This window comes from Adlercreutzia caecimuris B7, assembly GCF_000403355.2.
In the GTDB taxonomy this organism is placed as follows: Bacteria; Actinomycetota; Coriobacteriia; order Coriobacteriales; family Eggerthellaceae; genus Adlercreutzia; species Adlercreutzia caecimuris.
In genome coordinates, this window is sequence record NZ_KE159646.1 from 552326 (window position 1) to 783011 (window position 230686).

200 protein-coding genes and 6 tRNA genes (2 of these 206 cut by a window edge) are annotated in these 230686 nt (G+C 64.5%); 92 read left to right on the forward strand and 114 right to left on the reverse strand.

What is annotated here, in order from left to right:
• The 5 genes from tpiA to C811_RS06480 all read left to right on the forward strand — a co-directional run.
• Window positions 1-669: the 3' portion of a triose-phosphate isomerase gene (gene tpiA, locus C811_RS06460; RefSeq protein ID WP_016308710.1), read on the forward strand. 102 nt of this gene lie to the left of the window's left edge; only the last 669 of its 771 coding nucleotides appear in the window; its start codon lies off the left edge, out of view; it ends in the stop codon at window positions 667-669.
• 1 nt (window position 670) lies between these two features.
• Window positions 671-2248: a 2,3-bisphosphoglycerate-independent phosphoglycerate mutase gene (gpmI, locus tag C811_RS06465; RefSeq protein ID WP_016308711.1), complete on the forward strand. Its 1578-nt coding sequence runs from the start codon at window positions 671-673 to the stop codon at window positions 2246-2248.
• 63 nt (window positions 2249-2311) lie between these two features.
• Complete coding sequence (gene secG / locus C811_RS06470) at window positions 2312-2566, forward strand: preprotein translocase subunit SecG (protein ID WP_016308712.1); 255 nt, start codon at window positions 2312-2314, stop codon at window positions 2564-2566.
• Window positions 2567-2632: 66 nt separating this feature from the next.
• A tRNA-Leu gene (locus C811_RS06475) sits at window positions 2633-2721 on the forward strand.
• A gap of 61 nt (window positions 2722-2782) precedes the next feature.
• The gene (locus C811_RS06480) at window positions 2783-3682 is read left to right on the forward strand and encodes a cation diffusion facilitator family transporter (RefSeq protein ID WP_016308713.1); all 900 of its coding nucleotides are present in this window, start codon (window positions 2783-2785) and stop codon (window positions 3680-3682) included.
• 37 nt (window positions 3683-3719) lie between these two features.
• Here the strand turns inward: C811_RS06480 and C811_RS06485 are convergent, their stop codons facing one another.
• Window positions 3720-4652 carry a hypothetical protein gene (locus C811_RS06485; RefSeq protein ID WP_016308714.1) on the reverse strand — a complete coding sequence of 311 codons (933 nt, stop codon included), beginning with the start codon at window positions 4650-4652 and terminating at the stop codon, window positions 3720-3722.
• Window positions 4653-4942: 290 nt separating this feature from the next.
• Here C811_RS06485 and C811_RS06490 point away from each other — a divergent pair, with 290 nt between their 5' ends.
• The 4 genes from C811_RS06490 (at window position 4943) to C811_RS06505 (ending at window position 6273) form a co-directional block, all read left to right on the forward strand.
• On the forward strand, window positions 4943-5851 hold the full coding sequence (locus C811_RS06490) for a TerC family protein (protein ID WP_016308715.1): 909 nt from the start codon (window positions 4943-4945) through the stop codon (window positions 5849-5851).
• Between the two features lie 116 nt (window positions 5852-5967).
• Window positions 5968-6043: transfer RNA gene (locus tag C811_RS06495), tRNA-Gly, on the forward strand.
• Window positions 6044-6109: 66 nt separating this feature from the next.
• A tRNA-Cys gene (locus C811_RS06500) sits at window positions 6110-6183 on the forward strand.
• A 14-nt stretch (window positions 6184-6197) separates the two neighbouring features.
• Window positions 6198-6273, forward strand: a tRNA-Gly gene (locus C811_RS06505).
• A gap of 143 nt (window positions 6274-6416) precedes the next feature.
• Here the strand turns inward: C811_RS06505 and C811_RS06510 are convergent.
• Entirely contained in the window at window positions 6417-7541 is a 1125-nt protein-coding gene (locus C811_RS06510) for an IS1249 family transposase (protein ID WP_016308716.1), read from the reverse strand.
• A gap of 318 nt (window positions 7542-7859) precedes the next feature.
• On the opposite strand from C811_RS06510, the gene C811_RS06515 reads away from it, so the two are divergent.
• The 3 genes from C811_RS06515 to C811_RS06525 all read left to right on the forward strand — a co-directional run bounded on the left by C811_RS06515 (window position 7860) and on the right by C811_RS06525 (window position 10186).
• On the forward strand, window positions 7860-8276 hold the full coding sequence (locus C811_RS06515; RefSeq protein ID WP_016308717.1) for a hypothetical protein: 417 nt from the start codon (window positions 7860-7862) through the stop codon (window positions 8274-8276).
• A gap of 150 nt (window positions 8277-8426) precedes the next feature.
• Window positions 8427-8501 (forward strand) — tRNA-Val (locus tag C811_RS06520).
• Between the two features lie 188 nt (window positions 8502-8689).
• Window positions 8690-10186 (forward strand): basic amino acid/polyamine antiporter, encoded by a 1497-nt coding sequence (locus tag C811_RS06525; RefSeq protein WP_016308718.1) that lies wholly within the window; start codon window positions 8690-8692, stop codon window positions 10184-10186.
• A 160-nt stretch (window positions 10187-10346) separates the two neighbouring features.
• On the opposite strand, the gene C811_RS06530 is transcribed toward C811_RS06525, so the two are convergent.
• On the reverse strand, window positions 10347-11288 hold the full coding sequence (locus C811_RS06530) for a diacylglycerol/lipid kinase family protein (protein WP_016308719.1): 942 nt from the start codon (window positions 11286-11288) through the stop codon (window positions 10347-10349).
• Window positions 11289-11355: 67 nt separating this feature from the next.
• On the opposite strand from C811_RS06530, the gene rnd reads away from it, so the two are divergent.
• The 5 genes from rnd (at window position 11356) to C811_RS06555 (ending at window position 16425) form a co-directional block, all read left to right on the forward strand.
• Window positions 11356-12507 (forward strand): ribonuclease D, encoded by a 1152-nt coding sequence (gene rnd / locus C811_RS06535; protein WP_016308720.1) that lies wholly within the window; start codon window positions 11356-11358, stop codon window positions 12505-12507.
• 135 nt (window positions 12508-12642) lie between these two features.
• The gene (locus tag C811_RS06540) at window positions 12643-13308 is read left to right on the forward strand and encodes a zinc metallopeptidase (protein WP_016308721.1); all 666 of its coding nucleotides are present in this window, start codon (window positions 12643-12645) and stop codon (window positions 13306-13308) included.
• A gap of 19 nt (window positions 13309-13327) precedes the next feature.
• Window positions 13328-14788 carry an exodeoxyribonuclease VII large subunit gene (gene xseA, locus C811_RS06545; protein WP_016308722.1) on the forward strand — a complete coding sequence of 487 codons (1461 nt, stop codon included), beginning with the start codon at window positions 13328-13330 and terminating at the stop codon, window positions 14786-14788.
• Window positions 14785-15060: an exodeoxyribonuclease VII small subunit gene (xseB, locus tag C811_RS06550; protein WP_016308723.1), complete on the forward strand. Its 276-nt coding sequence runs from the start codon at window positions 14785-14787 to the stop codon at window positions 15058-15060. The genes xseA and xseB overlap by 4 nt, the downstream gene beginning before the upstream one ends.
• Before the next feature lie 144 nt (window positions 15061-15204).
• Window positions 15205-16425: an acetate/propionate family kinase gene (locus C811_RS06555; protein ID WP_016308724.1), complete on the forward strand. Its 1221-nt coding sequence runs from the start codon at window positions 15205-15207 to the stop codon at window positions 16423-16425.
• Window positions 16426-16639: 214 nt separating this feature from the next.
• Here the strand turns inward: C811_RS06555 and pta are convergent, their stop codons facing one another.
• Window positions 16640-17632 (reverse strand): phosphate acetyltransferase, encoded by a 993-nt coding sequence (pta, locus tag C811_RS06560; RefSeq protein WP_016308725.1) that lies wholly within the window; start codon window positions 17630-17632, stop codon window positions 16640-16642.
• A 228-nt stretch (window positions 17633-17860) separates the two neighbouring features.
• On the opposite strand from pta, the gene glf reads away from it, so the two are divergent.
• From glf to C811_RS06575, 3 genes are all read left to right on the forward strand, one after another.
• Window positions 17861-19138 carry a UDP-galactopyranose mutase gene (gene glf, locus C811_RS06565; protein WP_016308726.1) on the forward strand — a complete coding sequence of 426 codons (1278 nt, stop codon included), beginning with the start codon at window positions 17861-17863 and terminating at the stop codon, window positions 19136-19138.
• An 11-nt stretch (window positions 19139-19149) separates the two neighbouring features.
• Window positions 19150-20169, forward strand: coding sequence for a glycosyltransferase family 2 protein (locus C811_RS06570; protein ID WP_016308727.1), 1020 nt, complete (start codon window positions 19150-19152; stop codon window positions 20167-20169).
• Window positions 20170-20371: 202 nt separating this feature from the next.
• On the forward strand, window positions 20372-21199 hold the full coding sequence (locus C811_RS06575; protein WP_016308728.1) for a type III pantothenate kinase: 828 nt from the start codon (window positions 20372-20374) through the stop codon (window positions 21197-21199).
• A gap of 64 nt (window positions 21200-21263) precedes the next feature.
• On the opposite strand, the gene dinB is transcribed toward C811_RS06575, so the two are convergent.
• The gene (dinB, locus tag C811_RS06580; RefSeq protein ID WP_022926409.1) at window positions 21264-22568 is read right to left on the reverse strand and encodes a DNA polymerase IV; all 1305 of its coding nucleotides are present in this window, start codon (window positions 22566-22568) and stop codon (window positions 21264-21266) included.
• Between the two features lie 92 nt (window positions 22569-22660).
• Entirely contained in the window at window positions 22661-23533 is an 873-nt protein-coding gene (locus tag C811_RS06585) for a DegV family protein (protein ID WP_016308730.1), read from the reverse strand.
• A gap of 279 nt (window positions 23534-23812) precedes the next feature.
• Here C811_RS06585 and ileS point away from each other — a divergent pair, with 279 nt between their 5' ends.
• The 4 genes from ileS to hemH are packed head-to-tail and all read left to right on the forward strand — an operon-like array spanning window position 23813 to window position 29490.
• Entirely contained in the window at window positions 23813-26653 is a 2841-nt protein-coding gene (gene ileS, locus C811_RS06590; RefSeq protein ID WP_016308731.1) for an isoleucine--tRNA ligase, read from the forward strand.
• Window positions 26654-27241 (forward strand): signal peptidase II, encoded by a 588-nt coding sequence (lspA, locus tag C811_RS0102900; RefSeq protein WP_016308732.1) that lies wholly within the window; start codon window positions 26654-26656, stop codon window positions 27239-27241.
• Between the two features lie 10 nt (window positions 27242-27251).
• On the forward strand, window positions 27252-28310 hold the full coding sequence (locus C811_RS06595; protein WP_016308733.1) for an RluA family pseudouridine synthase: 1059 nt from the start codon (window positions 27252-27254) through the stop codon (window positions 28308-28310).
• Window positions 28303-29490, forward strand: coding sequence for a ferrochelatase (gene hemH, locus C811_RS06600; RefSeq protein WP_035009011.1), 1188 nt, complete (start codon window positions 28303-28305; stop codon window positions 29488-29490). The genes C811_RS06595 and hemH overlap by 8 nt, the downstream gene beginning before the upstream one ends.
• Before the next feature lie 127 nt (window positions 29491-29617).
• Here hemH and C811_RS06605 read toward each other — a convergent pair whose 3' ends face one another.
• Window positions 29618-31285 carry an FAD-dependent oxidoreductase gene (locus C811_RS06605; RefSeq protein ID WP_016308735.1) on the reverse strand — a complete coding sequence of 556 codons (1668 nt, stop codon included), beginning with the start codon at window positions 31283-31285 and terminating at the stop codon, window positions 29618-29620.
• Between the two features lie 268 nt (window positions 31286-31553).
• On the opposite strand from C811_RS06605, the gene C811_RS06610 reads away from it, so the two are divergent.
• Window positions 31554-33008, forward strand: coding sequence for a helix-turn-helix transcriptional regulator (locus C811_RS06610; RefSeq protein ID WP_016308736.1), 1455 nt, complete (start codon window positions 31554-31556; stop codon window positions 33006-33008).
• Here C811_RS06610 and C811_RS06615 read toward each other — a convergent pair.
• Both C811_RS06615 and C811_RS06620 read right to left on the reverse strand, forming a co-directional pair.
• Window positions 33005-33976, reverse strand: coding sequence for a LysR family transcriptional regulator (locus C811_RS06615; protein ID WP_016308737.1), 972 nt, complete (start codon window positions 33974-33976; stop codon window positions 33005-33007). The genes C811_RS06610 and C811_RS06615 overlap by 4 nt on opposite strands.
• 421 nt (window positions 33977-34397) lie before the next feature.
• Window positions 34398-35321 (reverse strand): LysR family transcriptional regulator, encoded by a 924-nt coding sequence (locus C811_RS06620; protein WP_016308738.1) that lies wholly within the window; start codon window positions 35319-35321, stop codon window positions 34398-34400.
• 293 nt (window positions 35322-35614) lie between these two features.
• On the opposite strand from C811_RS06620, the gene C811_RS06625 reads away from it, so the two are divergent.
• Window positions 35615-37186 (forward strand): FAD-dependent oxidoreductase, encoded by a 1572-nt coding sequence (locus tag C811_RS06625; protein ID WP_016308739.1) that lies wholly within the window; start codon window positions 35615-35617, stop codon window positions 37184-37186.
• Between the two features lie 258 nt (window positions 37187-37444).
• Window positions 37445-38770 (forward strand): coproporphyrinogen III oxidase family protein, encoded by a 1326-nt coding sequence (locus C811_RS06630; RefSeq protein WP_016308740.1) that lies wholly within the window; start codon window positions 37445-37447, stop codon window positions 38768-38770.
• A gap of 288 nt (window positions 38771-39058) precedes the next feature.
• Here the strand turns inward: C811_RS06630 and C811_RS06635 are convergent, their stop codons facing one another.
• Entirely contained in the window at window positions 39059-40840 is a 1782-nt protein-coding gene (locus C811_RS06635) for an FAD-dependent oxidoreductase (RefSeq protein ID WP_016308741.1), read from the reverse strand.
• A 316-nt stretch (window positions 40841-41156) separates the two neighbouring features.
• Here C811_RS06635 and C811_RS06640 point away from each other — a divergent pair, with 316 nt between their 5' ends.
• Window positions 41157-42683, forward strand: a complete 1527-nt coding sequence (locus C811_RS06640) for a helix-turn-helix transcriptional regulator (protein ID WP_016308742.1) — start codon at window positions 41157-41159, stop codon at window positions 42681-42683.
• A 19-nt stretch (window positions 42684-42702) separates the two neighbouring features.
• Here the strand turns inward: C811_RS06640 and C811_RS06645 are convergent, their stop codons facing one another.
• From C811_RS06645 to C811_RS06655, 3 genes are all read right to left on the reverse strand, one after another.
• A complete protein-coding gene (locus tag C811_RS06645; protein WP_016308743.1) occupies window positions 42703-43158 on the reverse strand; it encodes a PIN domain-containing protein in 456 nt (151 codons plus the stop codon).
• Window positions 43155-43484: a type II toxin-antitoxin system RelB/DinJ family antitoxin gene (locus tag C811_RS06650; RefSeq protein WP_016308744.1), complete on the reverse strand. Its 330-nt coding sequence runs from the start codon at window positions 43482-43484 to the stop codon at window positions 43155-43157. Before C811_RS06650 ends, C811_RS06645 begins: the two co-directional genes overlap by 4 nt.
• 143 nt (window positions 43485-43627) lie before the next feature.
• Window positions 43628-44479 (reverse strand): hypothetical protein, encoded by an 852-nt coding sequence (locus C811_RS06655; protein WP_016308745.1) that lies wholly within the window; start codon window positions 44477-44479, stop codon window positions 43628-43630.
• Between the two features lie 182 nt (window positions 44480-44661).
• Between C811_RS06655 and C811_RS15710 the strand changes: the two genes are divergently transcribed.
• The 3 genes from C811_RS15710 to C811_RS06665 all read left to right on the forward strand — a co-directional run bounded on the left by C811_RS15710 (window position 44662) and on the right by C811_RS06665 (window position 46953).
• Window positions 44662-45303 (forward strand): helix-turn-helix transcriptional regulator, encoded by a 642-nt coding sequence (locus tag C811_RS15710; protein ID WP_016308746.1) that lies wholly within the window; start codon window positions 44662-44664, stop codon window positions 45301-45303.
• Window positions 45304-45427: 124 nt separating this feature from the next.
• Window positions 45428-45504 (forward strand) — tRNA-Pro (locus C811_RS06660).
• Between the two features lie 231 nt (window positions 45505-45735).
• Window positions 45736-46953 (forward strand): LL-diaminopimelate aminotransferase, encoded by a 1218-nt coding sequence (locus tag C811_RS06665; protein WP_016308747.1) that lies wholly within the window; start codon window positions 45736-45738, stop codon window positions 46951-46953.
• 158 nt (window positions 46954-47111) lie between these two features.
• Here C811_RS06665 and dapF read toward each other — a convergent pair whose 3' ends face one another.
• The 5 genes from dapF to C811_RS06690 form a co-directional block, all read right to left on the reverse strand.
• Window positions 47112-48107 (reverse strand): diaminopimelate epimerase, encoded by a 996-nt coding sequence (dapF, locus tag C811_RS06670; RefSeq protein WP_016308748.1) that lies wholly within the window; start codon window positions 48105-48107, stop codon window positions 47112-47114.
• Between the two features lie 31 nt (window positions 48108-48138).
• Window positions 48139-50232, reverse strand: coding sequence for a glutamine synthetase III family protein (locus C811_RS06675; protein ID WP_016308749.1), 2094 nt, complete (start codon window positions 50230-50232; stop codon window positions 48139-48141).
• Window positions 50233-50327: 95 nt separating this feature from the next.
• Window positions 50328-51131: a GltB/FmdC/FwdC-like GXGXG domain-containing protein gene (locus C811_RS06680; RefSeq protein WP_016308750.1), complete on the reverse strand. Its 804-nt coding sequence runs from the start codon at window positions 51129-51131 to the stop codon at window positions 50328-50330.
• Between the two features lie 14 nt (window positions 51132-51145).
• On the reverse strand, window positions 51146-52660 hold the full coding sequence (locus C811_RS06685; RefSeq protein WP_016308751.1) for a glutamate synthase-related protein: 1515 nt from the start codon (window positions 52658-52660) through the stop codon (window positions 51146-51148).
• Between the two features lie 5 nt (window positions 52661-52665).
• Complete coding sequence (locus C811_RS06690; RefSeq protein WP_016308752.1) at window positions 52666-53865, reverse strand: class II glutamine amidotransferase; 1200 nt, start codon at window positions 53863-53865, stop codon at window positions 52666-52668.
• A gap of 213 nt (window positions 53866-54078) precedes the next feature.
• Between C811_RS06690 and purF the strand changes: the two genes are divergently transcribed.
• From purF to gluQRS, 20 genes are all read left to right on the forward strand, one after another.
• Complete coding sequence (purF, locus tag C811_RS06695; protein ID WP_016308753.1) at window positions 54079-55473, forward strand: amidophosphoribosyltransferase; 1395 nt, start codon at window positions 54079-54081, stop codon at window positions 55471-55473.
• Between the two features lie 99 nt (window positions 55474-55572).
• Window positions 55573-56028, forward strand: a complete 456-nt coding sequence (locus C811_RS06700) for a hypothetical protein (protein WP_016308754.1) — start codon at window positions 55573-55575, stop codon at window positions 56026-56028.
• A 342-nt stretch (window positions 56029-56370) separates the two neighbouring features.
• Window positions 56371-57693, forward strand: coding sequence for a branched-chain amino acid transport system II carrier protein (gene brnQ, locus C811_RS06705; RefSeq protein WP_198010017.1), 1323 nt, complete (start codon window positions 56371-56373; stop codon window positions 57691-57693).
• 205 nt (window positions 57694-57898) lie between these two features.
• Entirely contained in the window at window positions 57899-59833 is a 1935-nt protein-coding gene (locus C811_RS06710) for an NADH-quinone oxidoreductase subunit 5 family protein (RefSeq protein ID WP_016308756.1), read from the forward strand.
• A 13-nt stretch (window positions 59834-59846) separates the two neighbouring features.
• A complete protein-coding gene (locus tag C811_RS06715) occupies window positions 59847-60716 on the forward strand; it encodes an NADH-quinone oxidoreductase subunit H (RefSeq protein ID WP_016308757.1) in 870 nt (289 codons plus the stop codon).
• A gap of 12 nt (window positions 60717-60728) precedes the next feature.
• A complete protein-coding gene (locus C811_RS06720; RefSeq protein ID WP_016308758.1) occupies window positions 60729-61172 on the forward strand; it encodes an NADH-quinone oxidoreductase subunit B family protein in 444 nt (147 codons plus the stop codon).
• Window positions 61173-61178: 6 nt separating this feature from the next.
• A complete protein-coding gene (locus C811_RS06725; RefSeq protein ID WP_016308759.1) occupies window positions 61179-61769 on the forward strand; it encodes an NADH-quinone oxidoreductase subunit C in 591 nt (196 codons plus the stop codon).
• Between the two features lies 1 nt (window position 61770).
• A complete protein-coding gene (locus tag C811_RS06730) occupies window positions 61771-62859 on the forward strand; it encodes a hydrogenase large subunit (protein ID WP_016308760.1) in 1089 nt (362 codons plus the stop codon).
• 6 nt (window positions 62860-62865) lie between these two features.
• Window positions 62866-63216, forward strand: a complete 351-nt coding sequence (locus C811_RS06735; RefSeq protein WP_016308761.1) for a 4Fe-4S binding protein — start codon at window positions 62866-62868, stop codon at window positions 63214-63216.
• Window positions 63217-63427: 211 nt separating this feature from the next.
• Window positions 63428-64096 (forward strand): CDP-alcohol phosphatidyltransferase family protein, encoded by a 669-nt coding sequence (locus tag C811_RS06740; protein WP_016308762.1) that lies wholly within the window; start codon window positions 63428-63430, stop codon window positions 64094-64096.
• A gap of 394 nt (window positions 64097-64490) precedes the next feature.
• A complete protein-coding gene (locus C811_RS0102920) occupies window positions 64491-66413 on the forward strand; it encodes a VanW family protein (RefSeq protein ID WP_051127428.1) in 1923 nt (640 codons plus the stop codon).
• Complete coding sequence (locus tag C811_RS06745; protein WP_031324835.1) at window positions 66388-67698, forward strand: phenylacetate--CoA ligase family protein; 1311 nt, start codon at window positions 66388-66390, stop codon at window positions 67696-67698. The genes C811_RS0102920 and C811_RS06745 overlap by 26 nt, the downstream gene beginning before the upstream one ends.
• Window positions 67698-68129 carry a hypothetical protein gene (locus tag C811_RS06750; protein ID WP_016308765.1) on the forward strand — a complete coding sequence of 144 codons (432 nt, stop codon included), beginning with the start codon at window positions 67698-67700 and terminating at the stop codon, window positions 68127-68129. Before C811_RS06745 ends, C811_RS06750 begins: the two co-directional genes overlap by 1 nt.
• A gap of 58 nt (window positions 68130-68187) precedes the next feature.
• On the forward strand, window positions 68188-69660 hold the full coding sequence (locus tag C811_RS06755; protein ID WP_244874313.1) for a D-alanyl-D-alanine carboxypeptidase family protein: 1473 nt from the start codon (window positions 68188-68190) through the stop codon (window positions 69658-69660).
• 11 nt (window positions 69661-69671) lie between these two features.
• Window positions 69672-70112 (forward strand): FHA domain-containing protein, encoded by a 441-nt coding sequence (locus tag C811_RS06760; RefSeq protein WP_016308767.1) that lies wholly within the window; start codon window positions 69672-69674, stop codon window positions 70110-70112.
• A gap of 57 nt (window positions 70113-70169) precedes the next feature.
• Window positions 70170-71894 carry a thiamine pyrophosphate-dependent enzyme gene (locus C811_RS06765; RefSeq protein WP_016308768.1) on the forward strand — a complete coding sequence of 575 codons (1725 nt, stop codon included), beginning with the start codon at window positions 70170-70172 and terminating at the stop codon, window positions 71892-71894.
• Between the two features lie 12 nt (window positions 71895-71906).
• Entirely contained in the window at window positions 71907-72509 is a 603-nt protein-coding gene (locus C811_RS06770) for an indolepyruvate oxidoreductase subunit beta (RefSeq protein WP_016308769.1), read from the forward strand.
• On the forward strand, window positions 72506-72949 hold the full coding sequence (locus tag C811_RS06775) for a hypothetical protein (RefSeq protein WP_016308770.1): 444 nt from the start codon (window positions 72506-72508) through the stop codon (window positions 72947-72949). The genes C811_RS06770 and C811_RS06775 overlap by 4 nt, the downstream gene beginning before the upstream one ends.
• A 2-nt stretch (window positions 72950-72951) precedes the next feature.
• Complete coding sequence (locus tag C811_RS06780) at window positions 72952-74334, forward strand: phenylacetate--CoA ligase family protein (RefSeq protein ID WP_016308771.1); 1383 nt, start codon at window positions 72952-72954, stop codon at window positions 74332-74334.
• 27 nt (window positions 74335-74361) lie between these two features.
• Window positions 74362-75324 carry a tRNA glutamyl-Q(34) synthetase GluQRS gene (gluQRS, locus tag C811_RS06785; protein ID WP_016308772.1) on the forward strand — a complete coding sequence of 321 codons (963 nt, stop codon included), beginning with the start codon at window positions 74362-74364 and terminating at the stop codon, window positions 75322-75324.
• Between the two features lie 23 nt (window positions 75325-75347).
• Here gluQRS and C811_RS06790 read toward each other — a convergent pair whose 3' ends face one another.
• Window positions 75348-76277, reverse strand: a complete 930-nt coding sequence (locus tag C811_RS06790) for a prenyltransferase (protein ID WP_016308773.1) — start codon at window positions 76275-76277, stop codon at window positions 75348-75350.
• 96 nt (window positions 76278-76373) lie between these two features.
• Window positions 76374-76970 carry a hypothetical protein gene (locus C811_RS06795; protein WP_016308774.1) on the reverse strand — a complete coding sequence of 199 codons (597 nt, stop codon included), beginning with the start codon at window positions 76968-76970 and terminating at the stop codon, window positions 76374-76376.
• A gap of 386 nt (window positions 76971-77356) precedes the next feature.
• Between C811_RS06795 and C811_RS06800 the strand changes: the two genes are divergently transcribed.
• From C811_RS06800 to C811_RS06875, 17 genes are all read left to right on the forward strand, one after another.
• A complete protein-coding gene (locus tag C811_RS06800) occupies window positions 77357-77806 on the forward strand; it encodes a hypothetical protein (protein WP_016308775.1) in 450 nt (149 codons plus the stop codon).
• Window positions 77796-79166: a helix-turn-helix domain-containing protein gene (locus tag C811_RS15715; protein ID WP_016308776.1), complete on the forward strand. Its 1371-nt coding sequence runs from the start codon at window positions 77796-77798 to the stop codon at window positions 79164-79166. The genes C811_RS06800 and C811_RS15715 overlap by 11 nt, the downstream gene beginning before the upstream one ends.
• Complete coding sequence (locus C811_RS06810) at window positions 79163-80449, forward strand: hypothetical protein (protein ID WP_016308777.1); 1287 nt, start codon at window positions 79163-79165, stop codon at window positions 80447-80449. The genes C811_RS15715 and C811_RS06810 overlap by 4 nt, the downstream gene beginning before the upstream one ends.
• 169 nt (window positions 80450-80618) lie before the next feature.
• Window positions 80619-83486, forward strand: a complete 2868-nt coding sequence (locus C811_RS06815) for a type IV secretory system conjugative DNA transfer family protein (RefSeq protein ID WP_016308778.1) — start codon at window positions 80619-80621, stop codon at window positions 83484-83486.
• A 274-nt stretch (window positions 83487-83760) separates the two neighbouring features.
• On the forward strand, window positions 83761-83979 hold the full coding sequence (locus tag C811_RS06820; RefSeq protein ID WP_016308779.1) for a hypothetical protein: 219 nt from the start codon (window positions 83761-83763) through the stop codon (window positions 83977-83979).
• Between the two features lie 3 nt (window positions 83980-83982).
• Window positions 83983-84363, forward strand: a complete 381-nt coding sequence (locus C811_RS06825; protein ID WP_016308780.1) for a PrgI family protein — start codon at window positions 83983-83985, stop codon at window positions 84361-84363.
• Window positions 84344-86971 (forward strand): VirB4-like conjugal transfer ATPase, CD1110 family, encoded by a 2628-nt coding sequence (locus tag C811_RS06830; protein ID WP_084811438.1) that lies wholly within the window; start codon window positions 84344-84346, stop codon window positions 86969-86971. Before C811_RS06825 ends, C811_RS06830 begins: the two co-directional genes overlap by 20 nt.
• A 3-nt stretch (window positions 86972-86974) precedes the next feature.
• Entirely contained in the window at window positions 86975-88702 is a 1728-nt protein-coding gene (locus C811_RS06835; RefSeq protein ID WP_022926416.1) for a C40 family peptidase, read from the forward strand.
• A 14-nt stretch (window positions 88703-88716) separates the two neighbouring features.
• A complete protein-coding gene (locus C811_RS06840) occupies window positions 88717-89565 on the forward strand; it encodes a hypothetical protein (protein ID WP_016308783.1) in 849 nt (282 codons plus the stop codon).
• Window positions 89562-89741, forward strand: coding sequence for a hypothetical protein (locus tag C811_RS06845; protein WP_016308784.1), 180 nt, complete (start codon window positions 89562-89564; stop codon window positions 89739-89741). Before C811_RS06840 ends, C811_RS06845 begins: the two co-directional genes overlap by 4 nt.
• A 16-nt stretch (window positions 89742-89757) precedes the next feature.
• On the forward strand, window positions 89758-90939 hold the full coding sequence (locus tag C811_RS06850; RefSeq protein WP_016308785.1) for a VirB6/TrbL-like conjugal transfer protein, CD1112 family: 1182 nt from the start codon (window positions 89758-89760) through the stop codon (window positions 90937-90939).
• A 13-nt stretch (window positions 90940-90952) separates the two neighbouring features.
• Entirely contained in the window at window positions 90953-92536 is a 1584-nt protein-coding gene (locus C811_RS06855; protein WP_016308786.1) for a hypothetical protein, read from the forward strand.
• Between the two features lie 13 nt (window positions 92537-92549).
• Window positions 92550-98993, forward strand: a complete 6444-nt coding sequence (locus C811_RS16835; RefSeq protein ID WP_016308787.1) for an LPD11 domain-containing protein — start codon at window positions 92550-92552, stop codon at window positions 98991-98993.
• 223 nt (window positions 98994-99216) lie between these two features.
• A complete protein-coding gene (locus C811_RS06860; RefSeq protein ID WP_016308788.1) occupies window positions 99217-99846 on the forward strand; it encodes a hypothetical protein in 630 nt (209 codons plus the stop codon).
• Window positions 99847-99892: 46 nt separating this feature from the next.
• The gene (locus C811_RS06865) at window positions 99893-103705 is read left to right on the forward strand and encodes a Cna B-type domain-containing protein (RefSeq protein ID WP_016308789.1); all 3813 of its coding nucleotides are present in this window, start codon (window positions 99893-99895) and stop codon (window positions 103703-103705) included.
• A gap of 23 nt (window positions 103706-103728) precedes the next feature.
• The gene (locus tag C811_RS15720; protein WP_022926418.1) at window positions 103729-104472 is read left to right on the forward strand and encodes a class B sortase; all 744 of its coding nucleotides are present in this window, start codon (window positions 103729-103731) and stop codon (window positions 104470-104472) included.
• Window positions 104473-105048: 576 nt separating this feature from the next.
• Window positions 105049-105231 carry a hypothetical protein gene (locus C811_RS06875; RefSeq protein WP_016308792.1) on the forward strand — a complete coding sequence of 61 codons (183 nt, stop codon included), beginning with the start codon at window positions 105049-105051 and terminating at the stop codon, window positions 105229-105231.
• Window positions 105232-105705: 474 nt separating this feature from the next.
• Here C811_RS06875 and C811_RS06885 read toward each other — a convergent pair whose 3' ends face one another.
• Complete coding sequence (locus tag C811_RS06885; RefSeq protein ID WP_016308794.1) at window positions 105706-106239, reverse strand: hypothetical protein; 534 nt, start codon at window positions 106237-106239, stop codon at window positions 105706-105708.
• Window positions 106240-106633: 394 nt separating this feature from the next.
• Here C811_RS06885 and C811_RS15725 point away from each other — a divergent pair, with 394 nt between their 5' ends.
• From C811_RS15725 to C811_RS0102965, 10 genes are all read left to right on the forward strand, one after another.
• On the forward strand, window positions 106634-107497 hold the full coding sequence (locus C811_RS15725) for an Ig-like domain-containing protein (RefSeq protein WP_016308795.1): 864 nt from the start codon (window positions 106634-106636) through the stop codon (window positions 107495-107497).
• 268 nt (window positions 107498-107765) lie between these two features.
• Window positions 107766-112925 (forward strand): VaFE repeat-containing surface-anchored protein, encoded by a 5160-nt coding sequence (locus tag C811_RS06890; RefSeq protein ID WP_016308796.1) that lies wholly within the window; start codon window positions 107766-107768, stop codon window positions 112923-112925.
• Window positions 112926-113002: 77 nt separating this feature from the next.
• Window positions 113003-113605: a hypothetical protein gene (locus tag C811_RS06895; protein WP_016308797.1), complete on the forward strand. Its 603-nt coding sequence runs from the start codon at window positions 113003-113005 to the stop codon at window positions 113603-113605.
• A 75-nt stretch (window positions 113606-113680) separates the two neighbouring features.
• Complete coding sequence (locus C811_RS06900) at window positions 113681-114487, forward strand: P-loop NTPase family protein (protein ID WP_016308798.1); 807 nt, start codon at window positions 113681-113683, stop codon at window positions 114485-114487.
• Window positions 114488-114646: 159 nt separating this feature from the next.
• Window positions 114647-114859, forward strand: coding sequence for a type II toxin-antitoxin system Phd/YefM family antitoxin (locus tag C811_RS06905; RefSeq protein ID WP_016308799.1), 213 nt, complete (start codon window positions 114647-114649; stop codon window positions 114857-114859).
• On the forward strand, window positions 114856-115263 hold the full coding sequence (locus C811_RS06910) for a type II toxin-antitoxin system death-on-curing family toxin (protein WP_016308800.1): 408 nt from the start codon (window positions 114856-114858) through the stop codon (window positions 115261-115263). Before C811_RS06905 ends, C811_RS06910 begins: the two co-directional genes overlap by 4 nt.
• Before the next feature lie 234 nt (window positions 115264-115497).
• A complete protein-coding gene (locus C811_RS06915) occupies window positions 115498-117678 on the forward strand; it encodes a type IA DNA topoisomerase (RefSeq protein ID WP_016308801.1) in 2181 nt (726 codons plus the stop codon).
• 194 nt (window positions 117679-117872) lie between these two features.
• Entirely contained in the window at window positions 117873-118589 is a 717-nt protein-coding gene (locus tag C811_RS17030) for a DNA polymerase Y family protein (protein WP_016308802.1), read from the forward strand.
• Window positions 118586-119152: a DinB/UmuC family translesion DNA polymerase gene (locus C811_RS17035; RefSeq protein ID WP_016308803.1), complete on the forward strand. Its 567-nt coding sequence runs from the start codon at window positions 118586-118588 to the stop codon at window positions 119150-119152. The genes C811_RS17030 and C811_RS17035 overlap by 4 nt, the downstream gene beginning before the upstream one ends.
• A gap of 11 nt (window positions 119153-119163) precedes the next feature.
• Window positions 119164-119499, forward strand: coding sequence for a hypothetical protein (locus C811_RS0102965; protein WP_016308804.1), 336 nt, complete (start codon window positions 119164-119166; stop codon window positions 119497-119499).
• A gap of 56 nt (window positions 119500-119555) precedes the next feature.
• Here C811_RS0102965 and C811_RS16840 read toward each other — a convergent pair whose 3' ends face one another.
• From C811_RS16840 to C811_RS06995, 15 genes are all read right to left on the reverse strand, one after another.
• Window positions 119556-120146, reverse strand: coding sequence for a DUF6440 family protein (locus tag C811_RS16840; protein ID WP_016308805.1), 591 nt, complete (start codon window positions 120144-120146; stop codon window positions 119556-119558).
• 430 nt (window positions 120147-120576) lie between these two features.
• On the reverse strand, window positions 120577-120936 hold the full coding sequence (locus C811_RS06930) for a hypothetical protein (RefSeq protein WP_022926422.1): 360 nt from the start codon (window positions 120934-120936) through the stop codon (window positions 120577-120579).
• A gap of 45 nt (window positions 120937-120981) precedes the next feature.
• On the reverse strand, window positions 120982-121182 hold the full coding sequence (locus C811_RS06935; protein ID WP_156997057.1) for a hypothetical protein: 201 nt from the start codon (window positions 121180-121182) through the stop codon (window positions 120982-120984).
• A gap of 310 nt (window positions 121183-121492) precedes the next feature.
• A complete protein-coding gene (locus C811_RS06940; RefSeq protein WP_016308808.1) occupies window positions 121493-122077 on the reverse strand; it encodes a hypothetical protein in 585 nt (194 codons plus the stop codon).
• Between the two features lie 12 nt (window positions 122078-122089).
• On the reverse strand, window positions 122090-123511 hold the full coding sequence (locus C811_RS06945; protein ID WP_016308809.1) for a relaxase/mobilization nuclease domain-containing protein: 1422 nt from the start codon (window positions 123509-123511) through the stop codon (window positions 122090-122092).
• A complete protein-coding gene (locus tag C811_RS06950; RefSeq protein ID WP_016308810.1) occupies window positions 123511-123963 on the reverse strand; it encodes a hypothetical protein in 453 nt (150 codons plus the stop codon). The genes C811_RS06945 and C811_RS06950 overlap by 1 nt, the downstream gene beginning before the upstream one ends.
• Window positions 123964-124906: 943 nt before the next feature.
• Window positions 124907-125272 carry a hypothetical protein gene (locus C811_RS06955; RefSeq protein ID WP_016308811.1) on the reverse strand — a complete coding sequence of 122 codons (366 nt, stop codon included), beginning with the start codon at window positions 125270-125272 and terminating at the stop codon, window positions 124907-124909.
• A gap of 66 nt (window positions 125273-125338) precedes the next feature.
• Window positions 125339-125773 carry a DUF3846 domain-containing protein gene (locus C811_RS06960; RefSeq protein ID WP_016308812.1) on the reverse strand — a complete coding sequence of 145 codons (435 nt, stop codon included), beginning with the start codon at window positions 125771-125773 and terminating at the stop codon, window positions 125339-125341.
• Between the two features lie 531 nt (window positions 125774-126304).
• Window positions 126305-127009, reverse strand: a complete 705-nt coding sequence (locus C811_RS06965) for a DUF2786 domain-containing protein (RefSeq protein WP_016308813.1) — start codon at window positions 127007-127009, stop codon at window positions 126305-126307.
• Between the two features lie 228 nt (window positions 127010-127237).
• Complete coding sequence (locus C811_RS06970; RefSeq protein WP_016308814.1) at window positions 127238-127741, reverse strand: hypothetical protein; 504 nt, start codon at window positions 127739-127741, stop codon at window positions 127238-127240.
• Window positions 127738-128229 (reverse strand): helix-turn-helix domain-containing protein, encoded by a 492-nt coding sequence (locus C811_RS06975; protein ID WP_016308815.1) that lies wholly within the window; start codon window positions 128227-128229, stop codon window positions 127738-127740. The genes C811_RS06970 and C811_RS06975 overlap by 4 nt, the downstream gene beginning before the upstream one ends.
• A 762-nt stretch (window positions 128230-128991) precedes the next feature.
• A complete protein-coding gene (locus C811_RS06980) occupies window positions 128992-129480 on the reverse strand; it encodes a single-stranded DNA-binding protein (RefSeq protein WP_016308816.1) in 489 nt (162 codons plus the stop codon).
• Window positions 129481-129593: 113 nt separating this feature from the next.
• Window positions 129594-129953 carry a hypothetical protein gene (locus C811_RS06985; RefSeq protein WP_016308817.1) on the reverse strand — a complete coding sequence of 120 codons (360 nt, stop codon included), beginning with the start codon at window positions 129951-129953 and terminating at the stop codon, window positions 129594-129596.
• Window positions 129953-130735 (reverse strand): ParA family protein, encoded by a 783-nt coding sequence (locus C811_RS06990; RefSeq protein ID WP_016308818.1) that lies wholly within the window; start codon window positions 130733-130735, stop codon window positions 129953-129955. Before C811_RS06990 ends, C811_RS06985 begins: the two co-directional genes overlap by 1 nt.
• A 440-nt stretch (window positions 130736-131175) precedes the next feature.
• Entirely contained in the window at window positions 131176-132252 is a 1077-nt protein-coding gene (locus C811_RS06995; RefSeq protein ID WP_016308819.1) for a tyrosine-type recombinase/integrase, read from the reverse strand.
• Between the two features lie 599 nt (window positions 132253-132851).
• Between C811_RS06995 and C811_RS07000 the strand changes: the two genes are divergently transcribed.
• The 10 genes from C811_RS07000 to C811_RS07035 all read left to right on the forward strand — a co-directional run bounded on the left by C811_RS07000 (window position 132852) and on the right by C811_RS07035 (window position 138162).
• On the forward strand, window positions 132852-133094 hold the full coding sequence (locus tag C811_RS07000) for a hypothetical protein (protein WP_016308820.1): 243 nt from the start codon (window positions 132852-132854) through the stop codon (window positions 133092-133094).
• A gap of 52 nt (window positions 133095-133146) precedes the next feature.
• Window positions 133147-133455, forward strand: a complete 309-nt coding sequence (locus tag C811_RS07005) for a hypothetical protein (protein WP_016308821.1) — start codon at window positions 133147-133149, stop codon at window positions 133453-133455.
• On the forward strand, window positions 133456-133815 hold the full coding sequence (locus C811_RS07010; RefSeq protein ID WP_016308822.1) for a hypothetical protein: 360 nt from the start codon (window positions 133456-133458) through the stop codon (window positions 133813-133815).
• The gene (locus tag C811_RS07015) at window positions 133815-134024 is read left to right on the forward strand and encodes a hypothetical protein (RefSeq protein WP_016308823.1); all 210 of its coding nucleotides are present in this window, start codon (window positions 133815-133817) and stop codon (window positions 134022-134024) included. Before C811_RS07010 ends, C811_RS07015 begins: the two co-directional genes overlap by 1 nt.
• Complete coding sequence (locus tag C811_RS16480) at window positions 134024-134188, forward strand: hypothetical protein (RefSeq protein WP_016308824.1); 165 nt, start codon at window positions 134024-134026, stop codon at window positions 134186-134188. Before C811_RS07015 ends, C811_RS16480 begins: the two co-directional genes overlap by 1 nt.
• Before the next feature lie 29 nt (window positions 134189-134217).
• Window positions 134218-134385, forward strand: a complete 168-nt coding sequence (locus C811_RS16485; protein ID WP_022926424.1) for a hypothetical protein — start codon at window positions 134218-134220, stop codon at window positions 134383-134385.
• Between the two features lie 87 nt (window positions 134386-134472).
• Entirely contained in the window at window positions 134473-136464 is a 1992-nt protein-coding gene (locus C811_RS16490) for a hypothetical protein (protein ID WP_156997059.1), read from the forward strand.
• A complete protein-coding gene (locus tag C811_RS07025; protein ID WP_016308829.1) occupies window positions 136461-136718 on the forward strand; it encodes a hypothetical protein in 258 nt (85 codons plus the stop codon). Before C811_RS16490 ends, C811_RS07025 begins: the two co-directional genes overlap by 4 nt.
• 9 nt (window positions 136719-136727) lie before the next feature.
• The gene (locus C811_RS07030) at window positions 136728-137354 is read left to right on the forward strand and encodes a zonular occludens toxin domain-containing protein (protein ID WP_016308830.1); all 627 of its coding nucleotides are present in this window, start codon (window positions 136728-136730) and stop codon (window positions 137352-137354) included.
• A 250-nt stretch (window positions 137355-137604) separates the two neighbouring features.
• Window positions 137605-138162 (forward strand): Rep family protein, encoded by a 558-nt coding sequence (locus C811_RS07035; RefSeq protein WP_016308831.1) that lies wholly within the window; start codon window positions 137605-137607, stop codon window positions 138160-138162.
• A gap of 162 nt (window positions 138163-138324) precedes the next feature.
• Here C811_RS07035 and C811_RS0102980 read toward each other — a convergent pair whose 3' ends face one another.
• The 3 genes from C811_RS0102980 to nrdR are packed head-to-tail and all read right to left on the reverse strand — an operon-like array spanning window position 138325 to window position 139689.
• A complete protein-coding gene (locus tag C811_RS0102980) occupies window positions 138325-138789 on the reverse strand; it encodes a hypothetical protein (RefSeq protein ID WP_016308832.1) in 465 nt (154 codons plus the stop codon).
• Between the two features lie 9 nt (window positions 138790-138798).
• Window positions 138799-139233 carry a dUTP diphosphatase gene (gene dut / locus C811_RS07040; protein ID WP_016308833.1) on the reverse strand — a complete coding sequence of 145 codons (435 nt, stop codon included), beginning with the start codon at window positions 139231-139233 and terminating at the stop codon, window positions 138799-138801.
• A gap of 9 nt (window positions 139234-139242) precedes the next feature.
• The gene (gene nrdR / locus C811_RS07045) at window positions 139243-139689 is read right to left on the reverse strand and encodes a transcriptional regulator NrdR (protein ID WP_016308834.1); all 447 of its coding nucleotides are present in this window, start codon (window positions 139687-139689) and stop codon (window positions 139243-139245) included.
• Window positions 139690-139983: 294 nt separating this feature from the next.
• On the opposite strand from nrdR, the gene lexA reads away from it, so the two are divergent.
• Window positions 139984-140619, forward strand: coding sequence for a transcriptional repressor LexA (gene lexA, locus C811_RS07050; RefSeq protein ID WP_016308835.1), 636 nt, complete (start codon window positions 139984-139986; stop codon window positions 140617-140619).
• A gap of 108 nt (window positions 140620-140727) precedes the next feature.
• Here the strand turns inward: lexA and hflX are convergent, their stop codons facing one another.
• The 25 genes from hflX to C811_RS07160 form a co-directional block, all read right to left on the reverse strand.
• Complete coding sequence (hflX, locus tag C811_RS07055; protein ID WP_016308836.1) at window positions 140728-142038, reverse strand: GTPase HflX; 1311 nt, start codon at window positions 142036-142038, stop codon at window positions 140728-140730.
• A 172-nt stretch (window positions 142039-142210) separates the two neighbouring features.
• Window positions 142211-143140, reverse strand: a complete 930-nt coding sequence (miaA, locus tag C811_RS07060) for a tRNA (adenosine(37)-N6)-dimethylallyltransferase MiaA (protein ID WP_016308837.1) — start codon at window positions 143138-143140, stop codon at window positions 142211-142213.
• Window positions 143133-144491 (reverse strand): tRNA (N6-isopentenyl adenosine(37)-C2)-methylthiotransferase MiaB, encoded by a 1359-nt coding sequence (gene miaB / locus C811_RS07065; protein WP_016308838.1) that lies wholly within the window; start codon window positions 144489-144491, stop codon window positions 143133-143135. Before miaB ends, miaA begins: the two co-directional genes overlap by 8 nt.
• Before the next feature lie 21 nt (window positions 144492-144512).
• Window positions 144513-144851 (reverse strand): stage V sporulation protein S, encoded by a 339-nt coding sequence (locus tag C811_RS07070; protein WP_016308839.1) that lies wholly within the window; start codon window positions 144849-144851, stop codon window positions 144513-144515.
• A gap of 139 nt (window positions 144852-144990) precedes the next feature.
• Window positions 144991-146070 carry an ATP-binding protein gene (locus C811_RS07075; protein WP_016308840.1) on the reverse strand — a complete coding sequence of 360 codons (1080 nt, stop codon included), beginning with the start codon at window positions 146068-146070 and terminating at the stop codon, window positions 144991-144993.
• Between the two features lie 3 nt (window positions 146071-146073).
• A complete protein-coding gene (rny, locus tag C811_RS07080; protein ID WP_016308841.1) occupies window positions 146074-147666 on the reverse strand; it encodes a ribonuclease Y in 1593 nt (530 codons plus the stop codon).
• Between the two features lie 259 nt (window positions 147667-147925).
• Entirely contained in the window at window positions 147926-148585 is a 660-nt protein-coding gene (locus C811_RS0102985) for a regulatory protein RecX (RefSeq protein WP_016308842.1), read from the reverse strand.
• 1 nt (window position 148586) lies between these two features.
• A complete protein-coding gene (recA, locus tag C811_RS07085) occupies window positions 148587-149645 on the reverse strand; it encodes a recombinase RecA (RefSeq protein WP_016308843.1) in 1059 nt (352 codons plus the stop codon).
• A gap of 254 nt (window positions 149646-149899) precedes the next feature.
• On the reverse strand, window positions 149900-151060 hold the full coding sequence (gene pgsA, locus C811_RS07090) for a CDP-diacylglycerol--glycerol-3-phosphate 3-phosphatidyltransferase (protein WP_016308844.1): 1161 nt from the start codon (window positions 151058-151060) through the stop codon (window positions 149900-149902).
• 5 nt (window positions 151061-151065) lie between these two features.
• Window positions 151066-152406, reverse strand: coding sequence for a 30S ribosomal protein S12 methylthiotransferase RimO (gene rimO, locus C811_RS07095; RefSeq protein WP_016308845.1), 1341 nt, complete (start codon window positions 152404-152406; stop codon window positions 151066-151068).
• 15 nt (window positions 152407-152421) lie between these two features.
• Entirely contained in the window at window positions 152422-152919 is a 498-nt protein-coding gene (locus C811_RS07100; RefSeq protein ID WP_016308846.1) for a YajQ family cyclic di-GMP-binding protein, read from the reverse strand.
• A gap of 42 nt (window positions 152920-152961) precedes the next feature.
• The gene (locus tag C811_RS07105) at window positions 152962-154101 is read right to left on the reverse strand and encodes a helix-turn-helix domain-containing protein (RefSeq protein WP_016308847.1); all 1140 of its coding nucleotides are present in this window, start codon (window positions 154099-154101) and stop codon (window positions 152962-152964) included.
• 42 nt (window positions 154102-154143) lie between these two features.
• Window positions 154144-156822 (reverse strand): FtsK/SpoIIIE family DNA translocase, encoded by a 2679-nt coding sequence (locus C811_RS07110; RefSeq protein ID WP_016308848.1) that lies wholly within the window; start codon window positions 156820-156822, stop codon window positions 154144-154146.
• 7 nt (window positions 156823-156829) lie between these two features.
• Window positions 156830-158722 carry a ribonuclease J gene (locus C811_RS07115; RefSeq protein WP_016308849.1) on the reverse strand — a complete coding sequence of 631 codons (1893 nt, stop codon included), beginning with the start codon at window positions 158720-158722 and terminating at the stop codon, window positions 156830-156832.
• Between the two features lie 88 nt (window positions 158723-158810).
• Window positions 158811-159713: a 4-hydroxy-tetrahydrodipicolinate synthase gene (gene dapA, locus C811_RS07120; RefSeq protein WP_016308850.1), complete on the reverse strand. Its 903-nt coding sequence runs from the start codon at window positions 159711-159713 to the stop codon at window positions 158811-158813.
• Window positions 159714-159891: 178 nt separating this feature from the next.
• A complete protein-coding gene (gene dapB / locus C811_RS07125; RefSeq protein WP_016308851.1) occupies window positions 159892-160665 on the reverse strand; it encodes a 4-hydroxy-tetrahydrodipicolinate reductase in 774 nt (257 codons plus the stop codon).
• A gap of 220 nt (window positions 160666-160885) precedes the next feature.
• Window positions 160886-163099 carry a polyribonucleotide nucleotidyltransferase gene (locus C811_RS07130; protein ID WP_016308852.1) on the reverse strand — a complete coding sequence of 738 codons (2214 nt, stop codon included), beginning with the start codon at window positions 163097-163099 and terminating at the stop codon, window positions 160886-160888.
• A gap of 162 nt (window positions 163100-163261) precedes the next feature.
• Window positions 163262-163549 (reverse strand): 30S ribosomal protein S15, encoded by a 288-nt coding sequence (gene rpsO / locus C811_RS07135; RefSeq protein WP_016308853.1) that lies wholly within the window; start codon window positions 163547-163549, stop codon window positions 163262-163264.
• A gap of 260 nt (window positions 163550-163809) precedes the next feature.
• Window positions 163810-164577, reverse strand: a complete 768-nt coding sequence (recO, locus tag C811_RS07140) for a DNA repair protein RecO (protein ID WP_016308854.1) — start codon at window positions 164575-164577, stop codon at window positions 163810-163812.
• Window positions 164578-164586: 9 nt separating this feature from the next.
• Entirely contained in the window at window positions 164587-166866 is a 2280-nt protein-coding gene (locus C811_RS15730) for a PASTA domain-containing protein (RefSeq protein ID WP_016308855.1), read from the reverse strand.
• 56 nt (window positions 166867-166922) lie between these two features.
• Window positions 166923-167843: a GTPase Era gene (gene era, locus C811_RS07145; RefSeq protein WP_031324863.1), complete on the reverse strand. Its 921-nt coding sequence runs from the start codon at window positions 167841-167843 to the stop codon at window positions 166923-166925.
• 43 nt (window positions 167844-167886) lie between these two features.
• Window positions 167887-168384 carry a diacylglycerol kinase family protein gene (locus C811_RS0102995; RefSeq protein WP_016308857.1) on the reverse strand — a complete coding sequence of 166 codons (498 nt, stop codon included), beginning with the start codon at window positions 168382-168384 and terminating at the stop codon, window positions 167887-167889.
• 2 nt (window positions 168385-168386) lie between these two features.
• Entirely contained in the window at window positions 168387-168875 is a 489-nt protein-coding gene (gene ybeY / locus C811_RS07150; protein ID WP_016308858.1) for an rRNA maturation RNase YbeY, read from the reverse strand.
• A gap of 3 nt (window positions 168876-168878) precedes the next feature.
• On the reverse strand, window positions 168879-169838 hold the full coding sequence (locus C811_RS07155) for a PhoH family protein (protein WP_016308859.1): 960 nt from the start codon (window positions 169836-169838) through the stop codon (window positions 168879-168881).
• A 163-nt stretch (window positions 169839-170001) separates the two neighbouring features.
• On the reverse strand, window positions 170002-171456 hold the full coding sequence (locus tag C811_RS07160) for a helix-turn-helix transcriptional regulator (RefSeq protein ID WP_016308860.1): 1455 nt from the start codon (window positions 171454-171456) through the stop codon (window positions 170002-170004).
• A gap of 271 nt (window positions 171457-171727) precedes the next feature.
• Between C811_RS07160 and C811_RS07165 the strand changes: the two genes are divergently transcribed.
• Complete coding sequence (locus C811_RS07165) at window positions 171728-173533, forward strand: FAD-dependent oxidoreductase (protein WP_016308861.1); 1806 nt, start codon at window positions 171728-171730, stop codon at window positions 173531-173533.
• Between the two features lie 179 nt (window positions 173534-173712).
• On the opposite strand, the gene C811_RS07170 is transcribed toward C811_RS07165, so the two are convergent.
• The 8 genes from C811_RS07170 to C811_RS07205 form a co-directional block, all read right to left on the reverse strand.
• Entirely contained in the window at window positions 173713-174939 is a 1227-nt protein-coding gene (locus C811_RS07170) for a MiaB/RimO family radical SAM methylthiotransferase (RefSeq protein WP_016308862.1), read from the reverse strand.
• Window positions 174932-175840, reverse strand: a complete 909-nt coding sequence (locus C811_RS07175) for an RsmE family RNA methyltransferase (protein ID WP_016308863.1) — start codon at window positions 175838-175840, stop codon at window positions 174932-174934. Before C811_RS07175 ends, C811_RS07170 begins: the two co-directional genes overlap by 8 nt.
• Before the next feature lie 12 nt (window positions 175841-175852).
• The gene (gene dnaJ, locus C811_RS07180; RefSeq protein ID WP_016308864.1) at window positions 175853-177004 is read right to left on the reverse strand and encodes a molecular chaperone DnaJ; all 1152 of its coding nucleotides are present in this window, start codon (window positions 177002-177004) and stop codon (window positions 175853-175855) included.
• 65 nt (window positions 177005-177069) lie between these two features.
• Window positions 177070-178080, reverse strand: coding sequence for a heat-inducible transcriptional repressor HrcA (gene hrcA, locus C811_RS07185; protein ID WP_016308865.1), 1011 nt, complete (start codon window positions 178078-178080; stop codon window positions 177070-177072).
• Between the two features lie 243 nt (window positions 178081-178323).
• The gene (hemW, locus tag C811_RS07190; protein ID WP_016308866.1) at window positions 178324-179487 is read right to left on the reverse strand and encodes a radical SAM family heme chaperone HemW; all 1164 of its coding nucleotides are present in this window, start codon (window positions 179485-179487) and stop codon (window positions 178324-178326) included.
• A gap of 79 nt (window positions 179488-179566) precedes the next feature.
• Window positions 179567-180028, reverse strand: coding sequence for a PBECR3 domain-containing polyvalent protein (locus C811_RS07195; protein WP_016308867.1), 462 nt, complete (start codon window positions 180026-180028; stop codon window positions 179567-179569).
• 6 nt (window positions 180029-180034) lie between these two features.
• Entirely contained in the window at window positions 180035-181027 is a 993-nt protein-coding gene (gene dusB / locus C811_RS07200) for a tRNA dihydrouridine synthase DusB (protein WP_016308868.1), read from the reverse strand.
• Between the two features lie 15 nt (window positions 181028-181042).
• Entirely contained in the window at window positions 181043-181228 is a 186-nt protein-coding gene (locus C811_RS07205; protein WP_016308869.1) for a hypothetical protein, read from the reverse strand.
• 102 nt (window positions 181229-181330) lie between these two features.
• Between C811_RS07205 and C811_RS07210 the strand changes: the two genes are divergently transcribed.
• A complete protein-coding gene (locus C811_RS07210; protein ID WP_016308870.1) occupies window positions 181331-181978 on the forward strand; it encodes a flavodoxin family protein in 648 nt (215 codons plus the stop codon).
• A 599-nt stretch (window positions 181979-182577) separates the two neighbouring features.
• On the opposite strand, the gene C811_RS16185 is transcribed toward C811_RS07210, so the two are convergent.
• The 9 genes from C811_RS16185 to lepA all read right to left on the reverse strand — a co-directional run bounded on the left by C811_RS16185 (window position 182578) and on the right by lepA (window position 196563).
• Window positions 182578-184365, reverse strand: coding sequence for a BspA family leucine-rich repeat surface protein (locus tag C811_RS16185; RefSeq protein WP_016308871.1), 1788 nt, complete (start codon window positions 184363-184365; stop codon window positions 182578-182580).
• A 50-nt stretch (window positions 184366-184415) separates the two neighbouring features.
• The gene (locus C811_RS16495) at window positions 184416-186113 is read right to left on the reverse strand and encodes an O-antigen ligase family protein (RefSeq protein WP_198010018.1); all 1698 of its coding nucleotides are present in this window, start codon (window positions 186111-186113) and stop codon (window positions 184416-184418) included.
• Window positions 186114-186300: 187 nt separating this feature from the next.
• Window positions 186301-188223 (reverse strand): fibronectin type III domain-containing protein, encoded by a 1923-nt coding sequence (locus C811_RS16190; RefSeq protein WP_198010019.1) that lies wholly within the window; start codon window positions 188221-188223, stop codon window positions 186301-186303.
• A gap of 38 nt (window positions 188224-188261) precedes the next feature.
• Window positions 188262-189575, reverse strand: a complete 1314-nt coding sequence (locus tag C811_RS07220; protein ID WP_016308874.1) for a penicillin-binding transpeptidase domain-containing protein — start codon at window positions 189573-189575, stop codon at window positions 188262-188264.
• A 456-nt stretch (window positions 189576-190031) separates the two neighbouring features.
• Window positions 190032-190958: a hypothetical protein gene (locus C811_RS07225; protein ID WP_016308876.1), complete on the reverse strand. Its 927-nt coding sequence runs from the start codon at window positions 190956-190958 to the stop codon at window positions 190032-190034.
• A complete protein-coding gene (locus tag C811_RS07230; RefSeq protein WP_016308877.1) occupies window positions 190955-191860 on the reverse strand; it encodes an ATP-binding protein in 906 nt (301 codons plus the stop codon). The genes C811_RS07225 and C811_RS07230 overlap by 4 nt, the downstream gene beginning before the upstream one ends.
• Before the next feature lie 14 nt (window positions 191861-191874).
• A complete protein-coding gene (locus C811_RS07235) occupies window positions 191875-192582 on the reverse strand; it encodes a LytR/AlgR family response regulator transcription factor (RefSeq protein WP_016308878.1) in 708 nt (235 codons plus the stop codon).
• A 278-nt stretch (window positions 192583-192860) separates the two neighbouring features.
• Window positions 192861-193376, reverse strand: coding sequence for a fibronectin type III domain-containing protein (locus C811_RS16845; RefSeq protein ID WP_016308880.1), 516 nt, complete (start codon window positions 193374-193376; stop codon window positions 192861-192863).
• Window positions 193377-194757: 1381 nt separating this feature from the next.
• Window positions 194758-196563 carry a translation elongation factor 4 gene (gene lepA / locus C811_RS07245; protein ID WP_016308881.1) on the reverse strand — a complete coding sequence of 602 codons (1806 nt, stop codon included), beginning with the start codon at window positions 196561-196563 and terminating at the stop codon, window positions 194758-194760.
• Window positions 196564-196917: 354 nt separating this feature from the next.
• Between lepA and rpsT the strand changes: the two genes are divergently transcribed.
• Window positions 196918-197445, forward strand: a complete 528-nt coding sequence (gene rpsT / locus C811_RS07250) for a 30S ribosomal protein S20 (protein WP_016308882.1) — start codon at window positions 196918-196920, stop codon at window positions 197443-197445.
• A 75-nt stretch (window positions 197446-197520) separates the two neighbouring features.
• Here the strand turns inward: rpsT and C811_RS07255 are convergent, their stop codons facing one another.
• The 33 genes from C811_RS07255 to dnaG form a co-directional block, all read right to left on the reverse strand.
• Window positions 197521-198597: an MBL fold metallo-hydrolase gene (locus C811_RS07255; protein ID WP_016308883.1), complete on the reverse strand. Its 1077-nt coding sequence runs from the start codon at window positions 198595-198597 to the stop codon at window positions 197521-197523.
• A 2-nt stretch (window positions 198598-198599) separates the two neighbouring features.
• The gene (gene holA, locus C811_RS07260; protein ID WP_016308884.1) at window positions 198600-199571 is read right to left on the reverse strand and encodes a DNA polymerase III subunit delta; all 972 of its coding nucleotides are present in this window, start codon (window positions 199569-199571) and stop codon (window positions 198600-198602) included.
• A gap of 17 nt (window positions 199572-199588) precedes the next feature.
• The gene (locus C811_RS07265; RefSeq protein ID WP_016308885.1) at window positions 199589-201937 is read right to left on the reverse strand and encodes a ComEC/Rec2 family competence protein; all 2349 of its coding nucleotides are present in this window, start codon (window positions 201935-201937) and stop codon (window positions 199589-199591) included.
• Window positions 201934-202686 carry a ComEA family DNA-binding protein gene (locus C811_RS07270; protein WP_016308886.1) on the reverse strand — a complete coding sequence of 251 codons (753 nt, stop codon included), beginning with the start codon at window positions 202684-202686 and terminating at the stop codon, window positions 201934-201936. The genes C811_RS07265 and C811_RS07270 overlap by 4 nt, the downstream gene beginning before the upstream one ends.
• A 135-nt stretch (window positions 202687-202821) precedes the next feature.
• Window positions 202822-204033, reverse strand: coding sequence for a tRNA uracil 4-sulfurtransferase ThiI (gene thiI, locus C811_RS07275; RefSeq protein ID WP_022926434.1), 1212 nt, complete (start codon window positions 204031-204033; stop codon window positions 202822-202824).
• A 186-nt stretch (window positions 204034-204219) separates the two neighbouring features.
• Entirely contained in the window at window positions 204220-204480 is a 261-nt protein-coding gene (locus tag C811_RS07280) for a DNA-directed RNA polymerase subunit omega (RefSeq protein WP_016308888.1), read from the reverse strand.
• Between the two features lie 15 nt (window positions 204481-204495).
• The gene (gmk, locus tag C811_RS07285) at window positions 204496-205062 is read right to left on the reverse strand and encodes a guanylate kinase (protein ID WP_016308889.1); all 567 of its coding nucleotides are present in this window, start codon (window positions 205060-205062) and stop codon (window positions 204496-204498) included.
• Window positions 205063-205084: 22 nt separating this feature from the next.
• Window positions 205085-205396: an integration host factor, actinobacterial type gene (gene mihF, locus C811_RS07290; RefSeq protein WP_016308890.1), complete on the reverse strand. Its 312-nt coding sequence runs from the start codon at window positions 205394-205396 to the stop codon at window positions 205085-205087.
• Between the two features lie 273 nt (window positions 205397-205669).
• Window positions 205670-206398: an orotidine-5'-phosphate decarboxylase gene (gene pyrF / locus C811_RS07295; RefSeq protein ID WP_016308891.1), complete on the reverse strand. Its 729-nt coding sequence runs from the start codon at window positions 206396-206398 to the stop codon at window positions 205670-205672.
• The gene (locus C811_RS07300) at window positions 206392-207324 is read right to left on the reverse strand and encodes a dihydroorotate dehydrogenase (RefSeq protein WP_016308892.1); all 933 of its coding nucleotides are present in this window, start codon (window positions 207322-207324) and stop codon (window positions 206392-206394) included. Before C811_RS07300 ends, pyrF begins: the two co-directional genes overlap by 7 nt.
• The gene (locus C811_RS07305; protein WP_016308893.1) at window positions 207324-208118 is read right to left on the reverse strand and encodes a dihydroorotate dehydrogenase electron transfer subunit; all 795 of its coding nucleotides are present in this window, start codon (window positions 208116-208118) and stop codon (window positions 207324-207326) included. The genes C811_RS07300 and C811_RS07305 overlap by 1 nt, the downstream gene beginning before the upstream one ends.
• A gap of 478 nt (window positions 208119-208596) precedes the next feature.
• On the reverse strand, window positions 208597-209478 hold the full coding sequence (locus tag C811_RS07310) for an ABC transporter ATP-binding protein (RefSeq protein WP_016308894.1): 882 nt from the start codon (window positions 209476-209478) through the stop codon (window positions 208597-208599).
• 13 nt (window positions 209479-209491) lie between these two features.
• Window positions 209492-210496 carry a FecCD family ABC transporter permease gene (locus tag C811_RS07315; protein WP_016308895.1) on the reverse strand — a complete coding sequence of 335 codons (1005 nt, stop codon included), beginning with the start codon at window positions 210494-210496 and terminating at the stop codon, window positions 209492-209494.
• Window positions 210489-211487: a FecCD family ABC transporter permease gene (locus C811_RS07320; RefSeq protein WP_035009028.1), complete on the reverse strand. Its 999-nt coding sequence runs from the start codon at window positions 211485-211487 to the stop codon at window positions 210489-210491. Before C811_RS07320 ends, C811_RS07315 begins: the two co-directional genes overlap by 8 nt.
• A gap of 12 nt (window positions 211488-211499) precedes the next feature.
• On the reverse strand, window positions 211500-212495 hold the full coding sequence (locus tag C811_RS07325) for an ABC transporter substrate-binding protein (RefSeq protein ID WP_016308897.1): 996 nt from the start codon (window positions 212493-212495) through the stop codon (window positions 211500-211502).
• A gap of 304 nt (window positions 212496-212799) precedes the next feature.
• Window positions 212800-214092: a dihydroorotase gene (locus C811_RS07330; protein ID WP_016308898.1), complete on the reverse strand. Its 1293-nt coding sequence runs from the start codon at window positions 214090-214092 to the stop codon at window positions 212800-212802.
• Window positions 214076-215020 (reverse strand): aspartate carbamoyltransferase catalytic subunit, encoded by a 945-nt coding sequence (locus tag C811_RS07335; protein ID WP_016308899.1) that lies wholly within the window; start codon window positions 215018-215020, stop codon window positions 214076-214078. Before C811_RS07335 ends, C811_RS07330 begins: the two co-directional genes overlap by 17 nt.
• Before the next feature lie 4 nt (window positions 215021-215024).
• Window positions 215025-215621, reverse strand: coding sequence for a bifunctional pyr operon transcriptional regulator/uracil phosphoribosyltransferase PyrR (gene pyrR, locus C811_RS07340; RefSeq protein ID WP_016308900.1), 597 nt, complete (start codon window positions 215619-215621; stop codon window positions 215025-215027).
• Window positions 215622-216094: 473 nt separating this feature from the next.
• On the reverse strand, window positions 216095-216631 hold the full coding sequence (locus C811_RS07345; protein ID WP_016308901.1) for a rubrerythrin family protein: 537 nt from the start codon (window positions 216629-216631) through the stop codon (window positions 216095-216097).
• Between the two features lie 194 nt (window positions 216632-216825).
• Window positions 216826-217557, reverse strand: a complete 732-nt coding sequence (gene cgr1 / locus C811_RS07350; protein ID WP_016308902.1) for a cytochrome c-type protein Cgr1 — start codon at window positions 217555-217557, stop codon at window positions 216826-216828.
• A 302-nt stretch (window positions 217558-217859) separates the two neighbouring features.
• Window positions 217860-219533 carry an AMP-binding protein gene (locus tag C811_RS07355; RefSeq protein ID WP_016308903.1) on the reverse strand — a complete coding sequence of 558 codons (1674 nt, stop codon included), beginning with the start codon at window positions 219531-219533 and terminating at the stop codon, window positions 217860-217862.
• Between the two features lie 58 nt (window positions 219534-219591).
• Window positions 219592-220143 carry a helix-turn-helix domain-containing protein gene (locus C811_RS07360; protein ID WP_016308904.1) on the reverse strand — a complete coding sequence of 184 codons (552 nt, stop codon included), beginning with the start codon at window positions 220141-220143 and terminating at the stop codon, window positions 219592-219594.
• A 15-nt stretch (window positions 220144-220158) separates the two neighbouring features.
• Window positions 220159-220695: a 2-oxoacid:ferredoxin oxidoreductase subunit gamma family protein gene (locus tag C811_RS07365; RefSeq protein ID WP_016308905.1), complete on the reverse strand. Its 537-nt coding sequence runs from the start codon at window positions 220693-220695 to the stop codon at window positions 220159-220161.
• Window positions 220695-221546 carry a thiamine pyrophosphate-dependent enzyme gene (locus tag C811_RS07370; RefSeq protein ID WP_016308906.1) on the reverse strand — a complete coding sequence of 284 codons (852 nt, stop codon included), beginning with the start codon at window positions 221544-221546 and terminating at the stop codon, window positions 220695-220697. Before C811_RS07370 ends, C811_RS07365 begins: the two co-directional genes overlap by 1 nt.
• A 1-nt stretch (window position 221547) precedes the next feature.
• Window positions 221548-222618, reverse strand: coding sequence for a 3-methyl-2-oxobutanoate dehydrogenase subunit VorB (locus C811_RS07375; RefSeq protein ID WP_016308907.1), 1071 nt, complete (start codon window positions 222616-222618; stop codon window positions 221548-221550).
• Window positions 222619-222622: 4 nt separating this feature from the next.
• Window positions 222623-222829 (reverse strand): 4Fe-4S binding protein, encoded by a 207-nt coding sequence (locus C811_RS07380; protein ID WP_016308908.1) that lies wholly within the window; start codon window positions 222827-222829, stop codon window positions 222623-222625.
• 74 nt (window positions 222830-222903) lie between these two features.
• Window positions 222904-223701 carry a nucleotide-binding protein gene (locus C811_RS07385; RefSeq protein WP_016308909.1) on the reverse strand — a complete coding sequence of 266 codons (798 nt, stop codon included), beginning with the start codon at window positions 223699-223701 and terminating at the stop codon, window positions 222904-222906.
• Window position 223702: 1 nt separating this feature from the next.
• The gene (locus tag C811_RS07390; RefSeq protein WP_016308910.1) at window positions 223703-225493 is read right to left on the reverse strand and encodes an AMP-binding protein; all 1791 of its coding nucleotides are present in this window, start codon (window positions 225491-225493) and stop codon (window positions 223703-223705) included.
• A gap of 110 nt (window positions 225494-225603) precedes the next feature.
• Window positions 225604-226188, reverse strand: coding sequence for a helix-turn-helix domain-containing protein (locus tag C811_RS07395; RefSeq protein WP_016308911.1), 585 nt, complete (start codon window positions 226186-226188; stop codon window positions 225604-225606).
• Window positions 226189-226768: 580 nt separating this feature from the next.
• The gene (locus C811_RS0103020; protein ID WP_016308912.1) at window positions 226769-228745 is read right to left on the reverse strand and encodes a transcription antitermination factor NusB; all 1977 of its coding nucleotides are present in this window, start codon (window positions 228743-228745) and stop codon (window positions 226769-226771) included.
• The gene (gene fmt / locus C811_RS07405) at window positions 228738-229667 is read right to left on the reverse strand and encodes a methionyl-tRNA formyltransferase (protein ID WP_016308913.1); all 930 of its coding nucleotides are present in this window, start codon (window positions 229665-229667) and stop codon (window positions 228738-228740) included. Before fmt ends, C811_RS0103020 begins: the two co-directional genes overlap by 8 nt.
• A gap of 1 nt (window position 229668) precedes the next feature.
• Window positions 229669-230262 (reverse strand): peptide deformylase, encoded by a 594-nt coding sequence (gene def / locus C811_RS07410; RefSeq protein WP_051127429.1) that lies wholly within the window; start codon window positions 230260-230262, stop codon window positions 229669-229671.
• A gap of 234 nt (window positions 230263-230496) precedes the next feature.
• Window positions 230497-230686, reverse strand: the 3' end of a protein-coding gene (gene dnaG, locus C811_RS07415) for a DNA primase (RefSeq protein ID WP_016308915.1). The gene runs 1658 nt beyond the window's last position; the window shows 190 of its 1848 coding nt (coding positions 1659-1848); its start codon lies off the right edge, out of view; its stop codon occupies window positions 230497-230499.

Below are 230686 nucleotides of genomic sequence, written 5' to 3' on the forward strand. Positions count from 1 at the left end.
TGGCTCGAGATGGTGGATGTGGCCGTCTGCCCGCCGTTCGTGGACTTGAAGCCGGTGAAGACCGTGCTGGAGTTCGATCGGGTGGACATCGCCCTCGGCGCCCAGAACGTGTACTGGGAGCCGGCCGGCGCCTTCACCGGGGAGATCTCCATCCCCATGATCAAGGAGATCGGCTGCACCTTCTGCATCGTGGGCCATTCCGAACGCCGCAATCTGTTCGGCGAGACGAACGAGGACGTGAACCGGAAGGCCCGCGCCCTCATCGAGGCCGGCATCGCGCCCATCGTCTGCGTGGGCGAGTCGCTGTCGGTGCGCGACGAGGGGGCCTACCTCGACTACGTCACCGCCCAGGTGCGCGCCGCCTTCGCGGGCATCGACGGCGACGATGCGCGCACCACCGTGGTGGCCTACGAGCCGGTGTGGGCCATCGGCACGGGCCGCACCGCCACGCCCGAGCAGGCCGAGGAGGTGTGCGCGGCCATCCGCGCGTGTTTGGCCGACCTGTACGACGAGGCCACGGCGGCGGCTATGCGCATCCTCTACGGCGGCTCTATGAACGAGGGCAACGCCGCGCTGCTTTTGGCCGAGGCCGACATCGACGGCGGCCTTATCGGGGGCGCGGCGCTCAAGGCCGGCTCCTTCATCGAGATCGTGAAGGCGGCCCTGTAACATGGCGGGGGAGAACGCCGCGACGGTCCGCGGCGACCTGCGCCTGCCCGCCTGCCTCATCATCATGGACGGCTTCGGGCTCGATGCTCCCGGTCCGGGCAACGCCATCTCGCTGGCCGCCACGCCGAACCTGGACGCGCTGTTCGAGGGCGAGCCCTGGACGCGCCTGGCCGCTTCCGGCGAGGCGGTGGGCCTGCCCGAGGGGCAGATGGGCAACTCCGAGGTGGGGCACCTGAACATCGGCGCGGGGCGCGTGGTGTTCCAGGAGCTCACCCGTATCAACCGTGCCTGCCGCGATGGCGAGCTGGCCAAAAACCCGGTGCTCGGCGAGGCCTTCGCCGCGGCGCGCGAGGAGGGGGCGGCCCTGCACCTTCTGGGGCTGCTCTCCGACGGCGGCGTGCACTCCTCCAACGAGCACCTCTACGCGCTCATCGACGCGGCCCTTGCGGCCGGGGTGCGCCACATCATGATCCATTGCTTCATGGACGGCCGCGACGTACCGCCCGCAAGCGGTGCCGAGTATATGCGCGAGTTGGTGGACTACATCGAGCGGGCGGTCTCCCGTGCCGACGGCGAGCCGGCCGTGATCGAGATCGCCTCGGTGGAGGGCCGCTACTTCGCCATGGACCGCGACAACCGCTGGGAGCGCGTCGAGCGCGCCTGGGACGCGGTGGTGCGCGCCGAGCCCTTCCGCGATCTGTCGGCCGTGGCGGCCATGGAGGCCTCCTACGCCGCCGGAACGACCGACGAGTTCGTGGAGCCGGTGGCCTTAAGCGAGCGCGGCGTGCGCGCGGGCGACGCCATGGTGTTCTTCAACTTCCGCCCCGACCGCGCCCGCGAGCTCACCCGGGCGCTCGTGGATCCGGACTTCGCCGGTTTCGATCGTGCGGTCTTTCCGCAGGTCTCCTTCGTGTGCCTCACCGAGTACGACCCGTCCATTCCCGTGCCGGTGGCCTTCGCCAAGGAGTTTCCCGAAAACGTACTGGCCGACGTGCTTGCCGAGGCGGGGCTTTCCCAGTACCACATCGCCGAGACGGAGAAGTACGCGCACGTAACGTTCTTCTTCAACGGAGGCGTGGAAGAGGAGAAAGCGGGGGAGTGCCGCAAGCTCATCGCGAGCCCGAAGGTGGCCACCTACGACCTTATGCCCGAGATGAGCGAGCCGGCCGTGGCCGATACGCTCGTGGCGGCCATCGCGGCCGATGAGGCCGATGTGTACATCGTGAACTTCGCGAACTGCGACATGGTGGGGCACACCGGCGTGGTGGAGGCGGCGCGAGCCGCCGTGGAGGCTGTGGATGCGGGCGTGGCGGCTGTGCTCGACGCCATCCGCGCCAAGGGCGGCGTGGCGCTCGTCACGGCCGACCACGGCAACGCCGACAAGATGATCGCCGAGGACGGCGGAGCCTTCACGGCCCATACCACGGCTCCGGTGCCGCTCGTGCTGGTGGACGCCACGGGGGAAGAGCGCGGTCTCTCGGGCGAGGAGGGACGTCTGGCCGACATCGCGCCGACCCTGCTCGCTCTGATCGGTCTTGAGCCTCCCGCGGAAATGACGGGAAAGAGCTTGCTGGCCTAGATGACTTCCGTTATACTGAACAACTTGCGTACACAGACACACCGATGAAGGAAGCGTGAAACGTTGAATCCTCTGGTAATCGTATTCTTGGTTTTGCTGGTGCTCTCGGGCATCGGTCTGATCATCTTCATTCTCATGCACTCGGGCAAGGGCACGGGTATTTCCGATGCCATTGCCAGCTCCATGTACTCTACGCAGACGGGCACGAGCATTATCGAGAAGAACCTCGATCGCATTACCATTGCCTGTGCGGTTGTGTTCCTGCTCTCGCTCGTGGTGCTCATGGTGATTTACCCTCATGGCACCATTTCCCAATAAAGGGAAAATTACCCCTTGCATCGTCGATGCATTCTGTTAGAATAATCGTCGCTGCAAAAACAGCATGTCGGAGTGGTGGAACGGCAGACACGCTAGCTTGAGGTGCTAGTGCCCATTTACCGGGTGTGCGGGTTCAAATCCCGCCTCCGACACCAGTAACATCAAAAGAGCCCGCAAGGGCTCTTTTCATTTCCCGAGCGTGAGAGGACGGTTGTCATGGTGGCGACGGGTGCAGCGACCCATGGGCGGCAGGTGGAGCGGGTTCTCTGGATCGTTCTCGCCTTGAACTTGATGGTGGCGGCGGCGAAGTTCTTCTACGGTCTCGCCTCGGGGTCCGCCTCGATGCAGGCCGACGGCATCCACTCGGTGTTCGACTCGCTCGGCAACGTCATCGGGCTCATCGGTATCAGCCTGGCGGCCCGTCCCGCCGATGCGGGGCACCCCTACGGACACTCCAAGTTCGAGACCTACGGCTCGCTTGCCATCGGCGTGCTGCTGCTCGTAGCCGCCTTCGAGGTGGGCACGAGCGCCGTGGCGAAGCTGGCGAGCCAGAGCTACACGGCGAGCGTGACGCCGGTCTCCTTCGCCGTGATGGTGGGCACGCTTGCGGTGAATGTGGGTGTGACGATGTACGAGCGTCGTGCCGGGCGTCGCCTGCACAGCGAGATTCTCGCAGCCGATGCGGCCCACACCCTCTCGGATGCCTTCGTGTCCATCGGGGTCATCGTGGGACTTGCCTTCGTGGCGGCGGGCTTTCCCGTGGCCGATCCGGTCATGGCGCTCGTGGTTACCGTGGCTATCCTCTTCTCGGCTATCGGCGTGTTTCGCGCGGGTCTGCGCACCTTGTCCGACCATGCTCGCATTCCCGCTGACGAGGTGATCCGGTCCGCTTCGGCAGTGGAGGGGGTAAGGTCGGTGCACGCCGTGCGCACCCGCGGTACCGAGGCCGAGGTGTACTGCGATCTGCATGTTCTGGTAGATCCGCAGATGACGGTTATGATCGCCCACGGTTTAGGCGATGAGGTGGAAGCGGCGGTGCAGGCGCGGTTTCCCCAGGTAAAGGAAGTGCTTGTCCATATAGAGCCCGATACGGCTGCCGAGCGGGCCGAAGAGTAGCGCCGCAGACGGCAATGCGACGGCGGCCGTAGCCGCTCTAGGCGCTGAAGCGGATGCCGACGAAGAAGGCGGTGTTGGGCAGCCCCGAGATGTCGTACACTTCCGACAGATCGATGACCGACACGCGCCAGGTATACTTTTCGCCATCGGACTTCACGGTGCCCGCCTGGTACGTGTTGCCCGAGTCGTCGACGCCCGAGTCGGTCACCTTGGCATTCTCGAGCCCCTCGGCCTGCATGGCGTTTTGCACGGCTGCTTCGATGGAGCCGGAGTCGAAATCGGCATAGCGAACGCGCATGCTCGTGCCGGCCTTACGGGATACATCCAGCGTCCAGGCACCTTTGAGCAGACGCACGGCATCGGCGGCCGCGAGCCGGTCGATGCCCTTCACGTACATAAGGCCCGCTTCCTCGACGGTCATGTCCGGTGGCAGCTTGATGACCTCGAAGCCCCCGTCGGGGTTCGTGCCCACCGGCGTGCGCTCGTAGAGGGTGAGTCCCGCCTCTGACAGCGACGTCATGATATCCTCGTCGTTTTCAGGCATGAGCTGAGCTATCTGGGGAAGATCCAGCGATACCTCGCGGGTGAGGTTTTCCTGGAGCGCCTGCTGCTGGCGAATGGGCTCGTTTAAGATCTGGTCGAAGTACTTGGTCAAAAACAGGCCGCCGATGAGCGCGGCTACGGCCATGGCGGCGAACATGATGGCGCGCACGCGGGCGGGCATCTCCTGGGGCCGGGTGAGCTCGGCGCCGTCCAGGTAGGACACATCCCCGATGCGCACCGTGCTTTTCTGGCGGTGGAACAGCTGATCCCACAGAGGACGCCGTTCAGTGGGGGCGGCCGCCCTTGCATGGGAATGGCGGGGGCGGGCAGTCTGGCCGGCGCTTGCGGTCTCGTCGATATCGGGGGCCTGGCCGGCAGCGGCGGAATCGGCCGCCGACGGGAGCAGGTTCGTTGCTTCTTGAGTCATGGATGTTGGCTCCTGAGGTGATTCTCGTTCAGTCACGATGTTGTTGCCGATTATACCATTGCGATGGGGCGGGGCCTTTGTTAGGATGGGGAAACCCCACGGGGGAGTAGCTGGCGCGGTGCGCGGTTCGTTCAACATCGTGGTCACGGTTTTCCGCGCAAGCGGTAACGGCGGCCTGGCGAACCTTAAATAGCGAGACTCGTGGTGCAAGCTTGCACGGTAGATGCGGCAAGGTTGCACCACGAGTCTTTTTTTGTGGCCGGCATTACCGTTGAGACGAGGAGGAACAAGTGGATCTGTCGATTTTCACCACCCCGGAGGCCTGGATCAGTCTGCTGACGCTGATCTTTCTGGAGGTCGTTCTGGGCGTGGACAACCTGGTGTTCATTTCCATCACCACCAACCGCCTGCCTGCGGAAAAGCAGCACATCGGCCGCAAGTTGGGCTTGGCTGGCGCCCTGGTCATGCGCATCCTGTTCCTGTGCTTTGCCTCGTATCTGGTGCACATGACCACGCCGCTGTTCACGCTCGATGTGGGCGTGTGGAGCCACGGGTTCTCGGTGCGCGACATCGTCATGCTCGCTGGCGGCGCCTACCTCATATATAAGGGCATTCGCGAGCTTATCGACGTGCTCGCCCTCACCGAGATCAAGGCCGAGACGTCCGAGGCGCACAAAGCCGCCCATCTGATCGGGCTGCCCCAAGCCGTGGGCACCATCATGGTGATGGATCTCGTCTTCTCCATCGATTCGGTCATTACCGCCGTGGGCTTGGCCGAGCATCTTATCATCATGATCTTGGCCGTCATGATCGCCGTGATCATCATGATGGTCTTCATCGACCCCATCTCGAATTTCATCAACAGCCATCCCGAGATGAAGATCTTGGCGCTCGTGTTCATTTGCGCTATCGGCGTGCTGCTCGTGCTCGATTCCGCTGGCATTCACACCTCCATCGAGGTGCTCGATATGCACATGGAGAAGCTCATGGTGTACTTTGCCATGATCTTCGCCGTGGCCCTCGAACTCATTCAGATGCGGTTCAATTCCAATCTGACCCGCTGGAAGAAGGAGCTTGCGGACGCGGCCATCGATACGGCCGTGGCCCGAGCCGAGGCCGGGGAAGCTCCTGCCGAGGTGGGCGAGCGCGCCAAGCGGTGCGTGGATGCCGCCATCGAGACGGGGGAGCGCGTGGAATAGGCGCCGTCATTGAGACGGCGCGCGTCGAATTGATGCCGCTCGGATCCGTTCGAGAAATTTTTTCGAAAAAGGGCTTGCATCCATCCGACGGTTCCCGTATAGTATCACCTCGCGATGCGGACATGGCTCAGCTGGTAGAGCATCACCTTGCCAAGGTGAGGGTCGCGGGTTCGAATCCCGTTGTCCGCTCCATTGTCATCAGAAGGCCGGTCAGGCACTTGTTTGACCGGCCTTTTCAATGACAGCCGCCAAGGAAATGGCGACGTGGCCAAGTGGTAAGGCAGAGGCCTGCAAAGCCTTCACCCCCGGTTCGAATCCGGGCGTCGCCTCCAACCTTGCACCAAATGCGGACATGGCTCAGCTGGTAGAGCATCACCTTGCCAAGGTGAGGGTCGCGGGTTCGAATCCCGTTGTCCGCTCCAGAATCTCCAAGCTCCCCGCGGGGAGCTTTTCTTTTCTCCGCATCCCCCGGGCGAGGAGGACGGGGTTAGGTCTCAAAAAGTGTGTCTAGGCGTATTAGGGTTAGGTCTCAAAAAGTGTGTCTAGGCGTATTATTCACTACTGTCTAGAACCAACCCGTCTCCTTTGATCCACTCATTCTCATCTCACTCCATTCCGGCAGAGATGTTCCATGTTCATCAGGCGCCCCATCTTCGTGCTCTGATCTATTGGTGGCGAGCATGAACAGCCCTGCGACCTCTTCGTCCGTCTTCATCGTCTTGAGCATTTCCGCTTCACCGACTTTGTACTCGGAGTGCAGATAGCACCACCAAAACGCAGCCTTGGCACGGCGTATGGTTGTAAGTCCCCGATGATGTTGAAGCATGAGTCGAATCTGGGCGTTGACGCCACCTTCGATCACGTTGTTGGTCGAGTCCCATACTCCTCCCAGACTCTCCTGCATCTCGGCGAACGTGAACAGCGTCCTGTCCCGGACGAGACCGTTGAGGGAATGCCGCGCGCTCCTGAGACGCTCGTGGACGTATTGTTTGCGGCCGTCCTTCAAGGTGAATTCACGCAGGAACCTCTCCCATTTGGAGCACCATTCCGCATAATCCGCCAGCCACTTCGCTGCGCCATCCGCTCCTTTGATCTTCGGAAGGGCGCGGGCAAGATCGAGCAGTTCCCGGCCGCAGTCGAGCTTCGGGCGCATGGTCGTCCTGCGTATTACCTGCCTCCTCACATGGACGAGACAGCGCTGTACCGAGGTGTCGGGCCATATCGCCTTCGCCGCTTTCTTGAAGCCCGATCCGCCATCGGTGACCACCATGGTCGGAGGCGCCACCTTGGCCATGAGGGCCGCCCAGGATGCCGAGCACTCGCTCTCGGCCAGATGCCATGCCACAACATGCCTTTTGGTGCAGGCGATAAGCACCACGAGCCGTTTGGAGATATAGATCCCGTCAACGAACAGGACATCATGGACCTCACCGGCAAAGTCCGGCAGCGGCCAAAGGGACCAAAATCTCTGCGCCCGACGCTCGAAGGTCGCCTTCGAACACCTCTGTTCCTTGAGCGAGCCCTTACCCATGAGCCACCCGAGGAATGCCTTAAGCTGCTTGGCGGAATTGTCTATCCGATGGGTTTTGGATGCCCCGCAGGACTTGCAGCGCCACCTCTGAGCACCCGCTTCGGTCTTGCCGTTTCTCTTCATCGATGCCCCGCATGCGCCGCACTTTGGATTGTCCACACCAAGCTCCCGTCCAGATTCAACTTTTCTTTGGGAAAAGAATGTCTGAACAGGGACGTCAAGAGCAAGCCGGACACACTTTTTGAGACTCCCAAAAGTTGGGCCGTACCAACTTTTTGACCTAAAAAGAGCTATATGATCTGGGAGAATGTATGATTCTTAGACACACCTTTTGAGAATTAACCCGGAGGACGCGAGCGGAGTCGATTTCAGGTCGAAACGAGATGCCGCCTTCCTTGCTCATGCGCACAAAAACAGGGGGAGCGCTGTGGTACTATGGCGGCAGACGTACCGATTGGCCGAGAGAGGCGGTGCCCTATGGAGACGAGCAAGGTGAAGTGCCGCGAGTGCAAGACGCGAGCGACCCAGTACGAGGGGATGCTGCCCACGGCGGGCATCGCCAAGGTGCTCGTTGCCGGTATCGCCATCTATGTGGTGGGTTTGTGGGTGCTCGTGGCCCTCGCGGGGTTCACGACCGGCAATGAGGCCGAGGCGGGCTTCATGGACATGCTGATACTGCTCGCCGTGGCCGTGACCGCCGCCACAGCGGGCGTGGTCTGGTGGATGGTGCGTCCCAAGTGGGGGAAAGTGGTCATTTGCGACAAGTGCGGCGCCCGCTATGCGGTCACCTTGCCTCCCAAGTACGCCAACGACTGGGACTTTGACAAGATAGCCCCGCGCAAGGCCCCCGAATTGTCCGAGGGGGCCGATAAGGACGCGGGGGCAGACTGCTAGGCGGCCGGCTCCGGCGAGCGGCCCGATCGGATCGCCGCTCCGCAGCGCCATCGGCACGTTTTGAAGATGACGAAATTTTCCTTTGACAGCCAATGACTTTCTGTTAAACTACTATCTCGCTGCAGCAGAGACGTTGCATTTGCCCTGAATGCGCGATTAGCTCAGGGGGAGAGCACTACCTTGACACGGTAGGGGTCACAAGTTCAAATCTTGTATCGCGCACCATGAATCTTCGAGCGGAGGCTACGGCCTCCGTTTTCTTTTGCCTCCATTGAGCGTGCCGCTCCGTCTGCCCGCCCATTGCTCAATTTGTTACGCAGTCGTTACGGTGGAAAATTCCCAATCGTTTGCCCGATGGGTCGGGTATCATGGTGTGCAATGCTTAGTACCCCTATCAAGGAGCTGGTCTCATCATGAGCAAGGAAGCATTGGCATCCACCGGGGCCGATGGGTCCCAATCGTCCGACGGCGTGACGAATCCGAACGGCATCGGGCTGTTCCGTCTCGTTACCACGGTCATCACCCTCATCGTCGGCGCCGGCGTGTTCACCCTGGCCGGCGACCAGGCTGCCGGAGGGGCGAGCGGCGCTGCCATCATTACCGCCTGGTCCATTTCGGCCGTCGGCGTGTTCTGCCTCGTCATGACGTTCTTCGCGCTCTCCCGCGTGAAGCCCGATCTGAAGGGCGGCATCTACACCTACGCGAGCACCGGCTTCGGCGACTTCCTCGGCTTCAACTCCGCCTGGGGCTACTGGATCAGCGCGCTTCTGTGCACGGTCAGCTTCTCGGCGCTGCTGTTCGGGGCCCTGTCCTACTTCTTCCCGATCTTCGGCTCCGGCACCGATCTGGCCGCCGTCATCGGCGCCTCGGTTATCATCTGGTTCTACGCCTTCCTCGTGAGCCGCGGCATCAGCGAGGTGACGCTCATCAACGCGGTCATCACCATCTCGAAGTTCGTGCCGCTGCTCATCGCCATCATCGCCATCATCTTCCTGGGGGCCTTCAACCCCGAGATCTTCATGGCCAACCTGCAGACCGGCGCCGATCCCGAGCTCGCCTTCGTCGATCAGGTGCAGTCGGCTATGATGGTGACCATCTGGGTGTTCATCGGCATCGAGGGCGCCGTGGCCATCTCCGGGCGCGCCCGCAAATCGAAGGACGTGGGCAAGGCCACCATCACCGCGTTCGTCTGCGTGCTCACGCTGTACATGATGGTGTCGCTTCTGTCCATGGGCGTTATGCCGCTCTCCGACCTGGCGACGCTGGAGAACCCGGCGCTTGCCTACGTGATGCAGGCCGCCGTGGGCGATTGGGGCGCTATCCTCATCAACTTCGCCGTGTCGCTCTCGCTCATCGGCGCCATGCTCGGCTATACGGTACTGGCCAGCGAATCGCCCTTCGAGGCCGCCGAGGAGGGCGTGTTCATTAGGGCCTTCACCAAGACGAACAAGAAGGGCGCGCCGGTGGTCACGCTCGTGGTGACGAACTGCATCATCGAGCTCTTCCTCATCACGTGGCTGTTCACCGACTCCACCTACCAGTTCTTCTACACCCTGTCGGCCGGCATGATCCTTCTGCCCTATCTGCTGTCGGCAGCTTACTTTGCGAAGGTGGCCTTCAAAGAGCCCGAGGCCTTCCGCGGCAAGCTCGCCGCCCCTTTGTGGTTCTGGCGTATTCTCGGCGTTCTCGGTGTTGTCTACAGCCTGTTCCTATCGTGGGCTGCCGGGGCGCTCGGCCTCATCCTCATGTGTCTGCTGTATCTGCCGGGTATCGTCATGTACATCTGGGGCAAGCACGAGCGTGGCGAGAAGTGCTTCCAGAACACGCGCGACAAGGTGGTGCTCGCCATCATCGTTCTGGCGGCCTGCGTGTCGGTGTACCTGCTTGTGACCACGCCGGGCCTCGTGTAGCCCGCCGGCGCTTTCTTCGCTCGCAACAAACAGCGGCCCCAGCGTTTGCCGGGGCCGCTGTCGTGTTTAGGGTCGAATGCGAGGGCGAATCGTGGTCAGGCTCGGGTGTCATCAACCGTTCGGGCGGTGCATGGCGTGGCTTGTTCCGGCTGTGCGGTTCCTAGTCGTCCAGCCGCAGCGGTTCGGCGCTCTCCTCGTCGTAGAGCTTCAGGCATTCCTCGCTTACCACGAAGCGGGCCGCCTCGGGCAGCATGCGAGCAGTGAACGGGGTGGTTGAGCCGGTCACTTCGCCGTCGTACTGCACAGCCAGGGGCGGCGTGGCCTCGACCGTCACCTCGCGACCCCGGTAGACCTGCAGGCTGCCGGGCCGGGTGGGGAACTCCCCGCCGCGGTCGAGCATGCAGCTGAGCAAGGCCGGGATGAGCCCTACGGCATCGTGGGTGTTCATGACCACGATGTCGAACATGCCGTCGCGGGGCATGTTCTCGTGAACCACCGATATGTCGAATTGCAACTTCGAGAAGTTCACCACGAGCACTCCCACTCCCTGGGTCTCGACGGACTCGCCGTCGATAGTCAACGCGATCTTCGAGAATTGCGGCGAGGGATTGGCGAAGGCCGAGGTGAAGTAGGCCATAGGGCCGAGCAGCTTCTTCGACGCCTCGGCGCCCTGCATGATGGTGGCGTCGTAGCCGGCCCCGGCGATCATGGTGAAACCGCGGCGGCTGCCGTCGGATAGCTCGATCTCGCCGATATCGAAGTCCATGAGCCGGCTCTCGCGCATGAGCTTGGCCAGGGCATGGGGCTCGGCCGGCGAGGCCAGGTTCAGCGCCAGCAGATTCGCGGTTCCGGCGGGGAAGGGCAAGAGGGGAATGCCGGTCTCGGCCAGAAGGTAGGCCGCTGTGGCCACGGTGCCGTCGCCGCCTGCCGCCACCACGGCGTCGAAGTCCTCGGCATCGCAGAGGAAGTCGGCCAAATCGGTGCAACCGCTCGTGCAGCGCACGCAGATCTCGTCGCCGTCCCGGCTGAAGGCGCGCATGAAATCGTAGATCGCACCGTCGCGCAGGCCCGATGACAGATTGTTCACGATGAGCAGTTTCACAGAAGTCCTTTCCCTTTGCTATCATGGGATGGTACTACAACGGACACCCCAACGAACAAGGACCAACGTGGAATACATTGCGAACCAAGAAAACCTCGAGGCTTTCGTCCGCCGCGCGGCCTCGTCTTCGGTTCTGGCCATCGATACCGAGTTTTTGCGCGAGAAGACCTATTACGCGAATCTGTGCCTGCTGCAGCTGGCCACCGACACGGAGGTGGCCGTGGTCGACCCCTTCGCCATCGAGGATCTTGCCGTTGTCGTTCCCTTGTTGGAAGACCCCTCCATCGTGAAGCTGTTCCATGCGGGTAGCCAGGATCTGGAGATACTCTACCGAGAGCTCGGCGTGCTACCGAGCCCCTTGTTCGACACCCAGGTGGCGGCGACGCTTCTGGGGCACACCCAGCAGATCGGCTACGGACCGCTCGTGCACAGCTTGTGCGGGGTGAACCTGAAGAAGAGCGACTCGTTCACCGATTGGTCGCGACGCCCCTTGTCCGACTCCCAGCTGGAATACGCGGCCGACGATGTGGTGTACCTGCCGAAGATGTACCGTATCATGCGGGAGCGTCTGGAAGCGAAGGGGCGCCTCTCCTGGCTCGACAACGACTTCGCGGCGATGGCCGATCCGGCCAACTACGTGAGCGACGCGAGCGAGCGGTTTCGCCGCCTGAAGCGCGTGGGCCAGCTCAATCGTCGCCAGCTCTCGGCGGCCCGCGAGGTCGCTTGCTGGCGGGAGCTTACGGCCCAGGATCGCAACGTGCCCCGCAAGTGGGTGCTCACCGACGAGCAGGTGGTGGAGGCCTGCCGCCGGGAATCGCGCACCATCGACGAGCTGTTCATGGTGCGAGGCGTGCGCGAGAAGCTGTGCACACGCGATGCGCGCGCCGTGGCGGCAGCCCTCGTGCGCGGTCTGGACGCGCCGGTGGAGAAGTGGCCGGAGCTGGACAAGTGCCTGAAGAGCGAGCCGAACGTGGACGCCGAGCTCGATCTTATGGAGGCCATTGTGCGCCTGCGGGCCAAGGAGAACGACATAGCCATGCAGACCTTGGCGAGCCACGGTGATTTGGCGAAGGTGGCCCGCGGCTACCGTGAGGGGGTCGACGTGCTGCGCGGATGGCGACGGGCTATCGTGGGAGAGGAACTGCTGGATCTTCTCGCCGGCCGGATCACCCTGTCGCTGGGCCCTGCAGGACTCGTCGTCACGAAAATGGGCTCCTAGTCTTCAACGCATCCGCCGCGCCTGCTCTTTACGTATCTTTCACGCATTCGCCGTCGAGTGCCCTGCCATCTGGGACGCTTGTCTATAATATCGTGCAAACATTTTCGGAAGCGCGTTCCCAAGGAGTGAGAGACGATGATTTCCAACAGCTACCTTATGCTCGTCGTGGTGACCTTGATTATCGGCATGGGCGCCCAGTGGTATGTGAACCACAAATTGAAGACCTACAGCCACGTGGCCAATTCCACGGGGCTCACCGGATCCGAGGCCGCTCGCCAGATGCTCGCTTACTACGGCATCACGAACGTGCAGGTATTCCGGGGCGGCCCAGGTCAAGATTTCTTCGACCCGCGCAGCAACTCGGTGACGTTGTCGCCGGAGGCCTACGACGGCCGCACCATCACGGCCACTGCCACGGCTTGCCATGAGGTGGGCCATGCCTGCCAGTTCGCCCAGGACTACGCCCCCATGAAGATTCGCGGCGCCATCGTGCCGGCGGTGAACTTGGCCTCCAATGCCTGGATCTTCCTGCTTATGGCGGGTATCTTCCTGCATATTTCGGGGCTGACCACGGCCGCCATCATCATGTACGCCGTGGTGGTGCTCTTCCAGCTGGTCACCTTGCCGGTGGAGTTCAACGCATCCCAGCGGGCCATGGTCTACATGGGTCAAATCGGCCTTCCCGCCCAGGAGCGCAAGGGCGCCTTCGATGTGCTGCGCGCCTGCGCCTTCACCTACCTGGCGGCGGCCCTCACCTCGGTGCTGCAGCTGCTCTGGCTGTTGAACCAGCGCGAGGACTAGGCGCGATCGGGGCGGATCGGTGACAGACGACGCGGAATTGGCGGCAAGCGAGGAGAAGGCCGAGCCGGCCCTGTCGGTATCGGCCGCCATGGGGCTTGCCAAAGGAGCCCTGGAATCGATCGTCGTTCGCCTGGTGGGCGAGGTGTCCGAGCTGAACGACAAGCCGGGCTACAAGGCCGTCTACTTCACGGTGAAGGACGAGAAGGCGTCGCTTCCCTGCATGATGTGGATGAGCCGCTACCAGGCTGCCGGCGTGCAGCTTGCCGTAGGCGCGCTCGTGGAGATGACGGGACGCTTCTCGCTGTACGCGGCGAAGGGCCGTATGAACTTCGATGTGTTCTCGGTGACGCTTGCCGGCGAGGGACAGCTGCGCCTGCAGGTGGCCAACCTCGCCCGGGAGTTGGAGGCCATGGGCCTTATGGCGCCCGAGCGCAAACGGCCCCTGCCAGCCTACCCGCAGGTCATCGGCATCGTCACCTCACCGCGCGGCTCGGTCATCCACGACATGCTTCGCACGCTGCGTCGGCGCTACCCTCTGGCGAAGGTGCTCTTCGCCGGGGTGCCCGTGGACGGGCCCGGTGCGGCAGATGCCATGGTGGACGGTTTGGCGAAGGTGGTGTTCGCCGGCGCCGAGATGGTGCTTCTGGGCCGTGGCGGCGGCTCCTTCGAGGATCTCATGCCCTTCAACGACCGGCGTCTTGCGCGCACGATCGCCGCCTGTCCCGTACCCGTGGTGACCGGCATCGGGCATGAGACCGACACCACCATCGCCGATATGGTGTCCGATGTGCGGGCGAGCACGCCCACCGCCGCCGCCGAGGCCGTGGCCCCGGCCCGCGAGGAGACCGACGGTCGCCTGGTCGCGCTCGGCCGCTCGCTGCACCGGGCCGAGGAGCGGCGTCTCGACGGCGCGGCCCGCGCGCTCGAGCGCATCGAGGCGCTCTCCCTCTTTCGCGAGCCGATGCGCCTGTTCGATGCCGAGGCGCTCACCTTGGACGATCTGTCCGATCGGCTGTCCCGCTCTCTGCCTGCTATGCTGCGGGAGGATCGCCACGCCCTGTCGCTGCTCGGCGCGGGGCTTGCGCGTATGCTGCCGGGGCTGCTCACTGCCCCCCGCGGGGCGGTGGACGCCGATGCCGGCCGTCTGGCGTTGCGCGGGAGCTCGCTCGTCGAGCGCTTCGATGCCGCTGTTGCCGATGGGCATCGACGGCTCCGAGGCGCCGGGGAGCGCCTGCCCGAGCGCTTCGCCGCGGCTCTCTCGGTGAATGCCGCGCGCCTGCACGACCTCTCGCCGTTGACCGTGCTCGCCCGCGGCTACGCCATCGCCCGGGGCGAGGGGAATGCCGTCGTGCGTTCCGTGGCCCAGACGCCGCCTGGCTCGGCGCTCACCGTGACCGTGGCCGATGGCGAGATCGACTGCACCGTAAACGACACGCGCCGCATTGAGGTGGCGGTGGAAGATTGGAAGGAAGACCGATGACCGACAGTGAAGCTGCCCTGACGGAGGGCGCACCGCGCCCCGTGGACGATCTGACGTTTCGCGAGGCCCTGGCCGAGCTCGAGTCCATTGTGGCGGTGCTGGAGAGCAATACGCTGGAGCTGGAGGAGAGCCTGGCCTCCTACGAGCGCGGCGTGGTGCTGCTCGGCTCGCTTCAGAAGCGTCTGGCAAGCGCCGAGCAGCAGGTGGAGGTGCTCATGGGGGAGCTGGCCGCCGCTCCCGACGACGCGGCCCGCGATACGACGCTCTCCTAGGTGCGGTTCGCGCCGCCCGCAGGAGCCGTGCGCGCCCAATCGGCGAGCGGCCGCCCGCTCGCCGATGTTGGCATATCCCGTCGCGAGACGCTTTCGCGGTGCTCCTACAATAAGCGGATACCCATTGATTAGGAGGTAGGTCCTGTGAACGTCCTCGTTATCAACGCTGGTTCCTCGTCGCTGAAGTACCAGCTCGTCAATGTCGAGACCCAGGAGGTGCTTGCCAAGGGCATCTGCGAGCGGGTCGGCTCCGCCGAGGCCTTCCACAAGCACGGCATCGATGACAACGAGCTCGTCATCGACGAGCCCATGGAAGACCACAACGCCGCCATGGCTGTCGTGCTCGAGGCGCTCACCTCCGGTCCGAACAAGGCCATCGACTCCCTCGACGACATCGACGCCATCGGGCACCGCGTGGTGCAGGGCGGCAAGTACTTCGATCGCTCCGTCGTCATCGACGACGACGTCATCGCCAAGATCGACGAGCTGGCCGAGCTCGCGCCCCTGCACAACAAGGCGGCGCTCATGGGCATCGAGGCCTGCCGCACCCAAATGCCCGGTAAGCCCATGGTGGCCGTGTTCGACACCTCGTTTTTCCAGTCCATCCCGCCGAAGGCCTACATGTACCCGTTGCCCTACGAGCTGTACGAGAAGTACGCCATCCGCAAGTACGGGGCCCATGGCACCTCCCACCGCTACATCTCCGAGCGGGCCGCCGCCTTCATGGACGAGCCCATCGAGGACTTGAAGCTCATCACCTGCCACCTCGGCAACGGCTGCTCTATCTCCGCCATCGACCACGGCGTGGCCGTGGACACCTCCATGGGCCTGACGCCCCTGGACGGCCTCATGATGGGCACCCGCTGCGGCGCCATCGACCCGGCCATCGTGCCCTTCATCATGGAGAAAGAGGGCCTGTCCACCCAAGAGGTGAACGACCTCATGAACAGGAAGAGCGGGCTTTTGGGCATCTCGGGCATCTCCAACGACCTGCGCAGCGTGAAGGAGGCCTCCGAGGCGGGCGACGAGCGTGCGCAGCTGGCCTACGAGATGTACTCGAATTCCGCGAAGAAGTATATCGGCCAGTACATCGCCGTCATGGGTGGTGTGGATGCCATCGTGCTCACTGCCGGCGTGGGCGAGAACTGCGAGAAGATGCGCCGCATGATCTTCGCAGGCCTGCAGCCGCTCGGCATAAAGATCGACCCGGAGAAGAACAAGCTGCGCGGCCATGAGCGCGAGATCTCCACCGACGACTCGGCCGTGCGCATCGTGGTCATCCCCACCAACGAGGAGTACATGATCGCCCGCGACACCTACCAGCTCGTGAAGGAAGGCTCCTTGGAAGTGTCCGAGCTGGCGTAACGGATCGCCTTGGTAGTTGCAGCTTCTCGCAAATCGCATCGGGCGGGGCTGCAAAGATGCGGTATTTGGCGCGATTTGTTTAGGTTTTTGGGCCATGAAGCGGGAAAAGCGGTCAAATGACCGCTTTTCCCGCAGATGATCTATGCATTTCGGCTCCTAATGCGCATCGATGCCGAAAAGGGGCCGATATGTGCTGATGCCGGCCGGAATCGATCTACCTGCCTTGGGCCTGCACTGCCGTAATGGCTACCACGCCCACGATGTCGTCGGCGGAGCATCCGCGGGACAGGTCGTTCACCGGGGCGGCGATGCCCTGGAGGATGGGGCCGTAGGCTTCGGCCTTGGCCAGGCGCTGCACGAGCTTGTAGCCGATGTTGCCGGCGTCGATGTCGGGGAACACGAGCACGTTGGCACGGCCGGCCACGGGCGAGGCGGGGGCCTTCGCCGCGCCGATCTCGGGCACGATGGCGGCATCCAGCTGCAGCTCGCCGTCTACCGCGAGCTCGGGCGCCAGCTCCTTCACGAGCGCCGTGGCCCGCACCACCTTGTCGGCATCGTCGTTTTTGGCCGACCCGTAGGAAGAGTGCGACAGCATGGCCACCACCGGCTCGGCGCCGTCGATGAGGCTTCTCCAAGCGGCCTCGGCATTGATGGCGATCTGGGCCAGCCGCTCGGCGTCGGGCTGCACCTCAAGGCCGCAGTCGGAGAACAGGAAGGTGCCCTCATGGCCCAAATCGCAGTCGGGCACGTTCATGACGAAGAACGAGCTGACCATCTGCGCGCCAGGGGCGGTCTTCAGAATCTGAAGGGCCGGGCGCAGCACATCGCCGGTGGAGTGGCAGGCGCCGGAGACGAGGCCCGCGGCCTCGCCCTCCTTCACCATCATCATGCCGAAGTACAGCTCGTTGTCCATGAGCTCGAGAGCCTGCTCGGGCGTCATGCCCTTTTTGGCGCGCAGCTCGGCCAGGCGCGCGGCGTAGGGCTTGCGTAGCTCGGAAGTGAGCGGATCCACGATACGGGCGCCCGCAAGATCGCAGCCGGCGGTGGCGATGTCGTCGGGGTTGCCGAGGATGACGAGGTCGGCGATGTCCTCGGCGAGGATCTTCTCGGCGGCCTGCAAGGTGCGGATGTCGTTGCCCTCGGGCAGCACAATGGTCTTCTTGTCGGCCTTCGCCTGGGCAATCATGGTATCGAGGAATGCGCTCACGGGCATCTCCTTTCTCCGGTGGGAATGAGTCCGCCTCCCATGATAGGGCACCGCCGCTCTCTCACGCCCGCGCGGCGCGATGCGCGGCCGGCGTGAGGTTCATATATTCGGTTTGTATGTGAACCTTTTCGCCGACGGGCGGGGGAGTAGGTACAATATCCGCTGAGAACATCTGCCCGGCGCGCCTGGCGCTGCGGAACCCACCGAGACAGACCGAGGAGCCGACCCATGCCCGTGAACTACGCCGATTTTCGCGCCATCGACATCGCCGACTTCGACGCGGTGGTCGTCGGCTCCGGATTCGCCGGTGCCGTGACCGCCCGCCAGCTGGCCGAGCAAGGGGGGCTGCGCGTGCTCGTCATCGAGAAGCGCGCGCACATCGCCGGTAACGCCTACGACGCCTACGACGAGGCGGGCATTCTCGTGCACCGCTACGGGCCGCATATCTTCCATACGAACAGCCGCGAGGCCTACGAGTTCCTCGGCCGCTTCACGAAGTGGTCGAGCTACCAGCACCGGGTGCTCGCCGACTGGTACGGCACCTATATGCCCGTGCCCTTCAACAAGAATTCCATGGAGATCGCTTTCGGCGACGAGAAGGCGGCCCGCCTCATCCAGAAGCTCATCGACACGTTCGGCGACGAGCGCAAGGTGACCATCAACGAGCTGCGTGCCCAGGACGACCCCGAGCTGGCCGAGGTGGCCGACTTCGTGTACCAGAACGTGTTCCTCTACTACACCCAGAAGCAGTGGGGACTCACCCCCGAGGAAGTGGATCCGTCGGTGACGGCGCGCGTGCCGGTGTTCATCTCGCGCGACGACCGCTACTTCCAGGACGAGTTCCAGGGCATGCCCGAGGACGGCTACACGCGCCTGTTCGAGGAGATGCTTGCCCACGAGCGCATCTGCGTGTGCCTGGACACCGAGGCCGAGAGCGTCTTCGAGCTTATGTTCGAAAGCGGTGCGGAGGATGCGCCCCTCTCGGCCATCCGCATCAAGGGGGAGGTCTTCGAGGGGCCTATCGTGTACACCGGACCTTTAGACGAACTCTTTCTCGCGCGCTTCGGGCGGCTGCCCTACCGCTCCCTCGAGTTTGTCTACGAGACCTTCGAGGAGAACTACCACCTGCCCTGCGGCACGGTGAACTACACGGTGACCGAGGACTTCACGCGCATCACCGAGTTCAAGTGGCTCACCGAGCAGAAGGGGCCGCGCACCACCATCATGCGCGAGTACCCCCGGGCCTACGAGGATCCGTCCACCCAGATTCCCTATTACGCCATCATCAACGACGAGAACACCGCCCGCTACGAGCGCTACCGTCGCCTGACCGACGCGCTGCCGAACTTCTACCCGCTGGGGCGTCTGGCCGAGTACCGCTACTTCAACATGGACAAGGTGGTCGTCGACGCCTTGGCCGCCTCCGAGCGCATTCTGTTCGCGCTCGACCACCCTGACGCGCCGGATGCGCCCGACGCCACTTCCTCCGCCACCCCCGCCCTCTAGGAGCCGCTGCCATGAAGACCATCACCTTCGCCGTGCCCTGCTACAACTCCGCTGCCTATATGGATCATTGCGTGGAAACGCTTCTGGCCTGCGGCGACGATATCGAGATTTTGTTGGTGGACGACGGATCTGTGAAGGACGACACCGCCGAGATCGCCGACCGGTGGGAGCGCGAGCATCCCGGCGTCGTGCGGGCCATCCACCAGCCCAACAAGGGCCACGGCGGCGCGGTGAACACGGGGCTTGAGAACGCGACCGGCTTCTACTTCAAGGTGGTTGACTCCGACGACTGGCTGGATGCCGCGGCCATGTTCCCGCTCATGGAGTACATGCGCACCCAGGTGGAGGCCCCGGTGCCCTGCGACATGGTGGTGGCCAACTACGTCTACGAGAAGGTGGACGAGGGCGTGCAGAAGGTCATGGGGTATTCCAACGTGCTGCCCGAGGGCTACGAGTTCGGCTGGGACGAGGTGGGTACCTTCCTGCCGAGCCAGTACCTGCTCATGCACTCGGTGTACTACCGCACCGAGATGCTGAAAAAGATGCACCTCACGCTGCCCGAGCACACGTTCTACGTGGACAACATCTTCGTCTACGAGCCCTTGGTGCACGTGCGCACTATGCGCTACTTCAACGTGGACGCTTACCGTTACTTCATCGGGCGGGAGGACCAGTCGGTCAACGAGAAGGTGATGATGGGCCGCATGGACCAGCAGCTGCGCGTCACCCGCCAGATGATCGACAACGTGGACCCGCAGGCGGTGCGCAACCGCCATCTGCGCCACTACCTGCGCAACTACCTGTCCATGATGATGTGCATCTGCTCGGTGTTCCTACGCATGCGCGGCGGGGAGGAGGACGAGGAGGATCTGAAGGGCATCTGGGCCTACCTCAAGGAGCAGAACCCGTCGCTCTACCGCCGGGTGCGCACCAACGCGCTGAACCTGGCGACGAACCTGCCCACCGAGGCGGGCGAGAAAATCGGCCTCAAGGGCTATCAGATCGCCCAGAAGATCTTCAAGTTCAACTAAGTGTTCCGTTCGCCCTACGGGACGAACGGACAAGCCGACGCTGCGAGGTCCTGCCGCGTTTCAGCTTCGCCCTTGTTTTGGCCACGGCGCGTACCGAAGTACGCTTGGGCCAAAGGCGGCCGAATCAGAAACGCGGCAGGGCCTCTCGCTGACTTCCTGGGGCGATGCGGCGACCGTGGAACACCGATGAATCGGAGAAAAAATGAGTTTGATACTGGCCATCGATATTCGCAACACGCACACGCGCCTCGGCCTGGCGGCCGATGGGGTGCTCGCGGCCCAGTGGTCGGTGGGAACGGACGCGGGCTGCACAGCCGATGAGGCGGTGTCCTGCGTGGCCACGTTCTTCGACGCCGTTGACTGCGGCCTGGCGCCGCTTGCGCCTGATGCGGCCCTCGCGCCGGCCGACCTGCCCTCGCGGGCGCCCCTGGCCGACGGGGCCATCATCGCCTCGGTGTTCCCGTCGCTGACCGAGGTGTGGGTGGAGGCGGCCCGGCGCCTGACCGGCACGCGCCCCCTCACCGTGGGGCCCGGGCTTAAAAGCGGCCTCAAGATGGCGTTTTCGGACCCCTCCTCGGTCGGCGCCGACCGGGTGGCCGAGATGGTGGCCGCGAAATCGGCCTGGGGCGCCCCGGTGCTCGTGGTGGATCTGGGCACCTCCACCACCTTCGAGCTGCTCGATCGCGAGGGGTCCTTCAAGGGCGGCATCATCGCGCCGGGCATGCGCCTGGGGGCGGCGGCCCTGGCGCAGGGCGCGGCCCAGCTGCCCGCCGTGGAGCTGCGGGCGCCGCGTGCGCTTTTGGGCCGCAGCACTGAGGCGGCCATGCAGTCGGGCATCGTCATGGGGGAGGTGGCCCGCATCGACGGGCTCATCGATATGATCTGGGAGGACGCCGGCTACAGGACACCGGTGGTGCTCACGGGGCGCGGGGCGGAGTCCATCGCGGCCCTCATGGGCCACGAGGCGTCGGTGGATCAGGCCCTCGGCCTGCGCGGCCTCGTGGAGCTCTTCTACATGAACCGTCGCTAGGGAGACGGCCGGGGTTGCTCCGCTGTCAACTGGCGCCCGGCGCCGTTCGGCGCCGCCGCATCCGCTACTTGTAGTCCTCCACGTTCTTCGACGAGCTGCCCGTGGTGTTGCCCTCGTTGCGAAGCTCGAAGCCGAAGCGCACCGTGGCGTCGCCGAAGCGGTCGCGCAGGGCATCGGTGGCCGCCAGAAGCTGGCGGCGCTTCGCGTCGTCGGCGATGAGGGGCGCGCTCTCATTTCGCTCTGACCCCTTCTCGCCCCCATCCAGCCCGTCGGCATCGAAGAGGCTCTCCTGCACCGGCCCCGTCTCCTCCTCGAAGTGGCTCACGGCCACCCCGAGCAGGCGCACCTTCGCCCCGGGGAACCACACGTCGTCCACCATGGCGTGCACCACAGGGGCGAAGGCCAGGTCGTCGTCGGTGGGGGAGGGAAGTTGCCGCTGCACCGAGCGGGTGGTGCGGTCGGAAAAGCGCACCTTCAGGGCCACGGTGCGCCCGGCGAGCCCCTTGCGACGCAGGCGGCGGCCCACCTTGGCCGCGATGGTGGAGAGCGCCGCCTCGATGTCGGCCCGCTCGGTGAGGTCGCGGGCGAAGGTGACCTCGTTGGAGACCGACTTCACCGTATCGTCCTCCTCCACGGGCGAGCGGTCGCGGCCCAAGGCCCGCTCGCGCATCATCTCGCCGTTCTTCCCGAACACCCGCCGCAGAAGCGAGGCATCGGCGCGGCCCATATCGCCCAAAGTGCGGATGCCGTGGGCCGTGAGCACCCGCTCGGCCGCAGCGCCCACGCCGCTTACGGTGCGCACGGGCAAATCGGCCAGGAAGGCCTCCTCGGTACCGGGCCATACCACGGTAAGCCCCCGGGGCTTGTCGATATCTGAGGCGATTTTGGCCACCGACTTGGTGGCGCCCACTCCTATGGAGCAGGTGACGCCGAGGGCGGCTACGCGGCGCTGGATGCGCTCGGCTATGCGCACGGGGTGCTCGGTGTTCACGGATGTGGGGGAGACGTCCATGAAGGCCTCGTCGATGGAGACCTGCTGCACGTGGGGCGTCTCGTCGCGCAGGATGGCCATGATGGCCGCCGAAATCTCGCGGTAGCGGTGGAAGTTGCCGTGGGTCCAGATGGCGTCGGGACACAGCTCGCGGGCGAGCGAGGCGGCCATGGCGCTGCGCACGCCGAAGGCGCGGGCCTCGTAGGAACAGGTGGACACCACCCCGTGGGCGTCCGCATCGCCGCCCACGATGACGGGCTTGCCGCGCCAGCCGGGGTGATCGAGCTGCTCCACCGAGGCGAAGAAGGCGTCCAAATCCACGAGCAGGATGGCCGGCCCCTCCCAGGGCGCAAGCGTTATGTCGAGGGCATCGTCCATGGGCTCATTGTAGCGCATGGGAGCTGGAAAGGGTACATCTGTTCTGAGCATGCCGAAAAAGAGAGCCGGCCGCGCGGCCGGCTCGTCGGAGCTTAGCGCTCGCTCGCCAGGAAGAACAGGGCCATGGTGCCTGGGCCCGAGTGGGCGCCGATGACCGGATCCACCCAGTTGATGAGGACGTCGCTCACGCCGAAGCGCTCGCGGACGAGATCGGCCACGTACTCGGCATCTTCCAGGCAGTCGCCGTGGGTGATGAACACCGTCTGGTCGGCCACGGGGGACATGGCCGTCTGCTCCATGTGGTCCACGAGGGCCTTGAGCGATTTCTTGCGCCCGCGCACCTTCTCGAGCGGAATGAGGTGCCCCTCGTCGTCCACGTGCATGACCGGCTTGATGTTCAGAAGCGTGCCCGCCCAGGCGCTCGTGCGCGAGACGCGGCCGCCGCGGAACAGGAACATGAGGTCGTCCACGGTGAACCAGTGGGCCAGGTGCAGCTTGTGCTCTTCCACCCAGTCGCGCACCTTTTCGATGGACGCCCCCTCCTCGCGCATCTTCGCCGCGTAGTAGACGAGCAGGCCCTCGCCGAGCGAGGCGGCGAGCGTGTCCACGGAGGCTACCGTGCGGTCGGGGTACAGTCCTGCCAGCTCGGTGAGCAGGAGCTCGATAGCCTGGTAGGTACCGGAAAGGCCGCTGGAAAATCCCAAGTAAAGCACATCGCGGCCCTCCCTCAGCAGCGCCTCGATGCTCTCGCGGGACTCCTTCAGGTTCGGAAGCGAGGTGGTGATGACCTTCCCCTCGCGCATCATGGTGTAGAACTGGGACAGATCGGTCTTCTCGCCCTTCAGGTAGCTGCGGTACTCCTCGCCGTCCACCATGAAGGTAAGCGGCAGCACCGTCAGATCGTGCTGGTCGATGATATCCTCGGGCAGGTTGCTCGACGAATCGGTGACGATGGCAAAGCTCATGGGCGCTCCTATCGGGTTCTCGGGCCCGCGTCTCCTCGGCGCGCCCGCGTTTCGCTGGCGCTATTCTAGCGCAAGGAGCGCAGGGGAGGGCGGTGGGAGGGAAAGCTGTAACCTAGGCCGCGGCACCCTTCGGCGGTTTTTACGCGCAGAGGTCGCCGCGACCTGTTCACGGTCGCCTTTCCTTGCCGTATACTAGACCAGTTGCACATCCGGGCACGCTTGTGCGGCGCGCCCTCGAACCATAGCCGGATGCGAGACGGGAAGAAGAGGTAGTTTACGGTGGCAAGCAATTACAAGGACACGATGAACCTGCCCAGCACCGATTTTCCCATGCGCGGGAACCTGCCGGCGCAGGAGCCCAAGCGCTTGGAGACATGGCAGAAAGAGGACATCTACCGCCGTGTGCTGGAGAAGAACGCCGACGGCAAGCCCTTCATTCTGCACGATGGGCCGCCCTACGCCAACGGCCCGATCCACATCGGCCATTCCTTTAACAAGATCCTCAAGGACTTCGTGGTGAAAAGCCATGCCCAGCGCGGGTATTTCAGTCCCTATATTCCCGGCTGGGACTGCCACGGCCAGCCTATCGAGCACATGGTGGAGGTGACCATCGGCCCTGAGCGCATGGCCGAGATCAGCCAACCGGAGCTGCGCCAGCTGTGCCGCGAGTGGGCCGAGAAGTACGTCGATATCCAGCGCGAGGGCTTCAAGCGCCTCGGCGTGAACGCCGACTGGGAGCATCCCTACCTCACGTTCATCCCGAACTACGAGGCGGGCAATGTGGAGATCTTTAAGGATCTGTACCTGAAGGGCTCGGTCTACCGCGGTCGCAAGCCCATCCACTGGTGCACGAACTGCCACACCGCCCTGGCCGAGGCCGAGATCGAGTACGGCGACGAGGTGTCGCCGTCCATCTACGTGAAGTTCAAGCTGGACGCCATGCCTGGCATCTTCGAGGCCGCCGGGGCCGCAGGCGACGCCTATCTGCTCATCTGGACCACCACTCCCTGGACGCTGCCCGCGAACACCGCCGTGTCGCTGGCGCCTGAGGCCGATTACGTGATGGTGCAGGTGGAAGGCTCCAACCTCATCATGGCCAAGGAGCTGGTGGAGACCGTGGCCGAGGTGGCCGGCTGGGAGGACTACGCGCTCGTGGCCGGATCGTCTGGCGAGCCGGTGGCGCTGAAGGGCAAGCAGCTGTTCGGCCTCACCTACACCGCGCCCGTGCGTCACGATATCACCGGCACGGTCATCTACGGCGATCATGTCACCCTGGACACCGGTACCGGTGCTGTGCATACGGCTCCCGGGCACGGTCAGGACGACTACCTCGTGGCGCTCGAGTTCGACATTCCGCTGCTCATGCCCGTGGATGACAACGGCGTGTTCACCGACGAGGCCGGCCGCTTCGCGGGGCTTTCCACCGACGAGGCCAACCCGGTTATCATCGACTGGCTGCGCGAGCAGGGGACGCTTGTGGCCGAGAAGAAGATCAACCACTCCTACCCGCACTGCTGGCGCTGCCATCAGCCGGTCATCTTCCGCGCCACCGACCAGTGGTTCGTCTCCATGGACAAGAACGCCCTGCGGGAGCGAGCGCTCACGGCCATCAACTCTGAGGTGAGCTGGGTGCCGGCCTGGGCGAAGAACCGCATCGGGTCCATGGTGGCCGACCGTCCCGACTGGTGCATCTCGCGTCAGCGCAGCTGGGGCGTGCCCATCCCCGTGTTCAAGTGCGCCAAGTGCGGCTCCACCGTGGCCACCGAGGAGACCTTCGACGCGGTGATCGAGCTGTTCAACACCAAGGGCGCCGACGCGTGGTTCACCATGGAGCCTTCCGAGTACCTGCCGCGCGGCACGAAGTGCGAGGTCTGCGGCTGCACCGAGCTTCTGCCCGAGAAGGACATCTTGGACGTGTGGTGGGAGTCCGGCGTGTCCCACACCAGCGTGTGCCGCCACCGCGCGAGCGAGGGCCTGCGCTTCCCGGCCGATCTGTACCTGGAAGGTTCCGACCAGCACCGCGGCTGGTTCCAGTCGTCGCTGCTCACTTCCATCGGCGCCTTCGGCGTGCCGCCCTACCGCTCGGTCATGCACTGCGGCTTCACCGTGGACGAGGAGGGGCGCAAGATGTCGAAGTCTCTCGGCAACGGCATCGACCCGGTGGAGATGTGCGAGAAGTTCGGCGCCGACGTGCTGCGCCTGTGGGTGTCCTCCTGCGACTATTCCCAGGATGTGTCCATCTCCGACGGCATCTTGAAGCAGGTGTCGGACGCCTACCGGCGCTTCCGCAACACCTTCCGCTTCCTTTTGGGCAACCTGGACGACTTCGGCCCGGCCGACTTTGTGGACTGGGACGATCTGGAGCCCATCGACCAGTGGCAGATGGTGCGCACCCTGCAGCTGCTCTCCGAGGTCGAGGCGGCTTACGAGGCGCTGAAGTTCAACGCCGTGTACCGTGCGCTCTACGAGTACGTGAACGACCTGTCGGCCGTGTACATGGACGTGACCAAGGACCGTCTCTACGCCGAGGCGCCCGCATCCCCGCGTCGCCGCGCCGTGCAGACGGTGCTCATGAACATCCTCGAGGTGCTCGTCCGCGTGATGAGCCCCATCCTGTCGTTCACCACCGACGAGGTGTGGGACTGCTACCCGCCCGCGTGGCGCGAGGAGGAGGGCCGTCCCGTGTCGGTGCAGCTGGCCGGCTGGCCCGCTGCCGCCGACTTCACGCCGGCGGTGCCCGCCGACGGCGCGGAGCAGGTGGCGGCCTTCGAGGAGATGATGGCCGTGCGCGAGGTGGTCACCAAGGCCCTCGAGGACGCCCGCGCGGCGAAGATCATCGGCAAGAGCCAGGAGGCCGCCGTTGTGATCACCGCTCCGGCTGCCGTGGTGGCCACGGCGAGCACCTTCGATCCCGCCGTGTTCGAGGAGCTGTTCATCGTGGCGTCGGTGGCCTTCGGGGAGGGCGCCGACGATGAGGTGAGCGCCGTGGTGACGGTGGCCGCAGGCGAGAAGTGCCCGCGCTGCTGGAACATCCGCGAGCTCGGCGGCGACCCGTCGCATCCCGACGTGTGCGAGCGCTGCGGCGCGGCCCTGGACGCCATCGGGTACAAGGGCGAGTAGATGCGCCGCCGCAACCTGTGCGTGTTCGCTGCCGTGGTGCTTCTGTGGCTGGCGGCCGACATCGCCACGAAGGCGGTCTGCAACGGCTACGGGCTCGGCGAGGTCATCGCCGGGCCCTTCCTCGGCCTTATCCAGTTCCGCCTGGCCCACAACACGGGAGCCGCCTGGGGCATGTTCGATGACTCCACTTTCGCCCTCGGCGTCATGTCGCTTCTGGTCTGCGCGGCGCTTACGGCCTACCTTGTCGCCACGGCGAAGCGGGCGAACCTTGCGGAGGTCATCGGCGTCGCGCTCGTGGTGGCCGGCGGCCTCGGCAACGCGCTCGACCGCTTCACCTTGGGCTACGTGGTGGACTTCATCGACACCACCTTCATCGAGTTCCCCACCTTCAACGTGGCTGACATCGGCGTCACCTGCGGGTTCGTGCTGTTCTTCGCGGGCATGCTCTGGGGGATGCGACGCGACGGGCTTACGACGGCTTGTGTGGACGCGGGGCAGCCTGGGGCCGACGATGCCGCCGACGAGGCGGCCGGGCCGTCCGGCGATGTACCCCGAACGGGCGATGCTTGTGGTCCCCAAGGTCGGTAAGGTGGGTTCCATGACAAGATCGCTCTGCCATATCGTTTCCGCCGAGGATGCCGGCAGCCGCCTGGACGCGCTTGCCGCGGCCCGGGGCTTGTACGTGTCGCGTTCGGCGGCGGCCCGGGCCATCGAGGAGGGCCGGGTGTTCGTGAACGGTGCCACGGTTTCCAAGAAGCACGCCGTGGTCGCGGGCGATACCATTGTCTACGAGGTGGACGACGAGCCGGAGTCTGTCGTGGTCTACGGCGAGCCCATCGATCTGGACATTCGCTACGAGGACGAGGATGTGCTCGTACTCTCCAAGCAGGTGGGCCTTGTCTGCCATCCCTCGGTCGATCATACCCACGGGACGCTGGTGAACGCGCTTATCTGGCATTGCGGCGAGGAGAACCTCTGCAACGTGCAGGGGGAAGAGGCCGATCGCCTCGGCATCGTGCACCGGCTCGATCGCGACACCTCCGGGCTCATGCTGGCGGCCAAGACCGACGAGGCCGGTCGCGAGCTCATGGCCCAGATCCAGGATCGCGCGGTGGACCGCCACTACCTTGCCCTCGTCCACGGTATCGTGGCTCACGACACCGGCATGATCGACGCTCCCATCGCGCGCTCGGCCGACGAGCGCTGCCGCATGGCCGTACGCGACGTGCCGAGCGCCCGCGAAGCCATCACCACCTTCCGCGTGCTGGAGCGCTTCGAGGCCGGCCCCAAGGACGACGGCTACAGCCTTATCGAGTGCAAGCTGTTCACCGGGCGTACCCACCAGATCCGCGTGCACATGCAGTACACGCGCCATCCCATTGTGGGGGATCCGGTCTACAACGCCCACGGGCCGCGGGATGAGCGGGCCCAGTTGGGCCTGCGCCGCCAGTTCCTCCATTCCTACAGCATCGCCTTCGAGCATCCTGCAACCGGCGAGCCCATGGCCTTCGCCGATCAGCTGCCCCGCGATCTCGCCGAGGCCCTGGACGAGCTCGCGTCGCGCTCGGTCGGGGTGACGGATGCCGGTCGCGAGGTGTACGCCCTCATGGAGTCGTCGCCTGCGCCCTCGGTGGAAGGGGTGGTGCCCAGTGAGTAGGAAGATCGTACCTGTGCCGGGCAAGGTGGGCGTCGTCATCGCGAATACGGGCACCCCCGCGGCACCGACCAAGAAGGCCGTGCGCAAGTACCTGTCCCAGTTCCTCATGGACCCGCGCATCTGCCCCATGCCTCGTCCTATCTGGTGGATGCTGCTGCATACGGTCATCTTGGGGAAACGCTCGAAGGCTTCGGCTGAGAAGTACCGCACCATCTGGACGGCGGCGGGCTCTCCTATGACCGTGGCCTACGAGGCGCTCGAGCGCGGCCTTGCCGACTACTATGCCGAACGCGGGCTCGCTGTGGAAGTGCGCGCTGCCATGAGCTACGGCAAGCCCTCGCTCAAGCAGGCGGTCAAGGAGCTCAAGGATGCCGGCTGCACGCGTTTGGTCGTGCTGCCCATGTATCCGCAGTCAGCGTTCTCCACCACCTCCTCGGTGGCCGACGGCGTGGCCCGGGCCGTGCGCCGAGCCCGCTGGAAGCATCCGGTCGATTTCATCGACGAGTACAGCGAGAATCCCGTCTACATCCGCGCCATCGCCGCATCGGTTCGCAACGCCGGTTTCTCGGAAGAGCGTGGCGATCGCCTTCTGTTCTCCTACCACTCCATTCCTCTGAAGGACATCGAGGCAGGGGACGTCTACGAGCTGCAGACCGGGGCCACGAGTCTGGCCGTAGCCGGCGAGCTGGGGCTCGATCGCCGGAGCTGGACCATCAGCTACCAGAGCCGTTTCGACAAGGGTCGCACGTGGCTTTCGCCCTTCACCCGGCCTACCCTGGTACGTCTGGCCCGGGCCGCTGAACCGAACAGCCGTCTGTTCCTCGTGTGCCCGAACTTTGCCGTGGACTGCCTGGAGACCCTCTACGATGTGCCTCACGAGTTGGAGCCGATCTACCGCGCGGCCCTGGCCGGCGAGATCGTGGATGCCGATGAGGAGCCCGGCGCTCTGGAAAACACCGGCAAGCGCGCCGCCCGGTGCGACGCGCATCTGGAGGCGCACCGCGATGTGGCGCGTACCGTGCGCATGAAGCGCGCCGCCGACGATTTCCGCCGCGGCGCTCATCGTCAGATTGCCGATGACGAGCCCTTCGTCTACGTGCCGTGCCTCAACAAGTCGCGGGCCCACCTGAAGGTGCTCGCCGCCGTGCTCGCCCCCTATGTGGGCGATGCCGAGGCCTAGCGCTTTGGAAGACGCATCGACGCCCGCTACGAGGAAAGCCCCCGATTCGGGGGCTTTCTCATGGGATGTGCCGTGGCAGGAGGGAGGGTGCGCTGCCGTGGCGGGGATGGGCTGATCTGGCTGCGGCTTAGGCCTCGGCCAGATCATGGCCGAGCATGTAGCCGAAGGTGATGCAGCGGCCGTGGGAGTTGCCGGCCACGTTGATGGGGTAGTCCACCGCGGTGATGTCGCCCATGATGTTGCCGAGCACGTAGAGGCCCTCGATGACCTCGCCGTTCTCGTCGAGGCACTGGAAGTCGTTGTTGCACTTCAGGCCGCCGCAGACGGCGAGCAGTGCCGGACCGACCTTCAGCGCGTAGAAGGGGCCTTCCTTCACGGGGGTGAGGAACACGGGCTTCTTGTAGTAGTCGGTGTCCTCCCCGGCCTCGCACATGCCGTTGTAGCGCTCCACCGTGGCGGAAAGCACGGAGGCATCGCAGCCGATCTGGACCGCCAGGTCCTCGATGGTGTCGGCCTCGTAGGCGATGCCCTGCTTCACGTACTCGGGAATCTGGGTCTTGAAGTACTCGGGGGCCAGCTCAAGGTCGCTGCCGTAGGGACGGAAGCTGTCCCAGAACATGCCGCCGCCGTAGGGCAGGCCGTTCACGAGGTCGGTCGGCCAGTTGGCGTCGAAGATGGACCACGCTTCGCCGCCCGGCTGCTTGTTGATGGCCAGCGACTTGCCCTGCACCCAGGTGTCCTCGCACATGAAGCGCTCGCCGTTGTCGTTCACGAACAAAAACGGCCCGTGGAACCAGCAGAAGGCCTGGGGGTGCATCATAGTGGGGAAGGGCAGGTCCTGCAGCTGGGCGCCGATCCACATGCCCATCTTATGGCCGTCGCCGGTGTTCGCGCCGGCCGGGGTGTACTGGCTGCGGGGCTGGCCGTACTCGGCGCAGATGGGGGCGTAGGCCTCGCACATCTCGAGGCTGCCGCCGATGTCGCCGGTGGCCAGCACGACGCCCTTGGCGGCGTTGTACTGCACGTAGCCCTCGCCGGTCTCGCAGATGCAGCCGGTCACCTTGCCGGCATCGTCCTTCAGAAGCTGCACGGCGGGGGAGTCGAAGACGAACTCGGCGCCGTCGCGCACGGCGTCCAGGTAGCACAGCTCGGCGCCGGCGAATCCGGTGGAAGTGAGGCCGGCCTCCTCGGGGATCATGAGCATGTGGTAGCCCGGCTGCTCGGCGTACACGTCGTCGTGGCTGTAGAAGGCGCCCACCATGGCGGAGCCGCCCAGGGCCTCGCACTTGTCGAGCAGCCAGTTGGAGGCCTCCTCGGAGTTGTTGAAGAACTTCACGATGAGGTCCTCGTTCGCGCGGCTGGCGCACTGGGCGATCCAGTGCTGCTTGGCGTTCACCTTATCGACCTTGACGCCCAGCTCCTCCATGTAGCGGGAGTTGATGGCACCGAAGCCGCCGCCGCGGCCGTTGAAGCTCGAGGTCTTCTCCACTACGGTCACCTTGCCGCCCTTCTCGGCGGCCGCGGCCGCGCAGGCGCAGCCGGCAAGACCCGCGCCGATGACGAGGATGTCGGTATCGACGGTGGAGGCAATATCGGTGATGGGCTCGGGAGCGATCTCCCACTCGTAGGCGGTCTGGCCGGTGGCGGCCATGGGCGCGTCGCCGGAAGCGCCGCTTTCGGCGGGGGCCGCCGGGGAGCAGCCGGCCAGGCCCATGGCGGCCGCACCTGCGGCCGTTGCGGCGCCGAGGCCGAGGAACGCGCGACGGGACAGGCCCTTGGAATTCGTGTTGGTCATAGGTTTCCCTTTCTTCTCAGTGCGGAGCCCTCCGCTCCGCCTCTGGTCCTAGGGAGTGCCGTCGTGCGCGGTTCGCATAAGGAGACGGCACCGCCCTCCCGCAGAGCATCATGGCAAAAGTGGCGGGCAGGTAACATCTGACGATTTGACCTATTTTGCCCGATCAGGTAAAAATGGGCCGAAGTGGCCCATAGCATTGACCGCGCGTTTTGCTACGGTTGAGCAGAGGCGAACGCGCTTGTGGCATCGCGCTTTTTAGGGAGGGACAATGCGGGAATCGATTGAGGGCCCCTTTGCCGATTGGCGGCTGTTGGGGCTTGGTTTCTGGCAGGCATGGCAGATCGTCACGATGTGCACGAACACGGTGGCCCCCACCGAGGGGCTGCTCTTCTCGGAGGGCAACGCCCTGCTCGTGCTGCTCGTGCTCATGACGGTCGCCTATGGCGCCGTCGTGGTCATGTCGCGGTGGTTCGCGCCCTTCGTATCGCGCGGGGCCTTCTATGTCGCGGCCGCCGCCCTCATGGCGGCCGGCACCGTCGCGATGCCCCTTGTCGGCCTCTTCTGCGAAGGCGCCCTCGGCTGGGGGTTGTTCATCGCCGCCGCGGGTGCTGCGGCGCTCGGCAACGCGCTTCTGCTCATCATGTGGGGCGAGCTGTGGAGTGCTCTGGCCACAGGGCGTGTGGGAAGGCACCTGTACGCCTCCTACACCTTCGCCTTCGTGCTCTTCTTCGTCACCTACGCGGTCCCGGAGCCGGCGGCCGTGGGGCTTACGGCGGCCTTCCCCGTGGCTTCGGCCGCGGTGCTCTACGCCTGCCGCCGCGAGCCGCGCCGCGAGCCCTCCGTCGTGCCGCTCGATGTGCGCACCATTCCCGTGGCCCGTCTGCTCGTCTGCCTCTTCGTCATCAGCGTGATCTGGGGACTGACCCAGGGCATGGTGGTCACCTTCGCCGAGGGCGATCCGCTGGTGGTGCCCAAGGCACTTCTGCTGGCAGGCGGCGGCATCGGGGCCATCACCCTTTCCATGATGGTCACCTCCTCGCCCTCCGAGGCGCTCACGCTGTACCGGCCCGTTATTCCCGCTGTGCTCGCGGGTATCGTCCTGCTGCTCCTCAAGCCCGATGTGTACCCCTTCTTGGGCACGGGGCTCATCATCATGGGCATCTACTGCCTGGATATGCTCATGATGCTCGTCTCCACCGATGTGGCCTTCCGCGGGCGCATTCCCGTGGCGCTCTCCTTCGGCCTGGCCGTTCTGGCCACCCGCGCCGGCACCCTCGCGGGATCGGTGGGCGCCGACTGGCTCATCTTCTCCCCCTGGTGGTCGGCCCAGCTGCGCACCGACGTATGCCTTATCGCCATTCTCCTGCTCGCCGTCATCGGCATGCTCTTCTTCACCGTGGCCGATGTGCAGAAGCTCTATGTCACCCCGCGCATGCAGCGTGCCGACGAATCGTTGGAGCAGAAGTGCGCGGCGGTGGCGGCCATGTGCCATCTGACCAACCGCGAGTCGGAGGTGATCGTGCTTCTGGCCCGCGGGCGTACCGTTCCCTATATCAGCGACGAGCTCTCTATCGCCCAGGGCACCGCGAAGCACCATGTGAGCAACATCTACCGGAAAGTGGGCGTGTTCGACCGCCAGGGCCTTTTGGACGCCATCGAGCAAGGAGGCGTGGGGAGGTCGGCGCTCGCGGCGGACCGTCCCGATCGGCCGGCGAGGGCCTAGAAGGCGAGGCGCCTTAAGGCTTCGACGGCCTCGTCGCGCCTCGACGGCGGGGCGGTGGCGGCCAGGTAGGCATCGAGCTCGCCTGTCTTCCCGAAGTCCCCGACGATGGTGCGGGCGACCCGCAGCGCGCAGGGGGTCAAATCGGGGCGGAAGACGAACACCGAGGCCATATCGAGCGGCGCGTTCACGAGCGGGCGGCGGCACACCTCGTCGGTGACGAGGCCTAAGGCGTACTCGGTTTGGATGATGAAGCATTGCTTGCGGGTTGAGACATGGGCGAGCATGAGGTTGCGGTCGTGCAGGATGGCATCGGTGAGGATGCCGTGGTTGCGAAACACCGTCTCGTAGAGCCGTTCCTTGTAGGGGCTCGTCTGAACCACGGTGCGGCCGCGCAGGTCGCGCACGAAATCCACCGAGGACTTCCGGGCGAGCGGGTCATCGCAGCTGAGCAGGACCGAGAGCGTGTCGTCGGCCAGTTTGATGGACGGCAGTCCCATATGCTCGGGCGGGGCGATGGTGATGGCGCATTCCATTGTGCCGGCGAGCATGGCCTGCCAGAAGACGTCGTGGTCTCCATCGACGATCTCGACTCTCAGATCGTCGTCTTCCTGGAAGCGGCTTAAGAGCTGGCGCTTCTGATCGTAGCCGACGAACATGCTGAGCAGCCCCACGCGCACCGGCTCTGGTTCCGAGCCGCCGAAGGAGCGCAGACGGTCGAGGCAGCCCTCCCAGGCGCGGTCCTCCTCGTGCAGATGGTGAAGCAGGGCGCGGCCCGCGCGGGTGAGCTTCACCCCCTGCTTTCCTCGGGCGAACAGGGGAACGCCGACCGACTCCTCCAGTCCCCGCATACTGCGGGACAGCCCCTGGCGGGACAGATAGAGGCTCTGGGCAGCCTTGGTGATGTTGCCGGCGGCGACCAGCTCGTAGAAGTAGCGGCGCTGCTCGGCGGTTAGGCGAAACGTGGTCATGGTCTTCCTCCCTCGAGGCCATGGCGGACGTGCGCGTGCGGTATGTCGACGCGTTTCGAAGGGGCCACTATAGGGCCTGTGTTTGCGCGCGGCAAGTGCCTATGTGGACCAACGGGGGCTGCGATGTATCGTGCCTTCCTCTGGCAGCCTTCTGATCTGGGATGATGTAAAACCGCAACGGCGTGGGCGACGCATGGACAAGTCAACTGTTTCTTTTCGACGCGGCAGGCGGTTTACGCCCTGACGCTATGAGAGCGGTTGGGCGAGTCCTATCGACGGCTATCTATGTGAGGCTATGTGCATGTGGAATTGTCATTGCGCGATAAATGGGGGCTTGGAGGCGACGATATCGACTGCAAGGTCTGGAATGGGCGGGCGCTTCTCGCAAGGCTTGTTGTCCTTTGTCGGGAAATGCTGTTCTTCAGGAGGGATGTCGACCGAAATAGGCGTCGAGCTCAGAGGCTTTGCCAAAATCGCCGACCATTGTGCGGGCGACCTGTTGCGCGCGGGGAGAGAGATCGGGGCGAAATACGAATACGGTTTCCATGTCGATGGGCGCATTCACGAGCGGCCGTCGGCACACCTCGTCGGTCACCAGGTCGCAGGCATACTCGGTCTGTATGATAAAGCAGTCGTGCCGTGTCGAGACCTGAGCGAGCATCAAATTCTTGTCGTGCAGAATCGCCTCGCTTCGAATGTCATAGTTTCGGAACACTGTTTCGTAGAGACGTCCCTTGTAAGGGCTTGTCTGCACGATGGTTTTGCCGCGCAGGTCGCGCGTGAAATCTATCGAGGTTTTGCTAGAGAGAGGGTCGTCGCAGCTGAGCAGCACCGAGAGCGTATCGTCGGAAAGCTTGATTGAGGGGAGACCTAAGTGCTCAGGCGGCCGCATTGTCAGCGCAAACTCCATATCGCCTGCAATGATAGACTGCCAGAATGCATCATGGTCGCCATCGACGATTTCGATGCGTAGCCCCTCATCGTCCTTGAAACGCTCCAGGAGCTGGCGTTTTTTGTCGTATCCTACGAACATACTGAGGAGGCCGATGCGTATCGGCTCGGGTTGCCGATTGTCGAGCGAGCGCAGGCGGGCGAGGCACACCTCCCATGCACGATCCTCTTCGCGCAGATGATCGAGGAGCATCTGTCCGGCCCGCGTTAGCCCGACTCCGCGCTTTCCGCGTGTGAACAAGATCGCGCCGACGGCCTCTTCCAATCCGCGCATACTACGCGATAGCCCCTGTCGTGATAGGTAGAGCCGACGGGCCGCTTGCGTGATATTGCCGGTCGAGCACAGCGCATAAAAATAACGCCGCTGCTCTGCGCTTAGACGAAATGGCTCCATGATCTCCTCCCTTCGACCATGTAGTGAGGAAAGCCCCTCATTCCGGATGCGCATCCTGCGGCTCAATATAGGAGATGCTTGGCCATTCGACAAGGGTAGACGTACATCGCTCTCACACCGCAAAGCGAAATTTTCCTGTGCGACAAAGCGATGACCAGGCAGTATTGTCATGTGTCGCCAAGGATGTTGCGTATAGATCGAGCAAAGTGTTTCTTCTCGTGGTAAGAGGCGGCACCTATAGTGAGCCCCGTAAACGGACCTTGTCCGTGCTATCCAAGGAGAGAGGGAGCACTATGAGAAACTTTACACGTCGCGACATTCTGAAGGGCTTTGCGTTTGGCACGCTGGCCGCTGCTTCAGGCGGGGCCCTCGCAGGCTGCGCACCCTCAAGTGATGCCGACACGGCAGTTGCGGAGACCGGTGCCTCTGCCTACCGCTTCGCCAAGCGCGTGAGCGAGGTGGCCGACCGTGCCGAGCTCGAGGCCGACGTACTGGTGATCGGCGGCGGCGGGGCGGGGCTGTGCGCCGCACTTTCCGCAGCTGAGCAGGGCGCCACGGTGATCTTGTGCGAGAAGACCTCGGCCTTCGGAGGCGCTACGACGCTCTCGAGCGGCAAGATTCCCGCCGTGGGCACCGCCCAGCAGCTCGAGAAGGAGGACGGCGACAGCATCGGCGCCTGCGTCATGGACATCATGCGCCCGAGCAACTACAGTGTGCGCCCCGATTTGGTCTACACCGTTGTCGAGCAGTCGCGCGATATCGTGGAGTGGACCGAGGGCCACGGCGCGGTGTGGACGGTGGACGACGCGCTCTACTACGGTCAGACCGCCTACCGCATGCACACCACTGACGGCGCGGGCACGGGCCTGACCGATGCGCTCATCGCCAGCGTGAACGGCACCGAGGCTATCGAGACGCTGCTCTCGTGCGAGATGCAGGGCCTGGTGCTGGACGACGAGGCCGATGTGGTCGTGGGCGCCTACGGAAAGAACGGATCCGAGCCCATAGTCGTGTTCGCGGAGAACACCGTTCTCGCCACGAGCGGCTTCGCCAACAATCCCGACATGCTCGAGCAGTACTGCCCCGAGGCGGTGCCGGCGGTGAAGGTGGTGGCGCCGGGAGCCACGGGCGAGGGCATCCTGTGGGCCGAGGAGCTCGGCGCTTCGCTGCAGAACATGGGCGCCTACCAGGGCCATGCCTTTCACGGCGTGGACAACGACAAGACCTTGGAGCAGGGGGTGGCCAACAACGGCGGCATCATCGTGAACCAGGACGGCAACCGTTTCATGAACGAGTACGGCGGGTACTCCGAGATGTCGCCCCATGTGCTCGCCCAGCCCGACGGCATCGGGTATCTGTGCTTTACCGACCTGCAGCGCGAACAGAGCAAGAAGTTCGCGGAGTGGGAGGAGGAGGGCGTTGTCCTGCGCGGGAACGACGCATCGCAGCTGGCAGCCGCCATCGGCGCCGATCCCGCGAAGTTCGAGCGCACCGTTTCCGACTACCAGAAGGCCATCGGCACAGGTATGGACAAGTTCAATCGCTCCCATCTGCCCGCTAGCTTCGAGCCCCCCTTCTACGCGGTGAAGCTCACCGGCGAGATTCGCCACACCCAGGGCGGCATGGCCACCGATGTGGCCGGGCACGTGCTGCGTGGCGACGGCAGCCTCATCGAGGGGCTCTACGCCGCCGGCGGCTGCACCGAGGGGTTCTCGTGCCGTGGCGGCGCGGCCTACATGAGCGGCAACGGGCTCATCCAGGCGCTCGTGTTCGGCAAGATCGCCGGCGCGGCCGCAGCGACCGAAGCTCGCGGCAGCGCGGAAGTCGCCCAATGGGAGAAGACCGATATCGACGCCTATCTGTAGGCACCGCCTGAAACATATCCTCCCCGCTACGCCCGCACGGCCGTCCCTTCCCCGAGGATGCGGCCGCGCGGGCCTCTTCGCGTTCCCGGTCCGCCGCATGCGCGCGTCCGGTGCCGGGCCGGCGGATGCGACGTCGCCGATGCGTCGGGCTCCGGGGCGGTTTGTGCATTCCCCATACCTAAGGCGGCGGGGTCGGCCTTCTCCCATTCGGTAGTGCTACAATGCGCCTTACGCTTGTACCGACCAGGAGGTTTCCGCATGCTCTCAGAGCGCTTGCTCACCACCGTCGTCCGCTCCATGACCGACAAAACCTTGGCGCTGCACCCCGTGCCCACGGGCACCCTGCCCGACCCGGTGCCGGGACGTGCCTACACGCTCTATGTGCACGTGCCTTTCTGCGAGCGCTTGTGCCCCTACTGCTCGTTCAACCGCTTTCCCTACCGGGAAGAGCGGGCGCGTACCCATTTTGCGGCCCTACGCGAGGAGATGCGCCTTCTGAAGGAGAAGGGCTACGACTTCGAAAGCGCCTATATCGGCGGGGGCACCCCCACGGTGGACATCGACGAGCTGTGCGAGACCATCGACTACGCCCGCGATCTGTTCTCCATCAAGGAGATCAACTCCGAGACGAACCCGAACCACCTGATTCCCTCGTATCTGGAGAAACTCAAGGGCCGCATCCAGCGTTTGTCGGTGGGCGTGCAGTCCTTCGACAACGAGCTTCTGCGCCAGATGGACCGCTACGAGAAGTACGGCAGCGCCGAGGAGATCTTCGAGCGCATCGGCGAGGCGGCCCCGTACTTCGAGTCGCTCAACGTGGACATGATCTTCAACTTCCCTTCCCAGACCGAGGACATCCTCATCAACGACTGCGAGAAGATCGCCACCTGCGGCTGCCATCAGACCACCTTCTCGCCGCTGTACCAGTCCCACGCCACCACGCGCAAGATGGAGAGCGTGCTCGGACGCATGGACTACGACAAGGAGCGTCGCTTCTACCATATCCTCGACGAGATCTTGAATGAAGGCGACCGCCCGCTGTTCGAGCGGCGCACTCTGTGGACCTTCAACCGCCTCGACGAGAATTTGCGCCGTCGCCAGAACCTGGAGGTGGACGAGTACGCCGTGGCCTACGAGGAGTGCGTGGGCGTCGGGTCGGGCTCCATCACGCATTTGGGCGACAACCTGTTCGTGAACACCTTCAACCTGGAGGAGTACGCGCAGATCGTGGGGGAGGGACGCCTGCCGCTCATGGGCTGCACCGACCTGCCGCGCCGCGATCTTATGCGCTACAAGTTCCTGCTGCAGCTGTACAGCCTGCGCTTCGACAAGCGCGAGTTCATGCGCGACTTCGGCGTATCGGTGGAGCGGGGGCTGCCCGTGGAGATGGCCTTCATGCGGGCCAACGGCGCCTTTGCCACCGACAACGACGAGGAGCTGACGCTTACACGCGCCGGCCGCTACCTCGTGGTAGTGCTCTACCGCCAGTACCTGGCCGGGCTGAACAACCTGCGCGAGCAGGCGCGCAGCGAGCTTACGGGCCTGGAGCACGACCTTTTGTTCGGCGACGGCACGGAGCGTTAGCGCCCGCTGCCCGCAGGCGGCAACTAGGCACGCAACTAGGCACGCAACGAGGGCTCCCCGCGGGGAGCCCTCGTCGTTGGGAGAGGGTAGGAATAGCGCCGAGACGCGCTGAAATGTGGCGAGGCGCGCTGAAATGCGATGAAATCGACGGTTCTCGTAGTTTTTGGGCGAATAGCGCCTTCCCTTGGGACAGCACGCGAGCGTTTCCCCAGTTCACGGAAGTTTTGGAGCGCCATCTGCGCCGGCGAGGGTGCGAGAACCGTGATTTTCTCCGCGAAACGGCCGGGTCTAGGCTCGGCTCATCGCCTCGATGTCGGCCCCGGCGGCGTTCATGCCGGCCAAGCGCCCGAAGGACAGTGCGGTGCCCAGCGAGATGCCGGCCACGGTGACCGGGTACTCCACGAGATAGCGGCCGCCCTGCACGTTGCCGGTAGCGTACAGGCCCTCGATGGGCGCGCCCTCGGCGTTCAGCGGCTGGAGCTTCTTGTTCACTTCCAGGCCGCCCATGAGCACGAGCATGCCGGCGCTGCCGAAGGGGTAGGCGTAGAAGGGCGGCTCGCTCACGGGGAACAGGCGACGGGGATCCTTGCCGAAGTCGGCATCGTGGCCGGCGGCGCACAGCTCGTTGTAGCGGTTGACGGAGGCCACGACAGCCTCGACGGGCAGGTTGCACTGCGCGGCCAAGTCCTCGATGGTGTCGGCCACGATAAGGCCCTCGGTTCCCTCCACCATGGCCTTGGTGGTGTAGCCCAGGCCGAAGCCGGAAAGCACGGTGGCGTAGGCGTCCACCTCATCGTCGGCGACGAAGTGGTTCACGTAGCCGTGGCCGTCGGGCATCTTGGCGATCTCGGTGGGCCACTTGGCATCGAAGATCTGCCAGGAGCGCAGGTCGTCGGCGCCGCTCATGGGGTTCGGGCCCACGGGCACGCGGGAGAGCTGATCGGCGATGTTCTGGCCCGGAATATCCTCGTTCATGAAGCGCTCGCCGTTGATGTTGAGCTGCAGGTAGCCGTCAACGCCCAGGGGGCCGCCCATATGGTGGGTCATCGGCGCGTGGGGTCCGAGTTCCATGTGCGCTCCGGCCCACAGGCCCATGAGGTGCCCGTCGCCGGTGTTGCCCACGTTGCCCGCGGCGTCCATGGTGGTGTAGAAGCTCATGAACTCGTTGGCCCAGGGTATGTAGTAGTCGCGCATGTCCTGGTTGTTGCCCCAGTCGCCGGTGGCGAGCACGACGGACTTCGCGTTGATCTGGGTGTAGGCACCATCGGCATCGTGCACGTAGGCGCCCACGACGCGACCGGAATCGTCGGTGATGAGCTGCTCGCCCCAGGTACCGTAGATCATCTCGGCGCCTTTGGCCTCGGCGGCGGCCACAGCGGCCTCGAGGGTCCACTGCATGTTGGGGTTGGTGGTGATGGTGCCGTGGAAGTAGGGGTAGTACTCGGTTGTGTAGTCGTAGCCCTCCAGGGCGGGGAAGCACTTGGGGCGGATATAGCAGGGCTTGTCGGTCTCCTGGTTGGCGGCCGTGCTCTTCAGCACCTCGAAGTCGGCGCCCTCGACGAACCAATCGAAGTCCTCGCCGGAGTGGTCGTACCAGTAGCCGAGGAAGTCGGGGGTGGGGCGGTAGCACATGTCCTTCATGAGCTGGTTGACGATAACGTCCTTGCCGGCCCACTTAATGCCGAGATCCTTCTGGATCTGCGAGCCTACGACGCCGAAGTCGCCGGCCATGGATACGGCGGCCAGTTCCGGGGACTTCTCCACGGCGATGACCTTCGCGCCTTCCTCGGCTGCGGCCTTGGCGGCCGCGCAGCCCGACAGGCCCAGGCCGATGACGAGCACATCGCAGTCCTTCGTCTCGGCCACGCTCTCGGGTACGGCCGGCGCGGTCATGAAGTTGGGCACGAAGTCGGCCGGCGCGCCGCCTGCCGCGGGCGCGGCATCGGTGCCGGTCTGCGGGGCGGGGGTGGCGCTCTGCGGCTGGCTGCACCCGGCAAGCCCCATGGCGCCGGCCGCGGCAGCCGAAGCACCCAGGCTGAGGAATGCGCGGCGGCTAAGATTCTGTTCCATGATGATCCCTCCCTTAAGGGTTTCGCGGGGGCGCGGCCTCTCCGCGCCCTTTGACGAGGGGCACTCTACGGGAAAGCGAGCCGCGTATCTTCACCAGACGACGGGTGAATTTTTCCGCAACGATGTCGCCCTCACTTCACCTGATTCGTGTGAAGCGCCGCCGAGCGACTCTTCTGAACAGGGAAAACACTAGTCCTGTATATCTTTCTCCCTGAAAGCGGGCACCGGAGCGACACCAAGTGCGATCATGGGAACTTGTCTTGTTCCCTGGGGGCGCGCCGCGGAAAACCTCTATACTAAAGGAGGGAGGAAACTTGTGAATCGATTCAAAGACACCATAGCGGATCTCTCGGGCCGGGACGGTCTGCTGGCGGCCGGCTACGCGCTGTACCTGGCATTCAGCTTCGTCGCCTTCCACTCCGCCACGCTGCTCTCGCCGGCTGCGGCCGTCGGGCACGGCGGCGGCGTGCTGTTCTCGGGCTGCGCTATGGCCGGCCGCATCGCGGCGGCGCTGCTTTCCGTGACGACGGTGCTCCTTGCCGTAACGAGGGGCAAGCGCCTTCGGCCGAGGGTCGTCACCTGGGTGCTGGCGGGCCTGTGCATCGCCGCGGCCCTCGCGGCCTTTCTCGTGCTGGCCATGGTCTTCCATCTCTCCGATGCCGTGCCCCCGTCGCTCATGCTGCCGTGGCTCGCCTTGGCAGGTGCGCTTCTCGGAGCGGCCGATCTTCTGGCGACGTTGTTGTGGGCCCGCTTCTCCGCCACGCTCAGCTTGCGGACCGTCTATATATATGTGACGGTGGCAAACGGCGCGAGCCTTGTGCTCTACGCCGTGTTCACCCTCGTGTCCGCTGCTGCCGTGCTGCCCTTGGCGGCGCTGCTCTTCCTCGTGGCGGTGCTCTGTGCCAAGCGGGTGCTCGATGCCCGCGCACCCGAGGAGGACTTCGGGTTTCAGGTGTCGGCGTTTCACGGGCTCGTGTGCGATTTGTGGCATCCGGTGCTCGGCACGGCCATCCTCTGCTTCATGGGCGGCCTTATGCTCCAGATATCGGGGCAGCAGGACATTCCCCTCGGCGAGTTCCAGCAAACGTCGCTGTGGGCGAGCGCGGCGGCCATTGCCTGCCTGTTCGTGCCGGCCCTTGTGGTGCGCAAGCCCCTGAACCTGAGCCGCGTGTACTCGGTGGCCCTGCCCCTCTCGGCAGCGGGCTTTCTGCTGCTGCCGCTCATCTGGAATGCCGCTGGCGGCATCGTGAACGCTTTCGCCCAGGTGGGAGCTATGGTCGCGGCGCTTATCCTCTGGTGCATGCTCGCCGACGGGGCACGGCGCACGCGCACCTCGCCAACGCTGCTGTTCTCGCTCGCGCTCATTGTCACGAATGTGGCCACGCTCGCGGGAACGCTGCTCGGAGCGGCCCAAGCGCAGAATATCCGTCCGGGAGATGTGGTCCTCACCGCCGTGGCGCTTGTGTCGGTGTACCTGCTGCTCATAGCCGCCATCGTGCTCTTCCGCAATCGGGAGGGCGGCGGCGCGGTTCAGGCGCCGGCCCGCTCCGGCGGGGAATCGGCGCCTTCAATTGAGGTTGCGCCGACGCCCGAGGAGGTGCTGGCGACCCGTTGCGCTGCCTTGGCCGAGCGATACGGCCTGACTCCGCGGGAGCGCGACATCTTCCCGCTGCTTGCCCAGGGGCATACCATGCCCGCCATCTCCGAGCGCTTGTTCGTGTCCGAGAACACCGTGAAGTCCCACGCGAAGCGCATCTACCAGAAGCTCGGCATTCACGCGCGCGCCGAGCTCATCGACCTGGTGAACCGCACCGGGGACGAGGATGCAGCGCGGGAGCAGTGAGCCCGTCGGGCGGCGAACGCTAGAGATCGATGAAGTCGTACACGAGGCTGTGCTCCTGTTCAAGCCAGGCGAACAACTCGTCGCAGTCCATAACGGGAATACGCGATTGCCCGAAGTCTCCCTTGTTCCGTGTGATGATGGCATCGGCTTTCATCTTTCGTGCGCATTCGTAGAGACAGGCGTCCTCGAAATCGTCCCACGACGAATCGAGGGCGGTTTCAACTTCGAGTCGCGTGAAGTTACACACATTCAAAGACTTCAGAAGGGTCTTAATAACGCTCTTTGCCGTTGTAGTCGATACTTTTTGCGGACCAGAGGCGAGGATATAAAAGGCGTCGGTGAATTGCGAGGCGCTCGTCCATAGCTCGCACTCCTTGCAGAAACCGAGGCTGAAGAGCAGATCGGCCTTTTTCTCGAAAGGCTGCCGTCGGGCCAAAGAGTCCAAGATAATATTGGTATCGACAAACAGTTTCACTGTGCCTCCCATCCATCGAAGTGGCCTCGGGAAGCCAGGCGCTCGCGACGAATCTCGTCATCGGTCATCGTCGCGAAGTGATTATCGAGAGGTAGCACCTTCAGGCTCTGCACCCATGCTTTCGCCTCAGCGATCTCCTGGGGCGAGAACGTACGCGGCTGAGGTTTGGCTTCGGGAAAGGGGAGCGCCCGCTTCTCGATAACGAGGTCGTAGAGCTGGTTGATGACCTGGGAGGCGTTCGTGCCCAAATCCTCCAGTATGCGGTTGCCCATTTCCTTCTTCTCCGGTGACATACGGGCCGTCACCATCGCATCGGCGGTAGCCATGGAATCCTCCTATGTGGTTGTACGTTGTACATATTGTAGCCTACCGAGAGAGGTGATGCAAGGAATAAGCATGGCCGCCGCTACCTCCGCTGGTTTCAGCCCATGATGGGGCGCGTGAAACGAGCTGCCGCGTACGGGCTTTTCTAGCGCAGCGGCATTGTGTACACCGTCAGCGGATCGCAGCGGTAGGTGAGCAGCTCGAAGTCGGCAGCGGAGAGCCGGTCGATGGCGTCGCGGCCGACCAGCTCGTTGCGGTAGACGATGAAGGGGAGCGTCAGCGTTCGGCTCTCACCGGGTTCGATGGCATCCCATCCTTCTGGCAGCGTCTTGAAGGGCGCCTTGTCGTCGGGCACCCCGTATATTGCCTGAAGCGCCGCATCGGCGGGATAGGCGATGGCGGGGCCGCCTTGTGCCGGGGCTTTGAATTTCGCCGACGTGAGGTAGAGGTAGCGTGCGTCGGCGGCCGTATCGCCGTGATTGGCAATCGAGACGTCCACGAGCACGATACGCACATCTTCCACCGCATAACTGGGATCGTAGGCAGTGGCATCATCGTAGCCGGGATACCATTCCTCGAAGGCCTCCTCGCTCACGATATGCACGGCTCCGGGAAGGATGTCGATGTCGTCGAGCTCGAAGCGCCAGTCCGGCGCCTCGGTAATCTCGCGCACCCGTTCCTTCGAGAGCTGGCAAGCCACCTCGGCCCACTCATCGTCGCTGTAGGTGAATGCGTGGCCGTGCGCGAAGCCCTTCACATTGAGCGGTTCGCCGGCGGCTACCGGCACCACCTCGTAGCTCGTATCGAAGTGGACAGCATCGTGGAGGCTGTTCACAGCCGAGGGCGTCTCGAGGGGTGCGGCCTTCCGCGGGGCTGCGGGTTCGAGCTGAAGGAGAAACCACCCGAGCACGAGGGCGAGAGCGACGATGCCCGCGATGCCGAGGGCGATGCGGGTCGGCCTCTGGCCGGTAGGAGCGGAGAGGGAAAGCTGCTGCATGGGTGGCCTCCTTCTGGTGCGATTCCATGATAGCGGCTGCATGCGATGGCAGCGCCGGCTTCTCAAACCTAACAGGAGGAGGGCCCCTTCGGCAATGGTGAAGTTTTTCACCCTTGCGCCCACCAGGGAAATCATGTTTCATGGAAGAAGAGTCAGCGCGGAGAAGCAAAAGGAGGTTCTCGATGTTCATCGGCGTGATGGAAGGGGCGGCGCTGTTTATCCTTATAGGGTTCGCCCTTGCGTGCGCCGCCATTGCGCGAGCTTGCTTTTCCCAGCGCCCCGACGGCACGGCGACGCGCACGGCTCTACTTTGGAGCGCCGCCTTCGTGGTTCAGGTGCTTGGAGCCGTCATGGCCCGCGACGCCATCGGCGGGGCGGCGCCCCTCGCATGGAGTGCGGCGGCGCTCGTTGCCGCAGGCGTGGCCTCGCTCGTGTTGGGAAGGCTCTGGCGCGAGCGGGCCATGGAGCGCGAGGCAATGCGGATGAGATCGCTTGCCCCGCAGCCGGATCAGGATTGGCCGTGCGACGAAGTGTCGAGCTGCATTTCGGCATCCGGGGCCGAGCGATCCGGCGGCGTGGAGGCAAACGGGCCTGCCAGCGATGAGTGCGAGCTAGCCGCGCGGTGCGCATGGGCGGCGCGGGCGTTCGATCTCACCCGCCGCGAGGAGGACGTGCTCATGCTGCTCGCTTCGGGACGGACGGCCTCCGAGGTGGCCGGCGAGCTCGTCGTCTCGTCCAATACCGTGAAGACCCACATCCGCAACTTGTACCGCAAGCTCGGTATCAACCGCCGAGGCGACCTAGCCGAACGGCTGGGGCTGTAGGGGATGGGGTGCCGCCGCCCGCGGGCGGGCGCCGTTAAGACCAAAATGAAAAAATTTCTCTTGCAATGCTTCAGGGGTAAGGTTATTATAATCAAGCTGTTTGAGCAGAGGCTTAAACGCACAACGGGTTGTGGCGCAGTTTGGTAGCGCACTTGACTGGGGGTCAAGGGGCCGCAGGTTCAAATCCTGTCAACCCGACCAGCTTGCCATCAGGCTCCGACATCGCAAGATGTCGGAGCCTGTTTGCATTCAGCGGCTCCGCTCCATCTCGGCCGTGCGCGGGCCGGTCCCCTTGGCGCACCGGCGCCCGAGTCATCCCTCATTGCCCGGCGGACTGCTTGCGGGGGCGGTCTCCGACCTGTTCCAGATGATCGAAACCTGCGGGTAACATGGCGCGCCTACAATAGGGGAAACCGCGAGAAAGGCAAGGTCATGGCACACGTCAACGAGAACTACGGAAAACTGCCGGGAAGCTATCTCTTCTCGGAGATCGCACGGCGCACGGCGGCGTTTGCCGCTAAGCATCCCGATGCCGATCTGATCCGCATGGGAATCGGCGATGTGACGCGGCCGCTTGCGCCGGCGGTCATCGAGGCCATGCACCGTGCCGTGGACGACCTGGCGGCGGCCGAAACGTTTCGCGGCTATGGCCCCGAGCAGGGCTACGCCTTCCTGCGCGAGGCCATCGCCCAGGACGATTTCGCGGCGCGGGGCGTGAGCGTCGATGCCGATGAGATCTTCATCTCCGACGGCGCCAAGTCGGATTGCGGCAACATCGGCGATATCTTCTCTGTCGACAACGTCATCGCCGTGTGCGATCCGGTGTATCCGGTGTACGTGGATGCCAACGCCATGGCCGGGCGCGCCGGCGACTACGACGAGGCGTCCCAGCGGTGGGAGAACATCGTCTACATGCCCACCACGGCCGAGAACGGCTTTTGCCCAGCGCTGCCCGAGGTGCCCGTGGACATCATCTATCTGTGCAGCCCGAACAACCCCACGGGCACCGTGCTCACGCGCGATCAGCTCCAAGCCTGGGTGGATTACGCCAACGAGTGCGGGGCGGTCATCATGTTCGATGCGGCCTACGAGCGATTCATCGTGGATGCCGACGTGCCCCACTCCATCTACGAGGTGCCCGGTGCCGAAACCTGCGCCATCGAGTTCCGCTCGTTCTCGAAGACCGCCGGCTTCACGGGGGCCCGCTGCGGCTACACTGTGGTGCCCCGGGCGCTCGTGCGCGGGGGAGCGAGCCTTCGCGATATGTGGAACCGCCGCCAGTGCACCAAGTTCAACGGCGCCTCCTATGTGATCCAGCGCGGCGCCGAGGCCATCTACACGCCCGAGGGAGCCCACCAGGTGGACGAGGCCATCGCCTACTATCGGGCTAATGCGCGGCTTATTAAGGAGGGCCTGGAGGCGGCCGGCTACACCGTGTACGGAGCGGTGAACAGCCCCTATATCTGGTGCAAGACGCCTGAGGGCATGGGCTCGTGGGAGTTCTTCGACCGGCTTTTGAACGAGGCGGCCATCATTACCACGCCCGGGGCCGGCTTCGGCCCGGCCGGCGAGGGCTACGTGCGCCTGACCGCCTTCGGCGAGCGGGCCGACGCCGAGCGCGCCATGGAGCGAATCCGCGCCCTCGGTTAGCGGTACCACTCGAGCGCGCTCCCCGCCGCGCGTCCGCGCCCTCAAAGCTGGCCCTGCACGTGAAACGCCCCCGCAATCGCGGCTTTCGCCATGATTGCGGGGGCGTTGTCGTGCCGGGGGATAGGGGCTTCGCGCGAGCACCCGACTGCCGCGGAGGGTTACAGCTCCACCTCGCCGATGAAAGCCTCTTCGGCCGGGCCGGTCATGATGACGTGGTCGGTCTCGTCCCAGAGAATATGCAGGGTGCCCCCGCGCAGGTGCACGTCGTTCTCGCGCTCGGAGCGCTCGGTGAGGGCCGCGGCCACCAGCGTCGCGCAGGCGCCGGTTCCGCAGGCCATGGTCTCGCCGCAGCCGCGCTCGAAGACGCGCATGGCGATGCCGCTATCATCCACGCAGGCGAATTCCACGTTGGTCTTCTCGGGGAAGGCGGGATGGCTCTCGAAGTAGGCGCCGACGGCATCCACATCAAAGGTCTCCAGCGACTTCTCGCCGCCCTTGAACAGATGGGCGGGCAGCGCCTCCCAGTCGTCGATGAGGCACACGGCGTGGGGGTTGCCCATGGACACGCCGACGAAGGCGAACGAGGGGCCGCCAGGGTAGGCCAGCGTCAGCGTGGTGGCGCAAGAGCGCGTCTGCCCGTCGCAGGGGCGCGCGGCGCGGTCTTCTGCCACCACCGTCGCGGCCTCGTCGGCCGCAGCGGCGTTCAGGGGAACCTCGGCGGCCTCCAGAACGGGGGCGCCCATGTCCACCTGGGCCGTGGCGAGCCGGCCCGCCTCGTCCATCGTGAAGCGGATGGCCCGCGGCCCGGCCAGGGTCTCCACGGTCAGGCTGCCGCGCGCGGCATCCACGATGCCGCGGTCCACCACGTACTTCGCGAAACAGCGCACGCCGTTGCCGCACATCTGGGCCAAGGTGCCGTCGGCGTTGATGTAGTACATGAGCCCGTCGCAGCCCTCAAGGCGGGCGGGGCGCACGAGGATGACCCCGTCGGCCCCGATGCCGAACCGCCGGTCGCACAGGCGCTTCACCTGGTCAACCGACACATCCATCGTCTCGTCGCGGTCGTCGAAGAAGACGAAGTCGTTGCCGAGCCCGTGCAGCTTCGCGAAGGGGTAGCGACCCGCAACGCCTGCTCCCGTTATCTCCATGGTCATCACCTTTCCTTGAATATCTCGTCGCGCACGCCTAAGCATAGAAGAGGATCTCATTGTACGACGGCACGGGCCAGTCGCTGTCGGGCACGAGAATCTCCAGGTTGTCCACGGTCTCGCGCAGGCTCTCCATGAGCGGCAGCAGCTCGTGGGCGTTGGCGTTCGCCGCGGCCTGGGCGTCGTCGATCTTCACGATCTCCCTGTGCTTGGCGGCCAGGGCGTCGAACTTCTCCTGCGCCTCGTTCAGCCCGTCCATAATACGCGCGAGCTGGGCTTCCTGGGCGGTCGTGTTGGCAGCGGGCATGGCCGCCTTCACCGCGGTGATGTGGCCGGCCACCTTAGCGGCATAGGCGCTGATGGCCGGCAGGTACAGTCGCCGCATCATGCGCCGCATCACGCGGGCCTCGATGTTGATAAGCTTGTTGTACTTCTCCAGCTTCACCTCGTAGCGGCTGCGCACCTCGCTTTCGGAGAGCACGCCGAACTCCTCGAACAGCTCGATGGACTTCGGCGCCACGAAGCAGGGCAGCGCGTCGGCCGTGGTCTTGTGGTTGGCCAGGCCGCGACGGGCGGCCTCCTCTTCCCACTCGGCGGAGTACCCGTTGCCGTTGAAGATGATGCGCTCGTGATCGCGCAGGGTCTGCTTCACGTAATCCCAGGCCGTCTGTACGAACTCGTCGCCGGTCTTGCCCTCCAGAGCGTCGGCGAAGTCCTTCAGCGATTTTGCCATGGCCGTGTTCAGCACCATGTTCGCGTCCGACAGGTTCACCGACGATCCGGGCATGCGGAACTCGAACTTGTTGCCCGTGAAGGCGAAGGGGCTCGTGCGGTTGCGGTCGGTGTTGTCCTTCTGGAAGTTGGGCAGCACGCTTACGCCGAGGTCCATGGACACGCGGTCCGCCTCGCTGTAGTCGCGGCCCTCGATGAGCGCGTTCACGACCGCTCCCAGCTCGTCGCCGAGGAACATCGAGATGATGGCCGGGGGCGCCTCGTTGGCCCCCAGACGATGATCGTTGCCCGCGCTGGCCACGGTCATGCGCAGCAGTTCCTGGTAATCGTCGACGGCCTGCACCACGCCGGCGAGGAACACCAAAAAGCGCAGGTTGTCCATGGGGTGCTCGCCCGGGTCGAGCAGGTTCTTGCTGCCAGCCGAGATGGACCAGTTGTTGTGCTTGCCCGAGCCGTTCACGCCCTCGAAGGGTTTCTCGTGCTGCAGGCACACCAGACCGTAGCGGCTGGCCAGAAGGCGCATCTTCTCCATGGTGAGCAGGTTCTCGTCGATGCCGCGGTTGGCCTCGGAATAGATGGGCGCCAGCTCGTGCTGGGCCGGAGCCACCTCGTTGTGCTTGGTCTTGGCGGGCACGCCGAGCATCCACAGCTCGTCGTCGAGCTCCTTCATGTAGGCGCTCACGGTGGGCCGGATGGCACCGAAGTAGTGCTCCTCCAGCTCCTGGCCCTTGCAGGGGGAATAGCCGAACAGCGTGCGGCCTGTAAGCATGAGGTCCATGCGGCGCTCGTAATCCTTCTCGGAGATGAGGAAGTACTCCTGCTCGGCGCCGACGTTGGCGACCACGCGCCCGGCGTCCTCCTCGCCGAACAGCTCCAGCACGCGGCGGGCCTGGGTCTCGATGGCCTTCATCGAGCGCAAAAGCGGCGTCTTCTTGTCCAAAGCCTCGCCGGTATAGCTGCAGAAGGCGGTGGGAATGCAGAGTACGTCGTCTTTAATGAAGGCGAACGAGGTGGGATCCCATGCGGTGTAGCCGCGGGCCTCGAAGGTGGCGCGCAGGCCGCCGGAGGGGAAGCTGGAGGCATCGGGCTCGCCCTGAATGAGCTCTTTGCCCGAGAAGGTCATGATGGCGTGGCCGTCGGAGGTGGGGTCCACGAAGGCATCGTGCTTCTCGGAGGTGATGCCGGAAAGCGGCTGGAACCAGTGGGTGTAGTGGGTGGCGCCCTCCTCGATGGCCCATTCCTTCATGGCGTGGGCCACCACGTTGGCCACCTCGGGCGCAAGCGGCGCGCCTTCCTTGATGGTGTCCATGAGCTGCTTGTAAGTGGCCTTGGGCAGGCGCTCGCGCATGGTGGACTCGTTGAACACAAGGGAGCCGTAGATCTCGGGAACGTTGGTCATGGGAATCTCCTTTTCAGCAGGGGCCGCCGGGGGGGGGTGCTGGGCGGTCCGGGGCAAGACGACAGGTGAAACGACAGGTGCAGCGGCGGATCGGCCTAGTGGGCGTATAGGCCGCCGTAGGGGCGGGCGCTGGCCGGGCGCAGGCGGTGCCAGCTGCTCAGGTCGCCGCCGAGGGGCGGGCTTTCCCCGGCGAAGGCCTCGTCGTAGGCATCAAGCAGCGCCGTCAGGGTGGGAACATCCTCCTCTCCGACAGGTTCCTGGATAAGGCCGTCCATGATGCACTCGGTGCTTAAGGGATGGCGCAGGTAGATCAGGCCGCCGTGCATGCCGGTGCCCACATAGTCGCCGGGCGTGCCCCCGACGACTATGATGCCGCCGGCCATGTACTCGCCGAGGAAGGCGCCGGCATCTCCGCCGATGACGATGGCCGGGCGCTTGCCCGCGTACTCCTTCATGTGGATGCCCGCGCGCCAGCCGCAGTCGCCGCGCACGAGGATGGTGCCCCCGCGCATGGCGTAGCCGGCGGCGTCCCCGATGCGCCCGTGCACGACGATGGCGCCGTCGTTCATGGTGTTGCCCGCCTGGTCCTGGCCGTTGCCGTGCACCACGATGGTGCCGCCGTCCAGATAGCAGCCCAAATCGTTGCCGGGAGTGCCGAGGATGTCGAGGGACTTGCCCGCCGGCAGCGCGCAGCCCAGATAGCGCTGGGCGTTCGCATCGCGAATGGTGACCGCATCCGCGCGTGCGAGCGCTGCCCGCACGCGCTCGTTGGCTTCCTTGAAGTGGGCAAGCCCGAGAGTCACCTCGTCTGCGGCCGCCCCGCCGGCCGGCGCCGGAGTCGCTTTGCCTGCGGCCGCCGCGGCTTTCCCGGCATTCAAGGTATGGGTCGCGTCAGTCATGGCTTCCTCCCGTCCTACTCGCCGGCGTATTTCACGCCAAGGATGTCCAGTTCCTTCTCGTTTAGGCCCACGCCGCGCAGCATGAGGCGGTTGCCCCGCAGGCTGTCCACGGCGTTGATGCCCATGCCGCCCATCATCTCCTGAATCTCGGCGGTCCATCCCCGCACGAGGTTCGCCACGCGCTCGGCCGCCTCCTCGGGGCACAGCCGCTCGGTCAGTGCCGGGCGCTGGGTGGCGATGCCCCAATTGCACCGGCCGCTCGAGCAGTCGCGGCACTGGTGGCAGCCCATGGCGATGAGGGCCGCCGAGCCGATGGAGCAGGCGTCGGCCCCCAGGGCGATGGCCCGCACCACATCGGCGGAGTTGCGGATGGAGCCGCTGGCCACAAGGCTGACTGTTGAGCGGATGCCCTCGTCGCGCAGGCGCTGGTCGATGGCGGCCAGGGCCAGTTCCGCCGGGATGCCCACCGCGTCGCGTATGCGCTTGGGGGCGGCGCCCGTGCCCCCGCGCAAGCCGTCCACCACGATGATGTCGGCGCCGGTGCGGGCCATGCCGCTCGCGATGGCGGCGGCGTTGTGCACGGCGGCTATCTTCACCGCCACGGGCTTGCGGTAGCCGGTGGCCTCCTTGATGGAGAAGATGAGCTGGCGCAAATCCTCGATGGAGTAGATGTCGTGGTGCGGCGCGGGAGAGATGGCGTCGCTGCCCTCGGGGATCATGCGGGTGCGCGACACCTCGGCGCTGATCTTCTCCCCGGGCAAGTGGCCGCCGATGCCGGGCTTGGCGCCCTGGCCGATCTTGATCTCGATGGCCGCCGCCGTGTTCAGGTAGTGCGCGTCCACGCCGAAGCGCCCCGATGCCACCTGGGCGAAGGCGTGGTCGGCAAAGGGCTCAAGGTCGCGGTGCATGCCGCCCTCGCCCACGTTGAAGAACGTGCCCAGCTCGGTGGCGGCAAGGGCCAGGGCCCTCTGGGCGTTCAGCGAGATGGAGCCGAAGGACATGGCCGAGAACATGATCGGCACATCCAGCTTCAGCTGCGGCGGCAAAGGCTCGACCACCCGCCGCTCGCGCTCGTTTATCTTGAGGATCTCGGGCCGGCTGCCCAAAAACACTCGGGTCTCCATGGGCTCGCGCAGAGGGTCGATGGAGGGATTGGTCACCTGGCTCGCGTTCAGCAGCAGGTGGTCCCAGTAGATGGGGTAGGGGGCGGGCGTTCCCATGGACGACAGTAGCACGCCGCCGGTTTGGGCCTGCTTGGCGATGTCGTCCATGGCCTCGGCCGTCCAGGTGGCCGAGCCGGTGCCGACCTGGGGCCAGGGCCTGATGGTCAGGGCCAGCTCGGGACAGAACACCACGCAGCGCTGGCAATTCACGCACGCGCGGGGGTTGATGGCGATGCGCTCGGGGCCCTTGCGCAGCCGGTGCACCCCGTTGGCGCAGGAGCGCACGCACTGGGCGCAGCCGGTGCAGGCCGCCTCGTCGCGCACCACCTGGTAGCGGGGGAGCACGCAGTTGGTCGTAGCGTCCATGGCGCTTACGCCTCCCTTCTCTTGCGGGGCAGCACGCCCACCTCGTGTTCCAGCGGCCAATCGCGCACCGCCCGGTTCTCCGCCGCCTCGCCGGCCTTGGCGGCGGCCACGTCGTAGCGCTGCACGACGAAGGGCACGCCGCCCTCGATGGAGCGCACGTTCTCGGCGTCGGGGCACACCACCTGGATAGCCGCCTGCTCGCTGGCCAGGTACACCACAGGCCCCTTCTCGGCTACCATGAGCGCGCGCAGCTTCAAGCGGTCGTTCAGGGCCAAAAGCCCCTCTTCCGACCCCAAGATGACCGAGAACGGCCCGTTCACGAGCGCGCTGGCGTATACCGTGCGCAGCGCCGTCTCGAAGGCGGCCCGATCGGGTTCCATGGCGTCTATCTCGCGCCAGGAGGGCGCCGCCATGATGTGGGCGGCCATTTCCTGGGACAGGCCGTGGCGGCGGGCCAGGAGGTCGAACAGGTAGGTGATGACCTCGGTATCGGTCTGCAGCTCGCAGTCGTAGCCGAACTGCTCCACGTAGCGGCGGTTGGCGTCGTAGCTCGAAATCTCGCCGTTGTGGACGATGGACCAGTTCAGCAGCGTGAAGGGGTGCGCGCCGCCCCACCAGCCGGGGGTGTTGGTGGGAAAGCGCCCGTGGGCCGTCCAGGCCCAGGCCTCGTAGTCGCCGATGCGGTAGAACTCTCCGATGTCCTCCGGATAGCCCACGCCCTTGAACACGCCCATGTCCTTGCCCGACGAGGCCACGAAGGCGCCCTCGATCTTCCCGTTGATGTGGAAGACGTGCTGCATGGTGTACTCGGCCTCGTCCAGCCCGCTCGCGGCCAGGCGCATGGGGTGGGGCGCCATGAAGTAGCGCCAGATGTCCGGCGGGTTCTTGATGGCCGGGTGCTCCTCGGTGGGAATGCGCTCCTGCTTCTCGCACAGGTAGAAGTGCTCCAAATAGGCCTCGGTGGCCGCCCGCGCCTCGCGGCTCTCGTACATAATATGGAAGGCGTACAGGTCGGCGTAGTCGGGGTAGATGCCGTAGGCGGCGAATCCTCCGCCCAGCCCGTTGCTCCGATCGTGCATGAGCGCGATGGAGCGCAGGATGTCGCCTCCGTCGTGGCGCGCGCCGCTGCGATCCATGATGCCCGCGATGGCGCAGCCCGAGGGGATGCGGACCTCGCCCTCGCGGGGAATGTTCCTGCGTGTCATAGCTGCGACTCCTCGTTCGTGGTTTCCAGCGTCTCCATGCTACGGACGAAACGTTACGTGGAAAGGTCGGGTTTGTTTCCGCTTCGTGCAAGTCTTGTTTCCGATGTATTTCCTCTTCGCCCCGTGCGCCCCTGTGCGCACATCCCTTGGCTACCATGGGAAACCGCCGATAAGACGAGCAGCCCTACCGTCGTTGAAGGAGCGATGCGAGCCATGGAAACTGTTGCACGTGAGATGCCCGATGCCCTTGAGGAGGCCTGCGGTGTGTTCGGGGTGTACGCCCCGGGCGAGGATGTGGCCCGCCTGACAGGCTACGGCCTGCAGGCGCTGCAGCATCGCGGCCAGGAAAGCGCCGGCATCGCCGTGGGCGACGGAGAGCACCTGAGCTGCTATAAGAACGTGGGGCTGGTGACCCAGGTGTTCGACGATGCGGTGATGGACGCGCTCGTCGGCAATCTGGCCGTAGGCCACGTGCGCTATTCCACGAGCGGCGCCGCCGCATCGCGCGAGGCGGCCCAGCCCCATCTGTCATCCATCGACGAGGTGGAAATCGCCCTCGTCCACAACGGCACGCTGCTGAACACCGAGGCGCTGCGCACCTCGCTCGAGCAGGAAGGCGCCGTCTTCGCTTCCGGCACCGATACCGAGGCGGCGACGTACATCATCGCCGAGGCAACGCGGCGCACCGGCTCGGTTCGCGAGGGCATCCGCCATGCCATGGGGGTGCTCGAAGGCGCGTACGCGATGATTCTCGCCACGCCCGAGGCCCTCTACGCCTTCCGCGACCCCCACGGCATCCGCCCTCTGTGCATCGGGCGCTTGCCCCAGGGCGGCTGGGTGGTGTCGTCGGAAACCTGCGGACTCGACATAGCCGGAGCCGCCTATGTGCGCGATGTGGAGCCGGCCGAGGTGGTGCGCCTCGGGCGCGAGGGGCTCGATGCCGAAAGCGGTCCTGCCGCGCCGCATCGCGCCTCCTGCATTTTCGAGTACGTGTACTTCGCCCGTCCCGACAGCGTCATCGACGGGCAGAGCGTGTACCAGGCCCGCCGCGTCATGGGGGCCATCCTGTCGCAGGAGGCGCCCGTCGATGCCGACCTGGTGCTCGGCGTGCCCGATTCGGGAACGCCGGCGGCGGTGGGTTACGCCGAGGCCAGCGGCATCCCCTACGCCTTCGGCATTGTGAAGAACCACTACGTGGGGCGCACGTTCATCCAGCCCACTCAGGCCATGCGCGAGCGGGGCATCACCTTGAAGCTGAACCCGCTGCCGAGCGTCATCGCGGGCAAGCGCCTCGTGGTCATCGACGACAGCATCGTGCGCGGCACGACGAGCCGCCAGCTGGTGGCCATGCTCTACGAGGCGGGGGCGGCCGAGGTACACCTGCGCATCGTGAGCCCCGAGGTGCGCTGGCCCTGCTTTTACGGCATCGACACGGCCACCCGCGACCAGCTTCTGGCCGCTGGGTGCACGACCGAGGAGATGCGGCAGTGGATCGGCTGCGATTCGCTGGCCTTCATCTCCCCGGAAGGGCTGCACCGGGCCGTCGGCGGAGCGCGTCACCAGGGGTGGTGCGAGGCATGCTTCACGGGAAGCTACCCGATATCCTGATTCCCCCAGGGCTTTCCTATAGGGCAGCGGCGTCGCCTATGAATGAGTTCGCGCAGCTTGTGGTACGCTGGCGCAAAACCCGAATCAAGGAGGCGCGCTATGCATACTTTTCTGGCTGTGGAACCCTGCGACTACGAGATTCGCGGCCTGTACCGCTTCGCTACGCTGAAGGACACCGGCCTGGCCGAGGCTTTGGCCGACGTGTGGCCCGACCAGCCGCGTCTGCTCATGGTGGCGGCCGATCCCGCCGATGCCACCACCACCGAGAATCTGGCCCTCGATCTGGCCTCGGCCCTGACCAAGGCCGGACGGGGCGTGGGGGAGGTGCGCGTGCTGGAGCAGGACACCGCCGAACATGCCGCCCCGCTTCTCGCCGGCGCCCAGGTGGTGGTGCTCGCCGACGGCGACGACGAGAAGCGCGCCGCTTTCTACGCTGACATTAACCTGGCCGACTGTCTGGCAACCGCCGATGGGAACGTCGTGCTCATCGGCCTGGATGGGGCGGCCCTGGAAGCTGCCGGAGTTGCGGTTTCCGCTGATCGCACGTTCAACTAGGCGCGGCGGTCCGTAGCAAGCGGAGCAAAGACCCCGCATGGTCGCATCCGGTCAAATCGGCCTTCATCTCGCAGAAATGCAAGAAAAGGGCCGATTTGTTCAGGTTGAGCGCGGTGAAACAGTGCAAATCGAACCTCATCTTGCATTTTGAATCCCTTTTGCGGTCCCGAACAGTGCAGATCGGCCCCGAACTTGCATTTCTGCAGTTTTGGGGCCGATCTGCACTGGTAACGGCGTCAGGCGCCGTGCTCAACGGACGCTTGACGGTTTTGTGGCGCTTTGTCCCTTAGCCGACGGGCAGTGCGATGATGTCTCATCATAGTTTTTCTTATAGGGAAGCGCTTGCTCAAGACAGGCATCGTGACGAGGGGAGGGCTCGTGAACAAAGACGCGCTCGTAGTGGGCTTGGCGCTGTTCGCCATGTTCTTCGGGGCCGGCAACCTCATTTTCCCGCCGTTTCTCGGCATGGAGTCGGGCTGGGAGTGGCCGCTCGGCTTGGCGTGCTTCGTTTTCGTGGACGTGGTGATCTCCTGCATCGGCATTGTGGCCATCAATCAGGCCGGAGGATCCATCCTCTCCATCGAGGGGGTTCTCGGAAAGCGGCCGGCGCTCGTGCTGAACACGGCGGCCATCCTATGCACGGGCGTGCTCATCGCGAGCCCGCGCACGGCGGCCACCACCTACGAGATGTCCGTCGCGCCCTTGCTGGGGGACTGGATCGGGCTTCTACCGTTCTCGCTGCTGTTCTTCGCCGTGGTGCTGCTGCTCGCGCTCCGCCCCACGCGCATCGTGGACATCGTGGGCAAGGTGCTCACGCCGGTGCTCGTGGCGGGTATCGCCATCATGGTGATTGCGGGCATTGTCTCGCCTTTGGGGCCGGTGACGGCACCGGAGTCGGCCACGGTGGTGGCCGACGGCATCTCGGCGGGCTATCAGACCATGGACATCCTCGCCGTGGTGGGCTTTGCCATCATCGTGCAGGAGTCGGTGCGCGCCGCCGGTTACGCCGACGGGAAAAGCCAGCTGGCGGTGACGGCCCGGGCGAGTCTGGTGGCCTGCGTGCTGCTCGCGCTCGTCTACGGCGGACTTACCTACCTGGGCGCCACGGCGGCTACCGTGGTGCCCCACGATGTGAACCAAGCCACCCTCATCACCCTTATCACCGAGCAGCTCATGGGCCGTGTCGGGCTCGTAGTGCTCGGCATCGTGGTGGGGTTTGCCTGCCTGACCACGGCCGTGGGCCTGTGCGGCGCGACGGCGGCCTACCTCGAGCGTATCAGCGGGCGGCGCCTGAGCTACCGCGCGGCCCTCATCTCCGTGGTGGTCATCGCGCTTGCCATCTGCAACCTGGGCCTCACCGCCATCATCGACCTCGCGGCACCGATCCTCTCGGTCATCTGCCCGCCGTTCATGATCACGGTCGTGCTCATGCTGTTCCGGCGTCGCATCCGCAGCACCTGGACGTTCAAGGGGGCTGCCCTGGCGGCTGTAGCGGCAAGCCTGGTGCTGACGGTGCACGACGTGACGGGCCTGTTCTCCTTCGTAGAGGCGGCGCCCTTGTTCGCCTACGGGTTCAGCTGGCTTCCGCCTGCCCTCGCGGGCGCCCTCGCCGGCGCGCTTCTGGGGCGCAAATTCGATCCGAGGAGGATTACGGCAGCGGCCTGACGGCGGTTCCTCCTGTGCGTATTTTTAGTGCACGTGCACAATGAGCCTCACCCTTTTACCGAGCCATAGCCCCCTCATCAGGGAAGGCGGCGGCATCCCTGCGCGTTCTTTGCTATGGTAAAGCGAAGATCTTCAGGATCTCGCCCGGGCGGGGCGGATAGATTCCGTCGCGTCGGGCCGAAGAGAAGGGTAAGGAGGATCCTGTATGGAACTCAGTCTCGGACTGCTCGGCTTCCTCATCGTGTTCCCCCTCGTCGTTGCCGCCGTGCTCCTTGTGGTGCGGCAGGAGGCTCCGCGGCGCGTCGTCGTCATCGCGGCGGCCGTCGTCATCGCGCTCGCCTCGGTGGCGCTGGTGATTATGAACCTGGGGGCGTCCACGACTCTGTTCGAATTCCAGAGCGAGGCGCTCGACTTCGTCTGCACGGGCGTGTCGGCGGCCATCGCTGCGGTCGTCATCGGCTTCGCCGTGCGCTACAAGAACCTGTGGGCCGCCGTGCTCGCCGCCGTGCAGATCGCCGGCACGCTTGTCCTGGAGTTCGTGTTCGCCCACGAGATCGAGGTGCCCTACGGGCTGTACTTCGACTCCCTGTCGCTTCTGATGACCCTCATCATCGGCGTGGTGGGCAGCGGCATCTGCGTGTACGCCCTCGGCTACATGGAGGACTTCCAGGCCCACGAGCCCGAGGGCGCGCCGGACCGCCGGCCGCTGTTCTTCGCGCTCATGTTCGCATTCCTCTCGGCCATGTACGTCATCGTGTTCGCGAACAACATGGAGTGGATGTTCACCGGCTGGGAGGTCACCACGGTGTGCTCCTTCCTGCTCATCGGCTACACCCGCACCGACGAGGCCATCGCCAACGCCTTCCGCCAGATCATCATGAACCTGGCCGGCGGCCTGGGCTTTTTGGTGGCGCTGTACTCCTGCGCGATCACCGTGGGCACGTTCTCGTTTTTGGACTTCCTCGTCATCGGCGCCAACAACCCGGCGCTCGTGACCCTGGCCGCCTGCGCCCTGGCCTTCGCCGGCATCACGAAGGCGGCGCAGATGCCCTTCCAGACCTGGCTTCTGGGCGCGATGGTGGCCCCCACCCCCACGAGCGCCCTTCTGCATTCGTCCACCATGGTGAAGGCCGGCGTGTTTCTGCTCGTGAAGCTTGCGCCCATCTTCCACGTGGCGCCCGCCCCCTCGGTGATGGTCATGCTCGTAGGCGGCATCACCTTCGCGCTCTGCTCGTTCATGGCCGTCTCGCAGTCCAACGCCAAGCGGGTGCTTGCCTACTCCACCATCGCCAACCTCGGCCTCATCTGCGCCTGCGCCGGCGTGGGGACGCCGGAGGCGGTGTGGGCGGCGAGCTTCCTCATCCTGTTCCACGCCGTCGCGAAGTCGCTGCTGTTCCTGTGCGTCGGCACCGCCGAGCACCACATCGGCAGCCGCGACATCGAGGACATGGACCTCTTGTTCGACCGCATGCCGCGCCTGGCTCGCTTCATGATGCTCGGCATCATGTGCATGTTCATCGCGCCCTTCGGCATGCTCATGGCCAAGTGGGCCACGCTCGTGTCCTTCGTCGACTCGGGCCAGGTGGCCCTCGTCGTCATCCTGGCCTTCGGCAGCGCGGCCACGTTCATGTTCTGGGCCAAGTGGCTCGGCAAGCTCGCGGGCATCGCGGGCGAGCCCGAGAACGTGGAGGCGACCGTGAAGCCCACCGAGTGGGCGTCGCTTTTGCTCATGGCCTGCCTGCTCGTGCTGGGCTGCGTTTTCCTGCCCGTCGTCTCCGCGGCGCTGGTGGAGCCCTACATCGCCTCGGTGTACGGCGTGCCCGGCCAGGACATCGCCACGGACAACCTGTGGCTCGCCTCCATCTGCACCGTCGTCGTGGTGCTCGTTCTGTTCGCGGGCGTGGGCGCCCGGCAGAGGGGGCGGCGCGTGGACGTGTACCTCGCGGGTGTGAGCCGCGACGGGGAGGCGCGCTCCTTCCAGAACGCGCTGTCCGGCACGGCCGAGGCCAGCGCGCGCAACTGGTACATGGAATCGATCTTCGGCGAGGCGCGCATCGCCCCGGTGGGCGTGGTGTTCAACGCGCTCATCATCGTGGCCGCTTTCGCTGTGTCCTTCGTCGCAACCCCGATCGTCTTCTAGAAAGGAGCGCGCGATGTCCCTGATTACGACGCTTGTCGGCACCCTCCTGTTCGCGGTCCTGGGCCCCGTCGTCGGCTGCCTCCTGGCCGGCCTCGACCGCATCGTCTCGGCCCGCATGCAGGGCCGCGTGGGCCCGCCGCTTCTGCAGCCCTACTACGACGTGCGCAAGCTCTTCGAGAAGGAGCGCGCCAGCGTGAACTCCGCGGAGCGCGTCTACGTGGCGGCGGCGCTCCTGTTCGCGCTTATCGCCGGCGGCGTGTTCTTCTCCGGCGGCAACCTGCTTCTGTGCGTGTTCGTCATCACGCTGTCGAGCCTGTTCTTCATCATGGCCGCCTACTCCACCCGCAGCCCCTACGCCGAGGTGGGCGCCGCCCGCGAGACGCTGCAGGTGATGTGCTACGAGCCCATGGTGCTGCTCATGGCCGTGGCCTTCTTCCAGGCCACGGGCTCCTTCGACGTGGCGGCCGTGCTGGACATGCCGCACCCCGTCGTCTGCACCATCGGGCTGGTGTTCCTCGGCGTGCTGTTCATCCTCACCATCAAGCTGCGCAAGTCGCCCTTTGACCTGGCGCTGTCCCACCACGCCCACCAGGAGATCGTCCGCGGCGTGACCACCGAGATGAGCGGCCCCACCCTGGGGCTGGTGGAGATCATGCACTGGTGCGAGAACGTGCTGTTCATGGGCTGGATCGCGATGTTCTTCGTGTGGGGCAGCCCCCTCTCCGCGATCGCGGTGGTCGCCGTGGTGGCGCTCGTGTACTTCCTGGAGATCTGGATCGACAACAACTTCGCCCGCGTGAAGTGGCAGTTCATGTTCAAGTCGGCGTGGCTCGTGGCCCTCGTGGCCGGCGGCGTGAACATCGCGCTGCTCGCGTTTCTGTAAGGAGGGACGAAAATGGCATTCGCATCGAAATCGCCCTGGGTCATCCACTACGACGGTTCCAGCTGCAACGGCTGCGACATCGAGGTGCTGGCCACGCTCTGCCCTGGATTCGACGGCGAGCGGTTCGGCGTCATCAACACCGGCAACCCCAAGCACGCCGACATCTTCCTCGTCACCGGCAGCGTGAACGAGCAGAACATCGGCGTGGTGCGTGAGATCTACGAGCAGATGCTGGAGCCGAAGGTCGTCGTGGCCTGCGGCATCTGCGCCTGCTCGGGAGGGGTGTTCCACGACTGCTACAACGTCGTCGGCGGCGTTGACAAGGCCATTCCCGTGGATGTGTACGCCCCGGGCTGCGCCGTGCGCCCCGAGCAGCTCATCGACGCCATCGTGGCCGGCGTGGCCAAACTCGACGAGAAGTCGGCGGCGATGAAGGCCGCCCGGAAGGGAGCGTGAGCGCCCATGGACCGATTCAGCCAAGTGTTCAACGAGGTGCCCCTGGCCGAGGTGCACGATCTGGCCGCCCGCCGCGCCGAGGAGGGCTGGCGCTACGTGCAGATCCTCGCGGTGAACACCGAGGAGGGCATCGATCTGGTGTACTCCTACATGAAGGACGGCCTGCTGGAGAACGACACGGTCGCGGCCGTGGGCGCCGATGATGCGGTGCCCTCCATCACCGACCTGTTCCTGGAGGCCTTCGTCTGCGAGAACGAGATCCACGACCTGTACGGCGTGGCCATCGAGAACATCGCCATCGACTTCGGCGGCATGTTCTACCAGCTGGCCGAGAAGGCCCCCATGACCGTGGTGAGTCCCGAGCAGCTGGCCGCCCGCGAGAAGGCGAAGAAGATCGCCGCCGCCAAGGCCGCCAAGGAGGCCGCGGCCCAGAAGGAGCAGGCCGCACCGGCCGCTCCTGCCACCGTCGCCGGTCCCACCGAGGAGGAGATCCAGGCCAAGATCGCGGGCCTCGATCCGGAGAAGGCCGCCAAGGTGCGCGCCGCTCTGGAGGCGAAGGCCAAGAAGGCTGCGGCCGCAGCCGGGAAGGGGGAGTAGCATGGGCAAGGCGACCGTCATTCCCTTCGGCCCGCAGCACCCCGTGCTGCCGGAGCCTCTGCACCTCGATCTGGTGGTGCAGGACGAGACCGTCGTGGACGTGCTCCCGCAGATCGGGTTCGTGCACCGCGGCCTGGAGAAGCTCGTGGAGACCCGCGACTACAACCAGTTCATCTACATCGCCGAGCGCATCTGCGGCATCTGCGCCACGGGCCACTCCATCGGCTACGCCGAGACGGTGGAGTCGCTCATGGGCGTGGAGATTCCCAAGCGCGCCGAGTACCTGCGCATCATCTGGCACGAGCTGTCCCGCGTGCATTCGCACCTGCTGTGGCTGGGCCTGGCCGCCGACGCCTTCGGCTTCGAGTCCATGTTCATGCACTGCTGGCGTTTGCGCGAGCGCGTGCTCGACCTGTTCGAGAAGACCACCGGCGGCCGCGTGATCCTGTCTGTGGTGAAGGTGGGCGGCGTGGTGCGCGACATCGACGCCACCCAGATGGCCGAGATCATCGCGGTGCTCGATGGGCTGAAGGACGACTACACCAAGATCATGAACACCCTGCTCACCGACGCCTCGGTGAAGAACCGCACCGTGGGCGTGGGCCACATCTCCACCGAGGATGCCCGCTCGCTGTCCATGGTGGGTCCCTTCGCCCGTGCCTCCAACCTGCCCTACGACGTGCGCTCCTTCGGCAAGGGGGCCTATGGCGACCTGGCCGACTTCCAGCCCATCGTGGCCACTGAGGGCGATTGCTACGCCCGCGTGAAGGTGCGCTGCCTGGAGGTGCTCCAATCCATCGAGATCATCAAGGAGCTGGCGGCGAAGATCCCCGCCGGCGATATCGAGGTGGCCGTGAAGGGCGCCCCGGCCGACGGGGCCCAGGCCTCCAACGTGCTGGAGCAGCCCCGCGGCGAGTGCTACTACTACGCCCGCGGCAACGGCTCGAAGAACCTCGAGCGCATGCGCATCCGCACGCCAACCTCGCAGAACCTCGCCGGCATGACCGTGGCGCTCAAGGGATGCGACCTGGCCGACGTGAACATGATCATCCTGACCATCGACCCCTGCATCAGCTGCACGGAAAGGTAGGCCGCCATGGGAAGCTTCAAACTGGGGGGCATGACCCTCGGATCGCTGTTCAAGAAGCCCGAGACCTTGCTGTACCCCGCCGAGCAGAAGTCGGCTCCGGCCGGGCTGAAGGGCCATATCGAAAACGACGCGTCCCTGTGCATCCTGTGCGGTATCTGCGCCAAAGCCTGCCCAGCCGACGCCATCGTCGTAGAGAAGAAGGAGCGCACCTGGGCCATCGACCCGTTCCGCTGCGTCCAGTGCAGCAGCTGCGTGCGCGCCTGCCCCAAAGCCTGCTTGCATATGCTGCCGACCTATACCCCCATCGCCACAGCGCAGTCGTGCACGGTGGTGGAGGTGCCCGATCCGAAGGCCTAGGATCGCCCGCCTGCCAGAGGGGCGATCGGCGCTTCTCCGTCTGGCTTCGCGAGCGTCGCTTTTCGGTGACGGAATCGTAAGGTGAACGCTGCGTTAAGTTTCATGGGAAAGCGTTGAGCGGGGCATCCTTCTGGTAGAATTGAAAGAGCTGGCATGACAGTCCGGACTCCGCGAGGGGTCCGGACTTTTTGAGAAGAGGAAGTGCATCGCGATGGTCGATACCGCGGATCGTACGACGAGGGAGTCCGAAGAGGCGTCTCGCGCTATTTTCACGCTGGCCAACGTTGTGTCCTTTGTGCGCCTGCTCATGGTGCCCCTCTATCTGTTTCTGCTGATGAACGGGCAGAACCTGGCCGCCACCCTGGTATTTGCCACGGCTGCGGCAACCGATTTCCTCGACGGGCAGATCGCTCGGCGCACCCACACGGTTTCGAAGCTGGGCCAGCTGCTCGATCCGGCCGTCGACCGCGTTCTCATGGTCACGGGCGTTCTCGGCGTGTTCCTCGTGGGGCGCATTCCCCTCTGGGTCATCGTCGTGGTGATCGTGAGGGATGCCTATCTACTCATCGGCGGTGCCTGCCTCCTCTCTCGCCATCGTATCCGCATACCGGTTGTCTATCCCGGCAAGTTCGCCACCACCTTTCTGTTCATCGGGTTTTCGGGCCTGCTGCTGAACTGGCCGCTTGTTCCGGGGCTCGGCTGGTGCGATGCATCGTGGCTGCCCGGCTTCAACGGCGCGCCGGTCTCCTGGGGCATTTGGTTCATCTACGCCGGGCTCGTGCTCTCCCTCGGCGTGACTGCGTACTACTCGGTCTGTGCGGCGCGTCAGCTGAAGGAGGCGCTTGCTCGAGAGAGGCTCGAGGGCCATGGTGCCGCGTAGCGGGGCCTCGGGAGGCGACAGGCCCCCGACATCGCGGCCGGCGGCGGGAACGTCCCGATCGCCCCTGCAGATGCCGTCGGTTCGCGACGGGCGCAGCCGCCCCTCTCCAGCTGGCCGCCGTCCGGTGTCCGGCCCGTCGCCCGACTCCCGTCGGCGCACCGACCCGCACGGCCGGTCCCGGGTGAGTCGCCCGCACGGGTCGGCAAGACCGGCCCCGCGCACAGCGCAGGGCCGCTTTTCGGAACCGTCGACCCGGGCCGACCGGGGTGCGGCGCGGACGGCGTCTTCCCGCCTGCGGCATACCGGCGCCTCCCACGGCGCGGCCCCGTATGCCGCCCCGCACATCCAGGCGTCTCCTCTTGCCGCTTCCAGGCGGCCGCCCTTCGCCGTCATCGTGTTCGTCGTCGTCGCACTGCTCGCCGCTGCAGTGTTCGGCATCGACCAGATTGTGAACGGATCTCGTATCTACCAGGGAGTTTCCGTGGGATCGGTCGATGTGTCCGGCATGACCGCCGACGAGGCTCGCAGCGCGGTGGCCGCAGCCTACGGCGACAGGCTTTCCGGTGCGCGCGGTTACATCTTCGCGAGCGAGGAGGCGCGCGGGACCGTTGACGTGGACACCGAGCTGGCCGAGCAGGCGGCCCAGGCCGAGCAGCTCTCCGTCGAGGAGGCGCGGGCCGATAAGAAGCTCTGGGTAGCTGAGGCCGGCGCCCTGGGCGCCCGCATCCCGGTGAGCGAGCTGGTGGACGAGGCCTTTGCCGTGGGCCGGGCGACCGGCCCGGGTGGCCGCCTCCAGGCTGCGACCGGCGGCGTGAACGTGCCAGTTCGGCTCTCCTTCGACGACGAGGCGGTGGAGGCCCTGGCCTCCGACATCGACGAGAGCATCGGTCGGCCCCGCCAGGACTGGGATATCGAGGTGGACGACGAGGGCCGGGCGAGCCTGGTCGAGGGCCATGACGGCACCATTGTCGATCGGACCGAGCTCACCGCGCTGCTGACTCAGGGGTTTCTCGGCGGCGATTCGAGCGGCTTCAGCTTCGTGGCCGAGGCTGGCTACGCCCCCTTGCGCATCGACGAGGGGGCGGCGGAGAGGACGCGGGCGGCGGTGCAGGCCGTGCTCGACGAGGGCATCGCGTTTACATTCGAAGGGGACACCTGGCAGCTTTCCGGGCGCGATATCGCGCCTTGGATCGCAACGGACGTGGAAGCAGCGGGGGAGGGGTTCTACCTTGCGCCCCATCTCGATGACGCGCGGGCCCGGGCCGATATCGCCCAGATGATCCGCGATGCGGGCTTCGCCACGGCGGTAACGGTTTCCTTCGAGGTCGCCGAGGGCGAAGTGTGGGTGTCGGCGGCCTCGGGCTCCCGCTACCCGCTCGTCGCCGACGCTCTGGCCGATGCCGACGAGATGCTGTTCGGCTCGTTTGACGGCGGAGGCTCTTTCTCGCCGCCGGCTTCTCCCTCGGTGGAGATCGGCTGGGGCGCCGCACCGGAGCGCACCACCTTCGACGAGGCGATCCAGTGCGGTCTGATCGGAGAGATTTCCTCGTTTACCACCGAGTACAACGACGGGGCCGGCGCGGCGAGCCGCCGCCACAACATCCACCGCGCCGCCGACCTGCTCACCGACTCGGTGGCCGCCGCCCAGGGCGGCCAGTGGTCCTTCAACGCGGTGATGGGGGAGGCCAATGAGGGCAACGGCTTTCAGGCCGCCCACGCCATCGTGAACGGCGAGTACGAGGACGCCATCGGCGGGGGCATCTGCCAGGTGGCCACCACGGTGTTCAACGCCGTCTTCGAGGCGGGCTATCCCGTGACCGAGCGGCGAAACCACTCCCTGTACATTTCCAGCTATCCCACGGGCCGCGATGCGGCGATCGCGTATCCTGATCTTGATCTTACGTGGGTAAACGATGGAACATCCGATGTGCTTTTGCGAACCCGCTATACCGACTCGTCGTTGACGGTTACGCTGTACGGGGTCGATCCGGGCTACGTGGTTGCATCGCAGACCGGTGAGTGGACCGAGGGCGATCCCTTCGGGAAGCGGGTCGTGATCGATGAGAACGAGCCCGAGGGCACGCGCTACGTGAAGACCGCCGGTGCCGACGGGCGTTGCGTGACCGTGCACCGCACCGTGCGCGACCGGGCCGGCACGGTGCTTCACGAGGAGGATTTCGCATCGAGCTACGCGCCTATCGACGAGGTGACCGTCGTGGGCCCCCATACGCCGACGGCCGAAGAGGAAGAAGCAGATGAGGGGAGCGAGAGCCCCGGAACGGATAAGGAGGATGCCCGTGTTTCAACCGGAGATTGAGGCGATGCCCCGCGAGGAGCTTCGCGCGCTGCAGCTGGAGCGTTTGCGCGAGTCGGTGCGCAACGCCTACGAGAACGTGCCGCTCTACCGCGAGCGCTTCGATGCGGCGGGAGTAAGTCCCGACGACATTGAGAGCTTGGAGGATCTGGAGAAGTTCCCCTTCGTGGTGAAGCAGGACATGCGCGACAACTACCCCTTCGGCATGTTCGCCCGCGAGAACGCCGATGTGGCCCGCATCCATGCCTCCTCGGGCACCACGGGCCAGGCCACGGTGGTTGGCCACACCGCCGCCGACCTAGAGAACTGGGGCGACTGCTTCGCCCGCGGCATCGCCATGGTGGGCGGCTCGCGCGAGTCTACCATCCAGGTGTCCTACGGCTACGGCCTGTTCACCGGCGGCTTGGGCGCGCACGCCGGCGGCGAGGCCATGGGCTGCACGGTCATCCCCACCTCTTCGGGCAACACCAAGCGCCAGGTGCAGATGCTCAAGGACTGCAAGACCGACATTCTGTGCTGCACCCCCTCCTACGCCCTGCTCATTGCCGATACGGCCATCGAGATGGGCTACGACCCGGCCACCGAGTTCCAGATCTCCGGCGGCATCTTCGGCGCCGAGCCCTGCTCGGAGAACATGCGCCAGGAGATCGCCGACAAGCTGGGGCTGCAGTACTGCGACGTCTACGGGCTCTCGGAGATCATGGGCCCGGGCGTGGCCATGGAGTGCGCCGAGCGCGGCGGCCTGCACATCGCCGAGGACCAGTTCTACTGCGAGATCATCGATCCGGAAACCCTCGAGGTGCTGCCCGACGGGGAAGTGGGCGAGCTCGTCATCACCACGCTTACCCGCGAGTGCTCGCCGATGATCCGCTACCGCACCCGCGACGTGACCACTATCAATGCCGAGCCGTGCGCCTGCGGGCGTACCCACCGCAAGATCGGACGCTTGCTCGGCCGCACCGACGACATGCTCATCATCCGCGGCGTGAACGTGTTCCCGTCCCAGATCGAGCAGGTCATCACCGAGTTCCCCGAGGTAGCCACCCAGTATCAGATCGTGCTCACGACCCGCGGCCCGCTCGACCATGTGGAGCTGCAGGTGGAGACCGAGCCCGATTTCCCCATCGACGAGGTGCGCGCCCTGGAGGATCTGCGCGGTCGCCTCGCCGCCGCGCTCAAGAGCAACCTGCAGGTGGCCGTCGATATCAAGTTCGTGGAACCCAAGACCATCGCGCGCTCGGAGGGCAAGGCCAAGCGCGTCATCGACCTGAGAGGAGAGGACAACTAATGATCTCGCAGCTCACTGTCTTCCTCGCTAACGAGAAGGGGCGCCTGGCAGCTGCCAGCCGAGTGCTTTCCGATGCCGGCATCAACATGCAGGCACTGTTCATCGCCGACACGGCCGACTTCGGCATCGTGCGCATCTTCTGCGACACCCCGGCTCTCGCTGCCGCCAAGCTCGCCGAGGCGGGCTTCCGCGCCACGATCACGCCGGTTATCGCCGTATCGGTCGCCGACGAGCCGGGCACACTGGCTCGCCTCCTGGAGTTCTGCCACCAGTCCTCGATGAACATCGAGTACGGCTACTGCTTCGCCGCCGGCGACGGACGAGCCATCGATGTGCTGAAGATCGAGGGGGAGGGGGCCGAGGAGGCCCTGGCTGCAGCAGGCTTCAAGGTCCTCGCACCGGAAGAGGTTTACGTTGTCGACCCGAGCTAACCTCACGTTTCCCGCTCGGCCCGCGCGCGCCTGTCTGACCAGACGGGCGCTCGCCTGTTTGTTGGCCTTCTCTCTCGCCGCCTCCTCGCTGGCGCCCGTCGCGGCTTGGGCCGATGTGCGCCCAGCTGACGAGATCCTCGGTGAGACGGTGGAGGCCCGCGGCCTTCCGGCGGTGGCCTGTCCCAACGTGACGGCCCGCTATGCCCTGGTCATGGATGCCGACGGCATGGTGTACTTCTCCCGCGACGCCGACGAGCGGGGCCATATCGCCTCCATTACCAAAGTGATGACCGCCATCGTGGCCCTGGATTCGGGCGTCTCCCTCGACAGCACGGTGACGGTGACACCCGAGGCCGCTCAAATCGGCGAGTCGTCGGCCATGCTCCAAGCAGGAGACACGCTCACGCTGAAGGCGGCCATCACCGGGCTTATGGTATCGTCGGGAAACGATGCGGCCATCGCCATCGCCGAGGCGTTGGGGAGCGGCATGAAGACCTCCGACGACCAGACGGCCAACGACGCCTTCGTGGCGGCCATGAACGCCAAGGCCGCCGAGCTCGGCATGGACAACACCTTGTTCTCCAATCCGCACGGTCTCGATATCGGCGACTACGACAACGAGATGTACTCCACCGCCCGCGACGTCGCCCTCATGTGCGCCTATGCGATGAGGAACGAGACGTTCCGCTCCATTGTCGGGCAGGAGAAGGCCCAGATCACGGTGAACCGCACCGGCGGCAAGGCCGTGACCATCGATTTGACTTCCACCGACGTGCTGCTCGGCAGCTACGAGGGGGCCTGCGGCGTGAAGACGGGCTACACGGAGCAGGCAGGGCAGTCCTTTGCCGGCGCTTGCAACCGCGGCGAGGGCGACCTGTACGCCATCGTGCTGGGGGCGCCGTCGGATGCCGCGCGCTTCGATGATGCCAAGACCTTGTTCAACTGGGTCTACGACAACCAGGTGAGCTATGCGCTCGCCCATACGGACCAGACGACCACGATGACGGTGGACGGCACTGCCACCGAAGTGCCCCTCATCGCAGAGGTTCCCTTCACGGCATGGCCCGACAAGCGCGTCAAGGCCACCTTCGCCGATCCCGACGCCGCCGTGGACGTGTTCGCTCCGGCGGGCAACGTGAGCCAGGAGTTCCATTTCCGCGAGCTGACGGGCAGCGTGAGCGCGGGAGATGTGGTGGGCAGCGTCAGCTTCTACCAAGGAGGCGAAGTCGTGGCTACCCAGGATCTGGTGGCTACCGAGGATGCGGCAGCCCCCGACCCGCTTCAGGCTATCGGCATTTGGTGGGATCGTCTGTGGCAGGGCTTCGGCGGCAAGGACCTGGTGGCCGCCCCTCTCGTCCAAAACGACACGCCGCTCATCTACGATAAGGCAGCTACTCGCGCCGATGGGGCGAGCGTGGCCGATATCGCCTCGGGTAAGACCGGGGAGACCGATGCAACCGACACTGCCGAGGGCGGCCTGGACGCCGCAGCCTCGGATGGGGCATCGCCCTCGGGCGATGCCGCTGAATAAGGAGGCGAGTTATGACCGAACGTTGTCCTGTATGCTCTCATGAGGTGGATCCGCGCGATCCGGTATGTCCCACCTGCGGTTTCAAGCTGCTCGGTGCCACTCAGGCCTTCAAGCCGCTTGCGATGGAGGCCGAAATGGCGCCGGCGGGCGAGGCTGCCCCGGCGCGTGCCTCGCTTGCGGTGGTGCGCGGGCCGAAGGTGGGCATGGCCTACGCGCTCGGCAGCGAGCCGGTCACCATCGGCCGCTCGCCCCAGTGCACCATCTTCTTAAACGATATGACCGTCTCGCGTATGCACGCTACCATCGAGCCCGAGGACGGCTGCTACGTCATCCGCGATGCAAACTCGTTCAACGGCGTGTGGGTGAACAACGAGAACGTCGAGGCGCGCACGCTGCGACCGGGCGATTTCATCCAGATCGGCACCTTCTGCCTGCAGTACGAGGAGAACTAGGCGCCGGGCGGGGACCGCGCGCCGCGGGCCCCGGGGCGCGGGGAAGCGAGGAGATACATGGAACTGATGTCGGGAAACGAGGCCATCGCCCAGGGCGCGTGGGAGGCGGGGTGCTCCATCGGCGTGGCGTATCCGGGAACGCCTTCCACGGAGACGCTGGAGGCCTTCGCCGCCAAGGAGGGCGTCTACGCCGAGTGGTGCGTGAACGAGAAGGTGGCGGTGGAGGTGGGCATCGGCGCCTCGGCCGCCGGCGCCCGGGTGCTCGCCACCATGAAGCACGTCGGCGTGAACGTGGCCGCCGACCCCCTGTTCACCGCCGCCTACACCGGCGTGGGCGGCGGGTTCGTCATCCTGGCCGCCGACGATCCGGGCATGTATTCCTCCCAAAACGAGCAGGACTCCCACTACTACGCCCAGGCTGCGGCCATTCCCTGCCTCGATCCGGCCGACTCAGCCGAGGCGCTCGCCTTCGCCCGCGACGCCTTCGACATCTCCGAACGCTTCGATGTGCCGGTGCTGCTGCGCTCCTCGGTGCGCATCTCGCATACGAAGACGCCGGTTGCGCCCGGTGAGCGCGTCGAGCGTCCGCTTGTACCCTACGAGAAGGATCCCGCGAAGTGGGTCATGATGCCCGCCTTCGCCAAGCCCCGCCGCGCCGTGCAGCTTGCGCGCATCGACGATTTGCGGGAATGGGCGGAGACGTGCCCCTACAACGAGGTGGTGCGCCGCGGCGACGAGGTCGGCGTGGTGTGCGCCGGCGCAGCCTATCAGCATGTGGTCGAGGCGCTGCCCGAGGCCTCCGTTTTCAAGCTGGGCCTCACTTGGCCTTTGCCCGCGGCGGCTCTGCGCGCCTTTGCCGGAAGCGTGGAGCGCCTCTATGTGGTGGAGGAGGGTTCCTGCTATCTGACCGACGCCGTGGCTGTCTGCGGGGTAGCCGTGAGCGAGCCGCCCTGCGCGCTTCCCCGTGCCGGAGAGCTCTCCCCGGGCCTCGTGCGAGCTGCCTTCGGCTTGGACACGCCGCCCCATGCCGATGCCGCGCCCGACGTGCCGGCACGTCCTCCGGCGCTGTGCCCGGGCTGCCCGCACCGGCTTGTCTTCAAGGAGCTCGCCCGCATGCGCGCCATCGTCACCGGGGACATCGGCTGCTACACCTTGGGCGCGCTGCCGCCGCTGTCGGCCATGGACACCACGGTGGACATGGGCGCGTCGGTGTCCATGGCCCACGGTTTCGAGCTGGCCTTGGCCGGCGTCGAGCACAGGCCCGTCGTCGCCGTCATCGGTGATTCCACGTTCGCCCACTCGGGGCTTTCCTCGCTCATCTCCACGGTATACAACCGGGGCGCGGGTACCGTATGCGTGCTTGACAACCGCACCACCGCCATGACCGGGCGCCAGGGCAACCCCTTCAACGGCGTGACCCTGCAGAACCGCCCGAGCCGCGAGCTGAACATCGAGGCGGTGGTGGCGGCCCTGGGGGTGGAGGACGTGCGCACCGTGGACCCCAACGACGCCGCCGCGGTGCGCACCGCCCTCAAGGAGGCCGTGTCCACCGACGACATCTCGGTCATCGTGTTCCGCTCGCCCTGCGTGCTTTTGGAGCGCAAGGCGGCGCGGCCCCTATGGGTGAATGCCTCGTGCACAGCCTGCGGCTCGTGCGCCACGCTGGGCTGTCCCGCCATCGCCCGCGACGAGCAGGGCATCGCCTTAATCGACGCGGCCTTGTGCATCGGCTGCGGCCAGTGCGTCCAGTACTGCCGCTTCAACGCGATCGTTCCGGAATAGGGGAGGCCAATGATGGACAACAAGACAAAAACCGTGCTTTTGTGCGGTGTCGGCGGCCAGGGCACTATCCTGGCGGCCGACCTTCTGGCCGCGGCCTGCCTTGCGGCGGGGCGCGACGTGAAGGTGTCCGAGATCCACGGCATGGCCCAGCGCGGCGGTGCCGTCACTACGGTGGTGCGTGTGGGCGAGCATGTCTCGTCGATGGTGTCCGATCTGGGTGCCGCCGATGTGGTGGTGTCTTTCGAGACCACCGAGGCTCTGCGCAATCTGCCCCAGCTTGCCGAAGGGGGCTCACTCATCGTGAACGATGAGGCCATCAAGCCCCTGCCCGTGCTCACCGGGGCCGCGAAGATGCCCGAGCATGCCCGGGAGCGCCTTGCCGAGGCGGGTGCCCTGCTCGTTCCCGCTGCCTCCATCGCCCGATCCTGCGGAAACGCCAAGTGCGCGAACGTGGTGCTCGTGGGGGCGCTCTCGGCGATGCTCGATATTCCCGCGGACATCTGGGAGCGCATAGTGGCGGGCCGCGTGCCCGAGCATACCGTGGAGGCGAACCTCGCAGCGCTTGCAGCCGGCCGCTCCTTCGTAACCGAGCGAGAAGGGGAGGAGACCCTATGACCGTTTCCCAGATCAGCGTTTTCGCCAATAGCCGTCCCGGCCATATGAGCCGGGTGCTGGCCCTTTTCGAAGAGGCCGGCGTTAGCGTGCGGGGCTTCTCCGCGGCCGATACCGGCGAGTACGGCATCCTTCGCTTCGTGGTGGACCGTCCCGAGGCGGCCCTTGCGACGCTCAAGGAAGCCGGTTGCGCCTGCACCGTCACGCCGGTGCTTTGCCTGAAGCTGGAAGATACGCCCGGCGAGCTCTTGCGCGTTATCGGAGTGCTTGCCCGCTGCGGTATTAACGTGGTCTACTGCTACTCGATGATCTCCACCTACATCGTGCTCTCGGTGACCGACACCGAGCAGGCCCGCGATCTTCTGGCCGCCGAGCCTGTGGAGATGATCTCCCAGGACGATATCGCCCGCTACATCGCTGAGCGCGACGGGAAGGAGGCGTAGTCGTGGTGGATGCCGCCAATTTCGACGTGACCGCCAAAGGAGGGGCCCTTGCCGCGGCAGCGGCTGGGCGCTTCGACGCGCTTCCCGTCTACAAGCCCGAGATCGAATGCGCGTCGCGTGAGGAGATTCGCGCTGTGCAGCTCGCCAAGCTGAAGGAGACGGTGGCCTACGCCTACGAGCGCGTGCCGTACTACCGTGAGAAGATGGACGAGATGGGCGTGGCGCCTGCCGACATCCAGACCCTCGACGATGTGTGCCGGCTTCCCTTCACGGACAAGGCCGTGCTGCGCGACACCTTCCCTTTCGGCCTGTTCGCCGTGCCCATGAACGAGATTCGCGAGCTGCATTCCTCGTCGGGCACCACGGGCAAGCCCGTGGTGGTGGGCTACACCGAAGACGATATGGATATGTGGAGCGAGTGCATCGCTCGGCTCGTGCAGATGGCGGGCGTCGTGCCCGGCGATGTGGCCCAGATGGCCTTCGGCTACGGTATGTTCACCGGCGGTTTCGGGCTGCATTACGGCCTGCAGCGGCTGGGCTGCGCCATGATTCCGGCCGGATCGGGCAATACCGAGCGTCATATCCAGATGATCGAGGACTACGGCACCACGGTGCTCGTGGCCACGCCCTCCTATGCCATGCACATCTGCGAGGTGGGGGAGGCCATGGGCTACGACTGGGGGGCCTCGCCTTTGCGCGTGGGGCTTTTCGGCGGGGAGCCGTGCCCTCCGGGCCTGAAGGCCGAGATCGAGCGGCGCATGCACATCGTGTGCACCGACAACTACGGGCTCACCGAGGTCATGGGGCCCGGCGTGTCGGGCGAGTGCCTGGCCGAGCGCTTCCAGCAGCACATTGCCGAGGATCATTTCCTGTGGGAGGTGGTCGATCCCGTTACCGGCGAGCCGGTAGGCGAGGGTGAGGTGGGCGAGCTTGTGCTTACGCCGCTCGGCAAGCAGGGCATCCCGGTGCTGCGCTATCGCACCCACGATCTGACGGCCGTGCACACCGAGCCTTGCGCTTGCGGACGCACCTTGGCGCGCATGGACAAAGTGCGTTCGCGCTCGGACGATATGCTCATCATCCGCGGTACCAACGTGTTTCCCTCGCAGATCGAGGACGTGCTCACGGGCATCGAGGAGGTCACACCCCACTACCACATCATTGTGCGCACGAAGGGCGGCATGGACGAGCTCGTCGTGGAGACCGAGCTGCGTCCCGAGGCGTTCTCCGATTCCTTCGAGTCTATGGATGCCCTACGCGCTCGGATCGTCGAGAAGCTGAAGAGCACGCTGCTCGTGGCGCCGACGGTACGCCTCGTGGAGCCCGGCGGCATCGAGCGGGCTGTAGGCAAGGCGAAGCACGTCGACGACCAGCGCGTGAAGTAGCTCGCGGCGCGAAGGGAGCTGCCGTCAGTGAACGCGTCGCCTCGAACCCCCGGCACGAATGCGCAAGCGCCCGTTGTCGGGCGCTTCGCGCCGTCTCCCACAGGACGTATGCATGCGGGAAATATTTTCTGCGCGCTGGTGGCGTGGCTCGTCGCGAAATCCCAAAACGGGCGGATGGTGCTGCGCATCGAGGATTTGGACCGGGAGCGCTCGAAGCCCTGCTTCGTCGATGCGGTGCAGCGCGATTTCGCCCGTCTGGGCCTCACTTGGGATGCGGGCCCCTTTTTCCAGCATGACCGCGACGAGGCATATCGCGCGGCGTTTCAGTCCCTTGAGAAGCGCGGGCTCGTGTACCCGTGCTACTGCACTCGGGCCGACCTGCACGCGGCTTCGGCGCCCCACCGCGGCGAGAAGCCGGTGTATCCGGGCACATGCCGCCGCCTGACCGATGCCGAGCGCGCCCGCCGGGAGCGCGAGGGGCGTTCGGGGGCAGCGCGTCTCGTCGTGCCTGACCGCGTGGTCTCGCTGCACGACCTGGTCCAGGGCGATTACGCGCAGAACCTTGCCGCCGACTGCGGTGACTTTCTCGTGCGTCGGGCCGACGGGGCCTTCGCCTACCAACTGGCCGTCGTGGTCGACGATGCCGACCAGGGAGTGAATTCAGTGGTGCGAGGAGTAGATCTGCTGTGCTCCACGCCGCAGCAGATCTATCTGCAAGAGCTTCTGAGGCTCCCCCATGCGAGGTATGCCCATGTGCCGCTTATCGTAGGCGAGCTGAATCGGCGTCTGTCGAAACGCGACCGAGACGCCGCCCTCGACGAGCTCATGGTGCGCTTCAAGACCCCCGAGGCGATTATCGGCCATATCGCCGGCATCACCGGCCTTGCTCCTTCCGCAGATCCGATAACGCCCGAAGCACTGCTCGCCGAGTTCTCCCTGGAAAGGCTCCAGGGCATCTTCCCCGATCCGATGCAGATTCTCTGGCGCTGAGCCTTCCCGCGGCGCGGGCGCGCCTACAGCATGAGGGCGGCGGAGTAGAAGGCGCCGAGCACGACGTTCAGGCTGCTGATCTGCGCCATGGCCCCGATGCGGGACACAGGCGCGAGCGGATTCTTCCACAGCGCCGCCGCGAGGGGATAGGCGGCAAGCACCATGAAGACCATGATCGCGAAACCGGCGGGGAACCACAGGCGCACGACGAGCACGATGCTCGCAATCCAGGCGATCATGAGGCCGTGGTAGAGCGAGCGAGCACGACGGCGGCCGAGCAGGACGGGCAGGGTGCGCCGTTTCGCCTCCTCGTCTTTCTCGATATCGCAGGTGTTGTTGGTCATCATGATAAGCCCGACCCCGATGATAGTGGGCAGCGCCCATACGAGCACGACGAGATTGAGGGAGCCGGCGAGTACCTGGTAGCAGGCGAGGGGAATGAGCCCTCCCATGACCAGGCCGCTCACGATCTCGCCAATGGGCAGGTAGGACAGCGGCGTCTTGCCGCCCGAGTAGGCAACGACGGCGACAGCTCCGATGAGAGCGATGATAAGCGGGATGGGGCCGGCCCGGTAGATGACGATAAGGCCGAGCAGGAAGGCCGCCACCAGAAATCCGATGGCGAGCCAGAGAACGGAGCGCGGCCTCACGGCATTGTAGACAAGCACCGCATCGGTGACCTCCACGTTGTCGTCTGCCGAGTCAGCACCCTTGACGAAATCGAAGTAATCGTTGAACGTGTTGACCGACGATTGCATGAGGATGCAGATGACCAGCAGCAGCACGGCCATGGTAGGGGAGAAGCCCCCGGCGGTGGTTGCAGCGAGGCCGACGGCGATCAAGACCGGCATGATGGAAGCCGGCCAGGTATGGGGTGCTGCGAGCTGCAGCGCGAGGGTGGGGGAGAGCGGTGTCGCCTCTCCCCTCTTGTCAGATTCGGTATCGGTACACATGTTCGTTTTCCTCATAGAACGATTCGATTGGCACCATTATAAGAGAAGGCATCCGACAAGCCGGATGCCTTCGTTGCCACAGGATTCGTCTACGCGCTAATTGGTCATGAGCGCCGCTGCAATATCGCCGGAGGTCGACGAGGCGGCTTCCCAAGTGTTGTCTACCTTGGTGTACTTGATCGTCACCGGCTCGGTGGGCTTCAACTCGACGCCGTTGAGAGACTGGATCACGATCTCGCCGATCTTCTTGTTGATATCGTCGTTGGACATGCCCGCGATTTCCTCGGGATTGGCGGTGATGGCATCCACTGCCTCCTGGAGCGCCTTCTGGTACCCTGAATAGCTTTTGCAGGTGAGCGTCAGCTGGGCCTGGGCCGTCTCTCCGTCGACAGTCACCGAGTCGATAGTGTAGTCGAATCCCTCGAGATAGGAGCGCATGAACTCCATGCCGTCGATGCCGTAGAGCGACAGGCGGCTCATGTCGACTGCTTCGGAAATCTCGTTGACGAACTTCTCATCGAGATTCTTGATACTGTCCAGCTCCGAGGCCAGCGATGAGCGAACCAGTTCCTCATCGGATTGCTGGGAAGAGCTGCATCCTGCAAGAGACAGAAGCCCGACGCCGAGCAGCGCCGCAAAAACAGCGTAGGCGACCCGAGTAAGGGTATGTGATTTTAACTTTACATAATCCATAACATGCAAACCTGCCCTTCTATTTCCGTGAGGTGCGGATCCTGCAGTAGCACTGTTGTACATCAATTTCTACACCTAAATCGTTTTCGTCCAAATGTGCGTCTTATTCATTCTAGCAGTCTTCAAAATACGACGCTTTCGTTTTGGCTCGCGCAGTGGTTAAACCATGCAAATTGCAGAGCTGCGACTACGACAAAAAGAGCGCAAAATGCTCTGACGCGATGCGCTCAGCCGGGAATTGCGAATTGGGCTAATCTGAAGCGCCTCAGCCCCTCGTTGCTGAAGCAAGCGCAAGCGGAGGGCCGAAACATCGAACGGCCGCATATGAGCTTTGATATGAAAGCTACGGCCCATAGATTCCTTTTAAGGAGAAAGGAAGGTGCTGCATGAAAGAATACATTGACTCCTCGCCGCCCACAACCCATGCTGCTATTGCTCCGTACAAAGAGGACATGGAGCAAGCTCGGGGCGGTGCGTCTAATGCACCTGGCTTTCTGATAGGCGGATTCGGCCTCATACCTCAGGCCGTAACCTCTAATCCTGATATCTCCCTGCCAGCGAAAGCGCTCTACGCCTATGTAGCATCGAAGGCCGAGTCTTCTGAGCGTGTGGATATATCCTACGACGACATTCTTTCGGATCTCCATACGACGCGCCGAACGCTGAAGCGCCTCTGCCGCGAGCTTCTCAGCGCCGGGCTTATGCGAGCTTACATTCGGCGCGACGCTATTGCGGTCGGCGTGCGAGATCTCCCTTACGGGATCGTGCGATTCTGGATCCCAAGAGGACCAATCCCGGCAGATAGACGTCGAGGAGGTGCCCTCTATGTCCTCTAACACGGCGAGGGATAAAGAGGATGAGAACATTCTCGCATCTCCAGCGCAGGATGTTATGAGCTTGGGCTACGGCCTCTGCCCTCAAATGGTATTTCGAGACGCCCGGCTTGAGCCAGGCGCAAAGGCAATATACGGATATCTCGCATCCTTCGCAGGCGCCGGAATGACCGCATTCCCCTCGCAGCGCCTCATGCTCGAAGAGCTCAAGATGAGCCGACCCACGTATTCGAAACATTTGAAGCAACTTCAGGCATATGGATACGTGAAGGTCGAGCGCAGGAAGAACTCGCGCAACGAGTACATGTCGAACGTTTACGAGCTGGTACGTGAGCCAATGATCGACGATGAGCGAATGGAGGCCTACCGAGAGCTCCGCATACGATCTTTAGAAGCATCGAGGCTTGCAAGGAGAGAGCGCAACGTTTCTCGCGATGAGGCTCGAATAGACGAGATAGCTTCGATCCTTGGCAGCCGGGAGCTTGCCGAGCGAGCGATGCAGGCAGTTTTCAGCGATCTAGATCCGGCTGGAAAACCCCCACTGTCAAATTATTTTACAGTGGAAGAAAATCCCAGTTCGGAGCCAGTGTCAAATAATTTTACAGTGGATACGCCAGTGTCAAATATTTTTACAGAGCCAGTGTCAAAAAACTTTACACTGGCTAATAGTGTTAATAGTATCAAGGGAAAAGTAACAACCTACCAACCAACCAGGGACGGTTCTCAGGTTGAAGAACCGAGCGAGGCGAAGATCGAGGCTGGCGGGAAGGGATCGAAAGGAACCGACGATCCCCCCGAGTCTCTTCGCGCTCTGCTCGGGATAAGCATGAAGCCGGTGGCCCCAAGGCGCATGGAGGCTGTGCGCAGGGCTTACGAGCAGCGAATAGCCGAAGGTTACAGCGAGTCGGATATCGAACGCTCCTACGAGGCCTACCGAGCGGCCTACCTCTCAGAGCACAAAACCCTCAAGCAGGCCAAGCAGCTCGACCGGTGGCTGGTCGACGGAGACGGGATCATATCGTACGCAGCTATAGTCGGCGTCGGTCCGAAATACCGCTCCGGCGCAGACCCGGACGCCGACGCCTCGACGCCGGTGAACAACGCGGAGCGCCGCGCCCTTGCGCGGGCAAGTACCGAGGATCTTCAGGAGGCGCTCGCGCGGGCAGACTCGGCATTCAGGGCCCTCCTCGTAAACCTTGAGCAAGCAAAGAGATCAAAGGACTGGGGTCTCGCGGGCGACCTTACCGACCAGGCCTGCGTATACCTGACGAGGCATCGGAGACAGGCGGTCGGCGAGTATCTCAAATCGCTGAGGGCGAGAGCGCGCGAAAATGTGCGCGATAGGGAAGGAGCTGGGAAATGACGATAGGAGATGCCGGGGACGACTTCGCCGAGCAGGTGCTGCGAACATCCATGGACCTCGCGAAGGACATCCTGCGCTATATCGACGGCCTCGACATGCCCCACAAGAGCTGGGCGGACAAGTACGAGATCGCCCGGGAAGACGCCTCTCGGGTTGCCGAGGCGGCGTTTGCCGAGGCTGAGGACGAGTTGTCGGAGACGCAGGCAACATGGCTTTGGGCACCGAACGAGAGAGAGGCAGACGAGCTGTGCGCCAACCTTGAGCGAAAGGGCTACGAGTTCACACGCGCGAAGGCGCGCAAGAGCGACGGTGTTGTGAAGGTCCGCGTCGCCCACAACAACGGCTGCGTGCCCATCGCCGAGGGAGGGGAGTACGATCCCGTGGATTTCAGCGATTCGGAGACGCTGGCGGTGCTCGATGCCTACTCCTACGAAAGTTGCAAGGAGTACCTGGGAATACTGGCCGAAGCCGAAGCGCTCAAGAAGGCCCTGGTCGAATCGTCCGAGAACATCGATTACGTGCCCCACTCGCCGGAAAACTGCGTGTTCACATTCACAACCGTGCCGTGGGATCGAGATGGAAATGTGCTCCTGGACTACCTCGACAGAGCGGGCATCGGCAACGAGAGCTGGATATGCGAGATGCCGGCCTCCGAGGCGGGGCTTCCCGGGCCAGACGACGTGCAGGGGATCGCCGTGGAGTTCAACGCGCGCAACGCCCCACACGTCCAAGCAGCCGTCGATGCCCTTTTGAGAAGCGGCATACGAGGCCTTGATCAGAGCAGATTCCCGCAGTTCGCCAAGGCAATGCGGGAGGCGCAGACGCGCGCATCGAGCCTGTACGGCCAGGAAGGGCTCGGGTACGAGAGCCTGTCTGTGACCGACGAGACGACTGCGGGAGCCGTGCGGTGCGCGCTCGTCGAAGAAGGCGTTGCGTGCGCTGCCATCAACCGGGCCGAGGCGGGCAACTGGGAGATCGTCGTCGATCGGGCGGATGCCATCGCATCTCAATGGCGTATAAAGCAACTCGCAAGAGAGTACGAGGCGCCAGCGAGGCAGGCCAAGAAGGATGCCGAGGCGCTTTCACAATCCGCGCATCGGAGGGAGAAGCCGGACAACGTGGCGGCCCGTAGGCGATCGAGCAAGTACGCCAAGAAGTCGAAGGACACGCCAAGCCGAGACGAGCTTGCCGCGCGAGAGGGCGCCGAACGCGTAAACCGCGCCCGCAAGCGCGGGATGGCCATCGACACACCTTCTTTGACGCATAAGAAGCCGTCGCGCTAGCCGCTAGACTGCTGAGATTTTTTCGACAAAGGGCTTGCGAAAAGTTTAATACAGTTCCTAAAGTCTAAGAAAGGCCACGTCAAAGAAGGGAAGGCGTGACTGAGAGAGCGCAAGGCAATCGAACTTCCACCTCGATACCTTGCGGCAAGGAAGAGACAAAGGAAGACTTATGGAGCGTGCAGGCCGTATTGCGGCTACCGTGCTCACTGTTGCCGCCCTGGGCACGTCCCTCGGCGCAATAGTGGGCTCGGCGGTTGAGATTTTCCAACACATAGGACTCTCGTCGATAGTCCTGGGCCACGTGGGCGCAGCCGAGATCGTCGAAGCCTGCGAGGGAGTGTCCGCAGGGCTGATCGCCACGGCTGCTTCCCTCCTACTCGCTCTCTTCTCCTGTGCATGCGGGGCGCATCGCAAGGTGCAGCTGGCGCTTGCCGGCGCATCGCTCGCTACCCTCTCGGCCTCGGCGGTCATCCCGGCGGGCGCCGGCTATCTGCTCAAGGGCGGCATCTCGTCCGCCGCATTCCTCATCGTCGCAATCGTGTGCGCCGTCTTCGCCGCATCGGCGCTCAGCTCGATGTTCAAGGCGAACTACGACACCGGGTCCGAGCACGGCGCCGAGAGGATGGCCGAGGGGGAGGAGCTCAGCTTCCTCGCAGACACCGAGCACTTCTACAACAACATCGCCTACTCCGAGCATGCCGGCCAGGCGCTCGTGGCGACGACCGAGAAACTCGAAAGCGCGCTGCACGCCCGAAATCGGAACGACATCACAATCGGCACATCCGGCCTCGGCAAGACGCACCATCGCGTGGAGCCCGAGCTGCTGAACGCGATGGGGGATTTTCCGGTCCCCGTAATGCCCGGGCATCTGCGCAAGGCGGAGCACGCCATGGAAGCGGCGGACTGCGCGGCCGCAGCGCGGAAGATGTCGCATGCAATGGAACCCGAGACGATCGCGAACCGGAAGCGCGCGGGATCCCCGCTCGGTGACGGCTACGACTTCATTGCGACGGATCCTAAGGGCGACACTATGCGAGCCCTCGGCAACTTCCAGGCGGCCTGCGGCACGGACATCAGGATCTTCGACACTGTGGAGTTCAAGGGCCACGGCTACAACCCGCTCGACGAGCACTACATCCCTCCGCATAAGACCGATGTGTGCGAAGTGGAGTCAATCCGATGCAGCATCGCACCCCTGGCCCGCTACTCCGACGAAGGGGAGCCTGCCTGGGAGGAGGGCACGCCGCTCAAGCTTGCGGTGGAGGACGCCGGGTTGGACGAGCCGCCCTGCTCTCTGAAGATCGGCGAGCCGCGGATCTCGGTCGATGCCGAAATGACCTACCGGCAGCGCCTCGAGAGCTGCGATCTGGGAAATATGGGGGTTAAGGACGACGATATCGACGAAGGCGGGTATCTCGATTGGAAGACCGGCGAGATCACCGGCGCCGGGTGGTCCGGAAAGAGCGAGTGGGAATCAGTCGCCGTTCTACGTTCAATCGCCTACAAGCAGACCCGGTGCTTCATCGCCATAACCGTGCGCAACGAGCTGGGACGAGGCGATGCGGCAGACGTGCGCCTCGAAATCGATCTCGATCGGGCGCTCGCGCTCGATCCGGAGAGCATCAGCGCAGAGAGGGGCGGCGCCTCGTCAGTTTCGGCCGACGCTTCGAAGCCGTCTCATTTGAGGATTGAGATCGAGAAGCTGCCCCACAACGGGATGGCCGTTATCCGCTTCGAAGCGGACATAGAGTCGTACATCGTCCCCGACGGCGTGGCGCTCACGAAGACCGTCGAGTGCCTCGTTGCGAACCTCAAGCACGCGGACGCGCCGTCAACTAACCAGGACCCGTTTTGGGAGGAGTGCAAGCGCCTCGCGTTCCTGTCGCTCTGCGCAGCCGCATACGAGTGGTACGCAAACGACGATCGAAACCTCAACACGGTCGCCCGCTTGCTCAACATGGCCCTGCCCGAGGAGGGCGGAATGGACCAGATGTCGCCGCTCGGATACCTCATGCGCAGGTGGGAGAGGGGCGAGGTGTTCGCCGAAGAGGACGGCGAGTCAGGTATCACATCGCTGTTCGGAGGCGCGAGGAAGAAGCGGGAGAATTGGAGCGAGGACCCCTCGCGGGTGCCGCACTCCAGGACGAACTCGCTAGCCCTGCACTGCTTCTACGCATTCACATCGGGCGCGCCTGAAACCGTGCAGTCGGTGATCATCACCTGCCAAACGGCCTTCGTCTCCCTTCTGGCCCCGGATGTGAAGAAGATGCTCGCGAGAGACGAGATGAGGCTCACCGAATTCGGCGAGGCGGGACGCCGGCAGGCCATGTACATCGTGACCAAGGACACCGACAGTCCCTACGACTTCCTTACGGCGCTCATCGTGTACCAGACGATCGACCTGCTCCTAGACAAGGCCTACCACAACAAGGGGAAGCTCGACCGTCACGTGCGATTCTCCCTCGACGAGTTCGCGAACATCGGAAAGATCCCGATCATGACGAGGGCCATGGCGGTGGTGCGAAGCCGGAATATGTCGATATCGCTCTACGTGCAGTCGCGCTCTCAGATCGAGGTTGTCTACGGTGAGAAGGAAGCCCAGACGATCATCAACAACTGCACGACGCAGATGTTCCTCGGCGGGCACGACGCCAACACGCTCAAGGAATTCTCCGAGACCATAGGCGACGAGACCATCTACTCGCGGATAACCAACCGGTCGTTCAACGGTGGAATGGCCGTAGGGCCTCAGTCGATCAGCGAGTCGATTCAGGCCACGGGCCGCAAGGTGCGCTCCGCCGCGCAGCTCCGCCAGATGGAGAACACGAAGATGCTCGTGTTCATCCAGGGGGCCCGGGTTATCGAAGACACCAAGTACCCCACGTCGAAGCACCCCTACTACCCCTATGTGTACACGACGCATCCCCGCCCGGAGGACTGCGGTATCGCACGCTGCAGAGAGCCTTTCGACCCAGTGGAGTACATCGCCCGAAAGCAGGTCGAGAGAAGCGGGAGAGGCGGGGAGCCATGGAAGTAAAGCACGATGGGAGCCGCGCTCCGCCCTAGAAAGGGGGGAGGCGGCGGCCGAACGCGCCCGCGGCGGTGTTCCACGACCGCATCATCTGATGCCGAGGCCACGCATCGCGTCAGCCGCACACCCCTAGTCGGAAGAGACAACTGAGACCCAGGAGACCGCATGCGGCCGGTCTGAGCCGGTTGTTCTCTGGCCCTTGGGGCCGCAAATCATTCTACACCAAATGGGCGCCGGCTCGCCGCCGGCGATACCAATAAGTTACGCATAGGAGATAACAATGCCCAACGAAGCAAAAGGAGCAATCGTCTTCGTGCTCGGCGTGCTGTCGGGCCTCGCATTCGTGTTCGCGCTCGTCATGTGGGGTATCAACAAGTTCGGAGACCAGCAGGGCGGTCTTGCCGAGAAGTCGATGATGGGCGGTATTTCGGCGGGAGTCGCGTTCGCGGCGGCCGCGGTCATGGTGCAGGGCATCGATATGAACTACACGGGTGCATAGGCCATGGCCTCGATAAAGATCCATCAGGACCTCTACAACTTCAAGCGAAAGCGCAACGGCATGACCGCGCGCCAGATCGGCTCGATCGTAGCCGCCATTCCCTGCATCGCATTCGGCGCCTGGCTTCTCGTGTGGTGCCTCGGGCTTCCCATCGAGCTCACGGGTTTTGCGGCCGTGCTGTTCGCGGTGCCCGCGATCGCATGCGGCTGGTTCCCCGTGTGGGGAATGCCCCTGGAGAGGTTCCTCTTTCGCGACAGGCAGATGGATCGTCGCGGAAACTGCATCGTTTCGAAGTGGGATGCCTACGAACCCGAAGGGAGTGTGTTGACCGGTGCTCAGATCAAAGCAGAAAAAGCAAAGGGATATGAATCTCGCGCACGATAATACGAAAGAGGTGGCGCCCGGCTGCTCGAACTGCGGATGCCCGATGCCCCAGGATGCGGCATTCTGCCCTCATTGCGGCCATGCGCGTCCACTCGCCCAGGAGAGCGCAGAGCTGCCTAAAAGCAAGAAGGCCCGCCGCAGCCTGAGGGAGAAGATGGAGAGGATCGCCGGAGGATCCCTCTCCGAGTGCACGAACGATCTTGTGGCGTTCGAGGTCATGACCGCATCGGGGCTCGCGCGAGACGAGCGCGGCCGGTGGTCGCGGACGCTCATGTTCGGCGACACGGCCTACGACCAGGAACGCCGCGAGCAGCGAGACGACATCTACGACAAGATGTGCCAGTTCCACTCCGTCTTCCCGGCGGGGTCGGCTTACCAGATCAACCTCCTCAACATGCCGGAAACGCGCGATGCGCAGGCCGCGGCAGCCCAGCTGCTTCCGACCGACGGCGCCGACGCCGACATGGCGCGCCATTACAACGGACTCATCAAGAGGAAACAGGCGGAGGGGAGAACCGAGATCCGCCGGATCAACCTCGTCACATTCTCGATCCAGGCCGAGGACGAGCAGGCCGCAGAGAACCTGCTCGCAACGATGCGCGAGAACGCCGCCGCGCACCTGGGGAGAATGCAGGTGAGAGCAGAGTCGCTGGACGGAGATGCGCGTATGAGGATCTTTCACGACCTGCTGCGCGGTCCTGAGTCACCGTACACCTTCTCGTATGCCTCCCTCGGCGCACGGGAGCGGGCGCGCGCATCGGTCGCCCCGGACTTCGCGGCCTACCCCGATGTCGACGCAACGTTGCGCCGCACCATCCTGACGCCGAATTTCTACGTGAAGACGCTGCATATCGCCGATTTCGGCAGCGAGTTGTCGGATGCCGCCATCCGGCGAATCCGGGCCCTACCAGTTCCTATGAACATCTCCCTGACATTCTTCCCGCAGCCGAAGGGGGAGATCATCAGAAAGGTGCAGCAGAACATCAACGCCGTGCAGGGCGAGATCGTCACCCTTCAGTCGAAAATGTCCAGGCAGGGGATGGACCCGACTATCCTGCCGCCTGCCATGGAGGACAAGGAGGCCGACGGCAAGGAGCTGAGATCGTTCCTCATAGAGGACGACCAGCAGGTGTCCTGGTTCCAGGGCCTCATCACCATATACGCGAAAACCCCTGCGGATATGAGGCGGTACACCTCTATGATCCTCGATGAGGCGCAGGTCTTCTCGCTCTCCGTCGCGCAGGTACCGCTCTACCAGGAGGAGCTGTGGAAGAGCTCCCAGCCGGTGGCCGACACGTTCGTACCCGACAAGATGCGTTCGCTCACCACGGCCGAGAGCGCCATCATGATGCCGTGGACCAGCGAATCGGTCTTCCACGACCCGCGCAACTCGTACTTCTTCGTGCAGCACGCGACGACTCTGGCGCCCCTCTTCATCTCGCCCGACGAGCTGGGCAGCCCGCATACCATGGTGTTCGGAATGACGGGCTACGGCAAGGGGATGCTGCTCAACACCATCATCGGGCACCTGGTCGCCTCGTGGCCCCGCACTGAGACCGATGACGGCGACGACTGGGCCCGCTGCCCCGATCCCGCGGCCCCGCAGGTCTTCGTGTTCGATCAGCACGCCGAGTACACGCCCCTGGCAAACGCGCTTTCAGCGCCCATCTACAAGTTCAGCCCCAATGGGCGATGGCGCCTCAACCCGTTCGACCTGAACTGCCGGGAGGGCGAGCTCACCATGGCCGAGGTGTCGCGCAACGCGGACTTCTTCAAGGCGCTCGCCCAGGACGTGCTGGACGGCGCCCTGACCAAGAGACACGAAGCTGTCGTAGACCGATGCCTGCGCATCGTGTTCCAGCCCCATCTGGGCAAGACGACGCGTCCCGTCTTGAGCGACTTCGCCGAAGCGCTGCGGCAGCAGCCCGAGACCGAGGCGGTGGACATCGCCCTCGCCTTCGAATCCTTCATCGACGGCCTGGCGAACTCGTTCAACGGCCAGACGAACGTGCGGGACGCGCCCCATCTCACTATCTACGACTGCTCCGAGCTCGGGAAGAGCCTCGAGGTCATGGCCATGCTGTCGATGCTGCAGCACGTGCGAAACGCGTGCTTCCGCAACAACGCCGCCGGCAAGCCCACGTACCTGATCATGGAGGAGGTGCAGATCCTCCTCGAAAACGAGCCTGCAGCTCGCATGCTCAACGACTTCTACGCGCAGATGCGCAAGTGGGGCCTGCACATGGTGTGCGTGACCCAGCACCCGATTACGATGCTGGAGCACCCCATAGGCAAGAAGATGTACGAGAACACGGGAATGCACGTGTTCCTCCCCATGCAGAACCTCAATGCTGAGTACGTGGCCGAGTACTTCAAGCTCTCGCCAACCCAGAAGGACATGATCGACGTACGCGGCGACAACAAGGGCCGCGGCCTCGTATCGGCGGCCGGCATGAAGATCCCCTTCAACGCGTGGATCGACCCGAAGTGGGACAAGGAGCTCTACGAGACCTTCAACACGGATCCCAACGCGCGGAAACGCGTGTTGGAGGCCGTCGCTGCAACCGCGCCCGAGGAAGAGGGCGCCGAAGCGCGCGAGGGGCGATAGGAGATGGCAGAAACCCCGCAGATCAGGCACGAGGACGATGTGAGGGCATCGAGCCGCCTCATGAACGAGGGCCCGGGGCGCTCCGGTGCCTCGCGCCTGATCGAGGGCAGGAGCCGGAGCGAGAAGCTGCGCAGCGGCAGCTCCGTTAGGCTTCGGCACACTGCGCGCAAGCTGGGGGAGGAGCAGCTCGACGAGCGCACGCGCGCGGCCATATCGAAGCTCACGCGCCGCGACAAGGCCGCCCTTGCCCGGGACATTGAGGCCCTGACCGGACAGGAGGACGATGGAGACCCTGGCAGCACTGCAGTTCAAAGGGCGATCGCAGCCTTCTCGCTCGGGCGCCGCCTGGGCAGCTCACCGCGAACCAGCTTGACGGAGGCCGAGGAGGCGGCCACGTCGAGCGCCTGCAATCCCGATCCCGGTCCGCGCCGCTCGTTCGGGATGAAACGGCCCGATCGTAGCGGGGAGGCTCCGGCAGCTGCGCGTCCTTCTGCCAGACTCACCTACGGAGACGAGCCATCTTCGGGTGCCGCAACGGCGAAGCCGCACCGCGCCGAGGGGCGGAAGGCGAGGGCCGTCCGCAAGATCAGGGCCAGAGACGCGATGAAGGCGAAGCGGAAGGCGCAGATCGTCGTAGCGGCCCACAAGGCCGAGGCAGCCGCGTCAGCCGCAAAGGCAACGAGGGCCGCAAGTGGAGTCAAGGCGGCGGCGTTCGCGGCGAAGGGGGTGGGCGCGGCGTCGATTGCCGCCCTGCCCGTGATCCTCGCCTGCGCCCTGTTCCTCATGATGGTCATCGGCCTGGTGTCGGTCGCCGACGAGGCGACCGACACCCCTCCCGCGGCCAACGAGCTCCTGCCCGAGGCGTGCGAGATCTGGCGGCCCGTCGTCAACGAGGCCTGCGAGGCGATCGTGGGAGACACGAAGTGGGCAGATCTCGCCTTGGCGATGATGGCCCAGGAGTCCGGAGGAAACCTCAATGTCACCTGCTTTCCCGGCGCGGTGAAGCGCCAGGACATCATGCAGGCATGCGAGGGAGCCTACGGCAGCTGGATCATATCGGGAGGCGGCCCGTACAACCTGGTGGCCTGCACCCCAAAGGCGTCCATCTACGCGGGCGTCGCCGAGATGAAGCAGAACCTGGATCTGTGGGATTCGTATCTGGGAGGTATCGAGCCCTGGGAGATCGACAAGGTGAAACTTGTTGTCCAGGGATACAACTACGGCGCTCAGGGCTACTACAACTGGAACGTGCGCCACGGGTACAAGGAATGGACTCTCGAGCGGTCAAAGGCCTACTCCCAAAACGTCATGCCGGCGGGCGCGAAGGGCACCCCTGAGCACGCCGACTACGTCATGCGCTACTACGCGTACTCGGCTGGCGAGGGGGAGGGAGTCGGGGCCGCCGTCATCGCCGCCGCCAAGACGCAGCTGGGCGTGCCATACGTGTGGGGAGGTACGACGCCCTTCGTCGGCCTCGACTGCTCGGGGCTGACCCAATGGTGCTACCGGCAAGCCGGCATAGAGATCACCAGGACTACCTACACCCAAGTAAAGGCGGCGTTGAAGAAGGTCCCCGTGTTCCAGGCACGGCCGGGAGACGTGCTATGGAACTCGCATCACGTGGCCATCTACGTCGGCGACGGCGAGTACATCCACGCCCCTCATACAGGCGACGTGGTCAGATATGGCAACTCGATCACGAGCTTCACCTACGCGCTCCAGTTCTACTAAAGGAAGGATGAAGAATGGCAAAGGCAAGAAACAGCGGAATCGGAAGGAAGGTTCTGATTCTCGCGGCCGCGCTCCTCGTGATCACGGGGGTAGTCGCTCGATGCAGCGCTCTGCACACGCAAGACGCCGACATCTCAGGAGAGATCGTCGCCGCCGAGGAGAACGGCCCGGCGCAGGAAGATGAGGCCGGCTCGGAAAGCACCGAGGAATCAGGCGCGCCCGTCGAGCTGGACGACCAGATGGCCGAGATAGTGGACGGCTACGACGAGCAGACGATAGAGGCGATCGATTTCCTGCGCTCGAACGCGTGGACGACATTCGATTCCGCCCACTCCGTGGAGTTCGGCGACTGCTGGTATCAAGAGCATTCCGCTTCCGGGGAGTCTGAGCCGGTCGCATATGCGGTCACGGCGCTGTCGACAACGCAGCAGAGCACGGCGGGCGCCGTCGTGACCCTGACCACGCTCGCCATGCAGACGTCCAAAGGCGGCCAGATCGTGACGCTCGGCAAGTCGTCTGACGCCGCCGGCGAGGTTGTCTGGACCGTGTCCTCCGACGGTTTCGGCGGCGCGGACAGCTACCTGCGCAGAGACAAGGCGACGGCCGTGGCCTCCCAGGGGCTGTCCGAGAGGATGCTCGGTTTGATCAACAACGACGTCGAGGGCCTCGATCGAGCCCTGACCGAGTACTGCCGGACGGTGTACCCGCAGGCGAGCACGGCGACATGGGAGCAGGTGGCCACCGTCGACGAGGCGCAGGGAACCATAGGGTTCTCCATGATGCTCGATGCGAGCCTCACGCCGTCAGTGCACGTCCTCTACGACGAGGCGAAGGGTGTCTTCGAGGTTGGGAGGCAGCGATGAGCCTCATCAACTTCAAGGGCCCGAAGCGACGCGAGGGCCAGCCCCTGGTCGAATGGCTGAAGGAGACGAGACTCAGCACCGAGGAGGCCTACAAGGCCGTCGCCGTCCTATTCGTTCTGACGATCTTCGCAACCGCCTTGGCGAAAGTTCTGATCACCGCCCTGCTGGCGGTCTAGGGAAAGGAGATGCCAGATGGAAGAGGCTGGCAAGAAAAGCCTGTTTTGGAGGTTCGCGTCCGGCGAACCCCTTTGGATGAGCTCGAAGAAGAGATCCTATCGGGAGGAGTACCTGGAGCTGCCGATCGGCGAGCGCGTATGGCATTGGATGGCGCATCACAAAATCGCCCTGGCCGCGCTCGCGCTCGTTCTCGCGGCGACCATATCCATCGCCGCCGCACCCGACGACGCCGAGGCGCTGCCCATCCTCATACCCGTCATCGGCATCGGCGCCGCCATCGTCGGGGGCATAAGCGCCCTCGACTTCGCGATCGACGGGGTGGTGAGCTGGATTCCGGACATGATCCGCGGGTTCTGCAACGCCACGTTCGGGCTGGCCGAGACGATGCTCAACAGCTGTATCGACTCCAACATGCTCGGCAACGAGTTCCGCTACATGTTCGGGATCAACAACGGCGGCAGCACGATCTACGACTGGCTGCACAGGATCCAGGAGCAGTTCATCATCCCCGTCGCGATGCTCATGCTCGTCATCTTCTTCACCATCGGCCTGGCGAAGATACTGGGAGACGCGGGCAAGGGCGATACCGGCATCGACACTTGGCAGCTCATCATCACGTTCCTCGCATTCGCGGGTACCTCTGTCGTAATCGAGAACTCATGGACGATCATGGCCTGGTGCTACAACCTCGCCGCTGGCGTCATCTCGGCCATCGGCAATGACATCGAGGCAGTGGCCTCGCTTCAGACAGTGCCCGACTCGGTGGAGAATGCCGGCGTTTTGCTGTCCCTGGCGCTCGCATCGATCATCGTCGTCATCCTAGCGTTCTTCGTCATGCTGATAACGCAGGCATCGATTATCGTGCGCGGGTTCCAGCTGTACATCTACACAGCGCTGGCGCCCATCCCCCTCGCGACGCTCACCAGCGAGTCCGGACGCGCCATGGGCACCGGCTTTCTCAAGCGCTGGCTCGCCACGATCATCGCCGGCCTCGTCATGATCCTCTTGCTCGGATGCTTCTCCCAGATCATCCACGGCATGGGGTCCATGGCCATACCGCCCATGGACGACTCCGTCACAGCGGAGGGGGCGATCAACTGGACGGCGAACCTGCTCGGCTGCTTCCCGCTCTACATCGCTCTCGCTTTCTGCATGCTCCAGTCGGGCTCTTGGGCGCGCGAGCTCGTGGGCGTGTAAGGCGGCGGTGACGATGACGAGCGGAACGAGCCGCTACAGGGAGATGAGACACAACTTCGTATCGGGTCTTCATAAGGCGGTAGAGTGCGGATCGTCTTGGGAGACGTTCCTCGAGTTCTACGGCAGGCACACTAACCTCCCGTTCACGAGCGCGATCTGCGCATGGAGGGAGCGGCCCGATGCCGGGGAGATCAGGGCGTTCTCCGAATGGAGCCGGGATCGGTGGAAGATCCGCAAGGGAGAGCGCGGCGTCCTGGGCCAGGATGAGGCAGGACCCGGCAGGCACCTCTACCTCTTCGACGAGTCGCAGGTCGAGCACGGCACCGACAAGGGAGGCGCTCCGCTCGAGGAGCCGGTCCCTCGCAGGGACTGGTCGATTGTCGAGAAGCACGCGAACGCTATCGCCGCCATGACCGCGACCTCACCGGGGGCATACGAGGTGACAGGCATCGCCCCCGCCCTTCCCTTGCTGGGCGACATGGCAGACCCAAGGGCTCGGGCCGTGCTTGCCAGGCACGGATGCGCTTCGACCGACGCGGTGCTCGGGTTTGCCTACAAGAGCGCCCTCTACGCTGTTCTCGTGAGAGCCGGTGAGGCTCCGATGTTCGACATCAGCGACGCGGACGTATCCCGGATGGTGGAAGAGTCGGGCGGCCCGGCAGCTGTCGGAAAGTGCATGACGGTTATGGTCGATTGGTGCGCCGAGGCACTGTGGCAAATCGCCGATTACTTGGAGACCACGTACGGAAACTGGGCAGAGGCAGCTTGCGCGCACCTGCTCGTCCCCACGTCACAAGGAAAGGCCGCCGATTGGATGATCCAGCCGGATGGGCGAACCGTCGAGGTCGTGGCCTCCGAGAGCCGGATCAAGGCGACCGTGCTCGGACCCGGGATGCTTCCCGAGCGCAGATGCGAGATCGACCTCACGCGCCCCGAAGTGCGTGACGGCCAGGTGCGGGCCCTGGGATTTGAACCAGAGGACTTCGTCTGGCAGGGCGGCGCGCACAAGCAGACCATGATGGAGATGATCGACGCCTCTTTGAGGGCGGCGGCCGGGGGAGATATGGGAAAGCCCTCGATAGTCGAAGCGGTAGGCGAGATAGAGGCGCAGCGCCTCGAGAGATGCAATGCGGTCCGGGCAATCGCGAGCGGGATGCTCCACTACTGCGCGGGGGAGATCTCACTGCAGGTCGAGGCGGCCAGGGCCTCCTGGGGGCTTGATGTCGGCTACGGATGCAAAGTGGTGGAAGCCACGATGGAGGAGCTCTGCGAACGGGCACTCGGCACCCGCGCCCCCGACATATCTAACCGGAAGAACGGGCAAACCCGGGGGTGCAAGGTCGAGGCCGCTGTCCCGGTGCCAGGAGGGCGAGAGCCGGGGCATGTCCCGGATGCTGTGCTGCGAAACGACCGGCGGGCACTGGATGCCCTGGGGCGGCCGCCGAATCGCGTGAGATACGAGCATGAGGGCGAATCGGGCGAGCGCGAATGCCTAAGAGAGGACCCGGCGAAAGATCAAGCGGAGGCTAGGGCGGCCGCAGAGGCCTCCGCAAAAGGAAAGCAGGCGCTTAAGACGCGCCGCACGACTCGAAACTAAAAGGAGAAGAACAATGTCCGACCGAGAACCCATAGCCCGCATCCGCCTGGGGAATCCCGACGATGGCGGAATGACAGTCGAGCTCGATCTGCCGGCATCGCGCAGCGACATCGCACGAGCTGCGGAAGATGCCCTGCTCCTGGACGATCCCTCGTCCGCCGAGATTGTCGAGGTCCACTCGAAACTCCCCATGCTGTCCGCCGAGACCGCGGAAGACGTGGAGATGCTGAACGACCTTGCGAGCCTGGCGGCCGCGCTCAGCAACGAGGAGCGGGAGGCTGCGTCCCTATACTGGAACGAGATGGTGAGCGTGAGCGAGCAGGAAAGCTTCCTGGCCGCCGCCAACGTGCTCATGCAGGCAGGGGAGCTGGAGCAATGGCGTTCCTACGACTTCTACACGCCCGATGCCGGGCTCCCTCAGCCGCTGACCAATATCGAGAAGTACGGGCGAACCTGGTACGAGGCGAACTTCAAGACACCGGTCATCGCCTACCATAACTACGACCTCGCGCTTTTCGGAAACCGCCGGAGCGACACCGTGGCCCTCTATGACGACGGCTACCTCGACCTTTCGGCGGACTTGCCCGCCATCGAGAGCTACGATCGCGCCTCGTTGGCCGACGACCTGGAGGGCGTGGCGCTCCCTGCCGAGATCGAGGGCTGGCAGAAGGTCCGCATCACCGCCAGATCCCTGCGCACCGGAGAGGAGTTCGATGCCAGCATGCCTCTAAGCCCGGCGGCCGCGCTTGAACTGGAGGAAACGGCCACTCTCGGCAGCCGGTACGACTACGAGATTACCGAAATCGACGACGGGGGCGTCCTCTCACGCCTGGGCCTCGATCCCGCAGCACACCCCTTCGAGCGCGTGGAGACCCTCAACGGCCTGCTGATTCTAGCGGCCACCAAGCTCAACGCGGCTGCTGGCGATTACGATCGGGTACGTGCCCTTCTCAACGAGCACGCGAGGCCGACCTACCTCGACGCAGCCGGTGCAGTGGCGGCCGTCGAGGAGATTCCCTTCTACGCCTACGACTTCCCCAACGCCGACGCCCACGACCTGCAGGCCATGAGCAAAGAAGAGAAGTGGGGCCGGGCGCACTACGACGAGCTGGCCGAAGCCGGCGAGCTTCCCGAGGGGAAGGAGGGCTACGACGAGCTGATCGACATTGACTTCGACGTCAAAACCTACGCGGGCGACCATGACGTCGCGCTCGGCGAGAGCGGCTATCTCGACGCCTATGCGGGAGAAGATCTCAATCTTGGCTTCTACGACGAGGCGGAGGTCGCCTCGGCCGCAGAACGAGCCAGGGAGGATGCCGATCTCTTCAGCTACGAGCCTTTCGAGGAGCCTGATCCTTCGCTGATGACGCCGGAGGCCGCCGAGCGCCTGGCCCGTGAGATGGCGGAGGACGCCGCCATGGGAAGGGGGGATTCCGTCGAACAGGATGGCGCGAACATATCCCATAAGAGCGATGATGCAACCGGCCAGCAAGTGACCCCGAACGAGCTGGAAACACGCCTCGATGACGTCGCGTTCATCGTCGCCGAGGTCCCCGAAACCGACAACGCCATCGGCATTGCCGAGGTCGCGGTCAACCGTGCTCCCGGCGAAGAGTCGAGCTACTACGTGATCTTCGACTCCCAGAAACGCAATCCCTACGGGATGGCATCCGATGACTCCCTGCAGGACACGCGAGAGCTTGACTTCGGTGCCGTACGCGAAGCTGTGGAGAGACGCGCCCCGAACGAGCGCTGGGTGCGCTACGGCCTAGACCGCGAGCTTACCCCCGATGGATTCGCACCCGACGGCCATGCGTACACGCCCGACGAGTACCGCTCGAACAACCACCTCGACGCGGATGAGGCGATCCCCGCCGTGGGCGCCCTCATGAACTCCGGTCGGGACATGGACCCCCTGGAGGCCTACGACTACGTAGTTGGCGTTGGGCTGTTGGGGGTGAGTGCGGATCGCCTCAGCAACGAGCTGAGCCGCGCCATTGCCATCGGCGCGCGCAATCGCGCAGAGAGGATCAAGCCGTACGGCGAGGCTGTCGACGAGGGAGAGCCGGCCTTCCGCCCGGGCATGACCGCCCAGGGCGTAGTGTACAAGTCGCCAATCGCCTTCACCGAGCAATCGGATGCGGTGGCCTATATTCCCGAGGCGGCGTTCGAGGACGCAGTGCCGGATGAGCTCGGTTGGTACAAAGGCTCCGAATTCGAGCCCGAGGACCTCTACACATACGAGCGCATCCTGGAGGCTTGCCACGGCAGCCGGGATATGGCCGCGGGCGTCTTCGCCGAGCTGGACTGGCAGCACCCCTCCACGGTCTACGACGAGACGATGCGGATGCTCTCCGAGGATTGGGAGAACGCGGACAAGTCGCTCAATATGTCCAGCCAGCCTGAGAGCGTGCGCCTGTACGCGGAGTGCAGCCTTCGTGAGAAGGGTGTCAAGGGGGCGCGCCTTGCCGAGCTAATGAGCGGCCCGTCTGCCGATGCTGCCGCTGCGATCGATGCCGCCTCGGCGATCGAGGAGCTCAACCGCGCAGCCGGTCCAGCCGTTCTGTTCGCAGAACCGGTGCCGGAGGGACACAGGGCCGGTTCGGCCGATGTCTCCATCGCAACCGAAGATCCCAGTCAGAGGGTGCACGTGCGAGTCGTGTACGACTACGATGCTCGCTCGGAAGGCGCCGAGACGGAAAGCATTCAGGGTTACGATCTTTGCGCGGAGGATTGGCCCATCGTCTCCGCAGCTGTGTCGACGGCCTTCCCAGAGCGAGAGTTCAGGGCAGAATCATGGGGCGAGTCGGTGACGGTGGCAGAGGCCGTGGCCGGCGCGACCGTGCCCCCCGAAAGCATAGACGAGATCGTCAGATTGAACGCGGCCGCCGCCCAAAACCTGGTCGATCGCTCTGTCGCGACGGGAGGGGAGTCTGCGCGAGTGGCGCCTGCGGAAGAAAGCCCGTACCGGTACGAGTACATGATGCTCGACAGGCTGAAGTCTGATTGCAACTATGTGCTTGGAGCCGGCGGGCCCGGAGCGGTGCGCCAGATGTGGGCAGGCGCCGTGGGCGAGCAGATCGCTGAGATGCGCCGTCTCTGGGATAAGCTGCCCGAGGACGCGAAACCCGAATGGCTCACCATGGAGCAGATCAACGAGTACGAACAGCGTCTCACCGAAGCGGCAGCGCCCGCTTGGAGACCCGGCAGCATAGCCATTGGACGCAGAACCGGCACCCCCTATATCGTCCTCGACGTAACTCCCGAGGGGCGTCTGAAGCTCGGGGTCGACCTGTCCGTCTACGACGCGGAGATGTTCGTTCCCGCAGGCGAGGTCGATGAGAAGTTGGTATCAGACTTCCTGAGCGGCAGGTCGGACGGAACTCGGCTGGCTGCGGCCCTTGCCGAAGCGACAGGGAACCGGGAAGTTGCGGAAGCAGAGGTCGAGGAGATGGCTCAGGCGCTCAACGAGCGCAGAAGCCGAGAGGCGAAGGGCTCGGCCTCCCAGGAGGTCGAGCCATGGAAGATCGGCAGCATCGCGGTCAGCAAAACCACCGAACTCGCATTCGTGGTTATGGGGGTGACCGACGACGGTAGATTGCTCTACGGCTCGGACATGAACTCCGTCTCGCCCGACTCGTTCGACTACGGCGGCCAGATGCCGGAAGATGTGGTGGAGGCCATAAAGGCCGGAGCCGTAACTGAGGCCGAGTTGCAGGAAGCCCTCATGGAGATCCGGGTCGCTGCGGCCATGGCCGCAGTCTCCGGACCCGAATCGGAACAACCAACTTGGGGCATCGGGAGCGTCGCTCTCGATATCGCATCCGGCGAGCCCCAGATTGTCACCGGAGTGACGGAGTCGGGGGCTCTCAGAGTCGGGTACGACATGGAGGAGCGCCATCCAGGCGCATACGTCAATGCCGGATCGGTTCCCGCCGAGATCGCGCGAGGCTATCGCGACGGCGTTGTCAGCAACGCGGAGAAGAACAGAGCCATCGCAATCGCCATGGCCGAGTACACCGCGCTGGTCAGGCGTGCATCAGGAGAATCGAGCCGAGCCGATCCTGGCATCGACTTCGGGCGAAGCCGCTGGTTCGTGAACGGGAGCAGCGGCTGGGAGTTTCCGGTGTTCCTTGAGGGCGAGAGCGAAAGCCGCGCGGCCTGCGGCATCGAGATGATGTCCTCGGGCATGTTCGTCGCCGTGGTCGAGGTGGCCGGAGAGAATCGGTACGATCTGTCGCCCACTAGCGGATTCCCGACGTTCGATCGCGCGCGAGAGGCAGGCATGACCTCGCTCGGGGAGGCGCTTGGCCTCGCGCCCGAGGTGCTGGCGCCATACGTGCACGGAAAGGTTTCACCGGATCCCTACCCAGAGGAGTGGGCCCGCGAGCGCAATTTGGAGATGGACGCCTACCGCCTCATGGCGAAGTACGGATTCGACCCGGATTCGGAGTACGTGCGCACGTATCCCGACGGGCAGTGGGAGGCGCTGTACTTCAATCCGCAGGGCAACGAGGAGCTCGGGCAGATCGTGCAAGCGTGGGGCAACGACTTGACCGCTGCCCTGGGGGACTACGATCCCGAGCAGAGCACCTGGATCTCCTCGTGCGAGGCTCGCAACAACGACAACCTCTTCGACTGGCCGGACGAGATGGAGAGCATCCTCGCCGGGTTCTCTCAGGCACGAGGGGAGTACGAGGGGTTCGGCACGCGGCAAGCCGAGCTGCAGCACCGATACCTCGTCGGAAGAGACGCTTACCTCGAGTCGATGCGCACGCTCGACACCGAGCGCAGCGACATCTTCGAGGACGTGCCGGGGGAGGAATATCAGATGGTCGCCGTCGCGGTTGGCGATGCGGAGTCCGAGCACGCCTATGTGGCCAACATCAATCTGCGGGAGGACGGCTGGGCCGTCGACGTGACCTACGACAACGGGCATCTTGACCGCTCCGAAAACGGGCTCGGAACCTTCGGCGAGGCGCGCGATTACGCGATGCGCGCGTTTAGCGCCGGAGGAAGGTACAGCTGGGAGGCGCTAGGCGGTTTCGAGGGCTTCCAGAAGGGGTTCGAAGCCGCTGACAGGCGGGACGCCACCCGGCGCAACGGCGGTTGGGACGCGTACGATGCCATCCTGATGAGCGAAGGGTGGGGCTGGGAGGTGTCTCCCGACGGCGTCGGCCGCCTGATGAGCCCCGACGGCGCAGTGTACGCGGAACTGCTTCCCGAGCGTAAGCAGGTCATCATCATGGACGAGCCGATTCCGGGCGCGACGACGTGGACCGTGGACAACGAAGATGTCCGCCTGGTGCTGGAGGCATGCGCTATTCGTGACGCGGGGCTCGAGTTCGATCCGCCGGAGGGCGCGACCTTCGACGGGCTGATCCGCGATGCAAGCAAATCTCTCGCCAAAGACGAGGGGCACATTCCGCCGCGGCTTCACGGAGTCTTCGAGCCCCTATCCGTCCAGGCGCGGTTCGAGCGCGACCTCGACGGCCTGTTCGAGGATTACTCACACGGGGTCAAGCCGGCTTCCCGCGAGAGCATCTACGTCTCGCCCACTCCCGGCGTCCTCGTCGCCATGGGAATGGCCCAACGTGGGATCTACATGAACAAGCGGCACGCGATGTCCGTTATCAGCCCGCGAGACGACGCCAAGCACCACCATGGCCTGACCTACGACGACCTCAGCCGCCTTCCGGAGCTCCTGGCCGCCCCCGCCATAGTCTCGGAGGGGCTTGAGGGATCGACCAACCCGGAATCGATCGTGCTGATCCTGCCCCACGTGAACAACGACGGAGAACCGCTCATGGCGGTTATACGTCCCAACGAGAAGATCAGGTACGAGCTGGAGACGGTAGACGCCAACCGCCTGGCAAGCATCTACGGCAAGCGCAACGCGGACAACTTCCTGCAAACTGCCGTAGAGCAGGAGAAGCTGATCTACGTGGACAAAGAAAAAACGGAAGAGCTGGCATCCCAGACGCGGCTCCAATTGCCGAGTGGGGAAGCAGGTCTCCCGTTGAACGGCATTATACGCCGCTCAGAGGTCATTGACAAGGCAGAGGGCAGGGGTACCGCTGCGGCAGACGTCCACTCCGCCAAAGCTGCGGCCGTCAAGGAAGATGCCCCCGGACCTAAACGTTCGGCTGGCGACCCGGCCGAGACCGATCGGCAGGAGCGTGAGGCCGCGGAGGCGCGGGACCCGCACAAGCAGGTGGACGAGGAGGCCGAGGCGCAGGCGGCCCTGCTCGCGGGCGTGATCGCCGCAGCGCAAAACGGGGTCGCGTACGGCGCCGAGGCCTCGGGCGCCGCCGTGAAGGTCGAGGCAGTGGGGTTCAAGCCGCGAGACACGGCGAGAGAGACCACGGCGCTGGCCGACGAGGCTGAGGCCCGGTCGGGGGCGGCGAAGGTAAAAAAAGTCGCACCGGCGCCTCAGCAGGCTCAGAAACGTCAGTGAGCGCGCCGCAGCTGCTGTTCAGCGACTTGACGTGACCGATCCCGCCAATAGAGGCGGGATCCCCGATGCGACGGCTTGCGAGAAGATCGAAATCAGGGCTTGCAGTGTTTTTAATACAGTCTTTAGCCTTGAGGTTGGCGGGGCGGCACGCCGAGAGGCCGCCGCCCCGCAAGGCTGAATCCAGCCGCCTTGATGTACGGCAACCGGTAAGGAGATGCACACCATGAGGAAGATCACGAATGCGGCAATGCGAGGCATGGCGGCGCTGGCGCTGGCGGCGAGCGCCGCAGCGCCGGCGACCGCCATGGCCGAGGAGAGCGCCACCATCGAGTATCTCGGCGGAGCCGACGCCATGGTGAAGCCGGACGTGGACGTCTTCGAGGTGGGGCACATGGCGCCTGGGGAGTCCGAGACGGGCATCGTGGAGGTGCGCAACTCCTCCGCCGCGCCGGTGCGGCTTTGGTTCTGGGCGGAAAAGGAAGGAAGCGAGGCGGGACACGCCGACTGCATGACCATCGAGATCGTCGACATGGATACTGAGCAGCCGGTTTACGCCGGCCTCCTGAGCACGGCGGGCAGTTCGGATCCAATCGATCTGGGGGTCTACGGGCCCGGCGAGGGGGCCAGTCTCGCCTACGAGATCGGGCTGCCACCCGATGCCGCCGGCGCCTCGGACGATCCGGCCAATGCGGTCAAATGGACGTTCGCCGCCGAGCAGGGGGATATTCGCTCGGCTGCCTATGCGCCGACCGGGGTTGATGCATCCGGCGTCATCGGACTTGGCGTCCTCCTCGTCGCAATAGGCGGCGGTGGGATAGTCCTCTCCCAGAAAACCGCAGCCGCGTCCCGGTAAACGGGGGCGGTTACCCATAACAGCTCATCTAGCACAGGAGAAACCCATGATCATGCAAACACTACGAAAGGGGAGGACCCTCCGCAGGCTCGCCGCCGCGATGGCCGTGGCTCTTGCGGCCGTAGGCATCGCAGTCGCGGCCCAGACGGCCGATGCCGCGACGGCGACAATCCCCGATTCGTCATACCGGCCTCCATCCTCGCAGAGGATCGTAACGAACGCAGACCGGGCAATCGTCCAGTGGCACGGCGTCGCCGGCCGTGCGGCGTGGTCGACCGCTGAGGGCTACGACGACAGCCACGAGTACTCCGTCCCGGTGCCGAGCGGAGGGGCGCCCTTCACCTACACCGACTTCCTCGACGTGACCTACAAAAACGCGGGATCCATCGGCGGACGGCAGGTCGACGTCAAGATCCACTTCGACCGCCTGCACGTGAGCGCGATCCACTCCGGCACGTCGAAGTACCTCGGCTTCTACGCCGACACGAGCCGCGGCTTCGCCAAGGTCGGCTACCAGTCCGAGGACGCGGGCATCAGGAGTGCGGATAAGACGTGCGATGTGACCGTCACGGTGTTCTACCACGATACGGGGCAGACGGTGCCGCTGCCTTTCTACCAGTCCCTGACCGATATCGACGTCATCAGCTCAACCGGCTTCAAGGAGAGCTGGCGACCGCTCGCCGGGTTCACGGGGCAGTTCTACACGTACAGGGAGTGCGTCCTGGAGCAGAGCGGGGGGACCTGGTCGCCGCCCGACGGGTACCCCGGGTCCGAAGGCGACGCGCAGTTCACCGAGACGGGGCTCATAGCCCCCACCTCGAACGGCTCGTTCAAGGCCCGGTTCACCGCCGGTAAATGCAGCACGTCGCTGCGAATCTTCTCGCAGTACGTCTCCTCGACCGCGCCGGGCAAGTCGGCCCTGAACACCGCAGCGGCCCAGGGGGGAGAGGAGGTGGCGTGGACCGTGACGAAGAAGATGGGCACGTTCTACAAGGACACGATGACCGCCTACACATCGATGAAGATGACCGACCCGCTGCCGGAAGGCGTGGACTACAAGTCGGTCAAGCTCACCGACGGCAAGGGGCGCGACATCACGGCAAGCGCGGGCGCGGCCTCCTACAACGCGGCCAGCCGCACGCTCACCTACACGTTCGCCTCGTCCTGGCTTGCCAACACGGGAAACTACAACGGACAGACGCTCACCTGGCGCATCGCCACCACGGCCAAGAACCCCTCTGCAGGGACTGTCTCGGCGGCGAACCGCGCGACGGTCTCGGTGTCCGGGGTAGTAGGCGCGACGCCCTCGGCCACCGTGAAGATCGCCCGCCCTGCGCTCAAGGCTGCAAAGACCGTCTCAAACGCGAGGCCCCAGATTGGCGACGAGATTACCTACACCGTGCGCGTCACCCAAACGAACCCTGACACCAGCGCCCGGGAAGTCCAGGTCGCCGACGTGCTGCCCGCGGGCCTCGAGCTCGTCGCGGCGCCGAAAATCACGGGGCCTGCCGGATGCGCCGTGACGGCATCGGGCAACGGCTGGAAGGCCACGTGCCCCGCGCTCTCCTCGACCGAGGCGCTCGTGGTCACCTATCGGGCCCGCGTCGCCCGAGAGGCGGGATGCCAGCAGCTCGCGAACACGGTTCGGGCCAACGCGAAGAACGCGTCCGAGGCGCAGGCCACCGCCAAGGTGTACGTGCCGGCGGGCTACATCGCGCTCGAGAAGAGCTCGTCGGCCGCGGCCGTCGTCTCCGGCTACGCATGGTACACGCTGGCCGGCGCTCGGTACGGGGTCTACCGCACCGAGGCCGATGCGCTGGCGCACCGCGCCGCCTACGAGGAGCTTGTGACCGATGCCGCGGGAAAGGCGCAGTCCGGCAAGCTGGCCGAGGGCCGGTGGTACGTGGCCGAGATCGCACCGTCGCGCGGATACGATGCAGACGAGAGCATCCACGCCGTCGACGTGAGCGACGGGGCCAAGGTTGCCGCGGCGAGCACCGAGCCGGCCCAGCTGACGCAAGTGGACGTCGCCAACGCCTGGTACGACGAGGACGACCGAGACGGCATTCGCCCGCCAACGATCGAGGCCACGCTCAAGGGCGACGACGGCACCGAGCGCACCGCCGTCATCTCCGGCGACGACGGGTGCTCGTTCGCACTGCTCCCGCGGTTCCACGACGACGGTAGCGAGATAGCGTACACCCTGGAATCCCCGGCCCCCGAGGGGTACGCCGGCGATGTGCGCGGCGGCGTTGCCCAGTGGGTCATCGAGAACACGCACGTGCCCGCCACGTGCGATGTGGCTGTCACGAAGGAATGGGCCGACGGCGGCGACGCCGACGGAACGCGCCCGAAGGCGATCGGCGTGGTGCTCGTGGGATCCGACGGATCGGTCAGGGAGGCCGAGCTGACCGAGGCCGGCGGCTGGACCCTCTCCTTCGAGGATCTGCCCAAGTACAGCCCCAAGGGCAAGCTCATCACGTGGGACGTCTACGAGCGGTGCGACGAGGGCTACGCGCATCGAGTGGAGCGCGTAGGGGACGGCTACGAGTTCCTGATCACCTGCGAGCGGGCGCCCGCCACCCGGACCGTCGCCATAGTGACGGTGTGGGAAGATGACGACGACCGCGACGGCTTGAGGCCCGATGAGACGCCCGTGCGCCTTACCGGAGACGACGGTACGGAGCGCGAGTTGCCGCACTCGGCCGCCGGAGGCTGGGGGAGCCTGGCCGCGGGGCTGCCTGCTATGCGCGACGGAGGAAAGGAGATACGCTGGGCCATTGACGCCGGAGAGGTGGAAGGCTACGAGACCCGGGTGGAGAGGTCGGCCGACGGCGCGGTGTTCACGATAACCCGCAGCCGCGTGCCCGAGACAGTCTCCATCCCCGTCTCGGTCTCCTTCGAAGACGATGACGACCGCGACGGCCTCAGGCCCCGGGAGGTGACGGTGGCCCTACTGGGCTCCGACGGCAGCCGGCGGGAGATCGTCGTCGGCGGCCGCGGCGAGTTCGCGGGGCTGCCCGCTAACCTCGGAGGGGCCGCTGTGGCCTACGACCTCGCAGCCAGCGCCCCCGACGGCTACACCGCCCGCATCGAGGGCACTGCGAAGGAGGGCTTCAGGGTCGTGCTCGTGCACGAGCCCGCGCGCCGCTCCCTCTACGTCGAGAAATCCTGGGTTGACAACGGCAACGCCCTGGGCCTTCGGGCCGATGCGGTGTTCGACCTGACCGGCGATGACGGCAGCCGCCGGGAGTTCGTCGTCGCCGTGGGCGAGCGCCGGGCCACGGCGGAGGGCCTGTACGTGTACCGGGACCACGGCGTCCCCGTGTCCTACTCTCTTGAAGAGCGGCCGATGGCCGGTTACGTCCCGAGCATCGAGCCGGCGCAGGGCGGCTGGCTGGTGGTGAACACGCTCGCGGGCACGCGCGCCATATCCATCGAGAAGCGGTGGGAAGGCGCCTGCGACGCCCCCGAGGCCGTCTGGGCGGACGTGCTCGCCGACGGCAAGGCGGTGGCCACGGTCGAGATCCGCGCCGAGAACGGATGGCGCGCCGAGGTCGACGGGCTCCCCGCATTCGACGGAACGGGCCGCGAGGTGTCCTATACGGTGCGGGAGACGCGCGAAGAGATGTGGGAAGCCACCTACGACGGAGACGCGGATACCGGCTTCGTCATCGTGAACCGGCCCGTAAAGCTGCCCTCCACGGGCGGGGAGGCCGTCCCCGATGAGGAAAAGCCGGCGGCGGGCTCGTGGGCCAAAACGGGCCTGCCCATCGCGCCGCTCCTGGCGCCAGCAGCCCTCGCGGCTGCGGGGTTGGCGCTCGCGTCGCGCTGCCGGCGTGATGGGGGCGAGCGATGATAACGCGGAGAACGGCCCTTCGCATGGCGTCTGTCTCACTCGCTGCCGCGGGCATCGCTTTGGCCGGCGGCACCTGGGCCCTCACCGAGCGAGCGCTCACGGTCCCGCCGTCCCCCGTGCGCCCGGAAGGTGTCCCCTCCGGCCCCGGAGGCGCCGAAGGCGCCTCGCCCGAGCCGTGGGGCTTCGAGGAGGTTGACTGGGAAGGATGGTCCAAGGAGGCCCCTGCGCTGATCGCCTGGGTGCAGCTGCCGGAGGCCGGCCTGTCGATGCCGGTGATGGCGCCGCCCGCCGACGACGGGGACTACTACCTCGATCACGACGCTTGGGGCGCGTGGAATCCCATCGGAACCCCTTTCCTGGACGCAGATTGCCAGGGGGACTTCGACATCGGGTGCGCTCCCATCCTCGGCCATCACCTGAGCGACGGCAGGGGGTTCTCGGTGGTTGCCGAGCTGTCAGACCCGGCCCGCGCGCGGGAGCTCTCGCCGGTGCTGCTCCAGACGAGGGCGTGGCGCCGCGTCTACGACGTGATATTCGTCTCGGTGGTGGACGCAGGCCGCCACCTCAAGCGCACGGCGTTCGCGAATGCGGCCGACTTCGCCATCTGGTGGGGCTCGGAGATCGAGCAGGCTGCGGCCGTCCTTGACTCGCGAACCGTGCCCAGGCGCGTGATCCAGCTCGTCACCTGCTCCTACAGCACCTACGCCAACGAGCGCACCGTGGCAACCTGCGCACAACGCCTGGAGCTGCCTCCCTCGTCGCGCTGAGGCGAGCGGCCCGCTGCGTGCCGGAGGACATCGGCTGTCCGAGTATTACAACAACCCTGTGGGATACTCGATGTCGGTGAGAGCGCGTCCCCGCGGATGCGCGCGAGGGCGCCGGCGGCTTCCACCCGCCGGCGCCCTCTCGGAAGAGACTGGAGAGCGAAGCCGCATGAGCAGGAGTACCGCCGCGGGCAGGATCGCCCGCGGAACGAACGCGCCGCGGAAGACCGCGGAAGAGGAGATAGACGAAGTAATCGAGGAGGCGTACGCGCGGAAGATGCGCAAGCGCAAGGACCTCGCCGGCGAGGATCCCACCCAACCGGGCGAGAGATGCCTCTACTCCTGGACGTGCGGCCCGAAAAGCGACGGCCCGTGCCCACATTCGCGAGTCTGCGCGGATTGGCGCCGCCCCATCGTCCCATGCGCCTACTGCATCCATCGCAAGCGCACGTCGGGGGAGGGGGAGGGCACTCGCGTCGAGTGCGTTCGCCAGCCGGGACGCCCCGTCCTCATGCCGTTCGACGGCCACTGCTCGGAGGGCGTCTTCGACCGTTACCAAGATGCATCGAGGTATATGGCATGACCAAGCGCAAGAACTACGAATTCCCATATCCCTACGCCCCCGACCTGCGCGAGTACAAGAGCGGAATTGTCCTGGACGGCGTAGAACACGGAACGATGGCCGCCGTGAGGGCAGGCTGCAGTTGCCAGGCGTGCCTCGAGAGAAAGAAGCGCGCCCAGAAGCGCGGGTGGCGGCGATGAGTGCCGGGGAGCTCGAAGGGGCCTGCGGCGCCGGATTTGCCGTCCTGTCGCTCGGCTTCCTCCTGGTCGGGGCTCTTATGGAGGCCGTTGAGGGGGCCGTGCTCGCCGCGGTCCTCCTCGTCCTCGGGATGGCGAGGAGGGCCGGGGCGGCAGCGGAAGAAGAGCCGGCTGAGAAGGGAGCGCATTTTGAGGAAGCGCGATAACGGGTCTCTGGCGAATCGGAGGACTCCGAGGTACTGCAGGGCCGCGCGGGTGCCGCGCAGGCAGCGGCACGGGAAGGCGCGGCCGCAGCCGGCGAAGGAGATGGCGCTCAAGCGCCTGGACGCGAGAATAGGCCGGGCAGAGCTGAGGGCCAAGCTCGACGCCCTGAGGGCCAACCGCAAGAGAAGGGACGATGTCCGATGACCGCAGCGCCCTCGCGACGCGGCCCAAGACGAAAGAATACCGGGCATCGGGCCGATGCTATCGGTTAAATCACAGTTGGCCCTCGGCGTCTCCCTTGTCGGAGCGCCGTTTCCCGGCCCTCGCCTCGCACTCCCTTTGCAGCGCAGCCAGGGAGGTATCGGCATCGAGGAAGACGTCGTGGCCGACCCCGCAGCCGCAGTACTTGCGGTAAAGGCCGTAGCGGCGCGGCCATTCCTCTGGGAAGCGCTTCTTCATCTCCCCCTGCACCTTGCGCAACCTGCGCTCCTTGGACAGGAGCTCGTCGTATTCCCAGGGGTTATCCGCAAGCGCCTTTACCGCCGCCTCGTCTATGACGTAGTACTGCGTGTAGCGCCCGTATCGTCCTGTGCGCTCCACCGAGTATATGCGCAGGAAGTGCTCGAGCAGGAACCAGTGGGGGTACCCGTCGGCGATGGCCGCCTCGACGAAGCCGAGCTTCTTGTCGATCATCCGCACGATCTCGCTTTTCGTCCACGATCCTCTCGGCCGCGCGCCGGCTCCCCAGGCGCGATCCGCCTTCGCTCGCTCCTCTTGCCGCTGATGAGTGCCGTATGCATAGCTCATGGTTGCTCCTTCCCACTTGCAGGATCCGCATCTCGCCGTGATGCTAACGCGCCGCGGTCGCAACGGCGGCCGCGATCGGCAGCGGAGGGCGCCTTGTCATGCGTTCGATGCCGCGTTGGCGGCAAAAGCGAAATCGCAGGTTGCGGGGCGCTGAGGAGATGAGCCTGCGTTGTCCGGGTACGTCAACATTGCGGTGCTATGATTTTCCTGGCGGCAGGGAGCGGGGCTGCTCCCGCCGCATCCGGCACAAGCCGGATCCGCCTCCTTCTCGCCGAGGGCCCTCCCGGGCCCTCGGGCCGACCGGAGCGCTTTTCGCGCCAAGCGGGACGCACCGGTGGTACCATGGCACCGTAAGAGACAGAGGGGCATCACGAAACAGAGAGAGGACACAGCTATGAGATCCACGCACAACTCAGTCGAGCGCGCCGGTCGCGCCGCCCTGGCGACCCTGGTCGCCTGCGCCCTGGCCGCCCCCGCGGCCGTGCTCGCCGCACCGGGGGAGGCCCATGCCGCCCCGAAGATCTCGGCCAAGTCGAAGACGCTGGCCGCCGGCAAGAGCTTCGCGCTCAAGGTCAAGGGGGCAAAGGGGAAGATCAAGTGGTCGTCGACCAACAGGAAGGTCGCCACGGTGACCTCCAAGGGCAAGGTGACCGCCAGGAAGATGGGCACGGCCAAGATCCGCGCCAAGGTCGGCAAGAGGACCTACACCTGCAAGGTCAAGGTGAACCCGAGGATCAGCGCGTCGAGGAAGACCGTGGCCGCCGGCAAGTCCTTCGCGCTCAAGCTCGCCGGCGCCTCGGGCAAGGTGAAGTGGTCGTCGACCAACAAGAAGGTCGTCACGGTGACCTCCAAGGGCAAGGTGAAGGCCAAGAAGGCGGGCACCGCCACCGTCACCGCCAGGATCGGCGGCAAGAGGGTCGCCTCCTGCAAGGTGACCGTCCGCAAGGGCGCCTCTGCCCACGTGCACTCCTGGAAGAAGGTCTTGGTGAGGGAGGCCTGGGAGGAGGAGATTCCTGGAGAGTATTATTACCAGTGCGCCTGCGGAAAGCAGTTCGATACGGGCAGTGAGTGGAGTGCCCACAATGAGCAGATGTTGTTAGATTTCGCAGATGCTACGACAGGCATGTCTAAGGAGGAGGCCGACAAATTAGCGGCGACTTTGCCCAAGCACAATGGCGCTAGCAAGCGCAAGCCTTCGGAGATTATCCATCATCCCGCGGAGTACGCCTACAAGTGCAACTGCGGCGCCGTGAAGTAGTCCGCCCCGCGGCAACCGAATACCGATGTCCGAAGGGGGGCGCAGTCGATGCTGCGCCCCTTCTCCTTTGCCCGCACCATCGAGGCGTGGCCGCAGTTTCAACTGCGGCCATTTTTTTTCGAAAAAAAGGCTTGCCGAGAGTTTAATACAGTCTTTAGCCTATAAGTTGCGGCATCGAGAACCATGTCGTGACATGGGATAACGCCTCGGCTTCCACCTGAGGTGCGCCCCATGTCGTCGGAAGAAACTGAGACCTAAGGAGGATATCATGTCCAAACTCAGTTTTGCCATGAACAAGCAGGGCCCCCGGCGGCGACGAGGAAAGGTGCTATCGGCCTTCATGTCCGGAGCGCTGGTCCTCGGTCTGCTGCCCGTGACGGCATTGGGGGCCGGCGCCGTGCCCGCCTACGCCGACGAGGGAGGAGGCCTCGCCTATGAGCCGATCTCCCAGATCGTGCAGAAGGGGCTCGACCGGTCCCTCGTCCCCGAGACGGGGCAGCCGCTCACGGGCCTGTTCTCGCTCTTCCGCTCCGGCGGTGACGAGCCTCTCAGCCAAACAGACCTCACCCTGGTGGTCAAGCAGACGCTGCTTCTGGCCGACCAGGTGGCCGAGGGCGAGAGCTTCGACACGCTCAAGGCGGACCAGGAGCACTTCGCGGACGCCTACCTGGCCCAGTTCCAGGAGACCGCGACGGTCTACGACCCCGGCCGCGCCTCGGACTACTACGTGGCCTACGTGGGCGGCGTGGAGATGACGAGCCCCGCCGACGTCATCGACTGGCAGGCAGCCTACTACGACACGGGCGCGCGCATGGCCGAGGGCGTGAGCTACGACGCCGAGACGGGCATCGCCTACCTGCCAAAGTCCCTGTGGGATTCCGCGGAGGCTGGGCAGCAGCAGGAGGCCTTGCAGATCCAGCTGCTCGTCTCCTACGACCCAGCGGGCGAGAAGCCCCGCATCGACGTTGAGATCGACAACGGGGCCGGCAACGTGACCGCCGTGGCGGGCGAGCAGAACATCGCGGCCGACCCGTTCGACATGTCGGTCGACATCCCCGTGGCCACGCCCGAGACCGCCCACGAGGTCGCGCTCGGCGATCTCTCGGTGTACCTGAACGGCAGCGAGCGTCCCGTCGAGCTCATCGAGGGCGAGACCGCCGAGTGGAACTCCGAGACGGGCGTGCTGACCCTGGCGGCCACGGGCACCCAGATCGTCTCGGTGCGCGTCGAGATCGGCGCGCGCGCCTGGTGGGAGCCCGAGCCCGCCTACGCCGTCTCGGCGGCCAGCATGAGCTGCCTGCACGACAAGGACGGTAACGAGAGCGTGCTCACCAAGTTCAACCCGGACAAGGCCGTGGAGTGGACCAAGGCCTACAAGTACCGCTCGGCCGGCTACTACAACACCACGACCTCGGTGCCGTGGAAGCTCCAGGTGGCGGATACCCTGTGGGACTGCATCTACGTCGGCAACATCCACTCCAAGGTGAACTCCGGGTCCGGCACCGCCCAGGGCGTGCTCGACTCCATCCGCAAGCCCTCCGGTTCCGCGGGCCTGGGAGATGCAAACGACCTGATCAACTGCACCTTCGACTGGCCCGACCACAACCGCAAGGGCGGCACCCCGGACGGATCGGACAACCTGCCCCCGCAGTCCGGCGATCCGGTCATCGGCGGCATCGACTGGACGGGCTTCCCGGCCACTGCGGTGAACGACGACGACGAGCCCCTGTACCGCGGCATGGCCCAGTGCAGCCACATCGGCACGGTGGACGGCAACTCCTTCCAGGGCTCCCAGGAGTCGGGCTACTGGTGGTTCACGTGCACCATGCGCATCCTCAAGGTGGCCGACGACTACGTGGTGCTCTCGTTCTTCATCCCCACGTTCTCCGACTCCTCGGTTTCCACCGGGCAGTCCGGCGCGGCGGTCTACAAGATCAAGTACGAGGCGCCGCAGGGCCAGGCCAAGGTGAAGAAGGCCTCGTCCGACGAGGGCATCTCCGGGAACAACGGCTGCTACTCCTACAAGAACGCCGTGTTCGCCGCCGTGGCCGACTCCGACTACGCCGACAAGATGCTGGGCTACGCCCAGGCCGGGACGTGGTCCACGTGGAAGGACGCCCGCGACTGGGCGCTCGACCGCGTTGACTCCGGCAAGGTGGAGGCCGTCTTCGTGACCGACGAGGCCGGCGAGTCCAAGGTGAAGAAGCTCGACACCGGCGACTACCGCCTGGTTGAGCTGTACGCGCCCAAGGGCTACAAGGTGGCCTCCAAGCACGTGAAGCTCGCCGTGGAGCCCGGCAAGGACAACACCGCCGTGGTGGAGGTGGCAAACGAGCCCCTGAACGACCCCGACGGCATCATGGTGCGCAAGTACGACGCCGGCAGCGGCGCCTTCGTGGCCACGGGCGACGCGAAGCTGGGCCTGGCCGAGTACACCTACGAGTACGTGGACGGCTACGCGACCACGAGCGCCCAGTTCGACCAGCTGAAGGCCTCCTCGGCGGCCAAGCGCACATGGGTGATGCGCACGAACGGCAATGGCCTTACTGATATTCAGAAGGGGAGCGATACATTCGAGTTCAACGGCAAGACCTACAACTACAAAGCCTCGGGAGATTCCTTCTTCAAGGTTGGCGACCGAATCACGCTTCCCCTCGGCACCGTGCGCATTCGCGAGACCAAGGCGCCGGAGGGCTACAACCTCTCCGACAGGGTGTACCTCGTGCGCGTGGTTGCTGATCCGACGAGCCTCACCGGTACGAAGCTCGAGGGCGACACCGGCCTCATCCAGGACGGCAACACCGCCACCGAGGCCACCCGCGCCGAGGAGCAGCCCGCCCGCGGCGGCGTGACCATCTACAAGCTCGACGCCGAGACGGGCTCCTCCAGGCCGCTGGCCGGCGCGAGCTGGGACGGCGTGGCCTTCGAGATCGTGAACAAGTCCGAGGCCCCCGTGACCTACAAGGGCGTGAAGGTGCCCGTGGACGGCGTGGTCGACGTCATCAAGCCCGCCAGCCAGGACGGCAAGGCGACCACCGGCCCGAACGTGCTCCAGTACGGCACCTACTCCATCCGCGAGGTGTCCACCTCCGACGCCTACCTCATGACCGATACCAAGGAGCGAACCTTCCAGATCCGCTCCGACGGCCAGATGGTCGTGTTCGACGGCAACAACGACGCGGCCGAGAACGAGCCCAAGCGCGGCGACATCGAGTTCGTGAAGGTGGGGGAGGGCGCCTCCCCGCGCCTGGCCAACGTCCCCTTCCTGGTGACGAACAAGGCCTCCGGCGAGGCCCACGTGGTGGTGACCGACGCCAACGGCCAGATGAAGACCTCCTCCGACTGGAACAAGCACACGGTGCGCACCAACGCCTCGGATGCAGCGGTCGATGCCGACGGCGACGGCGTGTTCACTGACGAGGAGAAGGCGGCCGTGGACGAGTCCAAGCTCGACTGCAACGCCGGCACCTGGTTCGGCCTGAACCCCGACACCGGCAAGCTCGTGCCGGCCTCCGACGGCAAGGGCGCCCTGCGCTGGGGCGACTACACGGTGGAGGAGCTGCGCGTTGGCGCCAACAAGGGCTACGAGCTCGTCAAGATGGACATCTCGGTTCGCCGCCACGGCGTCACGATCGACATGGGCACCATCGTGGACGAGAAGCCCTACGTGAAGACCCCCTGGATCGGCACGTCGGCGCGCGATGGCGCCGACGGCGACCGCATCCTCGTGGCCGACCCGGAGGCCGTCGTGGTCGACCGGGTGGAGTACGCCAACCTGGAGGCCGGCGAGCTGTACCGCGTGGTCGGCGTGCTCATGGACAAGGCCGCAGGCGAGCCTGTGCGCGACGCGCAGGGCAACCCCGTCACCGCCGAGAAGTCCTTCGTCGCGGAGGACGTGAAGGGCTACGTCGAGCTCGCGTTCGGTTTCGACGCCACCTCGGTCGAGGGTGACGTCGTCGTGTTCGAAGCCCTCTACAAGGACGGATCCGACGAGCCGGTGGCGAAGCACGAGGATATCGACGACTACTACCAGACGGTGAAGGTCTACGAGCCCTCCATCGGCACCACGCTGCTGGATGGCCTTGACGGCGACAAGACCGTCGTCGCCGACGATACCGTGACCCTCGTCGACACCGTCGCCTACCGCAACATGCCCGTTGGCAAGGAGTGCACCGTGACCGGCACGCTCATGGTCGCCGGCGAGGAGCCGGCGCCCCTCATGCGCCCCGTCCTGGACGAGAGCGGCGCGCCCGTGCTCGACGAGGCCGGCCAGCCCCTGACCGAGCCGGTCACCGCGACCGCCACGTTCACGCCCGCCGAGCCCGACGGCACCGTCGAGGTCGCCTTCGTGTTCCCCGGGGACGTCATCGAGGCCGATATGGCTCTTGTGGCCTACGAGCGCGTCTTGCGCCTGGACACCGAGGTGGCATCCCACGAGGATCCGGAGGATCCCTCCCAGACGGTGGTCGTGGTGACTCCGGAGATCGGAACCCTGGCCACCGATGCCAAGGACGGCGACAAGGAGATCGAGGCCGCGGCCTCGGTCACCATCAACGACGCGGTCCGCTACGAGAACCTGGTGCCCGGCCGCGAGCACACCCTTGACCTGACCGTCATGCAGGTGACCGATGGGGGCGCGGTGCCCCTGAACGACGCGGAGGGCAAGCCCTACACCGTGCGTCACGCCTTCGTGCCCGAGGCGTCCAGCGGCATCGAGGTCGTGTCCGTGACGATCGACTCCACGGACCTCGCGGGGAGCGACCTCGTCATGTTCGAGGTGCTCTCGATCGACGGCAAGGTCATCGCCTCCCACGAGGATCCGGACGACGAGGGGCAGACCGTGCACGTGACCGAGCCCAAGATCGGCACCACCGCCACCGACAAGACCGACGGGGACCACAAGATCCTCGCCTCCCGCTCTGCGGTGGTAGTCGACGAGGTGGCCTACACCGGCCTCGTGCCGGGCGAGGAGCACGTGCTCAAGGCCGTCCTCATGGACAAGGCAACCGGCAAGCCCGTCATCGCCGGCGACCGCGAGGTGCGCGCCGAGCTGCGCTTCACGCCCAACGCCCCGGAGGGCACCGTCTCCATCGAGCTCTCCTTCGACGCCTCGGCGCTCGGCGGCAAGCAGCTCGTCGTGTTCGAGGAGCTCTACAAGAACGGGGAGCCCGTGGCGGAGCACAAGGACATCGACGACGCGGCGCAGACCGTGGAGGTCGTGACGCCCCTGTCCCAGACGGGCCAGCCGTCCGAGACGCCGTCGGGCACGCCCTACGCCAAGACCGGCGTCGACACCGCCGCGCCTGTGGCCGCGGCCCTGGCGCTCGTCCTCGTCGCGGCCACGGCCCTCGCCGTGACGCGGCGCCGCAAGCACGCCGCCGCCATCGAGGACATCGAGGCCGGCGCCGTCGGGGGTCAGGACGACTAGCCGCCCCGGCGCCGAGCGCGAGGGCGGCCCAAACGGGCCGCCCTCCCTTCGGAGATCAGACTTACAGGAGGAATGAGATGAAACTAGCTAACCTGGGGGCGCTGGCCCTCTCGGCGTGCCTGGCGGGCGGCTGCCTCGCGGGATGCGCGCCCGAGCCGCGCATCGCCGTCCCCGACACCGGGCCCGCCGAGGAGCAGCCGCTTGCGGCCGCGGCCCAAGAACCTGCAGAGGAGGCCGATGCGGGCGAGGCCGCGCCGGCCGCTGCCGAACCCGAGTCAGAGCCCGTGCACGAGCACATCTGGCTGCCGAACTACGAGCTGCAGGTGATTCCCGCGCAGACCGAGACGATCCACCACGACGCCGTGACCGAGGAGGCCGTCGAGCTGCACACCGTCTGCAACGTCTGCCTCGCCATCGTCGACGGCGTGGCCGACCAGCACGCCGCGGAGACGGGCCACGTGGGCGCGACCCCCGACGTGGAGGTGCCCGTGACGCGCACGGTGACCGAGGCGTCGGACGAGGTGAGGGAGATCTCGCCGGAGACGACGCAGCTGGTGAGCACCAGCGACACCTGCACGACGTGCGGCGAGACGCGCCAGACCGACAAGAAGACCGTCGACCCCGAAACCGTGAGCCAGGCGGTGCAGGACGACGCCGGCTCGCCGCTCGGCGCCCTCTAGCGCGCCCGAACCCGAATCTGGAAGCAGCAAGCACCGGGGGCCGCCGCGGCGGCCCCTTTTCCGATGGGAGAACGAATGACGAAGTTGAATGTGGTGCCCCTGGCCTCGATCGCGTCGAGCCGCGACGAGGCGTCGGGCGGATGGATCTGCGAGCAGAGGCTGCCCGAGGGCACGACCCTGATCACGGGGATCGCGGGATCCCCTTGCTCCAAGAAGACGCTGGAGGGCGTAGCATCGTCCCTCTTCGCCGCGTACTGCGACGAGGCGACCGTAGCCGGCGCGCCGGCGCGCGAGGGGAGCGCCCTCTACGTGCAGATCGGCGGCGACGAGGCGCGCCTGCGCCGGCATCTCGCGGCGGCCTTCGAGGAGGAGCCCCCCGAGACGGCCCTGGCCGCCGTGTGGCCGGGCAAGATGAGCACGGACCTGGCCCAGGCGATCCGAGAGGCGGCAGTGCGGGCCGAGTGCCGGCTCGTCGTCGTCAACGGCGCGCATGCGGGCTGCGAGGGAAGGCAGAAGCTTTCGACCGTGCTCGCAGAGCTCGACCGCGCGGCCAGGGACGCCGAGTGCGCCGTGGCGGTGCTCCTCCCGCTGACCAAGCGAAACGCGCTCTGCGTCAAGGACCCCTCCACGGGGATCTGGGACGCGGTCGCCGCCGTGTGGGAGGTGTACGGGGACGCGGAGGGGCCCGAGAAGTGCTTCTGCACGGCGAAGGGCTCAGCCTCCGCGTTCGCGCTCGCCCGGCATTCCCGCTCGGCGCCGCCGAGAAGCCAGCCGAGGCCCGCCCCGGGCGATCCCCCGCAGGATGAGGCGGGGGAGGAGGGTTTCCCGGAAGGAGAGGAGGGCGACGGGGCGACGGCGTACGTCGGAGAAGCCACGCTGTGATTTCCCCAGCGGCGGGAAACCCGTCACACCGCTGGATCTTCCTCCCTCGCCGAGGGCCCCAGAAGGGGCCCTCTTTCGTCCGGATGCGGCCCCACTTGCACCAACGCGATAAGATAGCTATAATTCTGGCTATTATAGATCGAGCAGAAGGGAGCGGCCATGGCTATGACAATGGGCATCGCCGAGGCTAAGAACAACCTCTCCAGGGTGGCGTCCGAGGTCGAGAGGACGGGCACGCCCGTGACCATTCTGCGGAACAACAAGCCGTGCGCGGCCATCGTGCCTATGGAGATGCTGATCGAGCGCGATCCCGTCTCCGCGGCCGTCGACTTCATGGACGAGTACGCCGACGTCTTCCGGAAGCTGGCATGATCGCAGCTGGGGGAAGGCTGGGGCGCCCGGAGGTCGAGGCCATCCACAACGAGGCCATATCGAGGTTCGGCGGCATGCCGGGCCTCAGGGATCCCGGGCTGCTCGACTCGGCGCTCGCCCAGCCTTTCCAGACGTTCGGGGGAGTGGATCTGTACCCGACCCTCGCCCAAAAGGCGGCCCGCTATGCCTGGGGCATAGCCCGCAACCACCCGTTCGCCGACGGGAACAAGAGGACGGCGGCCGCCTGCATGGCGGCGTACCTGCGCATCAACGGCGTCCGCTTCAAGCCCCGCCACGACGAGCTGTACGATGCCATGGTCGGCATAGCCGAGGGCACCTGGGGCTTCGAGGAGCTGGCCGCGTGGGTCGAGGGCAACGTGCCCGCCGGCGCCGGCGGCATGTAGGAGGCTCTTCCCGCGGCGCCGGTTCGTCGGCGATTGCCGTTGTCCGGGTACTTCAACAAGGTAGGGCTATGATTGATGCGGCGGGAGACGACCTCCCGCCGCATCCGGCCTTCTCCGGGTTCGCCTCCTCTCTCGGCGCCCGGCATTGCCCTGCTTAGCCGGAAAACCTGGCCCCCGCGAGTCCATCCCGCGGGGGCCGCCTTTTTTGCCCCGACGAACCTGGGAGGCCGCGGTATGAAGCTCGTGATAGCCGAGAAGCCGATGCTGGCGAGGGACATCGCCCGCGCGATATGCGGGCGCGAGGTGGGCGAGCGCGAGAAGCTGCCCGTCTCGGGCAACGGGTGGTGCGTGTGCGCCCTGGCGGGGCACGTGCTCGAGCTCGCAGAGCCCTCCGAGCTGCGCCGGGAGTGGGCGTGGGGGAAGGACTTTACCGAGGACATGCTGCCGATATACGTGCCCCGGTGGCCGAAGAGGCCGGCGGCGGGCAAGGAGGGCATCGTGGAGTCGGTGCGCGCCCTCGCCGGGAAGTGCGAGTGCATAGTCAACGCGGGAGATCCGGACGACGAGGGCCAGCTGCTGGTCGACGAGCTCATCGACTACATAGGCTACGACGGGCCCGTCTGGCGCGTGCTCGTCAACGACAACATCGTGGAGAACATCAGGAGGGCCTTCGGCTCCATGAGGCCCAACGACGAGTTCCGGGGCCTCTCCGAGGCCGCCTACGCCCGCCAGATGGCCGATATGTGCCTCGGCGTATCGGAATCCCGCCTCGCTACCATGAGGCTCGGGAGGAAGCTCTCCGTCGGCCGCGTGCAGACGCCCACGCTGGGCCTGGTCGTGCGCAGGGACGCGGCAGTGGAGGGGCACGCCCCCGAGACCTTCTGGACGGTGCTCGCCCATGTGGAGCTCGACGGCACCGAGTACGAGATCGAGCTGGCCGCCTCCGACGACGCGGGCGAGCGTCGGCGCATTCTGGACGAGTCGGAGGCCGCGCGCATCGCGCACGGCCTCGAGGGGCGGGAAATCGCAATGGACGTGAGCACGGCGCGCAAGCGGAGGCAGAGCCCTCTGCCCTACACACTCACCGCTCTCCAGTCCGAGATGAGCAAGAGGTTCGGGTTCACTCTGCAGCAGACCATGGACGCCACACAGGCGCTGCGCGACAATTGGAAGGCGATCTCCTACAACCGCAGCGACTGCCCCTATGTCCCCGCAGAGCACCACGGCGCAGCCCCGCGGGTTCTCGCGCGTGCCATGGCCAACCTCGGCGAGAGATGGGATCTCGATTACGGCATCGTGTCCCGTGCGTTCGACGATTCCCGGGTGGGCGCCCACCACGGCATCATACCCCAGGACTCGACGGTGGACGCTTCCCGCCTCACGGAGACGGAGAAGCTGGTCTACCGCGCCATCGTCGGCCGATACGCGATGCAGTTCGCGCCGCCCGTCGTCTACGACGAGAGCACGGCCGTGTGCGCTTGCCCCGAAGGCGTGCTCAAGCACGTCGCCAAGCGGGTGGTCGACCCGGGGTACACCGCCGTATTCGGCGCCGGTGCCGCCGACGAGGCCCCCCTGGGGCCTCTCGAGAGGCCGGGCGCCGTCACCGGGCACATCAAAGGCGCCCTGGTCGAAAAGAGGGAGACGAGGCCACCCAAGAGGTACACCGAGGGCACCCTCGTGGCCGACATGGCCTCCGTGGCCAAGTACGTCTCGAACCCCGACCTGCGCGATGCGCTCAAGAGGAAGGACGAGGGAAAGGAGGGGGAGCACGGGGGCATCGGCACGGTGGCCACCCGCGCGAAGATCCTGGAGGGCCTTATCGGCCGCGGCCTGCTCGCCCGGAAGGGGAAGACGATCGTCTCCACCCCCTTGGGTCGCCAGTTCTACGCAGCGGTGCCAGGCGACATCTCGGGCCCGGACCTCACGGCGCGCTGGTGGCTCATGCAGCAGGATGTCGCCGAGGGGAGGGCTGGCACCGACGCCGTCCAATCCGATGTCGCCGCCGTCATCCGCGCGCATATCGCCGACGGCGCCTACCGAGGCGCGACGATGCCGGGCGCCGGACCCGAGGTCGGAAGATGCCCCGTCTGCGGCGGCGCCCTCCTCTACCGCGGAAAGGTCGTGTCCTGCGAGACGAACAGGAGCCGGCGCAACGAGGAGGGGGAGTGGGAGAGCCTGGGCGGCTGCGGCTTCAAGGTCTTCGCGGTGTTCTGCGGCAAGCAGCTCACCGCGAACCAGATGGCCAAGCTGCTCGCAGGCAAGCGCGTGCGCGTTTCGGGTCTCACCTGGAAGGGCGAGGCGGGCAAAACGGCGGAGCTCGCCTTCGACCCGCCGTCCCGCAAAATCACCTTTGCCCCACGCGCCGGGGCCAAGGTCGGAAAGGGGCGCAAAAGGCCGCGAGCGGGGCTCATTTGACGCGCGCAGACGCGCGATCCGAGGCGCTCCCGACCCCGTGCCCATATGCGGCCGCGATCGGGGAAGTGGGAAGTCGCTGACAGAGAGTAGAGTCCCGGCCGCCGCTCCCCTCCACGAGAAAACACAGTTTGTTCGATAGAAACACTTGTTCGTTTGATTTAGAATCGTCAGCCTGAAGAGAGAGGCGGACGTGCATGGCGGAGCGAGCGATACTGCACAGCGACATCAACTGCTGCTACGCGCAGATCGAATGCCAGGAGCATCCGGAGCTGCGAGGACGGCCGGTCGTTGTGGGCGGCGACGAGGATGCCAGGCACGGCATCGTGCTCGCCCGCAACCTTTTGGCCAAGCAGCGCGGCGTGGCAACAGCAGATACCCTCGCGGACGCGCGGAGGAAATGCCCGGGGCTCGTGGTGGTGGCCGCCGATTACAGGCTCTACATGGATGTGTGCGCCCGCGCGCGCAAGATCTACTACGACTACACCGACCTCGTCGAGCCCTTCGGCCCGGACGAGTCCTGGCTCGATGTGACGGGCAGCACGAGGTGCCTTGCAATGAGCCCCCTGGCCATTGCACGGGAGATCTCGGAGAGGATGCACGCCGAGCTCGGCATCACCGTATCGGTGGGCGTGTCCTGGAACAAGGTGTTCGCGAAGTTCGGCAGCGACTACCGGAAGCCCGACGCCGTTACGGAGATAACGCGGCGCAACTACGCCGACATCGTCTGGAACGCCCCCGTGCGCGATCTGCTCTACGTGGGGGAGGCCACCGAGAGGAAGCTGAGGTCGTCCGGCGTGGCCACCATTGGCGACCTGGCCCACTGCAGCGACTACTACCTCACCCGCCGCTTCGGCAAGACGGGCCTGATCCTGCGGGCCTTTTTGCCCGGGGCGACGACGCAAGCGAGGTGAAGCCGCTCGATGTCGAAAGATGCGATGTCGAGCGCGAGGCGAAGTCCTACGGCAACTCCATCACCTTCCCGCGCGACATCGTCGACGATGCCACGGCCAAGGCCGTGACGTGGATGCTCGCGGAATCCGTGGCCCAGAGGATGAGGGAGGGCGGGGCGCGCGCCCGCACCATAGCGGTCGGCGTGCGCGACGCCGGCACCTTCAAGACGCTTTTCCGGCAGAGGAGAATGCCCTGCGCCACGAACATAACCCTGGAGCTGGCACAGGCGGCGTGGTCGCTGCTATCTGAGATCTGGCAGTTCTCGGAGGCTCTTCCCGCCCGCGGCATTGCCGTGAGAGGGGAGAACTTGGTTCCAGCCGCCGACTCGCTGCAGATGTCGCTCTTCGACCCGGAGCCCAGGCGGGCGGGGCTGGAAGCGGTGGACGCGGCCGTGGACGACCTGCGCCGGCGCTTCGGCAACAACTGCGTCGTTTGGGGTCCGAAGGCGTGGTGCGCCGACACGCTGGTCATGGACGCCAAGCGCGACAACACCGTCCACCCTGTCAGCTTCTTCCATCGGTGAGGTGATCGAGCATGAAAGGCGTTGAGCGCAGGGAGAGAAAGTACGTGGAGGTGGTGGCCGACTTTTCCGAGGACGGCCGCGTGACGCCGCTTGTGATCGTCTGGGACGACGGCCGGCGCTTCCCGATCGACCGGGTGGTGGACGGCCGTTGGGCGGCCAATATGAAGCTCGGGGGCAGGGGGTACCGCTACACCGTCATGGTGGGCGGGCGCGAGCGGCTGCTGTGGCGCGACGAGAACCGCTGGTACGTGGAAATGAAGGTGCTGGACGGCGGCCCCGCGCTGCTGTCACAGGAGGACATCGCGCGCGGGGCCGATGACGCGGTGTGGAGATTCACTCCGGCTTAGATGTGGGATTCGCTTTTCGGCCGGCCGCGGTTAAGAGCCGACGCGAGCGTTGCCCGTCATCTCTCGCCAGCCGCTTGGTTGGAGGCCGCGTTGGCGGCTTCCTCCGCGATGAGGGGATTGCCGTCTGCGTCCACAAGCACCACCAGCCCTCCCGAGATGCCCCACTTGGCGGCAACGTAAAGGTACTGGGCGCCCGTCACGTTGTCGGTAATAACCGCGACTCTCTGCAGATCTTCCGTGCCTTTGAAACGCCCCTGAGCGTCACTGAAGTCAGAATCACCGTCTACCGAATCTGACTCCGGCCTATTATTCGAAGTCCCAGCCTCCTCTGCGATGACGGGCTTGCCGTCTGCGCCCACAAGCACCGTCAACCCTCCCTCGTGGGCGTTATTGCCAACGAAAAGGTACTGAACGCCCGTCATGTTGTCGGTAATAACCGCGACCGGGTAGAACTCTTCTGTGCATTCGAGGCGCTCCCGAACGTCGCCTGAGTCAGAATCACCGTCTACCGAATTTGACTCCAGGCTGTTATCCGAGGTCCCGGCATCGTCGCGCTCGGCGAGAAATTCGGCGAGCGCCAGCTGCGCGACAAGAGCAAAAACAATAACCGCGCAAAAGGCAAGTATACTTACATTCTCTTTGCGCATCTTCGTCTCCCTTCCGAGTCTGAACAAGTGCCATAGCGGCACATCCTTTATCGGGTGCCCGTTTGCCCTTGGCCCCCGCCGGTTCTTTTGCGCTCGCGCGCTTTCGTGTCCTGAGCGCGCCTCATGCCGTTCCAGTACTCTCGGCAGCTCTCGCAGCGACAGCCGTAGATATAGCCGGTTGCCGTACCGTGCCTGGGATCTTCGGGGTCTTCCTGCAGCTGCCTGAGCCCGCGTTCGCGGCTGCGCCTCACCGCCTCTCTCGCCCCCTCCCGCCTTCGCTTCTTGCGCACCTCCTCGTCTAACTCCTCTGGGGTTTTGGGCCTCGGCCGCGCTCTGGGCGCCCTGCGCGCACCTCGCCCCTCCGGGAGCGAGAGCAGATCGCGCCGTGTCGGCTCGTCCCTCATGGGCCTGCCGGGGGGCATCTTCCCTGTCATGCGCACGCCTCGAGGGCTTCCAGCTCGTACACGCCGCCGACGGGGCGCCCCCGGGAAAGGCCCTTGTACACGCTGTCCACGCTGCAGTACATATACGCCGCGGCCTTGCGGGCGCCCTGGAACACCTTCGTCTCACCTGTGAGCATGTTGCGGCATGCGATCAGCTTCTTCTTCCGCTGGCCCTGGTCTCGCGCGCTGCAATCGACGTCCTCCGGCCACCGCCAGTAGAACGAGTCGTACGTGTACCCCTTTCGCTGCGCGCAGCGGTAGATCTGATCGCGGGATTGTCCCGTACAGGCAGCGGCTTCCGCCAGCGAGCGGTACACGCACAGCTTGCGGCCGGTCCGGGAGTCCATTTTCACTACTTTTCTCCTCGCGGGCATCGAGATCGCCTCCTCTTCTTACGCGCAGCGCTTCTGGACGTGAGCGCGGCAGTGGAAGGCCCGCTCCTCGGCGTCCATGAGATTTCGGAACTCGCGTGCAAGGCCGCACAATGCGCGGCTGCAGAGTTTTACGAGCGACCAGGACAGGCGCGCTGCGAACCACAGCGAGCAGAAGACGAGCTTCAGCATGTACAGCACAAACATTTCGACTACCTCCATCCTGTGGGAACACCGTGCTTTGCGCTTGGCGATTTTTATCCGCGCGATAATCGCGGGCGGCCCGTTCCGCAACCCGCCTGCACCGAGAGGGCTTAAGGCCCTCGCCATCTACGTCAACCGGCGGTTTGCGTAGATGCGGTGCGGGCAATTGCGGAACAGGGCGGCCGCAATTAGAATCACGGGTTTAGGACTGGCCCGGCGCCTTGCGCCGGGCCCGCGCGGCCGAGAGCGAGGAGGCCGCGCATGCGCGGGGGTGCCGGGGGATGAATCCCCCGGCGCGGGGTTCCGGGGCGAAGGGCCCCGGCACTGCTCAATCGTCGCCGAGCACGTCATGCTCCGCGATGACGCCGTCAAGCTTGCCAAGTAGCGTCTCGTCCTGGTTGGCGAGCTGCCGGCAATACAGCTCGCCCTGCACGAGCAGCTTCTCCGTAACCCCGAGCTTCCTGGCAATTTCCTCGTCGGTTTCATCGTCGCCGTGCACCGCCCCCGTCCTTCTCACCGCCTCCGCGATGACGCCGACAGCTTCGAGGATGCCGTCGGCTTGCGTTCCGCTGTACAGGTCTCCCACTCTGGCAAGCAGGGGCAAAATGGCCATCTCGCCGTTCACGAACGTGATCACCTTCTCTCCGAACCAGTAGATGTCCGGGCACGCCTCGAGCTCCTCCTTCGAGGCGATCAGCTCCCACCAGATCGGATTGGCGTACAGCCCGTTCGTGTCGGTCGCCTCATCGTGGAAGGCCCGCTCCTCGGTTGCCTGGAACTCGTAGACCTGGGCGCGCAGGCCCCAGGAATTGCCCGGATCGAGCAGCTCGTCCAGCCTCAGCTCGCGCGCCTGGACGCCGTCGCTCACTCTTATCCTCCCGTCCGGAAACACCGTCTTCGTAATGCAGTCCATAATGTCTCGCTCCTATCTCGCGTTCCGTCGCTTCCTTGTTTGGGTCCCCGTGCGCCTGCGGCCCCTTGTTGCGCCCGACGATCCTTTGTAGCCGCCAGATGGACTCCTGAGCGGGTCGCGCTTTGGCTGGACGACTGGGCGGGGGAGGGAGGGCCTGGGCCTTACGCCGGCGAACAGGTCGCCCTTCTCCGCGATGTCCCTCGCCCGGATCAGCCTGCGGTAGGCAATCGCATTCGGGCTGTCCCCCTCGAGGGAGGCTCCTTCCAGGCGCGTCCAGCGCTCGAAGCTGTCCAGGAGCAACTGGTAATCCTCGTAACACTGTACGTCGTAATCGCGGTTGGTCTTGAGCGCCGCGGCGAGGTCGTCGACGTCAACTCGCTCGCGCATGGTGATCACCGTTCGCCTGGCTATCCGGTCGCCGAACTGCTCCGCAACGCGGTCGATGATCTCCTCCGCTGTCTCTTCCTCGGCCGCGCCCGTGCCTGCGCGAAACGCGCCGAGGACGTTCTTGCGCTCGCTCGTTATCCGCGCCGCGCCCGCCTCCGTTGCGAAGTACTTGCCGCGAAGCTTTCTCCGGTAGCGCTCGATCGCCGTCCTCATGTACTCGGGCCCGAGCTTTGGGCCGCCGCACTCCCAGTAGCGGGGATTCCTCTTGTCGAAATAGACCCACTCGTCGGTGCCGGCCTTCTTCTGCCGCACGCCGATACCCATCTCGTCGAGCGCGTTGATGAAGTCCCTCTCCGTTCCGGATATGCACTTCGCGATGTCGATGCGGCTGCGCAGCTCGTCCTTCCAGGAGAACTTCGACTCCTTGATCAATCGCAGTTCGGTCGATGTGAGGCTCTTGTTCTTGATCTTCCTGTCCGTCCTCAGGACGCTCAGGCCCTGGTCGTCGAAATACGAGAGGCCGAGCTCTGCGGCAATCTCCTGAAGCCGCTCCGGCATGACCTTCTCTCCGACATCCTTCGACATCCAAAGCTTCTTGCCGTTTGCGAGGTTCGACGCGTTCACGATCAGATGGGCATGCGGCACACGGTTCGTGTTGTCGTCGTGGTAGGCGATGGCGACCTGGAAGTCTCCGAGCACTCCCACGCTCTCGTAGTCGTCCTCCGTAGGACCGCCGAACATCTCGGCTGCCCATCGCGTCGTCAGCTCGCGCAGCGTTTCCAAGTCGACGGCATCGCGGGGATCCGGAGAGACGATGATGTGGTAGTACTGCCGCGACGCCCTGCCGCCCCTGCTCGCATCGTGTCCGTAGCTTTTGCGGGTTTCGTCCATCACGCGGTCCCAGTGCGCCGCCTCCCTGTCGGTCAGGTTGATGTAGTCCCAAGCCAGGGCCCGTCCGGGCGACTTGCCGAACTCGTTATCGAGGTAGTCCTTGATCCGCCTCCTGCAGCAGCCCTCTTTCGTGGGAGTGGTGATCAGCATGGGCATCAGAACATGCCCCCTTTGATCTTGGCCCAGCTGTTCGAGTCGATATCTCTCCGCAAAAGCTCCCACTCGTCTTTTATCGCGCTGAAGTCCTGTGCGATCAATGTCAGTATTTCCTCGATCGGTACGAGTCTTTCGACAACGTAATTAGCCGCCAGGCTCTTGCGCCGGCGCAGGTCGTTAAGGGATCGGGTAGCCTGGTTGAGCAGAAGGCCGAAACGCCTGATTTGCTGCGCGAGCGCGAAAACGTCCTCATCGATCGCGAGATAGATCACGGCCCTCTCTTTTTCAAGATCTTTCTCTTGCGCGGCCGCGCGCCAAATCACCTGCTTGTCCGCGCGCACCATGATGCGCAAAAGCTCCGAGTTCGTGAGCCCGAGCATCCGCGCGACCGCGGCGAACTCCTTGAGCTCGTCGCCCGTGGTGCGCACGTGCATGACTTTGTCGAGGGCCATTCGCTTTTCCTATCTCGGGCCCTAGCAGTGGGGCCCGGTCGTCATGTCACGGCAGCGTGACCTTACTTTGGAGAGTTGCTGGCAGCGGCAACTCGCGCAACCGCCGCGTCCCGGGGACGCGGCCCAGAACCGGCTCTGCCGGCGAGACAGAAAGAGTAATATTGTCATAAGAACATTAGTACTCTTTCTGGCATTCGGTATCATCGGACAGTTGAAAACTGGATCGTGATACAGAATGCGTCTCTCGCAACTACAGCCATCGCTGACGCGATAGCTGTAGTTGTTACCCCTCCCCAGAGCGCCAGCGAAGGGGAGGGGCGCGCCCGAGTAGGGCTCCTCCGGAAGGAGCGGGCTTTAGCCCGCAAGAACGTCCCAGCCATTCGGACTGACGAAGCTTCGATCCACGTGGAACAGAGGGGGCTGGGTGCAGCCTCAGGCGCGCCGGCGCAGATAGCGCCGGCGGCCGGGTTCGACGAGCAGAGCGAGAACGTCCGAGTTCTGACCCTTAAACCGGGCCACGTCCTCGCCGATGCCCTGAATGGAGGAGCAGTGTGCACAGAGTCAACTTCGGCATTTCAAACCGTCTCTCTCGTTTTGGTTTTGCATGAAGTTGAGCGCTCGACTTCGAGTTTAGCCTTCTCGTAAAACTCTTGCTTGCGCGGGCTTGCCAAGTTTGAAAACGATGTGTGATTTTGCGAGTAAGTGTTACGTTTTAACCTCTGTCCATGAAAACTACAAGGACGCGCATACTGCACTGCGAGCGCGTAACACAACTGCGCTTTTTACCGTACAGGAACGTCGCGTGGCACTGCTGCATTCTCTCAAATACGCGCGAGGGTTCCTGGCATTAAATGGCCGGAACCCTCGCGTCTCCTACGAGTTTTCGCAACGCGCCCGAGCACCGTCTCGCAGTTTTCAGGCGCGCCCGCTTCCTTCGAAAGCGCTATCTGCCGATGGCGAAGCTCGGATCTTCCGCAACGTCGTCTTGGAAGACCAACGCGATCCGGCTCGACCACTCATCGTCGAAGTAATCCGAATCCGCCTTCTGATGCCAGTGGGCGGCATTGGCTATGACCATATGGCGCTCGCGGTTATCCAGGCAAGACCATGCAGGTTGGTCTCCCCGAGCCTCGTCCCAGCCCATGATGATGTCTTCCATGAAGCTCTGGTAGTAAAGCTCCGAGTACGCCTCGATGCCGGCGATCTCGTAGCGGTTCCAGGGATACTCGCAGGGATTGAGGCTGCCCGGGCAAACCAGCTTCTCGGCGAGCTCACGGATGATCTCTGGGTCATATACAAAGCCTTCCATTTTGCTTTCCTTTCCACGAAGACCGAAGATCGTCGGGCAGTTTTCAGACATACCCGGGTCTTGCGCTCACTTCTCCAAGTTCACGACTCGCTGATACATTCGCAGATACTCTGCGGCTCCGGAGTTATCGGCTGCAACCGAACCGGAGAAGCGCTCTTTGACTCGCTGGATCTCCTCGTCGGAGATGTCGCGATCCTCTCCTGTGAGCGGATCGAAGCCAACTGCGACGATCGGCCCGAAGAGGATGTCGATCACCTCGCCCGCTGCCCAGGTGCCCCCATCCCATTTTCGACTGCCCACCCGATCTTCGGGAACGAAAACGGCGCGGTTCGGGAGCATTCCGTTCATCTTTCCCTCGTCGTTCACGTACATCACGGGACAGTTGTCGAAGATCCAGCCGACAGGCTCGATGCGGCCGCCGACGAGCGCTTGAAGATCTGCAAGCCCGTCGATTTCCACCTCTCGCGGTTCTTCGCTTACGGGGATCAGCACTGCTCTCATGATTGCATCCTTTCCGTCCGACCTGTCAGGGCCCTCGTGCCCTGAACCCTTCGGAATCGCCGAAGGCAGCGGCGATGACAGCGCCGAAGCGCCCCGACGTAGCGAGCGCAGGCGAGCGGAGGAGGGGCGGCAAGGGAACCGGATCGGCGCCCGGCGGATGTCTGCGCGAAGGCGCGAGGCACGAGCGCCGCAACCTCCACCACCCGCGCTTCGCGGGTTGTGCGAGGTTTCGCGCGGACGCGCCGGCGGGCGGCCGGACGGCGCTACAATCGGCCGCTCTTCGCGATAGCGAAGGATAAAGCGCCGGGGCCCCGAGTCGTTTGCGAGCCTGCGAGGAAACGATCTCGGGCGGCGCACAGGGCCACGCAGGGCCAGAGCGGACGCCGTCCAGGCGTCCGCGCATATCGAGCCCGCCAGGGCGAGCTCCGCGAGCGCGAGCGAGCGCGTGTGCCGCCTAGGGGTGCAGGGGAGTGGCAAGCGGAACGTCCCCTGCAGGGCCGCAGGCCATGGAGCGCTTCGCGCTCTGTCTCGCTACGCGAGAAGATGCGAGCGGTCTTCGGCGCCCAGACGCCCGGATCTCACTGCGTCGCGACCGCTCTTCCAGCCCTGCTCTTCGAGATCCTCGTTATGGAGCCATCCGGCTAGCGGCGTGGCTTTGGCGAATTCGGCCTCCATGTGCTCGTAGCTCGCATTCACCTCCATCGGCACAACGATCATAAGAGCCTGAGACTGCTTCTCAAGCTCCGACGCAATGCCGCTTACGTAGCCGGCAGTGAAGCTTTTGTATGCGTCGCCCTTGAGTTTTTTCCCGGTGCCGGCATCGACTGCCAGTGCGTTTCCGCACCGATAGAGATGGTCGAAGGCGACCGCCGCAGCTGTTGCGTCGGTGGCATATCCCAAGAATGTGAAGAGGCGTTTAGCGTTCCCTCGACGCTTCGACCCGCGCTTCAAATCCCGTTGCTGCACAGTAACGTACACCCTGCAACGAAAGTTCCTGGCCACAACATCAGCCAGGAGGTTGGCCCATTCCCGGAAGACCGGCGACGCTTTCACGGAGTCGATACTCTCTTTCCTGCGAGCGCTCCCAAGCTCCTCTTCGCTTATATCGTATTCGACGATTAGGCGTTGGGCGCGCAGCGCGAAGGCCACAGCCTCCGCGCTCGTACAGCCGGCATCCTCGGTCATGGCGAGGAGCTTCTCTACAAGCTCGATTATCTCGTCTCTCTCGCGTGTCACAAATTCCTCCTTTATCGTGGCCAAAAGCTATTAGATTGCTGCCTCTGATCAATGCTTCCTTTCCGGGAAATGGCTGGGCCGTCCGGCCTCCCACAAGATCGATGCCGATTCGCGCCTGCCGAAGATCCCGCGGCCGCCGGCTTTCCACCGTCCTCATCCTCGCGAGCGCTGGAGCCACCCAGGGGGGGGTGCGGGGGGGTGGCAAGCGGAGCGTCCCCCCTGCCTTTCTCATCGCGCTTGCGGCAGCGCGATGAGCGAGCCGTATCTCTCCCAGGCGCGCGACAGCTTGCGAGAGAACTGCCGGTAGATACCGGCTGCCTCTTGGACTAGTTCCGACCAGTCGACCGAAGATGCAAGTGCTGTGCACTCTCCGGTATGTCTTGGCATGCCGCGGAACTCGCAGAATAGCTCCCTGCCATCCACGGCATTGAAGGGCACGAGCACGCCTTCCTGTAAACTCGGAAGCGTGTCTCGCGCGTGTTCCAGGTTTAGGTCTATCCAAGTGCTCCTCGCTTCCTCCTCGGAGTCGGGCCGCTTCTCATCTGGAGAGATGTACACGGTCTTTACGATCTGCGGCCTGCGAATCGCATATAAGCGACCACCCGAGGAGCGGTAGAAATTCATCGTTGCAAGAAATCCCCTCCAGGATCGCTTTCCGTTGTCGTTGGATCCGAGAGCGGCCGCCAGCCCGTCGAGCACCGCATCCAGCTCATCGCCATTGATCGGAGTCATGCCTGCCTCCCGTAGATTCGGTTCGCATGCTCGATGGCAGCAAGATCACGCGACGACTCGCATACGAGGCCCTTCTCGTCGGCAATTGCGACGAGCGCGGAAGAGAGCCTTGAAAGCGATGCCCTCGTCGGTGTCAGGCGACCTTTTTCGATATGACAGATTTCCCTACGCGAAACCCCTGTGAGTTCGGACAGGTATTTCGCCGTAATACCGAGTTCGGCGCGGGCCACGCGCACCATAGAGCCAACCTCGGCCGGCTCCCACCTTGCAAATGCGCGGGGATCAGCGCCAAATGCTGCAACAAGCGCACGCTCAAGCTCTTCGGAAGGCTGCTTTGTCCCGGCTGCAACGCGGTTCAGATAGGACACGCTTACGCCGAGCTTTGAGGCGGCCTCCTCGCGGCTCATTCCAGACGAGGCGAGCGCACGAGATACCTCGGACGACATCAAGCGAGGGCTGCGCCAGAGCGCCAAACGACGGCTTTTCATAGTTTTCTCCTTTCGTTGCGTTGCGGATGACTCCAAATGAGTAATTACGTCAGCTGCAGTTCACATCCATTCATCAAAAGCGCAGGTAAGCGTCGCGATACCAACGTGTAAGATCAGTTCGCCTTGAACAGAACAAGTACCCAGTCCCCCAAGATCGGAACCGATTCGTGCTTGCCGAATGCAAGCGCCGCTTGCTTCGGCTGACTGCCGAAGAGGCCCCGGTGGCAAGCGGGTCAAAGGGGGCTTCGCGAAGGCGCGAGGCACGAGCGCCGCAACCTCCACCACCCGCGCTCCGCGGGTTGTGAGAGGTTTCGCGCGGTCCCCTTGACGCGCGACGGCACCGGGGACTAGGTCCGAAGAGCCGCGCGCAGCGCGGCGTACCTATTTAGGGCGAGCGGGAGCGAGTCCCGTAACGCCGAGCGCGAGCGAGGCGGGGAAGAGCGGGGAAGGGTCCGGGAAACTCCGCAAACGTGTCCCGGCCGGCCCGGAGGGCAAACAACGGCGGCGAGCCTGTGCCTCTCAGGCTCGCCGCGAGCGGTGTCTAGATCTCGTAGCACCTGCTCTCGATCTCATTGCGCAGTATCGAGAAGCCGAGGTAGCTTTCGGATACGAGCGCACGCGAGCGCTGGAGCCGCCCAGGGGGTGCAGAGGGGAGCGGCAAGGGGTGCGTCCCCCTGCTGCATCTGCCGGAGATGCACGAAACTTGCCAGAAAAGAGAAAGGCCCGCGAGACTGCGGGCCTTTGGAAAGCAGTAACACTCTACTAGAAGGGGATATCGTCGTCGTAGAGCGAAAAGGCGGGATCGGGGGTCGATGCCGGAGTTGCGGGATCGGGGGTCGATGCCGGAGTTGCGGGATCGACAGAGGCGGCCGGCATCGGGGTTGTGCACGCGATTTCGCCGGCAGGAGGCTGGCCCGTCTCTTTTCTCGTTGAAATGAACTCGATGTCATCGATAATGACTTCCAACTTGCTACGCTTCTTGCCGTCTCGCTCCCACTGGCTCCAATGCAGTTTGCCCTCGATCACGACCTTCGATCCCTTCGAGAGATACTGGGCAACTGACCCGGCTCGTGATCCGAACATCACGCATTCGACGTAATTCGGATAGTCTTCCCACCCTCCGGTTGCCGGGTTCTTCCGACGGTCGTTGACGGCGACGCCGAGGCCGAGAATCTGCATGCCGGATTGCGTTGCGCGCAGCTCGGGATCACGGGTGAGGTTCCCGCTGATTATGACTCGATTGATGCTCATGTCCTTCCTTTCTGTACCCGAAATTCTTTAGTGATCGGTTTCTGGTTATTTACGCCAATCGTATTGGCGGTTGCATATTGCGGGACGGGCGTTGCCTCTTCTCCCGCTCACTGCTATTCGCCGCCGCCAACAGACTGCGCAAGAGATCGGATCTCCTCCGGAGTGACCATCAGCTCCTCAGCGTGCCGAACGATGTACTCGTCCACAGCCTTTCGCACGAAATCGTTCAGGGTCCAGCTCTTCCTCTCGCGTCGGGCCCGATACTGCATTTCGAAGATGAGATCTGCTTGGTCCTTGAACAGCCGGATGGAGCTGGAGCGCTCCTCGATTTCCCGACTCTCGTTCTTCTTTGCGGGTACTGCCGCGGTGTCCGCTCCACCTTGCACGGGCTTCGGTTGCGCCTGCTCGACCACGGCCCGGGCGCCCGAGGTGAGGGAGAACATGGAATCCTCCCGGCTCTTCGAGGTGGCCATTAGGCTGCCCTCCCTTCGCCTTCGAGGTATTCTTCGACAAACTCCGAAAAGTCCACGGCGGCATTGCACGCGGGGGCGTATTCGAACACGGATTTCGAAGACGCCTGCGCCTGGCGCAAGGCCTCGCAGCTGCGGATCTTGGTATTGAACAGACGCGTGCCGAACTCCGCCGCGAAACCCGGCAACTCGCAGGCCATACGCTTCGAGAGCCGTCGATTCCAGTCGAAGCCGTTGAGGAGAATCCCCGACAGATTGAGGCTCGGGTTGAGGTGCCGATTTGATCGGGTGCGCTCGCAAGCCTCCCAGATGCGCGCAAAGCCCGTCACGGAGGCCTCGTCGGGCTGGACGACGACCACGAGATCGTCTGCGGCGACCATCGCGTTGCGCGTGACATAACCCAGGGAGGGAGGGCAGTCGATGATGCAGTAGTCGTAGCCGTAGGACTCGATGGACTCGAGGGAATCTTTAAGCATCATCAAGGGAGTATCGAGCCTCGATAGCTCGGCCTCCGCGTCGGCAACTAGCACATCGCCGGGCAAGATTGCGCCGAAGGGGGCGTCCTGGATCGTCTCAGCAGCCGTCTTCGCGCCCATGAGCATGTCGTAGACGGTGTTCTTTCCCTCGGTGTCCCGGTAGCCGGCGCATTGGGTGGCGTTCATCTGCTGGTCGAGATCCGCCAGCACGACTTTGAAGCCCTTGCGCGCAAGCCCCTCTGCGAAGGAAAGCGAGCACGCGGTCTTGCCGACACCTCCTTTGTGGTTCACGAATGCAACAGTCCTCATCACTACCTTCTCCTTTCGTACTATGGCGCGGAAAGAACATTCGGCTTAGACCCAAGGTGATCGGAAGAAAGTCGCAAGAGCCGCTGCCGTATATGCAATCCGTATCGAATATCGGTTCTCGCAACTACGGTTCTTAGCTGGTCGGCCAGAGACCATAGCGCCGAAATTCTTTACCCGATACCCAAGATGATATGCTCAAAATTGTTGGCGAGTCTCTTGTCGAAAAAGAGAACTTTAGAGTGCGCGTTCGAGAACCTTAGACTTCGCTATTTCCACTCTATGGTCATAAATAGCCGATGCCCTTTGCGTAAACGAGATCGGATCTATTCCTATAGAACCGATGTTAAATGCGGAAATATTATTTGCACTTGTACGATTTGCTCAAGAGTCTTTCAGGCTCGACCACATATATGCACACCTCGAACAGCTCATGCGCAACCTCAATCACGGGCGCCGCCCTGCTCGAACCGAGCCCGCTCCCGGGATATTCGGGCAGAGTTCAGCCAGTAGCGCCTCTGATCTTCGGTTTCGGAGAGCTCCGCGGCTCGCTCTTCCTTCTCAGCGGACGACTCCCAGAAAGCCCTCAGCGCCGCGTCGTAACGCTCGTGGATGTCTGCGGCCTCCGGGGTTATGTACAGGCCAGTGGTCTGTAGGTCGGCATGCCCGAGCATCTCCTGGATCGTCCTCAGGTCCATGTTCCTGCGGTACATCTGCGAGGCGAACGTCCGCCTGAGCTGATGAGGGTGCAGATTCGCCACTCCGGCTGCTTTCCCATGCCGGGACACGCTCTGCCACACGGCCTGCCTGGTAATTCTCCCTCCTCGGGTGTTCAAGAAGAGCGCGGACGCATCCTGGCGCCGGTTCGCGCACTTCAGGTGTGGCCGGGCACACTCCATATAATGCACCACGACGGACAGGGTGTCTTCTTCGATCGGGAGGAGCCTCGCCTTGCCTCCCTTGCCGTGCACCCAGAGGTCGTGATCGTTCGAGCGCAGATCACCAACATCCAGCTCGACGATCTCCGAGGCTCGAAGACCCAAGTCGTCCATCAGGGCGAACTCTGCGCGATCCCGCTCATGGGACGGTGTGTCGATGTCGTAAGTGGCCCACACGGCAGCCTCCTGGGCCCTGTCGAGCGGCCGCTCCTCGCTCTCGCGCTTCCTCGGAACGTCGATATAGGGGAGCGAGCCCTCATCCGCAAGCCCGTATGCCCCCAGGTACCGGTAGAGGTCCCTGAGGGCGCAGATCCTGGCCCTGAAAGAGGAGGGGGAGAGCCGGCGCTGCGCCAGCGCGCCGACCCATGCGCTTATGTCGGCAGTAGTAGCCTCGCTGAACGATTCGATGCCGATCGCGGACAGAAACGCCATGAAGTCGCGAACGTCGGCGGTGTAGGCGGCGACCGTATTCGGCGACAGCGCGTGCTCGCCCACCAGCCAGTCCCGCTCCCAGGCAGCAACGACGGCGTCCGTCGGATCCTCCGCGCGCACCGGCGCGGCCAGCTCTACGTAAGCTCCCATGTCGCAGGCTCCTTTCATGCCCGCGCGAACGTCCTCTATCGAGCCGATTGTGCCGCACGGCGCCCGGCATGCCGGCGCAACCTCCGAGCGCCGTTGAGGTTCCTGGGGCCTTCTGTATAGCAATTGCCTTAAATGTGTGCGAAATGTGTATTCTGAAGGAAATCCGAAAAAAATTCGTCACTTGGCCGAAACCTCTGAACTGGGGTGTTATCGGACTAAGTATGAATAATACCGCTGCGACAGATGAGTCTGCGGGAAGCGGCGGAGGGAAGCCGGCGCCGGCCCGAAATGGGAGCCGAGCGCGTATTACAGGAAGCCGCCGACAGAGACTGGCCGAACCCTCAACGCGATGACGGATCCGACGAGCCCGGTGCGGGCGGGCACCCGTCACAGGCAAGAACCCCGGACGGCCGCGCGAGCGTGCTCCCGAGCGCGAAAGCGGTGCCCACGGATCGAAAAATAGACCTACGACCAGGTATAAGGACGGCGGCTAATCTACTTTACATAATCCATATTATCAGCCTTTCATAGGTTTTTAATACGCTTGAGCGGTGCGCGAAGGGCGCAACCGATATTCTAACCGAAAGGAAGGTTTTCCCATGATCACGACTATGAACGGTTTCCTGCTGGACGAGAATTCGGGCGAGTTCGAGGACAACGGTCGCAAGATCAGCTTCCACAATGCCCGTTTCTACGACACCGATGCTAAGAAGCTTGTCAAGGTCACCATTCCCGAGCCGCACAACGCGCTTCCCGAACCTCAGGTTAACTGCGTTGTCGTTCTCAAGGTCAACGCAGGTGAGAAGTTTTGCAAGCTCGTCTTCGACAGCTACGAACTCTAGGCTGTCTCCGCAGGTTTACATAACACTTTTCAACCTGAAGGAGGTGCCTAGAATGTCCAAGCCCAACTGCCATCTGATTTTTCCTCTCGATAACGTGGAGGACGTGGCCCAGGTCATGGACTTGCCCTATGGCGAGTTGCTTTCCATCGGCGTTAACCGCTGGAACGGAAACGTTGTCATGTCGTACCAAGACCACCCCGAGGCGCGTTTCTACATTCGCCTTATCGTCGCCCAGCTTGCCAACTACGTCGATATGTTTGACAAGGATTCTTACCGCGAGCCAAGGCACGGGCTTATCCGCCGAGATCTGCGGCGTTCCTGCTCTGGCGATCTCTCGCCCGACTTCGAGGAGGTGGCCTAGATGGATGAGGCTACCGCCGTCAAGCTTGCCATGGATGCCTATTCCTCCATTCAGGGCATCGGCGAGGACGTGGCCCAGCTTAAGGGCCAGAACTCGGACGTTCTCGCCCTGCTCGCCGAGATTCGCGACGCTGTGCCGACCGAGGTTCCCGCTGCCGATCTCCTGGACGCTGCGCCAGATGATGGCTCCAACTGGGTGACCGAGGTTCGTTCAACCGTCGAGGTTCCCGAGCCGTTTTTCAACGACCTTATGTCCTTCCAGTACATGCAGACGGTTCTTCTCGCCTTCCTGCTTGTTGCTTTCCTGCTCAATCTGGGCGCGACGCTCTGGCTCGCGTTCTCCGACAAATGGAGGTCTTAATGGATGTCGTTCTTAACGTTCTGCTTGCTCTGTCTCTGCTTGGCGTTGTTGCTTACGCTTTCGCGGTCTATGAGGTCTTGAAGATCGTGACCGCCTGGGCGCGCGACCGCTGGCGCGACGATTGGGGCAAGCGTCCCCTTCTGCTTAGGCTCCCGCCTAAGGCGCTCACCGCCGTTCTCGTGCTTTGCTTCCTGGCGGTGGCGCTGTAATGGAGATTCTGGAGACGTATCAGGTTGGCGGCTGGCTTGATTTCGTCCTCTCGCTCTTCTCGGCCGTACCTGCTGGCTTCCTGCTGGGTTGCTTCCTGGGACTGCTCAGCTTCGGAGTGTTCGGGCTCTTCGGGCTCGTTCGTTGTCTTATGGCTCGCTCCTGATCATGGAGCTTGGAAGAAAGGAAAGGAGTATGGAGACCATGGAGACTATCACTACCGCTTTGACCACGGCAATCACCAGCCTTGGGACTAGCCTTCAGTCTGCCATCGGCGCGAACCTGACTGCGATTCTGTCCGTCGCGGCTATTTTCATTGTGGTTCCCGCCGTGTGGGGCTTCGTCAAGCGCTTCACGCGCTAGGCGTCCCGCACTGGCCCTGGCGGCGAAAAAGGCCGCTACCGGGGAGGGCTTCGGCTCTCCCCTTTTCTCTTCTTAGGAGGTGATTTCGTGAACTTCTACCGGGTGCGTCTGGCCCCTTCACTCTCGGTTGCGCTGGCCCTCGCTCTCGCGCTCTCCCCCTCCCTTTCGTGGTATGCTTATGCCGACGATCCTTCCCAGGGACAGGAGACGGAGAATGAGCGTCCAGAAGAGCGTGGAGCAGTTGGAAGCGGAGATGAACCGCGAGAGGTTGCGGAGGAACCAGAGGATGATTGCGAAGTTGGAGAGGGAGCAGCGGAGGGAGAAGCCGCGCCGCCGTCTCTTCCCGAGGTTCCTTCTGGTGCTGGCCCTGGTTTTCACGGCAATTCTGGTGCTTGTGTGGATGGTGCTCCAGAGGACGCATATAGTTCTGGTGGGCGGGACTCTGAATCTGCCTTTTCTAATGAGTTAGGTTCTTTTGATGCTTTATATGCTGATCAACTGGACGGGTCTTCTGTTGCTGTTGATAGCGGTTCTTCTGATTCTGAATCTAATTCTAGTGGAGTTGCGGAAGAGGGGTTAGGTACTGATCTTCCTAATGACTCTCGTGTTACAACTCTGGCCCCTATTGATGCCTTAATGGCTAAGGCTTGGTCTGGTTCCACTTCTGAATGGACTATTGGCAATATTAAATTTAAAGCTTTGAACGGTACAATTTTCTGGCTTGTCAGTCTCCTTGCTTTCAAAGTTGATGCGATTTATGGTGAGTCTGTTAGGTCTAACAATTATTTGAAGGCTATTGATACGGCTTCTAAGTCTAGTGCCGAATCTGATTCCAGTGTTCTTGCTGTTCTTCGTAGTGCTCTTTACGCTAACAATGCATCTGGTAATCCTGTTTCTGTTGCTGGCTATCTCTCGGCTATGTCGCCTTACATGGTCACGATTCAAAAAGCCTTAGACCAGGCCAACGCCTATAAGGTTGCAGATTCTTCCTTGTTGTCTAAGGGCTTTGACGATCTTAGGAAAGCGCTTTACGCCAATAATCAAGCTGGTAATTCTGTATCCGTGGCTGGCTATCTCTCGGCTATGTCGCCTTACATGGTCACGATTGATGAGAAGCTTAGACCTGTTTCCTCTATTGCTGGTTACCTCGTTGCTAACAATGCATCTGGTAAGCCTGTTTCTGTTGCTGGCTATCTCTCGGCTATGTCGCCTTACATGGTCACGATTCAAAAAGCCTTAGACCAGGCCAACGCCTATACGGTTGCGGATTCTTCTTTGCTTTCTAAGGGCCTTGACGATCTTAGGAAAGCGCTTTACGCCAATAATCAAGCTGGTAATTCTGTATCCGTGGCGGGTTACCTGTCTACTATGTCGCCTTACATGTTTACGATTGACCAGAAGTTAGGTCTATTGGCTCAGATTCGTTCTGATTTGGAAGCTAACAACTCTTCTGGCACTTTGCTTTCTGTTGCTCAGTATCTTTCTACTATGTCGCCGCTTCTTGGTTCTATTGATAGAAGCGTCTCTAGTCTCGTCTCTTCTGTTGGTTTTAATGGCAACATTGTTAAGCTTCTTACAGGGTTGCAGGATTCCGTTACTGCCTGGGGTACGCGCTGGGATAAGCAAGATCAGTGGCTGATTGAATGGGGCAAGCGCTGGGAGTCGCTCAGTCCTGGTTTTGACCTTTCGGGCATCGTGTCTAGACTTGATGCGATTAAGAACCTGCTTGTTGCCGCTGGTTTGATTGAGAACGGCAAAGAACTTCTTGATGTGATTTTCGGCGATCTCTCGGGCATTGGCCAGGCCGCCGCTACCGGGGCTATACAGTCTGCAATGGAGAGCGCTTTTCCCTTCTGCATTCCCGCGCTCGTCAAGCAGCTTTTCGGGCTTCTCGCCTACGAGGGCTCCGCGCCCGTCTGGGAGTTCGATATATGCGGTAATCCCCTTGTTTGCGACTTCTCGGATTTCCAGCTCGTGGCCGACTGTACGTCCTGGCTGTCGCGCCTTGGCCTTGTTCTGGCCCTTCTCGTCAATACTCGCAAATTCGTCTTCACCGTCAACGGGGGTGGTGCATCGTGATCTCCGCAATTCTCGGTACTTTGCTTGGCTCTGCCGTCCAGTTGGTTCTTCTGGTTCTCGGCCTTTTGCCGACCGTCGATGTTTCCGCGCTCCCCGTCGCCGTTCCCGAGTCGGTGCGCGGGGTGCTCTCCACGCTCAACTGGTTCGTCCCCTTCGGCGATCTGGTCTTCATCCTTACCGTCTGGATCGCCGCCGTCCTGGCTGTGAACGTCGCCCTGGCCGTTGCCCAGGTCGTTCAGATGATGGCGAGGTGATGCGCTGTGATGTATCTATACAGCGGCACGCCTGGTTCGGGCAAGTCCATGCACGTCGCCCGCGACATCCGCGACCAGCTGCAGGTGAAGAAGCGTCCCGTTGTCTGCAACTTCGACGTTAACCCGTCCCTGCGCAACTACGACGCCCTTTTCCGCTTTGTCTCTAACTCCGATCTGTCGCCTGATCTGCTCTACGAGCATTCGCGGCGGTACTTCGCGGGCAAGCCTGTTCGCGAGGACGCTATTTTGCTCGTGATAGATGAGGCCCAGCTTGTTTTCAACTCGCGCACGTGGCAGGATCGGGGAGCGTCCTCCCGCCGTATGGACTGGATAGAGTTTTTTAGCCAGCATCGCCACTACGGTTACAAAATTGTGCTCGTCTCCCAGTTCGACAGGATGCTAGACCGCCAGATAAGGAGCCTTCTCGAAATCGAGGTGAACCACCGCAAGCTGGCGAACTTCGGGCTTAAGGGCTTCCTTCTGTCCCTGCCCTTCGCGGGGAAGCTGTTCTTGGCCGTGTCGTACTACTACGGCATGAGGGAGAAGGTCGGGTCTTCCTTCCTCCTTCCCCGCAGGGCGTATTTTCGGGTTTACGACAGCTACAACCGCTTTAGGCAGGTGCCCGAGACGGCGTGAGCGGCGAGGGGCAGGGGGTACCCTGCCGCTCGCGCCGTCTCGCGGCCCCCTTGTGCTGCCGTCTCCCGCTTTCGCCCCGCTTCCAGGGGTCGAATCTCATTCGATACTGGAAACGGGGCGCACGGCGGCGCTCACGGCGTTTCGGAGGGTTTTCCGCCGTCGCCGCCGACCCGTTCCGTTTGCTGGAACGCGCCCCTTACTTGATATAGGGGGCGTGTTCCGTGTTCCAAAGAGAGAGGATTTCCGTTCTATGGCTGCTTCCAAGAAGTCCCGTTGCTGGTGGTTCGTCCAGCTTGTCGAGAACCTTCCCGAGGACTGGCGCGACCAGTTGCACGAGTTGATGCTTCCTGGCTGCTTCATCGTCCACGACCGCGACACGCGCGTAGACGATGACGGCAACGAGGTGCCGAAGAAGCCGCATATTCATTGCATGGTTGAGTTCGGTTCCCCCATTGTCGCCGAGTCTGCGCTTAATGCTATACCGTCCAGCTTCGGGGTTGCCTTCGTGAAGCCCGTGCCTAACAAGGTCGGCGCCTACCGTTACTTATTGCATTACGATCAGCCCGACAAGGCCCAGTACGAGCAGGATTCTATTACGCATATGGCAGGCTTCAAGGTCAATATCTCGGATGTGTACAATATCGATTTTGCGGACGTGTACGAGCTTATCAACGAAATGAAGATCAGCAATTTTGCTATGCTCATGTCGTTTCTGGTAGAATTCAGGCCAGAGTACGTTAACTATGTTTCATCGCACGTTAATCTGGTGAAGACATATATAACGGAACTTAATAGATACTGCTTTTAGCATAAATCAGGATAATTGTACATAATTTTTCTTATCAGCCTTTTACCGACGTATTTGACCGCTTACTCCTTTATTCCATATTATCAGCCTTTCATAATTGGTCTCGATAATGCTATCGACATTGTAGGACAAGGACTCTGCTCTGGTTGGCGGCGGCGAGGTCTATCCCCAGGCGTTGCCGCCCGATGAGGGCTGGGGGGCGCTCGAAAACTGAGAAGCAGCATTTCCGAGGATGGCGCGGTAGTCTCCGGTCTGCATCGCCTCGATCAACGTCGGCAGAATCATGGCCACGCTTACGGCGTTGAGCACGAGGGCGACAAGGCCGATGACGACGCCCAGAAGCGCCGTGCGCCTCAACGAGAGCGCATAAGCACGCTGCGACAGATCGGCTTGACTCAGAGCGCGCTTGACTTTCACTATGGCGATAGTCGCGCATACTACGGCAACGGTGCTGAGGGCAACGCCTCCGATGATAAGCGACACCGGGCCGGCGATGCTCGCCACCGTTGCCAACGTTCGCGCCGATTTCAGCTCCAGAGATTCGACAGTATGCTGCGCTTGCTCTGCTGTTCGAGGGGGTTCATCGGGCTTTTGCGGCTGAGGAAGTTCGGGCCTTTGGCTGGTCATGTAGGGCTCCTAACGAGTTCCGCTGCTCCCGAAGCCGCGGGCGCCTCGGGGGCTGTTTTCGAGATGATCAGTGTTATGTAAAGTAATAGACGGGGTAGCCACGATCATAAGCTGGGCGATGCGGTCGCCGCGCTGAAATTGAAATGTTTCACGAGGATCGAGGTTGATCAAAACCACCTTCACCTCGCCGCGATAGCCGCTGTCGATAAGGCCTGGCGCGTTCACAATGGAGATGCCGTGCTTTGCCGCAAGCCCGCTGCGCGGAATGACAAGTCCGGCATGGCCCTCGGGGATAGCCAGGGCAAACCCGCAGGAAACCACCGCACGTTCAAACGGCGCAATGGAGCCGTCTTCAACGGACCGCAAATCGAGTGCCGCATCGCCCGGATGCGCGTAGGCCGGTTCTGGCAACTGCTTGTCGAGCAGGGAGATATCGATGTTCACAGCGCCCCCCTACCCGAGTTCCCCGAGTGCGCGGGAGAACTCCTCAACGCTTTGGAAATCCTTGTACACGCTTGCGAATCGAATGTAGGCGACTTCGTCGAGGCCGGCGAGACGGGCGAGCACCATATCGCCCAGATCTTTCGACTTGATTTCGGTGCGCTGGGCGTTGCGAAGCTCGGCCTCAATGCTGGCGATGAGCGCATCAATCTTCTCGGGGGTGATCGGACGCTTCGCACAGGCGATGAGCAGGCCGCGCATGAGTTTCTCCCGATCGAATACCTCGGAAGATCCGTCCGTCTTGATGACGAGGATGGGGTGTTCGGCTAAGCGCTCGTAGGTGGTGAAGCGGGCTCCGCAGGCGAGGCATTCCCGACGGCGACGAATGGAGGCGCCATCGTCGGCCGCACGAGAGTCGACAACCTTCGACTCCAGATAACCGCAAGAAGGGCAACGCATAGGTTCTCCTAACTGTGAGTTAGCTACCTATGATACCCCATAGGTCCTCCCCTCTTCCTCCTCTTCAAAACATTGCTACCATCGCGATACATCGATGGCGGTGAATGCTCAGGCGAAGAAGATGAAGAACGATACGAGCGTGCTCAGGGCGAAGATCACGGGGAATTCATAGCGGCTCATTTTTCTTCTCCTCTCCTCTTGCGTAGAACCTTTGTTCGCAGTTATAATAGAACGAACAAAAGTTCCTGTCAATACAATTTCAAACAAATGTACGCTTTTATGAAAGGACGCGATATGGCTCAGAAAGTGACGAAACGGCAGCAGGCAGTGCTTGACTGCATCGAAGCGTGCATTCGCGAAAAAGGCTACGGCCCGACGGTGCGCGAGGTGTGCCAAACACTCGGCCTCTCCTCCCCTTCCACGGTGCATGTTCACCTGAAGGCCCTGGAAGATAAGGGCTACATCAAGCGCGACCCCCTGAAGTCGCGCTCCATTGCCCTTACCTACCCCATCGAGGACGCCCCTTCCCCGGTAGTCCTCGCGGCCACCTACAGCAATCTTGTCAACGTCCCCCTGGTAGGTGATGTGGCTGCGGGATCGCCGATTCTCGCCGAGGAGAACATTACCGACACCATGACGCTGCCAACCGATATCGTGGGCGACGCCCCATCCTTCATGCTGTCGGTTCGGGGCGAATCCATGATCGAGGCGGGCATCAACGACGGCGACTACGTGGTCGTCAAGGAGCAGCCGGTGGCCAACAACGGCGATATCGTGGTGGCCATTGTGGATGACGGCGCTACCGTCAAGCGATTCTACAAGGAGGCCGACCATATTCGCCTGCAGCCGGAAAACTCTACGATGGATCCCATCATCGTGAGCGACTGCTCCATTGCGGGCAAGGTCGTGGCGGTGTTCCGCCGTCTGTAGCTCCTCCTGTTGTCGAAGCAGGGCAGCGGCCGGCGTCGTCGTAGGGCGACTCCGGCCGCTGTCATTTCATCGATCCATTATAAAAGGATGAGGACGGAATGCGGTGCCCTAGGAGACGGCGTAGGGCTCGAACATCGAGGCATAGGCAGGACCGACGAGCATTTGGAGGTGGGTTCCGTCTGCCTGATGCTCCTCGGATATGATATGGCAGCGCTCGTGGGCAACTGAAACGAGGTCGCCACGCTGGTAGGGAACGACCACATCCATCTTGGCATCGGCCGACGATGCGGCCGCGGCTATGGCGTCGACGAGGGCGTCGATGCCATAGCCTGTGCGGGCGGAGACGAATTGCGCGCCCGGAAAACGCTTCCGCAGCCCGGCGAGCGTCTCCTCATCGAGGAGGTCGCATTTGTTGAACACCTCGATAGTGGCGATAGTTTGGGCGCCGATCTGCTGAAGCACCTCGCATACCGCATCGATCTGCCCTTCGAACTCCTGGGACGAAGCATCGACGACATGGAGAACGAGATCGGCGCCGGTGATCTCGTCGAGGGTCGATTTGAACGCCTCCACAAGGGTGGTGGGCAGTTTCTGGATGAAGCCCACGGTGTCGGTCACGGTGACCTCGCGCCCTTCGGGAAGCTCGAACTTGCGCGTGGTGGAATCCAGGGTGGCGAACAGTTTGTCGTAGCTGAGAACATCGGCGCCGGTCAGGCGATTGATCAGCGAGCTCTTCCCGGCGTTCGTGTAGCCGGCAAGAGCTACCTTGAACATGCCGCTTCCATAGCGGCTCTCGCGCTGGAGCGAGCGCACGTCGGCAAGGCGGGCGAGCTCGCGGCGAATGCTCGTGATGCGCTTGCGCACCATGCGACGGTCGACCTCCAACTGGCTCTCGCCCTCGCCGAAGCGCGAGCCGACGCCGCCTCCCATGCGATTGGACGCCAGATGCGCCCACATGCCGCGCAGACGCGGGTAGAGGTACTGGTTTTGGGCCAGGCGCACCTGCAGCCGCCCCTCCTTGGAGGTGGCGTGGAGGGCGAAGATATCCAGGATGAGCGCCGTGCGATCGATCACCTTCACGGATTTGTCCATTACCTTCTCGAGGTTCGCCTGCTGCGAAGGTGTCAGCTCGTCGTCGAAGATGACCAAATCTGCCTCGCTTGAGCGGGCCAGCTCGGCGATCTCCTCGGCCTTGCCCGAGCCGACGAACGTGCGGGGATTGGGCGCGTCGAGCCGCTGCATCGTGGAGGCCACCACATCGGCTCCGGCAGTGTCGGCCAGGCGCTCCAGCTCGACCAGGGATGATTCAAGGGGCCACTCGAGCCCGGGGCGGTCGACCCCTACGATAACGGCGCGCTCGCGGCTCTCCTCAGCCTGGGTAGCCGGGCCCCTCTGGATTACGGATTGGTATTCAGTCATAGGTGCTCCTCACGCATTGATACGACTAATAGCGATGATACGGGAGACATCCCGCCGGTCGCGGGCTCCTTAGCCGACAGTGCGCATGGACAACACCCTCTTCCTTTTTCACGAGCTGCAAAGCTCGGGGCAAACGCTCGCTATGATAGCATAGGCCGATGAAATCGCAAGCCTAGACAAGCTGCATGAGGATCGCATCGGCGATCGCTTGCGCATCTCCCGCATCAGCGTTGATCCAGTGAATACGATTGTCGCGCCGGAACCAAGTACGTTGCCGCTTTGCATAGCGGCGCGTGGCCTGTTTGATAGACGCGATGGCCTCATCCAAGGTGCAGCGCCCCTCGAGCGCGGCCACGATCTCTTTGTAGCCGATGGCTTGCGGTGCGGTCACACCTTCGCGGAAGCCGGCATTCACAAGACCCCGGACCTCTTCGACGAGTCCTGCCTTCACCATAGCGTCCACCCGGGCATCGATGCGCGCGGCCAGGATGGCAGGGTCGACCGCCAAGCCGAATTGCACTGCCGGAACCGCCTCCCCAATGGCGGCCAGGTTGCGTTTCTGCTCGGCATAGCTGCGTCCCTCTGCCAAAAGCTCGAAAGCGCGCACCACGCGGCGAACGTTGTGGGGGTGCACGACGGAGGCGCTCTCGGGGTCGCGTCGCTCGAGCTCCTCCCACAACGCCTGGGCACCGTGCTCGTCGGCGAAGGCCGTCCAATGCTCGCGCACGGGATTAGCTTGCTGCTCGCCGGCGGGGAACTCGTAGTCATCGATGGCGGCCCGCACATAGAGCCCCGTGCCCCCGCAGAGCACCGGAACGTGCCCCCGCGCCGCGATATCGCCGAAGGCCTCCCGTGCGAAGGACTGGAACAGAGCGGCCGAATAGGGCTCGCCGGGATCGACGAGGTCGAAGCCGTGATGGGGCACGATGCGCTCAGAGGAGGGCAGCTTGCCCGTTCCGATATCCATGCCTCGATAGATCTGCATGGAATCGGCGCTCACCACTTCCCCATCGAGGACAGAAGCCACGATTTGGGCCGCGTCGGTCTTGCCCGACGCCGTGGGCCCCACGATGGCAATGACGGGGCGGTTGTTGCTAGGCATCGACGACCGTGCCGGACAAATACCAGGTGCGCGCCTCATCGATGGCCACCGGCACGATGGTGCCGATGAGATCCTCGGGCCGAAGACCAGCGGGCACGGGAGCGTGAACGGTCTGGTTCTTGGGGCTCTTGCCGGCGAGCACAAGCTCGTCGCGCTTGGACACCCCCTCGATAAGCACCGGGACGATGGTGTCCAACTCGCCCTGATTCGCCTCCCAGGCCTTGCGCTGAACGAGGTCGACCAAGCGGTCGAAGCGCTCCTGGATCACCTCGCGGGGCGTGTCGTCCTCCATGGCCGCCGCCGGCGTTCCCTCGCGCTTGGAGTAGATGAAGGTGAACACCTGGCCGTAGCCCACTTCCTCCACCAGGCGGTAGGTTTCCATGAAGTCTTCCTCGGTCTCGCCGGGAAAGCCCACGATGATATCGGTGGACAGCGCGATATCCGGAACGACGGCGCGCAGCTTCTCGATAAGACCGAGGTAGTGCTCGCGCGTGTAGCGGCGGTTCATAGCCGCAAGAATGCGGTTCGAGCCCGACTGCACAGGCAGATGAAGCGCCGGCATGAGCGAGCGCAGCGTACCGAAACGGGCGATGACCTCATCGGTGAGGTCTTTCGGGTGGCTCGTGGCAAAGCGCAGGCGCTCCACGCCGGAGGCATCCACCGCATCCAGCACGTCGGCGAAGCGCGGCTCGCCGTACAGGTCGCGCCCGTAGGAGTTCACGTTCTGCCCGAGCAGGGTGATCTCCTTCACACCCGCCTCCCCGTAGCGCCGCGCCTCCTCGGCGATGTCCTCGAGCGGCCGCGACTTCTCGCGCCCGCGCACGTAGGGCACGATGCAATAGGAACAGAAATTGTTGCAGCCCACGGTGATGGGGAGCCATGCCGCCCAGGTGTGCTCGCGATCGGCGGGGAGGGCCGAGGAGAACTCCGTTCCCTCGGCGAGCACCTCGACGGCTTGGCGGCGATTTTCGATGGCGGAGGAGAGAAGGCCGGGCAGCGAGCCGAGGTTGTGGGTGCCGAACACGACATCGAGGTGCGGCAGCTGCTCGGTGAGCTTCTCGCCGTCACGCTGGCCGATGCAGCCCCCTACCGCGATATAGCGCTTGTCGAAAGGCGAGCCCTCGCGCACGGCGATATTCTTCATGGAGGCCACCTGCCCGTAGAGGCGCGTATCGGCCGCTTCGCGCACACAGCACGTCAAAAACACAACGATATCGGCCTCCTCAATGGAGGCGACGGGCAGCGAGCCCAATCCTTCCAGCATACCGGCTACGCGCTCGGAATCGTGCTTGTTCATCTGGCAGCCGAAAGTATGGATGCAGAAGGTGGACCCTTCGAAATGAGTGCTCATGGGCTCTCCGAATCGATTGACTTAGGGAATCGTCGCGTTCTCGGCTGCGACGGGCGCAGCGGCAAGCCCCGCGCGGGGCTCGACGGCGAAACGGATGGCCGTGCGGTACTCGCCGTCGATGACGATATCGGCGAAAGAGGGAATGCAGCAGATCTCGATGCCCACCGGCGAGAGAAACCCGCGTGAGATGGCCACGGCCTTCACCGCCTGGTTGACAGCGCCGGCGCCGACGGCCTGAATCTCGACAGTGGCGCCGTCCTTGATCATGCCGGCAATCGCGCCGGCCACCGAAGCGGGAGAAGATTTCGAGGAGACCTTGAGACAGCCGATAGCGGGCTTGGGTTCTGTAATGGTTGGCACGTCGCTGTTCCTTGTCCTGCGGGGCGCGAATACTGATACATTGAAAGTTCGTTTCATGCTGAATATCAGGGGGCAGCCTGGTGTTCAAACGTTATTATTCTACCTAATCGCCAGAAGGCGCGCAACAGGCGGTCGGATCCTAATCCATCTTGTGGATGGGAATGGTTATGCGAATGGCGTCAGGCGTCGCCGACACATGGGGCCGCCCGACGCCGTCGAGAAAGTAGCGCCGCGCGATGGGCCCCATAGCCTGCTCGGCCGCATCGGCGAGGAGCGCCGCGTCCTCATCGGCCAGCCGCAGCTTGCGGGCATCGCCCTTGGGACGGGGAGCGGCAGATGCCCGTACAGCGGGAAAGCTCTCCTGCTGGAGTCGATCGGTCAGCGAGCTGGCCGGCCCGATCGTGCCATCTAGTATGCGCCGGGCGGAACGCGCAGAGAGCGGAAGGCCCGTTCCGTCGCACCAGGCGGCCAGATCGTCGGGGCTTGCGAGGAGGGCCGGCTGCTTTACCAAGGGAAATTCGCTCACCTCGCCGGGGAAGGCCCTCAGGGCCGCCGAGGTGGTGGCCATGCCGAACTCGTAGAGGGTCGCGGCGATATCGACAGGCGTGCCGATGTGCACAGCGCAATCGTTGCGATGCTCGAGGGCGAACTCGGCTGCCGTGCGCAGGATGTTCTTCGGCCCGCGCATACAGAAGGAGCCCTCCCCACTTGCCTCGAAGCGCGGGAAGGTCGATTGGTCGGTCTTCTCGCCGAGCTGGGAGAGATCGGTTTCAACCGATATGCTCGTCCCGAGGCCAGGGGCCGAGCGGGCCACCCGCGCGTATCGAGCGTTTGCGGAGATTGAGTAGAGGGCCATGCCCCGGCCGTGCATGCCCCACTTGTCCATATGGGCCGTATCGAGCTTCGAGGTGACGCGTGGTTCGAAGATGCGATCGTGAAGCGCGGCGGGGATGCCGTCGCCATCGTCGATGACGGTGATGAGGCGTGCGCCTTCGGTGCGCTGGGTTGCAAGGAAGATGTGCCGCGCACCCGCATCTCGGGCATTGCGCAGAAGCTCGATGACGATATCCTCGCTCGATCGAATGTCCTGGGCCGCCTGTCGGCGTTCGGCTTCGGAGGAGCGCAAACGAACGAAGCCGTCCCCGAGGTCGGCTTCGACTCGGAGACGGCTCTCACCGCATACGGTGTCGATGAAATGGGACAGATCGGAGTCGGTCATGAACTACTTCGCGTAATCGACCGCACGGCTCTCGCGGATGACGACAACCTTGACCTGGCCCGGATACTGCATCTCGTTTTCGATCTGCTGGGCGATATCATGGGCAAGCACAACGGATGCGGCCTCGTCGACCACCTCGGGCTCTACCATGACGCGCACCTCGCGGCCGGCCTGGATGGCGTAAGTGCGCTCCACGCCCGCATGGGCATTGGCGATCTCCTCGAGCTTTTCCAGACGCTTGATGTAGGCGTCGAGCGTCTCCTTGCGAGCGCCGGGGCGGGCCGCCGAAACGGCATCTGCGGCCTGGATGAGCACGTCGATGACAGAGTTCGGCTCGATATCGTTGTGGTGGGCCTCGATGGCGTGAACGATTTCGGGGCGCTCGCCGAAGCGACGGGCAAGATCGGCGCCGATGACGGCATGGCTGCCTTCGACTTCGTGGTCGACCGCCTTGCCCAGATCATGCAGAAGACCGGCGCGCTTGACCGGGATGGGATCGAGGCCGAGCTCGGAGGCCATCACCGAGGCGAGGTAGGCCACCTCAAGCGAGTGGTTCAGCACGTTCTGCCCGAAGGAGGTGCGGTAGCGCAGACGACCGAGGGTGTTGACCAGCTCGGGATGCAGATCATGGATGCCGGCGTCGAAGGAGGCCTGTTCGCCCGCTTCCTGAACACGCTGGTTCACCAGCTTCACAGCCTTGCCGTACATCTCCTCGATGCGCGCCGGGTGAATACGCCCGTCAGCGATGAGGTTCTCCATCGTGACGCGCCCGATTTCGCGGCGCACCGGGTCGAAGCAGGAGATGGTGACGCATTCCGGGGTATCGTCGATAATGAGGTTCGTGCCCGTGAGCTGCTCGAAGGAGCGGATGTTGCGGCCCTCGCGCCCGATGATGCGGCCCTTGAGGTCGTCGGAGGGAATATGGATGGTGGAGACGGTGGACTCGGCCGAATGATCGGCGGCCACGCGCTGGATGGCGAGGCTCAAGATCTCGCGGGCCTTCTTGTCGGCCTCCGCCTTCGTGCGCGTCTCGGCATCGCGGATAATGACGGCGGACTCGCGGGTCACGTCGTCGCGGATGGTCTCCAGAAGCTCGGCCTTGGCCTCTTCCGGACTCATGCCCGCGGCCCGCTCGAGGGCTTGGTTGATTTCGATCTGAGCCTCCTCGCGATGGCGTTCGATGGCGTTTTCCGCCTCGTTCACATCGCGTTCGCGGCGCTCCACCTGCCCCTGGAGCGAGGAAAGCTGGTGCTCGCGTGCGTCGAGGGACTCGACGCGGCGGTCGAGGGATTCCTCGCGCTGGGCGAGCGTCTCCTCGCGTTGGGCAACACGGCTCTCGGCGGAGCGCACCTCGCGCATGCGCTCCTTTTTCTCCTCTTCCAGCTCCTGGCGGTAGCGCAGGGCCTGGTCCTTCGCCTCGATCTCCGCTTCTCGGCGCATCGTCTCCGCTTGCTTCCGCGCGTCCTCGACCAGGTTGGCAGCCTCGCCGGCAGCCTGCTTGTTGGAAGACGCGGCCATGAAACGATTGACGATGAAACCGAGGACGATGCCGACGATGGCGACGGCGATGACAACGACGATCATCACGGGATCCATCGTGATTCCTCCTTTCATCTGGGCTTTTATACCCAATTGATGTCATAAAAAATGCCCGTGGCCGGGCAAGAGCGTATGCATGCGAGGACATTCGATGTATATCGTTGTCTATATCAAATACCCCGACGGGTACATCTGCTCAAAAAGCCACAATGGACAGTATACCCGATGAAGCGAAGAAAAGAACCCCTCAATGGACGAGAGGCCGCTCGCGCGGGCGCCCCTTGGCGCCATGCGAGCGGCCCCTCCCCTTTTCGAGTTAGCGCACCCCAGTCTCTTCCGACCAGCGCCGTGCGGCCGTGACGGCTACATCGGTGTCGAATCCCTGGGTAACCAGCTTGCGGAACGCTGCCTCGCGCGCCCGCTTGGCCCGCGGCGGGCGGCGCCGCAGAAGCGCCAGCGCGCGATCTACCTCCGCGTCCAGGCCGCGGGCGGTATGCTCCTGCCATGCCGCAAGGCTGCTCGGATCGATGCCGAGCTTCTCGATCTCGGACTCGGCATCGCGCAGCCCGCGCCCTGCGGAGAGCTTCGCGCGGATAAGGGCATCCCCGTAGCGACGATCGTCGATAGCCCGCACGCGCACCGCGCGCTTGAGCGCCTCTTCGACGACCTCGGGCGGATACTCGTCTTTTAGCAGGCGCTCGCGCACGTAGGCGCTGGAGCGCTCGCGTGCCGAGGCCCAGCGGAGGATCTTGCGAAAAGCAGCCTCTGCCGTTTTCGTTTCCGTCTCCGCGGAATTTCCCGGCCGATCGCCGCGATCGTCGCACAAGGCCTCCTCGTAGCCTGGATCGAGGTGGCCAGAGGGCGCCGGAGCGCATTGGCTCGTGCGGGGGGCCACGCCCTCCGGCTCGTCCTGGCCCGCCTCGATGGCCTCGACGGCGGCTCGAAGCTGCGAGAGTATGTCAGACCGAGCGGCCATCCTACTTCTTCTTGCCGGGCGTCTTGGGGGCGGGGCTGAACGAATCGCCCTCGGCCGGAGCCTCGATAATGGGAATCTCGTAGGCCTCGCGCACCTTCGTCTCGAGTTCCTCACGCAGGTCGGGATTCTCCTTCAGCGTCTGCTTCGCCGCCTCGCGGCCCTGGCCCAGCCGCTCCTCGCCGTAGGTATACCAGGCGCCGGACTTCTTGGCCACGCCGCATTCCACGGCCATATCCACGATGCAGCCCTCGCGCGAGATGCCCTCGCCGTACATAAGATCGAACTCGGCCTGGCGGAAGGGGGGTGCCACTTTGTTCTTCACGACCTTGGCACGCACGCGGTTGCCCACCACATCGCCGTTCTGCTTAATGGAGTCGATGCGTCGGATGTCGATGCGCACCGAGGAGAAGAACTTGAGAGCACGGCCGCCGGTGGTGGTCTCCGGATTGCCGAACATCACGCCGATCTTCTCACGCAGCTGGTTGATGAAAATGCACGTGGTATTCGACTTGGAGAGCGATCCGGCGAGCTTGCGCAGCGCCTGGGACATGAGGCGGGCCTGCAGACCCACCGTGGTGTCGCCCATCTCGCCCTCGATCTCGGCGCGGGGCACCAGCGCCGCCACGGAGTCGACGATGACGCAGTCGATGGCTCCGCTGCGCACGAGCATGTCGCAAATTTCCAGGGCCTGCTCGCCAGTGTCGGGCTGGGAGATGAGCACCTCGTCGATATCGACGCCGATGCGGGCGGCATAGACCGGATCGAGCGCGTGCTCCGCGTCGATGAAGGCGACGATGCCGCCGAGAGCCTGGGCCTCGGCGAGAATCTGGAGGGCGAGGGTCGTCTTGCCCGAAGACTCGGGACCGTAGATCTCGATGATGCGCCCGCGCGGCACGCCGCCGATGCCGAGCGCCGCATCCAGCGGGAGGGCTCCAGTGGGGATGACGCCGATATTCAGATCGCCGCCGCCTTCCCCGAGCGTCATGATGGAGCCCTTGCCGAACTTCGACTCGATCTGGTCCGTGGTGAGTTTGAGCATCTTTTCTTTGTCTTCGTTCATGGATTCTCCTTGTCTGGGCCATCATACGAACAAGTGGCCGTTTTCACTCTATTATACGAACAGACGTATGATCGTCAAGACCTATCTTTGCAGATTGGAACACTTCGACGATGCGAGCGCCATGATAGCTCCACACAACCGTGAAACGATGCCCGGACTGTCCCGAAAGCGACCGTCCCCGAACCGCACATCAGTCGCAAAAAAGCGGGGGCGGCCCTACGAGCACCGTCCCCGCTCTCCAACGGCGCCTCGCCCTAGCAGGCCGCCTCGATGGCCTGGAGCGCCGCGAGCACCGTCTGCAGGCGCACAACCTCGCGACCGCCTTCGAAATGATGGCACGTCGCGTGGCCGCCCTTGACGGTGGCGCAGCCGACCCACACGGTTCCCACCGGCTTGCCGGGCTCGGCTCCCCCCGGCCCGGCAATGCCCGTCACCGACACGGCGACATCGCTGGAAAGCTTCCGCAAGGCACCGCGCGCCATCTGAAGGGCCACCAGCTCGTCGACGGCTCCCTGGCTCGTGAGAACATCGCCCGACACGCCGAGAAGCTCCTGCTTGACGTCGTTGACGTAGCTCACAATGCCTCCGCGCACGACCTCGGAGCTGCCCGGCACCGAGGTGAGCGTGGCGGCAATAAGGCCGCCGGTGAGGCTCTCGGCAGTGGCGACGGACAGCCCGCGGGCCCGGGCCTTCTCCACAATGGAGCGCGCCCGCTCGTCGATGGCCTTCTGCAGGGCGACAACCTCGGTGGCCGCCGGCGGAGCCTCCCGGGAAGCCGCCGACGAGTCGCCTTTCAAGAGGTGGCGCGCCTTCACCAGATAGTCGAGCATGGACATGATGGTAAGAACGAGCGCGATGCCCATAACCGCCCACGAGAGCACGAACAGCGGATTGGTGAACGCTGCGACGGCTGTGGGAAACACGAGCGCGTCCTTGGCGAGGAACAGCACGATGGAGATCATCTGGAAGACGGTCTTGGCCTTGCCGTACCAGCTGGCGGCGATGACCTCCCCCTTGCTGGCCGCCACCATGCGAATGCCTGAGACGATGAACTCGCGGGCCAAAATGATGAGCACGGGCCAGCCGGGCAGCACCGCGAGCTCCACAAGCGCGATGAGCGCCGCTGCCACGAGAATCTTGTCGGCAAGCGGATCCATGAACTTCCCGAAGTCGGTCACCTCGCCGCGGCTGCGGGCCAGATACCCGTCGATCCAGTCGGTGCACGAGATGAGGATGAAGATGCCCGCCGCAATGAGGCGCTTTGCCTCCATGGTAATATCGGGAAGCCCCATCCAGATCGGCCAGGGACTCACGATGGCGAGCACGAACACGGGAACGAGGCAGATGCGGATGAGCGTGACGATGTTGGCCGGCGTCCAGAGCTTTTCCGGCGCAGTGGGCTGGATGGTGGCCATGGGCCTCACTCCCCTTCCATCTCGTAGAGCAGCGTATCGGCGATAACGACCTCGACGACGTCGCCGGGCTCTCCCTCGCTCACGAAGGTGACCCCGTCCACCTCGGGAGCCTGGCACTGGGCGCGCCCGTAACGCTGGCCGTCCTCCTCGCAGCCTTCCACGAGCACGGGCATGACGCGCCCGATGCGCTCGGCGATACGCGGTACGCAGCAGGCGTCGGCCGCATCGCGCAGCACCTGGGCCCGCTCGGCCTTCTCGTCCTCGTCCAGCTGGCCGGGAAGATCGAAGGCGGCCGTTCCCTCCTCCCGTGAGTAGGGGAAGACCCCCACATAGTCGAAGGGTTCCTCGGCGACGAAATCGCACAGCGCCTCGAACTGCTCGTCGGTCTCGCCGGGGAATCCCGCGATGAGGGTGGTGCGCAGCGTGATATCGGGCACGGCGGCGCGAATGCGCTCGATGAGCTCGTGGAACTTCTCGGCGCTGCCCGCCCGGTTCATGGCCCGAAGCAACGGCGCGCTCACATGCTGGAGCGGGATATCCAGGTACGGGCAGACGTTGTCGCGGGCGGCCATGACCGAGAGCAGCGCATCGGTGACGCCCTCCGGCTGCAGGTACATGACGCGGAACCACGTGTCGGGAAACGCTTCGGACAACTCGTTCACGAGCCAGGCCAAATCGCGATCTCCGGGAAGGTCTTGGCCCCACCGCCCCGTATCCTGGGCGATAAGATCGATCTCGCGGGCACCATCGGCCCGCGCGCGCTCGACTTCTCGATAGATGTCCTCGAAGGGGAAGCTGTGGTAGCGTCCGCGAATGGCGGGAATCGTGCAGTAGGAGCAGAAGCGGTCGCAGCCGTCTGATATTTTCACATAGGCGAAGACGGAACCTGCCTGGGCAGGCGCACTCACGGTGCGCGGAAGCGGCTCGGTCCCGCGAACGTATCCGAGAATGCCGTCTACGACAGCGACGATATCGTCCTCCTTGCTGCAGGGGACGAAGGCGCGGGCCTCGGTCAGCTCCTCGGCCAGGTCGTCTCCGTAGCGGGCCGGCATGCAGCCGGCAACGATGAGGGCGGCATCGCCCCGCTCCACTGCGGGAAGCGCCGCGGTCTCGAAGATGGCCTCGAGGCTCTCCTCGGTCGCCGACTGGATAAAAGAGCATGTGTTCACGATGACGACATCGGCCTCGTCGGGTGAGGCGGACGTATCGTAGCCGGCTTCGGAAAGGGCCCGGGCCATGGCTGCGGAGTCTACTTCGTTCTTGGCGCAGCCCATGGTGATGAGGGAGATGCGGCCGCAGGGCTCGGCGGTCGCGACGGCGCTGGCGCCGGAAACCTGGTCAGTCACAGAGGGCACGGCTTTCTAGCGGTAGTTCACGTACTGCAGGGGCTGGCCGTAGTCCTGCCCCTTGAGAAAGGCGATGACCTCCTGCAGGGTATCGCGGGAAGGCGAGCTCACACGCAGTTTGTCGCCCTCGATGGCGACCTTGCACTTGAGCTTCTGCGCCTTGATGTCCTTGTTGATCTTGCCGGCAGTCTCCTTGTCGATGCCATCGACGATGGTAGCCGTCCGGCGCACCGAGCCGCCGCTGGCTGCCTGGACATCGCCCCACTTCACGGCCGTAAGATCGATGCCGCGTTTAATGAGCTTGCTGCCGATGACGTCGATCACCTGGGAGGCGACGAAATCGGCGGGGGCGGCCACGGTGATGGTGCCGCCGCTTTTGTCCAAGCTGATCTCGGCTCCGGAGTCCTTCAGATCGTAGCGCTGGGAAATCTCCTTCTTCGCCTGCTGGAACGCGTTGTCAACTTCCTGCATGTCGACAGTCGAGACGACATCGAAGCTTGATTCCTTGGCCATGGGTATCCTTTCGTCGGGTTGCGGGATGGGCAGCGAGCAGCGCTAGTTGCCACTGTCCGAGGAGCTGTCCTCGGGGGTATCGTCGCTGCCAGCAGCATCGTCGCCGTCGGCGGTGCCGTCGGCTTTGGAGTTTGCCTGCGCCGAATCGTCTTCGGACGAGGACGTGCCGTCGCCCTTATCGTCTGCGTTATCGGAGGACTTCGACGGGGAGACGCCGTTTTCCTTTTGCCAGTCGCGCAGGATATCGTCGAAGTCCACGGTGTAGGTGTACACGCCCGCCGCGCTCGAGCTCTCAGCAGGCTGCACCTCCTCGCCGTTCACCGACAGCGTCACGGCCTGAGGTGCCGTGGTCACGAACTTCAACTCGCCGGTAACGGGGTACTCCTCGCTCTTCGGGCCGGTGTAGGTATCGGCCTCCTTGGTCTTGCCGTCGACGACCACCTCGATGTAGGCCTTCTGGCCATCGGCTACCGCGTACTTGAACAGGGCGTTTTTCGGTGCCACCGGTTCGACTGTGGGCGCCTCGGCACTCTGGTTGCCGCCGGAGTCCCCGTTTGCGCCCGCCGGAGCGGGCATACCGGAGATGGGCACGGTGGGCGTGTCCTCGGCCGAGCCCCCCTTATCGCCGCCGAAGGCGAGCACGAGCACCAGCACGAGCAGGCCGATGATGACGGCGCCTACCACCAGGAGCGGCAGCATGGAGCCGAGGTTGGCGGCGATACCGGGCGCCTGGCGCCCTTGGACGAGGTTGGTGTACTGGGGCTGCGCGCTCCCGCGCGAGGACGAGCGCGACGAGCGCTGCCCGCTCCCGTGCGAGGAGCGCGGCGTGTCCAGGTACTCGGTGCGGCGGCTGCCGGGGCGCGACGAGGAGCGGTCGGACCGGTGTCCGTCGCCACTGCGGCCAGGCCGGCTTTCCATGGGGCGCCGCCCCGTCTCGAATTGGTGCGCCTCATCTCGGTAGGCGCGTGTTACCTCGGTGGGGTTGAGGCCTACGAGCCGCGCGTAGGCGCCCACCATGTTGGAGGTGTAGCCCCGCGGGGGCATGCGGGCGAAATCGCCCTCCTCGATGGCGCGCAGGATATCGGGGCGGATGCGCAGCTTGCGCGCGGCAGCGGACAGGTCCAGCCCCTTGCGCTCGCGGCCCATTCGAAGCATGTCCCCGAAGGAATTCTGTCTCGCCACGATCTCGTCTCCTCTATATCGTCGGGGAACCCGTGCTCGTCGCTAGTCCTCGTCGTTGGCCTCGAAGGCCTTCAACGTCTCGAGTTCCATCTGATCTACCAGCACTTCGCGGGGACGGCTTCCGTTGGCCGGGCCCACGATGCCCTTTTCTTCCAGTTGATCCATTATACGCCCGGCGCGGGCGTATCCGACCTTCAAGCGGCGTTGAAGGTTGGATGTTGAGCCCAAATCGCTTGAAACCACCACATCGGCAGCTTCCCACAGAAGCGGATCATCGGCCTCGGAGCCCCCATCGCCGGCCGGCGAGGAGTCGCCGAGGGTGACCACGTTGGTCTTCAAGATCTCGGAGTGGTACTCCGGCTCGCCCTGGCCCTTCAGGTGCGCCACCACGGCGGCGATTTCCTCGTCGGGAATCCAGGGGCCCTGCACGCGCACGGGTTTGGGATACTCCGGCTTGGAGATGAGCAGATCCCCTCGGCCGATGAGGTTCTCGGCGCCGGTGGAGTCCAGGATGACGCGGGAATCGATGCCAGAGGCCACGGTGAGGCCGATGCGGCAGGTGATGTTCGCCTTGATGAGGCCCGTGACCACGTTGGTGGAGGGGCGCTGGGTGGCGATGATGAGGTGGATGCCCGCTGCGCGCGCCAGCTGGGCGATGCGGCTGATGGAGAACTCCACCTCCTTGCCGACGTTCATCATGAGGTCGGCAAGCTCGTCGATGACGATGACGATATAGGGAATGGGCTCGCCGTAGGGGTTCTCGGGAGCCTCCCCGCCGCTCGCCTCGGCCGCATCGGCGGCGGTCTGGGCGGCCCTCGCCTTCTCGTTGAAGGAGATGATGTTGCGCACGCCGCACTTCGAGAACATCTTCAGGCGGCGCTCCATCTCGGCTACGGCCCAGGACAGCGCGCTCGATGCCTCGCGGCACTCGGTGACCACGGGCACGTAGAGGTGCGGAATGCCGTCGTAGGGGGCGAACTCCACCCGCTTGGGGTCGATCATGATGAAGCGCACTTCAGCGGGGGTGGCGCGCAGGAGAATGGACATGATCATGGCGTTCACTTCCACCGACTTGCCCGAGCCGGTGGTGCCGGCGATGAGCACATGGGGCATCTTCGCCAGATCGTGCACGATGGCGTGGCCCTCCACGTCCTCGCCGATGGCCACCTGCAGGGGCCCCTCCCCCGCGGCGGCCAGAACCTCGGGCAGGTACACTGTCTGCCGCTCACGGTTGGGTACCTCGATGCCCACGTAGTTGGTGCCGGGGATAGGTGCGAAGATGCGCACGCCGGGGGCGGCGAGCGCGAGCGCGATGTCATCGGTGAGGTTGGTCACCTTGCTCACGCGCACACCGGAGGGAAGATCGACCTTGAACAGGGTCACCGTAGGACCCTCCACCCAGCCGACGACGCTGGCGAACACCCCGAAGTCCTCGAGCGTGCCCTGAAGCTCGGCAGCCACCGAGCGCAACTGCTCTTCGGTGGAGCCGCGACGGCGCCCGTCGCCGGTAGCGAGCAGGTCGATGGAGGGCAGTTGGAAACCGTCGCGCGAGGGGGCGGGCTCGGCGGCCTTGGGCGACGGCTTCGCCTTCGGTTTCGCGGCCTTCTTGCGGGGATTTGCCGTCTGGGCCTTGGCAGCCGCCTCGACAGCTTCCGCTTCGGCCGCCTTCTTTCCGAGCTTGCGGGTCATGGGCCGGGCCGGAGCCGTTGCGGAGATGTCCTCGGGTGCCTCCGCCGCAACGGCGGCGAGGTTCACCGTGCGGCCGGCGGCTACGGCCGCAGGATCGACGCCGAGCTGGCGGGTCACTGCCGCTGCGGCAGGTGCGGCGGGCTCCGCCGCAGCCGGTCCGGCTGCGGCGTCCGCGCCTCCTATCGCCACGGTGCGCGCACCCGACACGGGGCGACTGCGGCGGCGGGGCTGCTCCTCCATGGACAGGCGCGCCGTAAGGGCCGCCGGCCGCACGACGGTCGCATCGGGCGGCTGGGGCACCTCGTCGGAGGTGCGTCCCAGGCCGTGGCGCACGACATGGCCGCCGCGCTTCACGGCGCCGAAGAGCGCCTCGGGCAAGTAAGGCGCCTGGGCGGCCAGGTCGGCCTCATGGCGCTCGCGCACCTTCTCGATGAAGGCCGAGACCGAAAAGCCGATGACAATGACGCCACCCAGGGCCACGCCCAGAAGCAGAATGGCCGAGATGATGCTGCCGAACAGGGTGAGGCCCACCCAGGCGAGCGCCGCGCCCACATAGCCTCCGTGGGTCGTGAGCGCATCGTAGTCGAACAGGTGCTCGGGCCCGGTGTTGCCGAGGGGCGTGAACAGCGCGATGATGCCGAGCAGCGCCACCAAGATGAGCGCAAGGCCCACGGTGATGCGCAGCGACATGCGCTCGCTCTCCTTGCGGTAGAGCACGGTCGCGCCTACGGCCACGAGGAAGAACGGCATGATGTAGCAGCCCACCCCGAACACGAGGTGGAGCGATTCGGACAGAAACGAGGTGACGATGGCGCCGGTAGGGGCCACCGCTGCGATGAACAGCACGATGCCGACGAGGATGAAGCCCACTCCCACCATGTCGCGACGGGTGCGGTCATCCAGAATGCGGGGCTCGGGCTCGACAGCGCGGCTACGCGCCGCCGACAGGGGACGGCGCGTACCGCTCTTCGAGACCGCTCCGCTCGCGTTTTTCGATGAAGATGCGTTTTTTGCTTGCGAGTGTCGGGCCACGGCGAATCTAGACCTCCAGAATGTTCACGACCACCATCGGACGCTGCTTGGTGCGCTCCCACAGAAGGGACAGGAGCGCATCGCGCGCCGCCTTGCGCAGCTCCTTGGCGCCTGCGCCCTTCGAGAGCGCCTTGCGCAGCGCGCCGGTGACGGCGCTGCCAGCCTCCTGGCCCAGGTAGTAGTCGTCGCCGCCGGTGATGCCGTGCATGGACACCTGCACCTCCCCCACGACCTGCTTGCGCTTCGCGTCCACGGCCGCGGCCACGCTGGCAAAGCCCTGGTTGCCGAGGGTGTTGCGCTCGTCGAGCACGTCCTGGGAGGTATCGCCCACCGACAGGCCGTCTACGTACACGATGCCCGAGGGCACGCCCTCGCCGCGGGCGATGCCCATGGCCGACAGCTCCAGCGCATCGCCGTTCTCCAGGATGTAGATGTTGTCGGGATCCACCCCGGTGGCCTCGGCAAGCTTCGCGTGGGCCCGCAGGTGGGTGGCCTCGCCGTGCACGGGCATGAAGGCCTTGGGCTTCACGAGGGTGAGCATGATCTTCAGCTCCTCGGCGCCCGCGTGGCCCGACACGTGCACCTTGCCGCGGCTCTTGTCGTAGACATCGGCGCCGATCTTCGCCAGCGAGTTGATGACGCGGGTCACGGCCTTCTCGTTGCCGGGAACCGGCGTGGCCGAGATGATGACGGTGTCGCCCTCCTCGATCTCGATGGTCTTGTGCTCGCCGTTGGCAATGCGCCCGAGGGCGCTTAGGGGCTCGCCCTGGCTGCCCGTGCACATGATGACGATCTGGTCGGCGGGAATGCCCTTCATATCGTAGGCGTCGATGAGGTTGTCGTCCGAGATCTTCAGGTAGCCGAGCCGCCGCGCAATGTCGGTGTTCTGGATCATGGAGCGCCCGGTGACGACCACCTTGCGGCCGTTCTTCACCGCTGCATCGCAGATCTGCTGCATGCGGTGGATATGGCTCGCGAAGCTGGCGATGATGACGCGGCCCTTGGCCTGGGAGATGATCTGCTCCAGGGTCTTGCCCACCTCCGCCTCGCTCGGCGTGAAGTTGGGGTTCATGGCGCCCGTGGAGTCGCTCATCATAAGGTCGACGCCCTGCTCGGAAAAGCGCGTGATGGCGGCGAAGTCGGTGGTCACGCCGTCGATGGGCGTCTGATCCAGCTTGAAGTCGCCGGTGTGCAGGACGTTGCCGGCCGGGCTCTGGATAAAGAGACCCACCGCTCCCGGGATGGAGTGGTTCACGGCGAAGAAGTCCACCTTGAAGCAGCCGAGCTTGATCTCCTCGCCGGATTTGATCTCGATGAGCTTGGCGTTCTTGATCTTATGCTCGGCGAATTTGCCCTCGATGAGGCCCAAGGTGAGCTTGGTGGCGTAGATGTTCACCGTGCGGTCGAGGTCCTTCAAAAGGTAGGGCAGCGTGCCGGTGTGGTCCTCGTGGCCGTGGGTGATGATGATACCGCGCAGCTTGTCGGCGTTCTCCAGCACGTAGGTGTAATCGGGCAAGATGAGATCCACACCCGGATGGTCGTCGTCGGGAAACATCAGGCCCGCGTCGTCCAAGATCATGTCGCCGCCGCACTCGAAGGCGGTCATGTTCTTGCCGATGGCGTCCAGGCCGCCGAGCGGGATGATGCGCAGCTTGGCGTTGGGGTCCTTCGACGCCTTCGAGCCGCGGCGCGAGCGGCGGTTCTCGGAGCGCTGGGCACCGTCGGCGCCCTCGCCGCGCGAGAGCTGGGGGCGCTTGCGCTCGAGGTTCACCCGCTTGAAGGAGGTGTTGTTCTTGCGGCTGCCGTTGCCGTTGCCGCCGTTGCGGCGGCCGCGTCCGTTTTGGGACGCGGCCTGGTTCGCGGCGCCGCGCTCGTTCTTCTCTTGCTTCTCGTTGGCCATAGAGTTCCTTGTCTTTCGTTGACGTATCTTGCAAAAACGCCGGTCCGCCTCAGGCGGTCCGGCGTCAACCGTTTCGGTGAAACGCGCGCTAGGCCAAGACGCCGACCTCGCGCATAATGGCGGCCAGAGCGGCCGACTGCTCGGGGGTGGCATCCACCAAAGGCAGGCGCACGCCGCCCACGGGAAAACCGACGAGCTTCAGGGCCTCCTTCACGAGGATGGGATTCGCCGTGGCGAAGAGCCCCGTCATGAGGGGCAGAAGCGCGGCGTTGGCCTCTTCGGCCTCCTCCCACCGGCCGGCCGCGGCCAGCTCCACGATCTCCTTCATACGCTCCGGAGCCACGTTGCCGATAGTGGAGATGACGCCAACACCGCCCAGGCGCATGATATCGAGGGTGGCCGAGTCGTCGCCGGAGTACACGTCGAAGCCGGCAGGGGCGCCCTCGATGATAGCCTTCACCTGGTCCAGGTTGCCCGAAGCCTCCTTGATGGCGACGATATTGTCGCAGTTGTGGGCCAGGCGCAGCGTGGTCTCGGCCTCCATGTTGATGGAGCAGCGCCCCGGAATGTTGTACAGGATGATGGGCATGTCGGTGGAATCGGCGATGGTCTTGAAGTGGCGGTAGAGGCCCTCCTGCGGCGGCTTGTTGTAATAGGGCACGACGCACATGAAGCCGTCGACGCCAAGCTTGGCCGCGTCCTGGGCGAAGTACACGGTGTCGGCCGTGCAGTTGTCGCCCACGTTCGCGATGACGGGCACGCGCCCGCCCACGGCGCGCAGCACCGCGCGGAACAGCTCCAGCTTCTGGGGATAGAACACCGTGGGGCTCTCGCCGGTGGTGCCGTTCACGATAATGGCGTCCACCCCGCCGGCAACGAGGCGGTCGGCCAGTTGCTGAGCCCGATCGAGGTCGAGTTCGAGATTTTGATCGAAGGGCGTGACCATAGCCGGAATGAGGCGGCCGAAGCGAGGATCGCGCTTGAATTCCATGGTGCATCTCCTTTGGCACAAGCCGAGGCGCGCAGTCGCGCCGGTGCGTTTCAACTGAGCTCCCATTATGCCACTGATGTTCGTATGCGGGAACGAGAGCGGTGCTAAGTTCGCCAAACGCACAAGGAGGACGGCCGTGCGAGCGACCGTCCTCCCCTTCTACGCCGGTGGCGGGGCCCTAGGCCATGAAGGTCTCCAGACCCACGATAAGCCCCTCGCGCTCCCCCACGCTGCGAATGCCCAGAAGCACCCCGGGCATGTAGGAAGTGCGGTCCCACGAGTCGTGGCGGATGGTGAGCGTCTGGCCAAGGGAGCCGAAGATGACTTCCTGGCTGGCCACGTAGCCCATGGAGCGCACCGCATGCACCGGCACGCCCTCCACGAGCGCCCCGCGGGCGCCCTCGGCGCCGGGCATCTCGGTCTCGCGACCGGGAGCCTCGCTCACGCGGGGGCTGCGGGCCTCGGCGATCAGCTGGGCGGTGCGCACCGCCGTGCCCGAGGGGGCGTCCTTCTTGTTGCAGTGGTGAAACTCCATGACCTCGGCCTCGGGGAAGTAGGGCGCGGCAGCCTTCGCGAACTCCATCATGAGCACGGCGCCCGTGGTGAAGTTCGGCGCGTAGAACAAGGCTGTGCCCGGGGCCGCGTCGGCCGCCAACTGCCCGAGCGTCTCGTTGGAAAGCCCCGTGGTGCCCACCACGCAGTCCACCCCGGCCGGCAGCGCCGCGGCCAGGTTGCCCGCCACGACGGAGGGCTGGGTGAAGTCCACGAGCACATCGGCATCCACGGCTTCCAGGGCATCGGCTACCGTGGCGAACACCGGGAAGGCGCCCGCATCGCCCGCGGCATGAGGGTCGATGCCGCAGACCACCTGCATATCGTCGGCCGCCGTGACAGCGTCCACCACAGCGCTTCCCATCCGGCCGGCGCATCCGGCCACAGCAACATTGATCATGAAGACCTCCTCTTGTTCGCAATGAAGTTCGGCGAGAGTTGAGTTCAGAGGAGGGAGGGGGCGCCTTGACCGAGCGAGTTCCGCAGCGACGGGAACAGCCCGGTGGGCTGTTCCCCAAAGCGAGGACTGTCTGAGCGAATCAAGGTGCCCCCTCCCTCCGACGGGCGGCGAGCCTCAAAAGGAAAGAAAGGCCGTAGACTTCACGGCCCTTCCCTCTCAGCTAGTTGCTCTCGTGACGACGGCGCGGAGTACGGCCGGCGCGACCGGGACGCATGTCCTCGCCGCGGCGCTCGCGACGTTCGCCGTGGCCGCGGTCCTCGCGGCGGGCCGGGGCGCTCCCCTCGGGGGCGTCCGGCTTGTCCAGACGATCGAGGGAGATCTTGCCGGTCTTCGGATCCACTTCCAGCACCACGACCTTGATGACGTCGCCCAGGTTCAGCACGTCCTCCACCTTGCCCACGCGGCCGTTGGCCACGCGGGAGATGTGCAGCAGGCCGTCCTTGCCGGGGGTCAGCTTCACGAAGGCGCCGAAGTCCTTGATGCCGACGACCTCGCCCTCGAACTCCTCGCCCACCTCGGGTTCCTTCACGATGCCCAAGATCATGGCCTTGGCGGCCTCCATGGCGGTGCCGGAGGTGGCACCCACATGGATGGTGCCGTCCTCCTGGATGTCGATGGAGGCGCCGGTCTCCTCCTGGATGCCGCGGACGACTTTGCCGCCGGACCCGATGACGTCGCGGATCTTGTCCACGGGGATCTTGATGGTCTCGATGCGCGGCGCGGTCTCCTTCATCTCGGCGCGGGGGCCGTCGATGGTGGCGAGCATGGCCTTGAGGATGTGGGCGCGGCCCTCGTGGGCCTGCTTCAGGGCGCGGGCGAGAATCTCCACGGACAGGCCGCGGGCCTTGTTGTCCATCTGAAGCGCGGTGATGCCGTTGGGCGTTCCGCACACCTTGAAGTCCATGTCGCCGAGGAAGTCCTCGATGCCCTGGATGTCGGAGAGCACGACCACGTCGTCGCCCTCCTTGATAAGGCCCATGGCCACACCGGAGACCGGAGCCGAGATCGGCACGCCGGCATCCATGAGCGCCAGGCAGCTGCCGCAGGCAGAAGCCATGGACGACGAGCCGTTGGACTCGAGCACCTCGGAGACCACGCGGATGGCGTAGGGGAAGGTGTCGGTGTCGGGCAGCACCGGCAAGATAGCGCGCTCGGCGAGAGCGCCATGGCCCACCTCGCGGCGCTTCGGGGCGCCCATGCGACCGGTCTCGCCGGTGCAGTAGGGCGGGAAGTTGTACTGGTGCATGTAGCGCTTGCCCTCTTCGGGCCAAATGGTGTCGAGGCGCTGCCACTCGTTGAGCATGCCGAGGGTGCACACGGACATGACCTGGGTCTGACCGCGCTGGAACAGACCGCTTCCGTGGACACGGGGCAGGTAGCCCGGCACGATGTAGAGCGGACGAATCTCCTCGGGAGTGCGCCCGTCGACGCGCTCGCCGGTCTCGATGATCATGGCGCGCATGGCACGCTTCTCAAGGGACTTGAGCGCGGCCTTGATGTCGCTGCCCCAGGTAGCGCGCTCCTCCTCGGTGAAGTCATTCTCGATGATGGAGGCCTTGAGCTGCTCCACCTTGCCCATGCGAGCGGCCTTGTCGGCGTCCTTCAGGGCCGCGGACATCTCGGCCAGGTGCGCGTCCACCCGCTCGGCCACCGACGGGTCGGCGGCGTGGATGGTGTAGTCCATGGGAGTGGGGTTCACGCGGGCGAGGAAAGCGGACTGCTTCTCGCAGAAGGCGGCGATGGCCTCCTGGCCGAAGGTCATGGCGGCCAGCATGTCCTCCTCGGAGATCTCCTCGGCGCCGGCCTCCACCATGGAGATGTAGTCGGCGGTGCCCGCGATGGTCAGCTCCAGGTCGGAGGTCTCCATCTCGGTGTTGGTGGGGTTCACGATGAACTCGCCGGTCTCGGCGTTGCGGCCGATGCGCACTGCGGCGGCCGGGCCGTCGAAGGGAGCGCCGCCCACGAGCAGGGCCGCCGAAGCGCCGGCAACGCAGATGGTGTCGGGCAGGTTCTCATCGTCGATCACGAGCGGGGTGGCAACGATGTGCACCTCGTTCTTGTAGCCGTCGGGGAAGCCGGGACGGATGGGACGGTCCACCATGCGGGCCACGAGCGTGCCGTGGTCGGAGGGCTTCGCCTCGCGCTTGAGGTAGCCGCCGGGGATGCGGCCCACGGCGTACATCTTCTCGATGTAGTCGACGGTCAGGGGGAAGAAGTCGTAGTCGCGCTCCTGGTTGGAGACGACGGCGGTCACGAGCACGCTCGTCTCGCCGCAGGTGACGAGCACAGCGCCGGTGGCCTGCTTGGCCAGCTCGCCCGTTTCCAGGCGGTACTGCTTGCCGTACAGCTCGAATTCTTCAACGATCTTGGTCATAGCTTTTTCTTTCTCTTCTCCTTTCGCGCCTCATTGCGCGAAGGCTTCCTTCGGCGGCAGGCTACTTATATTCCCCCGCCCCCGCGACCGCGCGCGCCTCATGCGCGCCGCGACCGCTCTATACAGCAAACGGGGCCCCGCGGGGCCCCGAACCTGCTCGAACTAGATGTTATCGCGGATACCGAGCTTCTTGATGAGCGCACGGTACTCGTCGATGTCGCGGTTCTTGATGTACTTCAGCATACCGCGGCGCTTACCGATGAGCATCATGAGGCCGCGGCGGGTGTGGTTGTCCTTCTTGTGAACCTTCAGGTGCTCGGTGAGGTTGCGGATGCGCTCCGAGAGAATCGCCACCTGGACCTCGGCGGAGCCGGAATCCTGGTCGTTCTTGCCGAACTCCTTGATGAGCTCGGCGGTGCGCTCGCGGGAGATGCTGTCGCGATTGGCCATGTCTGCCACCTTTCTTCTGCGGGCGTACGACCCGCCTCTTCGCCGCTTGGCGCGGCCTTCCGTTGCGTCGCATCCGAGCGGGAAAGCGGGTGGCGCATTCGAGCTAGGACGCGATGGGCTGTTTGCACAGCTTGCCCAGTATAGGCGAGGTGCGGCGCACCCACAAGCGGCAATTCCGCGAGCGTCACGTTTTCTGCATAGACGCCTGCCGCCGCTTTGCATGGGGGCGCGGGCCGTGCCGGGGAGCCGAGGGCGGCGCGCTAGAACAGGCCGCTCGTGAAGAGAAACTCCAGCGACTTGAGAGGCGCGCCCACATGGGCCCGCACGAGGGACTGAACAAGATGGAGCACGGCGAAGCTGGCCGAGATGTCGGCTGGGCCGGCGGCAATGGCATCGAACGTGCTCGCAAGGAAGTACTGCGCCCAGCACAGCGTGGCCGCATCGACCGATTCAGTTTCTAGCGACGGGCGGCAGGCGGGGCAGGCCACTCCCCCCTCGATAGCCGAGAAGGGCAGTCGCGCGCCGTCCTCGAGCGCCACAGGCTCGCCGCAGCTGACGCATACCTCCAAGCTCGGCCTGAGGCCCGAGAATGCGAGGGTCTTCAGCAGCGAGGCAGCCGCCACGGCCAGGACGTGCGCCTCATCGGCGGCATCCATAGCGCGAAGCGCCCGGTCGGTCGCCTGAAACAGACGCGGGTTCTCCAGAGCGGGCTGGGCAACGCGCCCGAGCAGCTCCAACACGGGCATGGCCGCCGTCGAGGACTCCACGGTGCGGCGCAGCCTATCGTGGGCGGCCGCAAGCCGTGCCTCCTTCACGATATCGAGGCTGCGCCCCCGGGCGCACAGAAGATCGACTGCGCAGAGAGGCTCGGTACGGGCCGCAAACGAGCTCTTCGGCTTGCGGGCGCCCTTGGCCACGGCCTTCGCAAGCGAGCCGTCCTCGGCGAGCATCGTGAGAATGAGGTCGCTCTCCCCCAGTTTCGTGCGTCGCAGGATAAGGGCGCGCAGCCTATAGGTGGGCTGGGACACGTCCGCTACCTAGTACTTGATGGCGGGATCGGCCGTGGTCACCTCGTTGTCGCCGTTGAAGGTGAGGCTGCCCTCGATGGTCACGCGCTTGTCGTCCTCCACGCGGGTCGTGCCCTTGCCGAAGGGCAGCTCCACATCCTCGTACTGATGCGCCTCGCAGGTGTAGCGCACTACGTCGTCGCCGGCGTAGGTCACGCTCGAGACGCTGTCGATGATGAAGCGGCCGTCGTTGCTCTTCAGACGCGCGCCGGGCAGGAAGGATTCCGCCAGGGCCACGAGCTCGTTGCCGCGCGATTTGGCGATGTAGAGCGTAACCTCCGATCCGCTGTCGAGCTGCGCGCCGGCCTCGGGCTCGGTGGAAAGCGCGGTGCCCTCGGGGGTGTCCTCGGTATAGGACCACAAGGTGGTCACCTCGTAGCCCTCGTCGGAGAGCGTCTCCTTGGCGGCGTCGGTGTCCATGCCGGCCACATCGGGCACGGTGAAGGGCACGGCCACGGTAACGGTGACAGGCTCGGTGGAGAGCGCCTCGGTGCCGGCCTTCGGCGACACCTTGAGCACAGTGCCCTCGGCCTTGTTCGACTTCTTCTCCTTGTACTCCACCGCGGTGAAGCCCTCGGCGCCCAGCGCGTCGGCGGCCTCCTGCCGGGTGAATCCCTTGATATCGGGAATGGCGCGCGGGACGGCCACCTCCAGCACCACCGTGGAGCCCTCGGCGATGCGGGCGCCCCCGTTCGGCGCCTCGGAGAGCACCGTTCCGGCGGCCTCGTCGGACTTCACCTCGGTCGTCTCGACGGAGAAGCCCTCGCCCTCAAGGGCGGCTACGGCCTTATCGCGGGTCATGCCCACCACGGCGGGCACGGTCTTTCCGCCCCAGATCTCGGCCATGTAGGTGCCTCCGGCGAGAAGCGCGAGAGCTGCGCCGAGGGCAACGGTGACGGCGATGACAAGCGGGGCCTTGCGTCGCTTCGGCCGAGAAGCGGCCCGCTCGGCCGCGCGCGCGGCCTTTGCAGAGCGCTTCTCGGCCGTCTGGGCGGCTTTTTCCGCCGCGCGCTTGGCCCGCGCCGCCCCCTTCGCCGCCTTTGAATCGGCAGTTTGCCGCGAAGCGCCCGGAGCCTCCTTCGACTCGGCGGCCCGCGCCGCCTCGGCGGCATCGGACGAGGCGCCTGGGTCGCCGGCGGCATCGGCCGAAACGGATGCCGCCGGTTTGACCGGAGCGCTGCTGTCGGAAGCGGCCAGAGCGCCGCCGTCCGCCTCAGCGGGATCGGCCAGCGCGAGGCCCCCCGCGGCATCGGGGTCCGCAGGTTCGCCCGAAGCGCTCTCGATGGCCCGTTCGCCGGCAACGGCAAGGCCCGTCTCGGCCCCCGGCAGCTCCAGGGCCGCCTTCGACGCGGGGGTGCCCGCGGGAATGCCGGCAGAGCGGCGGCGCTTGCTCGTGCGCTCGAAGAGGCTGACCACGCCATCGCCGGTCATGAGCACGGTGTCCAAATCGGCTGCGGGCAGCGCCATGGTGGCGTCGCCGTCGTCGGCGGCCGCAGCGCCCCTCGCGGCGGCACGGGGCTCCTCGGAGGCGGCGAGAGCAGGGCGATCGGCAACATCGCATGCGGCAGGCGGCTCCTCGCAGACGGCGCTCTGCTCGTCGAGCGCCGCCTCGGCGGCGCGGGCTGCCTCGAGAGCCTCGGCGGCTCGAGCCTCCTGCTCGGCCAAAGCCGCGGCGCGCTCGGCCTCGCGTTCGGTCCGAGCGGCCTCCTTGGCCGAGCGCTCGTCTTCCTTGCGCTGGGCCTTGGCGAACTTCTTCTCGAGACGGCGCTGCTCGCGATCGCGCTTGCGCTGCTCCCGCGGCGAGAGGCCCAGCGTGTAGTTGCGGGGCCGGGGCACATACTCATCGTGGATGACGGGGATCTCGGCAGTGTCGCCGGCAGCTGTGGCCGCAGGAGGCACGTAGCTGGAGTCGACGAGGCGCTCGAATCCGGAGAAATCGGGCTCCCGCGGCGGCTCTGGCAGCGGGTCGACCAGATGCGCCACCGAGGAACGATCCAGAGGACCGGTGGCCGAAGGCACCACCTCGGGTATCGAGGAGACCCTGCCGATAACGCCCGTGGCATCGGAAGGCGTAATGTCGGGAACCTGCACGATGGGCGGCACGTCGGTCAGCGCGGCTTCGCGGCGCCGTTCCCGTTCGGCCGGGTCGGGCACCTGGGGCACCCGATCGCTGGACAGGAACACGTGGCCGCACTTCTCGCAGAAGGCGGCATCGTCGCTATTATCGAAGGAGCAGTGGGGGCATCTCATCTACGGTTCTCCTCTTGGGTACGCAAATCAAGCGTATTGTAGCGCAGATACCGTTTCTACGCGCCCTCTCCGTAACCGAATCGGCGAATTTGATTCGCGTCGCGCCGCCAGTTCTTCCGCACCTTCACCGACAGATCCAAAAACACCTTCGATCCCAGCAGAAGCTCGAGATCGCGGCGGGCCTCGGTGCCGACGCGCTTGATGGCCGCGCCGCGCTTGCCGATGATGATGCCCTTCTGGCTGTCGCGCTCCACGTAGATAACCGCGTAGATGCGGTAGAGGTTCGGCTTCTCGAACTCCATCTCCTCCACCCCGACTCCGATGGCATGGGGCACCTCGTCGAAGAAGTTGCGCAGCACCTTCTCGCGGATGAACTCGGCCACCATCACTTCCAAGGGCTGATCGGTCTCCATGTCTGCGGGGAACCACGCCGGCCCCTCGGGCAAGAGGAACTGCACCTCTTCCACGAAGGCGTCCACGTTGCGGCCCGTGGTGGACGAGAGCCCTACCATGGCGTCCCAGTCGCACAGTGCCTCGGCCGCCTCGCGCTGGGCGCTGATCTGGGCATCGCTGGCCATATCGGTCTTTGAGAGCACGCAGATCTTCGCCGAGCCCTTCGCGGCCCGCACCTGCTCGGCCACCCACTCGTCCCCTCGGCCGATGGGTTGGGAGGCGTCGATGAGCATGGCCACCACGTCCACGTCCTCCAGGGCCTTGATGGCCGAGGTGTTCAGCTCCTCGCCGAGAGCGTCCTTGGGCTTGTGCAAACCCGGCGTGTCCACGATGATCATCTGCATCTCGTCGGTGGTGTACACGGCGCGGAAGCGGTGGCGCGTGGTCTGGGCCGTATTGGAGGTGATGGCGATCTTCTTGCCCATGATGGCGTTCAGGAGCGTGGACTTGCCCGCGTTGGGGCGTCCCACCAGGGTGACAAATCCGCTCTTGAAGTCGGGGTTGGTGGGGAACGAGCCCCCCATGGGGTTTTCAGCGAAGTAGGCGTCGAGGTCCATGCATATCCTTTCAGAGCAGGTGGAGAAGCGGGGGCAGGAACACGATAAGCCCGATGACGGCCGCCCCCGCGCTCGCCAGGAGCACCGCGCCGGCCCCGGCGTCCTTGGCTGCTCGGGCCAGGGGGTGCCAGGCGGGGCTGGCCAAGTCGGTTACCGATTCCACAGCGGTATTCACCACTTCGGCCGTTGCCACGAGAGTGATGGCGGCCACAATGGCGAGCCATTCGGCTCGGGAGATCTGCAGGACGAGGCCGGCGGCCACCGCTGCCAGGGCGCAGGCCAGCTGGATCTTGAGATTGCGCTGGGAGACGAAGGAGTATCCGATGCCGCGTGCCGCGCAGCGAAACGCGCACAGCAACGGAAAGCGCCCTGTGCCGTCAGTGCGGCTGTCGGCGGCAGTGCGCACCACATGGTCGCACCGGCAGCTCCTTCCCGACTCGCCGGACGCCGCCGCAGGATTCTCGGCACCGGCAGATGGGGCCGGGTGCCGACCCTCACCGCCGGCCACCGCTAGCGACTCTCGTCCAAGGAGGGCAGATCGCGCTCGGACCAGGCGGTCAGCAGCTCCTTCTCACGGCCCTCCATCACCTCGGCCTCGTCGTCTTGGATGTGGTCGTAGCCGCACAGGTGCAAAAGCCCGTGCACCAGCAAGAGGCTGATCTCCTGCTCGAAGGAGTTACCGTACTCCTCGGCCTGGCGGGCGGCCACATCCGGCGCGATGATGATGTCGCCGAGCTCGTAGATGGGGCAGGCGGGTCCGTCGGCGGCGGTCATGTCGTCAGCGATGTTGTCGCATTCGAAGGAGAGCACATCGGTGGGGCCCTCGATGCCGCGGAACCGCTCGTTCAGCTCGGCGATAGTGGCATTGTCGACGAAGCTGATGGACACTTCCGTGTTCGCCGGCTTCCCCTCGCTTTTCAGCACGAACTGCGCAAGCGATGCCAAGGGCAGCTCGGCCAGCTCCTCTTCGCCATAGGTGAACGTGATCAGGATATCCATGGACTATCTCGCCTTTCTGTCCGCACGCTCGTAGGCGGCCACGATAGTGGCGACCAGGCTGTGGCGCACGACGTCCTTGCCGGTCAGATCGCAGAACGCGATATCTTCGATGCCCTCGAGAATGGAGCGCACCTGCACAAGGCCGCTCGTCCCTCGGGGCAGGTCGATCTGGGAAACATCGCCGGTGACGACGATTTTCGCTCCGTTGCCGAGGCGCGTGAGCGCCATCTTCATCTGCTCGGGCGTAGTGTTCTGGGCCTCGTCCAAGATGATGAAGGCGTCGTTCAAGGTGCGCCCGCGCATGAAGGCCAGAGGCGCGATCTCGATGACCCCAGCCTCGATGAGGGAGGATGCCTTCTCCATGTCGAACATGGAGTACAGCGCATCGTAGAGCGGGCGGATGTAGGGGTCCACCTTCTCGAAGAGGGTGCCGGGCAGAAAGCCCAGGTTCTCGCCGGCCTCCACGATGGGACGGGACAGCACGATGCGACCCACTTCCTTACGCTTCAGGGCCGCCACCGCCATGGCCATGGCTAGGTAGGTCTTTCCCGTGCCGGCAGGTCCCACGGCGAAGGTGACGGTGTTGTTGCGGATGGCGTCCACGTAGTGCTTCTGGCCGGCGGTCTTCGGCCGAATGGCGCGCCCCCGAAAGGAGAGCAGCACGTCGTCGCGCAGGGCCGCCGGGGCGAACTCGGCGCGCCGCAGAAGCTCGATGGCACGGCGCACCGAGTCGGCATCGGGCACCTCGCCCTGGGACGCCATGCGAAACAGGTCGGTGAGAAGCGCCGTGAGCTGCTGCACCTCGATGGGGTCGCCGGCAAGCGCGACGGTGTCGCCGCGTACGGTAATGCGGGCATCAAAGGCCCCCTCCATCAGGTGGAGCATCTCGTCGGCCTCGCCCACCACAAGCGCCATGTCTACCCCCGACGGCGCCGTGAGCGTTGTCTGCGTCAAATCAGTCATACTCGCTATTGTACCTCATCTTGTGCGCTTGCAACAGAAGCCCTTTGAGCCGCCCGCATCGCACCGCGAAGGCAGGCAGCTGAAGTTCGCGCAAGCGGGCGCGCCGCAGGCGCCCCTTTCCCGCGCAATGCGCCCAATTCGGCTCTTTTCGGCGGGGCTCGCGCTAGCCTTCGGCGCGCTCCTCTTCCACGAGGTTGATGAGCTCCTGTTGGGAATGGACGTTCAGCTTGCGGTAGATGGCCTTCACGTGGCTTTTCACCGTTTCGTCGCCGATGACGAGCTCCTTGCAGATGAAGGCGCGGTTGCGCCCGCGGGCGAGCAGGCAGAACACATCGGTCTCCCGAACCGTCAAGCGGCTCCGGCGCGACAGGGCGTCGCAGGCATCCTCCAGAGTGCGCCCCTCCGCGGCGCGCGCCTCTTCTTCCATGGGTCGCACCGAGCCCCAGCCCGTCGAGGCGGATCGGCCGCTGAACACGAACAGGCTCACGATCAGCGTAGCGAAAATGACCGCCGCGGACAACATGGCCAATGCGCCGTCGCCCACGAGAAATCCCAAGCCGAGATCGGCTGCGAGCGATCCGGCGAGCTGGCCTATCTGGATGGCCAGCAGCCCCCAGGCGCACACCCAGGCCGCCGGCAGCTTCTCCCGCGCGGCCAGCACGGCCCAGATGGCCCAGAGCACCAAGTAGAAGTATTGGTAGCCGAACTGGTACACGGCGGTGCCCACAACGGACAGCGGCTCGCGCAGAGGCAGGAACAGGAAGCCCGCGGCCACGAGCGGCAGGGCCACTTGATAGGTCAGGTGATCGAAGTCCATGCGATAGACCACGCTCGTCACGTAGAACGCGCCCGCGGCGGCCACGATGGCGACGATGTTCAGCGCGTCGCGCACAGCGATCCACGAGGGGCCGACGGGAGCCATGAGTCCTTTCATGAGTCCGAAGGAGAACCCGAAGAACAGGGCTACGAGCACTAGCGGCACCGGTATGCGCGCCCGCACGCGCACGTTGAGGTACTGCTGGGGCAGGCGGGGGCGGCGGCGCGTCTGATCGAGGTAGATGCCCATGCTGACCACAGGCAGGGCCGCCACGGCTACCTGGGAGGCCATCGGCGGCAGCACGGCGAGAAGCCCGTAGGCCGCAGCTCCCAGGAAGATGGCCGCCACGAAGCAGCGCGCCAAATAGCGCGGCCCGCATTCCGCCAGCCGCTCGCCCCACAGCACCACGACCGTGGCGCTGCCCACCCCGGTGAGAACCGCCCCCATGAGGTAGACCGTCGACGCGGCCTCGGGACGCACCAGATCAGGCACAAGCGATGCGCACAGGGTGCCGAGAGCCGTCAGCGCGGCACCCTCAACGGGCAGCGAGCGCAACTCCGAGAGCGGATTGCGCACCCGGGCAACGAGGAGGAGCGCCGCGATGGCCACCACGTTCGAGAACAGGGACAGCACCCAGAGCGGCTCCAGCATGCTAACGGGCGACAGCACCAGCGATTCGAGGGCTGCTCCCTCGTCGTAGAAGCGGTTGCTCCAGAATACGCACCAGATCCAGGCCCAGTGGGCTGCAAAGCCAAGGGCGTCGGGCGTGAGCCACCGGCGCCGTCGTTCATGTATTTCCATAGCTGCTTATCCTCCCGCGCCCATTATACGCGACCCCCTCTCCCTCACTGCTTTTGGGGAGGAAAAACCCCTCCCCCCAGTCGGGGGAAATCGGGGTCGAGGGAGGCGTTCCCCCGGCCAGCGGGGAGACACCGTCCTGTTCGTGGCGTTGAATCAGAGCCAGGCGCCCATGGTGGGCGCCGACATCGGACGGGACGCGCTCAGGGGAGCACGGCCGATGTCGTGCCCGGCAGCCAGCCGGGTTGGGAGGAATCCATTAAGGAGGATCGTCATGACCAACGAACAGAACAGCGGCATCTCCCGTCGCGCCTTTTTGGGCCTCGGCGCCACTGCCGCCGCCGTGGCCGGTCTTGCGGGCTGCGCGCCCCAGACACCGGTCGAAAGCGCCGCAGGCGGCGAGACGCTGTCCCAGACCGGCGGCATGCCCATGGCCGACAACGGCGCTTCGGCAGGCCCCGACACCCAGGGCCTGCACAGCTGGGAGATCGCGCCGGAGCCCATTCCCGCCGACGAGATCACCGCGACTGAGGACACCGACGTGCTCGTGATCGGCGCGGGCCTGGGCGGCTGCTGCGCCACCCTGGCCGCTCTGGAGGAGGGCGCGAAGGTCATCACCATCGACAAGAACAGCGAGCAGGCCATCGCCCGCGGCGTGCATATCGCCGGCTTCCACACCAAAGTCCAGGCCGACCTGGTGAAGCAGGGCCTGCTGGAGGAGCCCGACTACGTGCACGTGGTGCGTCGCTGGATCAACTGGGCCCAGGGCCGCGTGAAGGAGCCGCTGCTGTGGGAATACGCCCGCAAGTCCGGCGCCTGCTTCGACTGGCTCTACGACATCGCCAAGGCCCAGGGCCTGGAGGCGCTTTTGTGGGACGGCTACTACAAGGGCCCCGATTACACCGAGTACCCCGTCACCCACATCTTCTACAAGGAGGGCATGCTGGAGGAGACGGTGAACTTCACCTTCTACCAGGGCTCCGGCGTGGGCGACGTGTACGGCAACGCCGTGCTCGTGCCCGCCCTGTACGACGCCATCGCCGCCAACGGCGGCGAAATCCGCTGGGAGACCAAGTCCGAGCGCCTCGTGCGCGACGGCGAGGGCCCGGTGACCGGCGCCATCGTGAGCACGCCCGAGGGCATGGTGCAGATCAACGCCAAGTCGGTCGTCATCGCATCGGGCGACTACGCCGCCGATGACGAGATGTTCCAGTACTACGCCCCCATGACCGCCTACGCCATGGACGCCCGCTACTACAATCCGCCGGACTGCGACACCGGCGACATGCACAAGCAGGCCATCTGGATCGGCGGCGCCATGCAGCGAAGCGAGCCCCACGCGGCCGTCATGCACCTCGACTTCGGTGCGGCCTCCTACGGCTTCCTCCACGTGAACTGGGAGGGCAAGCGCTTCAAGAACGAGGACGTGAACACCCAGTCCAAGTCGGTCACCAAGGCCCTGCAGACCCAGAAGGAGGCCTGGACCATCTACGACGCCAACGGCCTTAAGGCCGTGAAGCAGCAGATGGACGCCGGTCTTGGCGGCGGCCTGCAGTGGGGCCAGCTGACCCAGCCCGTGGGCGGCGAGTACAACCTGGAGGCCCAGGAGATCGTGCTTCAGGGCGAGATCGAGAGCGGGCTTACCCAGACAGCCGACACCCTGGAGGAGCTGGCCGGCCTCATGGGCGTGCCCGCCGAGAACTTCGTGGCCACCGTGGAGCGCTACAACGAGCTGTGCGATCTCGGCAAGGACCTCGATTTCGGCAAGCGCCCCGAGGTGATGGCCAAGGTCGTGGAGCCCCCGTTCTACGCCGGTAAGCTGGAGGCCGACCTGCTCACCATGTGCGGTGGCCTGCGCACCGACCTGGAGACCCACGTGCTCGATGCCAACGACCAGCCCATCGAGGGCCTCTACGTCTGCGGCTCGGCGGCCGGCGACTTCTTCGGCGCGGGCGACTACCCCACCTACGTGCCCGGTATCGGCCACGGCCGCTGCGTGACCTTCGGCCGTATGGCCGGCATCAACGCCGCCGGCGGCAACGCCGACGAGAAGATTCCGGACTTGGATCTGTTCGCCTAGGGCATTCCCCACGAGTGCGTCGAGCGCCCCTCCCCTCCGCTTTCGACGCACTCGATCCCACCTCAAAGAGGCCGCTGCGCGGAAATCCGCAGCGGCCTCTTTTCCATCGCCGAGGGCCTATGAGCGCGATCCGGCGGGCGTTCTGGCGCGATACGAACCGCTGCCGGAGCGAAAGGGGCCTACAGCGTAACGGCCACGAGCGCGCCCACGGGTGCGGCGGGATCGACCGCCACCTCATGGTAGCTCTCGGTGGTGGCGTGGCCGGGGCGCTCTACCAAGGCAAGCTCGGCGGTACCTGCCCGCGCGGCGCGGTCGGCCGCCGCGAGCTTGTCGGAGAGGGCGCGCAGCACGGCGGCACGGGCGGCCTTCACATCGGGCGCCACCTGGTCGGGGCGCTCGGCTGCGGGCGTCCCCTCGCGCCGCGAGTACGGGAACACGTGGATCTTGCTGAAGGCGGCGTAGCGGGCGAGGTCGCAGGTATCGGCGAAGTCCTCGTCGGTCTCGCCGGGAAAGCCCACGATGATGTCGGTGGTGAGCGCTATTTCGGGCACCATGGCGCGCAGGTAGTCCACAAGCTGGCGGTACTCCTCGGCGTCGTAGGGGCGGCCCATCTCCCGCAGCACCTTCGACGAGCCCGATTGCAGGGGCAGGTGCAAATGGCGGCAGAGACGTCCCCCGGCCTCGGCGAGAAGGCCGATGAAGTCCATCGACACGTCCATGGGCTCGACCGAGCCGATGCGGAAGCGGCAGGGCTCCTCGTCGGGGCCGTGCAGGTCGGCGGTCTCATCCAAGAGGCGCCGGCAAAGGTCGGCCAGATCCAGGCCGTCGGCGTCGTAAGACCCCAGGTTGATACCCGTGAGCACGATTTCCCGCACCCCGGCCCGCGCCAGGGCCACGGCCTCGGCCACCACCTCGTCGCCGTTCCGACTCGTCGCGCGGCCGCGGGCCACGTGCACGATGCAGTAGGTGCAGGCGTTGTCGCAGCCGTCCTGCACTTTGATGCCGATACGCGTGCGCCCGTCGGCGGGCAGCACCGAGACGGCGCCCGCGGGAGGTCGTGACGGGAATGCGCCCTCTTCCAAATAGAGCGCCATGCCGGCTTTCGGGACTACGGTCACGCGGCTTCCCAGGGCCTCGTATGCCGCCGCGTCGATTTCCGTTGCGCAGCCGGTAACGATGACGGACGCCTCCTCGTTGGAGGCCAGGGCGTGGCGCACGGCCTTGCGGGTCTTCTTCTCGGCCTCGCCGGTGACCGTGCAGGTGTTCACCACGATGAGGTCGGCCTCGGCCTGGGACGACGGCGCTCCCCCGCATCCGGCGAGCAACCGCTCGAAGCCATCGGCCTCCACGCGGTTCACCTTGCAGCCCAGATTCACCACGGCGAAGCGGAAGGCGCCCCTACGCATCGGCGATCTCCGCCGACGAGAACATCGCCGCGAAGCCCTCGGCCGCTGGCGAGGGGGCCGGGAGGACCGCCCCCGCATCTTCTTCGACCCGCTCGATCTCAGCTCCCGCAGGGCCGTTCCCCATACCGCCCAGCTCGTAGAGCGCCAGGGCCGGGGCCACGATGCCCGCCGTCTCGGTGCGCAAGATAGAGGGCCCCAGCGTGACGAGGCGGGCACGGGGGTTGCTCGCCAGAAACGCACGCACCTCCTCCTCGGCCAGGCCGCCCTCGGGACCCACCACCACGGCGATGCGGGCATCGGCCGCAGGGGTGCGAGTGGCGGCGAGAGCGCCCTGGATCGCTTCGCGCAGGCTCGCGCTGCCGGGCGCCTCCTCCCAGCACACGAGCACGGCCGTGGCCTCGGCGAGCATCGAGGCCGCCTCCCCCACGGTCATCGGCTCGCTCACCTCGGGAATGCGCGCCTGGCCCGACTGCATGGCGGCGCTCTTGGCGATAGCCCGCCATCGCTCGGTCTTGGCCGCGGCCTTCTTGCCGTCCAGTTTCACGACCGAGCGCCTGCAAGCCAAGGGCACGAAGGCGGCCACCCCCACCTCGGTGGCGTGGCGGATGACCGTCTCCATCTTATCGCCCTTGGCCAGCCCCTGGAGCAACATCACGCGGGGGCCCTCCTCGACCGCCTCCTCATGGCGCGCGATGGACACGAGCGGCAGCCCGTCGGAGAAGTCGACGATCTCGCACTCGAAGTAGTCGCTGGCGGCATCGATGACCGCCACGTGCTCGCCCGCAGCCAGTCGCAGCACCTTCGCGTGCTTCGCGTCGTCGGTCGCCAGCCGCAACGGAAACACCGCTTCCGTCTCGGCAGCAAGCACCTGGTTTTCCAAAAAGAAGCGGGGTAGAGACACGGATTCGCTCCCCTACTCGAAAATGTCCCGCAGCTTCTGCAGCGGCGAGCGCCTCTCGTCCACGGTCTCGCCCATCTCGGCGGCCAGCTCCTCCAAAAGCTCGCGCTCGCGCTTGGAGAGCTTCGTGGGAATCTCCACATCGATGTGGGCGAACAGGTCGCCCCGCACGTCGCTCTTCAGGCGCGGCATGCCGAAGCCCTTCACGCGCACCACCTGATCGTTCTGGCACCCCTCGGGGATCTTCACCGTCACCTTCTCGTCCTCGTAGATGCCGTCGATCTCGATGTCAGCGCCGAGGGCCGCCTGCACCATGGGCACGACGAGCTTGCAATGGAGGTTGTCGCCGTCGCGCTCGAAGAACTCGTCCGGCGCGATGCGCACGGTGACGATGAGGTCGCCGGCCGCCGCCCCCTGCATGCCCGCCTCGCCGAAGCCGTGGATGCGCAGCTGCTGGCCGTCGCGGATGCCCCGGGGCACCTCCACCGACACGCGCTGGCGGTCGGGCACGCGGCCCTGGCCCTCGCACTCGGGGCAGGGGTTCTCGATAATGGTGCCGGTGCCGTGGCATTCGGGGCAGGTGGTGGCCGACTGCATGTCGCCGAGGAAGGTGTGCTGCACGGTGACCACGCGGCCGGTGCCGTGGCACTCCTCGCAGGGCACCTCCTTGCCGCCCTCCCCAAGGCCCGTGCCGTCGCAGTCGGCACACGGCGCCAAACGATCGTAGACGATCTCCTTTTGCTCGCCGGTGGCCGCCTCCTTCAGGCTGATGCGGATGCCCACGCCCATATCGCGGCCGTCCTTGCGCACGGCACGGCCGCCCCCGGCGGCGGCGCCCCCGAAGAACGTGGAGAAGATATCGCCCATGCCGCCGAAGCCGCCGCCGAACAAGTCCTCGAAGTCGATGTTCACGCCGCCATAGGGGCCGGCCCCGCCGCCCGCAGCGCCAGGGATGGTGCCGAAGCGGTCGTAGGCGGCCTTCTTCTGGGGATCGGAGAGCACGTCGTAGGCCTCGTTCAATTCCTTGAACTGGTCTTCGGCGTCGGGTGCCTTGTTCACGTCCGGATGCAGCTCCCGGGCGCGGTGGCGGAATGCCTTCTTGATCTCGGCTTCGGAGGCGTCGCGGGAGACGCCGAGGATTTCGTAGAGGTCCTTCGTTGCGGCCATAGGGGAACGTCTTGCCTTTCCTTCGAATCAGGGGTGCGGTCGGTGGTGCGGAAGCAAAAGCGCCCTCACTCGTCGTGCAGCACGCACTGGGCGGCGCGCACGGCGCGGATGGCGTTTTGGTAGTTCATGCGAGTGGGGCCGATGACGGCGACGACGCCCTCGCTCCTGCCGCGCCCGTAGGGGCACGCCACGATGGACACGCCGGCAAGCTCGCTTGTGGGGTTCTCATGCCCGATGCGCACCATGATCGGACCGTCCTCGCCTACCGCATCATCGAAGGCGTGGAAGAGAACGCGATCGTCCTCGAGCACCTCCATGACGGGCAAAAGCGCCTTGGCGTCACTGAACTCCGGCTGGCGCAGAAGCGACGAGATGCCCAGGCTATGGGCGCGGCTGGCGTCGGCGTCGCCGAGGCAGTCGACCACCTCGTCGATGATGAGCTGCACGAGCGGGTCGCGCAAGGCCTCGATGGCGTTCTCGTCCAGCTGGCGACGGGCATCGCGAGCGGTGCGCCCCACGAGCACCCGGTTCAGCAGGTTCTGGGCACCGGCCAGCTCGTCGGCGGACACCTCCTCGGTGAAGGAGACCGTCCTGTTCACCACCTGGCCGTCCTCGGCCACCACGATGATGATGGCCTGCCACGGGGAGAGCGACACGAGCGTGATCTGATGGATGCGACCGGCGAGCACCGAGGGCGCCATGACGATGGAGAGGCAGTCGGTGAGCCGCGAGAGGGCTGCGCCCGTGCGCTCCATGAGGTCGTCGAGCTCGGTGGCGCTCGCGCGCAGCTCGTCGATCATGGCCTGGTGCGGCCGCTCCTCCTGGGCGAGCCCCGATTGCAGAAGCTCATCGACAAAGGTGCGGTAGCCCGCATCGGTGGGCACGCGGCCGGCGGAAGTGTGCGGCTGTTGGATGAAGCCGGCATCTTCCAGGGCCGACAGGTCGTTGCGCACCGTGGCCGGGCTCACACCCAGGCGGTGCCGCTCGGTCAGCGTGCGCGAGCCGACGGGCAGGGCGAACTCGATGTAGTCCTCGATGAGCGCGCGCAGCACCCTCTGGCGTCTCTCCGACAGCATCGCCTCTCCTCTCGTGGCGGCTCGAACGACGCGGAAAGCCGAGAGCTGCCCGCGCATGATTACCCGATGACGCCATTTTAGCAACCTCGTACCGAGAGTGCTAATGCAAGCGCCCATCTTGACGCAAGCGACACACACAGGCAGGTGGAAGGCGCCCCTCCAGGTTGCAGCATATACAGTCGCCAGCGAAAACCCGCTTCGCTCAGGTGCACACTGGTCGCAGGGGCGGGCGGTAGCACGCGATCAGGGCGCCAGGTCGAGCAGGCGGCCGTAGAGCTCGTTGCCGCAGAGCCAGCCGCGCTCGGTGGGCCGTATGCGGCCGCCGCGGTGCTCGGCGAGACCGAGGACTTCCAGCTCGGCGAAAGCGGCGGCCACCGAACCCGCAGCCGTCGCGCCGTCGGCAACGCCTGGCGCGCCCGCATCCGCCCCGTCGATGACGGCCGCGGCGGGCGCCACCTGGGAAAGCGGCACGCCCACAGCCCGCCGCATGCCCAGCATGAGATCCTCGGCCGCCATCTGTCGCGCGTCCAGGTCGTCCACCACCCGGCCGTCCTGCACCCGTATGCGCCGCTCGGCGTTCTGGGTCATGGTGACAGCCGAGCGGCCCATCCCCAGGTAGGGCACCCCGGTCCAGTAGGCGGTGTTGTGGCGGCTCGCGAGGCCGGGGCGGGCGTAGCTGGCCACCTCGTAGCGGATGAAGCCGGCCTCCCCCAGGATGCGCGCCGCCGCCTCCATGCACGCAGCCTCCACATCGTCGTCGGGCTCGGCCATCTCGCCGCACATGACGGCGCGATCGAAGGGGGTATGCGGTTCAATGGTGAGCGGGTACACCGACACATGGGTCACGCCGAGGGCCACGGCCTCGCGTACCGAGGCCTCGAAGGAGGCAAGGCTCTGACCGGGAATGCCGCCCATCAGGTCCACCGACACATTGTGAAACCGCGTCTGAGCCGCCCGCACCGCCGCGCGGGCCGCCTCGGCGTCGTGGGCGCGCCCGAGGATGCGCAGCACCTCGTCGTCGAAGGACTGCACGCCGATGGAGAGACGGTTCACCCCGAGCGCCCAGATGTCGCGCACCATGGCCTCGGTCAGACTCTCCGGGTTCGCCTCCATGGTGCACTCCACCTCGGGCGTAAGGTGCATAGCCGTGGAGAGCGCATACAGCAGCATGGACAGCCGCCCCATGCCGATATGACTCGGCGTGCCCCCGCCGATATACACCGTCTCGATCTGGCCGAGCTCTCCCTCCTTCGAGGCGCGGCGCAGCTGGAGCACGAGCGATTCCACGTACTCGTCGATGGCCGGGGAGTCGCGCTCGGTGGCAGCGGTGGCGAAATCGCAGTACCCGCACCGCCTCACGCAGAACGGGATATGCAAGTAGAGGGCTTTGTAAGGATCGTAGGGCATGTTGCCACCTCACAGTATGATGCTATAATGAAGCCATCGTCGGGGTCGTTGCGGACGTAAGCCCAAGGGAGCCGTAAGGCTAGCATGAGGCACCCGACCGATTTTCCTTCCACATCGTTTTTATTTCCAATTTTCTCTTTCCGCGCTGAACAGTGACCAGATACACTGTGCCGCCGATATTCTTTTTCAACAGGAATTTCTTGTTTCCAAGCTTATCGGTGTCGGTATGTTCGCACGAGTCGAACTCGTTCAGAACTCGGGGGATACAGCTAAAATCATCGGGCACAATCGTGATTTGTCCGCGTTCCTCTTCATCAGATCCGTGCTTGCGCTTAATGTGACGGATATCGCTATCTGTTATGAATACGGATAGCAACGCCTCTGGAAGATAGTCGCTCATGTGATTGACGAGTTTTGAGCTTACGTCGATGCTGATGTTAATCCTTGCGTCGCTACCGTTCCAAACGCTTTCCGCCGCGCCGACGAGAACATCGGATTCAGGGTAGCGCTCCGCCATGTCACACGCATAAGACCTGTTCATAGCCTGCTATTCCTTCCCGCTTGCAACTATCGCATGCTCATGGGCGATCTCCAGCAAGTCGTCGAACACTTGGTTGAAATCGTCGAGCGTCGTGCAGTAGTTGATGCGCCCGCGGGCAGCGGCAGCGCCGGGAAGCCCCGCCATGTACCACATGGCGTGCTTGCGCATGCGCACGATGTTGCGCCCCTCGCGGTGGGTGAGCAGCTCGGCGTGGCGCCGGGCCATGGCGATTCTCTCGTCCACCGTGGGCGGCGCAGGCTCGGGCAGGCCTGCGAGCGCCGCCTGCACCTGGGAGAACAGCCACGGGTTGCCCTCGGCACCGCGAGCGATCATCACCGCGTCACAGCCGGTTTCCGCCGCCATGCGCACCGCGTCGGTACCCGAGCGGACATCGCCGTTGCCCACCACGGGCACGCTCACCGCCTCGCGCACGCGCGCGATCACGCCCCAGTCGGCACTCCCCCGGTACAGCTGCTCGGTATAGCGCCCGTGCACCGCCACGGCATCGGCACCGGCCGCCTCCATGTGGCGGGCAAAAGCCGGAGCCGTCTCGTCTCCCTCGGACCAACCGCGGCGGAACTTCGCCGTCACCGGACAGGAGACGGCCTCCTTCACAGCCGACACGATGGAGGCGGCCAGATGGGGGTCGCGCATGAGTGCCGAGCCGTCCCCCTTCGACACGATCTTGCGCGCGGGGCAGCCCATGTTGATGTCCAGATAGGCCAGGCTCTCCCCCATCTCCTGCTCGATCCAGGCAGCCTGGGAGGCCATCACCTCCGGCTCGTGACCGAACAGCTGCACGGCCACCTGCTTCTCGCCGCCGGCCAGGGCCAGCAAATGGCGCGTCTTCTCGTTGGCAAACGAGAGCCCTTTGGCCGACACCATCTCGGTGAAGGCCATATCGGCTCCGGCCTCGCGGCAGAGCGTGCGGAAGGCGATGTCGCTCACCCCGGCCATGGGCGCCAAAAGTACCCGGTACTTCCCGAACAATCCGTCCACTGTGTGCGGCCTTCCCTACAGGGTTCCGAACAGCAGCAGGCCGATGAGTACGATAACCCCCACTACGAACAGCAGCAGCCCCACAGTCACGAGCGTTTTCGAGGTGCCGCTCATGCCCAGGCGCTCCTGCTCCTCGGCGATCTTCTTCTCGTTGAAGGGGTCGTCTATCCAGTCGTAGGTGTCTTTGTCGTGCTTCGCCATGGAGCTCCTTGTGCCAACCGCGCGCCATTGATTGTCGTTCGGCTCACAGTGTAGCGGATGTACAATCGGGCCGAGCAAAATCCAAGAGAAGAGGAGAGATTCGTGAAGGTACTGCTTATCAACGGAAGCCCGCGCATGGCGGGAAACACGGCCCGGGCCCTGCAGGAGGCCGCGGCGGCCCTTGAGGCCGAGGGCGTGGAGGCGGAGGTCGCCTGGATCGGCAACAAGGAGATCCGCGGCTGCATCGCCTGTGGCATCTGCGGGAAGAAGGGCGATCACCGTTGCGTGTTCGACGCCGACCCCTGTAACGAGCTCATTCAGAAAGCCGCTGAGGCCGACGGCCTCATCGTGGGCTCGCCGGTGTACTACGCCGGGGCGGCCGGCTCGCTCATCGCGCTGCTCGACCGGATGTTCTATGCCGGCGGCTCCCTGCTGCGCTTCAAGCCGGCGGCCGGCGTGGCCGTGGCCCGGCGTGCCGGGGCTATAGAGGCGGCCGACCAGATCAACAAGTACTTCCAGATCAATTCCATGCCTGTGGTGGGTTCCAGCTACTGGAACATCATCTTCGGCCGCACACCGGGCGATGTGGAGGGCGACGGCGAGGGGCTGCACACCATGCGCACCCTCGGCCGCAACATGGCCTGGCTGATGCGGTGCATCGAAGCGGGTCGCGCGGCCGGCATCGAGGCCCCGGAGATCGAGCCCAAGCCCTTCACCAATTTCGTGCGCGAGGATCTGCTGGAAGCGTAGACGTCCGTCGGTCGTCTATGTCACAAGGGGCCTGACGTCGAACGCCAGGGCACTCGCCGTTCCCCACAATTGCCGCGATAGCGATGCGCTCGCATCTCGTCCGTTGGCGTCAAGCCGCACCCTCAACGTTGGCTGGCGCTAACGGGCATTCGCCACAACGTCGGCCATCGGCGTTCATCTACCGCAGCGGCTATGGCCGCCGCTCATCGCCGTCTCCGCCCATCGCCGAGCCGCTGGCGGCGATGGGCGATTGCGGACTGCCCCCACTGCGCACAAGCCGACCCGTGCCCTGCGTGGGAGTTAGACAAATCGGCCTTTTATGCATCGCTGCGCATTATGGGCCGATATGTGCAGTTTGGGCGCTCCAAACCTATACAAATCGGCTGCTTTCGCGCACTTATGCGCCGAGAGCTATGCATATCGGGCTTTTCGGTGCATCGATGCAGGAAGAGGGTCGATATGCATAGATGTGATACGGCCCGAGGCGCCCTCAGGCATCGACATGCAAGTTATGCCACAATTTGGACATTCTCTCCGGCAGCAATTAGCGCCCCTTTTCGCGGCAAAAGACGTTCATCCTGTCAACGTATCGACAGCTGCTATTTCTTTGTCTTCACCGCCTTGGCCTTCGACCAGCTGGAGTAGTAGGTTTTGCCGCCCACCTTCTTGTAAGTGCGCACTTGGACGTAGTAGGTCTTCTTGGCCTTCAGCTTGGAGACCTTGAGCGAGCACTTCCTGCCGGCGGCTGAGGTTGCCTTGGCGATCTTCACCTTGGTGGTCTTCTTCGTGAACTTCTTGCTGGTGGACCAACGCACCTGGTAGCCGGTCGTCTGCTTCAAATTCGCCTTGCTCGGCTTCTTCCATTTCACGGTGAAGGCCCTCTTGGCCTTCGTGAGCTTGGAGACGCTTGTCCCCGTCGGCACGATCCTGAACGTGGCGGTCTTGGCGCCCGCGTACTTCCCCGCGCCCTTAACGGTCACCTTGTAGGAGCCGATCTTCTTACCGGCCTTGCAGCTGTAGGTGAAGTCCACCTTGTGGCGCAGCGTCTTGCCGCCCACCTTCACCGTGGGCACCGCGCACTTCTGCGTCTTGCCGTTGTAGACTTTGGACTTCACGCTGATGGAGGCCTTGGCGATGGAAATCTTAGACGGCTTGGGGGTTGGCGATACCGTGGGCGGTGCCGGCTTCGGCTTCACCAATGCGCTTGCGGCCGCTGATCCTTCGGCGGCGTAGGTTGCCGCCCTGTTCGCGGGAACTTGAGCGGGGGCAAACACATCGCCGGCCTCATTCACCCACTTACCCGTGGCATTTGGAATGTACCTTGCATTTGGCGTGGGCATTTCCGAACCTAAGTTTGTACGAGAGCCCAAGGTGATCAGGGAGAGCTGGGGGCACTGTGCCAAAATCCCACTAAGACCGTCATGTTGCATTGCCTTTGAGGTGTCCCATCCCGACAGGTTGAGCGTCTCCAAAGCAGAACAACCGTGGAACAGCGAGCTCAGATCTGTCGCACGGGCCATAGAAAGCGTCGAGAGATCCAGCACCTTCAGCTTTGAACACTCCATAAACAATGCCGAAGCATTTTCAAGATTTGCCGCACGCCACCCCTTGCCGGTGAATATCGTCAGGGAAGAACACTGGCCGAACATCTCCCACGCTTTGGTTAGCTTTGGCGTATCCCACTTTGAAAGGTTCAATGCTTTCAGGGAGCGACATTCCTTGAACATCAATAGGCTTTTCTCAAGATTGCTCATATTCCATGAGGAGACATCGAGAGCCGCAAGGGACGTGCAACCGTTGAACATCGATTGGGTTGTCTTTACGCGCACCGTATTCCAACGCGACACATCAAGGGCCTCAAGCGACGAGCAGTTCCGGAACATCGTTGCCATGCTCTCAACCTTCGACGTGTCCCACCCCGACACATCGACGCTCTTAAGCGATTTGCATTGGGCGAACATGGAGGTCATATCCGTCACATTGCTCACGTCGAGTTTAGCCAGATTTATTTCAGTGCAGCTCGTCATATCTTCGAACCAAGAGAAAGTGTCCGATGGCTTGATGGCGTCACGCACTATTACTTTTGTCACCCGAGAATCGACGTCAGACGGCCATCCGCGTCGTTTTGCGCCGCTCGCTCCCTCAATCGCTGCGGTCACTTTGCCGCCTTGTTTGGCGTCATGCTCTCCATACCTAGTGTCAGTGCCAGGGGTTTCCTCTGACTGCAAAACGAGGGTATAGCTCTCTCCATTTTTGTAATAAAGGGCATAGATATCGCGCGCATCCCCGCCGTCTGCCCAAGCGGTGTGCGCGGAAAAACTGCTCAGAGCCAACAGTACACCACAGCAAATTGCCAGCAGTGCGGATTTAACCATTCGCGTAACCACAGGCGCTCCTCCTTCCAGGATGACGTTCTATTTGATCCTCATCCAATCCACTATGTCACCCTTCTTCCTCTCATGAGCTCGCGTTTTGCAGCGCGCAGATCATCATGGAAAGGCTCTCGCATTATTTCCATATCAAGAACACGTTCAGCCTCTTCCTCCTTATCGAGCATTATCATTGCCGTTGCCGCGAGTAGAGCCTGCTCGGCGTTATCCACTCTGTCGCAATCTGCATACCAGGCAACTTGGTCAAAGGCGCCTGCATGCAAAAGCGCTTCCATGGAGAGCGTCTCAAGGTCTTCATCATGTGCTGTCCCAGGTAGTTGAAGGGCCGATTCAACCTTCGACACGTCACCTTCTGCGGCCGCCTCTCGCACCGACGCCATCACATACTCGGCTCCTAGGCCGCATGCCGATGTCATCAGAGCAAGAACGGTAATCCCCATAGGCAGCAATGCCCCTTGACGGCTCCTCGGCCTTGCAGCCGCCTCGCCGCCCCTCGACTCATGCATAGTTCGCATCTCAAGAGCAGTTCTTCGCGATGATCCAGGGGGCAGCCCAAGACTTAGAAACACTATAAGCAAAGTGAACAGCGCAGAAAAATGCAGGTCGAAATCGAAAGCAGCGTGCAAGACCATCACTGCTGCCGCCACCGCTACCCCTCGGGATCGCTGTTGCACCAACTTCAACCAACTCCACAGCACAAAACCGAGAAGGACGATCAACGCAGGCAAGCCCGCATCCAGGGCAATCTGCAGATAGCTGCAATGAACGGTAGCCGCAGTGTAGGATTCCGATTGAATGAAACGGTAGGCATCTTCCCATCCGTCAGGTCCGACGCCCCACACAGGGGTGCCAACCAACAATACCGCCGCATCGTTCATTTGGATAAGTCGCTCGGTGAAAGTTCCCAGAGCCTCCTCAAAACGCGGGCTCACGACGATAGCCGCAATCAACACCAAGGCGATGATAACAACCCCCACTCCGACAACGCGTAAAGCACGAAAGCGTCGCGTCGGCACTTCAACAGAGGTCAAAAAAGACTCACATCTCCAGCGAATAGTTAGCGCGAGCAAGGCCCACAGCGGGGCGAAGGGTGGGAATGTCCGACAAAGCAAGAACGCACAGACCCCGAGCAGGACATCGATCAGCATAATGCGTATGCGAGGCACCCTGCTGCACTTATCGCACCACAGGCAACATGCTGCGCACCCACCTATCCAGCAGCAAATTGCTCCGACGGACATTGTCAGCAGTAAACCTATGATCAAGAGGCACGCTGTCGGATGCAGTGGCCGCCCAGCCCCCGAGGTGGAAAGCACATAAACGTACCAGCTTGCAAACCAAATGCCGCTTGCGTTCGCGTACTCAAAGGGAAAGTGAAGCCGCCCAGCGGTTACAGCCCCTTCAACGAGCAGCGCTCCCGAGAAGACGAGAACGCCAATCGCAGCACTTGCCACTGCCACCCAAGTAAGAAGGCGGAGGACCCAACGACGCGCCGCAGCGCTCATCATGGCCGGAAACAGCGCAAACGCCGCCAAAGAGAACCAGGAAAACCCATAAGCCAAGGAGGAGATACCGCGCTCGTTCACAAAAAAACTTGTGAACGTCAGGACCCCAATCCCCGCAAGCACGGCCGCGCTCGCACAAGAGCCGGGGCGACGTTTTACTAGCAACGGCACAAGTGCCGCGCAACCAAGAGCACCAATGATCAGAGTTGTTGACGCGTAATAACCTCCTTGCATAAACACAAGCGCGCCTAAAAGTATACAGAGCATCACTGCGCTGTACTTATCCCAAGGCTCGAGAGAAAAGACTGCTGTTTTTGGAGCATTTGAGACAGACGACCGCCGAGACACTTCGGCTGTCCCGGCAATCGCCCGTTGCTTGCTCTTTTTCACTTGTGAGGATCGAGAGCCCACGATGTTTCTCGCTGCGCTATTTCTTCGTCTTCACCTTCTGCACTTTTGACCAACTTGAGCAAATTTGCTTGCCGCCTACCTTCTTATAGGTGCATACGCGCACGTAGTAGGTCTTCTTTGCCTTCAGTTTCGACACTTTTAGGCTGGTCTTTTTCACATTCCTCACTGTCTTGGTCTTTACAGCTTTCTTGAATTTCTTGTCAGTAGAGTACTGCACCTTAAAGCCGGTTATCTGCCTGGCTGCGCTCTTAGAAGGCTTCTTCCACTTCGCCGTAAACGATTTCTTGCCGGCGGCTGGTTTCTTCGCCGTCACACCTTTGGGAACAATCTGGAACTTTCCTTTGACCGTACCCGCATACGCGCCCTTGCCTACAACCGTCACAGTATACGTGCCGATTTTCTTGCCGCCCTTGCAGTTGAAGGCATAGTCGACTCCCGCTTTGAGCGTCTTGCCCCCCATCTTTACTGTGATAGATTTCGGCTTTTGGGTCTTACCCGAATATACTTTGCTTTTCACGATTACCTTCGCAGAAGCAAGGGAAGTTTGCCTCGGTTTAGTCGGAGCCGGAGCTGGAGTCGCCGTCGATGTCGCTGGTGTTACTTCCCGGCGATTTACCACATCATAGAACCACCAGCCTCCGTTGCGCTTCACGAGAGCATAGTTGGTATCAGCGACTTTTGCGCCACCCAGTGAAATACCATTATGATCGTAGTAGCTATCGTATCGGAAGGGAACGACAACATTGCCCTTGGAATCAATGGCGCCGTATTTGCCTTTTCCATCAGCTGCAAACCAAACATCGAGGTTGCGATGACGCACGCTATTTCCATAAGCTGAAAGACCTCGATGCGGTGGTATGGCCAGCGTGTATCCATTACGAGTAATTCTCTTTCCAGCAGGATCGGTAACAGATCCGTATGTCAAACCTGACGCTTCGTCATAATTGAATTCAACGACGACTTCGATTCCGTTGAAAAAAATTTCTTTGCCTGAAGATTCGGCGCCTTCTACATTGCCACTTCCATAACCTTCGAGAGATTTTTGGGCTGACAGCCCTTTCTTGGTTGTGTAATGCACCATGCCATCTTCATAATCAATATACACATATTGGCTAGGATCAACATCCGAAGCGATTTGCCTTGGCGAAATACTTGCCGTCACGCACCACAGGGAACCATCGCCCTTTGCAAAAACCGATACTGCCCTTTCGTGATTGCAAGCAGCCCTTTCTACGCCTTCTAATTTCTTTACCGAACCAGAACTTAAATCGAAGTAATAGCAGATGACATCTTCGTCGCTCGATACCTGTACTCCCACTTCCAGGAGTCCAGGCATAACGCTCACGCTCCGGGCTTGGCCACGTGCTACAGTAATAGTCTGGTGTTTTTTCGCGGTTTTTCCGTCGTATACATCAATCTGCGTTGCGCCATTCACCATTCTCGTCGCGTAATATCGATGCGTGCTTTCATCGAGAGCGATGTCTTTATATCGACACGGCACGATTGTGTTGCCGTCCATCGAGAGCGCCCCGGCCAACCCTGAATCCTTATCGCTAATATAAATCCCATAAGAGCCGTTACCAAACATGTAGCCATACTGAAGTTGCGTATCCTTCGTATGCACTCCATCATCGCCCTCTGTGTAGGCAGATTGGAACGTTTTCTTGCCATCAGCACGAACAATATCGCGACTTACCAGCACATACTCCTTCACCTTGCCTTGATATTGGGCACTGTAGACGGTCTCCTTCGACATAAGGGCATACTTGCCCCCAAAGACACCATACACCTCGTCGTACACCAAAGGGCCGCCTGCTGGCTCAGCGACGGCACCAAATGCCTCGGCCCCAGCCACGCCAAAGAGGGAGCAAGCCAACACGCCGGCCAAAAGCGCGCTTATGCCACGCTTCCACCTTCTCCTCTTTTCTTGCTTGTCCATGTATTCTCTCCTTTCTGGCCCTTGGCCGTTCTTTACCGTCATCCCAATCGCTCTTCCTTGAGCGTTGCTCTCACGAACGCACTGGCGCGTTCTGAAGCCACATCCGAAGCGCTTCCGTAAATAAACACTGCGAATGCAAGCGACTTCCCATCTGCTTCCGCCCAGCCAGCGAACCATCCATTTTCCGTCGCATTCGTAACTGCCGCAGTGCCTGTCTTTCCGTAGACTTTTACGCCAATAACCTGGGTATTTTGTCCTGTGCCAGACAGCACGACCTCGGCCATTGCTTCGCGAAGGGAGTCGATGGTTGTCTGACTTAAAAATCTCTCATTTATGATGAGTGGCTTCGTTTGAATCGCGTCTCGTTCACAGCCCTCAATTTTCTCGACAATATAAGGCGCGTACAGCGTTCCACCATTCGCAATGCATGCTGGCACCAGCGCTTCCTGGACAACGGTGGCCATGGGGCCCGTCCATGAACCGTCCTCTTTAACAAACGACTGGCCCACGCCAAACCATGCTTTTTCAAATTCCGAGCGGGCGTTGTCGGCACCCACTGTCGAGACTTCGCATGTGAAATCTTGAGGAAGACTTTTATCGAACCCAAAATTCCGCGCCATATCGGCCACGCGATCGGGGCCGAGCTCAAGAGAAAGCTCGGCAAATGCAGTGTTGATTGACTGGGCATAGGCATCCAGAAGTGATATCGAGCCATACGATTGACCGCCCGCATTTGAGATACGGCCTCCGTCAAGAAGCAGGGCACCCGGACCGTTGACCGTATCTTCAAGCGATGCGCCGTCTTCAAGAGCGGCAGCGAGTGTAATTGTCTTAAACGTTGATCCCGGTATATGGAGTGTCGCCGCCGCATTGCCCAGCTCGTCATCCCCATTACCCCGCTCTCTTTGAGAATATGTAGGATTGGCGGGATCGAAGCTTGGGTTTACCGCTAGGGCACGAATTGCGCCCGTCTGGGGGTCTATTGCCACAAGAGCTCCGTTGATTCCCGATAATGTTTCTTCTGCAGCCCGCTGCATCGCAGAATCAATTGTTAGACAGATGGAATCGCCTTCCGCAAGCTGTCTATCGAAACGCTGCTCTATCCCGATGTCTTTCTCGGTGTCGTACACACTGCCGATAACCCAGGCAGCCAATGGTCCTTCAGGATAGAGACGCGGTTGAGACGTGAAGCCGCCATCACTCATTGCTAAGACAACACCATCTGCTGTCGTTATGGGCCCGCGCTCTTTTGTTGTTGCGGAACAACCTGAAACCAGAATTACAACAACCGCGGTAGCAATAAAGGCTATACAGGCAGCTGACCACTTTCGCTGATTAATCATACATTTCATAAAAGAATTTCTTACATCGTGAGAGATCGAAACTATCGCTGTTTTAACTCCAATATCGATAGTTGTCTCATTTCGACGCGCATGACAGTCAGCCAGGAAAACGCGTCGAACCAGACATGAGTCTTCTTGGAGTTTGAAGCTCCGAACGGCACCTCCATAGCGTTCCTCCGATCTCCAAAACGAACCATCCTACATAGGAATCGTCAACAAGCTTGCATGTTCTCTCCCGAGAGATTGTCTCTTGCGAGAGATGCTACGAATGCGATGATGGCACCGCAACACATTTGTTAAAAGTGGGACAGTTCATGTAACAATCGATTGGGTGCTCCAAAGTGAACGGTCGTTGAAGACTGGTCGTTGGACAGGTGGTTATCGATGTAGCGGCCTCGATATCATTTCTCATATTGGAACTGTTCGATTCGTAAAGCAGCCCTTGCGTCAATATTTGACAGATGATCAGGAAAAAGAATCTTCACGCATAATGGACGCTTCGGCCAAGTAGGCCCGCGCTGCCTCATATTGCCCCTGAACGGCCAGCAATTGGGCTACCTGAACGTGGTTGCGCAGATCATGGCGCAGGCGACTTGTCTCCATCAGTTCGGCCTCCATGACCTTCACCTGCTTCAGGCAAGCCGCCACCGACTTCTCCAATGCGGCCGCCTCGAAATCCGCCTGTTCCTTTTTCGCCGATTGCGCCATAGATGCTGCCAAAAGTCCGTCGGCTGCAAAGCACAGGACGAACAACGCCAGAATGGCCAACGTGTAGGCCAGGTCACCATGACAGTGGTCGGCAACGATATTCTCAATCATTATGAGCAGAAACAGCTGTGTCAAAGGGAAAAGCGAGTACCACACAAGCCACGAAGGAGTCGCCTCGCCTGCACCGCCGTCCCCCTTCCGCAAGGGGAACCAGCGCTGATACACCTTCATCATTCCCGCAAGCATCAGCGGCAGGCACACCAAATGCCCCACGGTACCCGTCAGCAGAAAAGGCAGCGGGTACTCCCAAGCCAGGCTGTTGTCCATAGTGCCCAAACCCGTCATGAGCACCCACAGGCCAGCCCCTATCATTTCGGCGCACGACTGCAGGAGAAGGCAAACGGTCATGACGATAAGTCGCCGCGGAAACGATCCGCCCAAGAGCATCATGGGAACGACAACGGTCGTAAGAAACATGAGGGCTATTCTCAAAAGGGGCGTGTACAGAGGCCGGAACAGAGAAAGACCTGCCATCATCCCTATGCAGACCGCCCAGTAGGTACGGGGCGATTTAGGCGGCAGCATCCAGGCCATAAAGAGGTACGGCACGAGCGAGACCAAACCCGCGAATCCGTTGACGAACAGGTTCTCGGGAGCAAATATTGTTGCCAACACCAGGTTCACGACAGATCCTCCCCCATCCCGCCGCATCCCTCGCGCTCCGGTACATGGAGCATCACGGTGGTCCTTGCCATACCGTCCTCCACGTGGGCCGTCAGGGCGCCGCCATAGCGCTTGGCGATACCCTCCACAATGGCGAGACCCCACCCGTGGCTTTCCGGGCCGCTCGGACGGGCGCCCCTCTTGCGCCGACCGTCCAACATCATGCGAAACTTCGGTTCATCGGTCGAGGCAATGCTGTTGCGGGCCTCCACCACCAGGTACTCCCCCCGCTGAAAGGCCCGCAGGGACACGTGCGGCTCCCTCACTCCCGCCGCCTTTGCCCGCCGAGCACCCGCCACAGCGTTGTCTGCCAGGTTCACGATCACCGTGCAAAGCTCGCTGGCCCGCACCGCCAAGCAGGCCGGCAGGTGAAGAGAGCAGTCCATATCCACCCCCGCCGCCCGACCGTCTCTCAGCTTCATGGCCGCTGCAGCATTGACCGAGGGGTGATCGCACAAGCGGCCGCCGATGGAATCGAGCAACGCTATCGCCTCGTTCGCATGCTCCCACGAATCATCAGACCCATTCGCCAGAAGTTCCTGGGCCCGACCGAGCTCTTCAGCCGCCGCACGACGGACATGCAGCACGTCTTCCCGATGGCGCTCCATGCTCTCGCGGTAGGACTGCAGCGCCTTTTCCTGATCTTCCAGAGCCTGCACGCCCATGCGGGCCGCCTGAGCATGCTGCGCCCGCTTCATTTCGCGCAACACGAGGAAATCCACAGGAACGCAGGCGAGGATGATCGCCCCTGCCACCACGAAATAACCCCAGGAGAAATCCAGCCGCCAAAGCCAGTTGAGGGCTACGATTCCGCAGCACAACTGGCTGAAGGGAAGCAGTATAGAGGAAATTCGCCGAAGCACGCCGCCCCCTTCTGCTACCGACTCAAATGTTGAAAGAAGCGCTCGCGCGCCTTCTGGCGGCAACGCTGGCTGATCGGCACGACTTCACCTGTCTTGAGCACGAACTCAGATCCGTTCAAGCGGGCTACTTGGTTCAAATTCACAATGAAGCTCTTGTGGCATCGCACGAACTCCCCAGGCAACCGATCGAGCATGGCGGCGACGGTTCCATAGGTCTCATACACCCCGCACAGAGCGTGAATCTCCAACTTGCGGCGGCGGCTTTCGATGAAGACTATGTCCCGAGTCGGCAATGCGGCCGACTCACGTCCGAATTTGACCATGAGGGTCTCGAGGCTTCTCGCTTCCAAATTGCGCACAGCACGAGCCAAGGCGCGATCTATCTCCTTCTGCTTAACGGGCTTCGTGAGAAAATACATATGGGCTGTCTCGTATACATCGGTGCAATACTCCACGTAGCCGGTCACATAAATGACCTGCGTTGCGCAGCCTTCGGGAAACAGCCGCTGGACGATATCGATGCCCGTGGGACCATGGTCGTCCAAACGAATGTCAGTCAACAGGACATCGGGGCCCCGTCCAGCATCAACGAGATCGCACAACGCTTTTTCGGAAGCCACCGATGTCACATCGAAAAGCGGGCCGAAAGGGCTTTCGGCCACGACTCCTTCCATAGCCGCTCGGGCTTCGGGAACGTTGTCAAGAACAACCAAATGGTACATACAGCCTAGCTACTCCTTCTTCCCAGGTCGCTCACGAAGTAACACGATAGGCCAATGAGCGCCCCCCCCCCCCGAGTTTTATCGGAAAGGCAGGTTAAAGGGATGCAAACTGCCCGAGACAGCAAATTGGCATTGCGTTTCAATTCTCACTTAAAACCAGACATTAACAAGATGCATGTAACAATTGAAGAGTTTCGTGTAATAAAAGACAACCACATTCATTTTTGCAGCAATGAGCCTCTTGCCCTTGATAGGGCTCCGCGCCTGTATGCTTTCTGCTATTTCCTCGTCTTCACCGCCTTGGCCCTCGACCAGCTGGAGTAGTAGGTTTTGCCGCCCACCTTCTTGTAGGTACGCACCTGCACGTAGTAGGTCTTCTTGGCCTTCAGCTTGGAGACCTTGAGCGTGCACTTCTTGCCGGCGGCCGAGGTCGCCTTGACGGTCTTCACCTTGGTGGCCTTCTTCGTGAACTTCTTGCTGGTGGACCAGCGCACCTGGTAGCCGGTCGTCTGCTTCAGGTGCGCCTTGCTCGGCTTCTTCCACTTCACGGTGAAGGCCCTCTTGGCCTTGGAGAGCTTCTTCACGCTCGTCCCCTTCGGCACGATCTTGAACGTCGCGGTCTTCGTGCCGGCGTAGGCGCCCTTGCCGGTGACCGTCACCTTGTAGGAGCCCACGGCCCTCCCGCCCTTGCAGGACCAGGCGTAGTCCACGCCGCTGCGCAGCGTCTTGCCGCCAAGCTTCACGGTGGGCGCCGCGGGCTTCAGCGTCTTGCCCGTCCACGCCTTCGCCTTCACGGAGACGGAAGCCTTGGCGAGGGAGGTTTTTGGCACTTCAGGCCGAGCAACAACGCCTATGGGCCCTCGATAACTTGAATTGACAACAATTGTAAGTCGCTTCGGCAGTTTATGCCCCCACAAGCTACTAATGCCCGCCTGCGTATCTCCAACTATCGAATCGAATATTTCAGCCGAACCATCTTGATATTCAACTAAATACACTAAGCGCCCCTCCGCATCCCCACTCAGGGCATCAACGAAAACATTTACGCGCCATCCACTTTTATATTGAGGAGCGCTCAATTCGAATGTGCAGTAAAAAAGATCAGTGGCAGTCCGAGGAAGCAGCGAGACTGCCGGACTCACTGAAGTAAGAGTAATTGGATGCCACAGGGTACCGTAATCGTACATGCCCGTTCCGCCATCAGTAAAGTAACCGACAGCAATTTCCCACGGAGCGCCTTTGGAATCAATGATCTTCGTTGCTGTGCCATCCCAAATAGCACCACCTCCGCCTCCGTCCCCATTTGCCCCGCCATCGGCCAGTGCAATGGACGGCATCATCGAGCAGCAAAGAAGCAACGCTAGAAAACAAACCGGAACTTTCCTAAGCTGATTCTTCACTCCAACCTCCTGTCATAATCAATTCTGTTCAAAACCTGATAAGACCAGAGGAAGAAATGCTTGATTGTTTGAGACCTTCTTGGAGAAAGGCATCCGCCCTCTGTCGCCAAACAACCATGACCGCGAAACAACGCAGCTGGTGGGCAGATGCCCTTCAGCAATCGTTGTTTCGTCTCAAGACGCGATATTCATGGTTGTTTGGCGATTGAGAGTGTATCACATGTTGATGCTTTCGCGGAGCATTTAGCGAGCTTGGCCAGTGTTGCCAGTCAGGCCGGCTCCTGACAGCCGTCAGCCGGGTTGGGCCCGGCCCGCATTTGTCGCGCGAAGCGATACCCGCTTCGCATCCCTGCCCCAGACCAAAAACCAACTTGCATCCCTATGCAAACCGCCCCCCATCTTGCATCGGGGCCGCACAAATCGGCCCTCAACTTGCAGCGGTGCATGTTGTGGGGCGATTTGTGCGGGTTGGTTGCTTCAAACCCGGTCAGATGACCTGTTTTTGCGCATCGGAGGGGTGAAAACCCGCGCAGATCGGCCTTCTGGATGCATTGATGCAAATTGGAGGCCGATCTGCGCGGGTCCCCTGCAAGTTGAGGGGCGATCTGGACTTTTCGGCGCAAGCTGGGCCGCAATCTGGGCTCTGCTCCGCAAATCCGATCCCGCTCGCGCCTCCGATATGCCCTCGGTCGCTATCCGCGTCCAGCCGAGATACGGGCAGACGCTCGATGCGGGGCCCCATACGGGCGCACGACTCGGGTCGCAGCGCGCCCTTCTACTCGTCCACCTTCAGGATGGCCATGAAGGCCTCCTGGGGCACCTCCACGTTGCCGATGGCCTTCATGCGCTTCTTGCCGGCCTTCTGCTTCTCCAGAAGCTTGCGCTTGCGGGTGATGTCCCCGCCGTAGCACTTGGCCAGCACGTCCTTGCGCTTGGCCTTCACGGTCTGGCGCGCGAGCACCCGCCCGCCGATGGCCGCCTGGATGGGCACCTCGAACATCTGGCGCGGGATGATCTCCTTCAGCTTGTCGCAGAGCACGCGCCCGCGGTCGTAGGCCTTGTCCTTGTGCACGATGAACGACAGGGCGTCGATGGGCTTGCCCGACAGCAGGATGTCCAGCTTCACCAGCTGCGAAGGCTTGTAGCCGTCCATCTCGTAGTCGAGGGACGCGTACCCCTTCGTGTTCGACTTCAGCTTGTCGAAGAAGTCCAGGATGAGCTCGGACAGGGGTATCTCCCAGAGCATCTCCACGGTAGTCTGGGACAGGTAGTTCATGGTGACGAAGTTGCCGCGCCGGCCCACAGCCAAATCCATCACGGCGCCCACGTAGTCGGGCGGGATGAGGATCTTCGCCTTCAGGTAGGGCTCCTCCACGTGATCGATGGAGCCGGGGTCGGGCATCTCCTGGGGCGAGTGGAGCGAGACCATCTCGCCGCCCTTCAGGTAGACGTGGTACTCCACCGAGGGGGCCGTGGCCAAAAGGTCAAGCCCGAACTCGCGCTCCAGGCGCTCCTTGATGACCTCCATGTGCAGAAGGCCCAGAAAGCCCACGCGGAAGCCGAAGCCGAGGGCATGGGAGGTCTCGGGCTCCCACACGAGGGCCGGGTCGTTCAGGGACAGCTTCTCCAGGGCCTCCTTCAAGGGCTCGTACTGGTCGCCATCGATGGGGAACAGGCCCGTGAACACCATGGGCTTCGCCTCGCGGTAGCCGGGCAGAGGGTCGTTCACCCCGCCGTCGGCTAGGGTGATGGTGTCGCCCACCTTCACCTGGCTCACGTCTTTCAGGCCCGTGACGAGATAGCCCACCTCGCCCACGTAGAGTGCCGGCTCGGCCACCTCCTGGGGGTGGCGGGCGCCCACTTCCTCCACGAGGGTCTCGGTGCCCGTGGCCATCATGCGGATCTTGTCGCCCTTCTTGATGGAGCCGTCCACCACGCGGATGAGGGCCACCACGCCGCGGTAGGCGTCGAAGTAGCTGTCGAAGATGAGGGCGCGCAAGGGCGCCTCGCCGTTGCCCTCGGGTGCCGGGATGTTGTAGACCACGGCCTCCAAGAGGTCGTGGACGCCCTCGCCGGTCTTGCCGCTGGCGAGCACCGCGTCGTCGGCGGGAATGGCCAGGCCGTCCTCGATCTCGGCCTTCACCCGCTCCGGCTCGGCGGCCGGCAGGTCGATCTTGTTGATGAGCGGGATGATCTCCAGATCGGCGTTCATGGCCAGCATGGCGTTGGCTACCGTTTGGGCCTCCACGCCCTGGGTGGCGTCCACCACGAGCACCGCGCCGTCGCAAGCCGCCAGGCTGCGGCTCACCTCGTAGGTGAAGTCCACGTGCCCCGGGGTGTCGATGAGGTTCAGCTGGTAGGTCTCGCCGTCGTCGGCCGTGTAGCTCACGCGCACGGCCTGGCTCTTGATGGTGATGCCGCGCTCGCGCTCGATGTCCATGGAATCGAGCAGCTGGGCCTGCATGTCGCGCTTGGCCACGGTGCCCGTCAGCTCCAGGATGCGGTCCGAGAGCGTGGACTTGCCGTGGTCGATGTGGGCGATGATCGAGAAGTTGCGGATATGGGACAGTTCGTGGGTCATAATGGCTTTCTTATCGCGGTCGGTTCCTGCGTATGTGTACGTCTCACGAAGAATTGCCCCTCCCGGGCAGATTTCTTCGTGGTGCTGATGCGAATCTTTGGTATTCTACCGCATTGTGTATCCAGCGATACGGGCGCGGGACAATTCTCCCGCCAAATCTGCAGACGTGGCTGCGATGTAAAGATTGCTATTGCTGGCGGCCTTCCGAGCCCGAGGGCGCGGGGCTGAGAAAGCGGAGAAATCCCGCCGCTTTCCGTTTCGCACGATGGCCTGCGGCCTGTGTTGCCGCGCGTTCGTGTCGTTGGATACCGCAAGGGATGAAAGCAACGACCGAACCAGAAAGGGCTATCAATCATGGCTAACATCAAGTCCCAGAAGAAGCGCATCATCACCAACGAGAAGGCTCGTATGCGCAATCGCGCCGTCAAGAGCGAGCTGAAGACCGCCACCCGTCGCGTGAAGGACGCCGTGGCCGCCGGCGACGGCGCCGCCGCCTACGCCGCTGCCTGCGCCGCCTGCCGTCTGATGGACAAGGCCGCCTCCAAGGGCGTCATCCACAAGAACCAGGCCGCCAACCGCAAGAGCGGCATCATGGCCCTGGCCAATTCCGTGGCCACTGCCGAGGACAAGGCCGCTTATGTGAAGCCGGCGCCCAAGGTCCAGAAGACCGGCTCCAAGAAGGCCGCTGCCAAGGAGGCTCGCAAGGCCGCTATGGCCGAGGCTTCCGCCGAGAAGGCCAAGCGTCGCGAGAAGCAGCTGAAGGAGGAGAAGAAAGCCGCCGAGCGCAAGGCCAAGGAGGCCGAGGCGGCTGCCAAGGCTGAGGCTGAGGCGGCTGCCGCCGAGGCTGCTGAGGGCGAGGAGGCTGCGGCTGACGCCGAGTAGCTCTTACGAGACAGAGCATCGCCTGCACGCGCCGCCCTGGATGGGGCGGCGCTTTTTCATGCTCTGCAAGATGCGCTAGGAGCACAGGGCAAGCGCAGTGTTCCTACGGTCATAGGGCATGCGGAAGTAGTACTCGTAGCCGCAGACTCCCTGAAGAATGCAGCCCTGGCGCACGAGGTAGATGAGGTGGGCCAACGTCTCGCCCATGGAGAAGTACTTCTGGTCGAGCGGCCAGCTCTTCCAATCGGGGTAGCGCCAGGTGGCGTGCTGCGAGATGGAGACGATGTCGTCATGACCTGCGCGCACGAGCTCGTAGATCTCCTCGAGGCGCTCGCGATGGTGCTCGAGGAGGAAATCGACGCGCTCGACCAGGCCGGCAAAGGGCCGTCCATGGGCCGGCAGAATGAGATCGACTGGAAGATCGCGCACCTTCCGCAAGCTCGCGAGGAAGGCATCGAGGGCGTTGAAGGCCGGAAACCACGAGGACACCGACGGCGTGATGCGCTCGAGGATGTGATCACCCGAGATGAGAAGGCGGCGAGAGCGCTCGTACAGGCAGATGTGCCACGCATCATGGCCGGGAGTCTCGATCACCTCGAACGTGTAGGGACCGCACTCGAGCCCATCGCCGTCGGAAACGTAGGTGAACACGGGGTAGCTCTCCAGAGGCAGGAGCTCCGCCGACACGTGCAGGCGCGGGCCGTCATCGGTGAACGTCATGTCCGCCTGCTGCTCCAGGGTGGCCGCCTGCAGAAGCAGCGGTCCGTAAACGGCCTCTTCCATGGCCATGAGGTTTTTCACCTCTTGGAAGGAATGAAGGTTCGCGAACACCGGCATGCCCGGACGCCAGATGCGGTCGAGGTTGCCCGTATGGTCGGGATGCGAGTGGGTCAGCACGATCTGCACCTTGTCCCATGAGCGTCCGAGGGACGCCAACGCCCGGTTCAGCGCGGCCTCGCTGTCGGGGTGGTTGAAGCCTACATCCACAATGGTAGTCGTGCCGTCGTCGCCGAGAATGAAATAGGAGTTGATCACCTTGAGAGGATTATCGGGCAGAGGGATCCGCACCAGATAAAGATTGTCGAGCACGGGCACCGGCTCCCCGAAACCGGCCGCGGCCACCCGTTCGTCGAGCTCTTCAATATCGACCACGACTACCTCCTGAGCGTATCGACAAGCCAACGATAGAAGATCTCGTCCGCATCGGCGCCGCTCTTCATGGCGCGCTCGGCATCGCGGGAAGAGACGAGCGCGCGCCTCAGCTCGCCCGACGAGAAGTTGCGCGCCCACGCGCCGTGGCTCTTCAGCTTCCAGTCCGGTTGACCCAAGACCTGGGCGAGCGCCTTGGGGTTGCCGCGGCGGGCCATGGCCTGAGCGGCTATGAGCTCGCGAATGCGCGTGGTGCACATGGCGATAAGGGCGTGAGGCGAAGAGGACTCCATCTTCGCGAGCAACGAGAGGCACTTCGCGAGGTTGCGCTCGGCGAAGGCGGCCGTGAAATCCCACGGCTTCACCTCCGATGTGCGCGCCACGAGCCCGCGCACATCCCGCTCGGTCACGGTATCGGAGCCGCCCCGGGCAAGCGCGATCTTCTTGAGCTCGTTGTCGAGATGCACGGTGTTCTCGCCGACAAGCTCCACAAGAGCGCCTGCCGCCCCCTCGGTGAGCACGATACCGTGGCCGGTGGCCATGGCGCGCACCCGCTTAGGCAGCTCCCAGCTCTTCGGCGGGGCGCAGTCGATGACGGCCTTGGCGCCGAGGGCCGCGACGGCCTTGTACAGACGAGTGTTCTTTGCGAGCTTCTCGGCCTCCAGGGCGAGCACTGTGGAATCGCTCGGCGAGCCGAGATAAGCCACGATCTCCTCGGAGTCGGCCTTCTTCAGCTTCTCGGCGTTGCGTACGTACACGAGACGCACCGGGCTGGCGAAGGGCATGGTATTGCAGGCGGCGGCGATGTCGGCACCGGCGGCCGTCTCGCCGTCGAAGTCGTCGGCGTTGAAGGAGAGGTCGCCGAGTTTGGCCAGGCGCGCCCGCAGCCGTATGATGACGGCCTCGCGCTTGAGGGCATCCTCGCCGACGGCAAGATATGCCGCCAGCAGCTGGTTTTGTTGCTGATCGTTTGTCATAGACCCATTGTACCCGATCAGGACGCAGGCGCATCGTTTTGGCTTCGCACGGTCAGCTTCTCCATGGAGAACGCAACGCTCACATCCCCCCGCTCGTCGCTGCAGAGCACTTCCGCGCCCGCAGCCGCAAGGGTCTCGCACACCGCCGGCGCCGGATGGCCGTAGCGGTTGCGCTCCCCCACGCCGATGAGCGCCACCGATGGGCGAAGCTCAGCGGCAAGCTCCCCGTCGATGCTCTTCTTCGACCCGTGATGGCCCACTTTCAGCACATCAATGCCGTCGGAGGGCAAATCGGACGCCATGGCCCGCAGCTCGTCGGCTTCGGCATCTCCGCAGAACAGAGTCGTCCACTCTGCCGCACCATCGCCATCTCCGTCCCACGAGCAGAGGAAACTGAGGCTGTCCGCGTTGCCGCCCTCGTCGCTGAAAGAGCGCGGCCACACCACCCGCAAGGTGAAGCGCCCGCAGGACACCTCATCGCCGACGGAGAGGCCGGCGATGCCGCTGCGGTACTCCTCGCGAGCGGCCGTATCCCGCAGATCGGCACAGGCATCGCATGGACACGTCAGCAAGTCCTCAGCTACGAGAAGGCCGCCGACCAGCGCCACGTCGCCCAGGGCCGCAAGCGAGCCGCAGTGATCGTCATCGGGATGGGTGATAGCCACCGCGTCGAGACGGCGCACCCCTTGGCGCGCGACAGCTTCCTTGAGCATGCCATCCTGATTTCCCGTATCGATGAGAAGCGACGCCCCTCGGCTGCGAACGAGGAAGGCATCTCCCTGCCCGACGTTCAGCATGACGATCTCGTCCTCGGGATGAGACGCCCCGGAAGCGAACGGCGCCAGGACGAGTACGGCTGCCAGCGGGACGACCAGCCCGAGGGCCAGCATCCGGGGGCGCAGCGTCGGCCACCATGCCCACAGGCCGCCCAGCATGACGGCGGAGAGGCAGACCATCGGCACGACCTCGGCGTCAACGGGCAGGCAGCTGCCGGGCACGCGCGCAAGCAGGTCGACAATCCACCCGAGCGCCCGGGCGGTCAGGTCGGCGACTCCGATGGCCGCCGGCGCCGCGGGCGGCGCGACGAGCCCGACGAGCACGGCGACGAACCCGACGGTGCAGGCGAGGGCGAACAGGGGCGCAGCCGCGATGTTGGCAATCGGCGAGAGAAGGGGCACCTGCGCGAACAGGGCCGCGGCATAGGGCTGGGTGGCCAGAGCCGAGGCGGCCGTGAGCGACAGCGGTTCCCCTATCAACGAGCGCGCCCGCCGCGGCCAGCTGCCGAAAGCCGATAAGATCAAGGGCGCTACAAGCACGATGCCCAGCGTAGATCCTGCCGACAGGACGAACGATGCCGACAGCGCACAGGTGGGGTCGAGCCCCACGAACAGCACGATGCAGGCGCCGAGGGCCGTCAGCGCGGAGTTGCGCCGATCGGTCACCAGCGCAAGGAGCCCCGTGCCCGCCATGACCGCCGCGCGCAGAGCCGAGACCGGCATTCCCGTGAAGCAGACGTAGCCGCCGAGGAAGAGCGCCGTCGCACAGGCCCGGGAACGACGCCCCAGGCGCAGCACACCCAAGATCTGGGCGACGAAGAGCGTGACGATGGAGAGGTGGGCGCCCGACACTGCGACGAGATGGGCCAGACCCACCGTCTTGAACTGCTCGTAAGCGCCTGTCTCCTCGATAGCCGGACGCCACCCGCAAAGCAGGGCCTGCAGCAGCGGGGCGCCCTGGCCGCCATAGCGCCCGATAAGGTGGATGGCCTGCTCGCGCAGGGAGGCAAACGGGGCCGACTGGTGCGACGCATCGGGCGGCACCGCCGAAACGACGAGCGTGCCGACGAGCCCCGCATTCCAGAAATACTCCTCCGACGAGTCCCCGGGGGCCTTGAGGGGAGCCGATACCGAGAAGCGCGTCCCCCGGAGCATTCCCTCGCCCTCTTCGGGCAGCAGCAAACGAGCCGATACGACCCGCCCCTCGCCGTCGACGATGCGCGCCTCGGCCCTGAACCCGAAGTCAGTTCCCTTCGCATCAGTTGTCAAGGTGCATTCCCAGGGCCCTTCGCGGCCCACCAAGGCCTCGGTGGACGACGTAAGCGCCGCGGCACCCACCGATGAGGCGGCCAGGGCGACAGCGGCCCCGAGCAGCGCGATCGCGGCAACGGAGACATGCTTGCGCCTCAGCCCCCGGGCGAAAACGAGCACGGCCACGGCGCTTCCCGCTGCCGCGGCGCCGACAAGGATCCCCTCATCCAGAGTACGTGCCCAGGGCCACCAGAGCGCCGTTACCGCCCAGAGCGCGAGGCCGGCGAGAAGCACCGGCGGCAGATGGGGCCGCGGCGGCTTGGCGCTATCCGCGCTCATAGGCAGATGGCGTCGCGAAGCGCCTCGAATTTCTTATCGCCGATGCCCGAAACGCGCTTCAAGTCCTCAAGGGTTTTGAAGGGGCCGTTCGCCTCCCGATCGGCGATGATCTTCTCGGCCGTCGCCTCCCCTATTCCGTTCAGCGTCTCCAAGGCCGCGGCATCGGCCGTGTTGATGTTGACGAGCCCCGCAGCGCCGGAGCCCTTTTCCGCAGTCGCCGGAGCGGCGCCGGCCGAGGCGGCACCAGACGAGACGTCCTCGATGTCGGGAATGACCACCTGCTCGCCGTCTTGGAGCACCTGGGCCAGATTGACCGCCGCCGTGCACGCCCCCTCGGCCAGACCTCCCGCCGCCTCGACCGCATCGACGATGCGACTGCCCGCATCCAGGTAGTACACACCAGGAGCGGCAACCTTGCCATCAACATGAACGCACAGCCTCGCCTGCGCAGCCGTACCCGGAAGCGCCGTATCATCTGGTGCGGCCGGAGCATCCGGAGCTGCCGCGGCATCAGCTCCAACCGCGTCGTCGTCCCCGTCATCCGCGCTCGCAGCAGGCGCCTCCAAACCGTCTTGCGCCCGCTCTGCCGTATGAATTTCCAACCCCGACGCGCGGGGAAAGGCAACGAGCAGCCCCGCGGCGATCAGGATAAGACCGAGCAGCACGCCCACCCCGATGAACACGGGGCGTCGCACCGCTGTGAGATGAAGCTGGGAGCAGAGGCCCTGCGCCCGATCTTGAAAGGCCATGGTGTCTCCTTAGAACGATGGAGACACCCTACCTCCGCATAACCGTGAAACGGTCGCGTAAACGACCCGGAAACCGCCGTCTGCAAACCGTCGGGAAACCGCCCCCGAACCGTCCGAAAACCGCCCCCGAAGCGTCTAGCGCTGCCGCGCAGGCCGGTAGGCCGGGCACGCGTAGTCATGCGGCTCGGCGGCATCGGCCAGCTCGCACACCCATTCCCGCCATGGGAAGGCAGCCTCGGCGGCTTCCACGTCGGCCAGCTTCGCATGGGTCTCGGGGTTGCGCGGCATGAACAGCGTGCAGCAGTCCGGCGCGTCCTGGGAAGATATCTCGAAGGTGCCGAGCTGCTGCGCGGCATCGATGATCTCGAGCTTGTCAGAGCCGATGAGCGGGCGCAGCACCGGCATCTCCACCGACGCGTCGGTGGCGCGTATGTTGTCCAGGGTCTGCGAGGCCACCTGTCCCAGGCTCTCCCCGGTCACAAGCGCCCCGGCCCGCTCGCGGCGGGCAATCTCCTCGGCCACGCGGAACATGAGGCGCCGATACAGGATGACGCGCAGCCCCGGCGGGCATGCAATGGAGATCTCACGCTGGTAGTCGCCGAAGGGCACCACGTACACGCGTGCAATGCAGCCCGTGCGCTCCAGCACCCGGGCAATATCGTCCACGAGGAACTCCGAGGCGTCGGAGGTCTGCGGCCGCCCCGAGAAGTGCACACCCACGCACACCGCGCCGCGCCGGGCCATGCGCCACAGCGCCACGGGCGAGTCGATGCCCGAGGACAGAAGCCCCACCACGGTACCGGAACTGCCCACAGGCAGCCCGCCGATGCCGCGCTCGCTGCGGGCGTACACGTAGGTGGAACCCTCCACCACTTCGACGCCGACAGTAACGTCTTGCCCCTTCATCTGCACCCGCTTGGCGGGAAAGGCCTCGCACAGCACCGCGCCGATGTCGCGGTTCAACTGCATGGAATCGATGGGGAACGTGGTGTGGTTGCGCCGCGCCGACACCTTGAAGCTCTCGAAGGGCTCCGCCTCGGCCAGGGCGATGCAGGCCGCCTGACCCATAGGCTCCATGTCCTGCTCGCACTTGAAACCGCAGGACACGCGGGCCACGCCGGGCACACCGAGGATGGCATCGGTGCACGCGTTCGCCACCTCAAGGGCGGTCCCCTCTCGCAGGAACACCAGCAGACGCCCGGAGATACGGTGGATGGTCACAATGGGAAACGCGCAAAGAAGCGCCTCCAAATTCTTCTGGAGACGCTTCTCGAATACCGAGCGGTTGCGCCCCTTGAGCCCGATCTCGTGGTAATGGACGAGGATGATTCGCTGAAATTCCATCATGACCTTCTAAGTTGCTCTTTGAAAAGTTTACCGCGCAGGACGGCACCGCAAATCAGAGAGAAGCCCCGTAGTGCCCAAGACTGACGCGCGAAACCTCGAGGTGGCGCACCTGAGGTGCACGATGAGGGCACGAAACGTCAAGATTGGGTGCTACGGGGCTTCGCAGCGCCGAACTGAAACCGTTGGCTAGTGGTAAGTAACGTCGATAGACTCGGGATCGTAGGACACCTCGCCGCGGGCGATCTCGCTGAAGGCCATGGACAGCGGCTTGGTATCGGCAGCGCGGGCAATCTCTACAGCCGTCTGCAGCTGAATGGCGCGATCGCGCTGGCCGCGCATCATGTCGTTGATGTCATGGGCGCGCTTGGAGGCCAGGGCGCACAGCAGGAAACGGTCGTTATCGGTGCGGTCCAGCAGGACGTCGATCTTCGGTTCGATGATGCTCATAGAATGAATGTCCTCTTACTTCTGCTCGGCAGTTTCGTTCACGTAAGCGACCAGTTGGGCAACAGCCTCGCCCAGGTTGTCGTTTACCAGCCGTATATCATACTCCATTTTGTGGGAAAGCTCCACTAGAGCTGTGTCCATGCGCTTTCTCACCACATCATCGGTCTCGGTGCCGCGGCCGCGCAGGCGCCGTTCGAGCTCTTCCAACGACGGGGGCTCGATGAACACAAGGTGTGCTTCGGGCATCTTCTCCTTCACCTGAAGGGCCCCCTGCACCTCGATCTCCAGGATGACCTGTTTGCCGGCGGCCATCTCGCGCTGCACCGAGGCGAGCGGCGTGCCGTAGCAGTTGCCCGCGTACTCGGCCCATTCAAGGAAGCCGTCCTCGCGAGCCAGGTCAAGAAACTCCTGCTTATCGAGGAAGAAATAGCTGACACCCTCCTTCTCTCCCGGACGGGGCAGCCGCGTAGTGGCCGAAACGGAAACCCACGCGTCGGGCACTTCCTCGAGCAACCGCGCGACGAGGGTTCCCTTGCCGGCCCCCGAGGGGCCGCTGATGACGAATAGGTTTCCGGTTCGCATGTGTTCCCTTGCTCGCGGGCTCTTACTTCGTCAAGCGGGCGAGCAAAGCCTCACGCTGACGCTCGCCGATGCCGCGGATGCGGCGGCTCTCGGCGATCTGGAGCTCCCTCATGATGCGCTCGGCCTTGGCCTTGCCGTAGCCGGGCAGCGTCTCGATGAGCGTCGAGATCTTCATGCGGCCCACAATGGGGTCCTCGCGCATGTCGAGCACCTGGGCAACGGTGAGCTTACCGGCCTTCAGCTCTTCACGAACCTGGGCGCGCTTGATGCGGGCGGCCTTTGCCTTCTCAAGAGCCTCGGCACGAGCCTCGGGGCTGAGTTCGGGGATAGCCATGATATTGTTCTCCTTCCGGTTAGGGCTGGCGAAATAGTACCACGGGTATTGTTGACAAAACAACACGCAATTTGTGCAGAAACGCTAAACGTGATAATTCCTTCAATTTTTCTGGCCTCATCGGGGCTTTTCCTTGAAGATGACTCTAGAAAAAGTTGGAGTTGGCTCAAATATGCAACCCCTAGCAAGACGGAAGAGCGCGCAGCGGCCGCAACCTGACGCGCGGGCTGCGGCGGAATATCGCCGTCCGTCGCAGCCCGCACCGGAAATTCCCTAGGCCAGCTCGGCCGCAATGGCCTCGAAAGCGGCCACCGGGTCGGCGGCCTCGGTGATGGGCCGGCCCACCACGATGTGCGAGGCCCCGTTGGCGAAGGCCTGGGCGGGCGTGGCCACGCGGCTCTGATCGCCCAGGGCGGCGCCGGCCGGACGCACGCCGGGGGTGACGATGAACCCGTCGGGGCCCAAGATCTCCCGCAGGACGCTTGCCTCCTGGGGCGAGGCCACCACGCCGGAGATGCCCGCCTGCTTGGCCTGGGCCGCCAGGGCCGCCACCTGCTCGGGCAAAGGCCGCGTGACGCCCGTGGCCGCCAGGGTGGCGGCGTCCATGGAGGTGAGCACGGTGATGCCCAGGGTAGCGGGCACCTCCCCGCCCCACTCGGCCGCGCCGGCCGCCGCTCCGCGCTGGGCCGCCTCCATCATGGGGATACCGCCCACGGTGTGCATGGTGATCATGTCGGCTCCGCTGGCCGCCGCCGAGCGGGCGGCCCCTTCCACCTGGTGCGGGATGTCGTGGAACTTCAGATCCAGAAAAACGTTGAAGCCGCGGCGCTTGAACATCTTCACGATGGCGGGCCCCTCGGCGTAGTACAGCGTCATGCCGATCTTGAGCCACTGCGCGTGGCCCTGAAGCTTGTCGGCCAGCGCGATGGCCTCCCAGGCGTCGCAGTCGAGGGCCACGATGACGCGGTCGCGGGCGGGAATGGAATCGAAGGAGGTTAGCACGTGAGGGCTCCAATCAGCTCGTTGACGTCGGCGACGCCCTGTTCCTCGCAGTAGTCGATGACACCGTCGATGACATCCACGGTGGCGGCGGGATTCACGAAGTTCGCGGTGCCCACGGCCACGGCGGTGGCGCCGGCGAGCATGAACTCCACGGCGTCCTCGCCGGTGGAGATGCCGCCCATGCCGAGCACCGGCACTTTCACGGCCTGGGCCACCTGCCACACCATGCGCAGGGCCACGGGCTTCACCGCCGGGCCCGAGAAGCCGCCCACCACCCGGGCCAGCTTCGGCGTGCGCGTGCGCGCATCGATGGCCATGCCCAAAAGCGTGTTGATGAGCGAGATGCCGTCGGCCCCGGCCGCCTCGGCGGCGCGGGCGATCTCGGCCACGTCGGTGACGTTGGGGGTGAGCTTCACGATGAGCGGGCGCTTCGTGGCGGCCCGGCACATGCCCACCACCTTCTCCACGCTGGGCACGTGGCAGCCCATGGTCATGCCGCCGGCGTCCACATTCGGGCACGAGATGTTCACCTCGTAGGCGGCCACGGGAGCCTCTTCCAGGGCCTCGATGACGGCCACGTACTCGTCGAAGGAATGCCCCGACACGTTCACCATGGCCGTGGCGCCGATGGAAGCGAGCCAGGGCAGCTCCACCTCCTTCAGGTGCGCGACCCCGGGGTTCTGCAGCCCGATGGAGTTCAGCATACCCGAAGCCGTCTCGGCGATGCGGGGGCTCGCATTGCCCTCCCAGCCGTTGAGCGACACGCCCTTGGTGGTGACGGCGCCCAAGGCCGCCACATCCACGAAGTCGTGGTACTCGCGTCCGGCGCCGAAGGTGCCCGAGGCGGTGGTGACCGGGTTTTTCATGGCCAGGCCGCCGAGGTTCACGGCCAGCTTGACCGATGTCTCTTTGGGGGAACGCTGCATTACCACACCACCTCCGTCGCGGGGAACACCGGGCCGTCCACGCAGGCGCGGCGCTTGCCGTCCACCGTGTCGACCACGCAGGACAAACACGCCCCCACACCGCAGGCCATGCGGCGCTCGAGGGACACCTCGCAGAACACGCTCGCATCGGCGGCCATGGCGGCCACGATGCGCATGAGCGGCTCCGGCCCGCAGCAGGCCACGTAATCGTAGGGGGCGCCCTCCGCGGCGGCCGCGGCAAGGGCCTCTTCCACGAGCGGCGTGCAGAAGCCGGCGCGCCCGAAAGTGCCGTCGTCGGTGGAGCAGGCCGGCTCGCAGCCGAGAGCGACCCCGTAGCGCTCGCGGGCCACGAGGGCATCGATGGTGGAGGCGCCGAGCACGGCCGTCACCTCCGCGCCGGACGCCTTGAGCTCTTCCACGAGCGGGTACAGAGGCGCGCTTCCCACGCCGCCGGCCACGACGAGCGCCCGCTTGCAGCCCGCGGGGGGCTGCCAGCCGCGGCCGATGGCGCCGATGAGCTCCACCGCATCGCCGGGGACGAGCGCGGTCATGCGGTCGGTGCCGAAGCCGAGCACCTGGTACATCATGTCCACGGTGCCCGCCTGCGCATCGGCCGCGTAGATGCCCAAAGGCCGGCGCAGGATATGGTCGTCCATGCCGGGCACGCGCACGTGCACGAACTGCCCCGGCCGCGCCGCCGCCGCGATCTCGGGCGCGGCCACGGTCATGAGCCAGATGTTGCACCCCGCTTCCTCGTTCACCAGAATGGGGGCGTTCTCGTTGCAAAGCGCCATAGGCTCTCCTGTCACATCGCGTCCGTCAAAACGTTGGATGACATTCTAGCGCATAATGGCCGCTCCCTACCCCGCCGTCGTCTGGAGGCTGGCCCCGAATCGGCTCTCGTGTCGGCACAGGCGGCGATTTGGGGCCGGAAGCAACCCCCGCAACACGCAGAATGGCCCCGAAGCGAAGGACGTGTCGCCACATCCGCCGATTCGGGGCCGGAAAGTCGGGAAGCGGGGCCGACGGCGCTACTTCTTGGTCTTCACTGCCTTGGCCTTCGACCAGGCGGAGTAGTAGTACGTGCCGCCCGCCTTCTATGCATTTGCGCAAAAGCAACCGGCCTTGGAGCCAGGTTCAACGGCACCAGAGCGGCCAAGCAACATCGACCATCGGCCACCCGGGGAAAGCCGCCGGGAAAGGCGGCTCGTCGCTGCGGTTTTCCGCGAAAGCCCCGACCGCCCGCTGCGGCGAACATCGCGGCTGAGGCCCCTAGCGGGCCAACCGGTAGCTCACGAGGCTGGGGCGGCCGGTCCAGGGGTCGGGCTCGATGAGGGCATCCAGGCCGAACACCTCGCGCAGCATGGCCGGGGTCATGACCTCCTCGGGCGTGCCGGCCCCGCGGATGGAGCCGTCCTTCAGCGCGATCATCCAATCGGCGACGCGGGCGGCCAGGTTCAGCTCGTGGATCACCAACGCGATGGTCTTGCCCTGCTCCTTGTTCAGCGAGCACAGCAGTTCCAGCACTTCCAGCTGGTGGGCCATGTCCAGGTAGGTCGTGGGCTCGTCCAGCAGGATGAGGTCGGTGTCCTGGGCAAGGGCCATGGCGATCCAGGCCCGCTGACGCTGGCCGCCGGACAGGGCGTCCAGGGCCCGGCCGCCGAAATCGTCCAGGTGCGTGATGGCCAGGGCCCAGGCGATGATCTCGCGGTCGCGGGCCGAAAGGCGCCCGAAGCCCCTCTGGTGCGGATAGCGGCCGAGCGCCACCAGCTCTCCCACGGTCAGGCCGCCCGGGGCCTCGGGAGCCTGGGGCAGCAGCGCCATCTTGCGGGCCACCTCGGCCGTGGGCATCTCGGCGATGGCCCGGCCGTCCAGATACACCGCGCCGGCCGCCAGGGGCATGGTGCGGGAAAGGGCCTTCAGAAGCGTCGATTTCCCGCAGCCGTTGGGGCCGATGATGGCGGTGACCTCGCCGGCGGGCACGGCCACGTCCATGGGCTCGATGATGAGACGGTCCCCGTAGCCCACGGCCACCCCCTCGCCCCGCAGGGCTGCATCGGTAAACCGCTCGCAGGTGCGGTCGCAGGTCTCGCAGAAGGCAGTTTTCTCGTTGTCCGGTGCCATCGACGGCGATGGCGTCGCAGTCGGCTCCACAGCACTCCCCTCTCTAGGATCTGGCTAGCAAGTACAGAAAATACGGGGCGCCGATGACCGCCGCCACGATGCCCACCGGAATCTCGTTGGGCGCGAGCAGCGTGCGCGAGACGATGTCGGCGATAAGCATGAGAGTGGCCCCCACGAGCACGCTGGCCGGCACGAGCACGCGGAAGGAGGGCCCCACCAGGCGCCGGGCCACATGGGGGCAGACAAGCCCCACGAAGGTGAGGCCGCCTCCCACCGCGCAGCAGAGCCCCGAGGCCCCCACGGCCACAGCCGTGAGCGCCGCCGTGGCCCGGGGCACGTTCGCCCCCAGCCCCGTAGCGGCCGCCGCGCCGAGCCCCAGCACGTCCAGGGTGCGGGCCTGATAGAGGGCCAGTGCCGTCAGCACCCCGAGCCCCGCAGCCAGAATGGGGATGTTCTCCCAGGTGGCTCCCCAGATGTTGCCGGCGATCCAACTCTGCACGAAGGCGTAGTCCCCATCGGGCAGCGACAGCATGAGCAGCGAGGTGGCACTGGAGAGCCCCGTGGCCAGGGCCACGCCGATCAGCAGCACCCGCCGCGGGCTGGAGGCGCCGCGCACCACCGACAGCCGCCAGCCGGCGAAGGCCACGGCCGCCGAGCCGGCGAAGGCGAGCAGGGGCAGGGCCACCGTGCTCGAAACGAGGCCCGCAGGCACGAACACGATGAAGGCGGCCACGAACAGCCCGGCCCCGGCGTTGATGCCGAGCACGCCCGGGTCGGCCATGTCGTTGCGCGACACCCCCTGCAGAAGGCAGCCGGCCAAAGAGAGTCCCGCGCCCACGAGCAGGGCCGTGAGCACCCGGGGCAGGCGCAGCTCCACCAGGGTGTAGGTCAGGCTCGCCGGGGCCGTGCCCCGGGCGATCTGCCCCAATTCGTCCAGGGAGATGCTGCGATAGCCGGCGTTGATGTCGGCCCAGAGCGCGAGTGCGGCCGCCAGGGCCAGAAGGGCGATCATCGCCGCGCCGCGATGGCGCCTCAGCGTCTCAGTCAAGGCCCGTCGCCTCCCTTCGGGCGCACCAGATGAAGAAGGGCACGCCCACGATGGCGAAGATGATGCCGATGGGCACCTCGCTCGGGGCGATGAGGGTGCGGGCCGCCGCGTCGGCCAGGAGCATGAAGGCCGACCCCGCCACAAGGGAGGCGGGGATGACGGCCCGGTAGTCGGCCCCCACGAAGCGCCGCACGATGTGGGGCACCATAAGACCCACGAAGGCCACGGGACCCGCTAGGGCCACGGCGGCCCCGGCCAGCACGAGAACGACCGCCAGGCACAGCGCCCGGGACTTCCCCACGGCCACGCCGAGACCGGCCGCCGCCTCGTCGCCGAGGGACAGCACGCTCACCCGCCGGGCCAGCGCACAGGCGGCAACCAGGGCGACCACCATGAACGGGGCCGCCAGCGCCAGGGTGTCGGCGCGGATGCCGGCTACCCCGCCGGCCGTCCAGAAGGTGAGCGCGTAGCCGATGTTGAAGAAGATGGCCACGCCCTGGGCCAGCGCCGTGAGGAAGAGCCCCACAGCGCAGCCGGCCAGCACCAAGAGCACCGGGTCCATATTGCGCCGCCGGAAGCTCACGGCCCCGAACACTGCGGCCAGGGCGAGGGCGGCGCCGGCAAAGGAGCAGGCCACCACCCCCGCGAAGCTCATGCCCGGAAGCAGCGCCAGGCACAGTGCCAAAGCGAAGGCGGCGCCGGCGTTGATGCCGAGCAGACCCGAATCGGCCAGCGGGTTGCGCGTGACCCCCTGCATGATGGCACCGGCCACGGCGAAGGCGGCGCCCACGAGGATGCACCCCAGGGTGCGGGGCCCGCGCAGCTCGAGCACGGCCACGCGCTCCTGGTTCGCCATGTCCGGCGCCACGAGCGCGCCGATCACCTGGTCGGGCGCGATGGGGGTGCTGCCGACGAACAGCGACAGCCCGGCCGCCAGGGCCACGGCCGCGATGCCGGCGAGCAGGAACACCGATGTTCTCAGGCGCGACAAGGGACCGCTCCCCTAGGCGGCCGCATCCGCATGGGCGCGGAAGAAGTCCGTGAACGCCTGCAGCTGGTTGGTCAGCGTGATGGGGTCGCGGTGCATGAAAGCCACCTGCTCGTAGGGCATCACGAGGCCGTTCTTGACAGCCGGCAGGTTCTTCCACAGCTGGGAATCGTCCACATAGGCCGCGTCGGCCCCGTCCAGCACGCCGTAGCAGATGAAGTCGCCGGCGTAGTCGGGCAGCGCCTCCACCGCGATCACCTTATAGGCCTCGTCCCCCTCCACCATGGGGCCCTGGATGGCCTCAGGCGCCTTTAGCCCCCACATATCGTAGAGGATGGAACCGCCGCGGGCGAAGTGGCTGCCCATGGTGTAGATCTCCTGGGGCCACACCTCCAGGATGGACACGGTGCGGTCTCCCACGATGCCCACGATCTCGTCCTTCACCGTGGCCACCTTGTCGTTGAACTCGCTGATGTAGGCCTCGGCCTCCTCGGTCTTGTTCACGAGCCCCGCGATGTAGCGGAACAGCTCCTCGTCGGAGCGGGTGCCGTCGGCGATGTAGACCGTCGGCGCGATCTTGGCGTACTTGTCGTAGTCGGCCTCGGTGATGGTGACGATGAGGTCGGGCTGCTTCTCGGCGATCATCTCCAGGGAGGTCTCGGCCGACGTGGTGTTCAGCGCCTCGATGCCGTCGCACAGCCCCGCCAGGAAGGGGTTGTTCAGCGCATAGGGGCTCGCGATGACCGGCTTTGCGTCCACGGCCAGAAACTCGCCGAGATAGTAGTCGGTCACAATGGTCTGGGGGTTCGCGGGAATCTCCACCGGCCCCTTGTCGGTATCCACGGTGCGCATGCCCGAGCCGGAGGCACCGGCGCCGGCGTCACTGGCCGCGCCGGCGTCACCGGAGCCGGAGTCAGTGCCGGTCACACCTGAGGCGCACCCCCCGAGCACGGGGGTCAGTGCGGCAATGCCGAGGAAAGCGGCGAAGGTGCGGCGGGAAAGAGGGGCCATGGTCAGTTCCTTTCTCTTTGTTGACGAGATTAGTTAGCTTTAGCAAACTTACGGCGGGAGATGTTAGCATAGGTTTACTTGCTTCGTTCAACTCCGGAGAAAACCTCCACAAGCGCCGATGCATCCCATTGTAGGAGAGCCCTCCCGCACCGAAACGACCCGATCACCCACACGTTTTCTCCCTGAGGCCCTTTCGTATAGAAAGAGAGAGGCCGTCCGCCCCGCAGCCCTTGCCGCCCCCCCATAGAAAAGACCCCCTTCGCTGAAGGGGGTCTCGCACGAGCACTGGTATCGAAAGCCGGGGCTACTCGACGATGGCGCCGTCCTCCATGGTAGCCCAGCCGCCCACGTAGACGTCGGTGGCGCGGCCCACAAGCTCGGCGCCGATGAAGCCGGAGTTGTTGGCCTTGGAGCAGAAGTCCTCCACCTCCACGGTCCAAGCGGCCTCCGGATCGATGACCGTGAGGTCGGCGGTGCTGCCGGCCTCGATCTTCACCGGCTCCTGGCGCAGGATGGCGCGCGGGGCCACGGCCATGGCCTCGACCATGCGGCCGTAGTCGATGACGCCGGCGCGCACGAGGTGCGTGAGCACGAGGCCGAGGGAGGTCTCCAGGCCGGTCATGCCGAAGGGCGCCAGCTCGAACTCGCGGTCCTTCTCCCAATCGGTGTGGGGAGCGTGATCGGTCACGATGGCGTCGATCACGCCGTTCTTCAGCCCTTCCACCAGGGCGGCGGCGTCCTCGGCAGTGCGCAGGGGCGGGTTCACCTTCAGCGAGGTCTGGTACTCGGCGGTGATGGCGTCCTCGGTGAGGAACATATGGTGCGGGGTCACCTCGCAGGTTACCGGCAGCCCCTCGGCCTTGGCGGCGGCCACCAGATCGAGCCCGCGCTTGGTGGTGATGTGCTGGATGTGCAGGGGGCACCCGGTCAGGCGGCAGAGCGCAATGTCGCGGGCGATCTCGAGCTCCTCGCCCTCGGCCGGCCAGCCCACCATGCCCAGGCGCGTGGAAGCCACGCCCTCGTTCACCTGGCCGTCGGCCACGAGCGAGTCGTCCTGGCAGTGCACCATGATGGCGGTGTCGAACTGGCGGGCGTAGTCCATGACGCGACGCATCATGCCCGCGTCCTGGATGCCGTGGCCGTCGTCGGTGAACACCGGGGCGCCGTGGGCGTACATGTCACCCATGTCGGCGAGCACCTCGCCCTTGAGATTCTTCGAGCAGGCGCCCGACGGGATGACGCGGCACTTCCCCACCGCTGCGGCGCGGGCCTTCACGTATTCCACGGCCACGGCGTCATCGACGACCGGGTCGGTGTTGGGCATGGTGCACACGGCGGTAAAGCCGCCATGGGCCGCGGCGCGGGAGCCGGAGGCGATGTCCTCTTTCTGCTCCTGGCCCGGATCGCGGAAGTGCACGTGCATGTCCACGAGGCCCGGGGTGACGATCTTGCCGGCGAGATCGCGCTCGACGCCCTTCTCCATGGAAAGGTTCGTGCCCACCTCGACGATCTTGCCGTCGCGGATGAGGATGTCGGCCACGTCGTCCAGGCCGATCTGCGGGTCGATCAGACGGGCGTTCTTAAGCATCAATGCCATCGTTGCTACCTCCTAGGAGCAGGTACAGGGCGGCCATGCGCACGAGGACGCCGGCGTAGACTTGGTCGAGGATGATGGAGCGCTTGGGGTGGTCGGCCATGAAGCTGTCCAGCTCCACGCCGCGGTTGATGGGGCCCGGGTGGCACACGCAGGCATCGGGCTTCAGCAGCTTGTCGCGCTGCTCGGTGAGGCCGTAGAGCAGGTTGTACTCGCGCAGGTTCGGGTAGGGCGCGCCCTCGAAGCGCTCGCGCTGGATGCGCAGCATGTACACCACGTCCAGCTCGGGCAGGGCCTCGTCCAGGTTGCTCGTCACATGGTCGGCGCCCAGGATGTCGGGGCGCGCGGGCAAAAGCGTGGGCGGGGCGACGACCGTCACCTCGCAGCCCATGATCTTCAGCGCCGGGATGAGCGAGCCGCACACGCGGGAGTGGGCGATGTCGCCGACCACGCCGACATGCAGGCCGGCGAGGTCGCCCTTCTCCTCCCAGATGGAGTACAGATCGAGCAGGGCCTGGGTGGGATGCTGGTGCTTGCCGTCGCCGGCGTCGATGACCGACACACCGGACACGTCGGCGATCTTGCGGGGCACGCCGGCCCAGCGGTCGCGCACCACGATGCAGTCGATCTTGTAGGAGCACAGCGTCTTCACGGTGTCCACGAGGCTCTCGCCCTTCACCGTGGCCGTGGAGGATCCGCCGAAGTTCAGGGAGTCGGCACTCAGGCGCTTCTCGGCGATCTCGAAGGAGGAGCGGGTGCGGGTGGACGGCTCGTTGAACATGTTCACCACGGTGAAGCCCTTGAGCGTCGGCACCTTCTTGATGCGGCGCTCGTTGACCTGCTTGAAGTTCTTGGCCGTCTCCAGGATGGTCATGATATCGTCGGCGGAATACTCCGTGATGTCGATGAGATGCTTGTGGTTGAAGGCCATGGCCCTACTCACCCCCGTTGTTCTTGATCGGCGCGGAGCCGGCGCGCTTGCCCGGCTCGATTTCCAGGATCTCCACGGCGGAGATACCGTCCACTTCCTCGAGGAACAGACGCACGTTCTCGTCGGAGGCGGAGGGCACGTTCTTGCCCACGAAATCGGCGCGGATGGGCAGCTCGCGATGGCCGCGGTCCACGAGCACCGCCAGCTGCACGGCGGCCGGGCGGCCGATGTCCATGAGGGCATCCAGCGCCGCGCGGATGGTGCGGCCGGTGTAGAGCACGTCGTCTACGAGCACGACGGTCTTGCCGTCAATGTCGAAGGAGATGTCGGTGGAATGGACCTCCGGGGCGAAATGGGTCGCGAAGTCGTCGCGGTAGAAGCTGATGTCCAGCTTGCCGAGGGGCACATCCACCCCCTCGATCTCCTGAATCTTGTGGGCGAGCATCTTGGCGAGAAGATCGCCGCGGGTCACGATGCCCACGAGCGCCAGGTTCTCAGCCCCCTTGTTGGCCTCAAGGATCTGGTGCGCGATGCGCGTCACCGACCGCTCGATCTCGTCTGCATCCATGCAGACGGACTTGACCAAGCTTGCGTCGTTCATACACACTCCCTTCTCAGGTTCAGTGCGTACAGACGAAACCCGAAAGCGCGTCCGAGTTTTCCGCGCTTCCGCAGCCGCCGGCGGGCAATAAAAAAGCCCGTCAGACGACGAGGCTCACTGAGTGCGCTTATGTTCGCGACGCTTGCCAGTCGCGCCCCCGCGCACGGGGTGTACCTTGTCGGCCTCTCTGTACCGCATTTAAAGGACGGTTGCACCATACACCCCAAAAAGATGATTTACAAGCCCCTCGTTAAGATTTCGCTCGAATTTCCGCGAACGGCATCGGCCGCAAGCGATGGCGCTGCGCAGAGGGGGTGCGGGGTGCCTTGACCGAGCGAGTTCCGCAGCGAACGAAACAGTCCAGTGGACTGTTTCGCAGAGCGAGGACTGTCTGAGCGAATCAAGGTATCCCGCATCCCCGACAGGCGGAGGGCTTCAACGAAGAGGGCGCCTCGCGCGCCCCGTTCGTCTTCTTAGTAGTTCTCGGCCTTGATCTTGAAGTGGCCGCGCGGATGGGCGCACACGGGGCACTTCTCGGGAGGCTCGGTGCCGATCTCGATGTGGCCGCACACGGTGCACACCCACACCTTCACCTCCTTGCGGCGGAACACCTCGCCGTTCTCGATGCGCTCGATGAGCAGATCGAAGCGGTCCTGGTGGCTCTTCTCGATGGCAGCCAGGCCCTCGAAGAAGTCGGCCAGCTCGGCGAAACCCTCCTCGCGGGCCGTCTTGGCGAAGCCGGTGTACACCTTCACCTCGGCGTCCTCGTCGTCCTGGGCATCCTTCAGATTCTGCAGCGTATCGGGCACGGCCCCGTCGTGCAGCTTCTTGAAGTGCAGCTTGGCATGGTGCAGCTCGTTGCCCGCCGTCTCGTTGAAGATCTCGGAGATCTGGGTATAGCCGTCCTTGGCCGCTTGCTGGGCGTAGAAGGTGTACTCGGCGTAGGCCACCGCCTCCTGGGACAGGGCCGTTTCCAAGTTTTTCCATGTCTGGGACTTCTCTAGCTCCATGATCTGCTCCTTTCGCCTGTGTCGCCGCTTGCCGTGGGCGGCTCGCGATCACAGACCCATAGTGAACCGCCCGCGCGCGAACGCGGTGGCGAAACCATGAGCGGACACGTAACCGTAACCGTCTTTTGGGCAAAACGAAAGAAGGCCGTCCGAAGACGGCCTTCCTCCCACTTTCCCCGTGGCGAAGGGAGAAGTTACTTGTTCATCGACTCCAGCTCTTTGACAAGCTTCTTGTCGTCGGCAGCGGAGATCCAGCCCTCGGGGATCTCGGCGTCGTTGTGGCAGCTGGAGCAGTAGTTCACCGACGCGCGATGGGCCTTGTGGCAGTCGCCGCAGGCAACCTCGCCATGCTGCGGCACGTGGGGGTTGCGAGCCATGCCCTCGGTGGCCTTGATCAGGTCGTCGCGGGTCATGTTGTGACAGCCCTCGTTCAGGCAGAACTGATCGGGCTCGATGCCGCGGGCGGCCACGAGGTCCTCGAGGGACTTCTCGGGCACCACGTGCATGCCGGCCTGAGTAGCCATAACCTCGTAGTTGCCAGTCACCCAGCTGATACCCTCGCCGATCTGCTCGGACAGGGTGGGCACATGGCAGCCCATGCAGGTGATGTCGGAGGACTCATCGGCACGGTGCACGGCGGCCAGCATACCGCTGGCGGTCTCGAGCTCGTTGCCCCACTTGTCAGTGGCGGGCTCGCCCGGGGTAGCCTCGTAGGTCGGCAGATAGGGATCCATCGGCGTATGGCAGATGGCGTTGCAGAAGCTCGGCTGCTCATGCCACACCCAGAAGCCGGCACCGGCTACGACCAGCACAGCCACGACAACGCCGACCACGATGGGCCACTTCTTGCGCGCCTTCTTGGCAGCCGGCGCAGCCTCGGTCTCCTCTACCGCGGCGACCTCGGCGGTCTTCTCTTCTTCGGACATACTCCATCCTTCCAGTTGGGGATTTCGAGGCGCGGATGCGCCTCCCTGGTGCGAAGCGAGCAGATCTGCCCTCCCCAGCTGATCAGAACCTCGAGGAACGAGGACGCACGGCTCGCCACGCGCACAGCGTCATCGACCCTGGGGGTTTCGCTTCATCGCTCATAATACCCGAAATCCCTCCTTCTTGACAACGCCGTTTCAGGCTATTTTTGCCGATAAGCGCCCGATTATGGCAAGGGCGCCCCGCAAGGCGCCCTCTTCAACCGTTCGTTGCCAAATACCGACCGCAGCCCGCGACGCGACTATTCCTCGATGCCGTCGTTGGTGCGGATGAGCTTGCGCTTGATCTTGCCACCGATGGTCTTGGGCAGCTCGTCGACGTACTCGATGATGCGCGGGTACTTGTAGGGCGCGGTGGTCTTCTTCACGTGCTCCTGAAGCTCGCGGGTCAGCGCATCGGTGCCCTCGTAGCCCCGGGCCAGCACCACCGTGGCCTTCACCACCTTGCCGCGGATGGGATCGGGCGCGGCCGTGACGGCGCATTCCACCACCGCCGGATGCTCCACGAGGGCGCTTTCCACCTCGAAGGGGCCGATGCGGTAGCCGGAGCACTTGATGACATCGTCGTTGCGGCCCACGAAGAAGCAGTAGCCGTCCGAGTCGCGCCAGGCCATGTCGTGGAGGTTGTAGTACTCCCCGCCCACGGCCTCGGCGGTCTTCTCGGGATTGCCGTAGTAGCCGACGAACAGGCCCGGCGGGTAGGCCTCCTTCAGGCCCGTCACGCAGATGGCGCCCTCCTCGCCGTCCTCCACCTCGTGGCCCTCGTCGTCCAGCAGCTTCACGTTCAGAAGCGGAGAGGGCTTGCCCATGGAACCGGGGCGCGGCTCCACCCAGGGGAAGGTGGCCAGGAGCACCGGCCCCTCGGTCTGGCCGAAGCCCTCGCGGATCTTCTTGCCCGTGAGACGCTCCCACTGGATGGTCACCTCGGCGTTCAAAGGCTCGCCGGCCGTGGCGAAGTTCTCCACGCTGGACAGATCGTAGGCGGCCACATCCTCCTGGAGCATGAAGCGGTACATGGTGGGCGGCGCGCAGAAGGTGGTGAGCTTGTAGTCCTGGATCTTCTGCAGCAGCTTGGCGGGCACGAACTTGTCCATGTCGTAGGCGAAGATGGTCGCGCCGCAGATCCACTGGCCGTAGATCTTGCCCCAGCCGAACTTGGCCCAGCCCGAGTCGGTCACCGACATGTGCAGCTTGTCCTCGCGCACCTGCTGCCAGTACTTCGCTGTGATGATGTGGCCGAGCGGGTGAGCGAAGTTGTGCTCGACGGCCTTGGGGTTGCCGGTCGTGCCGCTCGTGAAGTACATGAGCATGATGTCCTTGGAGGTGACGGCCGCCTCGCCGGTCGGCCGCTCGAAGGTGTCGGGGAACCCGGCGATGAGGTCGTCGAAGTCGACCCAGCCCTCGCGGCTGCCGTCCACGATGAACTTCTCACGCACCGTGGGGCAGTCGGGCATGGCCTGTTCCACCTGGGTGCACACGTAGTCGTCGTTCACCGCCACGATAGCGCGCACGTCGGCGCTGTTGGCGCGGTACACCACGTCTTTGCGGGTAAGCTGCAGCGACGCGGGGATGATGGTGGCGCCCAGCTTGCACAGGGCCACCGCGCACACCCAGTACTCCCAGCGGCGGCGCAGGATGCACATCACCACGTCACCCTTGCCGATGCCCATGTCGGCGAAAGCGTTGGCGGCCTGGTTCGAGAGGTGCTTGATATCGGTGAAGGTGAAGGCGCGCTCCTCGCCGGCATCGTTGCACCACAGAAGCGCGCGCTTGTCGGGCTCCACGCGGGCCCACTCGTCCACGACGTCGAAGCCGAAGTTGAAGGCCTCGGGAACCTCGATACGGAAGCTCTCCGCGAAGTCCTCGTAGGAGTCGAACTCGATACGGGGGCAGTATTTCTTCAGAACATGATCCATGGTTGATTGCTTCTCTCTGTTCTCCTGCGGTCGTCCGCGCTGCTCTTCCGGGGTAAGACTACTCGGCGATGATGGTGATGAAGGTGGCCGGCGCATCGCCGTTGCAGCGCTGGCCGTGGGGGTAGTTCGGGTTGAAGTAGATGGAGTCGCCGGCGTTCAGCACGATCTCGCGATCCTGGAACACGAGCGTGATGGAGCCGTCTACCACGTAGTTGAACTCCTGGCCGCCATGGCTCACCAGCTCGGCGTCGTCGTCGGCCGGATCGAGCACCACGCGCAGGGGCTGCATGATCTTGCGGGCGTAGCGCCAGGCCAGATCCTCGTACTGGTAGCCCGGGAAGCGGTCCACGTCGATTCCCTCGCCGTTGCGCACCACATGGTAGGTGTCGAGCTTCGGCGCCGTGCCCGTGAGGATCTCGGCGAGATCGACGTTGAACTTCGTGGCCATGTGGTAGATGGCCGAGATGGGGATGTCCACCCCGGTCTCCTCCCACGCGCGGTAGGTGTCGATGTCCACGCCCAGCTCCTGGGCCATGGTGTGGCGCGACACGTCGCAGGCCTCGCGCAGGCCCTGGACGCGCATGCCGAGCTCTTTCAGGTTCTCTTCCATGTTCGTCACTTCCTTCTAGGCGCTAATGCCGAGCTCGATGGCGCGGCGGTTCTGTTCGAGCTTCTCGGGACGCTTGGCCGGCACGCACTTGGCGATGGCCGCATCGAGCGCCTCGCGGCTGCAAAAGCCCACCTCGGCCCAGAGCTTGCCGATGAGCACGATGTTGCCGAGGCCCTTGATGCCCGCCTCCTCGCAGAGTTTGGTGGCGGGAATGCCGATGACGGTGACGCCCGCAGGCTCGCTCAGCTGCGGAACCATGGCCGTGTCGACCACAACCGTGCCGCCGTCGACCACCGTGTCGATGAACTTGTCGAAGGAGGGCTGGTTCAGGGCGATGAGCGCGTTGGGCGCCAGCACAAGCGGGCTTCCGATAGGCGCATCGGACAGCGTGACCGAGCAGTTGGCAGTGCCGCCGCGCATCTCGGGGCCGTAGGAGGGCATCCATGACACCTCGCGATCCTCGATGAGGCCGGCCGTGGCGATGACCTTGCCGGCGAAGAGCGACCCCTGGCCGCCGAAGCCGGCCACGACGCATGAGAGTTCCTGGGCCATTAGTTGCCTCCTTCGGCGTTCTCGGGATGGGCGATGGGACAGTCCGCGTTGCGGGCGGCCGCAGCCTCGGCGGCATTGGCGAAGCCCTCGGCGGCCACGTCGCGCACCACGCCGAGCGGGTAGTAGGGCAGCATGTTCTCGCGCATCCACTCGAAGGCGCCTTGCGGCGTCATACCCCAGTTCGTGGGGCAGGTGGACACCACCTCGATGAACGAATAGCCCACGCCGTCCACCTGGTTTTGGAACGCCTTCTTGATGGCCTTCTTCGCCTTGCGCACGTTCTTGGGCGTATCCACCGTCACGCGCTCGATATAGGCCGGGCCGTCAAGCGCGTTCAGAAGCTCGCTCACGCGGATAGGATTGCCGGCCGTTGCCACGTCGCGCCCGTAGGGACTTGTCTGAGTCACCTGGTTCGGCAGCGAGGTGGGAGCCATCTGGCCGCCGGTCATGCCGTAGATGGCGTTGTTGATGAAGATGATGGTGATGTTCTCACCGCGAGTGGCCGCGTGGATGGTCTCGGCCATGCCGATGGAGGCCAAGTCTCCGTCGCCCTGGTAGGCGAAGACCACCTTGTCGGGGTGCACGCGCTTCACCGCGGTGGCCACCGCCGGCGCGCGACCGTGGGCAGCCTCGATCATGTCGCAGCCGAAGAAGTCGTAGGAGATGACGGAGCAGCCCACCGGTGCCACGCCGATGGTATCGCCCTCGATGCCCAGCTCGTCCATGGTCTCGGCCACCAGGCGCTCCACGATGCCGTGGGGACATCCCGGGCAGAAGTTCGTGACCACGGGCAAAAGCGCATGGGGGCGCTCGAAAACCACCTTCAGGTCCTTATCGGTCGTCTCTGCCATGTTACTCACCCGCTTTCTCATTCAACGCGACAATAGCCGCGAGCACCTCGTCGGGCGTCGGGATGACGCCGCCGGTGCGGCCGAAGAACTCCACAGGCGCCGCGCCGGCAACGGCCAGGCGCACGTCCTCGATCATCTGGCCCATGTTCATCTCCACATCGAGAAAGGCCTTGGCCTGGGGCACGAGGGCCGAAAGCGCCTCGGTCGGGAAGGGCCACAGGGTGATGGGCCGGAAAAGGCCCGCCTTGACGCCCTGCTCGCGGGCCGCGTTCACCGCCGAGCGGGCCACGCGGGCCGCGCCGCCGAAAGCCACGAGCACGATGTCGGCATCCTCGGTGAGGTAGCTTTCCGACAGCTGCTCGTTCTCGATGATGGTCGCATAGCGCTCGTAGCGCTCGCGGTTCAAGTCTTCCAGGTCCTCGGCGGTCAGATACAGCGAGTTCACCACGTTGTGGAGCCGCTTCATGGCGTGGCCCGTGGTAGCCCAGGGCTTCTCGGGCAACTCATCTGCGGAAAGCGGCTCGGGCAGCACCACCGGCTCCATCATCTGGCCGAGCATGCCGTCGGCCATGATCATGACGGGCACGCGGTACTCATCGGCGGTGTCGAAGGCCTTAAAAGCGAAGTCGGCCATCTCCTGCACCGTGGAGGGCGCGTACACCACCAGGTGGAAGTCGCCGTGGCCCGTGGCCTTGGTGGCCTGCCAGTAGTCGGCCTGGGAGGGCTGGATGGAGCCGAGGCCCGGGCCGCCGCGCTGCACGTTGATGATGACGCCCGGCAGATCGGCGCCGGCCATGTAGGAGATGCCCTCGCTCTTGAGCGAGATGCCCGGGCTCGACGAGGAGGTCATGACGCGCGCGCCGGCGGCTGCGGCGCCGTAGACCATGTTGATGGCCGCCACCTCGGACTCGGCCTGCAGGTAGGTGCCCCCCACCTTCGGCATCATCTTCGCCATATAGGCCGCCACCTCGGTCTGCGGGGTGATGGGGTAACCGAAGAAGAAGCGGCAACCGGCGCGCATGGCCGCCTCGGCCATGGCCTCGTTGCCCTTCATGAGTACTTTCTCTGCCATGGGACTACCTTTCCACCGTGATGGCCACATCCGGGCACATCGTCGCGCACGTGCAGCAGCCCGTGCACTTGTCCTGATCGACGCAATGGGCCGGATGATAGCCCTTAGCCGTGATAACGTCCGGATCCAGCTCGAGGATGGATACCGGGCAGACGTCCACGCACAGGCCGCAGCCCTTGCAGAAGAAGTCGTCGACGGTAACTCGCGCCATGGGAACCTCCTCAATCTCTCGGGCGGCGCGCACAGCGCCGCTGCCGTTTCTCTCTTATATACCGTAGCGCGCCCTCAGGCCCAGGGCGGCGCCACCAGCACTTCCACAGGATAGCTACTCGGCAGCTTCGACAGCGCCGCGGCAGGGTCGCTTTCCCGCCGAATGGCCGACTTCGGCACCGTAGTGCACGCAACCGGAACCCCCGCCTTCCGGGCTACCGTCTGGGCGAACGGGACACTTTCCGTGATGTGTCCCAGCGTCGTCTCGCCCTGGAGGTGGGTGTTGTTCACCACCGCCGTGGCGGCAAGACCGCATGTCTCCTCGATCTCGCCGAGCACCGCGGCGGCCTCGTCGGCGGTTTGTGTGAGGTTGCGGCGGGCATTCACCACGTAGAGCACCTCGTGGCGCCCCGCGCGGATGGCCGGCGCGAAGCGCGCGAGCGCCGTGGCGCCCACGTCATCGCCCCCGGCGTCGATGACGACCGCCTTGCCGGCGACGCTTAGATGGACGTCCCGCGCGACAGTTGCAGCCGCTCCGGATGCCCCGCCGAGGGCGCGCTCGGCGTCTTCCGCATAGGCGGCCTCGATGGCGGGCACCACCGCGCCGGTGAGCGAGGGCACGTCCAGGCTCGTCCCCGCGCCGCCGAACACCGGGGCGATGAGGCGCACGCCCGCTTCCTCCAGCAGGCTTGCGTACTCGCTCGAGCGGAAATACGGGTTCACCACGTCCATGTCGGCCAAGGTGACCTCGTAGCCGGCTGCGGCGGCGTCGAGGGCCAGATTCAGGGCGAAGTTGGTCTTCCCCACCCCGTAGTGGCCCACCACCACGGTCACCGGCGCCAGCGCGAAGGGCAGCTCGCGCACGCCTGCCACCCTAGATCAGTCCCTCGGGGGTCTTCTTCGACTCGCGGTGGGTGCGGTCGGCCTCGCGGATGGCCGCGCGGCGGATCTTCCCATTCACGGTGCGCGGCAAGTCGTCCACGTACTCGATGATGCGCGGGTACTTGTAGGGGGCGGTCTGGCGCTTCACCCACTTCTGCAGCTCCTCGGTAAGCGCGTCGGAGCCCTTCCACCCGTCGGCAAGCACCACCGTGGCCTTCACGGCGAATCCGCGCACCGGGTCGGGCACGCCGGTCACCGCGCACTCGCGCACGGCGTCGTGTTCCAGAAGCACGCTCTCGATCTCGAAGGGCCCGATGCGATACCCACTCGATTTGATGACATCGTCGTTGCGGCCCACGTACCAGTAGTTGCCCTCCTCGTCGCGCCAGGCCGTGTCGCCGGTGTGGTACCAGCCGTCGTACATGGCCTCGGCGGTCTTCTCGGGGTTGCGGTAGTACTCCATCATGATGCCGGCCGGATGCGGGTCTATCCCGATGCAGATCTCGCCGGTCTCGCCAGTATCGCACTCGGTGCCGTCGCCGCGCAAAATGGCCATGCGGTACAGCGGCACGGGCTTTCCCATGGAGCCGGGCCGCGGCGTGGAGTTCGTGAGGTTGCCCACGGTCAGGGGCGTTTCGGTCTGGCCGAAGCCCTCGAAGATGGTGATCCCCGTGTGCTCGCGCCAGAAGTCGAACAGATCGGGGTTCAGCGCCTCGCCGGCTGTGGTGCAGTACTGGAGGCTGGACAAGTCGAAGGCGTCCACGTCCACCTCGGTCATGAGGCGGTACATAGTGGGCGGGCAGCACAAGGTGGTCACGCCGTACTTCCCGATGAGCGCGAGGATATCGGCAGGGTTGTAGCGGTCGAAGTCGTAGGTGAGCACCGCGGCCTCCATGAGCCACTGCCCGAAGAACTTGCCCCACACGGCCTTGCCCCATCCGGTATCGGCGATGGTGAAGTGCAGCCCTTCGGGATTCACGTTGTGCCAGTGCTTCGCCGTGATGAGATGCGCGAGCGCGTAACCCGCGTCGTGCAGGACCATCTTGGGATTGCCCGTGGTGCCGCTGGAGAAGTACATGAGCATGGGGTCGGCGGCCGCGGTCTCGCGTCGGGCGAAGTCGGCCGGGGCCGCGCGCACCTCGCTGTTGAAGTCGCGCCAGCCCGCGCGCTCGGCCGGGGCCGCGCAGATGCCCTCGGGCCCCGAGAGCACAGGACCGGCCAGCTCGCCCTCGCCGATGAGCCAGGCACCGTCGGCATCCTGAGCCGTGAGGCCCGCGCCGGCCGGGTTCACCAAGATGAGCGTCTCTACGCTGGGGCACTCCCCTGCCACGGCGTCCACCACATCGGCGATGTCGCCGGCGCTCGTGCACACCACGGCCTTGATGTCGGCACCCTTGAGGCGGTACGTCAGATCGTGCTCCTTCAGCATGAAGGTAGCGGGCACCGCCACCGCGCCCAGCTTTTCCAGGGCCAGCATGGTGAACCAGAACTGATAGTGGCGCCGCAGGATGACCATGACGAAGTCGCCGCGGCCGATGCCGCACTCCGCGAAGAAGTTGGCCGTCTTGTCCGACCAGTACTTCATGTCGGCGAAGGTGAAGACGTGTTCCTCGCCTTCGGGGTTACACCACACCATGGCGGTGCGGTCGGGGTCGGCCAGGGCGATGTCGTCCACCACGTCGTAGGCGAAGTTGAAGTCGGCGGGCACGTTCACGTCGAACTGGGTGAGCAGGCCGTTGTCGTCGTAGGCCTCGGTGCCGTAACGTTCGTTGATATGTCGCATGATAGGTTCCTTGTTCATAAAGTCGTCGGCGAAAGATGATCGTGGAAAGGCGACGCCGGAGCCACCCGCACGCATGCACACAAAGGCGCTGCGAGCGCGGGCCGGGCCGCCTAGATAATCTTCTCCCCCTCGGGCTTCATGACGATAGCGAGGAACACGCAGGGCGCGCCGCCGGTGGCTACCATGCCGTGGCCGCGGCCGGAATCGTACATGACCACGTCGCCCGCGTTCAGGATCTCCTCGTGGTCCTCGTAGGCGAAGCGCATCTGGCCGGAGATGATGAAATCGAGCTCCTGGCCCTCGTGGCGCGACAGGTGCACCGGCACATCCTGCTCCTCTTCCAGGTACGGCGCCGTCACCACGAAGGGCTCGGCCAGCTTGTGGCGGAAGTGCGGCGCCTTGTGCAGGTACTCGAAGCCCGCGCGGCGCTTGATGGACAGCCCCTCGCCGGCACGGGCGAGCGAGTAACCCGTCAAGTGCGGGTTCTCGCCGGTCAAAAGCTCGATGACGTCCACGCCGAACTTGTCGGCGCACTTGTACAGGAAGGTGAAGGACAGGTCTTCCTCGCCGCTTTCCTGAGCGGCGTACTCGGCAGTGGTGCGGCCCGTGGCCTCGGCCATCTCCTGCAGGGTGAGATCCATGTCCTCGCGCAGAGCGCGGATGCGCCCCGCCACCTCTTTGATATTCGGCTCCACGACCTGCGACCTCCTTTTCGATCTCGGAATAATACGTAGCCCGTTATTTTACTGACACCTCGGCGGCAGGCGCTTCACATTCGTAAAATTATCGGCAATGCACCCATAGTTTTTCCCACGGGCACGCTATCGGCGCAGACGAAAAGCAGAGGCAACGATGCCTCGAAGGAAGCCGCAGCTCCGCCGAAACCGCTTTACCCCATCGAGGGGCTCCTTCTTCGCAACCATATCCCTCCCTTTAGGAGAGATTCCTCCCTCCCCCCCCCGAAGAGATTCCTCCCTCTCCCCCCCCCGAAGAGATTCCTCCCTCCCCGAAGAGATTCCCCCGTTATTCCATTGAGAAGCGTCTGTCCCGAACGAGAAACGCAAAATGCGACAAATCGATTGATTGGGCGACATCGTAAGTCAAAAAATGTCGCCCCATCGTCTTATTTGTCGCAGATAGGCTCATTTCGAGCCGTCAAATGTCGCTCGATCGGCCTATTTGTCGCAAAAAGGCCTCTTCGCCTTGGAAGATAAGCCGCCGGGAATCCCGGAGCTCCCGGCGGATCCGCATCGCAGAGGCAGCCGTCTCAGTTCCTTAGGCCTTCTTCCGCAAAAGGGCGAGGAAGTGGGCATCGGGGCCGCCGGGCTCCAGGGACACCGAGAAGAACGGCGACTCGATGCCCAGATCGGAGTTGTCGTAGGGCACGACCTCGAAGGCGGCACCGGCCTCGGTGGCCAGGAAGGCCTCCACCGCATCGGCGTTCTCCTCGCGAGTGATGGTGCAGGTGGCGTAGGCCAGGATGCCGCCCGGTGCCACGTGGGGCGCCGCGCTCGCGAGCAGACGCGCGTCCAGCTCGGCCGACTCCTCGATGGTCTCGGGACGCAAACGCCAGCGGATATCGGCATGGCGGCGCAGGGTGCCCAGGCCCGTGCACGGCGAATCGATGAATACGCGGTCGAAAGTGCGCTCGCCCACGAGCGCGTTCAGATCGGTGGCGTCTCCGATGAAGGGCTCGGCCACCTGGATGCCGTACTGCTCGGCACGCTCCTGCAGAAGCTTCGTCTTGAAGGCATGCACGTCCACGGTCACATAGTCGGGAATTTGCGCGCCGAAGCGGCGATAGGCCAGACTCTGGCCGAGGATGGTCTTGGTGGCGCGCCCGGCGCCCACCTCCAGGAAGGAAGCCGGCGCGTCCTCGCCCACCACCAGGCTCGCAATGGCCTGGGAAGTGGCGTCGCTCACGAGCAGGAGGCCCTGGCTGAACATGCGCCGCACGCGGCCGTCAAGCAGCGGCACGCCGGAGCACACGCGGTAGCAACCGGGCACCGCGCGCCCGTTCACCTCCACCGGCTTCGGCTCGCCGTGGGCATCGGCCAGCACCGCGACCACCTCGTCGTCGGTGGCCTTTACGGCGTTCACGGCGACGAACACCGGCGCGGGCTCGTTGGAGGCCACCATGAAGTCGCGGGCGCTCTGGGGCCCCAGCTCGACGATGAGCCGCTTGGCGAGCCACACGGGGAATCCATGCAGGCGCGCATAGGCCGCGATATCGGTGCGCGGATCGCCGAAGGGGAAGTCCTCCTTGGCGCGCACCACCCGACGCAGCACCGCGTTGGCCAAGCCCCCCGCGCGGGGAGCTACCGATTTTACCAGCTCGACGCCTTGATCCACCGCCGCATGCGGGCTCTTCTGCAGGAAGACGATCTCGTAGGTCGACAGGCACAGCGCGTCGCGCACAGCGGGGGCCGCGTCGTCGGGCGAGTCCATGCAGCTGGTCACGATCTCCTCCAGCGTACCGCGAGTGCTGGCCACGCCGAGCACGAGACGCGTGGCGAAGGCCCGCTCTTCCCGGGAGATGCGGGAGGTATCGATGGTCTTGGCGATAATGTCCTGGGCGAAGGCATCGCGACCGCGCATCTGGTGAAGGGCCGCCAGGGCCAGCTGGCGCGCCGTGGTGGCCTTATGGGCCTTCACGCCAGTCTCCTGACCGCGGCGCGGGCCGCCGCGGAAGCCGCCGCGGTCGTCGCGGTGGCGCGGGGCATCCTGGTCGGGAGCGGCCATCAACTTGCCGTCGACGAACACCTCGCGCGGATGGCTCTGCTCGCGGAAGTCGCGACGCGGGCCGCGATCGTCCTTGCGGAAGCCGCCGGGCTTGCCGTCGCGGGAAGCGAAATCGCCGCGGGGCGCGCGGTCGCCGGACGGCTTGCCGTCGCGGTCTTTGAAGTCCTTGCGTGGGCCGCGGGGGCGCTCGTCGTCGAAGCGCCGCTTCTCGAACGGCTTGCCGTCGCGGGGGCCGTCCTTGCGGAAGCCGCTGTCCCTGCGGGGGCCGCGGTCGTCCTTGCGAAAGCCGCCGGGTTTGCCGTCACGGCTGCCGTAGGGTTTGCCGTCCTTGCGGGGGCCGGAGGGCTTGCCGCCGCGGAAGCCGCCGGGCTTGCCGTCCCGATTGCCGTAGGGCTTGCCGCCGGGACGCGGTCCGCGATTCTGACGCGGGCCGCCTTGGGCGTTGCGATCGCCCTGGGAGGCACGATCGTAGGAGCGCCGCTGATTGTGGGAGTGGTGATCGTTAGACACAGGACCAGGTTCCTTCCTCGCCCCGCAGCGCGGGCACGCCGGCTGCGAAGGCCTTTGCCTCCATGGCACGCTTGCCATCGGGCTTCACTTCGGTTACTTCCAGGGCGCCGTCGGCGCACCCGATATACAGTCGTTTGGCGGAAAGCCGCGCCGCTCCCGAAACCAGGGCAACGCCTGGGGCGGGATGGGCGGACAGCACCGTTACGCCACGTCCGCCAATGAGGCAGCGGGCCGGATGGGCCGCGCTCGACGCGCGCACCCGGCGGTCGTTCACGACAACCGGCTCGGCGGGATCCAGGTTCAGCTCGCCCTTGGCGATCTTATCGGCATAGGTGACCTGTGTCTCGTCCTGGCGTACCCAGGCAACGCGGCCCGCCTCCACCTGAGAGAGGGCCACCAGAAGCGCGCTCGCACCCAGATCGGCCAGATCGGCCGTGAGGCTCTCGGCGGTGGCGCCGTCGGCCGGAATGGAGCGGCACACGCAGAAGTCGCCCGTGTCAAGCCCCTCCTCCATCGCCATGATGCACACGCCCACCTCCGCATCGCCCGCGAGGATAGCCCGCTCGATGGGGGCCGCCCCGCGCCAGCGCGGCAGAAGCGAGCCGTGCACGTTCAGGCAGCCGTGAACGGGAACGGCCAGCACCTCGGGCGGCAGGAGCATGCCGTAGGCAGCCACGCAGATGACGTCAGGGGCGAGCGCGGCGAGCGCGGCCTGCTCCTCGGCATCGCGCAGGGTACGCGGGCAGCGCACGGGAATGCCGGCTGCCTCGGCCACCCGCTTCACCGGCGAAGGCGCGAGCTCCCTTCCGCGGCCGCGCACCGCATCGGGCCGAGTGTAGACGGCCACCACCTCGTGGTGCGGGATGAGCTGCTCCAAGATGTCGGCCGAGAAGGCCGGCGTGCCCATGTAGACGACGCGCACCCTACTTCACCTCGATGTCGGTGTCGCCGGGTCGCGCGCCGGCGGCCTTGGCCTCGTCGTAGGCCCGCAGCGCCTCGATGCGGGTCACCGGATCGCAGCTCTCGAAGAGCGTCTTGCCGTTCAAGTGATCGATCTCGTGCTGCAGGCAGCGACCGAGCAGGCCGTCGCCCTCGATCTCCCACAGCTCGCCGTCCAGATCGTAGTACTGCACGCGCGCCCAGGGCTGACGCTTCACCGGCACGGTGACGCCGGGGCACGACAGGCAGCCCTCGCCGCCCTCCTCGGGCTCGCCGGCGAGCTCCACGATCTCGGGGTTCACGAGCACGATGGGGTTCTTCTCCCCCTTCTCGCCGTCCCAGTCGACATCGATGACGACAAGGCGCTTGGTAACGCCCACCTGGGGCGCGGCGATACCACAGCCGTAGTTCTTGTACATGGCATGGGCCATCTGCTTGGAGAGGCGCTTGAGGGACTTGTCGGACAAATCGCACGGCTCGCACACGGTGGCGAGCAGCGGATCGGGGGCGATGACGATGGGCAGCACGAAGGCTCCTTTTCTCGAGTATGGGACCCGCCGCGCGCGGCGGGATGGCATGAAGCTGCGATTAACTAATATATTGTGAACCGAAGCACCCGCGCCGTCCATATACCGCGCGAAATCTCCGCTTCCGCTCCCGCCATCGGCGGCGCAGCGCCAGACGGCGGAGAGGCAAGACGGAAAAAGCCGCAGATGCAGACGGAGAAAGCGCCGCAGAAGGGCTGCCCCCGGATGCAGCGCGGCCGCCCCGCAAACGCAGCGGCGTGCCCCGATGCCGCCCGCCGCCGGACGCTACTCCTGGGGCAGGGCGCGATGGGCCACCCGCCGCGCGGCCACATCCTTCTGCAGGGCCGTGACGGCGGCGTGCAGAAGCTCGGCCTCCTCCGGCGAGACCCCGGCGGCCAGCTGGGCCAAGAGGGCACCGGCAGCCTCCTCGGCATCGCCTAGGGCCAGCTCCTCGGCCAGATAGGCACCGGCAACC

What these genes read in the sequence shown, in the direction of transcription:
- C811_RS06980 (WP_016308816.1), bottom strand. Translation starts at nt 129,480, where the DNA reads ATGAGCATCAATCGAGTCATAATCAGCGGGAACCTCACCCGTGATCCC.
- C811_RS16485 (WP_022926424.1), top strand. Translation starts at nt 134,218, where the DNA reads ATGGAGACCATGGAGACTATCACTACCGCTTTGACCACGGCAATCACC.
- C811_RS06905 (WP_016308799.1), top strand. Translation starts at nt 114,647, where the DNA reads ATGGCTATGACAATGGGCATCGCCGAGGCTAAGAACAACCTCTCCAGG.
- mihF (WP_016308890.1), bottom strand. Translation starts at nt 205,396, where the DNA reads ATGGCTATCCCCGAACTCAGCCCCGAGGCTCGTGCCGAGGCTCTTGAG.
- C811_RS07305 (WP_016308893.1), bottom strand. Translation starts at nt 208,118, where the DNA reads ATGGCGCTTTGCAACGAGAACGCCCCCATTCTGGTGAACGAGGAAGCG.
- C811_RS06630 (WP_016308740.1), top strand. Translation starts at nt 37,445, where the DNA reads ATGCTCTCAGAGCGCTTGCTCACCACCGTCGTCCGCTCCATGACCGAC.
- C811_RS07355 (WP_016308903.1), bottom strand. Translation starts at nt 219,533, where the DNA reads ATGGATCATGTTCTGAAGAAATACTGCCCCCGTATCGAGTTCGACTCC.
- C811_RS06995 (WP_016308819.1), bottom strand. Translation starts at nt 132,252, where the DNA reads ATGGGAGCTTACGTAGAGCTGGCCGCGCCGGTGCGCGCGGAGGATCCG.
- C811_RS06950 (WP_016308810.1), bottom strand. Translation starts at nt 123,963, where the DNA reads ATGGCCCTCGACAAAGTCATGCACGTGCGCACCACGGGCGACGAGCTC.
- C811_RS06960 (WP_016308812.1), bottom strand. Translation starts at nt 125,773, where the DNA reads ATGAGAGCAGTGCTGATCCCCGTAAGCGAAGAACCGCGAGAGGTGGAA.
- C811_RS07335 (WP_016308899.1), bottom strand. Translation starts at nt 215,020, where the DNA reads ATGGCCTTCAACCACAAGCATCTCATCGACATCACGGAGTATTCCGCC.
- holA (WP_016308884.1), bottom strand. Translation starts at nt 199,571, where the DNA reads ATGACAAACGATCAGCAACAAAACCAGCTGCTGGCGGCATATCTTGCC.
- C811_RS06720 (WP_016308758.1), top strand. Translation starts at nt 60,729, where the DNA reads ATGGCATTCGCATCGAAATCGCCCTGGGTCATCCACTACGACGGTTCC.
- C811_RS06910 (WP_016308800.1), top strand. Translation starts at nt 114,856, where the DNA reads ATGATCGCAGCTGGGGGAAGGCTGGGGCGCCCGGAGGTCGAGGCCATC.
- C811_RS07280 (WP_016308888.1), bottom strand. Translation starts at nt 204,480, where the DNA reads ATGAGCATCATCGAACCGAAGATCGACGTCCTGCTGGACCGCACCGAT.
- dinB (WP_022926409.1), bottom strand. Translation starts at nt 22,568, where the DNA reads ATGGACGATGCCCTCGACATAACGCTTGCGCCCTGGGAGGGGCCGGCC.
- recA (WP_016308843.1), bottom strand. Translation starts at nt 149,645, where the DNA reads ATGAACGAAGACAAAGAAAAGATGCTCAAACTCACCACGGACCAGATC.
- C811_RS06620 (WP_016308738.1), bottom strand. Translation starts at nt 35,321, where the DNA reads ATGGAGCCATTTCGTCTAAGCGCAGAGCAGCGGCGTTATTTTTATGCG.
- C811_RS06845 (WP_016308784.1), top strand. Translation starts at nt 89,562, where the DNA reads ATGAGCCTCATCAACTTCAAGGGCCCGAAGCGACGCGAGGGCCAGCCC.
- C811_RS0102980 (WP_016308832.1), bottom strand. Translation starts at nt 138,789, where the DNA reads ATGACCAGCCAAAGGCCCGAACTTCCTCAGCCGCAAAAGCCCGATGAA.
- C811_RS07005 (WP_016308821.1), top strand. Translation starts at nt 133,147, where the DNA reads ATGTCCAAGCCCAACTGCCATCTGATTTTTCCTCTCGATAACGTGGAG.
- C811_RS07015 (WP_016308823.1), top strand. Translation starts at nt 133,815, where the DNA reads ATGGATGTCGTTCTTAACGTTCTGCTTGCTCTGTCTCTGCTTGGCGTT.
- C811_RS16190 (WP_198010019.1), bottom strand. Translation starts at nt 188,223, where the DNA reads ATGGACAAGCAAGAAAAGAGGAGAAGGTGGAAGCGTGGCATAAGCGCG.
- C811_RS07130 (WP_016308852.1), bottom strand. Translation starts at nt 163,099, where the DNA reads ATGACCAAGATCGTTGAAGAATTCGAGCTGTACGGCAAGCAGTACCGC.
- C811_RS06525 (WP_016308718.1), top strand. Translation starts at nt 8,690, where the DNA reads ATGAGCAAGGAAGCATTGGCATCCACCGGGGCCGATGGGTCCCAATCG.
- C811_RS06675 (WP_016308749.1), bottom strand. Translation starts at nt 50,232, where the DNA reads ATGACCAACGTTCCCGAGATCTACGGCTCCCTTGTGTTCAACGAGTCC.
- C811_RS06710 (WP_016308756.1), top strand. Translation starts at nt 57,899, where the DNA reads ATGGAACTCAGTCTCGGACTGCTCGGCTTCCTCATCGTGTTCCCCCTC.
- C811_RS07205 (WP_016308869.1), bottom strand. Translation starts at nt 181,228, where the DNA reads ATGGCGAAGCACGACAAAGACACCTACGACTGGATAGACGACCCCTTC.
- C811_RS06570 (WP_016308727.1), top strand. Translation starts at nt 19,150, where the DNA reads ATGAAGACCATCACCTTCGCCGTGCCCTGCTACAACTCCGCTGCCTAT.
- C811_RS15715 (WP_016308776.1), top strand. Translation starts at nt 77,796, where the DNA reads ATGTCCTCTAACACGGCGAGGGATAAAGAGGATGAGAACATTCTCGCA.
- C811_RS06930 (WP_022926422.1), bottom strand. Translation starts at nt 120,936, where the DNA reads ATGGACTCCCGGACCGGCCGCAAGCTGTGCGTGTACCGCTCGCTGGCG.
- C811_RS06835 (WP_022926416.1), top strand. Translation starts at nt 86,975, where the DNA reads ATGGCAGAAACCCCGCAGATCAGGCACGAGGACGATGTGAGGGCATCG.
- C811_RS15725 (WP_016308795.1), top strand. Translation starts at nt 106,634, where the DNA reads ATGAGATCCACGCACAACTCAGTCGAGCGCGCCGGTCGCGCCGCCCTG.
- C811_RS06855 (WP_016308786.1), top strand. Translation starts at nt 90,953, where the DNA reads ATGACGAGCGGAACGAGCCGCTACAGGGAGATGAGACACAACTTCGTA.
- purF (WP_016308753.1), top strand. Translation starts at nt 54,079, where the DNA reads ATGGAAACTGTTGCACGTGAGATGCCCGATGCCCTTGAGGAGGCCTGC.
- C811_RS06480 (WP_016308713.1), top strand. Translation starts at nt 2,783, where the DNA reads ATGGTGGCGACGGGTGCAGCGACCCATGGGCGGCAGGTGGAGCGGGTT.
- C811_RS06685 (WP_016308751.1), bottom strand. Translation starts at nt 52,660, where the DNA reads ATGGACGCTACGACCAACTGCGTGCTCCCCCGCTACCAGGTGGTGCGC.
- C811_RS07365 (WP_016308905.1), bottom strand. Translation starts at nt 220,695, where the DNA reads ATGGCCCAGGAACTCTCATGCGTCGTGGCCGGCTTCGGCGGCCAGGGG.
- xseB (WP_016308723.1), top strand. Translation starts at nt 14,785, where the DNA reads ATGACCGACAGTGAAGCTGCCCTGACGGAGGGCGCACCGCGCCCCGTG.
- C811_RS06825 (WP_016308780.1), top strand. Translation starts at nt 83,983, where the DNA reads ATGGCCTCGATAAAGATCCATCAGGACCTCTACAACTTCAAGCGAAAG.
- C811_RS07075 (WP_016308840.1), bottom strand. Translation starts at nt 146,070, where the DNA reads ATGACCGACTCCGATCTGTCCCATTTCATCGACACCGTATGCGGTGAG.
- C811_RS07390 (WP_016308910.1), bottom strand. Translation starts at nt 225,493, where the DNA reads ATGCGACATATCAACGAACGTTACGGCACCGAGGCCTACGACGACAAC.
- C811_RS07375 (WP_016308907.1), bottom strand. Translation starts at nt 222,618, where the DNA reads ATGGCAGAGAAAGTACTCATGAAGGGCAACGAGGCCATGGCCGAGGCG.
- C811_RS16835 (WP_016308787.1), top strand. Translation starts at nt 92,550, where the DNA reads ATGTCCGACCGAGAACCCATAGCCCGCATCCGCCTGGGGAATCCCGAC.
- C811_RS06800 (WP_016308775.1), top strand. Translation starts at nt 77,357, where the DNA reads ATGAAAGAATACATTGACTCCTCGCCGCCCACAACCCATGCTGCTATT.
- hemW (WP_016308866.1), bottom strand. Translation starts at nt 179,487, where the DNA reads ATGCCCTACGATCCTTACAAAGCCCTCTACTTGCATATCCCGTTCTGC.
- C811_RS06575 (WP_016308728.1), top strand. Translation starts at nt 20,372, where the DNA reads ATGAGTTTGATACTGGCCATCGATATTCGCAACACGCACACGCGCCTC.
- nrdR (WP_016308834.1), bottom strand. Translation starts at nt 139,689, where the DNA reads ATGCGTTGCCCTTCTTGCGGTTATCTGGAGTCGAAGGTTGTCGACTCT.
- C811_RS06940 (WP_016308808.1), bottom strand. Translation starts at nt 122,077, where the DNA reads ATGGACTGCATTACGAAGACGGTGTTTCCGGACGGGAGGATAAGAGTG.
- C811_RS06900 (WP_016308798.1), top strand. Translation starts at nt 113,681, where the DNA reads ATGACGAAGTTGAATGTGGTGCCCCTGGCCTCGATCGCGTCGAGCCGC.
- C811_RS07195 (WP_016308867.1), bottom strand. Translation starts at nt 180,028, where the DNA reads ATGAACAGGTCTTATGCGTGTGACATGGCGGAGCGCTACCCTGAATCC.
- C811_RS06615 (WP_016308737.1), bottom strand. Translation starts at nt 33,976, where the DNA reads ATGACCACGTTTCGCCTAACCGCCGAGCAGCGCCGCTACTTCTACGAG.
- cgr1 (WP_016308902.1), bottom strand. Translation starts at nt 217,557, where the DNA reads ATGTCCGAAGAAGAGAAGACCGCCGAGGTCGCCGCGGTAGAGGAGACC.
- C811_RS07000 (WP_016308820.1), top strand. Translation starts at nt 132,852, where the DNA reads ATGATCACGACTATGAACGGTTTCCTGCTGGACGAGAATTCGGGCGAG.
- C811_RS06745 (WP_031324835.1), top strand. Translation starts at nt 66,388, where the DNA reads ATGCCCGTGTTTCAACCGGAGATTGAGGCGATGCCCCGCGAGGAGCTT.
- lexA (WP_016308835.1), top strand. Translation starts at nt 139,984, where the DNA reads ATGGCTCAGAAAGTGACGAAACGGCAGCAGGCAGTGCTTGACTGCATC.
- C811_RS07370 (WP_016308906.1), bottom strand. Translation starts at nt 221,546, where the DNA reads ATGGCAGAGACGACCGATAAGGACCTGAAGGTGGTTTTCGAGCGCCCC.
- C811_RS07345 (WP_016308901.1), bottom strand. Translation starts at nt 216,631, where the DNA reads ATGGAGCTAGAGAAGTCCCAGACATGGAAAAACTTGGAAACGGCCCTG.
- hrcA (WP_016308865.1), bottom strand. Translation starts at nt 178,080, where the DNA reads ATGCTGTCGGAGAGACGCCAGAGGGTGCTGCGCGCGCTCATCGAGGAC.
- C811_RS06915 (WP_016308801.1), top strand. Translation starts at nt 115,498, where the DNA reads ATGAAGCTCGTGATAGCCGAGAAGCCGATGCTGGCGAGGGACATCGCC.
- C811_RS06840 (WP_016308783.1), top strand. Translation starts at nt 88,717, where the DNA reads ATGGCAAAGGCAAGAAACAGCGGAATCGGAAGGAAGGTTCTGATTCTC.
- C811_RS07115 (WP_016308849.1), bottom strand. Translation starts at nt 158,722, where the DNA reads ATGGCCAACGAGAAGCAAGAGAAGAACGAGCGCGGCGCCGCGAACCAG.
- C811_RS06790 (WP_016308773.1), bottom strand. Translation starts at nt 76,277, where the DNA reads ATGTGTACCGATACCGAATCTGACAAGAGGGGAGAGGCGACACCGCTC.
- C811_RS06610 (WP_016308736.1), top strand. Translation starts at nt 31,554, where the DNA reads ATGCGGGAATCGATTGAGGGCCCCTTTGCCGATTGGCGGCTGTTGGGG.
- C811_RS06775 (WP_016308770.1), top strand. Translation starts at nt 72,506, where the DNA reads ATGACCGTTTCCCAGATCAGCGTTTTCGCCAATAGCCGTCCCGGCCAT.
- miaA (WP_016308837.1), bottom strand. Translation starts at nt 143,140, where the DNA reads ATGCCTAGCAACAACCGCCCCGTCATTGCCATCGTGGGGCCCACGGCG.
- def (WP_051127429.1), bottom strand. Translation starts at nt 230,262, where the DNA reads ATGCCATCCCGCCGCGCGCGGCGGGTCCCATACTCGAGAAAAGGAGCC.
- C811_RS06485 (WP_016308714.1), bottom strand. Translation starts at nt 4,652, where the DNA reads ATGACTCAAGAAGCAACGAACCTGCTCCCGTCGGCGGCCGATTCCGCC.
- ybeY (WP_016308858.1), bottom strand. Translation starts at nt 168,875, where the DNA reads ATGGATATCCTGATCACGTTCACCTATGGCGAAGAGGAGCTGGCCGAG.
- dnaJ (WP_016308864.1), bottom strand. Translation starts at nt 177,004, where the DNA reads ATGGCCGCAACGAAGGACCTCTACGAAATCCTCGGCGTCTCCCGCGAC.
- C811_RS07235 (WP_016308878.1), bottom strand. Translation starts at nt 192,582, where the DNA reads ATGTACCATTTGGTTGTTCTTGACAACGTTCCCGAAGCCCGAGCGGCT.
- C811_RS0102965 (WP_016308804.1), top strand. Translation starts at nt 119,164, where the DNA reads ATGAAAGGCGTTGAGCGCAGGGAGAGAAAGTACGTGGAGGTGGTGGCC.
- C811_RS06765 (WP_016308768.1), top strand. Translation starts at nt 70,170, where the DNA reads ATGGAACTGATGTCGGGAAACGAGGCCATCGCCCAGGGCGCGTGGGAG.
- gpmI (WP_016308711.1), top strand. Translation starts at nt 671, where the DNA reads ATGGCGGGGGAGAACGCCGCGACGGTCCGCGGCGACCTGCGCCTGCCC.
- C811_RS07270 (WP_016308886.1), bottom strand. Translation starts at nt 202,686, where the DNA reads ATGGCCTTTCAAGATCGGGCGCAGGGCCTCTGCTCCCAGCTTCATCTC.
- C811_RS06585 (WP_016308730.1), bottom strand. Translation starts at nt 23,533, where the DNA reads ATGAGCTTTGCCATCGTCACCGATTCGTCGAGCAACCTGCCCGAGGAT.
- C811_RS06895 (WP_016308797.1), top strand. Translation starts at nt 113,003, where the DNA reads ATGAAACTAGCTAACCTGGGGGCGCTGGCCCTCTCGGCGTGCCTGGCG.
- lspA (WP_016308732.1), top strand. Translation starts at nt 26,654, where the DNA reads ATGCGCCGCCGCAACCTGTGCGTGTTCGCTGCCGTGGTGCTTCTGTGG.
- hflX (WP_016308836.1), bottom strand. Translation starts at nt 142,038, where the DNA reads ATGACTGAATACCAATCCGTAATCCAGAGGGGCCCGGCTACCCAGGCT.
- C811_RS15720 (WP_022926418.1), top strand. Translation starts at nt 103,729, where the DNA reads ATGGCGTCTGTCTCACTCGCTGCCGCGGGCATCGCTTTGGCCGGCGGC.
- C811_RS06770 (WP_016308769.1), top strand. Translation starts at nt 71,907, where the DNA reads ATGGACAACAAGACAAAAACCGTGCTTTTGTGCGGTGTCGGCGGCCAG.
- C811_RS06715 (WP_016308757.1), top strand. Translation starts at nt 59,847, where the DNA reads ATGTCCCTGATTACGACGCTTGTCGGCACCCTCCTGTTCGCGGTCCTG.
- C811_RS0102985 (WP_016308842.1), bottom strand. Translation starts at nt 148,585, where the DNA reads ATGGCCGCTCGGTCTGACATACTCTCGCAGCTTCGAGCCGCCGTCGAG.
- C811_RS07165 (WP_016308861.1), top strand. Translation starts at nt 171,728, where the DNA reads ATGACCAACGAACAGAACAGCGGCATCTCCCGTCGCGCCTTTTTGGGC.
- C811_RS06815 (WP_016308778.1), top strand. Translation starts at nt 80,619, where the DNA reads ATGGAGCGTGCAGGCCGTATTGCGGCTACCGTGCTCACTGTTGCCGCC.
- C811_RS06850 (WP_016308785.1), top strand. Translation starts at nt 89,758, where the DNA reads ATGGAAGAGGCTGGCAAGAAAAGCCTGTTTTGGAGGTTCGCGTCCGGC.
- gmk (WP_016308889.1), bottom strand. Translation starts at nt 205,062, where the DNA reads ATGCGAACCGGAAACCTATTCGTCATCAGCGGCCCCTCGGGGGCCGGC.
- C811_RS07100 (WP_016308846.1), bottom strand. Translation starts at nt 152,919, where the DNA reads ATGGCCAAGGAATCAAGCTTCGATGTCGTCTCGACTGTCGACATGCAG.
- C811_RS06810 (WP_016308777.1), top strand. Translation starts at nt 79,163, where the DNA reads ATGACGATAGGAGATGCCGGGGACGACTTCGCCGAGCAGGTGCTGCGA.
- C811_RS06540 (WP_016308721.1), top strand. Translation starts at nt 12,643, where the DNA reads ATGATTTCCAACAGCTACCTTATGCTCGTCGTGGTGACCTTGATTATC.
- C811_RS07330 (WP_016308898.1), bottom strand. Translation starts at nt 214,092, where the DNA reads ATGGCATTGATGCTTAAGAACGCCCGTCTGATCGACCCGCAGATCGGC.
- C811_RS15710 (WP_016308746.1), top strand. Translation starts at nt 44,662, where the DNA reads ATGTTCATCGGCGTGATGGAAGGGGCGGCGCTGTTTATCCTTATAGGG.
- C811_RS06985 (WP_016308817.1), bottom strand. Translation starts at nt 129,953, where the DNA reads ATGGCCACCTCGAAGAGCCGGGAGGATTCCATGTTCTCCCTCACCTCG.
- C811_RS06635 (WP_016308741.1), bottom strand. Translation starts at nt 40,840, where the DNA reads ATGGAACAGAATCTTAGCCGCCGCGCATTCCTCAGCCTGGGTGCTTCG.
- C811_RS06945 (WP_016308809.1), bottom strand. Translation starts at nt 123,511, where the DNA reads ATGCCCATGCTGATCACCACTCCCACGAAAGAGGGCTGCTGCAGGAGG.
- C811_RS06860 (WP_016308788.1), top strand. Translation starts at nt 99,217, where the DNA reads ATGAGGAAGATCACGAATGCGGCAATGCGAGGCATGGCGGCGCTGGCG.
- C811_RS07010 (WP_016308822.1), top strand. Translation starts at nt 133,456, where the DNA reads ATGGATGAGGCTACCGCCGTCAAGCTTGCCATGGATGCCTATTCCTCC.
- C811_RS06890 (WP_016308796.1), top strand. Translation starts at nt 107,766, where the DNA reads ATGTCCAAACTCAGTTTTGCCATGAACAAGCAGGGCCCCCGGCGGCGA.
- C811_RS07030 (WP_016308830.1), top strand. Translation starts at nt 136,728, where the DNA reads ATGTATCTATACAGCGGCACGCCTGGTTCGGGCAAGTCCATGCACGTC.
- C811_RS06760 (WP_016308767.1), top strand. Translation starts at nt 69,672, where the DNA reads ATGACCGAACGTTGTCCTGTATGCTCTCATGAGGTGGATCCGCGCGAT.
- C811_RS07300 (WP_016308892.1), bottom strand. Translation starts at nt 207,324, where the DNA reads ATGCAGCGTTCCCCCAAAGAGACATCGGTCAAGCTGGCCGTGAACCTC.
- C811_RS06680 (WP_016308750.1), bottom strand. Translation starts at nt 51,131, where the DNA reads ATGACTGACGCGACCCATACCTTGAATGCCGGGAAAGCCGCGGCGGCC.
- C811_RS07170 (WP_016308862.1), bottom strand. Translation starts at nt 174,939, where the DNA reads ATGCGTAGGGGCGCCTTCCGCTTCGCCGTGGTGAATCTGGGCTGCAAG.
- C811_RS06955 (WP_016308811.1), bottom strand. Translation starts at nt 125,272, where the DNA reads ATGGAAGGCTTTGTATATGACCCAGAGATCATCCGTGAGCTCGCCGAG.
- C811_RS07035 (WP_016308831.1), top strand. Translation starts at nt 137,605, where the DNA reads ATGGCTGCTTCCAAGAAGTCCCGTTGCTGGTGGTTCGTCCAGCTTGTC.
- C811_RS06740 (WP_016308762.1), top strand. Translation starts at nt 63,428, where the DNA reads ATGGTCGATACCGCGGATCGTACGACGAGGGAGTCCGAAGAGGCGTCT.
- C811_RS06605 (WP_016308735.1), bottom strand. Translation starts at nt 31,285, where the DNA reads ATGACCAACACGAATTCCAAGGGCCTGTCCCGTCGCGCGTTCCTCGGC.
- C811_RS06690 (WP_016308752.1), bottom strand. Translation starts at nt 53,865, where the DNA reads ATGACACGCAGGAACATTCCCCGCGAGGGCGAGGTCCGCATCCCCTCG.
- C811_RS06665 (WP_016308747.1), top strand. Translation starts at nt 45,736, where the DNA reads ATGGCACACGTCAACGAGAACTACGGAAAACTGCCGGGAAGCTATCTC.
- C811_RS06935 (WP_156997057.1), bottom strand. Translation starts at nt 121,182, where the DNA reads ATGGAGGTAGTCGAAATGTTTGTGCTGTACATGCTGAAGCTCGTCTTC.
- C811_RS07160 (WP_016308860.1), bottom strand. Translation starts at nt 171,456, where the DNA reads ATGGAAATACATGAACGACGGCGCCGGTGGCTCACGCCCGACGCCCTT.
- C811_RS07155 (WP_016308859.1), bottom strand. Translation starts at nt 169,838, where the DNA reads ATGACTGATTTGACGCAGACAACGCTCACGGCGCCGTCGGGGGTAGAC.
- lepA (WP_016308881.1), bottom strand. Translation starts at nt 196,563, where the DNA reads ATGACCCACGAACTGTCCCATATCCGCAACTTCTCGATCATCGCCCAC.
- C811_RS16480 (WP_016308824.1), top strand. Translation starts at nt 134,024, where the DNA reads ATGGAGATTCTGGAGACGTATCAGGTTGGCGGCTGGCTTGATTTCGTC.
- C811_RS06730 (WP_016308760.1), top strand. Translation starts at nt 61,771, where the DNA reads ATGGGCAAGGCGACCGTCATTCCCTTCGGCCCGCAGCACCCCGTGCTG.
- era (WP_031324863.1), bottom strand. Translation starts at nt 167,843, where the DNA reads ATGGGGGGCTCGTTCCCCACCAACCCCGACTTCAAGAGCGGATTTGTC.
- C811_RS06625 (WP_016308739.1), top strand. Translation starts at nt 35,615, where the DNA reads ATGAGAAACTTTACACGTCGCGACATTCTGAAGGGCTTTGCGTTTGGC.
- C811_RS07265 (WP_016308885.1), bottom strand. Translation starts at nt 201,937, where the DNA reads ATGAGCGCGGATAGCGCCAAGCCGCCGCGGCCCCATCTGCCGCCGGTG.
- C811_RS06830 (WP_084811438.1), top strand. Translation starts at nt 84,344, where the DNA reads ATGAATCTCGCGCACGATAATACGAAAGAGGTGGCGCCCGGCTGCTCG.
- thiI (WP_022926434.1), bottom strand. Translation starts at nt 204,033, where the DNA reads ATGATGGAATTTCAGCGAATCATCCTCGTCCATTACCACGAGATCGGG.
- C811_RS17030 (WP_016308802.1), top strand. Translation starts at nt 117,873, where the DNA reads ATGGCGGAGCGAGCGATACTGCACAGCGACATCAACTGCTGCTACGCG.
- pgsA (WP_016308844.1), bottom strand. Translation starts at nt 151,060, where the DNA reads ATGGCCACCATCCAGCCCACTGCGCCGGAAAAGCTCTGGACGCCGGCC.
- C811_RS06650 (WP_016308744.1), bottom strand. Translation starts at nt 43,484, where the DNA reads ATGGCTACCGCCGATGCGATGGTGACGGCCCGTATGTCACCGGAGAAG.
- C811_RS06820 (WP_016308779.1), top strand. Translation starts at nt 83,761, where the DNA reads ATGCCCAACGAAGCAAAAGGAGCAATCGTCTTCGTGCTCGGCGTGCTG.
- C811_RS16840 (WP_016308805.1), bottom strand. Translation starts at nt 120,146, where the DNA reads ATGCGCAAAGAGAATGTAAGTATACTTGCCTTTTGCGCGGTTATTGTT.
- C811_RS15730 (WP_016308855.1), bottom strand. Translation starts at nt 166,866, where the DNA reads ATGAGATGCCCCCACTGCTCCTTCGATAATAGCGACGATGCCGCCTTC.
- C811_RS06795 (WP_016308774.1), bottom strand. Translation starts at nt 76,970, where the DNA reads ATGGATTATGTAAAGTTAAAATCACATACCCTTACTCGGGTCGCCTAC.
- dapF (WP_016308748.1), bottom strand. Translation starts at nt 48,107, where the DNA reads ATGACCATGGAGATAACGGGAGCAGGCGTTGCGGGTCGCTACCCCTTC.
- C811_RS06885 (WP_016308794.1), bottom strand. Translation starts at nt 106,239, where the DNA reads ATGAGCTATGCATACGGCACTCATCAGCGGCAAGAGGAGCGAGCGAAG.
- C811_RS06655 (WP_016308745.1), bottom strand. Translation starts at nt 44,479, where the DNA reads ATGCAGCAGCTTTCCCTCTCCGCTCCTACCGGCCAGAGGCCGACCCGC.
- dapA (WP_016308850.1), bottom strand. Translation starts at nt 159,713, where the DNA reads ATGGAATTCAAGCGCGATCCTCGCTTCGGCCGCCTCATTCCGGCTATG.
- pyrR (WP_016308900.1), bottom strand. Translation starts at nt 215,621, where the DNA reads ATGAACGACGCAAGCTTGGTCAAGTCCGTCTGCATGGATGCAGACGAG.
- miaB (WP_016308838.1), bottom strand. Translation starts at nt 144,491, where the DNA reads ATGAGCACTCATTTCGAAGGGTCCACCTTCTGCATCCATACTTTCGGC.
- dapB (WP_016308851.1), bottom strand. Translation starts at nt 160,665, where the DNA reads ATGATCAATGTTGCTGTGGCCGGATGCGCCGGCCGGATGGGAAGCGCT.
- C811_RS06515 (WP_016308717.1), top strand. Translation starts at nt 7,860, where the DNA reads ATGGAGACGAGCAAGGTGAAGTGCCGCGAGTGCAAGACGCGAGCGACC.
- C811_RS06735 (WP_016308761.1), top strand. Translation starts at nt 62,866, where the DNA reads ATGGGAAGCTTCAAACTGGGGGGCATGACCCTCGGATCGCTGTTCAAG.
- C811_RS06700 (WP_016308754.1), top strand. Translation starts at nt 55,573, where the DNA reads ATGCATACTTTTCTGGCTGTGGAACCCTGCGACTACGAGATTCGCGGC.
- C811_RS06725 (WP_016308759.1), top strand. Translation starts at nt 61,179, where the DNA reads ATGGACCGATTCAGCCAAGTGTTCAACGAGGTGCCCCTGGCCGAGGTG.
- C811_RS07325 (WP_016308897.1), bottom strand. Translation starts at nt 212,495, where the DNA reads ATGGCCCCTCTTTCCCGCCGCACCTTCGCCGCTTTCCTCGGCATTGCC.
- C811_RS07220 (WP_016308874.1), bottom strand. Translation starts at nt 189,575, where the DNA reads ATGAAATGTATGATTAATCAGCGAAAGTGGTCAGCTGCCTGTATAGCC.
- rpsT (WP_016308882.1), top strand. Translation starts at nt 196,918, where the DNA reads ATGGCTAACATCAAGTCCCAGAAGAAGCGCATCATCACCAACGAGAAG.
- C811_RS06990 (WP_016308818.1), bottom strand. Translation starts at nt 130,735, where the DNA reads ATGAGGACTGTTGCATTCGTGAACCACAAAGGAGGTGTCGGCAAGACC.
- C811_RS06865 (WP_016308789.1), top strand. Translation starts at nt 99,893, where the DNA reads ATGATCATGCAAACACTACGAAAGGGGAGGACCCTCCGCAGGCTCGCC.
- C811_RS07380 (WP_016308908.1), bottom strand. Translation starts at nt 222,829, where the DNA reads ATGGCGCGAGTTACCGTCGACGACTTCTTCTGCAAGGGCTGCGGCCTG.
- glf (WP_016308726.1), top strand. Translation starts at nt 17,861, where the DNA reads ATGCCCGTGAACTACGCCGATTTTCGCGCCATCGACATCGCCGACTTC.
- rny (WP_016308841.1), bottom strand. Translation starts at nt 147,666, where the DNA reads ATGGATCCCGTGATGATCGTCGTTGTCATCGCCGTCGCCATCGTCGGC.
- C811_RS06595 (WP_016308733.1), top strand. Translation starts at nt 27,252, where the DNA reads ATGACAAGATCGCTCTGCCATATCGTTTCCGCCGAGGATGCCGGCAGC.
- C811_RS06875 (WP_016308792.1), top strand. Translation starts at nt 105,049, where the DNA reads ATGACCAAGCGCAAGAACTACGAATTCCCATATCCCTACGCCCCCGAC.
- C811_RS06975 (WP_016308815.1), bottom strand. Translation starts at nt 128,229, where the DNA reads ATGAAAAGCCGTCGTTTGGCGCTCTGGCGCAGCCCTCGCTTGATGTCG.
- C811_RS07360 (WP_016308904.1), bottom strand. Translation starts at nt 220,143, where the DNA reads ATGGAAGAGAACCTGAAAGAGCTCGGCATGCGCGTCCAGGGCCTGCGC.
- C811_RS06750 (WP_016308765.1), top strand. Translation starts at nt 67,698, where the DNA reads ATGATCTCGCAGCTCACTGTCTTCCTCGCTAACGAGAAGGGGCGCCTG.
- C811_RS06970 (WP_016308814.1), bottom strand. Translation starts at nt 127,741, where the DNA reads ATGACTCCGATCAATGGCGATGAGCTGGATGCGGTGCTCGACGGGCTG.
- rpsO (WP_016308853.1), bottom strand. Translation starts at nt 163,549, where the DNA reads ATGGCCAATCGCGACAGCATCTCCCGCGAGCGCACCGCCGAGCTCATC.